This is a genomic window from Xanthomonas sp. DAR 34887, from assembly GCF_041245805.1.
Taxonomy (GTDB): domain Bacteria; phylum Pseudomonadota; class Gammaproteobacteria; order Xanthomonadales; family Xanthomonadaceae; genus Xanthomonas_A; species Xanthomonas_A tesorieronis.
Map to the genome: position 1 here is coordinate 3,916,328 of NZ_CP162490.1, position 222,832 is coordinate 4,139,159.

A 222,832-nucleotide genomic window follows, 5' to 3' on the forward strand; every position below is an offset into this window, starting at 1 on the left:
CGAAGACCAAGCTCCCTTCAAGCTACCAACAATCCCTAGATAGGGATAGTATAGCCCCGCCGCAGCGGTAGCACTTAAGACTCCCTCCTTCAGTTCACCTGGAGGGAGCTTCAAGTCCCCCCCTGACGGTGCCGGTTTTCGCCAAGTTCCACCCTAAGCCTCCGCCTTACGGCGGGGGCGGTTTTCGTTTGCCCACATTATCTCACTTTAGGGATTCATGCCTAATATGCAACATACCGCCCAAGCACTTCACAACCGACAGCTGCAGCTTGAAGCCGAATCCACTTCTCTCGGGATCGCTCGATACGAAAAGGCCGCCAAGAACACCGACGAGGCCGACACCGGCCCCGGAAGGAAGCTGGTCATGCAGGCAGTCGCCAGGACCGGCGAGGCCATCCGCGCGTTCGTAGAGAAGGCGAAGACTGGCGGCGGCGGCAGGCGCCACACCGCCGTGAAGTGGTTGGAGCACCTCGACCCGGAAGGCTGCGCCTATTTGACGGCGACGGTCTGCGTCAATGCGCTGACGGGCGACAAGGCCAAGTTGATCGCAGTCGCTCGCTCCGTCGGCTCCGCCATCGCACAGGACGTGAACTACAAGAAGCTGAGGGACAACCACGCCGGCCTCTACCGGGTGATCCAGCAGCAGCTCAAGAAGTCCACCTCCGCACACCACGCGACCGGCGTGATGAACCACGCGCTGGCGAAGACCGAGACCGAGCTGTTCATCTTCTCCCCGGAGGAAGAGACGCTGGTAGGCATGAAGCTCATCGAGCTGTTCATCGAGGCGACCGACCTGGCCGAAATCGTCGTGACCCGACCACGTAAGAACCAGACCGTGGCGACCCTGCAAGGTACGCCCGCGATCATGGACTGGCTTCAGAAGGCCCACGAGAGCGCCTCCATGTTCCTGCCGGTGTGGATGCCGATGCTGGTCCCACCGCGCGACTGGACCACCCCGCGCGACGGCGGATACCTGACCGACATCGGCGGCCGCGCCGACCTAGTCCGGACCAGGAATCGCGCCTACAAGCGCGAGCTGGAGCAGGCTGACATGCCGAACGTCTACCGGGCGGTCAACCTGATCCAGTCCACCGCCTGGAAGGTCAACAAGCCGATCCTGGAAGTGATGCAAGACGCCTGGGCGATGGGCGGCGGCTTCGCCGACCTCCCCTCCCGCGATCTGCTAGAGCTGCCGGCCCAGCCGGAGCTGCTGGCCACCGACCCCAACTTTTATAAGGAGCACCACGCCGCCGAGTTCAAGGACTGGAAGCGCAGCCGCGCCGAGGTCTACGAGGAGAACGCCCGCGGCATGTCGCGGCGCCTGTCGGCAGCGCAGAAGATCGCGCTGGCGATGAAGTTCAAGGATGAGGAAGCGATCTATTTCCCCCACAACCTCGACTTCCGCGGCCGCGTCTACCCGATTCCCTCGATCCTGACGCCGCAGGGCGACGACCAAGCCAAGGCGCTTCTTACCCTGGCCGAGGGCGTGCCGCTCGGCAAAGACGGCGCGTTCTGGCTAGCGGTCCACCTCGCCAACTGCTTCGGCGTGGACAAGGTGTCCTTTGACGAGCGCGTGGCGTGGGTGAAGGCGAACGAAGAGATGATCCTCGACTCCGCCTTGTCCCCACTCGACGGTCAGAGGGCCTGGTCCAAGGCCGACTCCCCCTTCTGCGCACTGGCGGCCTGCTTTGAATGGCTGGGCTACACCATGAACGGCTACGCGCACGTCTCGCACCTGCCCGTGGCCCTCGACGGCTCCTGCAATGGCCTGCAGAACTTCTCCGCGATGTTGCGGGACGAGGTCGGAGGAGCGGCAACCAACCTGCTACCGGCAGTTACGCCAGCCGACATTTACACAAAGGTTAAGGACGTGTCCGCAGTCCGCATCAAAGCGGAAGCCGAGGCCGGCGACGCCTGCGCGGTCTTTTGGGACGGCCTCTTGACGCGCGGCATCGTCAAGCAGCCTGTCATGACCCTACCCTACGGCGTCACCAAGTCCGGCATGCGCGGCCAGGTGCTCGCCAACGCGAAGAAGGAGGGTCTCTCTCCGTCCAACGAACAGGCCGCCTACTTGGGCGACGTGCTGTGGGACTGCATCGGCGAGGTCGTCGTGGCGGCGCGCCAAGCGATGGACTGGTTGAAAGATGCGTCCAAGGTCGCCTCATCGTCGGACCTGCCCATTGCGTGGACCACGCCAGCCGGCTTCCCCGTCCTCCAGGAGTACCGGGAGGACCTCGGCAAGACGATGGATACCCACGTCGGCGGCAAGCGGGTGCAATTAACCCTGGCTATTGACGGGACCAAACTCGACCGTCGTCGGCAGGGCCTGGGCATCTCGCCCAACTTCGTTCACTCCTGCGACGCGAGCCACCTGATGCTCACCACCTGCATCGCCGCTGACAACGGCATCAAGAGCTTCGCGATGATCCACGACTCTTACGGCACGCACGCCGGCAACACCGCCTGGCTGGCCGCTGCGCTCCGGCACGCATTCGTCCGTCAGTACGAGGGCAACGTGCTTGGGGACTTCCGCAGGGAGCTTGCCGAGCAGCTCCCCTCAGAGGTTGCCGCTGACCTCCCGGACATTCCGCCCGTAGGCGGCCTGGACCTCTCCGCAGTGCTGGAGAGTGCCTACTTTTTTGCCTGATATATCCCTATTTAGGGATATATCCCTACAAAGGATTCTTCTATGAGCATCAATTTCAACGCACGCCTGGGTACGTACGTGGCCCAAGACAACATCGGCCAAGTGGTCGCGGTCTACGACCCGAAGGTCCACGGCACTGTGGAGGAATTTCGCAACAGCATGGGCCGCAGCGAGTGACAGAGCCGCGGCTCCGCTCGCACGTCCTCCACTCCCGAAGCGCGCACGCGGCCAGCCGCGGCGCCTTCGCGGCTCTGAGTGGAGTGCAGATGGTCGAGCACCCCGCAGACCAGCTAATCGGGCTGGCCTGCGCTTTCCGCTTCACCGCCGAAGCCTGCGGCTACTCGCCGACCGGCCTCCTGGCGCTGACCGAACGTATGGAAGCGGACTGCCGCTTCCGCGAACTCAACACCCTCTCGGCCGTCCGCAAGTACGCCGAGGAAGAACTGGCGAAAAAGCTGCCTTGAACGAAATCGAGCGCCTGCTGGAGCGGGCCGAACTTGAGAGCGAGCTGTACGGCGCGGTCTCCACATCCACCGAAGCTCGCCTGATCGAGGCCGGCTACATCATCGACACCAACGAAACCCATGACCCAGAAGAAAGCGAATAAGCGTTACGTCTCCCCTACCGGCGTGGCTATCTGGCCGCGCCTGAATGCACCCGACACCAAGTTCAACGCCGACGGCGAGTTCTCCGCCAAGCTGGCGATGGATGAATCCGACGCCGAAGTCCAAGCGTTCATCAAGAAGATGACCGTCGTGCGCGACGAGGCGTTCGAGCAGTTCAAGTCCGAGAACCCGAAGCACAAGAAGGCCACGCTGGTGGACTTCTGGGGCACCGAGGTGGACGACGAAGGCGACGAGACCGGTCGCATCACCTTCAACTTCAAGATGAAGCACAAGGTCAAAGCCAAGAAGACCGGCAAGGTCTACACCCTGGTCCCGTCGATCATCAACGCCAAGCGCGAAGTTCTGAAGAACCCGCCGAACATCGGCGGTGGCTCGATCCTGAAGGTCAGCTTCGAAGCCATCCCGTACTTCGCGGCGGCGGACAAGAAGTTCGGCATTTCACTGCGGATGGTCGCGGTGCAGATCATCAAGCTGGTCGAGTTCGGCGGCGCCAGCCGCGCGGCCGACGACTTCGACGAGGAGGAGGGGGACGACATCGCGGACGGTGCAGACCGCAGCGACGACGACGACTCGGACGACGACTCCAGCGACGGAGATGATGGCGACGACGGCGACTACTAAGCCCTCGTCAAAGGTCACGAAAGGGGCGGCTCCGGCCGCCTCTTTCCGTTTCCCCATCGACCCCGTCCCGGCTTCTCGGCCCCGCGTTACGCGCTGGGGCACGTACCACACGAAGACTTACAAGACCTGGCTGGAAGCAGCAGCCGAGTACCTGGCAACCACCCGCGCCAAGCTCCCCGAAGGGAAGCTGCATGTGGTCCTGGAGTTCGTTTGCCACCGCCCGAAAACCACCAAGCTGGTCACCCCGAAGGGTGACATCGATAACTACGCCAAGGCGCCCCTCGACGCCATAACGCATGCCGGCATCTGGCCGGACGACAAGTGGATTGTGAGCCTCTACGCCTCCAAGCGCTTCGTCGAGGAAGGCGAGCAACCGCATACGTCGTTGCAGGTCTACCTGTGCGACTGAAGAAGATGACCTCCCCCGACCAACTGTTCGTGACCGCATCCATGACTCGGCCCGACCACAAGGTCACTGGCGCCGAACTGGCGCGAATCCACCGATCCCAGGGCTTCTCCAAGATCGCAGTCCACTTCGTCGTCGAGCGCGACGGCACCGTCCACCACGGCCGCACCCTTGATGAACCCGGATGCCTGGCAGCCGGAGCGAACCACCGCTCTCTGCAGGTGTGCCTGGTGGGCGGCGTCGATGAGTCCCTGACCCCAACCGACAACTTCTCCGAGCAACAGCGATCCGCGCTGCGGCGACTCGTGCGTAAGCACGGTTTGCCCGTGGCGTTCGACCGCGTGTGCCCTCTACAGGAAACCTAGCAATGAAACTGTCCCGTCAAGCCAATCTGATCGTCGATCACCTCTACACCAACCAGCACATCACCTCGTGGCAGGCCGAAGGCGTGTACCGCGTTCGCCGGCTGGCATCGCGCATCACCGAGTTGAAGCGCGCTGGCTACGACATCCGCAAAGAGCGTTGCCAGGACGCGACGGGGCAGTCCTACACCCGCTACTCCTTCACCCGCGCCCAGAAGCGGCGTGGCGCGCCCATCAACACGCCGAGCAAGGAGCAGCCGCGCTTTCTGCTGGACCGCGTGATCGAGCTGTACCGCGCGTACTGCAAGAAGGAACTGCACATGGACGGCGATGACCTCGACATCGAGTCGGCCGACTTCCGCACGTTCGTCGAGGAGGCCAAGTGATGGAACTGATCCCCAACGCGATGCGCTTGGCCTTCGACAAAGCCACCGCCGAAACCCCGAAGACCGAGCGCAGCCGGACGTACGCGATGGTCCGCTCGGCGCACAGTCGCAAGCTGGGCGTGACCCGCCGCAAGACCATGTGGTCGGTCGAGCGTGTCAGCCGACGCTGAATCTCACTGCGTCGCCAAGGAGCCGTGCCCGAAGTGTGGAAGTCGCGACAACCTCGCGCGCTACGACGACGGGCATGGATTTTGTTTCGGCTGCAGTCACTACGAGCCGGCAACTGGTGACGCGACACGCACTCAATCAAGGCCACGCATGTCAGACGAATTCGCACAGGGCGAGGTATCCGCCCTGGCCGCGCGCGGTCTGCTGGAAGAAACGTGCCGCAAGTTCTCCTACTGGGTAGGCAAGAACAAGGACGGCAAAACCTGCCAGATCGCTAACTACCGCCGCGATGGGCGCACCGTCGCGCAGAAGCTCCGCTTCAAGGACAAGAAGTTCGCCTTCATTGGCGACTCCAAGCAGGCCGGGCTATTCGGCCAACACCTCTGGCAACCAACCCGCCGCCTTGTCATCACCGAAGGCGAGATTGACGCACTTAGCGTCGCCCAGGTTCTCGGCCTGAAGTGGCCCGTGGTGTCCGTTCCAAACGGCGCACAGGGCGCAGCCAAGTCCATCAAGCGCGAACTTGAGTGGGTGGAGGCGTTCGACGAAGTTGTCATCATGTTCGACATGGACGAGCCGGGCCAGGCCGCCGCACAGGAGGTCGCCGCCATCCTCTCGCCGGGCAAGGCGCGCATCGCCCAGCTGCCAATGAAAGACCCGAACGAGATGCTCAAGGCCGGAAACGGAGAGGCCATCGTCTCGTGCATCTACGAGGCACAGACGGTTCGCCCCGACGGCATCGTGACGTTCGGCTCGGTGCGTGAGAAGGCACTGGCGCCGGTCGTGGTTGGCATGCCTTGGCCGTGGGATGACTTGACCACATACACCCTGGGCCGCCGTTACGGCGAAATCTATGGGTTGGGTGCCGGAACCGGCATGGGCAAGTCAGACGTGTTCGACGAAATCATCGTGTTCACGGCGACCACCTGCAACGAGAAGTGCGGTGTACTGAAGCTGGAGCAGCCGCCCGCCGAAACCGCGAAGCGTCTGGCGGGCAAGTACGCCTCCAAGAGGTTCCACGTACCGGACGCAGGCTGGTCCCAGCAAGAGCTGGAGGACGCGTTCGACATTTTGGACAGCACCGGCAACGTGGTCCTCTACGACCACTTCGGGACCACCGACTGGGAAGTTATCGCCTCAAAGATGCGCCACATGGTCGTCGCCGACGGCGTGAAGCACATTTTCCTGGACCACCTAACGGCCCTGGCGGCCGACGCCGAGGACGAGAAGAAGGTCCTGGAACAGGTGATGGCCGCGCTGGCGAAACTGGCGATGGAACTCAACGTCTGCATCTACTTCATCTCGCACTTGACGACGCCCGAGAAGGGTTCGCCGCACGAGGAAGGCGGGCGCGTGACCATCCGTCAGTTCAAGGGAAGCCGCGCCATCGGCTTCTGGTCGCACTTCATGTTCGGCTTGGAACGCGATCAGCAGGCCGGCAACGAACGCATTCGCACCACAACCACCCTACGTGTCCTGAAGGACCGCTACACCGGCCAGGCCACGGGCAAGTGCATCTACCTCGCATACGACGAGCAGACGGGCCGCCTGGTCCCGACCACCGATCCGTATGAGGACGATGATGACGGCAGCAACTTCGGCGACGAGTCCGGCTCTCCCTACTGAGCCGCTCCGCAGCCACGACGGCTACATCCCACACGACGCCTCGGCTGCACTCGCAGCGAGCATGGCGTTCCCGCTTGAACTCCCCAAGACGCGCGCCACGGCGGTCTCCCGATACGGGAAGCCGGCACGGCGAGTGCGCGTCCATATCCACGTTGAGGAAATACCCGAATGAGCTTCAAGAACATCTGCCTCGCCCTGCACGCCTTCCTGACGCCGGCTCCGAGCGTGGACGCCATCGTCGCTGACCTGGACCGCACCCTGGGCAAGCTGGACGCCGCCGAACGCAAGTTGCAGGACCGTGCCGCCCTCGCCGAGAAGAAAGCGGCGGCGCTGGTCCAGTCGGCCGTGAAGTGCCGCATCCACGCGGGCCGCGCGCGACGCGTCGCCACGCGCATCTCGGGCATCATCGAATGACCTACGGCGCCTACATCGCGGGCATCTTCCTGGACATCCCGGATGCGGCGCGGGGCGTCGCCATCCTCGGTGGGGGCGCCCTTCGTTCGTACTACGATGGCACCGACGCGAAGGACTACGACCTGTTCTTCCGGTCATACCAGGACTACCTGATCGCCTTCGCTGCGTTCTCGCAGCAGGGTGACCGCTACATGGAGCTGGTGGCTCCTCCGGGGACCTCGCAGTTCCATGACCTGAGCACCGGCCGTCTGTTCAACTTGGTCGGCTTCCACTTCGACACGCCGCAAGGCCACCGAGATTCCTTCGACTTCCGCTGCTGCATGTTCGCGGCCTGGTTGGAAGGTCTCGTCCCCCTCTCCTCTGAGCACCCTGACGCCGCATCCGACGCCAAAGCCAAGCGCCTAGTCGTCATGAACAACAACGGCGACGAACGCACCTACGCCCGGATGCAACGCTACAAGGGATACGGCTACCGCCTGGACCTGGGTCTCGACGAAGACCTGTCTCACCGACCGGTCGACGTTCCGCTGCCGTGTTTTGAGCGCATCAAGCAACTGCTGAAGAGCTACCCCAAAGCAGCGCGAGGTATCGGCTCCGATGGCCTGGCTGGTATTTGACAACGAAACCAACGGGCTACTCGACGAACTCAACACGATCCACTGCATCTCCCTCCAAGAAGTAACTCCGGAGGGTGTGCCGGTGGGCGAGGTGTTGTCAGCCAACCGCGTAAACGGCGAGCTGACTATCGAGCAAGCGTTAAAGCTGCTGGAAGAAGCGGAGGTGGTGATCGGCCACAACATCATCAACTTCGACATCCCGGCCATCCAGAAGCTCTATCCAGGCTTCAAGGTCAAACGAGCGCTGGACACGATGCTGCTGTCCACCCTGCTATGGCCGGATCTTCGCGACCGAGACTTCAATGCAGCCAAGAAGAACCCCGGCAAGCTGCCCGGCCAGTTCATCGGCCGGCACTCGCTGGAAGCCTGGGGCTACCGCCTCGGTGAATGGAAGGGCGACTACTCCGCGTCCATGAAGGCCAAGGGTCTCGACCCGTGGGCGGCCTGGAACCAAGAGATGGACGACTACTGCGACCAAGACGTGCGCGTCACGCAGAAGCTCTTTGCCCTGCAGATGACCAAGGGACTGTCGCAAGAAGCGATTGATCTGGAGCACGCCATCGCGCCGATCCTCCAGCGCCAGACCGCCTATGGGTTCCTGTTCGACCAGAAGAAGGCCGACAAGCTGCAGCGCGAGTTCCTCACCAGCAAGGCGCGGCTCACCGACGAGCTGTCGCGGGTGTTCCAGCCTTGGCGTGAAAGCCTTGGCATGTTCGTCCCGAAAGTCAACAACGCAAAGCTCGGCTACGTCAAAGGTGTGCCACAGGAGAAGTTCAAGTCGTTCGTGTTCAACGCAGGCTCACGCGACCACATCGCGAAGCGCCTAAAAGCGTTGCACGGCTGGAAGCCTATGGTGTTCACGCCAGAGGGCCGGCCGAAGATCGACGAAGAAACGCTCGGGCACCTCAAGTACCCAGAGATTCCCATGTTGCTGCGCTACCTCACAGTAACGAAGCGCGCAGGGCAGCTGGCCGAGCCGCCGCCGAAGCTCAAGAAGGACGGCACCCCAAGCAAGTCTCAAAAGAAGTCCGAAGCATGGATCGCACAGGTCAAGCAGGATGGCCGCATACACGGCCGAGTAAACCAGAACGCTGCGGTCACCGGACGCATGACGCACTCCGGCCCGAACATGGCCCAGGTCCCGAAGGTCCAGAAGAGCAAAGACGGCATCCTGTTCGGCGAGCCAGGCGGCTGGGGCTATGAGTGCCGCGAGCTGTTCCATGTGCCGAAGGGCAAGAAGTTGGTGGGCGCCGACGCATCGGGCCTGGAGTTGCGCTGCCTGGCTCACTTCATGGCCGCATTCGACGACGGCGCCTACGCAAGGGTGCTGCTGGAAGGCGACATCCACGCGGTCAATCAGAACGCGGCTGGACTGCCCACGCGTGACAACGCCAAGACCTTCATCTACGCCTTCCTCTACGGGGCGGGCGACGAAAAGATTGGGTCGATCATCGGCAAAGGCCGCAAGGCCGGCAAGGAGCTGAAGCAGAAGTTCCTGGAAGGACTGCCGGCGCTCGCCAAGCTGGTGAAGGGTGTCAAGAAGCGGGCCAAGACCAAGGGCTACCTGATCGGCCTCGACGGCCGAAAGCTGCACATCCGCAGCGACCACGCAGCACTGAACACGCTGCTGCAGTCAGCCGGTGCCCTGGTCATGAAGAAGGCCCTCCACATCCTCGACACGCGACTGCAGGAAGCCGGCATGGTTCCGGGCGTGCACTACGAGTTCGTCGGCAACATCCACGACGAGTGGCAGATCGAGGTGGACGAGGACAAGGCCGATTTCGTGGGGCAGACCGCCGTAGCCTCCATCCGTGCTGCAGGTGACTACTTCGGTTTCCGCTGCCCACTCGATGGCGAGTACAAGATCGGCAACAACTGGGCAGAAACCCACTGACGAAACGACGCACCTACGATCCAGCGGGTGTTCTCTTGCGCTGCGCTAGGCGGCGGGCGCAGAAGCGCGGCCTCCCCTTCGACCTGATCGTCGAGGACATCAATGTCCCCCGCTTCTGCCCCGCCCTGGGCATTCCGCTGTACCGGGCTTCCGGTCGGCGAGCGCAGGGGCCGAACTCCCCCACCCTGGATCGCATCACGCCTGAGCTTGGATACGTGCGCGGCAATGTCCGCGTCATCTCTAGCCGGGCCAACCAGATCAAGTCCGACGCCACACCAGCAGAGCTATTGCAGGTGGCTTGTTTCTACCAGGAGAACACCTGAGCAACGCCCCCAAGTGAACCCGAAGCTACTACTCCAGGCCCTCGCCGGCCTGCTGTTACTCGTCGCGCTCGGCGCTGGCGGGTACGCCGTGTGGTCCTACCGCTCCATGACGGAGCGCGTCACCTCCCTTGAGGGGACCGCACGCGAATACGAAGACCTCAAGAAGTCGGTGGATGCACTCCAGAAGGAGGCCGTCCTCCGCGCCTCCCTCGACAAATCAATCCGTGACTCACGCGCCGCCGTGAATCGTTCCGTGGAGACCGCATCCAATGAAACGCCTGTTGTCGCTGGCTATCTGCACCAGCGCATTCCTGACGAGCTGCGCAACGCCCACTTCGCTGATCGAGCCGTACCTCCAGCCGTGCGTCATTGACGGCGAACACGCGTCTCTCGACGCGGTGATGGCCGATCCCGCATCCACCACCTACGACCTCTACCACTTCGGCGGCAACGCCGAGGATGCCCTTGCGCGCTGCAACGCCGACAAGGAATCCATCAAGCGCCTCCAGGAGGGCAAGCGATGAGCAGCAAGACAACCCTCGTCCACTTCGTGGGCGGCCCCGCCGACGGCGAGAAGCGCCACATCGCCGAGTACATGGGCACCTTCCGCGTTGCGGAGTCCCCCGAACTGGGCCTCTGCGCGTCGAATTCGACGGCGCCGGAGCGGGTGATCGCCAAGGTCCATACCTACGTCATCCGCCAGGTAGGCCGCCGCTGTGTCGTGGCGGTCCACGAGGACTTGGCGTGAGGGAGCGGCTACTCTTATTCACTGCGGTGTGCAGTTTTCCTGGTAAGAGCGCCTTCCTCTTCCACTCCGATGCATTCTCCATCCAGACATGGTCGGACCTTGAGCGCGCTGGGCAAGACGCGGTCGCCGAGGCATGGGCAAACATCGCCGACTGTCCGCCGCCTGTCGTCGTCGGGTACTTGGAGGGCGGCCTGGCCCTGACACTTGAGGGCCAGCGGTGATCCGTGCCCGGCCGATCCTCCTGATCGACGCCGACGTGCTTCGCTACTACATGGCCTTCAAAAACACGAAGTCCATCGACTGGGATGGCGACGGCGAAACAATGGAGGTCTATCAGCCTGAGAAGGCGAAGGTCGAAGTAGCCGAGTACATCGCCGAGCTGGTCGAGAAGTTCAAGGCCAGCGACTACGTGCTCCCGCTTTCGTGCCCTGAGCACAACTTCCGCAAAGACGTTGACCCAACGTACAAGCAAGCCCGCCACCAAAAGACTAAGCCTGTTCTGTGGCATGCCCTGGACGAGTTCATCCACGAAGAGTTCGCCGACAAAATCGTCAAGCGTTACGCCCTGGAGGGCGACGACATCCTCGGCACCCTGGCGACCCATCCGGCACCGAAGCGGTGCCCCGGCCCCCGCATCGTCGTGTCGATCGACAAGGACCTGCAGACGATTCCCTGTCGGCTCTACAACCCGAACAAGCCCGACCTCGGCGTGCGGACTATTTCGCAGCACGACGCGGATCTGTTCTGGATGAAGCAGACCCTCATGGGCGACACGACCGACAACTACCCCGGCTGTCCGGGCATCGGCGCCAAGCGTGCTGACGAGGCCCTCATGCCGGTCCACGAGGAGTACCGCGAGTGCTCCCCCCAAGAGCACCTGCAGGCGCTCTGGAAGGCCATCGTGACGGTCTACGAGAAGAAGGAACTGACGGCCGACGCCGCTCTAGTTCAAGCACGCCTCGCGCGAATCCTGCGTCACGGCGACATCAACTACAAAACCAACAAGGTGAAATTATGGCAACCCTGATCCTGTTCTTGACCGGCCTGTCGTGGCTGGTCCTCTCGTTCAACACAGTGGCCTGGGGGGCGACCATTTTGGCCGTCCGCCGCCGTCCGTGGATGGCGGACTATCTCCGCCTGAACTGGCTCGACGCAGCCGCGGCGTTGGCCGTGTGCTGGCTGCTTGCGGGGTGGCTCTCGTGAAGCGCCTACTCGCAGCTTATTTCGCCCTTTACGCCATCGGCATCACGCTAACCGCGGGCTTCTGGGTCGGAGTCATCTGCCTCGTCTACCGCCTGCTGCAGAAGCTCACCTGATGTCCGACCGCCAACTCGCGCTGTTTCCCAGAGTGGGCCGTATGAAGATCATCGGGATAGCGGGCAAGGCAGGTTCCGGCAAAGACACTCTCGCCGGATACCTGGTAGCGAACCATGGATTCGTGCGCGTTGCGCTCGCAGATCCGCTGCGCCGCTTCGTCTCGGATATCACCGGCCTAAGCATGGATGAGCTGACCGCAGGTCCTATGAAAGAAGCCCCGCTGCAGTGGCTGGGCGGGACCTCCCCGCGTCGCTTGATGCAGACCGTAGGCACAGAGTGGGGTCGCGACATGATCGACCGGGACCTGTGGCTCAAGGTGGCTCGTCGCCGGATCGAAGCGGCCGATGCCGCTGGCGCAACGGGCGTGGTGATCCCCGATATCCGCTTTGAGAACGAGGCGATGCTGGTCCGGGGTATGGGAGGCGAAGTGGTCGTGGTGGAGCGCCCTGACGTGGCTGCAGTTACTACGCACTCCAGCGAGAGGCCGCTGGCATCTGGTTGCGTGGACAGCGTAATCCCCAACGACGGATCGCTGCGAGACCTCGAAATCTACGCGCTCGGCTTGGCGAATTAACCCTGCCTCTAGAGGGAAAACCCACGGGTTTTCCCAATTTTAGTGTCCATCAAGTTCACCAAGAGAACCCATGAATATCCCGCTAACCGCCGACGAGCTGATAGACGAACTGGCGCGCGTCTACCCCGAGGTCGTGTTCGACCCGGAACTTCCCCGCGAGGAGTTCCTGCTCAAGTCGGGCGAACGGCGCCTGATCCTCCGACTGCTGGCCGCGCGCGAGCAGGAACACGAAGACGCCCGAGGCGGCCGCTGATGTGCAGCTCCCCCAAGGTGAAGGAGACCAAGACGGAGACTCCGGACATCCTGGTCACGGCACGTGACGGCGCTGGAGCCTCGCAGTCGGCTCAAGCCCGGAAGAAGTCCGGCCTGCGCACCGACCTGAACTCCCAGCTCTACCAAGGACTGACCATTCCGCGTGGCTGACGCCGCCAAGATCGCCGTTTCCGCAAAGGAACGCTACGACACGCTCAAGACCAACCGAAACGACGCCGAGACCCGCGCCAAAGCGTGCGCCAAAGTCACCATCCCGTCCCTTTTCGTTGACCCCAAGCAGAAGTCACAGACCTTTACCACGCCCGTGCAGGGCACAGGTGCCCGATGCACCAACGCCGTAGCCAATGCGCTGCTGCTGGCCGTCCTGCCGCCCAACATCACACCGTTCACCCTGAAGCCTGACCTGTCCGAATCGGACAAGCTCATGCAAGAAGCCGGCATCCAGAAGGGGGAACTTGAATCGGCGCTCTCGGAAATCGAGCGCGCCGTGATGGACGAAATCGAAGCCGGCGCACAGCTTCGCTCGGTCTTGGCGGAGGGCTTCAAGCACTCCGCCGTGATCGGCAACTGGCTGCTGTATGTGCCCGACGAAGGCCCCGGCAAGCTCTACCCGTTGACCTCCTACGTCGCGGACCGCGATGGCTTGGGCAACGTCCTGGAAATCGTCACCATCGACATGATCGCCGTGCAGCTACTGCCGGCAGAAGTCCGTGAGTCGATCCTGGGCAAGCTGTCAGAGACCGAGCGGCAGAAGAAGCTGTCGGAGGACACCGAGCTTTACACCCGTGTGTACCGCGACGAGAACAACGAGAACTGGCTGTGCTACCAAGAGGTCGAGGGTGAAATCATCACCGGCTCCGATGGCACGTATCCAATCGACGCTCCGCCGTGGATTCCGCTATCGATCCCCCGACCGACCTCTGAAGACTACGGCCGCGGCCTGATCGAAGACTACCGCGGCGAGTTCGAAACTCTTGAGGCGCTCCGAAAGGCGCTCCGCAAGGGCGCTGCAGCAGCAGCGAAGATACTCTTCTTCCTGAAACCTACCTCTCCGATGAAGCCGGAACAGCTAACCAAGGCTGAGTCTGGCGCATTCGTCCGCGGCGACAAGAACGACGTGTCCCTGCTGGGCCTGGAGAACAAGCTGCAGGACCTCTCATTCGTCCGCAGCGAAGCCGACAGCACCGCCCGCAACCTGGAGCTGGTGTTCGGCGTGGGCACCGCTATCCAGCGGAGCGGCGACCGAGTGACCCGAGAAGAGATTCAGTATCTCGCCCGTGTTCTCGAAGACAACCGAGCGGGCGTCTACTCGATCCTCGGTCCAGAACTGATGCACCCCCTGGTGCGCCGCATCTTGTTCCGCCTGCAGAAGAACGGGGCAATCCCTGAACTGCCAGACGGACTCATCAAACCGCGCATCACCGTAGGCGTTGCCGCACTCGGCCGCGGCCACGACTTCCAGAAGCTAGTCGAATTTGGCGAGACCGCCAAAGGCGTAATGGGCGAATCGGAAGCAGGCCGGCGTATCGACTGGGGCGAATGGCTGTCCCGCCTGGGCGCAGCCGCTGACATTTCCACCAAGGGCCTGGTCCATGACCCCGAGACGGTCCAGCAGAACGACCAGGCATCCGCAATGCAAGAGGCCGCTGTGCGCGCCGCACCGAACATGGTGAACGGAGCGATGGCAGGCGGGCCTCCGAATATGGAGCAGTAATGCCGAAAGCAAAGACCGCGCCCGCAGCCGCAGACGTGGCGACCACTACCGTTGCCTCCGAGGCACCGGCGGTTGAAACCAACACGGCTCCGGCCGTTGCACCTGAAGCGCCGAAAGAGAACCCGAAGCGCAAGTCGTTCCCCGTGGTGACCCGCAAGGGCGCCGTCGTGGTGACCGAATTCGTTGACGGCACCATTCACTACAACGCCGTGGGGGCCGCCAAGTGACCGACGCTGTAACCGAAGGCCAAGACGCCATGTCCGGCGCGGGCGAGCAGACCGGGACCGCAAATCAGTTCGGGGGCTACTCCTCCGTCGAGGAGCTGGTCGCTGCCCACGCCGCACTCAAGGCCACGCAGGTCGAGCCGACCGGCAATTCCGGCCTGACCGCGAAGAAGGAAGAAGAGGCATCCGCAGGTGCCGAAGACAAGGGCGACGAATCGGCCACCACCGACGAAGCCGCTGCCGACGCACTGAAGGCCGCCGGCCTGGATCAGACCGTGTTCACCAAGGAGTTCGCCGAGACCGGCACCATCTCCGCGGAGAGCTTCGCGTCCCTGGAGAAGGCCGGCTTCCAGAAGGACCTCGTCGAGGTCTACCTGGACGGTCTGAAGGCTCGACAGGCCACCTACGAGGCAAGCATCTTCGCCCCCGCTGGGGGCAAGGACGGTTACACCAAGCTTCTGCAGTGGGCCGGTAAGAATCTTGAGGACGCCGACATCGACGCCTTCAATTCAGCAGTGACATCGGGCGACGCCGCCCGTGCCAAGCTGGCAGTCGCCGGCCTGGCCGCGCAAGCGAAGCAGGGCACCCCTACCCTGCTGACCGGCAAGGCTGGCGCAGCCGATGGCGTCAAGCCCTACGCCTCTCGCGCTGAAGTACAGGAAGCGATCCGCAACCCGAAGTACCGCACCGACCCAGCGTACCGCGACGCCCACATGGCTCGCCTGCGCGTCTCCAGCCTCTACTGATCCGCCCCAAACCCATTTCGCGCCGCCCTCGTCAATGACCAGGGCGGCGCACACCTATTCCCAAAGGAAACTAAATGACCGATTCCATCCCGAGCCGCCTGGGTCAGATCAACAAGCAGGGCGACGAATGGGCGTTGTTCGTCAAGAACTACACCGCCGAGGTCGATTCCTCGTTCGTGGAAAACTACAAGCTGGAGGGTCGCGTTATGACGCGCACGATCCAGGCCGGCAAGTCCGCATCGTTCCCGGCAATCGGCAAGGTCGGCTCGCGCTACCACGTGCCGGGCACCGACATCCTCGGCTCGACCGTGGACCACAACGAGCGCATCCTGACGCTCGACCCGATGCTTATCTCCGACGTATTCATCGCCAACATCGACGAGGCCATGAATCACTTCGATGTGCGCGGCGAGTACACCCGTTTGCAGGGCGCCGAGCTTGCACTGCAGCGCATGAAGAACGAGCTGCGTTGCGCCATCCGTGCAGCCCGGATCACCGAGTCGGTGGTTGACGGCCAGCCAGGCGGCCTGCGTATCGTCAACGCCGCGATGCTGACCGACCCGGTCGTGATCGCCAAGGCGTTCCGTGCGGCTCGCCAGAACTTCGACGAGAAGGGCGTGAGCGAGAACAGCGCCGAGTTCACTGGCGCGCTGCGCCCGGCCCAGTACTACTTGTTGACGGAGAACAAGGACCTGATCGACCGGGACATCAACACCGAGTCGAAGGGCAGCTACAACGATGCCGTGATCGCATCGATCGCTCGTATCCCGCTGCTGAAGGTCAACGCTCTGCCGGGGACCGACGAGACCGCCGATGCTTCGCTGCAGGCCAAGTACCGCGGCGACTACAGCGGCACTGCTGGCGTCATCTTCCACCGCTCGGCGGTCGGAACCCTGCAGCTCCTGGGCCTGTCTGTCGAGGACGTGTACCAGGGCAACAAGCAGGGCACCCTGATGCTGTCGAAGTACGCGCTGGGCCACGGTGAACTGCGTGGCGACGGCGCTGTCGAGCTGTCCACCAAGTAATCGACCACCAACCGGGGGCCTCTCAACAGGGGCCTCCGGTTTTTTTTCACTTCCTGAGAACCGCATGGACCTGACCCCTACCACCGAGCTTGACGCCGTTAACGAGATGCTCGGCGTGATCGGTGAGCAGCCCGTAAGCGAGCTGGAGGCCGTGGGCAACACCGACGTTGCCATCGCCATCCGCACCCTTCGCGGCGTATCGCGCGAAGTACAAAGCGCCGCCTGGTGGTTCAATACCGACGACAGCTACACCTTCGTCCTCAACACTGAGGGCAAGGCTCTGCTGGTCAACCAAATTCTGAGCATCCGGCCGACCGGCCGAGGTGCCGCACGCATCACCCACCGCAACGGCTTCCTCTACGACCTTTCCAATGCGACGGACGTGTTCGAGGCCGCTGCTGCACCGACCGCCAAGGTCGTGTGGTTCTATGACTACGAGCTGCTGCCAGAGACGGTACGCCGATACATCGCCATCCGCGCGGCGCGCATCTTCCAGAAGAACGTGCTTGGCAGCGAGTCCCTCAACGGATTCACCGAAGACCACGAGGACGCCGCCCTCGCGCTCCTGAAGGACGAAGCCTTCGACTTCGAGTTCGCAGCCGGCGCCAACTTCCTCAACGACGACACCGACACCTCCGCCATCGCAACCCGCACTTGAGTCTCGAAACCGGAACCTATCCGTCCTTCTTGGGCGGTGTCTCCCAGCAAGACGCATCCGTCCGCAACGCAACACAAGTCGCCGATGCCCACAACGCCTGGCTCCACGCCGCGATGGGCACCGGCAAGCGCCCGGCAGCTCAGTTTCTCAAGGTCCTGGGCAACGACATCGATCACATGGCGCACTTCCACTCTATCGTCCGCGACCAGGCTGAGCAGTACCTGGTGGTCGTCGAAAATGGCAGAGTCCGCGTGTTCGATCACGAGACCGGCTACGAGTACGACGTGCTAATGGCTGAAGGCTCGGCCGCATACCTGACCACAGACAAGCAACCTTGGTCCGTGTTCCGCGCCTGCACCCAGGCCGACACCACCTTCGTGGTGAACACTCAGGTCACCGTCAAGATGAGCGCTGAAAAGGCGCCTGGTCGGATCACCGGCAGCGTCCAGGTCTTCACTGATCTACCCAAGCCTGAAAAGAACGTTGTGGTCCCCAATGGGGTCATCTACGAAGTCATGGGAGCCAACGGCAACAACGCCGACAACTTCGTCGTCCAGCGTGCCGGCAAGGGCGTGTGGCAAGAGATAGCCCGTCCCGGTGCGCTCAACACGTTCGACAAGACCACGATGCCGCACCTGCTTAAGCGCATCCCCGATGTGACCCACGGGGATGGCTTGGTCTTCAGCTTCGGCCCGATGGATTGGGACAAGCGCCTCGCAGGTGACGACACCACCATCGGTCCTCCGAGCTTCGTGGACGAGAAGATCCGCGACGTGTTCTTCCACCGCGGCCGCTTCGGCGTGCTGTCCACGGAGAACTGTTGCATGTCGGAGATTGATCACCCGTTCAACTTCTGGCGTACCACCACCCAGCAGCTCCTCGACAGCGATGTCGTGGACTTCGCGGTCAACTCCCGCGGCGTGGCGCAGCTTCAGTTCGGCGTGCCGTACCAATCGGCGCTCCTGCTGTTTGGCGACAGGTCCAACTTCCAGATGACCGCCGACCCGATGCTGACCCCGAAGACTCCAACAGTGAACGAGCTGGTCAACTACGAGTGCTCGCTCTACGTGCGCCCGCAGCTGCTGGGTGACACCCTGTACTTCGCGTCCGACTCGGGTGCCTACACGGCGATCCGGGAATACTTCGTCAACGACGTGTCGATTACGGGCGACGCAGCTGACGTGACTGCGCACGTACCGCGGCTCGTGTCCGGCAAGCTCCGGTCGATGGCCGCCGTGCCCGGCGCCGACTGCCTCCTGGTCGCGCCTGTCGATTCTCCATCGCAGCTCTACGCGTACTTCGTCCGCTGGTCCGGCGACGAGAAGTCGCAGTCCTCCTGGTCGCGCTGGGACATTTCCGGCGTCGGCCGTGTAGTCCACATCCATGCGGTCGCCGATGACGTGTTCGTCGTGGCCCAGTCGCCCGGCGGCGGCGTCGAACTGCTGAAGCTGTCGCTGTCCTTGATCCAGGAAGACGGCGACTTCGCAAAGGCGTATTCGTTCCTGCTGGACCGCATGGCTGTGCTGCAGCCGAGCTATTACGCCTTCGGCAACTACACCGACATCAACCTCCCGTACACCCTCGCAAGTCTAGCGGGCCTGACCATCGCAAAGACCGATGACTGGGCGCAGCCGGGCGAGCTGCTGGACATGACGGGCGCCGCGCTCATCAACGGCGGCATGGGCATCCGCTTTCAAGGCAACCTGGCGGAGGGGCGCCTGGCTGTGGGCCAGAACTACGACTTCTCCGTGGAGCCATCGCGGGCCTATCTGCGCGACGGCAGGAACAACTCGGTCCTGGTCGGCCGCCTGCAGATCCGCGACATAACTGTGGCATACAAAGACGCCGCGTTCTTCGAGGTTGAGGTCATCACCCGCGGCCGCGAGCGCGACCCGCAGTCCTACCTGGCATCCAACGCTGGCCTGATGACTGGTGTGGTTATAGGCGACGCTTTGTTCCGCACCGGAACCCCGACGTTCCACTCCGGCGAGCGACGGTTTCCTGTCCAAGCACGAGCGGACAACTGCCGCATCGTCATCAAAAACCGTCTGCCGTTCCAGTGCTGGTTCCAATCCGCGCAGTACCGCGCACTGTTCTCTTCAAGGAGCACCGTTTGACCGTTCTCGAATACCGTCCGCCGACCTCGGGGGACATCCTGAGCGTCGCCGCTCGTATGCGGGACGCCGACGTTCTGGAGGTCGCCGCCGCGTGCGGCGACACTCCACATCAAGCTTTGCTGCGCTCATGCGATGACGCAGACGCCGTGTTCTGCATCGTCCTGGATGGGCACCCGGAGGGCATCTTCGGCGTCTCCTATCCGGGCGGACTAGGCGCCACAGTGTGGCTGCTGGGTACCGACGCCCTGAGCACCATCCCGCGACTCATGCTTACCGAGGGGCAGCGGATTGTGGACGGCTGGTGTGACGAGTTCTCCGTGCTGCACAACTTCGTGGACGACTCGAATGAGCCGTCGAAGCGCTGGTTGGCCGCGCTGGGATTCAACTTCTCCGAGCCGCTGCCCTACGGCCCCTCGCAGGTCCCCTTCCGCTACTTCTACAGGGCCGGCCATGTGTGACGGCGGCACCTTCTCGGTCCCCATTGCAATGGCGATCATCGGCGCAGGCACTGCTGTCTACCAGGGCAAGCAGCAGGCCAAGGCCATCCAGAAGCAGATGGACAACGAGCAGAAGCAGATCGACTCGAAGGCCCAGGTCGATACCAACAACCGCATGGCCGAGATGCGCGCATTGCGTGCAACGGCGCGCGCATCGGCAGCAGAGGCGGCAGTGGGCGGCAACTCGCTTATGGCCATCGACTCGGACATCCAAGCCCAGGCCGGGCGCGACGTGGCGATAGTCGAAGACAACCGCAAGCGCGGCGTCGAGACAGCGAGCATTGACGCCCAGGCGCGCGCGCGCGTGAACAAGGCCGAGACCATTGGCGGCGCCGCCACGTCGCTGGCGGGTGGTGCATCCAGCGCCTACGGCAATTACCAAATCAAGAAGCGAGGAGACACCTGATGCCCCGTTCGAATTCGCGTGGCATCCAACGCCGCGCGGTAGCCGAGACCCGCGCGACCGCACCTGAGCAGTACCAGGTCCAGACGAGCGGTGCCGAAGCACAGAGCTACTCGGCAGTCTCGCAGGTCACTGCAAGCGTGCTCGGGCGCCTGTCCGCTGCCGCCAACGGCGTGGTCCAGCAGCGCGCCGTACAGCAGAACCGAGAGGACAGCGTCGCCGGTCAGGCAAAGCGCACGCAGGAGACCGTCGAGGGCACTGCCGCGCAGTCGAAAGACGCGCTGTCTAGCTACACCCCGGCATTCCGCCGCGGCTACTACGTGTCCGAAGCGGCCAACAGACTGTCCGAAACACGCCTGTCGCTGACCAAGCAGCTTGCGCAGATGGAACCTGGCGACGACCCGCAACCGATCATCGAGCAAACGATGGGCGGCCTGCTGAAGCAGAAGGAGTTCCAAGACCCCCAGGTCATGGCGCAGCTCCAGCCCGCCATCCAGCAGATGCGCGAACAGGTCCTTCAGGTCCACGCGAAGTCTGAGGTCGCTGAACTGCTGGAACGCCAATCGGAGAACATGACGAGCCTGGCCCGCACGTGGGTGCAGGATGGTTCGCTCCGCTCGCCGGAAGGCCGCACGAAGTTCCGCGAGATGCTCAACACTGAGCAGTTCGCCTACCTCGACCACGACGACGCCGACGACATCATCTCGGCCGCCTATGTGGACCTGATCCAGTCGGGCGAGGTCGATGTCACCTCGGCCACCGAGGCCCTGAAGCAGACCAGCGACGGCGAGAGCGTCCCGCTATGGGATCGCAAGAACAAAAATGGCTCCTCTTGGGCAGACCAATTCACCACCGCAGCGAAGGCCGGCGCGGCGATCCAGCGCAAGGCTTACGAAGAGAAACAGGCCACAATCCAGGCTAGCTTCGAGTCGGAGTATCAGGCGGCGGCCAGTTACGGGCGACTTTCCGACGCGAAGATCAACGCCACCGCAGGCCGCCTGGGCCTGGTCGGCACCGACCGTCTCTCCTTCGTCCGCCACTGGATCGACCAGAACCAGGCCGGCATTCGCCGCCTGGAGCAGGAAGCCAAGGAAGCCGCGCGCCACCGCGAGGTCATCGCCACGCTCAACGCCGGCAACGGACTGACGCTGGAAACCGCGCGACTGGAGAAGTCCGCGGGCGCTGAGTGGACCGCTGCCGTCAAGAGCGGCGACCCCAAGGCGCAGGCTGGAGTGATCGCGAGATACACCAAGTACGGGGTGGTCATCCCTGCCCTAAAAGACCTGATCGGACGGACCACCGCCGGCAACCTGACGCAAAACTACGCCACATACAAAGCCATCGCCGACGTTGATCCCATCGTTGCGGCCCGCTACGTGTCAGACGACAACGCTGTCCTGTTCCAGGAGTACCACGAGAACAGAGCGACGTTCGGGATGAGCGACCAGGAAGCCTTGGCGGCGATCCAGCGGCCCGAACAGAAAGCGGTTCGCAGCGAGGTATCCACACGCATCGGCCGCGCTGCGACGGCGTTCTTCAAGAAGACCGACGAGATGCCCGACGGAACTCCGCTACCGCCGTGGATGCAGGCCCGCGTGCAGAATGAGGCCACACGTCTCGCTATGCGCAATCCGATGGCACCGCCTGAAGTTGCAATTTCGGCAGCGTTCGCACGTGTCAAAGGCGATATGACAAAGGTCAACGGTCGATGGGTTGCTCGTGGCGGCATGCGCTCCGGCGCAGAGCCTGGCGTTGATCTTTTCGTGAAGCGCGCGGCCCAGGAGGCAGTTCGCCAAGGGATCATTCCGTCCACTGCAGTGGACAAGGTGTACGCAGCCCCGGCCCAGGACGATCCCAATGTGTTCATTTTGCTGCGCGGCGACCAAGGCTCTGACGGCATGCCGATCATGAGCAAGGACAAAGTACCGCGCCCGGTCGTGTTCGATCCCAGGCAGACCGCCGCCCGAGTCCAGCAGTGGCAGCGAGACGAAGCTGAGAAGCAAGCGCGCTTTGACCAAGAGCATAAGCCGAAGAACACCGTCTTCGGCATAGACCCAGCTGCGGCCGTCGCCCAACGCACCGCCAAGGGCGACCCGACCCGCAAGCCGTCTGTGCAGAAACTCGGGGACAAGGCGCCGGAGTTCAACCAAGCCGAACGTCCTGCGAGCACCGACTTGTTGGACTACCTCTCAACCTTCAAGGACTAGGAACTGAATGCCGACCAGCATCTTCGACCTCGCTGTACCCGAAAAGCGCGACATCAATGAAGTCGTCGCCGAAGCGGATATCCGCAACGAGGGCGGCCACGTCGCCCGCTACATGCGCCGTAAAGAAGCCGAGCGTGTTGCTGAAGAGCGCCGCGACGGCGCGGAATTCGGGGAGCTGGTCGGCGCTGCCCAGGTTAAGGGTGGCATCGGCTTCCTCCATCGCGGCTGGCAAGAAGATCATATCGCCAAGTACGACCCGGACTGGAAACTTCCAGACGACTTCCAAGAAGAGATGGCGACATACGGCATCTCGCCTGGTCAGTGGGAACTCTTCGGCCGCGCGACATCACAGGAGCACTACGAGCTGCTGCGAGAATTCGCCCTCCAAAACGAGATGGTGAAGGAAACTCAGTCCCAGTTCGGCGTGGCGGCGAACCTGGCCGCAGGCTTCACTGACCCAGTGGCCTTCGCGGCCGATGCTGCTACCGGCGGCCTCTCTCGCGCCGCACGCGCGGGGCGCATGGCAAACGCCGTTCGCGCAGGCTTGGTCGCAGCCGGTACCAACGCCGTCATGGAGCTGGGAAACTCACAATTCGACGCGGAGGTCACTGGCGCGGATGTGGCCCTCTCGGCTGCCTCGGGCTTCGTACTCGGCGGCGCACTCGGCGCACATCGCGGTGAGAAGTGGGCACACCCTGAGAAGGTGATGGATCTAGCGCGCCGCGACATCACCGGCTCAGCGCAGAGCATGGGCGCAGCCAAGGTGGACGGCATCGCAGACAACCCGGTGCCGGGCATCTCCGAGCGCAATCTCTCTGACGCAATGGAAGAGCACCGCGCGCGGGGCGTGGACGAGGCGGGCATTCGGCCGGCCTTCGCTCCTGCCCGCCTCTCGCTGGCAGCCAAGATGGGCAATCTAAAGGACTCGACCGCACGCGGCGTATCCCGCTGGCTATTCCGAGATGGCGTCGGCTACACCGACCGAAACCTCGCGGTGAAGCAGTCAGCCGGCGAGTACGCGGCGCTGAACCGCTCGGTCCTGGAGACGCAGATGCACCGCGGCTACCAGGCGGCGTGGACTGAGGCCCGCAAGGCGAATGGCCTGTCCCGCTGGGATCGCGGCGGCGAGATGGAGTGGTCCCGCAAGGTGGCCGACGCGCTCCGCGGCGTAAAATCGGACGACCCAACCGTGACCCAGGCAGCGAGCGCGTTGCGTCCTGTGCTGGACGCCACGTTCGACCTCGGCGTCCGCTCGGGTGTACTGGAGCACGGCAGCAAGAACCTCGACTACTTCCCCCAGGTCCAGTCCAAGCAGGCGTACCAGCGCATCTTCGGAGAGCTGGGGCTGAGCGAAGACCAGGGCGTTGAGCTGTATAAGCAGGCCATCATCGCCGACATGCGGAAGAACGGCGACGCGAGCAAGCTGGAGAAGTTCGACGAAATTGCCGGCGACTACGAAGGGACTTCGGACCGTGCGCTTCGTGCGCGCGAGAAGGCAGACGACTTGGGCGCGCTGACCGCGGACCGCCAGGCGGCCGTCCGGTCCGCCGAAGAGGCAATGGACGCCCTGAAGGACATGCCCGGCAAGATGGGCGAGCGTCGCCGCAAGGCTGCCCAGCGCCGCATTGAAGACGCCACACGCAAGCTACAGCGCCACGACGAGCGCCTGGACAATGCCAAAGCCGGCCTGAAGGACGCGCTGGAGCACGAGCAGAAGACGCTGCACGCCAAGAGGCAGGCCAAGGCTTTGGCCGACGACGGCGGCGTAGACGAGGAGCTGGCAGAGCTGTATGCGCGCGCCCTCATCAAACGCGGCTCGCAGCTTGTGACCGGCGAAACCTCCGCGCCCCTGCGGCCGCTCAACACCGAATCAGTGGAAGAGCTGACCGAGGCCCTGCGGGATGCTGGCGCGAGTGCCGAGAAGATCGCTTCGGTCCTGGGCCGTTACACCGCGCAGATGCAGGAAGGCGCTAAGGTCGGCGCCGCGAAGAAGCGCATCCGCTTCGACCCAAACACGCAGATGGCATTCAAGAACCGCTTCGGCGACGACGTGACCCTCAAGGTCACGGACTTCCTCGACAGCGACGCCACGCGTGTCATCTCCTCGCACATCCGCGAGGTGGTCGGCTGGTCGGCATTGGCCGAGAAGGGCGGCGTCCGCAACAAAGCGGAGCTGGATGCGCTGAAGGGCTTACTACGCACGGAGGCAGTCAAGGCCGGGGACAACCCCGAGACCACGCTCCGCATGCTCGACATCGGCGTCAAGTCGGTGATGGGCCGGACTACCGAAGAGAATCCGCACAGCACGTTCTCGCGCTGGTCGCGTGCCCTCCGGGACACGCAGTTCCTACGGGTGATGAACCAAGTCGGCTTCACGCTCTTCACTGAGCTGGGGCCAGTTGTCGCACACGCCGGGCTACTGAACACCGCTAAGTCGATCACATTCATCGGGGACTTCCTACGCCGCGGTGCGGACGGACAACTCAAGTCCGGCGAGGCTCGCTTCATTGAGGACCTCATCGCGACCGGCACCGAGCATCTGCGGAACCCGCCCTTCCTCCGCGTGGAGGATGACGCCTTCATGCCCTCCGTCTACGGCGACAGCCGCTTCGGCCGGGCAATGGAGAACACGACAATGACGGCGCAGCGATTCACCAGCGTCATGTCGGGCATGGCACCGATGAACACGGCCCTGCAGCGCATCGCGGGCCGAGCCACGCTGATGAAGCTGCTTCAGCTATCCAACGACGCACGCCCGCTCTCGAAGGGCATGGTGCGCCGGTTGCGCTCCTACGGCCTCGACCAGGATACGCAAGACACACTGTTCGCGTCCCTCAAGGGCATCAAGAAGGTCGAGGACATCACCGAGGCAACCTTGGGTCTGGCAGACCGCGAGCGAATCGCCGCTTTCATGTACCGCGTTACGCGCCAGCAAGTTCTGGAGGGCGACGCCAGCGATTCCATCATGCTGATGCACTCGGCAGGCGGAAAGCTGGTGACACAGTTCCGGTCCTTCATGGCCTACAGCTACGAACGTCACCTCCTGAACTCTGCCTATCACTGGCAGGACTGGCACACGTACCAGATGGTCATGCTGTCCGGCTCCATCGCGGGGCTGCAGTGGGCCGCACGTACCTACCTCAACACGATGGACGATCCCGAGAAGCGGAAGGAGCTGATGACCTACAAGAACTTCGCCGCAGCTGCAGTATCGCAGTCGTCGTGGGGCGGCATCGTGCAGCCCCTTGTTGACACCGCCCTGCCCCTCATGGGGGAAGACCCGGTATTCGCCAACGCCCGATCTACGGGCCTGTCTACGAACGTCGTGGGCGGTATCCCGGTCGTGGACTTCGCAAACAAGCTGGTGGCTGCGGCTTCGCTGCCAGCGCAGGCGCTCCGCGACGACCGCGAAGTGACGCGAAAAGAGCTGGAGAACGCCGCGAAGCTCCTGTGGTTCTCCAATCTCACGGGCTGGCAGAACATCCAACGCATGGCTCTCAAGGAGGCTGAGGAGCGCGGCTGGCTCGGCGACGGGACGGAAGAGTCTGCCGCACGCCGCGAGGAGCGCGAGGACGACAAGAACGCATGGACCGCAAAATCCCTCTTTGGCTTGGACACTGAATGATTGAAATGAGTCGCGGCCTCTCCTTCGTGGCATACAGCTACGAGGGAGGGCCGCTGCGCTTTGCCTGCACGTTCCCCTACCTCAAGCGGGAGCACGTGCGGGTGCTGGTAGGCGACCCCGCCTCCCCCCGAACGATTCTCGGCACGTGGATCAACTCCACCACCGTCGTGATTCCTGAGCAGTCCGAATACCTGGAGACGCCTTACAGCGTCCTCCTCCGTCGCATCACCCCCATCGACGACCAAGCCGTCCACTTCCAGGACGCCGCACAGCTTCCTGCAACCCAGCTCAACACAGCTGTTCGTCAGCTTCTCTACATCAACCAGGAGATGCGCGAGTTCGGCCTGGACGGCCATGGACTACCAGGCAGCGGCATTCCTGGAGGAGGCGGTGGCAACGTCCCCGACATCCAGACGATCATCGACCAGGTGGTCCAGTCGCCGGCCTATCAAGTACTGCAGGAGCGCATCCCGGAAATCGACGCCAACGCCGAACTCATCATGGAGGAGCTGCTGCGCTCCAACGAGTTCTTCGACACGAAGCGCGACTACGGTGACCGCATCTCCGAAGCCACCACACGCATCGCGCTGATTGAAGACGGCGACAAGGTGACGGCTGAGCAGATCACCACGCTGCTTGCGCGAATCACCCGCAGTGACGCCGACATCGCCGCGCAGTTCTCGCAGGTCAATCGCGCCATCGCAACCGAGACAGAAGCGCGGGTGCAGTCCATCACCGACTTGCATGCCCAGATCACCACTGAGACCGGCACGGCCGTTGCCCAGGCGGTGGACAGCATCGAGGTGATCGTCAATGGCGTCGAGTCGCGAGTGACCACTACGGAAGGCCGCTTAGCCTCACACGACGACGCACTCGCAGCCGCCAGCCAGGCCCTTGAGGTCGTCGCCGACGATGCGCAGGCGAGCACCGAGTGGCGCCAGCTCTTTGCTGCCCAGTACGGGCCGGTCGGCGCGAGCGGTACTTCCGTCGCGGCGGCAGTGAAGAACCAGATAAACACCAAGGCCACCCCGGCTGAGGCGCGCAGCATCGCTGCAGAATCGGTCACGGCTTTCGCCAACGGCACCTTCGCGGCCCTGCAGCAGCAGTACACCGCCTACGTGACCGCCAACGACCAGAAGTGGGGTGCCACGTGGTCCCTGCGGATCAACGGCGGCGACATCAACAACCCCATCGTGGCCGGCTTGGCCCTGAGCGCGACGCCGACCGGCTCGGACTTCGTGGTCCAGTCGGATCGCTTCGCCATCACCACGCCGAGCATCGGCTATGCGGCTCGCAAGTTCCCCTTTGTGGTGGGCACCGTGGGTGGTCTGAGCACCGTGGGCATCACCGGCCAACTCGTCGTCGATGGCTCGATCACCGCTGACAAGCTTCGGGTGAACTCCCTGGCCGCCATTACAGCCAACGCAGGCACGATCAACGGCGGCACCTTCAAAACGCACACGCTGGACGAGAACGGCAACGTCCTCAATGCTGCCGAGTTTCGCGTAGAGCTGTCCAACGTTGGCACATGGCCGGTATGGGTGGGCGCTGGCGACAAGAACGAGAACAACGCTGTGTTTTGGGTGGACCGCGCGGGCAACGCCGGATTCAAGGGCCGGGTCTCCGCACCGAACATCATCGGCAACTTCCAGCGCTACTCGACCTACAGTTGGTCCGGAGTCATCCAGGGTGCCGCAGGTGCTACGCCTGTGTTGGCACTAGAGGCTCCCGTGCTCCTTGGAGAAAGCCACGCCCCCATGCTCATTCTTGAGCTGGTATGCAACAACGGCTACGGCGATCCCTGCAGCGCATACGCGAAGCTGCAACGTCAGGTGGGAAATGCATGGATCGACTTAAAGATTAAGAACCTCTACCTACGAAGTAACCAGGTCGAGACCTTCCACTACCTCGTGATGGACTCTCCGACAAGCGCAGCACAGAGCTACAGAATCGTGCTCTCTGACTCAGGGAGCCGCTTCAGCAACTTCCAACTCGTGGAGGTTACCGGCTACGCAGTCGGCCTCCGCTAATCAACAAGGACCAAATGGCAGATACACCAGGCTACGTTTCCAATTCCGTGCTCGCCCAGCGAATCTCGGAGTTGGTCGATCGCTGGAATCGACGCGAGAACCAGATGATCGCGTTACTGACTCAACCCGCAGGCGAAGTCACAGTCACTGACGGGGTTGGCGTCGATCACACCCTACCGTCCTTCCTGCAGCTGTCCGCCGACGTTGCGGAGCTGGTGAACGACCTGACTGGCTCGGTTTCGCAGGCTTCGGACTTCGCCAACAATGCAAGGCTATATGCCGAAAGCGCCCAGGCGTCCTCTCAAGATGCTGCGGCTAGCGCTGACACTTCGGCGGAAAGCGCTCAAGAGGCGGGCAGCCACAGTGCAGCGGCGGCCTCAAGCGCGACCGCCTCTGCTGACACAGCAAGCGCGTCGGCAAGCTATGCCGACGCATCCGCCACTCACGCAAGCGCATCCGCAGCATCCGCAAACGCATCGGCCGCTAGCGCAAACGACGCGGACCAGTACGCCACCCGTGCAGCAGATAGTCGCAGCAAGGCGCTGGCATCCGAGAACGCGGCTTCCGCCCTGGTGGACCAAGCCGACGCTGCTGTGAGGTCCGCCGAAGGCTGGACCGACAAGTCGCGCTCATGGGCGACCAATGCGCCAGGCATCCCTGTCGAGGACGGCGAATACAGCGCACGCCACTGGGCAGCGCAGGCGCAGGCATCCGTCCTCGGCTCCTTGGTGTACATGGGGAGCTGGGATGCGAGCACTGGGAGCTTCCCGCAAGTGCCGGTCAAGGGTCACTTCTGGAAAGTAGGCGTAGCCGGCCGAGTAGCCGACGAAAACTACAACGTCGGCGACCAGATCGTCTACGACGGATCGGCGTGGGACAAGATCGACAACACCGAGCAGGTCACTTCCGTAGCCGGCAAGCAAGGAGCTGTCGCGCTCACCTCCGGCGACATTGGCGGACTGGGCGCTATGGCGACAAAGGACAAGGCCGCATGGACCAGTGACCTCTCCGGGATTCCCCCGACATTTCCTCCAAGTTCCCATACGCACACCAAGGGTGATGTCGGGCTATCGAACGTGGACAACACGAGCGACACCAGCAAGCCGGTGTCCAGTGCACAGCAAGCGGCACTCAACACTAAGGCTAGCTTGGCGGGCGCCTCGTTCACAGGAACGGTCGGCCTGGGCGGAGATACCGGGCTGAGCTACGCCCACACGAAGAATCGCCTCCTTATCCGCAATGACGATGGAAACGTGACCATCGATGCGGTCACCCCCAGCAACACGGCCTTCGACACCCTCCGCTTCCGCGGCTCGAACTTCCTGTTCAATGCGCAGGCCGTATGGCATGGCGGAAACTTCAACCCAGCAACCAAAGCCGATCTGGCCGGAGCTTCCTTTACCGGCAACGTCACCGCACCGAACCTCATCGCAGGCGGATCAGGTAACGGCGCATTCGTTCAAGTGGGAGATGACGCGCGGCTGGTAGACGTGGGTAAGGGCCACACAGCGGCTATTCAGAGCACCACCAACGGCAACGTCGGCTTCCTCCAGTTTGGCACTGGTGGGGCGCTAGGGTGGGATGGTTCCAGATTCACCTATAACTCAAACGAGGTGAAGCACACAGGCAACACTGGCTACTACGGTACCGGCGCAATCCAGCATTCGGACTGGAACAGTCAGGCAGTCACGGCTGGTGTGTGGATGGCTACCGGTTCGACGAACTCTCCCGACAACTCGTCGTGGTGGCTTGGATACGTATCAGTCCACAACGGAGACTGGATTCAGCAAGAGGTCGTTTCGTTTACCGAGTTTCCTCCGCGCCGCTACAAACGCCACAAAGCAGGCGGCACATGGCAGCCGTGGCGTCAGATGGCGGAGGTAGTTGTCTCCACTTCAGACCCAGGCGGCTCCGATGGTGTCCTCTGGATTCAGCCGTAAATGAGCGGCTGGAACCTCAAGTGGGGCGGAGGCTGGCGACAGCCCTCCGCCGTACGCCTCAAGTGGGGCGGACAGTGGATCACCCCGAGCACAATCCGCCTCAAGTGGGGCGGCGCTTGGGTGACCGTGTTCACCGCCTACGTGGCCGTGTCCGGCTCCGCGAGCGCTTCCAGTACCAGCTACAACCTCGGCCTTGCCTCAACTCCGCGCACGCGCGGCATGTCCACAAGCGCATCCGCAAGCGCGCGCGGTGGAAACGGAAACTACAGCTACTCGTGGTTCGTGGCTGGAAGCTCCGGCGTTACCGGCGCCTCTGTCTCAGGTAGCGGATCGTCTGCCACCGTAAGCGCCACCGCAACGCTGAATGCAGCTGGCTCAGTGACTGTCGGCTGCACCATCTCCGACGGCGTCTCGTCCGTAACGGTCTACGCCATCGCCAACTTCAACTACTACAACGCTGTCTAACTCAAAGGAAAACTTGACCAAAGACGAACTGACGCTCCTCGGCACTCTCGGTGCCGTAGGGGCGCTCATCGGCATCGGAAAGATGCTGGTGTCCGATGCACCCCTCAAGCCGCGCCAGGTCATTGGCCGCGCAATACTGCATGGCGGGCTTGGCCTCGCGGCCGCGGCCGTCGTCGTTGCAATCCCCGGCATCTCGCTGGTCGCACAGGTGGGCATTGCCTGCGTGTTCGCCTCGCTGGGCACCTCCGCTTTGGAGGCCATCTTCAACCGGTACATGAAGAAGTGAGCAAGGCCAGCAAGGATTCGATGGAGCGCCTACACGGCGCCATCGCTGACAAGCTGTCCGAGACCATCGAGGGCATGGAGGCTGGCGACAAGGGCCTGGCCGCGCTGCTGAACGTGGCCCGCCAGTTCCTCAAGGACAACGGGATCGACTCTGTCGCAACTCCCGACTCGTCAACCGCCCGTGTCGCCGATGCGGTCACCAAGCACCCGTTTAACCCAGCTGAGGCCCTGAAGCACCACTGATGGAGCCGACAGGGATCACTTCCCTGCACGCGATCCACCCATGGGAAGACTTCCGCAACTTCGCCTTCGACCTGTGGGCGCACCTGAACCTCCCGTCGCCGACGCCCGTCCAGTACGACATCTGTTCGTATCTGCAGCACGGGCCAAGGCGCCGGATGGTTCAGGCGTTCCGGGGCGTCGGCAAGTCCTTCCTGACGGCTGGATACGTGTGCTGGCTTCTGTGGAAAGATCCGCAGCATAAGGTCATGGTCGTGTCCGCGAGCAAGGAGCGTGCTGACGCATTCTCAGTGTTCGTAAAGCAGATCATCGAGACCTTCGAGCCGCTGTCCCACCTGCGCCCGCGCAGCGACCAGCGCAACTCTAACTTGGCCTTCGATGTCGGCCCGGCGTTGCCCGACCAGTCTCCATCGGTGAAGTCCGTGGGCATCACGGGCCAGCTCACTGGCTCTCGCGCCAACACGATCATTCCCGACGACATCGAGGTCGTGAAGAACTCGCAGACCATCGTGCAGCGAGAGAAGCTCGCCGAACTCATCAAGGAGTTCGATGCAGTGCTGAAGCCGGGCGGCCAGGTCATCTTCCTGGGCACCCCGCAGACTGAGGAGTCGCTCTACAACAAGCTGCCTGCGCGTGGCTACGACATCCGCATCTGGCCCGCGCGATTCCCGAAGGACCTCAAGCAGCGCATCGCCTACGGCGCACTGCTGGCTCCGATGATCGCTGAGTTGTTCGACGAGAACCCAGGCGTGGCCTGGATGCCCACCGACTCTCGCCGCTTCGACGAAGCAGACCTCCTGGAGCGCGAGGCGTCCTACGGCCGCTCGGGCTTCGCACTGCAGTTCATGCTCGACACCACACTGTCCGACGCCGAGAAGTACCCGCTCAAGCTGGGCGACTTCATCGTCATGGACGTGGATCGCGACGTTGCTCCGATCCGCGTTGTGTGGGCTTCGGGCAAACAACAGGTGATCGAGGAGCTGCCTTCAGTGGGCTTCTCGGGCGACCGCTGGCATTCGCCGCTGTACTTGGCGCCGGAAATGGAGGAGTACACCGGAGCGCTCATGACCGTTGACCCCTCCGGTCGCGGTAGTGACGAAACCGGCTACTGCGTGACGAAGATCCTCCGCGGCATGATCTACCTGCGCCGCTCGGGTGGCTTCAAGGGCGGCTACGACACCACGACTCTGGAGGGCCTGGCGCACATCGCGCGCGCCGAGAAGGTCCAGCACATCCTGGTCGAGTCGAACTTCGGCGACGGCATGTTCAACCGGCTGTTCGAACCGGTGCTCAAGCGCATCTACCCGTGCTCCCTGGAGGAGATTCGCCACACCACGGCGAAGGAGCGGCGCATCTGCGACACGGTCGAGCCGGTCCTCAACCAGCATCGCCTGGTCGTGGACAAGGCCCTGATCCGTGCTGACGCAGATGCGGACAACCACCACTACCAATTGTTCCACCAGCTCTCTCGAATGACCCGCGACCGTGGCGCTGTAAAGCACGACGACCGAGTTGAGCCGCTCGCCATGGCGCTCGCCTATTGGGCCGATCAGCTCGCTCGCAATGTCGAGGACGAGGAATCGCGCCGGGCGGAGGAGCTGCAGGACCAGGACTACCTCGACTTCATCCAGGCCGTCACTGGCCGCGCTGTGGACGAAGCCAACTTCTACGACAACTTCTAGGATTCAATGACCCCTGCAACCCAACTGTCGGCCCCGCTCGTGAAGACGAGCGAGGGCTGCAGGCTTGTCGCCTACCTCTGCCCCGCTGGTATCTGGACCATCGGCTACGGCCATACCAGTAAGGATGTCTACGCCGGCTTGAAGATCACTCAGGAACGCGCGGAGGCGCTGCTGGCGACCGACCTGGCCGCTGCCGCGGCCATCGTCCGCAAGTACGTCCGCGTGCCTCTCACAACGCCGCAGGAGGCTGCACTGGTGTCCTTCGCGTTCAATGTGGGCATGGCCCGGTTCTCTGGCTCCACGCTCGTGCGCCGACTCAACCAAGGCGACTACGCATGCGTCCCCGCGCAGCTCGCTCGCTGGAACAAAGGCACCGTCAGGAGCCAGCTCGTCGTGCTTCCCGGCTTAGTTGTTCGCCGCGCGGCAGAGTCAGCTCTTTGGAAGACCTCCGAATGAGGCGCCTACGTACCTTGCTCTTGGAGGCTTTACTGGCGCTGGCGCTAGGACAGCTTCTGTACCAACTTGTTGCTCACTTTCGGTGACATCCTTTGTCTCTTTTCTGATGGCACTGCACGCGGCCATTGGCGCGCGAGTAACGTTCCATGCGATATCGCTGCTTCTACGTGATCGCTTGGTCGTAGCACTTCGCCGACTTTCCTAAAACTCACGCAATGGTTCGCTTGGTAGACAAACTCAATGTGTCAATTAGTAGACAAAATCCGATTTGTCAATTTGCGTCAATTGCAGCCCATGCGGTACGCGAGTAGCGTTTTAATCGCGGCTCGGATGACCCGACCGCCTATTCGACAATAAGGAAATTACTGCCATGCTTTCTCGTGTATTTCTTCAGAAGCTGAGCTTCGCATGTGTCTTCGGTCTGAGCATTGTTGCCGGCGCTGCATCTGCGCAGCAGGAAAACTGGGTCATCACCTCCTCCACCACGACTTTTCAAGCCGGTTCTCCCGAGCTGAGCGCTCTTAAAGTTTGGATGAAGCAGCACTACAGCCGCGATAGCAAGTTGCCGCTCGGCGACGTGGATCGGTTGGGCACCGTTACAGTCACCAAGACGATTCTGCAGCCGGACCGTGCGACCGCCAGTGGTATCGGCTCAAATCCGCCAATTACCTCCCTACCACCTGGGGGGCAAGCCGGTGATTCAATTACGGTAAGTTCCTGCATCAATAAGCAGCAGGAGTCTTGGACCTTCGTGTGGGTCACTGACAAAAACGGCAACGGCACTTGGGCACTTCAGGCGTACCACGGAGTGAATGTGAAGTCTTGCCCTACTCCGGGCACCTAAGCCGAAGCAAAGCTAGCCAGAGTTCCCCAGCCGAGGCACATGGACGTGCCGCTGCTGAAGGTGCTTATCACAACAGGCCGCGGCGGTTAACCTAAAGAGCACTGTAGTTCCCCTTTAGGCTATCCACTCGTGTTTCTCAAGCATTGCCCCGCAGTCCTGACCTTCTCCATTCTGGCCGGGTGCGTTCAATCCCCTCCTCCGCTGCCTCCCGCGGCCCCCAAGGGTCTGATGGTGACTGCTGACCGCAGTCGAACTATCGTCGTTGGCGACACGTTTACCTGCGAAGGCCCCACGAGCGCCCACCCCGGAGACGGCGAGCTGCCTGACGCAGTCACCGCCTGGGTGGTATGTGTTCCGAAGGCGCCCTAAAAACGCCACATCACTACGTGCGGTTGTGGATTAGACAGCCCCGCGGCCTGTCCTGATGGTCTCCACGATGCTGGTTATCGAGTGGGCCTCCCTCTGGTAGCCGTCAGCGTGAGCAAGCCCGTAGGTTTCACCGACAAGCGGGGTAGTCGCCGCAGCTGCCTGCGCTCCGGTTGCTAGGACCTTCTCTACCATCTGCAACGTGACATCGTCTGCGGTGCTCAGAATCGCTTGGAGCGCGCCGGAAAGCGCATTAGCACGTCCTTCGAGTGAAGCCACCATCTTCAACAGCTCGTTATCGCTCATATCGCCCACCAAATGTTTGTCGGGAATTTCCGTAAGGGTATCTGACTCCGAAACGTCGCGCTGATCCCCCTCCGGGGGGCCGGCCACACACCGCCAGCACCGCGGCTGGCCTCTTCCCGAGCACTGCGCGTCACCTGAAGTGGCACCTGCCGCGCTAAACACCTGATTTGCCACGCCTCGCGATGGATTCCCTATCCATTCGCCACCACTTGGCGCACTGCCTGCGCACACTCGGCGCATTCGATGCGCTTTGCATGTTTGCGCGCCTGTCCTTGCCTATCTGTCGTTTTGCTCGCACGGCACCTGCCGACCACTGGCAGCACACCTTCCGGACCACTGCCGGCACTCTGCCCGCGCGCTCCGCCCTGGACGCACGCCGAGTACCGCCCGTGCCTCCTTGTAGTGCGCCGGCCGTGCCGACATTCCCACGCGCGCGCGCGCTGTCTATGGGATCGACTCCCACGCGCCTGGCACTGTGACAAGTCCCACACTCTTCAAAATATCCCTAAATAGGGACTTGACCCACATTAGGGATTGTATTACCTTATTTCCACCGGCAGCGTTACCGCCGGGCTGAACCACGAGCCGCCAAGTGCGGCGCTAGGGGAAGCGATCCGATACAACCGGCCCCGGCCCGTGCATAGCGCTACCGGGGCGGCCACCGAAAGGAACCGCAGGACTAGCCGAAAGGCCCCAGCGGAAACCACGAGGGCCACGGCGGCGAAGAGGCCGCACGGTTCGGGGGCGCTCTTGTCGGTTCATTATCCCTATATGGGGATATATATTGACACCGGGACAATCCCTAAGTAGGATATGTCCCACGGTTCGGCAACAACGGACCAGCATCAACCGGGCCTTGGGAGTGCTGCAAAGCGCCCTAACCGGGAGGAAGCGAAGCGCTGTAGTAGCGCTTCGGGTACCCGATCCAATGATCGGGGCCGCCCTTGCACGGGGCTTTAAACACGGTGCGGCACATGCAGCTAAGGGCCGGTAACCAATCTCCGCCCCAGCGACGCCGGACAGACGCATCCGGGGCAACGTCGAGGGGATGAATATGGCAAGGGAGAATTGGGGCGCACTGCATAGAAAACTGGCACGGCCAGATATTCCCACAACGTGGGGAGTCTGGCCGATCAAGCCTCTGATCGCATCGGGGGTTTGATCGGCTTGATTCAATCAGAGGAGACGCGGGAGTGCTCGACGCAATCGCATACGAAATCCCGAACGAAGACGTTATGAACACCGTGCGCTGGGAACTCGCTTGCTACCGCACGAGCATTGGCCGCACCGAAGCTTTGTCTGAATTATCCCTATTTAGGGATATATCCCCAATCGAGGAATGAAGGATGGCTGTCCTATCGCGCAGGAGGAACGGCAGAAGATCGGGCGCCGGCACTGGGCGGCCGGGATACCAAATGGCCCTTTCGGACACAACGGCCGCCGCAGCTGGCGGCCATACGGAGCATGGAATGAGCATTGATAAATACGCTGCGCCCCTGGAGCGCACGCTGGCGACTGCGCTGGTGGACCGGGCGTTAGCCGAGGGGCTGCTGGTGTCCGTCTTCGACGGTGGAGAGTTGGTGGTCAGCAGGTCGAACGACAGGACAGAGGTGCTAGAGGCCCTGGCGTCCACTGACGAAGACCGCCTGACCCTGCGGAACCCTGACGGGTCAATCTTCGGGCGCGTCTGGCTCATCTGGGGGAACGGCGCGGACCTCTTCAGCGACTGGTCCGATTCCGGCGAGCTAGACGACATGGTGTGGTCTATCATTGAAGCGCACGCACCATGAACGAGGAGGACGCCTTGAAGCTGACCAAACTGCGCGCCGAAGTGCGCAAGCTCAACCGCGAATCCGACAAGCTCATGCTTGAGACTCGCTGGTATCCGATGGTGGTCACCACGGCGCTGTTTGCGGCCGTTGCCGCGGTCATCAAGCTGTTCACCTAACCAGCACGGGCGCTGCCCTAGCGCCCCACCGGGCGGGCTGCCATAGGCCCCGGTGTCTGGTGGTGAAACTCTAGCTAGCACGCCTGGCTCGCCATAGCGGCGAACGCCTTGCGCTGCTGTAAGAAAAATCCTAAATCACCTGAGCCGCCCTTGAGGCGGCTTTTTGTTGTCCGGAGAAAGCAATGGACGCGCAAAAACGCATCATCGACCGCGACATAGATCAGTACACGGCGGATATCGAGCATCATTCTGCGCTGCTACTGCGCTGCGCCAGTGGGCAGGAATGGAAGCACCGTCAACGGATGAACTCCGCCGCCGCAGTGCTGAGTGCCCTGCGGGTGTACCACGAAGCTCTGAGGGATTCTGCATGACCGCCCCCCGCATCTACTTGGCCTGCCTGGCCTCCTACAACAACGGCCGCCTGCATGGCCGCTGGATCGACCTGGACGGCGCCAACCTGGACGACGTGCAGGGTGAGATTGCTGCGATGTTGCGCGAGTCGCCGTATCCAAACGTGACCGTTGAATGTCCCGAGTGCGACGGAGAGGGTTCGCTGGTGAGCGACGGCTCGACGAACCCGATTACTGTTGTCACCTGCGAAACCTGCAAGGGCACCGGCAAGGTTCCCAGCGCCGAGGAGTGGGCTGTACACGACAGCGAGGACCTGCCGGCCGGCTTCCGGGACACCGAATGGCCTGACTTAGCCAAGCTGATCGATCGGCTGGAGGAGCTGGAGGATCTGACCGACGACGAGCGGGAAGCCTTCGATGCCTTCGCGGAGGTCGAGGAGGAGCCGAGTGTCGAGACATTCCGCGAGCGGTACATCGGCGAGTTCAAGAGCTGGGCGGATATGGCTGAGCACTTCGTGGAGGAGTCTGGGCTGCTAAGCGAGGTACCTGAAAACTTTGCGCGCTACTTCGATTATGAATCTTATGGCCGGGATATGAGGGTATCTGGTGGAGCTTTCGAAAGCGATGGGCACTATTTCTGGAACCTTTGAAGTTTCAGGTGGCGCTGGAATGCAGTCTTGACATTACGATTCGCCCGCTTGATGCGCCCCTCACTGTCGCGCAGCGCTTCGAAACTAGACCCTTGAGAGCTTGCGTAAGCATCGGCCTGCGATATTCCGACCAAACTCTTTGCATACATCCGAATGTGGTCGTGATCCATTTTTACCAACTGCATGAAGCGCGTAACGTCTTCATCGAAGAGAAATGGAGCCTCCAACAAGCAGTCTTCAAACGTGGCCACAACCTTTTCAGGAAGCTCTTGGTACTGTCCTTCCGGCTTGTCATTTCTGTCACGGTGTGGCGGCCCCCTTCGCGCACGTATCTCCTCCATTAAACACTCAAGCATCGCGACAGTAGCCTTGTAAACCCGAAGCCTACGGTCATACGAATCAAGTCTAAGTTTTACGTCATTCGTATGCCACTGTGCCACTGCGACGGCTACGCCGAGTGCCGCCACGCCTGGCCCAAGGCTGGCCTTCATAAACTCCAAAAAATCTAGCATCAACCTTTCCCATTACAAACAACTGAATCAACGGCCGCCCAACAAGACAGCGCGCAACGTGTCCAATGCACTAGCGGTCCAGTTACGGTTGAACAAGAACGTCTAGATATCGCATGCGGTTGCCGCGGGCTTTGCCTTGGTATCCTGGCTCAATCTGTGCGATGTGATCCAAGTGGCCCTGCAAGCTCCTAATGTTGGCAGGATCAACTTCGGACGGATCTGCAGAACCTATTGCTTGATATAGCTCTTTAACCATCTTGTGCTGTCCGGCGGGCGCCGAAACGCGTCCATTCAACACAGAAACTCCGGTTATGAACTTCTCCTCTGACGCACGTATCACTCGGGATTTTCGGCAATGCATAGTGAGGCCAAACTGCTTCATCAGGCGCCTCACCCATTCCAAATCAGTTAGAGACGCGTTGGGCATAGTTATGACTATGTCGTCAACATAGACAGTCATTTTTCCACCGCGTTGCGTTACCCGATCGTACAGCAGATCCAACATCGGCTTATGGCAATAAAAGGAAAGCACTTCGCTATGAACGCCACCGGTAGGGACGTGCCGGCCGTGGTAGCAGCACACCTCGGCCAGTATTTTTGCAATATCGTCCGAGCACTGCATAACTTGAGAAAAAAAGCGCCATACATGGGACGCGGTGGTAGACGGGTAGAAAGATTTTATGTCTAGCTTGAGGGTCGGGAAAGGAGCTAGATGCTCCTGAGCATTCGTTAAAAACGAGCGCCGCCTAACGCCAGAATGCCGATAGTTTGGCGGCGTTATACGGCGCAGAAGAGTCGCGATACGTGCGTGAACCCGCCTCAGCGCGGGGCACGCCTCCTGCACGAGCCTTCCGTCATTGTTCCATACTTTGTACGCGCCAGGCTTTCGACAAAGCTCAAGCAGCTCCTCAGCCGATACTTTTAATCGACTAAGCAGCTGCCCTTTGCCTTTAATTGCGTACAGCCCGCACTGATCGAGTGAATACTGCTTCTTTGGCTTCTCCAGCCTGGGCGGGCGCCGCTTCCGATTCTTCGGCATCTGATTCGTCCTCATCAGCGCTAACCCACTCAAAGAATTTTAGTAGTCGCTTGGCGTGGGCGTTTTCCTGTGCTTCCACACCGCCAGCTCGTTCTTTAAACAACAAAAAAGTTGAAGCAGGAACCTTAAAAATCTTGGAGTACTCGTCCAGAAGCGCCAAAGACGGCGCTTTTTTCCCGTGCTCAATCTCATTTAGATACGAGGTGGAAATATTAAGCCTCCGAGCAAGCTCCACCTGCTTCATTCGGTGAAATTCTCGCGTTAGCCGCAAGGCTCTCTCAATCATGGTCTTCTCCAAACTTTTAAAAGAGAAGGCGTGCGTTAAAAGTCATCTCGAAGCAGCTTCACAAGATCCATAATGAACCTAAGAAGAGCCAAAGACCACATGGAACATTGATATACAAGCTTGTTCCGAAGGGCTGCCTTTACTACTTTGAGAGAACGATAACGCCAGGTGTGCTGTCGGGTACTAGTTTTTTTAGCCATGCTGTTAACTCCGAGTTACGGTCCTGGGACATCCCAGAACTCGCCCTCGCTAACCCAGAGTCGGGTCAGACAGCGCACCTCACCTTCCTTCCAACGTGACGACGAGCCCCTCGCTCGTCGTCACGTATCCCGTCACGACGCGCATGGATCATCGGCTACCCGACTCTCCGGTCAACGGGAGGGCGGGAACGGTTAGAAGCTTTTCAGCTTCCACAGATCTTTCGATCCACTTTTTGCGAGGGTAGCGATGCGACCCTTTTCAGTACCGTAGAGACACTATAGCTCAGGCGGAAAAAATTCGCAAATAGCGAAGCTTCTTCGTTAATATATCATTCATCATCTGGTCGCCAGGCATTCCTGGCACTCGCCATAAATAGAGTCTTGCCTATGTCAACCGCAATGAGGATCAGTGTTCCGCGCTCGACCGCAGTCACTGAAGTTGTGTATCAGCTACTTCTGTCCGAAACGGAAGCTGAGTTCTTGATAGACCTCCTGAGGGATGTCGGGGGCGATCCAAAGGAGTCGGCGCGCAAGTACGCCCAGGACATGCTGATCGAACTCGTGGATCTTCTGGGCGAAGGAACACGAAGGTTCGCGCGCGCCGATGGCAGCGCCTGTATCGCATACGCCGCCGAGGCGAACCTACCCTAGCGACGCCCCCGCTGTGACATCAGCGGAGGGCCATTGGCGGAGTCTGCCTGCCACGCGATCTCCGCCCGCAGCCGGCTCTGGTTCGTGATAGCCCACCGCTCGGCGAACTTGCAGGCAATCGTGTACGTCTTTGCCCGACCGTACGGGTTTCTGTACTCCAAACCGCGCTGCCGGTTAACGGAGACCCCCCAGTCGCCTGGAACACGCTTTGTAACCATGGCGACGATCTGCTGGCCTATCCGCAGATGGTGCTGCCCGAACGACTCGTAGAAGTACCAGTCGAAGTCCGACGGCATCTGATATTTCTCTTTGTAATCAGTCATATAGAGAAGTAGGCATCTTAATTTAAGCCCTATTGAGCCGGCCGCCCGTCTCAGCTGGTGCGACCGACGCCCCACAAAATCTCACTGCCGAATGCGACTGATGCCGTGCCGCACTCGCCCGCGAAAGGAAGCCATGTCCGCAACGATCCTGATCTTTGATTCCCTAGGCCGCCCGCTCGTCTTTTTCTGTGAGATGACGGGGCGCTTCAGTGCCCATCAGCGGGCCGTGCCCCGCGACCAGTACGACGAGGAGGAGGAGGAGCTGTGAGGCTCATCGACCGCTTGGCCCAAGAATTGGGGATTTTGGCTGTGAAAGCGATCTTCCTAGGCTTCCTGATCGGTGGTGTAGGGCTGCTTGTGGGCGCCCTGCTTGCAGCAGTGTTGAGGGGTGCTTGACCAACGTACAGCTCCAACGGTGACGCCGCATAGAAATTCGCCCGAATTCGGGACATAGCCCTAAACTGAACGTTGAGAAAGGCACTAGTGAAGTATCTCAAGACGCTGCAAGCACTCCTTGCCGGAAAGACCAGAATCTCAGTAATCCCCGCAACTCCGAACCAGAAAGGGTTTTGGCGGGATCGCCTAGACGCTGACCGCGTCTATTTCGGCGTGGGATCGTTTATTATCGCAATTGAGGGATACAACCCTTAAGCGCCACAACGGGGTGGCGCCCAACTAACTGACACTGGACCGCCACATGACTGCCCTGACAACTGACGAACTTGTCCACATTCTGCACGTCGCCTTGGAGGAACTTCGTCACGACGTGGACACTGATCTTCTTGCGACTAAGTTGCTGTGCCTCACCACTGCCTACGAGCACCCTGGACTACAACAGGCTGACATCGGCAAGCACGTGAAGGACCTCAGCACCTCCTCTGCCTCGCGTCACGTCATGGACTGGAGCGAGTACGACAGGTATGGCAATCCGAGCCTCGGCTACTTGTCGCAACTACCTGACCCGGCCAACCGGCGCCGCAACTTGCTCTTCGTGACTCCGAAGGGCCAGCAGTATCTGACCAGCCTAACCGACCGCGTAAACAAGGCGCTTCAAAAGCGCGCCGCACGCGCGGCATCTGCATAAATGGAGATTCAATGCCGCTTCGCCTCAAAGGCAAGGCTCCTCGCGAAGGGGAGGCCGACCGCCGCTATTACTTGATCGACGTGCAGGTCGGCCTACGGCGACCTCGCATCTCCGCCGGCACGCGCGACCGAGTGCTTGCTGAGCGCAGGGAACAAGCGGTTCTTGACGCCCTCCGGGACGACCCCAACGTCACCAAGCTGGAGCTGAAGCGCATCGTACGTGGCGAGCGGCTCGCAGCCATCCAGGAGCGCCGCAATGAAGCGCGCGCCTGGACACTGAAAGAAGCTTGCGACACCTGCATCCGCGACCGCGGAGAGGGTGGTTGGGGTCGCGCCGATTCGGTGGAGACCTACAAGATCAACTGCAAGAAGGCTCAGGAGTATCTGGGCTTCGACACTCCGGTCGCCTTCATTGACCAGGACAAGATTGACGACTACGCCGACTTCCTCCTCAACGAGGTCGAAAACGCGGAAGCCACGGTGAACCGCAAGCTGTTTGCCCTCATGCACGTCCTGGCCTATGCCAAGGCCCACAAGCAGTATCCCAGCGACCTCCCCAAGTGGAAGCCCTTCAAGGAGGACGGCAACGCCCGCCAGTTCGTGCTGACCGCCGAGGACGAGAGGACGCTCTTCACCGCCGTCGCCCGCCTCGACGAGCGCGAGGACGGTCCCAAGGGCGGCAACCCTGTCGTGCGCGACGCCGCCGGCTACGTGGACTACTTCACCTTCCTCGCCGACATCGGCTGCCGCTCCGGCCAGGCCCTCAAGGTACGTTGGCGGGACATCGACTGGGAGCTGCAGCCCGGCGTTGTGGGCGTCAAGTTTTGGCGCAAGGGCGAGCAGAAGGGAGGCCGCGTGCGCACCATCCCCTGTACCGACCGGGTTGTCCGAATCCTGAAACGCCGAAAGGCCCTCAAGGGAGACGGCCCGTTCTCGGAGCTTCGCCGCGGCCGCGGTACCGAACTGTGGAAGATGGCGAAAGCCAAAACCGACCTGAAGGGCGAGGCGGAGTGTGTGCCCCACTGCCTACGCCACACCTGTGCGACGCGCTTGCTGGCCCGCACAGGCGATCTGAAGCTGGTTCAGGAGTGGCTCGGCCACACAAAGATCGAGACCACTGCGGCCATCTACGCGAAGGTCTTGGTGGAAACGAAAGTGCGAGCACTGAGCGCGCTGCAGGAGGGATGGAATGGAGCGTCACCAATCCCTAATCCGGGAACAATCCAGGACAGCAACATATCCCTAAAAAGGGATATTGAGCAAACAACTCATTGAAAACATTCCGTTTTCAATGAGAAGTAAGAGAAGAAATGGGGTGGCTGAGGGGACTCGAACCCCCGACATCTGGAATCACAATCCAGTACTCTAACCAGCTGAGCTACAGCCACCATTGAACTCTTGCAACACCCTGTCCGGCGCCGGTGTGGCGCGCCCGACAGGAATCGAACCTGTAACCGCCGGCTTAGAAGGCCGGTGCTCTATCCGGTTGAGCTACGGGCGCCCGGGCCGGATTGTCGCATTCCTCTCCGCCGTTGGACATCGGATTGGTCGGGGTAGAGGGATTCGAACCCCCGACATCCTGCTCCCAAAGCAGGCGCGCTACCAGACTGCGCTATACCCCGGCGGAACATCCCTCGCGGCCGAGGCCGGAAAGGTCGGCTATTGTGGGAACCTCGCGGCCCGGTGTCAACGGCACATCGCGTTACCGGCGCCTGCGCTATGCTCGCCGCTTGTGGCCGACACGGGCCAATCGTCTTTTTTACAGGGAGAAACAGCATGATCCGCAGCGGCAACCCCGCTTTGAAGGAATCCACCTTCCTCGACCTCGGTAGCGGCGCAGTGGTCTCGCGCGACGGCGAGGCGATGACGCTGAACGGCACCATCCACAAGACCGGCGCCTTGCTGCTGCTGACCGTACTGACCGCCGTGTTCGCCTGGAGCCAGTCGATCTCGGTCGACGGCGCCGGCAACGAAGTGATCGCACCGGGCATCATCGGCTATGTGCTGGGCGGCGCCATCGGCGGTTTCATCCTGGCGCTGATCACCACCTTCAAGAAGACCTGGGCGCCGATCACCGCGCCGCTGTACGCGCTGGTGGAAGGCTTCTTCCTCGGGTCGATCTCGGCGCTGTACGAACACCGCTTCAACGGCATCGTGCTGCAGGCGGTGCTGCTGACCTTCGGCACCCTGTTCGCGCTGCTGTTCGCCTACCGCAGCGGCATGATCAAGGCTACCGAGAACTTCAAGCTGGGCGTGGTGGCGGCCACCGGCGGCATTGCGCTGGTGTACCTAGCCACCATCGTGCTCGGGTTCTTCAATATCCAGATCCCCTACATCCACGCGTCCGGCACGGTCGGCATCCTGTTCAGCCTGTTTGTGGTGGTGGTGGCGGCGCTGAACCTGGTGCTGGACTTCGACTTCATCGAGAGCGGCGTGGAACAGGGCGCGCCCAAGTACATGGAGTGGTACGGCGCGTTCGGGCTGATGGTCACCCTGGTGTGGCTGTACATCGAGTTCCTGCGCTTGCTGTCGAAGTTGCAGTCGCGCAATTGAGCCGGGAGTCGGGAATCGGGATTGGGGAATCGTAAAAGCCCGACTCTTCGGTTGCCGATCGAAGTCTGAAGAACGAAAAAGGGCGCCGCGAGGCGCCCTTTTTCGTTGCTGCGGTCGTCGCTGCGCTCAGAGGCGGCTGGCGATGGCCTTGGCGAAGCCCATGGTGTTGCCGCTGCCGCCCAGGTCCGGGGTCAGCCCGTCCTTGGCTTCCAGGGTGGCGACGATGGCGTTGCGCAGGCGCTCGGCGTTCTGCGGCTGGCCGACGTGGTCCAGCAACTGCGCCGCGCCCAGCAGCAGCGCGCACGGGTTGGCCTTGCCCTGCCCGGCGATGTCCGGGGCCGAGCCGTGCACGGCTTCGAAGATCGCCGCGTCGACGCCGATGTTGGCGCCCGGCGCCAGACCCAGGCCGCCGACCAAGCCAGCGCACAGGTCCGACAGGATGTCGCCGAACAGGTTGGTGGTGACGATGACGTCGAACTGCTCCGGGCGCATCACCAGCTGCATGCAGGCGTTGTCCACGATCATTTCCTGGAACTCGATCTCCGGGTAGTTCGCGGCCACTTCGCGCGCCACCTTCAGGAACAGGCCCGAGGTGGATTTGATGATGTTGGCCTTGTGCACCGCGGTGACCTTCTTGCGGCCGGTCGCGCGCGCCAGGTCGAACGCGTAGCGGACGATGCGCTCGGAACCCTTGCGGGTCACCTTGGCCATCGACACCGCGGTCTCGCCGTCGGCCGACACTTCCTGGCCTTCGCTCAGGTAGGCGCCTTCGGTGTTCTCGCGCACGGTGATCAGGTCCACGCCGGCGCCAAAGCGCGACTTGGTGTTCGGGAACGACTTGGCCGGACGCACGTTGGCGTACAGGTCGAACTGGCGGCGCATGGCCACGTTGATGGAGCTGAAGCCCTCGCCGACCGGCGTGGTCAGCGGGCTCTTCAGCGCGATCTTGTTCTTGCGGATCGAATCCAGGGTCGCGGCCGGCAACAGGTCGCCGTGCTTCTCCAGGGCGACCAGGCCGGCGTCGGCGTACTCGTAGGTGAGGCCGGCGTTCAGCGCGTCGAGCACGAACAGCGTGGCATCCATGATCTCGGGGCCGATGCCATCGCCACGAATGACCGTGATTGTCTGCGTCATAGGATTGGGGTTTCCGTACAGAGGGGGAGCGCGCCGACCGGAAGCCCGGGCTGCAGGCGCAAGGAGGTTTCACCAGTAATTATGCCCGAAGCCGGTGAAGGCCCCCAAAACCAGGCAGGCGCAAAACGCAGCGCGCCGCCCGCAGGCGGCGCGCACCAGGCCGATCCGCCCGGCCTTGCTTCAGCCGTGCGCGTGCTCGGCCGGCGCAGCGGCGGCGCCCTCCTCGAGCTTGTCGAGGAAGTCCACCGCCCGCCGCAGGTGCGGGATCACGATCGAGCCGCCGACCACCAGTCCCACCGAGAAGGTCTCGAAGAACTCGTCGCGCTGCACCCCGGCCTCCTTGCACTGGGCAACGTGGTAGCTGATGCAGTCGTCGCAGCGCAGCACCAGCGAGGCCACCAGGCCGAGCAGCTCCTTGGTCTTCACGTCCAGCGCGCCGGCCTGGTAGGTCTGGGTGTCCAGGGCGAAGAAGCGCCGCACCACCTGATTCGGCTCGGCCAGGATGCGCTGGTTCATGCGCTGGCGGAACTCGGTGAACTCGCGCACCCGGTCTTGGCCGTCGCCGCCCTCGCCGCCCGCCTGCGCTGCGCTCATGCCTGCGCCTCGGGCGCCTGGCCATCGAGCAGCGGCTGCAGCTTGCCGGCGCGGTGCAGCGCCATCATGTCGTCGTAGCCGCCGACATGGGTGTCGCCGACGAAGATCTGCGGCACGCTGGTGCGGCGCGCCAGCGCCACCATCTTCTCGCGCTCGGCCGGGTCCAGGTCGATGCGCACTTCGGTCCAGCTGCGGCCCTTGCTCTTCAGGAAGTTCTTGGCCGCCACGCAGTACGGGCAGACCGCGGTGGAATACAGGGTGATCGGCGGGCCGCCGGCCTGGCCGTCATCGGTAGGTTGGGTGTCCACGGGAAACTCCGGGCAAGAAATGGGGTCCAAGCCACTATGGTAGCGGCCAGGTGGATTTTCGAGTCCGCTGCCGCAACACTGCAGATCACCCCGGTTCAACCACCCTGGATTCACCCGCCGCCGCCGCGGCGCCCTGCCCTGCCCTGGAGCCTCACTTGCGCCCGCTGCCGCTTGCCTTCGCGATCACCCTGGCTACCGCCGCCGCCATCGCGCCGGCGCAGGAGAACAAGCTGCCGGACATCGGCTCCTCGGCCGGCGAGCTGCTGACCCCGGCGCGCCAGGCCGAATACGGTAAGATGATGCTGGCCGAGCTGCGCAACTACGACTACGTGCTCGAAGATCCGCTGATCGACGACTGGCTGCAGACCATGGGCACCCGGCTCGGCGCCAACAGCGACCAGCCGCAGCAGAAATACACGTTCTTCATGCTGCGCGACCGCCAGATCAACGCCTTCGCCACGCTGGGCGGCTACGTCGCGGTCAACGCCGGGCTGGTGCTGACCGCCGAGCGCGAGGACGAGGTCGCCGCGGTGCTGTCGCACGAGATCGCGCACATCACCCAGCAGCACGTGCTGCGCGGGGTGGAACGGGCGCAGCGCGACCAGGTGCCGATCCTGCTCGGCATGCTCGCCGCGGTGGTCGCCGCGCAGCAGGCCGGCGGTCGCTCCAGCGGCGACGCCACCCAGGCGGCGATCGCCAGCGGCCTGGGGCTGATGCAGCAGCGCCAGATCGACTACACCCGCTCCAACGAATCGGAGGCCGACCGCCTGGGCATCCGCACCCTGGCGCGCAGCGGCTACGACGTGGACGCGATGGCCGGCTTCTTCGAGCGCATGTCGCTGGCGATGCGCGGCAACCAGGGCGGCTACAGCACCCCCGATTACCTGATGACCCACCCGGTCACCACCACCCGCATCAGCGAGGCGCGGCAGCGCGCCGAACAGATGAAGAAGAACACGGTGACCCTGACCACCAGCGTGCCCGGCGGCACCCTGCAGGAACGGGTCGATCCCAACGACGTGTCGCTGAGCCAGCCGCTGGGCGCGCCCAGCAATCCGTTGCTGCCCGGGCGCCTGCAACTGCCGTTCGAGACCTATTCGCGCGGCGCCAGCGGCCAGTTCGACTGGGCCCGCGAGCGCCTGCGCGTGCTCAGCGCCAACACTCCGGCCGATGCGGTCCGCGAGTACGAGGGCCTGCGCCAGGGCAGCAAGCAGGGCCTCAGCGACGCCCAGCGCTACGGCCTGGCGCTGGCCAAGCTGCGCGGCGGCGGCAGCCCGCAGGACGGCATGCAGACCCTGGAAGACCTGCTGAAGGCGCACCCGGACAGCTGGTGGCTGAGCCTGGCGGTGGCCGAGGCCGAATCGCGCAACGGCCGCAGCCAGCAGGCCAACCAGCGCTTCGACGCCCTGCTCAAGCGCCTGCCGAGCAACCGCGCGGTGGCGCTGACCTATGCCACCGCGCTGAACGAGCAAGGCGGCCGGGCCGCCGGACAGCGCGCGCAGGCGGTATTGCGCCCGCTACTGAGCGCGGCCGCCGACGATCCGGTGTTCCAGCGCACCTTCGCCCGCGCCTGCGAGCTGGCCGGCGACGGCAACCGCGCCGGCGAAGCCTATGCCGAGGCCGCCTACCTGAACGGGCGTCCGGAGCAGGCGCTGATCCAGTTGAACAATCTGAAGAAGCGCGACGACCTCGATTACGTGGCGCGCGCACGCATCGATGCGCGCATTGCCGCGATCACCCCGACGGTGCTGGAACTGCGCCGCCAGGGGGTGCAGGATCCGGATGTGAAACAACGCTGAAACGCCATGTGGCGGCAGTCATCGAATAGTAATAAAACCGTAGTCTACTGGCGACCTCTCCTCCCCAGTCCCTACGGTGCCGTCGTGCAGAAACGCATCCTGATCGTCGACGACGAACCCGCCATCCGCGACATGGTGGCGTTCGCCCTGCGCAAGGGCGACTTCGAACCGGTTCACGCCGGCGACGCGCGGGAAGCGCAGACCTCCATCGCCGACCGCGTTCCCGACCTGATCCTGCTCGACTGGATGCTGCCCGGCACCAGCGGCCTGGAACTGGCCCGGCGCTGGCGCAAGGACGCGATGACCCGCGAGGTGCCGATCATCATGCTCACCGCGCGCGGCGAGGAAAACGACCGCGTCGGCGGCCTGGAAGCCGGCGTCGACGACTACGTGGTCAAGCCGTTCTCCGCCCGCGAGCTGCTGGCGCGGATCCGCGCGGTGATGCGCCGTACCCGCGACGACGACGAGGACGGCAGCGTCTCGGTCGGCACCCTGCGCATCGATGGCGCCGCGCACCGGGTGTTCGCCGGCGACGCGCCGGTGCCGATCGGCCCCACCGAATACCGCCTGCTGCACTTCTTCATGACCCACCCCGAGCGCGTCTACAGCCGCGCGCAGCTGCTCGACCACGTCTGGGGCGGCAGCGTCTATGTCGAGGAGCGCACCATCGACGTGCACATCCGCCGGCTGCGCAAGACCCTGGAGCCGTTCGCGGTGGAGAACATGGTGCAGACGGTGCGCGGTTCCGGCTACCGCTTCTCCTCGTCCATCTGACTGTCGCCGTCGCCTGCTATAAACGGCGGACGACGAATACGATCCATCGCGACAGAGCGCCCCCGATGCCCCGCAACATGCGTTACGCCTGGCTCAAGACCCTCGGCACCCTCGCCGTCATGCTGTTGCTGGCGGTGCTGGCCGGCTGGGTCGGCGGCCACGTGTGGATGGCGCTGACCCTGACCTCGCTGGCGGTGATGGGCTGGCACTATTGGCGCCTGCGCCGCGTGCTGCGCCGGCTGACCGCGCGCCAGCGCTGGGAACCGCCGGCCGGCACGGGGGTGTGGAACGAACTGGACCGGCTGCTGTACCGCAGCCAGGCGGAAATGCGCACGCGCAAGCGACGCCTGCTGGACATGCTGCGCGCCTACCGCGCCGCCGCCGCCGCGCTGCCCGACGCGGTGGTGGTGGTGGACCGCAACAGCCAGCGCATCCAGTGGTTCAACGAAGCCGCCGGCACCCTGCTCGGCCTGCGCCATCCCGGCGACCTCAACGTCCCGGTGGTGGAACGCCTGCAGCCGCTGCCGCTGGCGCACTGGCTGGCCGGCGGCCGCAACGCCGAGCCGATGCTGGACACGCCCTCGCCGATCGACGACCGGCTGCGCCTGAACCTGCGTTTGATTCCCTACTCCGACGACTACTGGCTGCTGGTCGCGCGCGACGTCAGCAAGCTGCTGCAGCTGGAGCAGGTGCGCCGCGATTTCGTCGCCAACGTCTCGCACGAACTGCGTACGCCGCTGACCGTGGTGCACGGCTACCTGGACATGCTCGATCCGGAGGATTTCCCCGATTCCGGGCCGATGATCGCCGAGATGCGCAAGCAGTCGCAGCGCATGACCCAACTGGTCGAAGACCTGCTGACCCTGTCGCGGCTGGAATCGCAGGAGCACGCCAACGAAGAGAGCATCGCGATGGCGCCGATGCTGGCCACGCTGCGCCGCGAGGCCGAAGCGCACAGCCAAGGCCGGCACCGCATCGAGGTGCACGACGAGGCCGATCTGGACCTGGTCGGCTCCAACAAGGAACTGCACAGCGCGTTCTCCAACCTGGTCACCAATGCGGTGCGCTACACCCCTGCCGGCGGCTCGGTCAGCATTCGCTTCGCCCGCGAAGGCGACGGCGCGGTGCTGTCGGTGCGCGACAGCGGCTACGGCATCCCGTCGCACCACCTGCCGCGCATCACCGAGCGCTTCTATCGCGTGTCCAGCAGCCGTTCGCGCGAAAGCGGCGGCACCGGGCTGGGGCTGTCGATCGTCAAGCACGTGCTGGGCCTGCACCAGGCTCGGCTGGACATCGAAAGCGAAGTCGGCAAGGGCAGCACGTTTTCCTGCCACTTCGGCGCCGGACGCGTGCATCCGCGGCACGACCATGCCACTCTGACCTCCGCCTAACGAGTAACGCCATGCCACGCGCTGCCGCTTTGCCGCCCACGCCACCACCGGATGTTCCCAGCGACCCGCTGCGCGACCCGTCGCTGTATCTCAACCGCGAACTGTCGCAACTGGATTTCAATTTCCGGGTGCTGGCGCAGGCGCAGGATCCGAGCGTGCCGCTGCTGGAACGGCTGCGCTTCCTGTGCATCTCCTGCACCAACCTCGACGAGTTCTTCGAGATCCGCGCCGCCACCGTGCGCCATGCGCTGGAATTCGGCTTGCCGCCGGCGCCGGACGGGCTGAGCTCGAGCGCGATCCTCAACACCATCCACGACCGCGCCGCGCAACTGGTCGACCACCAGTACCGCTGCTGGAACGAAGTGCTGCGGCCGGCATTGAAGGACGCCGGCATCGGCGTGCTCGGCCGCAACAGCTGGAACGCGCGGCAGAAGCGCTGGCTGCGCGCGTATTTCCGCAACGAGATCATGCCGGTGCTGTCGCCGCTGGGCCTGGACCCGGCGCATCCGTTCCCGAAGATCCTCAACAAGTCGCTGAACATCGTGGTGGTGCTGAAGGGCACCGACGCGTTCGGCCGCATCGGCCACCTGGCGATCGTGCGCGCGCCGCGTTCGCTGCCGCGCATCATCGAGTTGCCGGAAAGCCTGTCCGAGGGCGGACAGAGTTTCGTGTTCCTGTCCTCGGTGCTGTCCACCTTCGTCGACGAACTGTTCCCGGGCATGGAAGTGACGGGGTCCTACCAGTTCCGCGTGACCCGCAATTCCGAACTGGTGGTGGACGAGGAGGAAGTGGAGAACCTGGCGCTGGCGCTGCGCGACGAGCTGGTCAACCGCGGCTACCGGCCGGCGGTGCGGCTGGAGATCGCCGAGGACTGCCCGAATTCGATCGTGCGCACCCTGCTGCAGAACTTCCAGTTGCCGGAAAACGCGGTCTACCGCATCAACGGTCCGGTCAACCTGAGCCGGGTCAACCAGGTCTACGATCTGGTGCAGCGCCCGGAGCTGAAGTATCCGCCGATGAATCCGCGCACGCTGCGCGACAGCGACGGCATCTTCGCCATCGTCGCCGCCGACGACGTGCTGCTGCACCACCCGTTCGACGCGTTCACCGCGGTGCTGGACCTGATCAAGCAGGCCGCGGTGGACCCGCAGGTGCTGGCGATCAAGCAGACCCTGTACCGCACCGGCAAGGACTCGGGCATCGTCGATGCGCTGGTGCTGGCCGCGCGCAATGGCAAGGATGTGACCGTGGTGGTCGAACTGCGCGCGCGCTTCGACGAAGAAGCCAACCTGGGCCTGGCCGATCGCCTGCAGGAAGCCGGCGTGCAGGTGGTGTACGGCGTGGTCGGCTACAAGACCCACGCCAAGATGCTGCTGATCGTGCGCCGCGAGGGCCGCAAGCTGCGCCGTTACGTGCACCTGGGCACCGGCAATTACCACAGCGGCACCGCGCGCGCCTACACCGACCTGAGCCTGATCACCGCCGACGTGGAGATCTGCAACGACGTGCATCTGCTGTTCCAGCAGCTGTCCGGACTGGCGCCGAAGATCCGCCTCAAGCGCCTGCTGCAATCGCCGTTCACCCTGCACCCGGGCGTGCTGCACCGGATCGAGCGCGAGACCAAGCTGGCCCTGGCCGGGCGCCCGGGCCGCATCATCGCCAAGATGAACGCGCTCAACGAGCCGCAGGTGATCCGCGCGCTGTACGCGGCGTCGCAGGCCGGCGTGAAGATCGATCTGATCGTCCGCGGCGCGTGCACGCTGCGCCCCGGCGTGCCGGGCGTGTCGGACAACATCCGGGTGCGTTCGATCGTCGGCCGCTTCCTCGAGCACAGCCGCATCTACTGGTTCGGCAACGACGGCGCGCCGGAACTGTTCTGCGCCAGCGCCGACTGGCTGGAGCGCAACCTGCTGCGGCGCGTGGAGACCTGCTTCCCGATCCTGGATCCGGATCTGATCAAGCGCATCCATCGCGAGGTGTTGCAGAACTATCTGGCCGACAATCTCAATGCGTGGGAACTGGATGCCAGCGGCGCCTATCGCAAGCTGGAACCAGGCCAGGACCAGCCGCCGCATTCGGCACAGCTGACCCTGCTCGACGGACTCTGAGCCACGCCGCCCGCGCGCCGATGGACGGCCCCGGCCGTGCATCGGCTACCATTCCGCCCATGCCTTCCATCTCCCCGTACACGCCGCTGCGCGATGGCGACCTGCTGGCCGCCATCGACCTGGGTTCCAACAGTTTCCACATGGTCGTGGCGCGGTATCAGCTCGGGCAGCTGCGGGTGGTGGACCGCCTGCGCGAGACCGTGCGCATGGCCGACGGCCTGGACAACAAGGGCGGGCTGTCGGCCGAGGCTCGGCAGCGCGCGCTGGAATGCCTGGCGCGCTTCGGCCAGCGCATCCGCGACGTGCCGTCGCTGCGCGTGCGCGCATTGGCCACCAACACCGTGCGCCAGCTGCGCTCGCCGCAGGCATTCCTGATCCCCGGCGAAACCGCGCTCGGCCATCCGATCGAAGTGGTCAGCGGCCGCGAGGAAGCACGCCTGATCTACCTGGGCGTGGCGCATGCGCAGCCGCCCAAGCCGGACCAGCGCCGGCTGGTGATCGACATCGGCGGCGGCTCCACCGAATTCATCATCGGCCGCGGTTTCCAGACCTTGGAACGCGAAAGCCTGCAGGCCGGCTGCATCGCCAGCACGCGGCGCTTCTTTCCCGGCGGCAAGCTGTCGAAGAAGAAATGGAAGGACGCGCTGACCGAGATCGGCGCCGAGTTCCAACAGTTCGCGAGGCAGTACCGTGCGCTGGGCTGGCACGAGGCGTTGGGATCGTCGGGCACGCACAAGGCGATCGGCGAGATCTGCGCGGCGATGAAGCTGACCAAGGGCGCGATCACCGCCGAGGCGCTGCCGCAGTTGCGCGACCGTCTGCTGCTGGCCAAGCGCATCGAGGACATCGACCTGCCCGGCCTGTCCGCCGACCGCCGGCCGATCATCGCCGGCGGCGTGCTGGTGCTGGAGGCCGCGTTCCAGGCCCTGGGCCTGCAGCGCCTGATGGTGAGCAAGGCGGCCATGCGCGAAGGCATCCTGTACGACATGCTCGGCCGCGGCGGCGAAAACGATCCGCGCGAGACCGCGATCGCCGCGCTCACCCAGCGCTACGGCATCGACGAGGCGCAGGCGGCGCGCGTGGAAGCGACCGCGATGGCGTTGTTCGCGCAGGTCGCCACCGACTGGGCGCTGGATGCCGACGACGGGCGCATGCTGAGCTGGGCCGCGCGCCTGCACGAGCTCGGCCAGGCCATCGCGCACAGCCAGTACCACGTGCACGGCGCCTACGTGCTCGAGCACTCCGACATCGCCGGCTTCTCGCGGCAGGAGCAGCAGGTGCTGGCGACGCTGGTGCGCACCCATCGCCGCAACGTGCCCAAGACCGCATTCGACGCCCTGCCCGACCGCCTGCTGCTCAGCGCCAAACGCAAGGCCGCGCTGCTGCGGCTGGCGGTGCTGCTGCACCGCGCGCACGAATCCGAGCCGATCCCGTCGCTGGACCTGAAGGCCAACGGCGACGACCTGCACCTGATCCTGTCGCAGCCCTGGATCGAATCGCGGCCGCTGCAGCGCGCCGACCTGATCGGCGAGGTCGAGGGGATGGCGGGACTGGGGATCAATTTCCGGCCGTTTGTGGCTTGAAAGCCGGGATTCGGGAATAGGGATTCGGGATTCGTAAAAGCCGTGCTGCCAGAGCGCTTCTTGCGAGCCGGATTGTTCTCACCGGAGAGATGGCTGATGGAAGCGCGGCTAAACGCCTTGGGCCGGCGTCATCATTCCTACATGCGCCGGACATGTTCGCTTCACCGCCTCGCGCGAAGCTTTGGCAAACCGGAGCCCGAGCATGCGCTACGCGATCGTCACCGAGACGTACCCCCCTGAGGTCAACGGCGTCGCGCTGACCGTGCAGGGGCTGGAACTGGGATTGCGTGCGCTCGGCCATCAGGTCGACGTGGTGCGGCCGCGCCAGGCCGGCGACGGGCACGACGACGATGCGCTGCTGGTGCGCGGCGCGGCGCTGCCGCGTTACCCCGGCCTGAAGTTCGGCCTGCCCGCGCCGCGGCGCCTAGCGCGGCTGTGGCAGGCCGTGCCACCGGACGCGGTGTACATCGCCACCGAAGGCCCGCTCGGCTGGTCGGCGTTGCGCACCGCGCGGCGCCTGGGCATCCCGATCGCCACCGGCCTGCACACCCGCTTCGACGAATACCTGCCGCAGTACGGCGCCGCCTGGCTGCAGTCGACCGCGCTGCGCTGGATGCGGCGCTTCCACAACCAGGCCGACGCCACCCTGGTGCCGACCCGCGAACTGCTCGGCTTCCTCGCCGAACAAGGCTTCGCGCGCGCGCGCCTGTTGGCGCGCGCAGTGGACAACCGCCAGTTCGAACCGCAGCGCCGCGATCCGCACCTGCGCCGCGAGTGGGGCTTGGGGGACGACGGTTGCGCGGCCCTGTACGTTGGCCGCATCGCCTCGGAGAAGAACCTGCCGCTGGCGGTGCGCGCGTTCCGCCAACTGCAGCAGGTGCGGCCGGAAGCGCGCTTCGTCTGGGTCGGCGACGGCCCGATGCGCGAGCGCCTGGCGCAGGAAAACCCCGACTTCATCTTCTGCGGCGTGCAACGCGGCGACGCGCTGGCGCGGCACTTCGCCAGCGGCGACCTGTTCCTGTTTCCCAGCCGCAGCGAAACCTTCGGCAACGTGACCCTGGAAGCGATGGCCAGCGGCGTGGCCACGGTCGCCTTCGATTACGGCGCGGCGCGCGAATACCTGCGCGACGGCATCAACGGTGCGGCGGTGAGCGACGACGACGGTTTCGTCGCCGCCGCGGTGCGCCTGGCCAGCGACGACGCCCTGCGCCGGCAGCTAGGCGAGGCCGCCTGCGCGGCGATGCAACAGCTGCGCCCGGAACAGGTCGTGGCCGATTTCGAAGCGCTGCTTGGCGAACTGGCGTACAGCAGGAGGTCCCATGTCGACGCGGCTTGAGATTCTGCGCGGGCACGAAACCCGCTGGTGCCGGCAAGCCAACCATTGGTGCCGGCGGCGCTCGGTGCGGCGCTTCTTCGCGCTGATCAGCCGCCTCGGCGACGGCGTGTTCTGGTATGCGCTGATGACCTTGCTGGTGGTCTGCGACGGCATGAGCGGCGTGTTCGCCTCCGCGCACATGGCCGCCACCGGCGTGGTCGCGCTGAGCCTGTACAAGGGCCTCAAGCGCTGGACCCGGCGCCCGCGCCCGTACGCGGCCGACCTGCGCATCCGCGCCTGGGTGGCGCCGCTGGACGAGTTCAGCTTCCCGTCCGGGCACACCCTGCATGCGGTGTCGTTCGGCATCGTCGCCCTGGCCTATTACCCGTGGCTGGCGCCGCTGCTGATTCCGTTCATCGTCTGTGTGGCGCTGTCGCGGGTGGTGCTGGGCCTGCACTACCCCAGCGACGTGCTCGCCGCCACCGGCATCGGCGCGGCGCTGGCCGCGGCGTCGTTGTGGGTGGTTCTGTAGCCGGGATTGGGAATTCGGGATTGGGGATTCGCAAAAACGGGAGCTGACGCCGGCACGCCGGACGTTGCCAGTCCCGAATCCCCAATCTCCAATCCCGGCTCCATTACAATGCGGCAATGACCACGCTGTTCATTTCCGACCTGCACCTGGATCCGGCCCGGCCGGCGATCACCGCGCTGTTTCTCGATTTCCTGCGCGGCGAGGCGCGCAACGCCGAGGCGCTGTACATCCTCGGCGACCTGTTCGAGGCCTGGATCGGCGACGACACGCCCTCGGAGGCGGCCGACGCGGTGGCGCTGGAACTGCGCGCACTGCACGAGGCCGGGGTGCCGGTGTTCTTCATGCACGGCAATCGCGATTTCCTGCTCGGCGCCGACTATGCGCGCCGCGCCGGCATGCGCCTGCTGCCCGATCCGTGCGTGATCGATCTGTACGCCGAGCCGACCCTGCTGCTGCACGGCGACCTGCTGTGCACCGACGACACCGCCTACCAGGCATTCCGCGCGCAGACCCGCGACCCCGCGTTCCAGCAGCAGTTCCTGGCGCAGCCGCTGGCCGCGCGCATCGCCTATGCGCAGCAGGCGCGCGCCGCCAGCCAGGCGCGGCAAGCGGAAATGAAGCAAGGCGACCGTGCCCAGTTCGAGACCGTCACCGACGTGGCGCCGGACGAGGTCGTGGCCAGCTTCGCGCGCTACGGCGTGGCGCGGATGATCCATGGCCATACCCACCGCCCCGCCGTGCACACGCTGGACGTCAACGGGCGCAGTTGCACCCGCATCGTGCTCGGCGACTGGTACGAACAGGGTTCGGTGCTGCGCGTGGACGCGCAGGGCTGCCGGCTGCAGCAGCTGTAGACGGCAGCGGCGAGAAACGCGCGCACGGAACCTGCGGGCGCTACGGCATACCGCCGGCGTTGTCGCGCGCACGCTGCGCATAGCCGACGAAATCGCCTTCGGCCACGTCGTACCACAGGATCTCGCCCGAGCGTTCGACCCGGTAGCGGTCCCTGACCGGTGCGGTCTGCGGATCGCCCGGGCAACCGTCGCCATGCTTCTCGCGTACCGCGAAATCGATCGCGGCCGACTCGCTGGCGGCGGGTTCGGCGGTCGCCGACGGCGCTGCAGCGGCGTCATCGGCCACAGGTTCGGCATCGGTCTCGGCGGCGTATTGCAGGCACTGCGCATCGGCATAGACATGGTCGGCCGCCAGACGCGTCTCCAGCATGTCCAGCGCATGGGTTTCGTCGAACGCTGGCGCTGGCGCGTTACCCGCGGGAGGTGCGGTCGCGGGGGCCGCAGCGGGCGCCGGCGCCTGCTGCGGTGCGGCCGGTGGATCCGCCGGGCCACAGCCCATGCTCAACATCGCCAGCGCCAAGGCCGCCGGCAGGCCAATGCTCTTCAACACCATCGCCGATTCCAGGAGTAATGAGCGGTGCACGCCCGGCGCTGCCGGACCTGTCGTCGCGCAGCATAGCCGAAGCCGGACGCCGCGGCGCCCGGCCCTGGAAGATCGATCGGCAAGTGGGGCGTCCCGGCACAGGCCTGGCGCGGCCTGCACCGGAACGCCCCTGAGACACGCTAGCTCAACGGAACGCGGCGACCGTGGCCTTGGTATTGACCAGCACGCGCTGGTTGTCGGCCGAACTGGCATTGCCCATCGGCACGCCGCCGTAGGAAATGTTCGGGTTGGACCAATAGTTCAGGCGCGGGCAGCTGACGCTGCAGTTGTAGGCCATGATCGTGCGCCAGCTGTTGCCGTAGCGATAGCCGTGGCCGTAGGCGTACGGCGAGGTGCTCGAATCGGTGGCGATGTCGTGGCGCGCGCTCTGCAGATGGCCGATCTCGTGGGCAAAGCTGTAGTAGCCGGTGGCGCAGTCCCAGTACACCGCGGCGAAGGCGGTGGCGGCGGTCGAGCCGATGCCGGAGGCCAGGCCGCAGTAGGCGCTGTTGTCGATGATCAGCACGCCGACGTCGGCGGCCACGCTGTTGCGCGTGGTGTGGATGCTGTCCATGTAGCCGTCGCTGGTGCCGCGGAAGCGGCTCAGGTCGGTGCTGAAGTCGCCCGACTCGGTATAGCTGGTGGTCTCGTAGCCGGCCAGCTGCATGGTGATGCCGACGTTGCTGTTGGTGTAGCCCTGGTTGGACTCGGCGACCGCCAATTGCACCAGCGACTGCATGTTGCCGCCGTAGCTGGTCACCGCCTGGTTGGTGGCCACCACCAGCACGCGGATGGTCGCCGGCGAACCGGACGAGGCGGCCGCGGTGGTGGCGCGGTCGTCGACCACGGCCTGCGGCATCTGGATGGTCGGCAGCAACGCGTACTCGGCCGGATGCTCGGCCGGCATGCGGCTTTCGTCGACCTCGACCAGCACATGACCGCCGCCGGTGATCGGGCGCAGATGGAACAGCGTGCCGTTGCTGCGGATGCTGCCGGTGATGGTGTCGCCGCTGCGCACCAGGATCGCCGAGTTCAGCGGATCCAGGCCGGAGCGCGCGCGCGCCTTGGCTGCGGCGGCGTTGCCGAGATTGCCGTACCAGATGCTGTTGCCGCCTTCCAGCTGCTCGGTCCTCAATTGCGTCGCGGTGATGCGCTTGCCCAGCAGGTCCAGCTCGAGTTGCGCCTGGCTGGCATCCACCGCAGCGGCGTCCACGCGCACGCTCTGCACCGCGCCGGTGGACGGATTGGCCAGCACCCGGCTCAACGCGGGCTCGCCGGGGATGGACTTGGAAATGTACTGGCTGCTCTGGAACAGGGGTTTTCCGGCCGCGGAAGCGGAACCGGCAACACACAGGGCAAGCATCGCGGTAAGGCAGCACATCGACTTCATGTCGTACTCCCAGGGGTGGTGAGAAGAGACGGAGCGTCGTCCCTCGCGCAGCAGGCGTCAGGGCACAATGCACGGGGGAATCCGATTAGCCGCTCAGCCAGCGTTCAGCGCAAGCAACAAATCGATCGCGTCTCCACTCAGAGATGGCCATTCCAGTTGGCGCCGTGATCGGCATCCAAGCGTCGCCGTCACAGCCCGATCGGCACGGCGACGCATGCAGCTGGCGATCGTTCGGAACCGTCGCGCCGGCGGCCGGACGCCTTGCAGCCGCGTACCGCCTCAGCCGGCCTGGCGCTGCAAGGCGAGCAGCTCGTCCTCGTCGAAGCCGGCCAGCAGCCGCGCCGGCAGGTTGAACGGGCCGTGCAGGTAGCCGCCGGCGTATTCGCGCAGCAGCTCGGCGAACCGCGCGCGCGGCTCGATGCCGGCACGCGCGCAATACCAGCGGTACCAGCGCGAACCGGCGGCGACGTGCGCCACTTCCTCGCGCAGGATCAGTTCCAGGATCTCGACCGTCGCGGCGTCGCCCAGCGCGCGCAGCTTCACGATCATGCCCGGGGTCACGTCCAGACCGCGCGCCTCCAGCACGCGCGGCACCAAGGCCATGCGCGCCAGGCCGTCGTGCGCGGTCTTCTCGCACATCTCCCACAGCCCGTTGTGCGCGGCGAAATCGCCATAGTCGTGGCCCAGCGCGCGCAGCCGGTCGCGCAGCAGGGTGAAGTGGCGCGATTCGTCGGCGGCCACCGCCACCCAGTCGGCGTAGAACGCGTCGGGCAAGCCGCGAAAGCGGTAAACGGCGTCCCAGGCCAGGTCGATCGCGTTGAGCTCGATGTGCGCGATCGCATGGATGAAGGCGGCGCGGCCTTCGGCGCTGCCCAATCCGCGCCGCGGCAGTTCGCGCGGATGCACCAGCAGCGGCCGCGGCGGACGCCCCGGCATGCGGATCGGTTCGGGCTCGGCGGCCTCGGCCGGCACGCGCAGCGCACCGGCGGCGAATGCCGCAGCGTAGCGCTGGGTCAGGGCGACCTTGTCCTCGGGGGCGCTGGCGGCCAGGCACAGCCGCGCCGCCTGCAGCAAATCCCCAGCGGCATGCGCGTCGTGCATCCGTGCGCCACGCCAGGCCGCGTCAGGCGCGGCGCTTCTTCTTCGCTTCGTCCGAACGCAGCTGCATGATGCGCTCGAAATAGCCCGGCTCGATGCCGGTGGTGTATTCGCCGTTGAAGCACGACGAATCGAAGGTCTTCAGTTCCGGGTTGCCCTCGCGCACCGCGGTCTCCAGATCTTCCAGATCCTGGTAGATCAGCCAGTCGCAGCCGAGGAATTCCTGGATCTCCTGCTCGCTGCGGCCGTGCGCGATCAGCTCGTCGGCCGCCGGCATGTCGATGCCGTAGATGTTCGGGTAGCGCACCGGCGGCGCGGCGCTGGCCAGGTACACCTTGCGCGCGCCGGCCTCGCGCGCCATCTGCACGATCTGCCGGCTGGTGGTGCCGCGCACGATCGAGTCGTCGACCAGCAGCACCACGCGGTTGCGGAACTCCAGGTGGATCGGATTGAGCTTGCGGCGCACCGATTTCACCCGCTCGACCTGCCCCGGCATGATGAAGGTGCGGCCGACGTAGCGGTTCTTGACGAAGCCCTCGCGGTACTTCACCCCGAGCACGTTGGACATCTCCAGCGCGGCGTCGCGCGAGGTATCCGGGATCGGGATGATGGTGTCGATGTCGTGGTCCGGGCGCAGGCGCAGGATCTTCTCGCCCAGCTTCATGCCCATGCGCATGCGCGCCTTGTGCACCGAGACGTTGTCGATCATCGAGTCCGGGCGCGCGAAGTACACGTACTCGAAGATGCACGGGGTGTGGTCGGTGGGCGAGGCGCAGACTTCGGAGAACAGTTCGCCGCGGCCGGTGATCACCAGCGCTTCGCCGGGACGCACGTCGCGCAGGCGGGTGAAGCCGAGGATGTCCAGCGCCGAGGACTCGGAGGCGACGATGTATTCGTCGCCCTCCACGCCCTCGCGCTTGCCCAGCACCAGCGGACGGATGCCGTGCGGGTCGCGGAACGCCACCAGGCCCAGGCCCAGCACCACGCTGACCACCGCGTAGCCGCCCTTGCAGCGGCGGTGCACGCCGGCCACCGCACGGATCGCCGCTTCCGGGGTCAGCATGCGCTGCGCGTCCAGCTCGTAGGCGAACACGTTCAGCAGCACCTCGCTGTCCGACTCGGTGTTGATGTTGCGCCGGTCGGCCTCGAACACCTGCTGGCGCAAGGCCTCGGTGTTGATCAGGTTGCCGTTGTGCGCCAGCGCGATGCCGTAGGGCGAATTGACGTAGAACGGCTGCGCCTCGTCCATGCCTTCCGAACCGGCGGTGGGATAGCGGCAATGGGCGATGCCGACCCGGCCTTCCAGCACCGCCATGCGCTTCTCGTCGAAGACGTCGCGGACCAAGCCGTTGGCCTTCTGCACGCGCAGGCGGGTGCCGTCGGCAGTAGCGATGCCCGCGGCATCCTGCCCGCGGTGCTGCAGCACGGCCAGGCCGTCATACAGTTGCGCTGCGACATTCTGATTGCCGACGATTCCGACGATGCCACACATGTGAACGCTCTCCGCGGCGATCGCGCCGCTATTGGGAAGGTGGCCGTGCCTGGCCGTTGGATTCGACCCGTGCCGGGTCGTTTGCTGCCGGACGCGCCTGCGCCGGATCGATGTTCGCAGGCAACGCCTGCGTCGGATCGCCGCCGGGCTGCGCGGACTGGGCTCCCGGACGCCCCAGGGCCTTGGACACCACGTCCTGCAGGCCACTGGCCGACAGGGCGTTGCCCAGGGCGGCATTATCGCCTGCCAGGGGCAACTTGCCCAAATCCATCTGCTGCACGTTCTGTTGCAGGTTCATCTGCGACATGTTCAGTGTCGGCATCTGCGGCATGCGCCAGTCCGGCAGCTGCGCGCGCATCCAGTGCACGCCGGGGCTGAGCACCGGCAGCACCACCGATTGGCGCCAGGCCGGCTCGCGGGTCAGCGGGGTGAAGCTCATCAGCAGCACCAGCACCGCGGCGAAGAACCCGCCGCGCAGCGTGCCCAGGCCGAAGCCGAGCGCGCGGTCGGTGCCGGACAGTGCGGTGGCGCGGACCGCGCTGCGGATCACCATGCCGATGATGCCGACCACCGCCATCGTCACCACGAAGGTCAGCGCGTAGCCGCCCAGATAGTAGGTCAGGCTCGGATGCGCGCCATCGGCCAGCCAGCGCCCGGCGTCGCCGCCGAACTGGAACGTGGCCCAGCCGGCCAGCAGCCACGACAGCGTGCCGACCACGATGCCGACGAAGCCGCGCAGCGCGCCGAGCAGCGCCGACACCAGGATCACCGCCAGCAGCACCATATCGATCATGCGCGCCTCTCGCGGTCGGACCGCGCCATGACGGCGGCAGTGCGCCGCGGCTCCCTTCCCTGGTACATGCTTGCGACTCCGTGGGCCGAAGCCCGGTCAAGGGTGTGGACGTACCATACCGCTGATGCCGACCTTCGATGCGACCTGCGCGCGCAGCTGCTCGGCATCGGCGCGATTGGCGACCGGGCCGACCCGCACCCGGTTCAAGGCACCCTTGTCGGTGCGCACCTGCTCGACGAAGGCGCTGAATCCGGCGGCGCGCACCTTGTCGCGCAAGGCGTTGGCGTCCTCGGCCTTGGCGAAGGCGCCCAGCTGCACGGCGAAGCCGGTGCCGGAGGCGGCCGGCACGCTCGGGGCCGGCTTGGCCGCCGCGACCGGGGCCGGCGTCGTGGCCGGTTTGGCCGGCTCGGGCTTGGGCGGTTCAGGTTTGGGCTGTTCAGGTTTGGGCGCCGCTGCGACCGACGGCTTGGCCGCGGCCACCGGCTTGGCCGGCTCCGGCGGCAGGGCTTCGGTCTTGGCCGGCGCCGCAGTCGCTGCCGGCGTCGCGGCGGTCGCCACCGAGGACGCGCTCGGCGCATCCAGGGTCACCACCTGCGCGTTGACGTCGTTGCGCACCTTCACCGCCTGCAATCGCACCGACTCGGCCTGGGCGCGGTCGGCATACGGGCCGATGCGCACGCGCCAGGCCTGGCGCCCGCCGATCGTGGCCGCTTCGCGGAAGCCCGGCAACTGCGCCTGCTTGAGCCGCGCGATCACCGCGTCGGCGTCGGCCGGGGTGGAATAGGCGCCGAAATTGACCGCGTAGTTGCCGGCGGCGACGGTCGGCGGCAACGGCTGCGCGGCGGCGGCGGCGGGCGCGGCCGGCGTGGCCAGGTCGGCGGCGTCGGGGTTGTCCTGTACCGGCGCCGGCGTCGCGGCCGGCGCGCTGGCCATGCCCACGGCACCGCCGCTGGGCGCGTCGCCCGGCGTCACCAGCGGCAATTCGCGGGTCTGGAACTGGCCGTCGGCCGGAGCGTCCGGGGCCTTCAGCGGAACATTGGCGGTGCCGCTGTCGGGCGCGGGGCCCTTGACCAGCATCGGCAGGAAGATCACGGCGAGCGCCACCAGAACAAGGGCGCCAATCAGTCGCTGTTTCAGGACGGTATCCACGGAAAGCTTGAGGGGGCGGCATGGCGGAGTGCCGCAGCGATTATAAGGTCGGGCCGGCTGCCGGCGGGGTCAGCCGGCTGAATGCAGCCAGTGCAGGGCCTCGGCGGCGGTGTGGAACGAGCCGAACACCAGCACCCGGTCGCCCGGCCGCGCCTGCGCCAGGGCCAGCTGCAGCGCTTGCGGCACGCCGTCGGCGAGGCTGGCGGCGGCGGCCTCGGTCCCGGCCAGGCGCGCCTGCAACTGCGCGCCGCTCTGCCCGCGCGCGCCCGCCAGCCCGGCCAGATGCCAGGCGGAGACCTGCCCGGCCAGCGCCTGTACCACGCCGGCCGCGTCCTTGTCGGCCAAGGCCGCGAACACGGCATGGGTGGCGCCGGCGCAGGGCTGCGCCTGCAGCGCCGCGGCCAGTTCGCGCGCGGCCTGCGGATTGTGGCCGACATCGACCAGCACCTCGACGCCGTCGCGCAGCAACGGCTGCAGGCGCCCGCGCAACTGCGCCGCGGCGACACCCTCGGCGTAGGCGGTGCGCGGCAAGGCCCTGCGCAGCGCGCGCAACGCGGCGATGGCGGTGGCGGCGTTGGCGCGCTGCACCGGCGCGCGCAGCTGCGGCCACGGCAACTCCAGCTCGGTGCCGACGTCGCGCCAGCGCCATAGCTCGGCATCGATCGGCTCATGGAAGAAATCACTGCCGGCGCGGATCGCGTTGGCGCCGATCGCATAGGCGCGGCGCAGCACGCTCGACGGCGGATCGATCTCGCCCAGCACCAGCGGTTTCCACGGCCGGGCGATGCCGACCTTCTCCGCGCCGATCGCCTCGCGATCGGTCCCCAGCCAGTCGGTATGGTCGATGTCGACGGTGGTGATCACCGCCACGTCGGCGTCGACCAGATTGACCGCATCCAGGCGCCCGCCCAGGCCCACTTCCAGCACCGCCAGGTCCAGCCTGGCCTGCTGGAACAGCCACAGCGCGGCCAGCGTGCCGTATTCGAAATAGGTCAGCGGGGTATCGCCGCGCACGGCCTCCACCGCCTCGAAGCCGGCCACCAGCTGCGCGTCGCTGGCCTCTTCGCCGCCGATGCGCACGCGCTCGTTGTAGCGCAGCAGGTGCGGCGAGGTGTAGCTGCCCACGGTCCAGCCGCCGGCGCGCGCGATCGCCTCGACGAAGGCCACGGTCGAGCCCTTGCCGTTGGTACCGCCGACGGTGATGACCTTCTTCGCCGGCCGCGCCAGGCCCATGCGCTCGGCCACCGTGCGCACGCGCTCCAGGCCCATCGCGATGTTCTGCGGGTGCTGCTGCTCGATATAGGCGAGCCATTCGGGAAGGGACTTTTTCATCTGCGTATTTTCAGCCTTTCGATGAGGCATCGCTGGAACGCTCCCTCGCCTCGTACAAGCAACGGCTTTCGCGCTGGCGCGCGAGTCACTTTTCTTTGCTTGTGCAAAGAAAAGTAACCAAAAGAAAGCACACCCGGGCGCCGCGCCCTCCGCGCTTCGCGCTCCGGGTGCGCACGTGGCCTGGGCATTTTTCGAAGGCACATCCATGTGCCTACGAAAAACGGCGCGCATCGTGCGCGCCGCCCCTTCGGGGTTTTCGCCCAGACCACGTGCCGCGGCTCACGGGACCCGAGAAGCGAAGCAAAAGCAAAAACGTGCACTGTGCTGGGACTCTGAGCCGCCAACCAAATTTGCGGATTTCGCCGCCTACAGCGCCCGATGCTTGGCTTCGCCGAAGAACGGCGTGTGGTGCGCGCAATCGTTCAGACGCACCACTTCCAGATGCTCCACGTCCGGCCCTTCCAGCAGGTTCAGCGTGGTCGGCGCCTGGCGGAAGCTCCACAGCTTGGCGATCGGCAGGCCCAGCACCCGGCACAGGATCACCCGGTTGACCGCATCGTGCGCCACCACCAGCAAGGTGTCGTCCTCGCCCAGGCCCTCGGCGGCGCGGGTCAGGCCGCGCCAGGAACGGTCCAGCACCTGGCGCAGCGATTCGCCGCCCGGCATCAGCACCGTGTCCGGCTCCTCGCGCCAGGCGCGCAGGCGCGCCGGGTCCTTGTCGTTGATCTCGCTGGCGAGCAGGCCTTCCCATTCGCCGTGGGCGATCTCCTGCAGGTCGGAATCGGTCAGCAGCATCGCTTCGCGCTGCGCGCCCAACGCGTAGCGGGCGGTGCTCTGCGCGCGCGACAGCGGCGAAGCCACCGCGCGGGTCAGCGGCACGTCGCGCAGGCGCGCGCCGAGCGCCTGTGCCTGCGCCTCGCCGACCGGCGACAGCGCGATGTCGATCTGGCCCTGGTAGCGGCCTTCGGCGTTCCACGGGGTTTCGCCATGACGAGCGAGCAGGATGCGCATGCGGTGGAATTCCGTTGGGGGGAGAGGGGGCCGTCTCGCGAACGAAAACGGAGCGGCATGATACCTGCTCCGTCGCCGGAAACCCCCGAACCGCATCCCGCTCCGCAGCCGTCGCCCTGCGCAGTTTGGCCACGGGCCGGCTGCGCGGCGGCGGACAGGCCGTCGCCGCGCCCGGTGCCGTCACTGCGTCAGGTTCAGTTCCTTCAGCAGCCGCGGCGCCGGCGCCACTTCCTGCATGATCCAGTGCAGATAGCGCGAATCGACCGCGATCATCCGGGTCATGGCCGGGTCGAACACCCAGTTGGAACTCACCGATTCCCAGTTGCCGTCGAACGCCAGGCCGACCAGCTTGCCCTGCGCGTCGAGCACCGGCGAGCCGGAGTTGCCGCCGGTGATGTCCAGGTCGGACAGGAAATCGACCGGCACCGAACCCAGCCGCTTGTCCTCCAGCCCGCCGTAGCGCTTGGCCTTGGCCGCGTCGAGCAGGGCCTTGGGCGAGTCGAACGGATCGGCGCCGGTGTCCTTGGCCAGCACGCCTTCCAGCGTGGTGAACGGGGTGTAGGCCACGCCGTCCTTGGGCGTGTAGCCCTTGACGTTGCCGAAGGTGATGCGCAACGAGGAGTTGGCGTCCGGGTACACCGACTCGCCCTGGCTCTTCTTGTAGTCGGCCAAGGCCTGCAGGTAGCGCGGACGCGCCAGCAGCTCCTCGCCTTCGCGGCGCTTTTCCTCGTGCTCGATCTGCAGCAGCGCCGGCATCAGCGCGACCGCGTAGCGCAGCGCCGGGTCGTCGCTGGATTCGAACGCGGCCCGGTCGGCGCGCAGCCACTTCAGGCGCTCCTCGGTGCTGCCCAGCTTGGTGCCGGCCAGCCGCGCGGCGGCGGCCTGCGCATCGGCGCCGGCCAGCCACTGGTCCAGCGCCGGCAACCGCTGCGCCTTCGGCAACTTCAGGTACTGGTCGAACCAGTAGCGCTGCAGTTGCCCGTCCATCGATGCGACGTAGCGGCGTTCCATCTGCTTCTGCGCGCCCTCGATCTCCGGCAGGTCGCGCTCCTGATAGCCGGGCTCGCGCTCGGCGTCGGGTTTGGCCCGCTCGATCGACAGGCGGTACAGCGACAGTGCGCTGCCGAGCACGCCGGTGCGGCGCATCTGGCGCAGGATCAGGTCGCGGTCGCGGGTGGCCTTGGCCTGCTCGTCCAGCGCGAGCAGCTGCGCATGCGCCTGCAGCGCGGCGCGGCCGTCGCGGCCCTGGCGCTTCAGCCAGGCCAGCACCGCGCGTTCCTCGGCCTGCTTCTGCGCGGCCGCGTCGATGCGCTTGAAGCCTTCCAGCTGCCCTTCGTAGTTCTTGGCGACGTTGTTCCAGCTGGCCATCGTCGCCGCGTACTTCACCTGGATGTCCGGATCCTGCTTGCCGGCCTGCTCCACCAGCGCGATCAGGTCGCGGTACTGGCGCGCAGCGGTGGGATAGGCCCAACTGGCGGTGGCGTCGAATTCCGAGGCCAGCGCATAGCGGTTGGTGCGGCCCGGATAACCGGCCACCATCACGAAGTCGCCGGCGCCCAGCGGCTGGTCGGCGAACTTCAGGAAGTGCCTGGGCTGGTACGGCACGTTGTCCTTGGCGTAGGCCGCCGGCTTGCCGTCCTTGCCGACATAGGCGCGGTAGAACGAGAAATCGCCGGTGTGGCGCGGCCACATCCAGTTGTCGACGTCGCCGCCGAACTTGCCGATGCCCGACGGCGGCGCGTAGGCCAGGCGCACGTCGCGGATTTCCAGGGTGCGGAACAGCCGGTAGGTGTTGCCGCCGGCGAAGCTGTACAGCTCGCAGCGGTAGCCGGCCTCGGCTTCGCAGGCCGCGACCTGTGCCTTGTCGAACGCCTCCAGCGCCTGGGTGCGCTTGAGCGCGTCGCTGCCGGCAGCGGCCATCGCCGCCTTGGCCTGCTCGGTGACATCGCTGATGCGGTCGAGCACATAGATGCGTGCGTTCGGCCCGGCGCTGAGCTCGGCGCCATTGCTGGCCGCGCTGAAACCGTCGCGTATCAGGTTCTTCTGCGGCGTGGAATTGAGCTGGATCGCGCCGTAGGCGCAATGATGGTTGGTCACCACCAGTCCCTGCGGGGACACGAAGCTGGCGGTGCAGCCGCCCAGCGACACCACCGCGCCCATCGGATCGCCGGTCAGGTCGGCCAGTTGCTGCGGCGACAGCTTCAACCCGGCCTGCTGCAGCTGGCCGGCGATATCCGGCAATTGCTGCGGCACCCACATGCCCTCGCCGGCATGGGCGGCCTGGGCACAGGCCAGGGTGGCGATGACGGCGACAGCCAGCAGATTCGAACGCATCGAATGGATTCCTTCGCGACAGGCATGAAATAGACGTTAGATTGTAACGAATGCAACCGATGCCGCGACCATGACCAACGGCACCCCGCACGCGCCGCAACATGGCCGCGGCGGCGGGCGGCTTATACTTCGCGCCCTCTCAACCCCGAGTCTTGCACCGCCATGGCGCAAACAATGAAGGCGCTGGTCAAGCGCGACGCAGCCAAGGGCATCTGGCTGGAACAGGTACCGGTGCCGGTACCCGGCCCCAACGAGGTGCTGATCAAGCTGGAGAAGACCGCGATCTGCGGCACCGACCTGCACATCTATCTATGGGACGAATGGAGCCAGCGCACCATCAAGCCCGGCCTGACCATCGGCCACGAATTCGTCGGCCGCATCGCCGAACTCGGCTCGGCGGTCAGCGGCTACCAGGTCGGCCAACGCGTCTCGGCCGAAGGCCACATCGTCTGCGGGCATTGCCGCAACTGCCGCGGCGGCCGCCCGCACCTGTGCCCGAACACGGTCGGCATCGGCGTCAACGTCAACGGCGCCTTCGCCGAATACATGGTGATGCCGGCCTCCAACCTGTGGCCGATTCCGGACCAGATCCCGTCCGAACTGGCCGCGTTCTTCGATCCCTACGGCAACGCCGCGCACTGCGCGCTGGAGTTCGACGTGATCGGCGAAGACGTGCTGATCACCGGCGCCGGCCCGATCGGCATCATCGCCGCCGGCATCTGCAAGCACATCGGCGCGCGCAACGTGGTGGTCACCGACGTCAACGATTTCCGCCTGAAGCTGGCCGCCGACATGGGCGCCACCCGGGTGGTCAACGTCGCCAATACCTCGCTCAAGGAGGTGATGGCCGACCTGCACATGGAAGGCTTCGACGTCGGCCTGGAGATGAGCGGCAACCCGCGCGCGTTCAACGACATGCTCGACTGCATGTACCACGGCGGCAAGATCGCCATGCTCGGCATCATGCCGCGCGGCGCCGGCTGCGACTGGGACAAGATCATCTTCAAGGGCCTGACCGTGCAGGGCATCTACGGCCGCAAGATGTACGAGACCTGGTACAAGATGACCCAGTTGGTGCTGTCCGGCTTCCCGCTCGGCAAGGTGCTGACCCACCAGCTGACCATCGACGAATTCCAGAAGGGCTTCGACCTGATGGAAGAAGGCAAGGCCGGCAAGGTGGTGTTGAGCTGGTGACGTCCGGCGCGGCGGCGATGATGCCGCGCGCTGCGTGCCGAGACCTGCGTGATCGGCCGGCGACGTACAAAGAAGAAGGGCGCCGCAAGGCGCCCTTCTTCGTTCGCGATGGTGTGGCGCGGATCAGAACGCGATCGTCGCCGAGACCGCGAAGCGGTGGTCGGCCAGCTTCTTGGTGAAGTTCTGGTTGCCCTTGTCGTCGGTGTCGTAGTAGCCCACGTTCAGCGCCAGCGGACCGACCATCTTGCCGACGCTGACGCTGTAGTCGGTGTAGTCCTGGTACTGCGCCAGCGCGCTGGCATAGGTGGTGCGACCGACGTGCGCGCCGATGCTGAAGTCGTTCGGCAGGGTCCAGTTCCCGTCCAGCGCGTAGTAGAAGCTGTCCTCGTCCAGGCCGTAGACGTCGTCGGTGTAGGCGACGGTCAGCGCGTAGGTCTTGAGGAACTTGGTCTTGGTGATCAGTTCGTTGTAGTTCGAACCGCCCGCGCCGGGATAGCCGTAGCGGTTGACCATCACGTCGAAGTTCCAGTTCTCGGAGAAGTCGACGTTGTAGCCGATGAAGCCGTCCACTTCCCAATCCGGGTCGCCGGCGCCGAAATCGACGTTGGAGCCCCAGGTGCCGACGTACAGGCCGAACGGCGAGGTGTAGGTGAGGCCGGCCTGGAACGCGGGGCCTTCGTTGGTCTGCGAGACGCCGCGGAACACGTAGTCGCTGACCACGCCATAGGAGCCGGTAATCGGCGAGGCAGCGGCCTCGTCCTGGGCCAACGCACTCAGCGGGGAGGCGGCCAGCGCCACGGCCAGGGCGACACCAAGCTTGATCTTGTTCACCGGTAATTCTCCTACAGGTTGACGAGGGGGTGGTTCCAGCGCGCGCTGCAATGCTGGCTTCACACTTCTTTAACCCGTTTTTTCTTGCAGTGCAACACTTTCAAGACAAACCAAGTCATCGCAGGCCTTGCGGCGGTACGCGTCGGGTCAGAACTTGTCTACGCGATGCGTCCACGGCCAGCCCAGCGTCCAGGGCCTGGCGTGCTTTGCATCTGCTACCGGTAAACCTGTGGGAGCGACTTCAGTCGCGACAGGCGTTACCGAGAAGGGCGGGTCACGACTGAAGGTCACCTCTAATAACTCCCCTTCCGGAAGGCTGCACGCTGCGTGGCGATGGCGTGTTCCTTTTTCTGTCGCGGCTGAAGCCGCTCCCACAAGAGCACGGCGCGCATGTGTAGGAGCGGCTTCAGCCGCGACAGGAAGACAAAGTGGCCGTGATGCCAAGACGTCCATGAAAAACGCGGCCGCAACGCCACCGTCTACCGCCAATGCGCCTTTGCCACTCCATGGCATCTCGAACATCTCGATGCTGGAACCTGCGGGCTGGACATGTCGCCGTCTCGCAAGTGCATCGACATGCTTTTGGAGGAGTTATTAGAGGTGCCCTTCAGTCGCGACGGCTTTACCCATTAGGCCGGTCGCGACCTGAAATCGCTCCTATCCAGACTGAAGTCGCTCCCTATCCCAGGCCGCAGCGGCTCGGATCCGTATCCGGATCCGAACCGCTACCCGGGCTTCTGCGCGAACACGCCGAAGCGGCGTGCGCTCAGCTGCAGCGCCTGGCCTGGCGCATAGCCCATCGTGCCCTCGCCCGCCGGCACCTCGACTTCCACTTCGTCCTGGCCATGCGCCAGCTGCGCGCGCAGGCGCAGGCGCGAACCGCTGCGTTGCGCCGACAGCACCGTCGCCGCCCAACCGCTATCGCTGGGCGCCAGGTCCTCCGGGCGCACGTACAGATCGACCGGGCCGCTGGACAGCGGCGTGTCCGGCGCCGGCAGCGCCAGGCCGGCGACCTGCAGCTGGCCATCGCGCAACTGCGCCGGCAACCGGTTCACCGCGCCGACGAAGCCGTACACGAACGGCGACACCGGCCGGTCATAGACGTCGGCCGGGCTGCCCAATTGCTCGATACGCCCGCGATTGAGGATCGCCACGCGGTCGGCCAGCTCCAGCGCTTCTTCCTGGTCGTGGGTGACGAACACCGTGGTCAGCCCGGTGCGGTCGTGCAGCTCGCGCAGCCAGCGCCGCAGGTCGCGCCGCACCTGCGCGTCGAGCGCGCCGAACGGTTCGTCCAGCAGCAGCACGCGCGGCTCGATCGCCAGCGCGCGCGCCAGCGCCACGCGCTGGCGCTGGCCGCCGGACAGCTGCGTCGGGTAGCGCGACTCCAGTCCGTCGAGCTGCACCAGCGCCAGCAACTCGGTCACCCGCGCGCGGATCGCCGGCTCGGCCAGGCGCTCGGCGCCGCGGCGCACGCGCAGGCCGAAGGCGATGTTGTCGCGCACGGTCATGTGCCGGAACAACGCATAGTGCTGGAACACGAAGCCGACCCGGCGCGACTGCACCGGCAGCCCGGTCGCGTCGGCGCCGTCGATCAGCACACGTCCCGCATCCGCATGTTCCAGCCCGGCGATCACCCGCAGCAGCGTGGTCTTGCCCGAGCCGGACGGCCCCAGCAGCGCCAGCAGTTCGCCCTGGCGGATGTCCAGGCTGACGTCGTCGAGCGCGACGAAATCGTCGAAACGCTTGCCCAGGTGCTGTACGCGGATGGTCATCGCAACCTCAGTGTCGGTGATTGGCAGCCAGCGATTCGCCGTGGCGCCATTCCAGATAGGACTTCAGCGCCAGGGTCAGCAGCGCGGTCAGCGCCAGCAGGCTGGCGCAGGCGAACGCGGCGCTGTAGGCGTATTCGTTGTAGAGAATCTCCACGTGCAGCGGCAGCGTATTGGTGCGCCCTCGGATATGTCCGGACACCACCGACACCGCGCCGAACTCGCCCATCGCCCGCGCACTGCACAGCAGCACGCCGTACAGCAGGCCCCAGCGGATGTTGGGCAGGGTCACCCGCCAGAACATCTGCCACCCGTTGGCGCCCAGGCTCAACGCCGCCAGTTCCTCGTCGCTGCCCTGCTGCTCCATCAGCGGCATCAGCTCGCGGGCGATGAATGGGAAGGTGACGAAGGTCGTCGCCAGCACGATGCCGGGCAGCGCGAACACGATCCGCGGCAGTTGCAGCAGCACCTCGCCGAACACCGGCAAGTGCAGATGCCAGCCCTCGTCGATCAGCGGCCAGGCCCAGCCGTTGCGTCCGAAGATCAGGATGAAGACCAGGCCGGCGACCACCGGCGACACCGAGAACGGCAGGTCGATCAGGCTCACCAGCAGGCGCTTGCCCGGGAAGCGATGCTTGCTCACCGCCCACGCCGCGGCCACGCCGAACACCAGGTTCAGCGGCACCACGATCGCGGTCACCAGCAGGGTCAGGCGGATCGCCGCGAGCGCGTCGGGATCGGAGATCGCCCGCCAGAACACGCCGACACCGCCGCGCAATGCCTCGGCGAACACCAGCAGCAGCGGCAGGAACAGGAACGACAGCAGGAAGCCCAGCGCACCGAGGATCAGCAACACCTGCACCCACCACGGCTCGGTGGTGACCGACGCGGCGCGGCGGCGGACGGCGGGCGGCGATGCGCTCAACGCATTCTCCGAAAACGGGATGCTCAAGGTGGACACGGTATCGTTCATCTCAATGCGCCGCCAGACCGCGCCGCGCCAAGCGCGCCTGCACGCCATTGACCACCAGCAGCATCAGCAACGACAGCAGCAGCATCGCCGCGGCGATCGCGGTGGCGCCGGCGTAGTCGAATTCCTCCAGTCGGATGGTGATCAGCAGCGGCGCGATCTCGGTCGCATTGGGCAGGTTGCCGGCGATGAAGATCACCGAACCGTACTCGCCGATGCCGCGCGCGAACGCCAGCGCGAAGCCGGTCAGCACTGCCGGCCACAACGCCGGCAGCACCACGCGGCGGATGGTCTGCCAACGGCCGGCGCCGAGCGTGGCCGCCGCCTCTTCCACTTCGCGCTCGGCCTCGGCCAGCACCGGCTGCACGATCCGCACCACGAACGGCAACCCGACGAACACCAGCGCCACCACGATGCCGAGCTGGGTATAGGCGATCTTCAGCCCCAACGGTTCCAGCCAGCGGCCGACCCAGCCGTTGCCGCCGTACAGCGCGGTCAGCGCGATGCCGGCCACCGCGGTCGGCAGCGCGAACGGCAGGTCGATCATCGCGTCGAACAGGCGCTTGCCGGGAAAGCGGTAACGCACGAACACCCAGGCCACCCAGGTCCCCATCACCGCATTGAACGCGGCAGCAACGAAGGCGGTGCCGAAGCTGACCCGCAGCGCCGACAGCACCCGCGGTTCGCTCCACACCTGCCACACGCCGTGCCAGCCCAGGCCGCTGGTCTTGAGCACCACGCCCAGCAGCGGGATCAGCACCACCAGCCCCAGCCAGGTCAGGGTGATGCCCAGGCTCAGGCCGAGCCCGGGAATCACCCTGCGCCGCGACGGAGCGCGCGTGGCGGCGACGGCGTTCACTCCCATCGCGTCACTTGCTCGCCTGGATCTGGTCGAACAGGCCGCCATCGTTGAAGTGCTCGGCCTGGGCCTTGGCCCAGGAGCCGAACGCCTGGTCGATGGTCACCAGCTGCACCTTCGGCAGGCGCGCGATGTCGGCGCGATCGGCGTACTCGGGATGGCGCGGGCGGTAGTAGTGCTTGGCCGCGATCTTCTGCCCTTCCGGCGAATACAGATACTTCAGGTAGTCCTCGGCGACGTCGCGGGTGCCGTGCTTGTCCACGTTCTTGTCGACCACCGCCACCGACGGCTCGGCCAGGATCGACAGCTTCGGCACCACGATCTCGAACTTGTCCTTGCCCAGTTCCTCCTGCGCCAGGAACGCCTCGTTCTCCCAGGCCAGCAGCACGTCGCCGATGCCGCGCTGGACGAAGGTGGTGGTGGCGCCGCGCGCGCCGGTGTCCAGCACCGGCACGTTGCGGAACAGCGCGCGCATGTAGCCGAGGATGCGCTCGCGGTCGCCCTTGAAGATGTGGTCGGCGTAGGCCCAGGCGGCCAGGTAGTTCCAGCGCGCGCCGCCGGAGGTCTTCGGGTTCGGCGTGATCACCGACACGCCGGTGCGCAGCAGGTCCGGCCAGTCCTTGATCTTCTTCGGGTTGCCCTTGCGCACCAGGAACACGATGGTGGAGGTGTACGGCGCGCTGTTGTCGGGCAGGCGCTTGGACCAGCCCGGATCGATCAGCTTGCCCTTGTCGGCGATCGCGTCCACGTCGTAGGCCAGCGCCAGCGTCACCACGTCGGCCTCGACCCCGTCGATGACCGAGCGCGCCTGCTTGCCGGAACCGCCATGCGAGGTCTCCACGGTGACCTTGTCGCCGCTGTGGGTCTGCTCCCAGTGCTTGGCGAAGGCGGCGTTGTAGTCGCGGTACAGCTCGCGCGTGGGATCGTAGGACACATTGAGCAGCTGCACGTCGCGCGCGACGGCGCTGCCGGCGAACGCGCACAGCGCGAGCGCGAGCAGCGGGCTGAATCGGCGCGGCAGGAGGCTGGGCATGGGCGGATCTCCGGAAAGGGGTCGGGGGGGCACGGGCGGTCCGGCCATGCAACCACGGCCAGTGCGCCATGCTGCGCAGCCGCATCCGTGCGGTGAAATGACTTCGCCGCCGATGCTTATGCCATTTTTGCATGACGCCCACCGACCTTCGCACACGCCGCGTTAAAATCTCCGCTTCTCCTGCCTGCGCGTGCCCGTCATGACCGATTCCAGCCTCACCCAGCACTACGCCGACGAACTGGACGCGATCCGTGCGCAGGGCCTGTTCAAGTCCGAACGCATCATCGTCGGCCCGCAGTCGGCGGAGATCGTGCTGGCCGACGGCCGCCGCGTGCTGAATTTCTGCGCCAACAACTACCTGGGTCTGGCCGACCACCCGGCGCTGATCGCCGCGGCCAAGGACGCGCTGGACACCCACGGCTTCGGCATGGCCTCGGTGCGCTTCATCTGCGGCACCCAGGACCTGCACAAGCAACTGGAAGCGCGCATCGCCGCGTTCTTCGGCACCGAGGACACCATCCTCTACGCCGCCTGCTTCGACGCCAACGGCGGGCTGTTCGAGCCGCTGCTCGGCGAAGCCGATGCGATCATTTCCGATGCGCTCAACCACGCCTCGATCATCGACGGCGTGCGCCTGTGCAAGGCCAAGCGCTTCCGCTACGCCAACTGCGACATGGCCGATCTGGAAGCGCAGTTGCAGGCGGCCAATGCGGCCGGCTGCAGGACCAAGCTGATCACCAGCGACGGCGTGTTCTCGATGGACGGCTTCATCGCCCCGCTGGACGAGATCACCGCGCTGGCGAAGAAGTACGGCGCGCTGGTGCATATCGACGAGTGCCACGCCACCGGCTTCCTCGGCGCGACCGGCCGCGGCTCGGCCGAGGTCAAGGGCGTGATGGACCGGATCGACATCTTCACCGGCACCCTGGGCAAGGCCATGGGCGGCGCGCTGGGCGGCTTCACCACCGGCCGGCGCGAGGTGATCGAACTGCTGCGCCAGCGCTCGCGTCCCTATCTGTTCTCCAACTCGCTGCCGCCGCACGTGGTCGCCGCCGGGATCAAGGCCTTCGCGATGCTGGACGCGGCCGCCGACCTGCGCGCGCAACTGGTCGAGAACACCCGCCACTTCCGCGAGCGCATGGCCGCGGCCGGCTTCGACATCAAGCCCGGCACCCACCCGATCTGCCCGGTGATGCTGTACGACGCTCCGCTGGCGCAGCGCTTCGCCGAACGGCTGCTGGAGGAAGGCATCTACGCGATCGGCTTCTTCTTCCCGGTGGTGCCCAAGGGGCAAGCGCGGATCCGCACCCAGATCAGCGCCGCGCATACCCGCGAGCAGCTGGATCGGGCGATCGACGCCTTCGTGCGCATCGGCCGCGAGTTGAACGTCATCCCCGCCTGAGCATGCGCACGGCGCTGCGCCAACGGCTGTTGCTGGCGGCGCAGACCGATGCACAGGCGCAACCGCTGCAGGACGGCTGGGAGACGCGCTGCCTGCATTGCCGCCGGCGCCTGCGGCTGCGTGCCGACGGCGAACCGCTCGGGCACTGCACGCTGGAACACGTGGTGCCGCAGGCCTGGTTCGGCCGCCGCGCGGCAGCGCCGCTATGCAACCTGGTCGGCGACGATCCGAATGCTGCACGCAATCTCGCGCTGGCCTGCGCCGGCTGCAACCACGGCAAGGGCCGCGATCACGATGCGCGCGGCCCGCAGGATGCGCGCGCCTACGCCGTGGTCGCCGCCCTGCTCAGCGCGCGGCTGGCGCGCTGGCGGCCGCCGCCGGCGCCAACGCACTGACTTCGGCGGCACTGAGTTCGCGCCAAGCGCCCTTGCCCAGTTCGCCCAGCGCCAGCCCGCCGATCGCCACCCGCACCAGGCGCAGCACGCCCAGATCGAGTTCGGCCAGCAGGCGCCGGATCTGCCGATTGCGGCCCTCGTCCAGCATCACTTCCAGCCAGGCGTGCTTGTCGCCCTGGCGCAACAGCCGTACCTGCTTGGCGCGCAGCGACTCGCCATCGGCGACGACGCCGGCGCACATGCGCGCCAGCAGGGCCGCATCGGGCAGCGCATCGACCTGCACGTGATAGGTCTTGTCCGGGCCGCTGGCCGGATCGGCGACCCGCGCCGCCCACTGCGGGTCGTTGCAGAACAGCAGCAAGCCCTCGCTGGCCTTGTCCAGGCGCCCGACCGGCGCCAGCCAGGGCAAACCGGCGCCGTCGAAACAGCGGTAGACGGTGTCGCGGCCGCGCTCGTCCTGCGCGGTGGTGACCAGGCCGCGCGGCTTGTTGAGCATCAGGTACAGGCGCTGCGTGGCCGCCAGCGGCACGCCATCGAGCGCCAGGCGGTGGCGGCCGCGCAGGATCGGGAATTCGGGATCGGTGACGGTGCGGCCATCGACCGCGACGCGGCCGGCGGCGACCCAGCGCGCGGCTTCGGTACGCGAGCACAGGCCGAGCTTGGACAGCGTGCGCGCCAGGCCGTGGCGGGCCTCGCCGGCTGCAGCCGCGCGCGGCGAGCGCGGGCCGCCGGCCGCCGGCACCGAAGTGCGCGAGGCGGGGCGGCGGGAACGCGAAGGAGGCTTCACCACGCGCCTCGTACGCAGGCGCGGTCGGCGACCGCGCGCAGCGCTTACTGCTTGTCGACCGGCGCTGCGGCGTCGGGCGCCGGTGCGGCGGCGGCCGGCACGGCGGCTGGCGCCGGGCGCGCCTTGACCACGCGCACGCCGCGCGCCTTCATCCAGGCGTCGAACTCTTCGGCGGTCATGCGCTTGCCGTTCTGGCTCATGTCGAAGCGCCACGGCGTGTTGTCGAACGCGGTGGTCGGCTTGTACGCGGCCGGATCGTTCGGCTTCACCGCGCCGCCGGCCGGCATCGCATTGGCCAGGCTCTGGCAACCCTCGGCGCGCAGCCGCAACAGCACCCGGTCCAGCGACTGATCGCTGCTGTAGGACTGCGCCAGCACGCCGCTGGGCATGCCCAACTGCAGATTGCGCGTGTACAGCTCCGAGGCGATCGGCGCACCGACCGTGGCCGGCAACGGCAGCGGCTTGGGCAGCACATCGCCGGAGCAATCCGGTGCGGCATGGGCGGCAGGGATCATGGCGAGACCAAGCAGGCCGGCCGTAACGATACGCAGCATCGGTTTTTTTCCATTCAGGCGAGACGACGCCGCGAGTGTAGGCAGGGCCAGGCGCAGTTTCAACCGATACCGGCACTGCATGCGCTAAATAATTGGGAAGGCTGAAAAAGTTCAGCTTGAAGGAGGGCGTTTCCGGTTCCAGCGCCCTCCTGTAGGAGCGGCTTCAGCCGCGACGTGTCCTCTCCGATAAGGTTGATGTCGCGGCTGAAGCCGCTCCTACAGAAACCGCGCTGTTTCCCTGGCGCACAAAAACAAAGCCCGGCGCGAGGCCGGGCTTTGCTTGAAGCATGAAGCGTCCGATTAGTTCTGGACGTTCAGCTCGGTACGACGGTTCTTCGCACGGCCTTCCGGGTTGTCCGAACCATCCGGGTTGGTGTTCGGCGCAATCGGGCGGCTCTCGCCGTAGCCGATCGGACCGACCAGACGCGAAGCGTCCACGCCATTCTTGGTCAGGTAGTCGTACACGGTGGTCGCACGACGCTCGGACAGCTTCTGGTTGTAGGCGTCGGTACCCTTCGAGTCGGTGTGACCGGCGACCTCGACCTTCAGGTCGGGGTAACGCTTCAGGATCTCGGTGGCCTCGCTCAGGATCGCGATCGCGTCCGGACGCAGGGTCGACTTGTTGAAGTCGAAGTTCACGCCCTTCAGGTCGATCGAGACCGGCACCGGGCAACCGTCCGGACCGATGGTCTGGCCAGGCTGCGAAGCCGGGCACTTGTCGTCGCAGTTGTTGACGCCGTCACCGTCGTCGTCCAGGTCCGCGCAGCTCGGGGCAGCGGTCGGAGCCGGGGCGGCAACCGGGGCAGCCGGCGGCGGGCCGAGCGGGATCACGACGCCGACCGAAGCCAGCACGTCGCCGAACCAGTTCTCGGACGGAGCGGCAACGCTCTGGTCGTCGAAGTCAGCGCGGTAGGCCACTTCGGCACGCACGGCAACGCGCTTGTCGAAGGTGGTCTGCAGACCGACGCCGGCCTTGGCGGCAAAGTTGCCGTCCTTGCGCTGGCCCGGGGACACGGCGCCGCCGGTGTCGAACTCTTCTTCCGAACGCTGGTAGCCCAGACCGAACAGCAGGTACGGGTTCCAGCCACGGCCTTCCTGGATGAAGTGGCGACGCAGGTCGAACGAGATGCCGTACTGGCTCCAGTTCAGGTCCTGGTTGGCGTCGAAGTTCGGGTTCTGATAGTTCAGTTCACCGTCGATCGACCAGTTCGGGCTGACGAACTTGCCCAGACCCAGGGTGACGAACGGAGCGTCGTTGGTCAGACGGTCGTTGTCCTGGAAGTTGAAACCGGCCGAACCGGTCAGGTACCAGCGGTCGTCGAATTCCTGTGCGGACGCTGCCTGGGCGACGGCCAGACCGCCCAGCAATGCGGCGGTGAGAATTTTCTTGTTCATTAATACAGCTCCTTGTTTCGGGGATATAGAAACCGATAGGGCATGGTTCAGTACAGATGTCTCGTCACATCCAGACGGCCGTTCCGCACGCCATCGCCGCGCACATTATGCTCGGCATGGTGAAGACCGCGTTAACAGGCACGTAACATGTGAAACCCACGACCAGACCCTGAGCGGTCGTGGATACACCGTATACAGCTTCATGAAATGATGCAATGCGGTGCTTGCGACGCTGCCCGCGCTTGTAGACAGCGTGCCGGTTTTGCACGGCCGTCTCACTCCAGGCGCTCCCAGGGTGGCGGGTCCGCCAGCTGAATCTGCATGAACTCGACGAAGGCGCGCACCCGCGGCGGCACCAGCCGGCGCTGCGGCATCACCGCGTAGATGCCGGTCTCGGCGATCGTGTACTGCGGCAGCACCTGGCGCAGGCGCCCGCTGCGCAGGTCCTGCGCCACATGCCATACCGAATGCAGGGAGATGCCCTGTCCGTTCAGCGCCGCGTCGCGCAGCACTTCGCCGAAGTTGGATTCCAGCGGCCCGCCGACCTTGACCGCGACCTCGCCCTCGGCGCCATGGAGGTGCCAGGTGTCCTGGCGGCCTTCGGCGCCGGTCAGCAGCAGGCAGGCGTGCGCGGCCAGGTCCGCCGGCGTGGCCGGTTCGCCGTGACGGCGCAGATAGTCGGGAGCGGCGCACAGCACCCGGCGGTTGCCGGCCAGGCGGCGCGCCACCAGGCTGGAATCGCGCAGCGCGCCGATGCGGATCGCCAGGTCGAAGCCCTCGCTGACCAAGTCCACCACGTTGTCGCTCAGGTGCACGCTCAGCCGCAGCTGCGGATACAGGGCCATGAACTGCGGCAGCAGCGGCGACACGTACTGGCGCCCGAACGAGGCCGACATGGTCACCCGCAAGGTGCCGGCGGCGCTGCGGCCGGCTTCGCGCAGGCCGCCGGCCAGCGATTCCAGGTCCTCGACCAGCGCGCGGCCCTGCTCGGCCAGTTGCAGGCCTTCGGGCGTGGGATGCAGGCGCCGCGTGGTCCGGTGCAGCAGGCGGACGCCGAGATCGCGTTCGAGCCGCTTCAGCCGCTGGCTGGCGACCGCCACCGACAGGTCCAGGCTGCGCGCGGCGGCGCTGATCGATCCCAGGTCAAGCACCCGCAGGAACAGGGCGATGTCGCCGATCCGGTCCATTTTATCGATCTTGTTGAAAGTCACTCAATATATTGCCTGTTTCTGCTTAGAAAGTACGAATCTAGGCTGTGCTCCGTCCTGTCTTCCGGAGCCGTCATGGCCTCGTTCCCCACACATCCGCCGGGCGCCACGCCGCCGCGGCTCCCGCTCGCCTTGTTCGCGCTGACCGCCGGCGCGTTCGGCATCGGCACCACCGAGTTCGTGATCATGGGCTTGCTGCTGCAGGTCGCGGCCGACCTGCAGGTCAGCGTCCCGGCCGCCGGGCTGCTGATTTCCGGCTATGCGCTGGGCGTGTTCATCGGCGCGCCGCTGCTGACCGTGGCCAGCCGGCGCTGGCCGCGCAAGCGCGTGCTGGTGGCGCTGATGCTGGTGTTCACCGCCGGCAACCTGGCCTGCGCGCTGGCGCCGGACTACGCCACGCTGATGGCGGCGCGGGTGGTCACCTCGCTGGCGCACGGCACCTTCTTCGGCGTCGGCGCGGTGGTCGCCACCGGCCTGGTGGCGCCGCAACGCAAGGCCTCGGCGATTGCCACCATGTTCACCGGGCTCACCGTCGCCACGCTGCTCGGGGTGCCGGCCGGCGCCTGGCTGGGCCTGCAGTTCGGCTGGCGCGCGACGTTCTGGGCGGTGGCCGCGATCGGCCTGCTGGCCACCGTGGTGATCGCCGCGCTGGTCCCGGCCAGCGACGACGCCACACCCGCGCCGCCGCTGCGCGCCGAACTGCGGGCGGTCGGCCGCGCGCCGGTGCTGCTGGGCCTGGCGACGACCGTGCTCGGCTATGCCGGCGTGTTCACCGTCTATACCTACATCCAGCCGATCCTGACCCGGGTCACCGCCCTGGCCGACAGTGCGGTGTCGCCGCTGCTGCTGGTGTTCGGGGTGGGCATGATCGTCGGCAACGTGCTCGGCGGGCGCCTGGCCGATCGCCATCCGCGCCAGGCCTTGCCGCTGACCTTGGGCCTGTTGGCGCTGGTGCTGGCGGCGCTGGCCTTCGCGTTGCGCTCGGCGCCGGCGATGACGCTGGGGGTCGGCCTGCTCGGGGTCGCCGCATTCGCGACGGTGGCGCCGCTGCAGCTGTGGGTGCTGGGCAAGGCCGGCGACGCCGGGCGGCACCTGGCATCAAGCCTGAACATCGGTGCGTTCAACCTGGGCAATGCGCTGGGCGCCTGGCTCGGCGGACTGGTGATCGGCCACGGCGGCAGCCTGGCACAACTGCCCTGGGCGGCGGCGCTGGTCACCGCGGCCGGGCTGGCGGTGGCGCTGCTGGCGCTGCGCCTGTCGCCCGTATCCAAACCTGCGCCAGCGGCGGCCTGCGCCGCGGGCGGTGCGGCATGAGCCGGCCGCTGCGCCAGGCCGCGCTGGCCACGGGCTTGCTGGGCGCGCTCGCGTTGCCGGCCGGCGCCGCCGAGCGCGACTGGGTCGCGACCTGGCAGGCGAGTCCGCAGCCGCTGTGGGCCGCCGACTTCCCGTTCCCGACCCAGACCCCGTTCAACCTGTGGCGGCAGACCGTGCGCCAGGTGGCGCGGGTCAGCCTGGGCGGGGAGACGCTGCGGGTGGAACTGTCCAACGCCTACGGCCGCGAGCCGCTGCAGATCGGTGCCGCGCACCTGGCGCTGGCCGGTGACGGCGCGGCGATCGTGCCCGGTTCGGATCGCGAGCTGCGCTTCGGCGGACAGCGCGCGGTCACCATCCCGCCCGGCGCACCGGTGCTCAGCGATCCGGTCGCCCTGAGCGTGCCGGATCTGGCCCGGCTCAGCGTCAGCCTGTACCTGCCGCAGCCGACCGCGCCCTCCACCTTCCATTGGGAAGGGTTGCAGAGCGCCTGGCTGGCCGCAGGCGAGCGCACCGCGGACGCGGCGCTGGACGATGCCGCGGCGCTGCCGGTGCGGCTGTTCGTCAGCGGCATCCAGGTGCGCCGCGCCGACGCCGCCGGCGCGGTGGTGGCGCTGGGCGATTCGATCACCGACGGCGCCGCGTCCACCCCGGGCAGCGACCGGCGCTGGCCGGACCAGTTGGCCACGCGATTGGCAGCGCAGCGCGTGGCCGTGCTCAATGCCGGCATCTCCGGCGGCCGCGTGCTGCGCGACCGCATGGGCAGCAATGCGCTGGCGCGGCTGGATCGCGACGTGCTGGCGCAACCCGGGGTGCGCACCGTGGTGCTGCTGATCGGCATCAACGACATCAGCTGGTACGCCACGCCGTTCGCGCCGAACGATGCGCCGGTCTCCGCGCAGGAGCTGATCGCCGGTTACCGGCAATTGCTGCAGCGTGCGCAGGCGCGCGGTCTGCGCGTGATCGGCGCCACGCTGACGCCGTTCGAAGGCGCGTTGCCCGACACGCCGATCACTGGCTACTACAGCGCGGACAAGGAACGCGTGCGCCAGCAGGTCAATGCGTGGATACGCGATGGCAACGGTTTCGATGCGATCATCGATTTCGACGCCCTGCTCCGCGACCCCGCGCACCCCACCCGCATGCTGCCCGCGTTCGATTCCGGCGATCACCTGCACCCCGGCGATGCCGGCTACGCCGCCATGGCCGACGCCGCCGCGCGCGTGCTCGGCGACAACGCCGACCCGCATCGCGCCGCGGCTGCGCCCCGCTGATCGCATCTCCCTTCCCTTCCCCACAGAGGAATCCTCACCATGGAATACCGTCATCTCGGCGCCTCCGGCTTCAAGGTCCCCGTACTCAGTTTCGGCACCGGCACCTTCGCCGGCGCGGACTCCTTCTTCGCCTCCTGGGGCAATTCGGACGTGGACCAGGCGCGGCGCCTGATCGACATCTGCCTGGAGGCCGGGGTCAACCTGTTCGACAGCGCCGACATCTATTCCGGCGGCGCCGCCGAATCGGTGCTGGGCGCGGCGATCAAGGGCCGCCGCGACCAGGTGCTGATCTCGACCAAGGCCACCTTCCGCTTCGACCGCGACGATCCGAACAGCGTCGGCTCCTCGCGCTTCCACCTGCTGCGCGCGGTCGATGCCGCGCTCAAGCGCCTGGGCACCGACTACATCGACCTGTTCCAGCTGCACGGCTTCGATGCGAAAACGCCGGTGGAAGAAACCCTGTCCACGCTCGACGACCTGGTCCGCGCCGGCAAGATCCGCTACCTGGGCGTATCCAATTTCTCCGGCTGGCACCTGATGAAGTCGCTGGCGGTGGCCGACCGCCATGGCTGGTCGCGCTATGTCGCCAATCAGACCTACTACTCGCTGATCGGCCGCGACTACGAGGAAGAGCTGATGCCGCTGGGGCTGGACCAGGGCGTCGGCGCGGTGGTGTGGAGTCCGCTGGGCTGGGGCCGGCTGACCGGCAAGCTGCGCCGCGGCCAGCCGCTGCCGGACAGCAGCCGCCTGCACGACAAGAAGGTCACCGAGGCCGGCCCGCCGGTCGAGGACGAGCGCCTGTACCGGGTGATCGACGCGCTCGAGGCGATCGCCGCCGAGACCGGCAAGAGCGTGCCGCAGATCGCGCTGAATTGGCTGCTGCAGCGGCCCACGGTGAGCAGCGTCATCATCGGCGCGCGCAACGAGGAACAGTTGCGGCAGAACCTGGGCGCGGTCGGCTGGAATCTCGATGCCGCGCAGGTGCAGCGGCTGGACGACGCCAGCGCGGTGGTGCCGCCGTACCCGTACTGGCATCAGCGCGGCTTCGCCGAACGCAATCCGCGGCCGGTCTGAGCGACCACCCCGCGCGCAATAACCGCTTCCCCCCTCTTGGAGACACCGATGAAAGCCGTCGCCCTGACCCGCTACCTGCCGATCGACGATCCGCAGTCGCTGTTGGATACAGAATTGCCTACCCCGCCCACCGCCACCGGCTTCGACCTGCTGGTGCGGGTGGAAGCCGTTTCGGTCAATCCGGTCGACACCAAGGTGCGCGCGCCCAAGCCGCAGGTGGAAGCGCAGCCCAAGGTGCTGGGCTACGACGCCGCCGGCGTGGTCGAGGCGGTCGGCGACGAGGTCGAGGGCTTCGAGCCCGGCGACGAGGTCTATTACGCCGGCGACATCACCCGTTCCGGCAGCAATGCGCAATACCAGTTGGTGGACGCGCGCATCGTCGCGCGCAAGCCGGCGACGCTGGATTTCGCGCAGGCCGCAGCGCTGCCGCTGACCACGCTGACCGCCTGGGAACTGCTGTTCCAGCGCATGCCGTTCGACTTCGACGACGAGCGCAACCGCGGCCGCCGGCTGCTGGTGATCGGCGGTGCCGGCGGGGTCGGCTCGATCGCGATCCAGCTGGCGCGGCACGCCGGCTTCGAGGTCATCGCCACCGCGTCGCGCCAGCAGACCCGCGACTGGTGCCTGCAACTGGGCGCGCACCACGTGATCGACCATCGCCAGCCGTTGGCGCCACAGCTGCAGGCGCTGGGCATCGAACAGGTGGATGCGGCGCTGAACCTCGCCGACACCGATCGCTACTGGGACGCGCTCGGCGAACTGATCGCGCCGCAGGGTCACGTCGGCCTGATCGTGGAACCGGCCGGGGCCTTGCGCATCGGCGATCCGTACAAGGCCAAGTGCATCGGCATCCACTGGGAAATGATGTTCGCGCGGGCGCGCTTCAAGACCGCCGACATGATCGAGCAGCACCGCATCCTGGCGCGCGCCGCCAGCCTGATCGACGCCGGCGCGCTGCGCACCACCCTGACCGAGACGCTGGCGCCGATCGACGCGGCCAATCTGCGCGAGGCGCACCGGCGCCTGGAATCGGGCAGCACCATCGGCAAGCTGGCGCTGGTTGGCTGGGGCTGAAACGCGTTTCGGAATGCCTGCGCCGGTCGTGATGCAACGGCCGCGCAGACGGATCGATCGGCGACGTCCGCAGGCAGACGGCACGGCACGCGGCCGCGCGCCGAACGCACCCCGAGCGCGGCCATAGACCATGGCCGCGCCGGGGCCGGCGCTTATTCGACCGACACGGTGCCCGAGCGCGGATAGACGCGATAGATGCGGTTGTTGCTGTTGGAGCGGATGCGGATCTCGTCGCCTGCCACGCCGTCGAGATTGGCGTAGCCGAGCAGCGTCCACGACGTGCCGAAGCTGCCGGCACCGTTGATGGTCTGCAGGGTACCGCTGGCCGGACGCAGGATCAGCAGGTTGCCGCTGCCGCCGCCCTGCGCCATCGCGACCTCGTTGCCGGCCGCGCCATCGAGGTCGCGCACGCCGTTTTCCAGGGTCGCGTACTGGCTGCCGATCCAGTAGCTGTTCAATGCGCCCGATTTCAGCGAATAGATCTTCACCTCGCTGGGCAGCGCGAGCAGCAGCTCGGCGCCGGCGACGCCATTCATGTCGCTGGCGCAGTTGGCGATGTCGGCGCAGATCTTCCAGTTGGTGCCGTTGGTGACCCAGGTCGTGCGCAGTCCCGCGTTGCGGCCATAGACCACCAGGTTGCTGCCGGCTTCCAGCGGAATCTCGCTGCCGGGCAAGCCGTCCATGTCGGCGACGGCGCCGGCGACGACCCGCGAGGCGGTGCCGATGTAGTGATCGGTGATGCTGCCGTTCCTGGGATAGACGATGCGCAGCAGGGTCGGCGTGGTGATCGCGATCTCGTTGCCGGCGATGGCGTCCACGTCGGCGAAGGCGCCGATGTCCCAGGTGCCGGCGCCGATGTAGATGGCCGCGGTGGTGCGCGCGTAATGCTTGACGATGGTGAGCTGGGTGCCCTGCTTGAGCACCACCTCCGCGCCAGGCGATCCGTCCACATCGGTGACGGCGGCCAGCGTCCAGTAGGTATTGCTCAGCGGATAGCGGGTGGCCGTATTGCCGCTGACCACATTGATTTCGCTGTAGCCGTTGCATACCGCTTCCAGGGTGCCGTTGCCGTCCAGGTCGGCGGTCTGCATCAATTCGCCGTAATAGGCGGTCGAGGTGCTGCACGACTGCGCGACGGCCAGGACAGGCGCGGCCGCGACAGCGGCCATGAACAGCGCGAAGCCCACGTTTCGGATCGGATGGCGCATGGGAACCTCCAGTCAGGGGACAGGCCGGCGACGGCCGCGGAGCCGATGCGGGAATGCCGCATCCAGGCCACCGACGATGACGAAGGACGACGCGCCTCCCCCGCCGCCGGCGCTGGACAAAACCCGTTTCTGGGATTGCCATCGTGTGCCTGGCGTTCGCGGTGCAGGACCGCGCCGTCAGCCGCAGGACCGCGCGCCCTCTTGCCGTAGCCCGGATTTCGCGTCACCCTGCGCGCTTCCGTACGCCAGCGTATCCAAGCCATGTCGCCCGCCTCCGGCCAGCCCCACCCATCCCCCGCCTACCCGCACCTGTTCGCTCCGCTCGACCTGGGCTTCACCCAATTGCGCAACCGGGTGCTGATGGGCTCGATGCACACCGGCCTGGAGGATCGCGCGCGCGACTTCCCCAAGCTGGCCGCGTACTTCGCCGAGCGCGCCGCCGGCGGCGCCGGACTGATCGTCACCGGCGGCTTCGCGCCGAACGTGGTCGGCTGGCTGAAGCCGTTCGGCGGCAAGCTGTCGTGGCCGTGGGAAGTGCGCCCGCACCGCCAGGTCACCCGGGCGGTGCACGCGCATGGCGCCAAGATCTGCCTGCAGCTGCTGCATGCCGGGCGCTACGCCTACCACCCGCTGTCGGTGGCGCCATCGAAGCTGAAGGCGCCGATCAACCCGTTCACCCCGCGCGCCCTGTCCGCACGCGGGGTCGAGCGCCAGATCGGCGCCTACGCGCGCGCCGCGCGGCTGGCGCGCGAGGCCGGCTACGACGGCGTGGAAGTGATGGGCTCGGAAGGCTATCTGATCAACGAGTTCGTGGCCCCGCGCAGCAATCGCCGCGACGATGCCTGGGGCGGCGACGCGAGCAGGCGCATGCGCTTTGCTGTGGAGATCGTGCGCCAGATCCGCGAAGCCTGCGGACCCGACTTCATCATCATCTACCGGCTGTCGCTGGTGGACCTGGTCGAGGACGGCAGCGACTGGCAGGAGATCGTGGCGCAGGCGCAGGCGATCGAAGCGGCCGGCGCGACGCTGATCAACTCCGGCATCGGCTGGCATGAAGCGCGCGTGCCGACCATCGCCACCTCGGTGCCGCGCGCCGTGTTCGCCGGCGTTACCGCCAAGCTCAAGCCGCATGTGCGGGTGCCGCTGATCGCCACCAACCGCATCAACATGCCCGACGTTGCTGAGCGCATCCTCGCCGGCGGCGGTGCCGACATGGTGTCGCTGGCGCGCCCGCTGCTGGCCGATCCGCAATGGCCGAACAAGGCGCGGCGCGGCCAGGCGCAGGCGATCAACACCTGCATCGCCTGCAACCAGGCGTGCCTGGACCACGTGTTCGAGAACAAGACCGCCAGTTGCCTGGTCAATCCGCGCGCCGCGGCCGAGACCGAACTGAACTACCTGCCCACGACGGCGCCCAAGCGCGTCGCCGTGGTCGGCGCCGGCCCGGCCGGACTGGCCTGCGCCACGGTGGCCGCCGAACGCGGTCATCGCGTCACCCTGTTCGACAGCGCCGCGGAGATCGGCGGCCAGTTCAACGTGGCCAAGCGCATTCCCGGCAAGGAAGAATTCCACGAGACGCTGCGTTACTTCCGCCACCAGCTCGAGGCCACCGGCGTGGACCTGCGCCTGCACACCACTGCAGACGCGGCGCTGCTGGCCGATTTCGACGAGGTGGTGCTGGCCACCGGCATCGTGCCGCGTGCGGTGGAGTTCCCCGGCGCCGATCACCCCAACGTGGTCAGTTATCTCGATGTACTGCAGGGCCGGGTGCAAGCGGCGGACAAGGTCGCGATCATCGGCGCCGGCGGCATCGGTTTCGATGTCGGCGAATTCCTGGTCCATGCCGGCGAGTCCACCGCGCTGGACCCGGCACGGTGGATGGCCGAGTGGGGCGTGGATCCGCAGTTCGAGACACGCGGCGCGTTGCGCAAGCCGCAGCCGGAAGCGCCGGCGCGCAAGGTGTGGCTGCTGCAGCGCAGTGCCGGCCGTCCCGGCGCGCGCCTGGGCAAGACCACCGGCTGGATCCACCGCGCCACGCTGAAGGCCAAGGGCGTGACCATGCTCGGCGGGGTCGAGTACCTGGGCATGGACGACGCCGGCCTGCGCATCCGCGTGGACGGCACCGAACAGTTGCTGCCGGTCGGCACCGTGGTGGTCTGCGCCGGCCAGGAGCCGCGGCGCGACTTGCACGATGCGCTGCAGGCGGCCGGTCGCAAGGTGCATCTGATCGGCGGCGCGGACGTCGCCGCGGAACTGGATGCCAAGCGCGCCATCGCCCAGGGCAGCCGCCTGGCGGCGCAGTTGTAGGCGCGCCTACCTGGAACAGGGAAACGGCGCGCGCAACGCCTGGATCACCGCGAGCGAGGCGCGCTGTCGCAACTGCGCCGGCGGCAACGCGCTGAGCGCGGTGTACACGCGATCGGCCAGTTCGTGCTGCAGTACCCCGGCACCGGCGCACCACTGCACGCGTTCGGTGCCATCGGCGACGCCGGCGATGTAGAACTTCGCCGCTGCGCTGTCCTGGCGGCGACGGCATTCGGCCCGTTGCGGCTCCAGCCCGGCAACGGCATCCGGATCGCCCTTGAGCAGATGCAGCAAGCGCATCCCGGAGAGTTAATGGACATCGGCATCCGCCGTCTGCGCAGGCGCCGCCAGTGCAGGCGGCGCGCCCCAAGCCGCCAGGCAAAGCGCGAACAGAAACAAAATGCGCAGTGACATGAACACCTCCTCCGAGGGCCCGAACCGCTGCGCCCGATCCTAGCAGCACCGATCCGCACGCCGGACTCGGTGCTGTCGCATCGCACCGCTATAAGGCGTCAGATGCACCGGACTTCGCCCGCCTCGCCCGCATTGCCTGCGCTGCCGCGCACGGCCCTGGCCGCGTATGCCTGCGCGCATTTCGGCAAGAGCCTGCTGTGGTACGCCGGCGAACTGCTGCTGATCTATTCGCTGACCGAACACGCAGGATTGCATGCGGTCGCCGCCGGGCTGGTGCTGGCGCTGGGCCTGCTGGTCAGCGCAGCGATCGGTCTCGGCGCCGGCTGCAGTCTGCGCCGGCGATTGCGCGAGATGGTCAGTGCCGGGCACCTGCAATGGCTCGGCCTGAGCGCGGCCGCGCTGGCGCTGCTGCTGGTGTTCGCCGCGCCGCTGCTGCCGGCGCCGCTGCGGTTGGGCTACGTCTTGGTGCTCAGCCTGCTGTTCCGCATCGCCTACGCCGTCTGCGACGTGGCGCAGAACACCTTGCTGAGCCTGGTGCGTTGGCCATGGCGCGGCCACGACGGCGCCAGCGCGTTGCGCCTGGCCGGCAGCGGTATCGCGGCGCTGCTTGTCAGCATGATGATTGGCGCGATGCTGGCGCGCGGCGCCGACGGCGCGGCCTTCGCGCTGCAGTCCTGCGCCTTGTTGGCCGCGGTGGCGATGGTGTGCGCATGGCAGCTGCGACGCGCGCTGCGACGCGATGGCGTACCGCCTCCACGCGCCGACGCCGACGCGCCGACAAGCACCGGGCCGACGCCGCGCTGGCGCGCGATTCCCTGGCAACCATTGCTGCTGATCGCCGCGCTCTCGTTGACCCTGCCCACCTTCACCAAACTGGCGCCGTACGTGGCCGCCTATGGCCTGCTGTCGCCAGGCTGGGGCAGCGCGGTACTGATCGCCTATGCGCTGGGATCGGTGCTGGTGCAGCCGCTGGCGGCGCGGCTGGGTCGGCGGCATTCGCCGCACCAGCGGCTGGCGAGGCTCGGCGCGGCGCTGCTGTTGAGCGCATCGCTGTTCGCGCTGGCGCTGCCGGCGATGCCGCAGTGGAGCCTGCTGGCGGCCGCGGCCATCGGCGCGATCGGCGGCAGCGGCGGCCAGCTGGTGTGGGCCTGGCACGCGCAATTGACCGCCAAGCGCGCGGTCGCCGAGCATGCGCTGTGCTTCGCCGCCCTGGTGGCCAGCGCGCAGGTGGCGCTGGCCGTCGGCATCGCCGCGATCGGACTGTTGCTGGGAGCGATGGACTATCGCGCCAGCCATTGCGAATTGCTGCGCTGGGCGATGGCCGCCGGCCCGCTGGCCTGCAGCGCATTGTGTCTGCTGTTGGCATTGCTGGCCGGACAGCGACCGCTCTGGCGGAGAACACGCGCTGCGACAGCGTGAGCGATCACCGGATGCCCTCGCCCACATCGCGCCGCAAAGCATGCACACGCCGTTGTCGCTCACCGCACCCGGGCAAGATGCATTGCATGCATTGAATGGTGCGCTGACGACGCCCCACGTTTCCGCAGCGCACACGATCCAGCGATCGGCCGGCCGCGCTGCGATGCTGCCCGCACTGCAGAAGTCGATGGCTACACCACGTGCAACGCGGTGCACGCAGATGTTCGCCGCGCCAAGGCTCAAACCCACGCCACGCATTTCAGCGTCGGATGCATCGGTATCCGAATCGTTACGCGCAGCAAACGGCGGCCGTCGATGCGACTTCCACCTGCGGCGAATGCCCGCGAGCAAGCATCGCTAGGCAATCATTTCTAAACGCACAATGTCGCCTCTCGGTGCGATGGAACCCATCGCGCATGCCACCGGGCAGCAGAACGCGATGCACGCATCGCGCGCCGTCTCTTCGTTTTCACACGTCATGTGGGGCGCAACGACGCTGCACCGCAACAGAGAGAGCGTGAACCCTGTCAACCACCCAGGTTCAGTTGCGATTGTGGAAGCGGCGCCTATTGTGCGCGCCACTTCGATCCGCCCATCTTGGCGGATCCGCCGGCCTCCAGATTGCGCCGGCACCCGGGCGGCCCGTGACAGGCCGCCTCCCCATGACGCCAAGCCGCATCGCTTTGCCGCGCCACCCGGTGCAGCCCCGATGACGGCCCATACGGAGCAAGGAGTTATATGAAACTGGCCTGGATACTCTGGCTTTCGCAACTGTTGCCGCAACCCGCCGCCGATTCGCTGTGTTTGAGCACCACCGTTTACCTGGAAGCGCGCGATCAGACGCTGCGCGGCCAGCAGGCGGTCGCCGAAGTGGCGCTGCGGCGCCTGGACAGCGGCCTGTGGGGCAATTCGATGTGCCAGGTGGTCACCGCGCGCAAGCAGTTCGCGCCAGGGCTTGTGAAACCCGGCACCGAACTGAAGAACGACGACGCCTGGGCCGATGCGGTCAATGTCGCCTTCGCCGCCGAGCGCAACTGGGCGCTGCCGCAGGGCCAGCGCAAGGAGATCGTGCCTGGCGCCAGCCACTTCGCCGCGCATGCGATCGCCAGCCCGAGCTGGCGCAATGCCTACCAGGTGGCGACGATCGGCGACCACACGTTCTACCGCGTGCAGAAACTGCGGCCGCGCAACGCTTCCTGAGCGGCTGACGCGGCGCTATCGCCAACCGCACGAAGGGCCGGGTACGCTTCCCGGCCCTTTGTTCGTGCGGAGTCCGCAATGAAGCTGTATACCAAGCCCGGCGCCTGCTCGCTGGCCGACCACATCGTGCTGCGCTGGTCGCAACTGCCGTTCGAACTGGAAGTGCTCGACGCCGCAACGATGAAGGCGCCGGACTATCTGGCGATCAATCCCGCCGGCGCGGTGCCCGCGCTACAGGTGGACGACTGGGTGCTGACCCAGAACTCGGCGATCCTCAACTACGTTGCCGATATCGCGCCAGCGGCGCAGCTGGCCGGCGATGGCGGCGCGCGCAGCCGTGCCGAAGTGCAGCGTTGGCTCGCCTTCCTCAACGCCGACGTGCATCCCGCCTTCCATCCGTTGTTCGGCAGCACGCGCTACCTTGAGGACGCGGCAGTGATTGCACGCACCCAGGAACACGCGCGCGAACGCCTGCGCACGCTGTACGCGCGCGTAGACGCTCAGCTGGCGACGCAGCCGTGGCTCGCCGGCGCGCAGCGTTCGATCGCCGACGCGTATCTGTTCGTCACCTTGCGCTGGGCGAAGGCGATGAAGATCGAACTGGGCGCCCACCTGCAGGACTTGTTCGCGCGCATGGCGGCCGATCCGCAGGTGCAGGCGGCGCTGCAGGCCGAAGGGCTGAATTGAATCGGCGCAATTAGCGCGGTTGTACCGATCGATTTGCAGGCAACGAACGTGTAGGAGCGGCTTCAGCCGCGACATGCTCCATCGGGCGAATCCTGTCGCGGCTGAAGCCGCTCCTACAACGGCGAGCATCGCTTGCGCACCATTGCACGCCGACATCTGCGTGCGCGACACTGGCGCTCGGTCTTCGACTACTGCGGGTCCGGGCCGAGCGTGTCCTGAAGCCAACGCGCGGCCAGCGCCGGCGACTTGGCCTTGCCGAGCGCGGCGGTGAACTCCGGCAGCAATGCTTCGAGCGCGGCGGCATCGCTGCAGCGTTCGATCCGCAACTGCATGAAATAGCCTTTCAGCCCCAGATGCTTGCGCACCGCTTCGCTCATCGCGTCGTAAAGACGCGAATAGCGTTGCGCCGCTTCCTGCGATACCGGCGTATCGCCAGGACTGGCCGACGGAGGGATGGCGTCGGCCAGCGTCGTCGTCGATGCCACGGGCGACGCGCTCGATGCCGGTATCGAAGGCGGTGCTGCAGGCGCAGCCGCCACACCGCCGCCGCGGGCGATCAGACCCATCTGCTGCAGCTGCGCCAAGGCGTCTTCCGGCGCATGCAGGCCGGCGACGATCTGCTGCAGCGCGTTGTCGTCCTTGTGCCCGTCCACCACCAGCAGGATCGAGCGCAGTTGCGCCGGCAAGCGGCGCGCGCGGTCCGCGATCTCCTGCCGTCCGGCGTCGGTCTTGGCATAACGCTCGCTCATTCACCGCCCTCCCCTGTGATCGCGCGTCGGCAGCAGCCGGCGCGCTTGTTGCGCGATGCAGTGATGCCTCAGCGCGCCAGCACCCGACGGATCTCGTCCAGCGCGCCCGGATCGTCCAGCGTCGACAGGTCGCCCGGATCGCGCTGCTCGGCCAGCGCCTGCAGCGAACGCCGCAGCAGTTTGCCCGAGCGCGTCTTCGGCAATGCCTGCACCAGATACACCTGCGCCGGCCGCGCGACCGCGCCGAGCCGCTCCACCACGCACTGCCGCACCTGTTCGGCGATGGATGCGGCGGTATCGGGCGACGCCTGTTGTTTCAGCGTCGCGAAGACCACCGGCACCTGCCCCTTCAGTTCGTCGTGCATGCCGATCACCGCCACCTCGGCTACCTGCGCGTGGCCGGCGATGGCTTCTTCGATCTCGCGCGTGCCCAGGCGATGGCCGGCGACGTTGATCACGTCGTCGGTGCGGCCGAGGATGAAGGTGTAGCCGTCGTCGTCGCGGATCGCCCAATCCAGCGAGCTGTACAGCAGCTCATCGAAATGGCTGAAATAGCTGCGCAGGAAGCGCGCATCGTCGTTCCACACCGTGGTCATGCAGCCCGGCGGCAGCGGCGGTTCGATCACCAGCACGCCCTTGCGCCCGGCCGGCACTTCGACGCCCTGCGGGTCGACGACCTTCATCTTGTAGCCGAGATTGGGGAAGCCCGGCGAACCCGGTTTGACCGGCCGCATTTCCAGTCCCGGCAGCAAGGTCAGCGCCGGCCAGCCGGTTTCGGTCTGCCAGTAGTTGTCGATGATCGGCTTGCCCAGCGCTCCGCCGATCCACAGCGCGGTCGGCTCGTCCAGCGGCTCGCCGGCCAGGAACAGGTACTGCAACGCGCTCAGGTCGTGGTCGCGGATGTGGCGCACCGGATGTTTCTTCAGCACGCGGATCGCGGTCGGCGAGGAAAACATGGTGCGCACCCGGTATTTCTCGCACAGCGCCCACCACACGCCGGGATCGGGATTGACCGGCAACCCCTCGTACAGCAGCGAGGTGCAGCCGGCGATCAGCGGGCCGTACACGTTGTACGAATGGCCGACCGCCCAACCGACATCGGAGGTGGAGAACATCGCCTGCCCGGGCGCGCAATCGAACACCGTGCGCATCGACAGCGCCAGCGCCACCGCATAGCCGCCGACGTCGCGCTGCACGCCCTTGGGCTTGCCGGTGGTGCCGGAGGTGTACAGCAGATAGCTGGGTTCGTTGGACTCCAGCCACGCCACCGGCACCTGCACGTCGCCGACTTCGGCGCGCAACTCGGCGTAGTCGACGTCGCGCCCGGCAACGCGCGGCTGCGCCGGATCCAGTCCACGCGAGACGATCAGCACCTTCTGCGGCGGCGCGCTGGCTTCCGCGCAGGCGGCATCGACCAGCGGCTTGTACGGGATGACCTTGCCGCCGCGGCTGCCGGCATCGGCGGCGATCAGCAGCTTCGGCGCCGCATCGTCGATGCGCAGCGCCAGGTTGTGCGCGGCGAAGCCGCCGAACACCACCGAGTGCACCGCGCCGATGCGTGCGCAGGCCAGCATCGCGAACACCGCCTCGGCCATGTTCGGCATGTAGATGACCACGCGGTCGCCACGCTGCACGTCCAGGCGCAGCAATACTGCAGCGAAGGCGTTGACCTCCGCGTGCAGCTGCGCATAAGTGAACTCGCGGGTCTGCCCGGTCTCGCTGGACACCGCCACCAGCGCCAGTTGCGCCGCGCGCGCTGGCAGGTGCCGATCGACCGCGTTGTGGCACAGGTTGGTCAGGCCGCCGCCGAACCAGCGCCGGAACGGCGGGTTGTCGTACTCCAGGATGTTCTGCGGCGGCCGCTGCCAGTCGATAGCCTTGGCCTGCTCGGCCCAGAACTCCTCCGGCTGCTCGATCGAGCGCCGGTACAGCGTCGCGTAGTCCATGCCGCCCCTCCCAAGGCAGGTGCACCGGCTCCGAGCATAATCCTTTGGCGGCCTGGGCGTCGTTCAGACCTTGGTCGAAGGGGCTCGCGGAGGAGCCCGAGTCGGTCGTGTCGCGAAGCGCTATCGATTTGGCCGGATGACGGGAGTCTACGACGCGCCTGGACCGCCCCTTGCGTTATCGACCGTCAGCCGGCCGGATCGCCGATCAGGCTTGAAGCGCAATGCCTTCTTTTCCACCAGATGCCACGAGGCGGCCGCCAGCGCAAAGGTCGCAGGAATGGCGATGACCAAGAGTTCGAAACAAGGCGTCCGCCTTCCCATGAGCGCGACTGCAATTTGCTGCACGGGCCACGCATAGATGTAGATACCATACGAGAGATCGCCGAATCGCGAGATGTCGCGCATGCCCGCCCACGAGCGCAAGCCAATCGCAATCGCCAGCGGCGGGACGATGAAGACAAGACCCAGCGTCGTTTGATCGATGCGTAGCAATGCACAGCCTATCGTCAAGGACAAAAGGCCTGGCAACGTTTTGCGAAGGATTGGATACGCTCGCAGCAGGCTTCCTGCCGCGAAGAAGAGCCCAAAGTCCGCCAGGAAACTCGCGCCATCCTGTGCGCCCGACAGCACGAAATAGCAAAAGATCCCTGTCGCCAACACGAGCGATGGGCGCCGGGTGGCGACGCCTGCCAAGAGAAGTAGCGCGTAGCAGCAGACCTCGTACTTGATCGTCCAGAGGGATCCATTCGTACGGTGCCTAGGATTATCTGGAAATCCCATCAGCCCAAGCGCAGCGATCACTGCCAACGTTAGCGGGATCGACACACACAGGGCAGGCAGCACGCGCAGCGTTCGGCGAGCACAGAACCGGAAAACGTCAGGGTCTTTCAGCCAACTGGAGGTGACCAGGCAGCCACTGATCGAGAAGAAGATGAGCACACCCAGATTGCCGAACGAGTGGTCGCCAACGAACATCGGCTCCGTACGTCCGGATAGCGCGAACTGATGGCTGACCAGGACGAGCAACGCGCCGATCAAACGCAGCGCATCGAAATTATTGCGCGCAGACGCACTCATCCTCGCTCCTTCGCGGATTGCAGTCATAGGTCACGTGCCGCCATGCGCTTGCCAGGCGTAACAGCGCCCGGTTGCACGAAGCAGGCCGAGCTCCGTCGAAACGACAGTTGCTCGGCGCGGCATCGCGCCGAGGTGGAGCGGGCCCACCTGTCGGCACAACCCCAAGCAAGGCCACTGCCGCTACAGGATCCCGATGTCCTTCAACCAGCGCTCCACCAGCCCGGGCCACAGTTCCACAACGGGATGCGGAGAAGGACGCAGGCCGAACGCATGGCCGCCATTGGCGAACAAATGCACTTCGGCCGGCACGTCCGCCTCATGCAGTGCCTGCGCGTACAACGTGCTGTTGCAGACGTCATCGATGGGGTCGTCCCAGTTCTGCAGAATGAACGTCGGTGTCGTGCGGCTGGTGACCGTGAAGCCGGGATCGAACTTTCCATCGCGACACAGGTGTCCGGGATACGCCGCGATCGCGAAGTCGGGCCGACTGCTCAGCGTGTCGGCCGCATCGACCGGCGCGTAGCTCGATTCGAAGATATTGCTGGTCTGCGCCACCAGGAACCCGCCGGCGGAAAAGCCGATCACGCCGATGCGCTTGAGATCGATGTGCCATTCGGCCGCGTGCGCACGTACGAGCCGAATCGTGCGCTGCGCGTCCTGGAAGGCGAATGGCACCTTGGGCGTGACCGCGCAATTGCACGCCTTGTCGTAATGATGGTTGCCGCCTGGCACGCGATACTTGGACAGGATGCAGGTCATGCCGCGCGACGTGATCCAGTCGCAGATTTCCGTACCCTCCAACGTCATGGCCAGCATCACGAAACCGCCGCCCGGGTACACCACCACGGCCGCTCCCGTATTGGTTCCCTTCGGCGGGTACACCGTCATGGTGGGCACACTGACATCGAAGATGCCTTGCGAACTGCGGCCGACAAGGGCGCCAGGGTCTTCCTTGGTCAACACGCTTTCGGGTTTGCGCGTGGTTTCCCGCGCGTCCGGCACCGCATGCGGCCAGATCGGCATCTGCTTCACCCCCGCCGGCGCCTGCCAAACTTCGATCCTTGGCGCTGCCTCGGGAGTCTCGACAGCCGGCGCCGCCGATGCGGTGCACGCCGCGATAAAAGCACCAACCACACACGTCACGCGCCACTGGATTCGCTTCATTTCCATGCCTTCCGAAAAGTGCTCGGCGCTATAGTGCGATCGGTCAGGCGTGCGTGCAAAGGATGTTATCTCTTGGCAGCTTCAAGTAAATCTAATGGCAAGGCCATGGGGGTTGCGGTGTCGTTGAATGCCTTGAAGGCCTTTGAAAGCGCCGCGCGGCATCTGTCTTTCACCTTGGCTGCCGAGGAACTGTCGGTGACGCCGGCCGCCATCAGCCATCAGGTGAAATCGCTCGAGGAGCGCCTGGGCGTTCGCCTTTTCCGCAGAACCTCCAAGGGCTTGCTGATCACCGACGAAGGCCTCGCCCTGGTGCCGACACTGAGCGAAACCTTCACCCGGCTCGGGCGGCTGCTGGAACAATTCGAGCGCGGCCACCGCCGCGAGGTACTGACCGTCAGCGTCGTTGGAACGTTTGCAGTGGGATGGCTGCTGCCGAAGCTGGAAGACTTCGAGCAACTCTATCCGTTCGTCGACCTGCGCCTGCTGACCAATAACAACCGGGTCGATGTCGCCGGAGAGCGCCTGGATTTCGCCATCCGTTTCGGCGACGGCGCCTGGCATGGCATGCAGGCGGAACATCTCATGGATGCGCCGCTGTCGCCCATGTGTTCGCCGGCAATTGCCGAGCGCCTGCAAACGCCAGAGGACCTGCGGTACGTCCGGCTGTTGCGCTCCTACCGACCGCAGGACTGGGCGGCGTGGTTCGATGCCGCAGGCATGGCGCCGATTCCGCCGCGCGGCCCGATGTTCGATGCCTCCGCCTTGATGGCACAGGCGGCCATCGATGGATACGGCGTGGCATTGGTGCCGGCGTGCATGTTCGAACGCGATAGCGACAGCGGACGGTTGGTCCGGCCATTCCCCGTCTCGGTGAATACTGGGGCCTACTGGCTGACGGCATTGAAGAGCCGTCCTGTCACGCCGGCAATGGATGCATTCAAGCAATGGCTGCTATCGCATTCGACCCAAGGCACTACTTGATGGGCCTCGGGCTGCATTCTCGCGTGCCGGGATCGGCGTCGCCCATGCCGTGCGCGATCAGCAGCGTCCTTCGGCGGCGATCAAGTGGCGCCAGGACGCAAGCGTCCGAGCTTCGGACCGCTTACGGGTCGACCGTGAAAAGGACGTGCCGTCCCTCGGACGCTGCGGTTTGATACAGGGCGCGAACGCCCTGGAACCATTCCCATGTGTACTGGAAGTCCGCGTCCGTCAGCTCCATTCCGTAATCTTCCGAATCAATCCCGTCGTACAACGCCCTGAACTGATCCGGTGTGATCTTCATTGCAGCCAACGCCACATCCTTGACTTGCTCCGGCGTTTTCAGACGGATGATGTAGTCGTCTCGACCATAAAGGGACTGTCCGCCGAGAACGACATGATTCAGTGGATACCGCCCCCCGTCATCGCAGAGCAGTCCGCCGGAAAGCGCACGATGCATCGCATCCCACGCTTTGTCGCTCTCGGCGACATAAGCTTGGAACTGCTCGAAATATCGCGGCTCGATGTCTTCCTGGATCAGCGCGAGGCGTTCGTCATCCGTTTGCTTGGACACCAAGGACGCGACGTCGTCGGCAGACAGCGCAAAATGTACGCCGAGATAAGCCATAGCTTCTCCTTGGAAGTCTGATACTCACGGCAAACGGCGCCGCAAAGCCGCGCCCGCGTGCCCGAATCGCCGGATGCCGCCGCTACTGCCCCGGCACGGTAAATGTCACCACCACATTCTTCGGCGCTTGCTGGAAGCGCGTGGCCACAGAACTCTTGCTGAGTTGCACGATCTGCTCCAGCGGCTTGGGCGGCACGCCCTGGAAGTTGACCGTGACCTGGACGAGGGAGCCGTTCGCCCAGTTGAAGCCGACCATCGGCTTGCTACCGACCGACTTCTCCAGGTCGGCGGCCACTTCCTGCGAATGCGCGTACGCATTCCTCATCGTGTCGACCGCACCGCAGGACGTGAGCGCCAGCAGCAGCGGCGCCAGCAGCAAGGTCGATCGCATCCTGCTCTCCTGAATTGGCCAACTACTGTTTCTGCACAGCCGCTTTCGCCGCCGCCGCGCGCGGCGGCGCATTCTTCACATAGCGATCGAACCACTCCAGCATTTCGGCCACCACGTCTTCGTTGGACTCGCGCGCGCTGTACCAGTGCGGTTCGAACGGCAGCAGCACCAGCCGCGCGGTGCCGCCGAGGCCGCGGATGGCCTGGAACATGCGCGGGGCCTGGGTGGTCTCGGTGCCGGGATTGGCGTCGTCCATGCCGTGCACCAGCAGTAGCGGCTCGTTGATCTTGTCGGCATTGAAGAACGCCGAGGCCTGCGCGTACACGTCCGGCGCGGCCCAGAACGAGCGCCGCTCGTTCTGGAAGCCGAACGGGGTCAGAGTCTTGTTGTAGCTGCCGCTCGTCGCCACGCCGGCGCGGAACAGCTCGGTATGCGCCAGCAGGTTGGCCGCCATCAGCGCGCCGTGGCTGTGGCCGGTGACGCCGATCCGGTCGCGGTCCACCACACCCAGCGCCACCGCCTTGTCCACCGCCGCGGTGGCGTTGTCCACCAGTTGCTGCAGATAGGTGTCGTAGGCGGTCTTGGGATCGCCGACGATCGGGAACGCGGTGTCGTCGATGATCGCGTAACCGGCCAGCAACAGCAGCTGGTAGGAGCTCAAGCGGGTGAAATCGCGTTCGTTGGCGCCGCTGACCTGGCCGGCCTTGGACGGGTCGGCGTAGTCCAGCGGATAGGCGTACAGGATCGCCGGCACCCGCGTGCCTTCCTTGTAGCCCGGCGGCGTGTACAGGGTGAACGACAGTTCCACCCCGTCCTTGCGGGTGTAGGTCACCAGCCGCTTCTTGATCTGCCGCACCAGCGGCGTCGGATCGGGAAAGCGGGTGACCGGCGCGATGCTCGATGCGTAGACCGCTTCGCCCGCCGCCGCAGCGGGCTGGGCCTGGCCCAGCGCACGCAGGTACACGTTCGGCGGATCGGTCGGCGACTGGCGCCAGGTCAGCAGGCGGGTGGTATCGTCGCCGGCGAATCCGGCGAACACTTCGTCCACGCTGGCGTCGCTGCGGAACAGGCGCTCGGTCTTGCCGCTGGCCAGGTCGTAGCGGTCCAGGAACGCACGGTCGCCAGCCGGCGTCGCGCCCTGACCGCTCAGGAACAGCGCGCCGCGGTCTTCGTGCAGCACCGCTTCGCCGTTGGCCAGCACGCGCAGTTCCGGCGTGCCGGGATCGGCGTACAGATCGTCGGTGGACAGGTCGAACAGCACCCGGCTTGGCGCGCCGGCGCGGTCGGCGTCGAGCAGCGTGGTGCGCCGCCAGTGGCGGTTCTCGTCGTATTCGTCCAGCAGCGCCTGGCTGCCCTGGGCGAACCAGGACAGGCCGGCGTAGCGTTGGGTCACCCGCGCCAGTTCGCGCGGCTTGGCGGTGAACGGCGCCGCCAGGGTCAGCAGCTTGTCGCGCGCAGGCACGGTCGCCTTCCAGTCGCCGCCATCCAGCGCCTCGGCCCAGACCAGCGTGGCCGGCTGGTTGGCGCGCCAGGCGTACGCACGCGGGCCGGTCGGCACGCCGTGCACCGGCACCCGTTCGGCGACCGGCAGATCGGCCAGCACGCGCTCGCTGCCATTGGACAGATCCAGCACCGCCACGTCGTGGGCGAAACGCGCATAGGTGGTGACATAGGAATACGGCCGCTTGAGCCGCTCCACGCGCACGTGGCGGCCATCGGGCGCGCCGTCGACCGCGGTATAGACGGCCGGTGCGCCGACCTTGCTCTGCTTGCCGCTGGCCGCATCGACGGTGAGCAACTGCGAGGTGGCGTAGTACGCGAACAACGCCTCGTCCTCGGGGCTGGACAGCGTGTCGCGCGCCTCGTAGGTACTGCTCTCGCCCTTGCCCTGGATGGCTTCCTTGACCTCCGGACCCAGCGGCACCGCCGCCTTGCGCGGCGCGGCGCCCAGGTCCTGCGGCACGGTCTTCAGCAGCAGCGTGTCGCTGCCGCCCAGCCACTGGATCTCGCCGCCCAGCACCGGGTTGAGCTGCACGCCATCGATACGGCGCACGTTGCCGGTGGCGACGTCGCCCAGCCATAGCTCGACGCGATCGGCAGCGGTGTTGTTGAAGGCGAAACGGCGCCCGTCCGGCGACCACACCGGCAGCGCCGGACAGGCACCGGCCGGCAGGGTCACCGCGGTCTGCCTGCCGCTGGCCACGTCGACCAGGCTGAAGCCTTCCAGGCAGGCGCGGATGCCGTAGCCGTTGGACATGTCGTGGCGGCTGTGGCTGCGCAGCTCCACGCGCACGCCGGCCAGCTTCAGGTACGGCTCGGCGACGCGCGCGATCGGCGGATACTGGGTGCGCTGCACCAGCAACAGGGTCTTGCCGGTGGGGTCAAGCCGCGGCGACGGATTGAGCGGCGCACGCATTACCCCCAACAGCGGCTCGGGCGGCTGACGGTAACCGCTGTCGGCGGCCGAAGCGGCGAGCGGCAACAGGCTGGCGAGCGCCAGCGACAAGACCCACCGGTACGGCACGACCATGACATTTATCCCCTGGCGAATGGCTGTGAAAACGTAGCACACCGCTGGTGTCCCAGTGACTCCCGACCTCGGCATCTTTTGGAGGAGTGGCTCGGGCTGGATGAGATGAAGGGCCAATTGTTCCCTTCTCCCATCGGGACCATGGCCCCCTTTTCGGGGGAAGGTGCCCCGAAGGGGCGGATGAGGGTACGGGCGAAGCCTCGTGCACCCAAACTCCGCGAGACGCTTCGCGCCGGACCCTCACCCCAACCCCTCTCCCGGGGGGAGAGGGGCTATGCACGCTCGGCTATTCCCACCGGGACCATGCCCCCCATTTCGAAGAAAGCGACCCGCTAGTTTTTAGAGCCCCACAACGCAGAACGCCGGGCAGAGCCCGGCGTTCGGTAACGCGATCGCGGAGGCGATCAGCCCAGCAGGTGCGCCACGCCGCTGCGCTCTTCTTCCAGCTCGGCCAGGGTCTTGTCGATGTACTTCTGGCTGAAGTCGTCGATCGGCAGGTCCTTGACCAGGGTGTACTCGCCGTTCTCGGTGGTCACCGCGAAGCCGAACATCACGCCTTCCGGAATGCCGTAGGAGCCGTCGGACGGCACGCCCATGGTCACCCACTTGCCGTTGCTGCCCAGCACCCAGTCGCGCACGTGGTCGATGGCGGCGTTGGCGGCCGAAGCGGCCGAGGACGAGCCGCGCGCTTCGATGATCGCCGCGCCGCGCTTGCCCACGGTCGGGATGAAGGTGTTGGCGTTCCATTCCTGGTCGTTGATCGCCTCGGCGATGGAGGTGCCATCGACGGTGGCGAAGCGGTAGTCCGGGTACATGGTCGGGCTGTGGTTGCCCCACACCACCAGCTTCTCGATGCCGCCGACCGGCTTGCCGAGCTTGCCGGCCAGTTGGCTCAGCGCGCGGTTGTGGTCCAGACGCAACATGGCGGTGAAGTTCTTCGGGTTCAGGTCCGGTGCCGACTTCATCGCGATGTAGGCGTTGGTGTTGGCCGGGTTGCCAACCACCAGCACCTTGACGTTGCGGCTGGCGACCTTGTTCAGCGCCGCGCCCTGCGCGGTGAAGATCTTGGCGTTCTCCAGCAGCAGGTCCTTGCGCTCCATGCCCGGGCCGCGCGGACGCGCGCCGACCAGCAGGGCGATGTCGGCGTCCTTGAACGCCACTTCGGCGTCGTCGGTGCCGACCATGCCGGCCAGCAGCGGGAACGCGCAGTCTTCCAGCTCCATCATCACGCCCTTCAGCGCGGCCTGGGCCTTCTCCATCGGCAGCTCGAGCAGCTGCAGGATCACCGGCTGGTCCTTGCCCAGCATTTCGCCGGAGGCGATACGGAACAGCAGGGCATAGCCGATCTGGCCGGCAGCGCCGGTCACAGCAACACGTACGGGTGTCTTCATGGGGGGTTCCTCTGCTAAAAAAGGGATAAGGGGGTCAGTAGACGCGGTAGCCGAGCGGCTGCAGGTGCGCGTCCAGGGCGGCGCCGCGGTCATCAGCGATGCGGTAGCCGTCGATCACGTGCTGGCCGACCACCGTGATCGGCACGCCTTCGCGACCCAGGGCGGCGGCGGCCAGGCGGCCTTCCTCCTGCTCCACGTCGAGCACGCGGTAGCGGACCTGGGCACGTTCGAAATCGGCCTGTTGCCGGCGGCAGTAACCGCACCAGTCGGCGGCCAGCATGACGATGCCGTCCTCGCCGGTGAGCAGCCGCGGATCGCCGGCCGCCAGCGTTGCCGGCGCCGATGTCGTCCCCGCGCTGCGCCACCACGCATGCACGCCGCCACCGATTCCGAGCAGCAGCAGACACAGCAGGAGGGGACGCATCGTCATCGAGGGTCGGGCGCGGCAATCAACCGGGAAATGTTAGCACGCAGGCCATCTGCGACCGGCCGCCAGGGCCGGTCGCTGGGGCACTCAGGCGCCGAGCACGCGGTTCCACTCGGCGACGCGGTCGGCCTTGGCCGCCAGCACCGCATCGGCGTCGCCTTCGATGGTGATCTTGTTGATGACATCGCCCTGGGCGACGCTGTCGACCACGTCCAGGCCCTGGGTCACCTTGCCGAACACGGTGTGCTTGCCGTCCAGCCACGGGGTGGCGGTGTGGGTGATGAAGAACTGACTGCCGTTGGTGCTGGGACCGGCATTGGCCATCGACAGCACGCCGCGCTCGTGGCGCACGCCGTTGTTGGTCTCGTCCTCGAAGCGGTAGCCCGGGCCGCCGCGGCCGGAGCCTTCCGGGCAGCCGCCCTGGATCATGAAGTCGGCGATCACGCGGTGGAAGTTCAGCCCGTCGTAGAAGCCGCGCTTGGCCAGGTTCACGAAGTTGGCCACGGTCAGCGGCGCCTTGTCGGGATACAGCTCGATCGTGATCGGGCCGCGGGCGGTGTCGAAATGGGCGATCAGGGACATGGGATTCCTTGGAAACGGGGGCGTCATTTGGGGCGCATAGGATACACGGCGGCCTGTTTGGCCCGCTTCCGGCACCGCAAGGTGGTGCCTGCACCTGCAGCCTGAATCCTGAACCGGCAGGCGCGCCGGGATACAGGTATAATAGGCGGCTTCCTCTCCTTCCTTCTGGCGCCGGCTGGCCCCCTTTCGCATGTCCATCGAAAATCTTCGCAATATCGCCATCGTCGCCCACGTCGACCATGGCAAGACCACCCTCGTCGACTGCCTGCTGAAGCAGTCCGGCACCCTGTCCGAGCGTACGGTGCTGGCCGAGCGCGTGATGGACAGCAACGACCAGGAAAAGGAACGCGGCATCACCATCCTGGCCAAGAACACCGCCATCACCTGGCAAGGCAACCGCATCAACATCGTCGACACTCCCGGACACGCCGACTTCGGCGGCGAGGTGGAGCGCGTGCTGTCGATGGTGGACACCGTGCTGATCCTGGTCGACGCGATGGACGGCCCGATGCCGCAGACCCGCTTCGTGACCCAGAAGGCGTTCGCGATGGGCTTCAAGCCGATCGTGGTGGTCAACAAGATCGACCGCCCCGGCGCGCGCCCGGACTGGGTGATCGACCAGGTGTTCGACCTGTTCGACAAGCTCGGCGCGACCAACGAGCAGCTCGACTTCCCGATCGTCTACACCTCGGCGCTGAACGGCTACGCTTCGCTGGACGATAGCGTGCGCGACGGCGACATGACCCCGCTGTACGAAGCGATCATGCAGCACGCGCCGAAGCCGGACGTGGATCCGGACGGCCCGTTCCAGATGCGCATCAGCCAGCTGGACTACAACAACTTCGTCGGCGTGATCGGCATCGGCCGCATCCAGCGCGGCGTGCTGAAGAAAAACATGCCGGTATCGGTGATCGACCGCGAAGGCAAGAAGCGTCAGGGCAAGGTGCTGCAGGTGCTGGGCTTCCTGGGTCTGGAGCGGATCGAGCAGGACAGCGCGCAGGCCGGCGACATCGTGGCCATCTCCGGCATCCAGGAGCTGACCATCTCCGACACCGTGTGCGCGCTGGACGCCCCCGAGGCGCTGCCGCCGCTGACCGTGGACGAGCCGACCATCTCGATGACCTTCCAGGTCAACAACTCGCCGTTCGCCGGCAACAAGGACCTGTCGGGCGGCAAGTTCCTGACCAGCCGCCAGCTCAAGGACCGGCTGGAGCGCGAGACCGTGCACAACGTGGCGCTGAAGGTGCAGCAGCTGGAAGACGCCGACAAGTTCCTGGTCTCCGGTCGCGGCGAGCTGCACCTGTCGGTGCTGATCGAAAACATGCGCCGCGAAGGCTTCGAGCTGGCGGTGTCGCGTCCGGAAGTCATCATCAAGGAGATCGACGGCAAGATGATGGAGCCGGTCGAGCAGCTGGTGGTGGACATCGAGGAGCAGCACCAGGGCGGCGTGATGGAGAAGCTGGGCACCCGCAAGGGCCAGCTCAAGAACATGGAACCGGACGGCAAGGGCCGCGTGCGCCTGGACTACATGATTCCGGCGCGCGGCCTGATCGGCTTCCAGAACGAGTTCCGCACCCTGACCCAGGGCTCGGGCCTGCTGTTCCACGTGTTCGACCACTACGGCCCGAAGGAACAGGGCGCCATTGCCAAGCGCCAGAACGGCGTGATGATCGCCAATGCGCCGGGCGCCACTCCCGCCTACGCGCTGGGGCCGCTGGAAGAGCGCGGCCGCCTGTTCGCCGCCGAAGGCGACAACGTGTACGAAGGCCAGCTGGTCGGCATCCACTCCAAGGACAACGACCTGACCGTCAACGCGATCAAGACCAAGCCGCTGACAAACATGCGCGCTTCGGGCAAGGACGACGCGATCAAGCTGACCCCGGCGATCAAGTACACGCTGGAACAGGCGCTGGACTTCATCGAGGACGACGAGCTGGTCGAAGTCACCCCGAAGGAAATTCGCCTGCGCAAGAAGTTCCTGACCGAAAGCGATCGCAAGCGCGCCGGTCGCGCGGGCTGATCGCCAAGCTCCCGTGGCCAGCAAGAAGGCGTACAACCCGGATCCGCACGCGCATCCGGGCCTGCACCTGATCGCACTGCTGGAGGCCGGCAAAGGCCTGCTGGCGGTGCTCGCGGCCACGGGCCTGGAACTGATGGGCCCGCTGCCGCTGCGCGCGGCGGTGGGCCGGCTGATCGTGCGTTTCAGCCTGGATCCCGAGCACGGCGCGCTGCCGTCGCTGCTCACCATGATCAATCCCGGCGCGGTGCACCTGGCCGCCGCCGGCATGCTCGCCTACGGCGTGCTGCACATCGTCGAAGCCTGGGGCCTGTGGCGCGCCAAGGCCTGGGCGTCGATGCTGGGCTGCATCTCCGCCGCCATCTATCTGCCGTTCGACATCTACGCCATCGTGCGCCATCCCGGCTGGGCCGCGTGGGCGGTGCTGGCGATCAACCTGGCCGTGGTCGGCATCCTGGCCCGCGACCTGATCCGGCGCCGACGGCGTCCCGCGCGCTGACGCAGGCGGGCGATCGCCCGCAGCGGTTTGCCAATCCCCATAGCGCTGCGTAGCCTCCAGGAGAACGACTCCCGGGGAATGCGCCGATGCGTCTGCTGCCCGTCCTTTTGCTGTGCGGCACCCTCGCCGGCTGCCGGCACGCCGCCCTGCCCGAGACCACCGCGACAGCCCCACCCGCGTTCGCCTACGCCGAAGCCGACATCGCAACGCTGCAGGCGCAGATGGCGCGCGGCACGCTCGACAGCGCCAGCCTGACCGCGGCCTATCTACAGCGGATCGAAGCACTCGACCGGCAGGGACCGGCGCTGCGCGCACTCATCGAACTCAACCCGCGGGCCCTGGACGAAGCGCGGCAGCTGGACGCCGAACGCCGCGCCGGACATCTGCGCGGCCCGCTGCACGGCATCCCGCTGGTGGTGAAGGACAACATCGATGCGCGGCCGATGGCCAACTCGGCCGGATCGCTGGCCCTGGCCGACTTCCATCCGCCGCACGACGCGTTCCTGGTGCAGCGCCTGCGCCAGGCCGGCGCGGTGATCCTGGGCAAGAGCAATCTCAGCGAATGGGCCAACTTCCGCTCCAGCACATCCAGTTCCGGCTGGAGCGCGCGCGGCGGGCAGACCCGCAATCCCTACGTGCTCGATCGCAATCCCTGCGGTTCCAGCGCCGGCACCGGCGTGGCCGTGTCGGCCAATCTGGCCGCGGCCGGCATCGGCACCGAGACCGACGGCAGCATCGTCTGCCCGGCCGCGGTGAACGGCCTGGTCGGACTGAAACCGACTGTCGGCCTGGTCAGCCGCGACGGCATCATCCCGATTTCCGCCAGCCAGGACACGGCCGGACCGATGGCCCGCAGCGTCGCCGATGCGGCGGCGCTGCTGAGCGTGCTCGCCGCACCCGACCCTGCCGACCCGGCCACTGCCTCGGCACCGCGCCCATCCGGTTACGACTACAGCGCACACCTGCGCCGCGACGCGCTGCGCGGCGCGCGCATCGGCCTGCTGCCCTCGCCACTGACCCAGACCGCGGACATCGCCGCGGCGCAGGCGCGCGCGGTCGCCGCGCTGCGCGCCGCCGGCGCCACCGTGGTCGATGCGCGGATTGCGACCGCCGGGCAATGGGACGACGCCGAACTGAGCGTATTGCTGACCGAGTTCAAGGCGGGCCTGGAACGCTACCTCGACACGCGCCAGGCGCCGTTGCGCAGCTTGGAGCAGTTGATTGCGTTCAACCGCGCGCATGCCGGACGCGAGCTGGCGCACTTCGACCAGGCCCTGTTCGAACAGGCGCAGGCCACCCGTGGCGTGGACGACCCCGCCTACCTGGAAGCGCGGGCGAAAGCCCGGCGCCTGGCCGGCGTGGACGGCATCGACGCGACGCTGCGCGCGCAGCGCCTCGATGCGCTGATCGCACCGACCACCGGCCGCGCCTGGAAGACCGACCCGCTGCATGGCGACGACTTTCCCGGCGCCAGCTACGGCGCGGCGGCGGTGGCCGGCTATCCCAGCCTGACCGTGCCGATGGGCGCCAGCGACGGCCTGCCGCTGGGCCTGCTGTTCATCGGTACCGCCTGGAGCGAACCGCGGTTGATCGAACTGGGTTACGCCTACGAACAGCGCAGCCGCGCACGCACGCCGCCGACCTTCTTGCCGACGCTGCGATCTGCGCAGGCAGCGCACGACCCCTAAAGCGGATAGCGCCGCAAAGACACCAAGCCGAACGCACGGTTGGCAAGCGCGTTTTTGTAGGAGCGGCTTCAGCCGCGACAGAAGCCTACCGAAAGCACATGTCGCGGCTGAAGCCGCTCCTACAGGGTCAAGCGCCTGCGAGCAAACAGGAGGAACCTGCAAGGCCAAGCGCTACCGCACCAATGCAGACGGCACGAAGAAGCCAGGTCACACCACAACGCTGCGCTACGCCGTATCCGGCTTCGGCGCGCCCGCGTCGAGCGCCCCCGTCGCCGCCGGAGCGCCATCCTCGGCGCCGGGCGAGCGCATCGCTGCCGAGTCGCTGGCCGTCGAGGGCGGCCGTGACGCCGTGCGTGCCGCGTCCGAGGAAATCTCCGCGCGCAGCTTCGGCAAGGCATACGGATGCTCGCGGGTCAGGAAATCGATCATGCGCTCGCGCACGATGCAGCGCAGGTCGAACGCATCGCCGGAGTTGCGCGCGCTGACCAGCAGGCGCACCTGGATCGTGCTCTCGCTGGTCTCGGTCACCTGCGCCACGCAGACCTGGCCATCCCACAACGGCTCGCTGTTGCAGATCCGCTCCAGTTCGGCGCGCACTTGCGCCATCGGCGTGCGGTAGTCCAGCCACAGGAATGCGGTGCCGAGCAGATCGGCGCTGCTGCGCGTCCAGTTCTGGAACGGGTTCTCGATGAACCAGGTCAACGGCACCACCATGCGCCGCTTGTCCCAGACGCGCACCACCACGTAGGAACTGCCGATCTCCTCGATGCGGCCCCATTCGCCTTCGACGATGACCACGTCGTCGAGTCGGATCGGCTGGGTCAAGGCGATTTGCAGGCCGGCGATCAGGTTGCCGAACACCGGCTTGGCGGCGATACCGGCGACCAGGCCGATGATGCCGGCCGAGGCCAGCAACGTGGTGCCGATCTGGCGGACCGCCGGAAAGGTCAGCAACACCACCGAGGTACCGAGCAGGATGATCGTGCCCATCGCCACGCGTGCCAGCACCCGGGTCTGGGTCTGGACGCGGCGCGCGGTCAGATTGTCGGCCACCTCGATCGGATAGCTGCGCAGGATCGCCTTTTCCAGCGCGGCGATGCCGCGTACCAGCAGCCAGGTCACGCAGCCGATCATGCCGATGTGCAGCAGGTGCTGCAGGTCGGTCAACGCGCGCTCGTCCAGCGGCGTGGATTCCAGCGCGAAGCTGAGCATCAGCATCGGCAGCAGGAACGCCATCGGCACGCTGACCACGTTGATGATGCGGGCACGCCGGTAGTCGCGTCCGCGCATGCGCTGCGCGATGCGCAGCAACAGCCACCAGGCGAGAAAGCCGAGCACGACCGCGGCGCCGATCGGCAATGTGTAATCGCGCCACGGGATCCAGTCGAGATCCAGTTTCAAGATGCGCTCCTTGAAGGGGGGAGGAGTCGCGACAGTGTGGCAAAGCAAGCATAAGCATCGTGTCGAGCGCTGCGTCGCGCCGCGATCGCAACGCGCGCGCACGATGCAGATACGAGGCAGGCCCGCTCATCGCTGGCAAGCAGCGCACCGTGCGTGCCGCAGTGCATGACCGACGTGCGCGATCGTGCGCAGTCCTGGCGGCGGCAAACAACTCGCCAACGAGCCGCTGCAGACCATGCGTCTTCGGCAACGTCCGACGCTGGAAGCAGCAAGCATGGCGCCTTCCAGGACCGGACGCGCCGACATCGGCGGCTGGCGCGCAGCGCGCCGGCAAGCGCGCTGCGATGAGCGTGTGCGGCCCTCAGCCCGTCGTCAGCGGCACATTGCGTCCGTTCTGCTTGCGCACGATCGCCAGCGCGATCTCCAGCGATTGCTCGTAATTCAGGCGCGGATCGACGCTGGAGCGGTAGGCCCGCTCCAGGTCGCGCTCGGTCAGCTCGCGCGCGCCGCCGGTGCATTCGGTGACGTCTTCGCCGGTCAGTTCCAGATGCACGCCGCCCAGCCGCGTGCCGGCCGCGGCGTGGATGTCGAACGACTGCTCCACCTCGCCCAGCACGTTGGCGTAGCGCCGTGTCTTGTAGCCGTTGCTGGTGCTCTCGGTATTGCCGTGCATCGCATCGCATACCCACAGCACGCGGCGGCCGTCGCGCTTCACCGCGTCGAGCAGCGGCGGCAGCTTCTCCGCGATCTGCGCCGCGCCCATGCGGTGGATGAAGGTCAGCCGGCCCGGTTCGTCCTCGGGATTGAGCACGTCGATCAGGCGCAGCAACTGGTCCGGCTGCGCCGACGGCCCGACCTTGATCGCGATCGGGTTGCGGATGCCGCGGAAATATTCCACGTGCGCGCCGTCCAGCGCGGCGGTGCGCATGCCGATCCACGGATAGTGCGTGCTGAGGTTGAACCAGCCCCACTGCCGCGGCACTTCGCGGGTCAGCGCTTCCTCGTACGGCAGCAGCAGCGCTTCGTGCGAGGTGTAGAAATCGACCCGGTTGAGGTTGTACAGCTGCGCGCCGGACAACGTCTCCATGAAGCGCACCGCGTCGCCGATCGAGGCCACCATCTTCTGGTAGTCCTCGGCCAGCGGCGAATAGCCGACCCAGCTCAGGTTCCAGTATTCGGGATGGTGCAGGTCGGCGAAGCCGCCGTCGATCAGCGCGCGCACGAAGTTCATCGTCATCGCCGACCGCGAGTGCGCGGTGATCATCCGCCGCGGATCGGGCACGCGCGCCTGCGCGGTGAACTCCGGGCCATTGACCACATCGCCGCGGTAGCTGGGCAGGGTCACGCCGTCGCGGGTCTCGGTATCGGCAGAGCGCGGCTTGGCGTACTGGCCGGCGTAGCGCCCCACCCGCACCACCGGCAGGCGCAAGCCGTGTACCAGCACCAGGCTCATCTGCAGCAGCACCTTGAGCCGGTTGGAGATCGTGCCGGACTCGCAATCGCTGAAGTTCTCCGCGCAATCGCCGCCCTGCAGCAGGAAACGCTTGCCTTCCTGCGCCTCGGCCAGCTGCTTCTTCAGCGCGAAGATCTCCCAGGAGGTGACCAGCGGCGGCAGGTGGCGCAATTCGCCCAGCGTCGCCTCCAACGCCTGCGCGTCCGGATAGACCGGCATCTGCAACGCGGGTTTGCCGCGCCAGCTTGCGGGCGCCCAGGACGGCGAAGCGGATTCGGGCGCGGCGGCGGGGACGGACAGGTTCATGAAAGGACTCCTTGGCAACCTGCGATGTTCGCAGAGCCTGGCCGCGACGCAAAGCGCTGCGTGACGCGCTCGCACAGCCATGGCCGGCAATCGGCGCTGGACATGAACGCCAGGCAAAGCATGCAGCCCAGCCATGACTTCCGACCTAGGCCAGGGGTGCTGCGAAAGTAGAATGTTATTACATAACAAATACGTCCTCCTCCATTCCAGGTCTCGCCTACGCCATGACGCCCCGCCCCCTCCCCGCCGCCATCGCCCTCGTTCTGCTGGCCGCACCCGGCCTCGCGCTCGCCGCCGATGCGGTTGCCGCTGATACCGGCACCCAGCACACCACCGACCTGGATGCAGTCACCGTCACCGCCAAGCTGGAAGCCGCGCGCAACGCGCTGTCGCCGGACATCGGCAGCAGCCAGTACACGATCAGCGCCGAGGACATCGAGCGCCTGCCGCTGGGCGCCTCCACCCCGCTCAACCAGGTGCTGCTGCAGGCGCCGGGCGTGGTCCAGGATTCCTATGGCGGCATCCACGTGCGCGGCGACCACGCCAACCTGCAGTACCGCATCAATGGCGTGCTGATTCCCGAGTCCATCTCCGGCTTCGGCCAGAGCCTGGACCCGCGCACGATCAAGAGCATCAAGCTGCTCGACGGCGCGCTGCCTGCGCAGTTCGGCGACCGCACCGCGGCAGTGGTCGACATCACCACCAAGAGCGGCGTGGAACTGGGCAACGGCGGCAGCGTCGGCATCACCGGCGGCTCCTACGGCACGCTCAATCCGAACGCCTCCTGGTGGGGCAGCAGCGGCCGCTGGAGCTGGTTCGTCAGCGGCGACTACGAGCAGAACAAGCTGGGCATGGAGAATCCGGTCAACAGCCGCGAGCCCGACCACGACAAGACCCATCAAGGCAAAGGCTTCGCCGACCTCAGCTACCTGATCGACGAGAACACCCGGCTCAGCCTGCTGGTTGGCTATGCCAACAACCGTTTCCAGATCCCGAACAACCCGGGCCAGACTCCCTCCTACGACTACCTGGGCACCACCGACTTCGATTCGTCCAAGCTCGACGAGAACCAGCGCGAGAACACCCGCTTCGGCACCCTGGTGCTGCAGGGCTCGCTCGGCGCCACCAGCTACCAGCTGTCGGCCGGTCAGCGCTACAGCAGCGTCGCGTTCTCGCCCGACGTCGCCGGCGACCTGATCTTCAACGGCATCGCCTCGCAGGTGAACCGCAGTAACCGCGCCAACACCGTGCAGGCCGACTTCTCCACCCCGCTCGGCGATGCGCACACGCTGCGCTACGGGGTATACGGCAACTTCGAGCACGCCGTCGCCAGCAACAATTCCTATGTGTTCCCGGCCGATGCCGACGGCAACCAGACCAGCAACGTGCCGATCTTCATTCCCGACGCCAGCCGCTTCCACGCCAGCACCTACGCGCTGTACCTGCAGGACGAATGGAAGATCGGCGACGACTGGACCGTGAACTACGGCGTGCGCGGCGACCGCTACAAGGCCTTCGGCACCACCGAAGGCCAGCTCAGCCCGCGCCTGGGCGTAGTATGGCAGGCCAGCGCCGATACCACGGTGCACGCCGGCTACGCGCGCTACTTCACTCCGCCGGCCAGCGAACTGATCTCCACCAGCGACATCGCCCTGTACGACGGCACCACCAACCAGCAGTCCACCGCCGGCGGCGCGACCACGCCGCTGAGCGAGCGCAGCGACTATTACGACCTGGGCATCTCGCAGGTGGTCAACGAGCACCTGACCCTGGGCCTGGACACCTATTACCGCAAGGCCGACCGCCTGCAGGACGAAGGCCAGTTCGGCGCCGCCTACGTGTATTCCACGTTCAACTACCGCTATGGCCGCATCCGCGGCGCGGAGTTCAGCGCCGACTACAGCAATGGCCCGGTCACCGCCTACTTCAACGTCGCCTACAGCAAGGCGATGGGCAAGCGGGTCATGACCAGCCTGTACAACTTCGATCCGGACGCGCTGGCCTACGTCTACGACAACTGGATCCACCTGGACCACGACCAGAAGTTCACCTCATCCGGCGGCATCAGCTATGCGATCGACGACGCCAGCCGGATCGGCGCCAACTACCTGTTCGGCAGCGGCCTGCGCACCGATACCGACACCGTGCCCAACGGCGGCGAGCTGCCGGCGTACTTCCAGCTGAACCTCAGCGCCGGCCACGACTTCGCGCTCAGCGCGCATCCGCTGCACGCGCAAGTGGCGGTGCTCAATGCGCTCGATCGCGCCTACCAGCTGCGCGACGGCGGCGGTATCGGCGTGTTCGCTCCGCAATGGGCGCCACGCCGCGGCGTCTACCTGAGCCTGCAGCAGGACTTCTGAGACGCGCGCGCCGTCAGGCCGTGCCCGAGACGGGCCGGCCTGGGGGGTGCATAGATGCATGGATGCCTGCGGCGCAACGATCTTTCGCAGCGGCCGCGCCACCGCTGCTCGCTGATGCACGTCATACGTTTGCCGCTTGGATCACCTGTAGGAGCGGCTTCAGCCGCGACAGAAGCTACGGATGGAACCTGTCGCGGCTGAAGCCGCTCCTACAGGTGCGCTGCCTCAGTTGAAGGCGAGGCGCGCAGCACGCGGCAATCTCAGTGCAGCGAACGCCGCCTGGCCTTGAACCCGGCATACAGCGCGAACAGCGCCAGCACCACGAAACAGATCAGGCACCACATCGGCATCGACAGGCCGAGGAAGCGCCAGTCGATACTGCCGCAGTCGCCGGTTCCGGTCAGCACCCGGCGCAGCACTTCGAACGGCCCCATCGTCTCGCGCAGGAAGCTCAGCGGCGGCCCGCATCCGGCCATCGGATCGGGAAACAATTGCACCGACACGTGCTTGGTGGAAATGCCGGCGCCGATGGCCGCGGCCAGGAACGTCAGCACGCCATAGACCTTGCGCCCGCCGCTGCGGGCCGGGCCGTGCAAGGCGCCGACCAAGAACAGCAGACCCAGCGCGGCGAACGCGATGCGCTGGAAGATGCACAGCGGACAGGGCTCGATGCCGAGCTGCACCTGCACGTAGATCGCATAGCCCAACAGCGCGGCACAGATCAGAAAACCGAGAAAGAACTGCGCGCGGAAACTCCAGCGTAACGGATTCATCGGACTCGAACTCGCATCGACGATTCGCGCATTATCCGCGATCGTGCGCTCCATCACCATGTGTCATGGCGCTGTTGGGCGCCCCCACCCAAACGGCGACCGCGCTGACCAGTCCCCGATCTCGACTCCCCAATCCCGGCCCCAAAACAAAAAAGCCCGGACATGCCGGGCTTCTTGCTGACGCGGTGCGGACCGGATTTACTCGGCCACTTCCTCGGCGATCGCGGTCGGGCGATCGACCAGCTCGACGTACGCCATCGGCGCGTTGTCGCCGGCGCGGAAGCCGCACTTCAGGATGCGCAGGTAGCCGCCCGGACGCGACTGGTAACGCGGGCCCAGCTCGACGAACAGCTTGCCCACCGCTTCCTTGTCGCGCAGGCGCGAGAAGGCCAGACGGCGATTGGCGACGCCATCGACCTTGGCGATGGTGATCAGCGGCTCGGCGACGCGACGCAGTTCCTTGGCCTTCGGCAGGGTGGTCTTGATCAGCTCGTGCTTGAACAGCGAGGCGGCCATGTTGGAGAACATCGCCTGGCGATGGGCGCTGGTGCGGTTGAACTTGCGGCCGGATTTCTGGTGACGCATGGTGTCGGTTCCTATGGAAAGTTGAAACTGCTGGAGATCGCTGTCGCCGTCCTGGCGTTGAACAATGGACTGCGGATGGTCCGAGCCGGCCGTCCCTGACCGGACAACGCCGCGGGCTTGAGGACCCGTCGGCGTAGGTGTGCAACTGATTCAGTACGAGGCGCCGCGCGGGCGCCCGTGCCTCCCTCCCTGGCGGTCTTACCTGGACTCCATGGAGTCCTGCCCGGCCATCCATGACCGGACCTGCAGCGCGTCCGTGGCCGATGCCGGTGCGGCATCGGCCAGGGTGCGACTGCTTAGCCGAGCATGCCGTGCTGGGCGACGCCGGCCGGCGGCCAGTTCTCCAGCTTCATGCCGAGCGACAGGCCACGCTGGGCCAGCACTTCCTTGATCTCGGTCAGCGACTTCTTGCCGAGGTTCGGGGTCTTGAGCAGTTCCACTTCGGTCTTCTGGATCAGATCGCCGATGTAGTAGATGCTCTCGGCCTTGAGGCAGTTGGCCGAACGCACGGTCAGCTCCAGATCGTCGATCGGACGCAGCAGCACCGGATCCACGCCGTTGCTGGCCGGCTTGGCCGCGCCACGGTCGCGATGGGTGAAGTCGCCGAACACCGACAGCTGATCGCTGAGGATATCGGCGGCGGTGCGCACGGCTTCCTCGGCATCGATCGTGCCGTTGGTCTCGATGTCCAGGACCAGCTTGTCCAGGTCGGTACGCTGCTCGACGCGCGCGGATTCGACCGCGTAGGCGACGCGGCGGACCGGCGAGAACGACGCATCCAGGATCAGGCGACCGATGGTGCGGGTCTCCTCGTCCGGACGGCGACGCGCGGCGGCCGGCTGGTAGCCGAAGCCACGCTCGATCTTCAGACGCATGTTGATCGCCATGTCCTTGGTCAGGTGGCAGATCACGTGGTCGTTGTTGAGGATCTCGACGTTGTGGTCGGTCTTGATGTCGGCGGCAGTGACCGTGCCCGGACCCTGCTTGGACAGCGACAGCGTGGCGCTGTCACCGGTGTGTATGCGGATGGCCACGTCCTTGAGGTTGAGCAGGACATCCAGCACGTCCTCCTGCAGCCCTTCGACCGTGGTGTACTCGTGCAGCACGCCGTCGATCTCGACTTCGGTGATCGCGAAGCCGGGGATCGAGGACAGCAGCACGCGACGCAGGGCATTGCCCAGCGTGTGCCCATACCCGCGCTCCAAGGGCTCGATTACGACCTTGGCGCGGTTGTCGGTAAGGCGTTCGATCTGCGGCCCACGGGGGCGCAGAACCTGGTTGGCGGTAACCGTCATGTTGCGGGTTCTCCTGACGAGCCTCCGTTGCCGGAGGCTCTCCAATGTGATTACTTCGAATACAACTCGACGATCAGCGCTTCGTTGATGTCAGCAGGCAGGTCCGCACGATCCGGCACGGCCTTGAAGATGCCGCTGAACTTCTTCGAATCGACCTCGACCCAGGACGGGTTCAGGTCGTGCGTTTCGGCAACGGTCAGCGCTTCCTGCACGCGAAGCTGCTTCTGCGCCTTTTCCGACAGGGCGATCGCGTCGCCGGCCTTGACCTGGTACGAGGCCAGGTTCACCGACTTGCCGTTGACCAGCACGCCACGGTGCGACACCAGCTGGCGCGCGGCCGGGCGGGTGACGGCGAAGCCCATGCGGTAGACGACGTTGTCCAGGCGGGTTTCCAGCAGCTGCAACAGGTTCTCGCCGGTGTTGCCCTTCTTGGTCGAGGCCTTCTTGTAGTAGTTGCGGAACTGACGCTCCAGCAGACCGTAGATACGCTTGACCTTCTGCTTTTCGCGCAGCTGGGTGGCGTAGTCGGACAGCTTGCCCTTGCGGGCAGTCGCGCCGTGCTGGCCGGGCTTCTGCTCCAGCTTGCACTTGGAGTCCAGCGCACGCGCCGGGCTCTTGAGGGAAAGATCGGCGCCTTCACGGCGCGCGAGCTTACAGGTAGGACCGATATAACGAGCCATTTCTTATCGCTCCTTTAGACGCGACGCTTCTTCGGCGGACGGCACCCGTTGTGCGGGATAGGCGTCACGTCGATGATGTTGGTGATCTTGTATCCGACGTTGTTCAACGAACGGACGGCGGACTCGCGACCCGGACCCGGGCCCTTGATGCGCACTTCCAGCGACTTCACGCCGTAGTCGAGCGCAGCGCGCCCGGCCTTCTCGGCGGCAACCTGCGCCGCGAACGGCGTGGATTTGCGCGAACCGCGGAAACCGGCGCCACCGGAGGTCGCCCAGGACAGTGCATTGCCCTGACGGTCGGTGATGGTCACGATGGTGTTGTTGAACGAAGCGTGGACGTGGGCGACGCCGTCGGTGACGACGCGCTTGATCTTCTTCTTGGTTTTTGCTGCTGCGGGCTTAGCCATGTCTGTCCCTTACTTCCTGATCGCCTTGCGCGGGCCCTTGCGGGTGCGGGCGTTGGTGCGGGTGCGCTGACCACGCAGCGGCAGGCCACGACGATGACGCAGGCCGCGGTAGCAGCCCAGGTCCATCAGACGCTTAATAGCGATGCCCACTTCGCGACGCAGGTCGCCTTCGACGATGTACTTGCCGACTTCGAGGCGCAGGCGCTCGATTTCCGGCTCGGACAGGTCACGGATCTTGGTGGTCGAGGTCACGCCTGCGGCTTCGCAGACCTTCTTCGAACGGGTACGGCCGATGCCGAAAATGCTTTGCAACCCGACCCAGACATGCTTCTGGGCTGGCAGGTTGACGCCTGCAATACGCGCCATGACGCGGTTCTCCAACTGAGTGGTGGCCCGACGGCGCACTACGGCGCCATCCGGCAGGATGGATCAAAAAGTGAACTTGTAAGTCTAGCAAGGTCTCGGGTTACATGGAAGCCCGTGAAACCTTTCGGTTCCGCAAGCCCGGCATGGGGAGTGTGCCCATGCTCCGGCGCCGGACGTCGTTGGCCAGGGTGAGGATCCACCTCGGCCGCCCGCGCTACTCCAGCGCAGGACCACCACGTCGCACCCACGCACGAGACCGCTGCATGGGCCGCCCTTCAAGTGGGAAGACTGCGCCCGGGAACCGGGGCGTCTTCACCGAAGGAAGTCAAATTATAGCAATCAACCGCGGGCGAAACCGCCGCCGCGCGAGCCACCCTTGAGGTTGGCCTTTTTCAACAGGCTTTCGTACTGGTGCGACATCAGGTGCGCCTGGATCTGCGCAATGAAGTCCATCACCACAACGACCGCGATCAGCAGCGAGGTGCCGCCGAAATGGAACGAGGTTCCGAGCTGCGCGCGCATGATTTCCGGCAGCAGGCAGACGATCACCAGGTACAGCGAGCCGGCGGCGGTCAGCCGGGTCAGCACGCCGTCGACGTAGTCGGCGGTGGCCTTGCCCGGACGGATACCCGGGATCAGCGCGCCGGACTTCTTCAGGTTGTCCGCGGTTTCCTGCGAGTTGAACACCAGCGCGGTATAGAAGAACGCGAACCCGATGATCAGCGCGGCGAACACGATCATGTGCACCGGCTCGCCCGGGCCCAGCGCATTGGCGATGCGCTGCAGCCAGCTGCCGAAGGTGCTGTTGGAGGCAGCCTGACCCGACCACATCGACAGCGTCGCCGGGAAGGCGAGGATGCTCGAGGCGAAGATCGGCGGAATCACGCCGGCCATGTTCAGCTTCAGCGGCAGGAACGAGGTCTGGTTCATGTACGCATTGCGGCCGCCCTGGCGCCGCGCGTAATTCACCGTGATCCGCCGCTGCCCGCGCTCGACGAACACCACGAACAGGGTGAAGGCGAGGATGGTCAGCACGATCAGCAACAGCGAGATGAAGCTCATGTTGCCGTCGCGGTAGGCTTCCACGGTCTGGATCGACGCCGCCGGCAGGCCGGCGACGATGCCGGCGAAGATGATCAGCGACACGCCGTTGCCGATGCCGCGCTCGGTGACCTGCTCGCCGACCCACATCAGGAAGATGGTGCCGGCGGTCAGCGCGATCACCGCGGTGAGCACGAAGCCCATCCCCGGTGCGTACACCACCGGTGCGCCGCCCGGTGCGGTCTGGTTCTGCAGCGCCAGCGCGATACTGCCGCCCTGCACCACCGCCAGAAGCACCGCGCCGATGCGCGAATACTGGGTGATCTTGCGTCGGCCGGATTCGCCTTCCTTCTGCATCGCCTTCAGCGACGGGAAGATGTGCGTGGCCAACTGGATCACGATCGATGCCGAAATGTACGGCATCACGTTCAGCGCGAAAATGCTGAAACGGTGCAGGGCGCCGCCCGAGAACATGTTGAACATGTCCACGATGCCGCCGCCCTGCGCCTGCATCAGCGCAAGCATGGCTTCGGGATTGACGCCCGGCACCGGCACATAGCAGCCGATGCGGTAGACGATCAATGCGCCGACAACGAACAACAGACGCTGGCGAAGTTCAGTGAACTTGCCGAGCCCGCCGCCGAGATTCCCCATGCCAGCCTGCGCCATCTGCGTGTTACTCCTGCACGCTGCCGCCGGCAGCTTCGATTGCCGCCTTGGCACCGGCGGTCGCGGCGACACCCTTCAGCACGAACTTCTTGGTCAGTTCGCCCTTGAGGACGACCTTGGCCTTCTTCGCGGTGCTCGGGACCAGCTTCGCGGCGCGCAGCGCAGCGAAATCGATCTCGCCTTCCGGCAGGTTGTCGAGCTGGTAGGACAGCACTTCGGCGGTGTCCTTGGCCATCTTGGAACGGAAGCCGATCTTCGGCAGACGGCGCTGCATGGGGGTCTGGCCGCCTTCGAAGCCAGCCTTGATCTTGCCGCCGCCCTTGCGCGCGAACGAGCCCTTGTGGCCGCGGCCGCAGGTCTTGCCCAGGCCCGAACCGATACCGCGACCGACGCGGGTGCGCTCGGTACGCGCGCCGTCGGCGGGCTTCAGATCATTCAGATGCAAAGTCATGGTCGCTTACTCCTCAACCTGGACGAGGTACTGAACCTTGTTGATCAGGCCGCGTACCTGCGGGCTGTCCTTCAGTTCACGCACATCGTTGAGCTTGTTCAGGCCCAGCGCACGCACCGACAGGCGGTGACGCGACTGGGTACCACGAAGGCCGCGCACCAGGCGCACCTTCACCGTCTTGTTGGACTCATTAGCCATGGTTGAGTTCCTCCACCTTCTTGCCGCGCTTGGCCGCAATGCGCGCCGGCGACTGCATGTCTTCCAGGCCGCGCAGCGTAGCGCGCACCAGGTTGATCGGGTTGCGCGAACCGACGGCCTTGGCCAGCACGTTCTTGACGCCGACCGCTTCCAGCACGGCGCGCATCGCGCCGCCGGCGATGACGCCGGTACCTTCCGAGGCGGGCATCATGAACACGCGCGCCGCGCCGTGGCCGGACTTCACCGCGTGCCACAGCGTGCCGTTGTTCAGATCGATGTTGAGCATGCCCTTGCGCGCATATTCCATCGACTTCTGGATCGCGACCGGCACTTCGCGCGCCTTGCCGTAACCGAAACCGATCTTGCCGTTGCCGTCGCCGACCACGGTCAGCGCGGTGAAGGTGAACTGGCGACCGCCCTTGACCGTCTTGCTGACGCGATTGACCGCGACCAGCTTTTCGATCATGCCATCGTCGACTTTCTCTTCGCGGTTGCGGTCGCGATCACGACCCCGCGGTGCACGCTGCTCTTCAGCCATTGTGTATTCCTTGGTAGTTGAAAGATTTACGGCTTGCATGCCGCTTGTAGTTGTTGACTGGAACCGTGTTCCCCGGGCGCGCGCACAAGGCGCGCCAAGGTCCGATGCAGCCCGCATCGGCAGGTCGGGCGCGGCATGAACGCCGCACCCGCAAGGATCAGAACTGCAGGCCGCCTTCGCGCGCGGCGTCGGCCAGCGCCTTGATGCGGCCGTGGTAGCGGTAGCCCGAGCGGTCGAAGGCGACCTTCTCGATGCCCGCGGCCTTGGCGCGCTCGGCGATCAGCTTGCCGACCTTGGCGGCCGCCTCGCTGTTCTTGCCGCTCTTCAGGCCGTCCTTGACGTCGGCCTGCAGGGTGTTCGCCGCAGCGATCACCTTGGAGCCGTCGGCAGTGAAGACCTGCGCGTACAGGTGCTGGCCGGTGCGCAGCACCGACAGGCGCGCGACGCCGAGTTCGCGGATGTGCGCACGGGTCGACTTGGCGCGACGCAGGCGGGCGATGTTCTTGTTGATGGTCATGTCTGTGTCCTACGGAAGCTGAAGGAAGCGGGGCTTTTCGTTTGCGAGCCCGGCGATGGACGACCGGACTCCCAGCGGATGGACCTGCATTAGGCCTTCTTGGCTTCCTTGCGAATGATGGCTTCACCGGCGTACTTCACACCCTTGCCCTTGTAGGGCTCCGGCGGACGGAAACCGCGGATCTTGGCGGCGACTTCGCCGACGCGCTGCTTGTCGGCGCCCTGCACCAGGATCTCGGTCTGAGTCGGGGCGGCCAGGGTGATGCCTTCCGGCGCCTTGAACACGACCGGGTGCGAGAAACCGAGCGCCAGGCTCAGGTCCTTGCCCTGCATCGTGGCGCGGTAGCCGACGCCGACCAGCTCGAGCTTGCGCTCGAAGCCTTCGGACACGCCGTGCACCATGTTCGCCAGGATCGCGCGAACGGTACCGGTGATGGCGATCTGCGACGGCTCGTTCGCCGACAGCGTGGCGACACCGTTTTCCTGCTTGATTTCGACGCCAGCCGGCTTCGGCAGCGACAGGGTGCCCTTCGGGCCCTTGACGCTCACCAGCTCGGGCTGGACATTCAGTTCGACGCCCTTCGGGAGGGAGATCGGCTTCTTGGCTACGCGGGACATTTACTTACTCCTTCCCTTAGGCCACGAAGCACAGGACTTCGCCACCGACGCCGGCCTGACGGGCCTGCGCATCGGTCATGATGCCCTTGGACGTGGAAATGATGGCAACGCCCAGACCGCCGAGAACCTTCGGCAGTTCGGCCTTACCGCGATACTGGCGCAGGCCCGAACGGGACACGCGCTTGAGCGTATCGATGACCGGACGGCCCTCGAAATACTTCAGCACGATTTCCAGCTCGGACTTGTTGTTTTCGATCTGGTTGACGCGCAGGTCGCCGATATAGCCTTCGGCCTTCAGCACTTCTGCGATCGCTACCTTGATCTTGGAGGACGGCATTTTCACCGTCGGCTTGCCAACCGCGGCCGCATTCTTGATGCGGACCAGCAGGTCGGCGATGGGATCAGTCATGCTCATGGTGTCTACCTTTGAGTGCACCGATATCCGCTTTCGCGAAAATCTTGTGATGTGAAGCTGTGGAATGAAGCGGTGATATGCAGCGTAGAACGTCCTGGAGAAGGCCAGGGCCTACTGCGACTCGCCCTGCTAGGCGCAGGCAAGGAGCGGGATTATACGACAAAAAGTCCGACTTGCGTCGGACTCGTTGACGGAACAGCAAGCGGGCGGTCGATCGCCCCGCCCCGAACTCCGCGAACGGAGCCGGGACCGCCGGTTGTTACCAGCTGGCCTTGCGCAGGCCCGGCACGTCGCCGTTCATCGTCGCCTTGCGCAGCATGTTGCGGCCGAGGCCGAACTTGCGGTACACGGCGCGCGGACGACCGGACAGCTCGCAACGGGTGCGCTGGCGGCTCGGCGACGAATCGCGCGGCAGCTTCTGCAGCTTGACCACGGCCTCGGCCTTCTCGTCGTAGGACGAGCTGTCGGCGGCGATGATCTTCTTCAGCGCGTCGCGCTTGTCGGCGAACTTCTTCGCCAGCTTCTTGCGCTTGATGTCGCGGTTGACCATGGAGGTCTTTGCCATCTGTAAATCCTCGGGATTCGAGATTGGGGATTTGAGATCTGCGGAAGCCGGGTGGCGGGCCTGACGCCCTTCCTCCCGAATCCCGAATCCCGAATCCCGGCGTCAATCAGTTACGGAACGGGAACTTGAACGCTTCGAGCAGCGCCTTCGCTTCGGCGTCGGTCTTGGCGGTGGTGGTGATGGCGATATCCATGCCGCGGATCGCATCGACGGCGTCGAAGTCGATTTCCGGGAAGATGATCTGTTCCTTCACGCCCATGTTGAAGTTGCCGCGACCGTCGAAGGAGCGACCGGACACACCACGGAAGTCGCGCACGCGCGGCAGCGAGATGTTGATCAGGCGATCCAGGAACTCGTACATCTTGGCGCGACGCAGCGTGGTCTTGCAGCCGATCGGCCAGCCGTCGCGGATCTTGAACGACGCCACCGAGATACGCGACTTGGTGACGACCGGCTTCTGGCCGGAGACCTTGGCCATGTCGGCCACGGCGTTTTCCAGGATCTTCTTGTTCGTCGCCGCCTCGCCCACGCCCATGTTCAGCGTGACCTTGACCAGCTTCGGCACTTCCATCGGATTGGTGTAACCGAACTTCTTCATCAGAGCCGGTACCACTTCTTCCTTGTAAATCTTTTCGAGACGGGAAGTCATTGTGTCATTCCTCAGGCGTCGAGCGCCTCACCGCTGGAGCGGAACACACGCAGTTTGCGTCCATCCTCCAGCACCTTGAAGCCAACGCGCTCGCCCTTGCCCGTCGCCGGGTTGACGATCGCCACGTTGGAGATATGGATCGACGCTTCACGCTCGACCACGCCGCCGGCAACGCCTGCCTGCGGGTTCGGCTTGGTGTGGCGCTTGACGATGTTCGCGTTGGAGACGATCACCCGATCGCCGTCGACGCGGACGATTTCGCCCTGCTTGCCCTTGTCCTTGCCGGCAGTGACGACAACCTGGTCGCCCTTCTTGATACGGTTAGCCATGTGTATGTCCTCCGCTCACAGCACTTCAGGAGCGAGCGAGACGATCTTCATGAACTTCTCGGAACGCAGCTCGCGGGTAACAGGCCCGAAGATGCGCGTGCCGATCGGCTCCTGCTTGTTGTTGAGCAACACCGCAGCGTTGCCGTCGAAGCGGATCAGCGAACCGTCGGGACGACGCACACCCTTGCGGGTACGCACCACGACGGCGTCGTAGACTTCGCCCTTCTTGACCTTGCCGCGCGGGATCGCGTCCTTGACGGTGACCTTGATGATGTCGCCAATGTGCGCGTAGCGGCGCTTGGAGCCGCCGAGCACCTTGATGCACATCACTTCCTTGGCACCGGAGTTGTCGGCGACGTCGAGGTAGCTCTGCATCTGGATCATGATTCAGATCTCCCTTATTCGGCCGAACGGGTGACGATTTCCACCACCCGCCAGTTCTTGGTCTTGGACATCGGCGCAATCTCGGTCACGCGCACCACATCGCCTTCGTTGCAGGCGTTGTCGGCGTCGTGCGCATGGAGCTTGGTCGAGCGCTTGATGTACTTGCCGTACAACGCATGCTTGACCTGACGCTCCACCAGCACGGTGACGGTCTTGTCCATCTTGTTGCTGACGACGCGGCCTTCGACCGTGCGCAGCGTCTTGCTTTCGTTAGTGTCGCTCATGGCGGCCATCCTTACTTCGTGCTGCCGATCAGGTACTTCACGCGAGCAATCTCGCGGCGCACCCGGCGGGTTTCGTGGGTCTTCGGCAGCTGCCCGGTGACCTGCTGCATGCGCAGGGCGAACTGCTCCTTGCGCAGATCGGTCAGGTGGGCCTTCAGATCGTCAGCCGACTTCTCGCGGAGTTGTTTGATGTCCATCAGCGTACCGTCCGGGTGACGAAGGTGGTGGTCACCGAAAGCTTGGCAGCGGCCAGGCGGAACGCCTCGCGCGCGACATCTTCGCCGACGCCTTCGATTTCATAGATCATGCGACCGGGCTGGATCTGGGCGACCCAGTACTCGACGTTACCCTTACCGGAGCCCATTCGCACTTCGATCGGCTTCTTGGTGATCGGCTTGTCCGGGAACACGCGGATCCACATCTTGCCGCCGCGCTTGACGTAGCGGCTGATCGAGCGGCGCGCCGCTTCGATCTGGCGCGCGGTCAGCTGACCGTGCGCGGTGGCCTTCAGCCCGTACTCGCCGAAGCTGACGGCGTTGCCGCTCCATGCCAGGCCGTCGTTACGGCCCTTGTGCATCTTGCGGTATTTGGTTCGCTTGGGTTGCAACATTGCCGTTACCTCGCTTCACGAGCCGGACGCGACGGACGGTCACCACGGTCGCCGCGATCGTTACGATCGTTGCGCGGGGAATCGTCCTGCTTTTCCTGGCCAACCTGGGAGAAATCGAAGATCTCGCCCTTGTAGATCCAAACCTTGATGCCGATGATGCCGTAGGTCGTCTTGGCTTCGGCGAAGCCATAGTCGATGTCGGCACGCAGCGTATGCAGCGGCACGCGGCCTTCGCGGTACCACTCGGAACGGGCGATTTCCGCACCGTTCAAGCGGCCGGCGACGTTGACCTTGATGCCCAGGGCACCCAGGCGCATCGCGTTGCCGACCGAGCGCTTCATCGCGCGGCGGAACATGATGCGACGCTCCAGCTGCTGCGCGATCGACTCGGCGACCAGCTGCGCATCCAGCTCCGGCTTGCGCACTTCGGTGACGTTGATGTGGGCGGGGACGCCCATCATCTCGCTCACTTCCTTGCGCAGCTTCTCGATGTCCTCACCGCGCTTGCCGATCACCACGCCCGGACGGGCGGTGTGGATCGTCACGCGCGCGGTCTTGGCCGGACGCTCGATCAGGATCTTGCTGATGCCCGCCTGCGCCAACTTCTTGCGCAGCATTTCGCGAACCTTGAGGTCGGCCGCCAGGTAACCGGCGAACTCGCCCTTGTTGGCGTACCACTTGGAATTCCAGTCCTTGGAGACACCCAAGCGGATTCCAATCGGATGAACTTTATGACCCATCGTCTTTATCCTTTCCGCTTACTTGGCGGCGCCCACAACCACAGTGATGTGGCTGGTGCGCTTGAGGATGCGGGTACCGCGGCCTTTCGCCCGCGCCATGAAACGCTTCAGGGTCGGACCTTCATCAACCATGATGGTCTTGACCTTCAGCTCGTCGACATCCGCGCCCTGGTTGTTCTCGGCATTGGCGATCGCCGACTCCACCACCTTCTTGATCAGGTGGGCAGCCTTCTTATCCGAGAACTTCAGCAGGTTGACCGCCCGCTCGGCGGAAAGACCGCGCACCTGGTCGGCGACCAGGCGGGCCTTCTGCGGGGAGATGCGCGCAGTGCGCAGGATTGCTTTCGCTTCCATCGTCATCTCTCCTTACCGGCTCGACTTCTTGTCGCCACCGTGACCCTTGAAGGTCCGGGTGACGGCAAATTCGCCGAGCTTGTGGCCGACCATGTTCTCGTTGACCAGCACCGGAACGTGGTTCTTGCCGTTGTGCACGGCGATGGTGAAACCCACCATCTCCGGCAGGATCATCGAGCGACGCGACCAGGTCTTGATCGGACGCTTGCTGCCGGCCGCGGCCTCCACCTTCTTGACGAGGTGGTGATCGACGAACGGGCCTTTCTTGAGTGAACGTGCCATGGTCGATTAGCCCCTACGATCGCGGACGATGAATTGTTCGGTGCGCTTGTTATGGCGCGTCTTGTAACCCTTGGTCGGCACACCCCACGGGGTGACCGGATGCGGATTACCCTGACCGGCCTTCGCCTCACCACCACCGTGCGGGTGATCGACGGGGTTCATGGCCGCACCGCGAACGGTCGGACGCACGCCGCGCCAGCGCTTGGCGCCTGCCTTGCCCAGCTTCTCGAGGTTGTGCTCGTCGTTGCCGACTTCGCCGATGGTGGCGCGGCACTCGACCGGCACCTTGCGCATTTCGCCGGAGCGAAGACGCAGGGTGGCGTAGATGCCTTCACGCGCGACCAGCTGCACCGCGGCGCCGGCGGCACGCGCGATCTGCGCGCCCTTGCCCGGCTTCAGCTCGATGCCGTGCACCGTCGTACCGACCGGAATGTTGCGCAGCGGCAGGGTGTTGCCGGTCTTGATCGGCGCATCCGAACCCGCGATCACCTGGTCGCCGGCCTTCAGGCCCTTCGGCGCGATGATGTAGCGGCGCTCGCCGTCGGCATAGCACAGCAGGGCGATATGGGCGGTGCGGTTCGGATCGTATTCGATCCGCTCCACGCGCGCCGGAATGCCTTCCTTGTTGCGCTTGAAGTCGATCAGGCGGTAATGCTGCTTGTGGCCACCGCCGACGTGACGGGTGGTGATGCGGCCATGGTGGTTACGACCACCGGACTTGCTCTGCGGCTCGAGCAGCGCGGCATGCGGCGCGCCCTTGTGCAGATCGGGCGTGACCACGCGCACGGCCGAACGACGGCCTGCGGAAGTGGGTTTGAATTTCATCAATGGCATGGGATGGACCTCAGGCCTTGGCCGTTACGTCGATGGACTGGCCTTCGGCCAGACGCACGTACGCCTTGCGCCAATCGCCGCGACGACCGCTGCGCGAACGGAAGGACTTGTTCTTGCCCTTGACGTTCAACACGTTGACCGACTCGACCTTGACGTCGAACAGCTGCTCGACCGCGGCCTTGACATCGGCCTTGGTGGCTTCGCTCGAGATCTCGAAGACGTATTGATTGGAGAGTTCCTGCAGGCGCGCGGTCTTTTCGGAGACACGCGGAGCACGCAGCACGCTGAAGATTTTTTCGTTGCTGCTCATGCCAGCCACTCCTCGACCTTCTTGACCGCATCGGCGGTGATCACGACCGTATCGGCCCCGACCAGCGACACCGGATCCAGGCCCTGCACGTCACGCACTTCCACATAGGGAAGGTTGCGCGCCGACAGGTACAGATGCTCGGACGCTTCTTCGGTCACGATCAGCGGGCGCTTGCCCACTTCCAGACCCTTCAGCTTCTCGATCAGGCCCTTGGTCTTGCTGGCCTCGACGTCGAACGCATCGACGACCATCAGGCGACCCTGGCGGTTGAGCTCCGAAAGGATCGCGCAGATCGCGGCGCGATACATCTTGCGGTTCACCTTCTGCTCGAAGCTGCGCGGCTTGGCCGCGAAGGTCACGCCGCCGCCGACGAAGATCGGAGCCGTCAGCGCGCCGTGGCGAGCGCCGCCGCCCTTCTGCTTCTTCGACTTCTTGGTGGTGCCGTTGACTTCCGAACGCGTCTTCTGCGCCTTGGTGCCGGCGCGGCCGGCGTTGCGATAGGCGACGACGACCTGGTGAACCAGGTCCTCGCTGAAATCGCGACCGAACACGGCGTCGGAGACCGAGACCTTGTTGTTGCTACCCGTGATAACGAGTTCCATCGTCATCTCTCCTTATGCCTTGCTAGCCGGACGCACGATCACGTCGCCACCGGCAGCGCCAGGCACAGCGCCGCGAATGGCGATGAGGCCACGCTCGACGTCGACCTTGACCACTTCCAGATTCTGCGTGCTCTGCTGCACCGCGCCCATGTGGCCGGACATCTTCTTGCCCGGGAAAACGCGACCCGGGGTCTGGCGCTGACCCAGCGAACCCGGGGCGCGATGCGACAGCGAGTTACCGTGGGTGGCATCGCCCATGCGGAAGTTGTACCGCTTGATGGTGCCCTGGAAACCCTTGCCCTTGGTGACGCCCTGGACGTCGACCTTCTGGCCGACCTCGAAGATGTCCGCCTTGATCTCGCCGCCGATGGCGTAATCGCCCAGCTGCGCGTCTTCAACGCGGAACTCCCACAGGCCGCGCCCGGCTTCGACCTTCGCCTTGGCGAAGTGGCCGGAAGCAGGCTTGTTGACCAGCGCGGCGCGACGGGCGCCCACGGTGATCTGCACGGCACTGTAGCCGTCGCTCTCGACGGTCTTGAGCTGGGTGATGCGGTTCGGGGTCGCTTCGATCAGGGTCACCGGGATGGAGCGGCCGTCTTCGGTGAAGACGCGGCTCATGCCGGCCTTGCGGCCCACGAAGCCCAACGAATATTTCTTCGTCATGGTCGTAGTCCTCAGGTCAACTTGATCTGGACATCGACGCCCGCCGCGAGCTCGAGCTTCATCAGCGCGTCCACGGTCTTGTCGTTAGGGCCGATGATGTCGAGCACGCGCTTGTGCGTGCGAGTCTCGTACTGGTCGCGCGCGTCCTTGTCGACGTGCGGCGAAACGAGAATGGTGTAGCGTTCGATCTTGGTCGGCAACGGGATCGGGCCGCGCACCTGCGCGCCGGTCCGCTTAGCCGTCTCAACGATCTCGCTGGCCGAACGGTCGATCAGACGATGATCGAACGCCTTCAGCCGAATCCGGATCTTCTGATCCGCTTTCTGACCGGTCTTTTGCTCCGCCATGGCGGTGGGTTCCTTCGTTAAAAGAGCGACGGGCAAGGCCTCTGGGATACCTGCCCCGATTATTTCCTGATGTCGTATGCCGCCGAGCATCCAGCTGGCGAGGGCCATTCCTCCGCCCAAAAACTGAGGCAGACCAGTTACCCGGCCTGCCCAGACGGAAAAGTATAATGCGCAGATAAAACAACGTCAACAGCGCAAGGCCGTTGATTGCTTCATGCAGCGCGACCTTCCCGGTCTGGCGAACACGAGGGGCGTCCTGCCTCTCTTTTCGCGGTGTATCCGGCACCCTACCCAGGAATGCCGAGCCGCGTATTATAGCGGCTGTTTCACCTGCCCGCAACATGTCGCGGCAAGAATCTTGTACCGCCCCGCCCTTGCGCGAAAACGACGAAGGGCCGGCTTGCGCCGACCCTTCGCTGAACCCGACGACCGAAGCCGCCTGCACATCGTCAAACTGCGGCGACCGAGGTCGCCGCAGCGGGCATTACTTGATGATCTTGGCCACCACGCCGGCGCCGACGGTACGGCCGCCTTCGCGGATCGCGAAACGCAGGCCTTCGTCCATCGCCACCGGGTTGATCAGCGTGACCACCATCTTCACGTTGTCGCCCGGCATCACCATCTCCACACCTTCCGGCAGCTGGCACGCGCCAGTGATGTCGGTGGTGCGGAAGTAGAACTGCGGACGGTAGCCCTTGAAGAACGGGGTGTGACGGCCGCCCTCGTCCTTCGACAGCACGTACACCTCGGCTTCGAACTCGGTGTGCGGCTTGATCGAACCCGGCTTGCACAGCACCTGGCCGCGCTCCACGTCGTCACGCTTGGTGCCGCGCAGCAGCAGACCGGCGTTGTCGCCCGCCTGGCCCTGGTCCAGCAGCTTGCGGAACATTTCCACGCCCGTGACCGTGGTCTTCTGCGTGGCGCGGATGCCGACGATTTCGATTTCGTCGCCCACCTTGATCACGCCGCGCTCGATACGACCGGTCACCACGGTGCCGCGGCCCGAGATCGAGAACACGTCTTCCACCGGCATCAGGAACGGCTTGTCCACGTCGCGCTGCGGCTCCGGGATGAACGTATCCAGCGCATCCACCAGCTTCAGGATCGCCGGCACGCCGATCTCGCTCTGATCACCGTCCAGCGCCAGACGCGCCGAACCGTGGATGATCGGGGTGTCGTCGCCCGGGAAGTCGTACTTGCTCAGCAGCTCGCGCACTTCCATCTCGACCAGCTCAAGCAGCTCGGCGTCGTCGACCATGTCGGCCTTGTTCAGGAACACCACGATGTGCGGCACGCCGACCTGGCGCGACAGCAGGATGTGCTCGCGGGTCTGCGGCATCGGGCCGTCAGCGGCCGAGCACACCAGGATCGCGCCGTCCATCTGCGCCGCACCGGTGATCATGTTCTTCACGTAGTCCGCGTGGCCCGGGCAATCGACGTGCGCGTAGTGGCGCGTCGGCGATTCGTATTCCACGTGGGCGGTCGAGATCGTGATGCCGCGCGCCTTCTCTTCCGGCGCCGCGTCGATCGCGTCGTACGCCTTGAACTCGCCGCCGAAGCGCTCTGCGCCGATCTTGGTCAGCGCCGCGGTCAGCGTGGTCTTGCCGTGGTCGACGTGACCGATGGTGCCGACGTTGACGTGCGGCTTGGTGCGCTCGAACTTACCCTTTGCCATGATGTATTTACCTTGTAATTCGTAATTGGGGACAAGGGAGCGGGATGCGGGACTGGCGATGCCCGCGTCCCGAATCCCGTCTCGCTAATGTCAGCTTTTCTTGATGACCGACTCGGCGATGTTCGCCGGCGCTTCGGCGTAATGGTCGAATTCCATCGAGAACGTAGCGCGACCCTGCGACATCGAGCGCAGCGTGGTGGCGTAACCGAACATTTCGCCCAGCGGCACCATCGCGTTGATCACCTTGCCGGACGGACTGTCGTCCTGGCCCTGCAGGATGCCGCGACGACGGCTGACGTCGCCCATCACGTCGCCCAGATAGTCTTCCGGGGTCACCACTTCGACCTTCATGATCGGCTCCAGCAGAACCGGGTTGGCCTTGTTGAAGCCTTCCTTGAAGCCCATCGAGCCGGCGATCTTGAACGCCATTTCCGAGGAGTCGACGTCATGGTACGAGCCGTCGATCAGGCGCACCTTGATGTCCACGATCGGGTAGCCGGCCATCACGCCGTTGGCCACCGCTTCCTGGATGCCCTTGTCCACCGCCGGGATGTATTCCTTCGGCACCACGCCGCCGACGATCGCGTTCTCGAAGGTGTAGCCCAGGCCACGCTCCTGCGGCTCGATCTCGAGCACGACATGACCGTACTGGCCCTTACCGCCGGACTGGCGCACGAACTTGCCTTCCTGCTTGACCGCCTTGCGGATGGTCTCGCGGTAGGCCACCTGCGGCTTGCCGACGTTGGCTTCGACGTTGAACTCGCGCTTCATGCGGTCGACCATGATTTCCAGGTGCAACTCGCCCATGCCGCGGATGATGGTCTGGCCGGACTCTTCGTCGGTGTTGACGCGGAACGAGGGATCTTCCTGGGCCAGACGGCTCAGCGCGATACCCATCTTTTCCTGGTCCGACTTGGTCTTCGGCTCCACCGCCATCGAGATCACCGGCTCCGGGAACACCATGCGCTCCAGGATGATGATGTGGTCCTGCGCGCACAGCGTGTCGCCGGTGGTGACGTCCTTCAGGCCCACCGCCGCGGCGATGTCGCCCGCGCGCACTTCCTTGATCTCTTCGCGATTGTTGGAGTGCATCTGCAGGATGCGACCCACGCGCTCCTTCTTCGACTTGACCGGGTTGTACACCTGGTCGCCGGAGTTCAGCGTGCCGGAGTAGACGCGGAAGAAGGTCAGCGAACCCACGAACGGGTCGGTCATGATCTTGAACGCCAGCGCCGAGAACGGCGCGGTGTCGGTGGCCGGACGGCTGTCTTCCTTGTCGTCCTCGTCGATGCCCTTGACCGGCGGACGGTCGCTGGGCGACGGCAGCAGCTGGATCACGCCGTCGAGCATCGCCTGCACGCCCTTGTTCTTGAACGCGGTGCCGCAGTACACCGGCACCACTTCCACCTTCAGGGTGCGCTCGCGCAGACCATTGATGATCTCCTCTTCGGACAGCTCGCCCTCATTGAGGTACTTGTCCATCAGATCTTCATTGGCTTCGGCCGCGGCCTCGACCATGAACGCGCGCGCCTCGACGGCCTTGTCGGCCAGGTTGGCGGGGATGTCACGGTACTCGAACACGGTGCCCTGCGAGGCGGTGTCCCAATGGACGGCCTTCATCTTGAGCAGGTCGACCACGCCCTCGAAGCCGTCCTCGGCGCCGATCGGCACCTGCATCGGCACCGGGTAGGCACCCAGGCGCGACTTCAGCTGCTCGACGACCTTGTCGAAGTTGGCGCCGGTACGGTCCATCTTGTTGACGAAGGCAAGACGCGGCACCGCGTACTTGTTGGCCTGGCGCCACACGGTCTCGGACTGCGGCTGCACGCCGCCGACCGCGCACAGCACGAACACCGCGCCGTCGAGCACGCGCAGCGAACGCTCGACTTCGATGGTGAAGTCGACGTGCCCGGGGGTGTCGATGATGTTGAAGCGGTGCTGCGGCAGCGACTTGTCCATGCCGCTCCAGAACGCGGTGGTCGCGGCGGAGGTGATGGTGATGCCACGCTCCTGCTCCTGCTCCATCCAGTCCATCGTCGCGGCACCGTCATGCACCTCGCCGATCTTGTGGCTGACGCCGGTGTAGAACAGGATGCGTTCGGAGGTGGTGGTCTTGCCGGCATCGATGTGAGCCATGATGCCGAAGTTGCGGTAACGCTCGATGGGAGTGTTGCGGGCCACAGGGAGCCTCTCAGAATTCTTGGATTGCGGATGGCCGAACGCCGCCTTGCGGCGGCCTTCGGATTTGTGCGGCGCTCAGCGGCGCCACTAGCAGCACATGTAGATTGTGCTGACGGGCCCTGTTTCCAAGGCCCGGAAGGTCACCAGCGGTAATGCGCGAACGCCTTGTTCGCTTCCGCCATGCGGTGGGTTTCTTCACGCTTCTTGATGGCGCCACCACGGTTTTCCGAGGCGTCGACCAGCTCGGCCGCGAGCTTGCGCGGCATCGAGTTCTCGCCGCGCTTGCGCGCCGAGTCGATCAGCCAGCGCATGGCCAGCGCCATGCGACGGGAGGAACGCACCTCGACCGGCACCTGGTACGTGGCACCGCCGACGCGACGCGACTTGACTTCGACCGCCGGAGCGACGTTGTCCAGCGCCTTCTGCACCAGCTCGACCGCGTTCGGGTTTTTCTCGCCGATGACGTCCATTGCGCCATAGACGATCTTCTCGGCGACCGACTTCTTGCCGCTCAGCATCACCATGTTGATGAAACGGGCGATGGTTTCGCTGCCGTGCTTGGGATCCGGCAGGACGGTGCGCTGCGGAGTAGAACCTTTACGAGACATTTGTGCTTTCCCTTAGCTCTTCGGACGCTTGGCGCCGTACTTGGAACGACCCTGGCGACGCTTGGCGACGCCGGCGGCATCGAGCGAACCGCGCACGGTGTGGTAACGCACGCCCGGCAGATCCTTGACGCGACCGCCGCGGATCAGGACCACGGAGTGCTCCTGCAGGTTGTGGCCTTCGCCGCCGATGTAGCTGATGACCTCTTCCTGGTTCGTCAGGCGCACCTTGGCGACCTTACGCAGGGCCGAGTTCGGCTTCTTCGGGGTGGTGGTGTACACGCGCGTGCAGACGCCACGGCGCTGCGGGCACTTGTCAAGCGCCGGGGAGGCGCTCTTGTAGGTGGTCGCCTGCCGCGGCTTGCGGACCAGCTGGTTGATCGTCGCCATCAGTGGATTCTTCTGATTGAGGCCGTGGGGCCTGGATGCGTGAAAACGAAGGCAGGCCGAAGGACGGCCTGCCGAGACAGGAAAGTATAGCGGGCAAGTAAAAGCTCCGTCAACTCAACGGAAACTTAACTTGCTGGTCCATCCCGGACCGGAACACGGGGCGCGTCCGCTGCGCCCCCTTTCGCTTGGTACGACCGGCCCCGCGCACGGGGCCGACCGGCTCACTCTTCGCTGCTGGCAGCCGCCGGTGCGGGCGTTTCGACCGCCGGCTCGGCGTTGCCGCCGGACAGGGTCTGCATCTCCGATTCGGTCAGGCCGCTGGAGTTGCGACGGCGCAGGCTGTGGTAGGCCAGGCCGGTGCCGGCCGGGATCAGACGGCCGACGATCACGTTTTCCTTCAGGCCGCGCAGCGTGTCGCTGGTGCCGCGGACCGCCGCCTCGGTGAGGACGCGGGTGGTTTCCTGGAACGACGCCGCCGAGATGAACGACTCGGTGGCCAGCGAGGCCTTGGTGATGCCCAGCAGCACCGGGTCGTACTTGGCCGGCAGCTCGTTGCGGGGCACCAGGCGGGCATTTTCCTCGATGACGCGCTGGCGCTCGGCCTGCTCGCCGTTGAGGAACTTGCTGTTGCCCTGGTCGGTGATCTCGACCTTGCGCAGCATCTGCCGGGTGATGACCTCGATGTGCTTATCGTTGATCTTCACGCCCTGCAGGCGATACACGTCCTGGATTTCCTTGACCAGGTAGGCGGCCAGCGGCTCCACGCCGAGCAGGCGCAGGATGTCCTGCGGGCTCGGCTCGCCGTCGACCACGGTTTCGCCCTTGGCCACGTGCTCGCCTTCGAACACGATGATCTGGCGGTACTTCGGGATCAGCTCTTCGTGTTCCGAACCATCGGTGTCCTTGATGATCAGGCGCTGCTTGCCCTTGGTGTCCTTGCCGAAGCTGATGATGCCCGAGCGCTCGGCCAGGATCGCCGGATCCTTCGGCTTGCGCGCTTCGAACAGGTCGGCCACGCGCGGCAGACCACCGGTGATGTCGCGGGTCTTCGACGCTTCCTGCGGGATCTTGGCGACCACGTCGCCCACGCCGACCGGCGCGCCGTCCTGCAGGTTGACGATCGAGCGCGGCGGCAGCAGGTACTGCGCCGGCAGATCGGTGCCCGGGATGGTCAGGTCGTTGCCCTTGCCGTCGACGATGCGCACGATCGGGCGCAGGTCCTTGGCCTGGGTGCCGCGACGCTTCGGATCGGTGATCTCGCGCGAGGCCAGGCCGGTCAGGTCGTCGGTCTTCTCGATGACGGTGACGCCATCGATGAAGTCGATGAAGCGAATGAAACCGGCCACTTCCGACACGATCGGGTGGTTATGCGGATCCCAGTTGGCGACCGACTGGCCGGCCTTGACCGCGTCACCGTCCTTCGCGGTGATCGTGGCGCCGTAGGCCAGCTTGTAGCGCTCGCGCTCGCGGCCGTGGCCGTCGAGCACGGACAGTTCGCCCGAACGCGACACCGCCACCAGCGAACCGTTGGCGTGCTCGACCGACTTGAGGTTGTTGAACTTGATCGAACCGGTGGTCTTGACCGTGATGTTGTCCACCGCCGCCGCACGCGAAGCCGCGCCGCCGATGTGGAAGGTACGCATGGTCAGCTGGGTACCCGGCTCGCCGATCGACTGCGCGGCGATGACGCCGACCGCTTCGCCGATGTTGACCAGGTGACCGCGCGCCAGGTCGCGGCCGTAGCAGCGGGCGCACACGCCGAACGAGGATTCGCAGGTGATCGTGGAGCGCACCTTCAGCGTCTGCACGCCGGCCTCTTCCAGCTTGGCCACCCACTGCTCGTCGAGCAGCGTGTTGCGGGTGACGATCGGATCCTCGTCGTTGCCCGGCAGGAACACGTCCTCGGCCACCACGCGGCCGAGCACGCGATCCTTCAACGGCTCGACCACGTCGCCGCCTTCCACGATCGGAGTCATGGTCAGGCCGTCGCTGGTGCCGCAATCGGGCTCGGTGATGACCACGTCCTGCGCCACGTCGACCAGACGCCGGGTCAGGTAACCCGAGTTGGCGGTCTTCAGCGCGGTATCGGCCAGACCCTTACGCGCGCCGTGGGTGGAGTTGAAGTACTCCTGCACGTTCAGGCCTTCGCGGAAGTTGGCCTTGATCGGGGTCTCGATGATCGAGCCGTCCGGACGCGCCATCAGGCCGCGCATACCGGCCAGCTGACGGATCTGCGCCTGGCTACCACGCGCGCCGGAGTCGGCCATGATGTACAGCGAGTTCATCGACTTCTGGTCGATGGTCTCGCCCTTGGCATTGACGACCTTCTCGGTACCGATGGTGTCCATCATCGCCTTGGCGATGCGTTCGTTGGTACGCGACCAGATGTCCACGACCTTGTTGTAGCGCTCGCCGGCGGTGACCAGACCGGACTGGTACTGCTCCTGGATTTCCAGCACTTCCTGCTCGGCTTCGCCGAGGATGCCCTTCTTTTCCGACGGGATCAGCATGTCGTCGATGCCAATCGACACGCCGGCGCGGGTCGCGTAGGCGAAGCCGGTGTACATCAGCTTGTCGGCGAACACGACGCTGTCCTTCAGACCCAGCTGGCGGTAGCTGGAGTTGATCAGGCGGCTGATGTTCTTCTTGGTCAGCTCGGTGTTGGCCAGCGCGAACGGCAGGCCTTCCGGCAGGATTTCGGCCAGCAGCGCGCGCCCGATCGTGGTGTCCACGATCGAGGTCTTCTTGCTGCGGTTGCCGTCCTCGTCGATCACCGTCTCGGTGATGCGGACCTTGACCTTGGCGTGCAGTTCGACCACGCGGTTGTCGTAGGCGCGCTTCACTTCGGCGATGTTGGCGAACACCATGCCCTCGCCCTTCTTGTTCTCCAGGGCGCGGCTCATGTAGTACAGGCCCAGCACCACGTCCTGCGACGGCACGATGATCGGCTCGCCGTTGGCCGGCGACAGGATGTTGTTGGTGGACATCATCAGCGCGCGCGCTTCCAGCTGCGCTTCCAGCGACAGCGGCACGTGCACGGCCATCTGGTCACCGTCGAAGTCGGCGTTGAACGCGGTACACACCAGCGGATGCAGCTGGATCGCCTTGCCTTCGATCAGCACTGGCTCGAACGCCTGGATGCCCAGACGGTGCAGGGTCGGCGCACGGTTCAGCAGCACCGGGTGCTCGCGGATGACCTCTTCCAGGATGTCCCAGACTTCGGCTTCTTCGCGCTCGACCAGCTTCTTGGCGGCCTTGATGGTGGTGGCCAGGCCGCGACGCTGCAGCTTGGCGAACACGAACGGCTTGAACAGCTCCAGCGCCATCTTCTTCGGCAGGCCGCACTCGTGCAGGCGCAGGGTCGGGCCGACCACGATGACCGAACGGCCGGAGTAGTCCACGCGCTTGCCGAGCAGGTTCTGACGGAACCGGCCCTGCTTGCCCTTGATCATGTCGGCCAGCGACTTCAGCGGACGCTTGTTGGTGCCGGTGATGGCACGGCCGCGGCGGCCGTTGTCCAGCAGCGCATCCACCGATTCCTGCAGCATGCGCTTTTCGTTGCGCACGATGATGTCCGGCGCGTTGAGCTCGAGCAGGCGGCGCAGGCGGTTGTTGCGGTTGATGACGCGGCGGTACAGGTCGTTCAGGTCGGAGGTCGCGAAGCGGCCGCCGTCCAGCGGCACCAGCGGGCGCAGATCCGGCGGCAGCACCGGCAGCACGGTCATCACCATCCACTCCGGACGGTTGCCCGACTCGAGGAAGGCTTCGACCAGCTTGATGCGCTTGGTCAGACGCTTGAGCTTGGTTTCCGAACCGGTGCCGGCGATCTCTTCGCGCAGACGGGTCATTTCCGACTGCAGGTCGATCGTGCGCAGCAGCTCGTACACGGCCTCGGCGCCCATCGCGGCGTCGAAGTCGTCGCCGTGCTCCTGACGCGCGGTCAGGAACTGCTCTTCGGTCAGCAGCTGGCGGCGCTCCAGGGCGGTCAGGCCCGGCTCGGTCACCACGTAGGCTTCGAAGTACAGCACGCGCTCAATGTCGCGCAGGGTCATGTCCAGCATCAGGCCGATGCGCGACGGCAGCGACTTCAGGAACCAGATGTGCGCTACCGGCGAGGCCAGGTCGATGTGGCCCATGCGCTCGCGGCGCACCTTGGCCAGGGTCACTTCGGTGCCGCACTTCTCGCAGACCACGCCACGGTGCTTCATGCGCTTGTACTTGCCGCACAGGCACTCGTAATCCTTGATCGGGCCGAAGATCGCGGCGCAGAACAGGCCGTCGCGCTCGGGCTTGAAGGTACGGTAGTTGATCGTTTCCGGCTTCTTCACTTCGCCGAAGGACCACGAACGGATCAGGTCCGGCGAGGCCAACGCGATCTTGATCGCGTCGAAGTCCAGCGTCTGGCGCTGCTGGTTGAAGAGGTTGAGCAGGTCTTTCATGGTGTTTCTCCGAAAGGAGGAATACGTGTCGATGGGCTGTCAGAGCGCTGCGGCGGCGCGGATGCCCTGCGGCATCCGCGCCTGCGCGATCAGTCTTCCAGTTCCATGTTGATGGCCAGCGAGCGGATTTCCTTCACCAGGACGTTGAAGGATTCCGGCATGCCCGCGACCATCTCGTGCTCGCCGTCGACGATGTTCTTGTACATCTGGTTGCGGCCCTGCACGTCGTCGGACTTCACCGTCAGCATTTCCTGCAGGGTGTAGGCCGCGCCGTAGGCTTCCAGCGCCCAGACTTCCATTTCGCCGAAACGCTGGCCGCCGAACTGCGCCTTGCCGCCCAGCGGCTGCTGGGTGACGAGCGAGTACGGACCGGTGGAGCGCGCGTGCATCTTGTCGTCGACCAGGTGGTTCAGCTTCAGCATGTGCATGTAGCCGACCGTGGTGTGGCGATCGAACGCCTCGCCGGTGCGGCCGTCGTACAGCTGGGTCTGGCCGCTGATCGGCAGGTCGGCGAGCTCGAGCATGTGCTTGATCTCCGCTTCCGTCGCGCCGTCGAACACCGGGGTGGCCATCGGCACGCCGTCGGCCAGGTTCTTCGACAGGGCCAGCAGCTCGGCATCGCTGAACTGATCCAGGTCCACACGATCCTCGCCCAGCTTCTGGTCGTGGTTGTAGATCTGGGTCAGGAACTTGCGCAGGTCGGCGACCTTGGCCTGGGCCTCGAGCATGTTCTGGATCTTGCGACCCAGGCCCTTGGCGGCCCAGCCCAAGTGCACTTCCAGCACCTGGCCGATGTTCATACGCGACGGCACGCCGAGCGGGTTCAGCACGATGTCCACGGTCTCGCCGTTGGCCATGTACGGCATGTCCTCGATCGGCTGGATCATCGACACGACACCCTTGTTGCCGTGGCGACCGGCCATCTTGTCGCCAGGCTGGATGCGGCGCTTCACCGCCAGGAACACCTTGACCATCTTCAGCACGCCCGGGGCGAGGTCGTCGCCGGCGGTGATCTTGCCGCGCTTGTCGGCGAAGCGACGCTCGAATTCCTTCTCGTGCGCCTGGATCTGCTTCTGCGCGCGCTCGATCGCGTCGGACGGCTCCTCGTCCTTCATCCGCAGCGCGAACCAGTCGGACTTCTTCAGCCCGTCCAGGTACGCGTCGGTGACGGTGTCGCCCTTCTTCAGGTTCGGACCGCCGTTGGCGACCTTGCCGATCAGCTGGGTGCGCAGACGCGCATAGATCGCGCTTTCCAGGATGCGGAACTGGTCGTCGAAGTCCTTCTTGACCCGCTTGATCTCGTTTTCCTCGATCTGGCGGGCGCGCTTGTCCTTCTCGATGCCGTCGCGGGTGAACACCTGCACGTCGATGACGGTGCCGTCCATGCCGGGCGGAACGCGCAGCGAACTGTCCTTCACGTCGGACGCCTTCTCGCCGAAGATCGCGCGCAGCAGCTTCTCTTCCGGGGTCAGCTGGCTTTCGCCCTTCGGCGTGACCTTGCCGACCATGATGTCGCCGGCGCGCACTTCGGCGCCGATGTACACCACGCCCGACTCGTCCAGGCGGTTCAGCGCCTGCTCAGACACGTTGGGGATGTCGGCGGAGATTTCCTCCGGCCCCAGCTTGGTGTCGCGCGCCACGCAGGTCAGCTCTTCGATGTGGATCGTGGTGTAGCGATCCTCTTCCACCACGCGCTCGGAGAGCAGAATGGAGTCTTCGAAGTTGTAGCCGTTCCACGGCATGAACGCGATCAGCATGTTCTGGCCCAGGGCCAGCTCGCCGATGTCGGTCGAGGGACCGTCGGCCAGCACGTCGCCGCGCGCGATCACGTCGCCCACATTGACCAGCGGACGCTGGTTGATGCAGGTGTTCTGGTTGGACCGCGTGTACTTGATCAGGTTGTAGATGTCGACGCCGGCATCGGTGCCGCCGCCGATCTCTTCCTCGTTGACCTTGACCACGATGCGGCCGGCGTCGATCTGCTCGATCACGCCGCCACGGCGCGCGTTCACGGTCACGCCCGAGTCGCGCGCCACCGCCCGCTCGATACCGGTACCGACCAGCGGCTTCTGCGCACGCAGCGTCGGCACGGCCTGGCGCTGCATGTTCGCGCCCATTAGCGCGCGGTTGGCGTCATCGTGCTCCAGGAACGGCACCAGCGCCGCCGCGATGGACACGGTCTGCATCGGCGACACGTCCATGAAGTGCACTTCCGCCGGCGGCTTCAGCAGCGACTCGCCCTGGTAGCGGCACGGCACGAACTGCTCGGTCAGGCGGCTCTTGGCATCGTGCAGCGCGTTGGCCTGCGCGATCACGTACTCGTTCTCTTCGATCGCCGACAGGTATTCGACGTCGTCGGTGATCTGGCCGTCCACGACCTTCCGGTACGGCGTCTCGAGGAAGCCGTACTGGTTGGTGCGGGCATACACCGCCAGCGAGTTGATCAGGCCGATGTTCGGGCCTTCCGGCGTCTCGATGGTGCAGACGCGGCCGTAGTGGGTCGGATGCACGTCGCGCACTTCGAAGCCGGCACGCTCGCGGGTCAGACCGCCCGGGCCCAGTGCGGAGACGCGGCGCTTGTGCGTCACTTCCGACAGCGGGTTGTTCTGGTCCATGAACTGCGACAGCTGCGAGGAGCCGAAGAACTCCTTGATCGCGGCGGCCACCGGCTTGGCGTTGATCAGCTCCTGCGGGGTCAGGCCTTCGGACTCGGCCATCGACAGGCGCTCCTTGACCGCGCGCTCGACGCGGACCAGGCCCACGCGGAACACGTTCTCGGCCATTTCGCCGACCGAACGCACGCGACGGTTGCCGAGGTGGTCGATATCGTCGACCACGCCGCGGCCGTTGCGGATCTCGGTCAGGACCTTGATCACTTCCAGGATGTCGGAGCTGTCGCCGTGCTCGGCGACCAGGCGCTTGGACTCTTCGTCGTTGCGCTCGCCGAAGTACTTCTTGTCATACAACACCGACTCGCCGGTGACTTCCTTGCGGCCGACACGGCGGTTGAATTTCATGCGGCCGACCGTGGACAGGTCGTAGCGCTCGAAGGTGAAGAACAGGTTGTGGAACAGGTTCTGCGCGGCGTCCTTGGTCGGCGGCTCGCCGGGACGCATCATGCGGTAGATCTCGACCAGCGCTTCCAGCTGGGTCTTGGTCGGATCGATGCGCAGGGTGTTGGACAGATACGGACCACGATCCAGATCGTTGACCCACAGCGTGCCCACGGCGTCGACGCCGGCCTTGCGGAACGCGGTCAGCTGATCTTCGCTGATCTCGTCGTTGGCGCTGGCCAGCAGCTCGCCGGTAGAGGCGTCGACCACGTCGTGCGACAGGATGCGGCCGACCAGGTACTCGTCGGGCACGGCCAGCGCGGCGACGCCGGCGGCTTCGAGCTGCTTGACGTGGCGCGCGGTGATGCGCTTGCCGGCCTCGACGATGACCTTGTCGCCATCGGCCAGGTCGAAGTTCAGCGTCTCGCCGCGCAGGCGCTCGGGCACCAGCTCCAGCTGCACGCCTTCCTTGGGGTCGATGTGGAAGGTGTTGATCTCGAAGAACTCGGCCAGCATCTCCTCGTTCGAGTAGCCGAGCGCGCGCAGCAGGATCGACACCGGCAGCTTGCGGCGGCGGTCGATACGGGTGAACAGCGCGTCCTTCGGGTCGAACTCGAAGTCCAGCCAGGAGCCGCGGTACGGGATGATGCGGGCGCTGTACAGCAGCTTGCCCGAGCTGTGGGTCTTGCCGCGGTCGTGATCGAAGAACACACCCGGCGAACGGTGCAGCTGCGAGACGATGACGCGCTCGGTGCCGTTGACGATGAAGGTGCCGTTGTCGGTCATCAGCGGGATCTCGCCGAGGTAGACCTCCTGCTCCTTCACGTACTTGATGGCCTTGGTCGAGGACTCGCGGTCGTAGATCACCAGGCGCACAGTCACGCGCAGCGGGGCGCCGTAGCTCATGCCGCGCTGGCGGCATTCACGCTCGTCGAACACCGGATCGCCCAGCTTGTAACCGACGTACTCCAGCGCCGCGTTGCCGCTATAGCTGGAGATCGGGAACACCGATTTCAGGGCCGCGTGCAGGCCGTGGTCCGAACGCTTGTTCGGGTCGGTGTTTTCCTGCAGGAATTCGCGGTAGGAATCCACCTGGATCGCCAGCAGGAACGGCACTTCGAGGATCGAGCGCTGCTTGCCGAAATCCTTGCGGATACGCTTCTTTTCGGTGAACGAATAAGACGTCATGAGGTATCACCTTGGCTGTGCGGGCCGCGCGTCCGCGGCCCTGAGTGAACATAAATTGTCAGTTGGAAGTCGCTGGTATTGCCGGCACCAGCACGCCTTCTCTTGCTACTTCCAACTACCAACTCGGTGAGGCCGAGATTGGGGATGACGGGATTCGGGATGGGCTAAACCAGCGCCATCGAATCCCTAATGCCGAATCTCAAATCCCGGCTTTGCAACAACGGCCAAAGGCCGGGGACTTGCGTCCCCAGCCTTCGATGCATCACCTGACACGCTGGCGATGCAAGATGCCGATTACTTGATTTCGACGGACGCGCCGGCGGCCTCGAGATCCTTCTTGAACTTCTCGGAATCTTCCTTCGACACGGCTTCCTTGACGGTCTGCGGAGCACCTTCGACGAGGTCCTTCGCTTCCTTCAGGCCCAGGCCGGTGATGGCGCGGACGGCCTTGATGACTTCGACCTTCTTGTCGCCGACAGCCTTCAGGATGACGTTGAACTCGGTCTGCTCTTCGACCGGGGCAGCAGCAGCGGCCGGGCCGGCAGCGGCGACCGGGGCGGCGGCGGAGACGCCAAACTTCTCTTCGATGGCCTTGACCAGCTCCATCACTTCCATGAGGGTCTTTTCGGCGATTGCGTCGACGATCTGTTCGTTAGACAGGGACATTGTGATTACCTTTCGAATTTTTTCTGGATGAGGTTCTAGTGAACCGTTTCAGGTGTCGCGAACTTAAGCCGTTTCGGCCGGGGCTGCTTCCGCTGCGGCGGGGGCTTCTTCGCCACCACCGAGCTTGTCGCCCACGGCCTTGACCGCGCGTGCAAACATGCTCGCCGGCTCGGCGAGGACGCGTGCCAGCATGGCCAGCGCCTGCTCGCGGGTCGGCAGCGATGCCAACACCTCGAGGTGAGCGGCCGGATACAGCTGGCCACCCATCGACACGACCTTGGTCTGCAGCTTGTCGTTACCCTTGGCGAATTCCTTGATCAGACGACCGGCAGCGCCGGGTTCTTCCGTCGAGAACGCATACAGCAGCGGACCGACCAGCGCGTCCTGGACACACTCGTATTCGGTACCGGCAACGGCACGCGAGGCCAGGGTGTTCTTGACAACACGCAAGTACACACCGGTTTCGCGCGCCTTCTTGCGCATCGCGGTCATCTGGGAGACCGTGATGCCGGCGTACTCGGCAGCAACCAAGGAGTGGGCCTTCGCGGCGACGTCGGCCAGTTCGGCGACGACTTCTTGCTTCTGGGACAGATTGAGAGCCATTGCACTCCTCCGTTAAAGCTGGGAGTCGGGATTGGTGATTCGGGATGCGTCAGGAGCAGCGACGCCGCTCTTGCCAATCCCTAATCGCAAATCTCGAATCTCTGCTTCAAACTTACTCCGCTTGCGGCTCCTGCCGCTTGCGGTCCTGGGCGGCCTCCATCCTGGATGCCGGGGACGCCGAATGGCATCCCAGTTGGTGGCCGTTCCAGACCTGGAGTGAGCGCGCCCGGGAAACCCCGAACTGGCCTGCACCAGAAAAACTCCAGAAAGGCGGCACCATCTACGCCGGCGCGTCCCCGAGGGGACTGGATTAAGCGATCCCGCTGGACCGACGGCGACTCCTTGCCATGTCGAGCTTCCGTGCCCGTCGTCGGTATGCGCAGACCGCGCCTGCGGTCTTTGACGGCTTCGCTCCGGGTTGCCCCTCGGCGACGCCTTCAAAAGGGTGGAACCGGCGGTGCGCCTCGCGGAGCGCCGCCGTATCGCGAATTACTTCAGGGACAGCGAAGCCTGATCGACGGTGACGCCCGGACCCATGGTCGAGCTCACCGAGATCTTCTGCAGGTAGGTGCCCTTCGAGGTCGCCGGCTTGGCCTTGACCAGATCCATCAGCAGCGCCTGCAGGTTGTTCTTCAGCGCGTCGTCTTCGAAGCTGGCCTTGCCGATGGTGCAGTGGATGATGCCGGCCTTGTCGGTGCGGTAGCGCACCTGACCCGACTTGGCATTCTTAACCGCTTCAGCCGGATTGGCCGACACGGTGCCGACCTTCGGGTTCGGCATCAGGCCGCGCGGGCCCAGCAGCGTACCCAGCTTGCCGACGACGCGCATCGCGTCCGGGGTGGCGATGACCACGTCGTAGTTCAGGTCGCCGGCCTGCATCTTCTCGGCCAGGTCGTCCATGCCGACGGCTTCGGCGCCAGCGGCCAGGGCTTCGTCAGCCTTGGCGCCGGCCGGGGCGAATACCGCCACGCGCACGCTCTTGCCGGTACCGGCCGGCAGCACGGTGGAACCGCGCACCTGCTGGTCGGACTTCTTGGCATCCACACCCAGGCGCACGGCCACGTCGACGGCTTCGACGAACTTGGCCTTGCTGGTGGACTTGATGATCTTCAGCGCTTCGTCGATCGAATACGCCTTGCCCGGCTGCACGGCAGCACGGATTGCTTTCTGTCGCTTGGTCTGTGCCATCGCTTAACCCTCCACCGTCAGGCCCATGCTGCGGGCGGAACCCGCAATCGTACGCACCGCCGCTTCCAGCTCGGCTGCAGTCAGGTCGGCTTCCTTCGCCTTGGCGATCTCTTCGAGCTGCTTGCGGGTGACCTTGCCCACCTTTTCGGTGTTCGGGCGCTTGGAACCGGAGGTGACGCCTGCGGCCTTCTTCAACAGCACGCTCGCGGGGGTGCTCTTGGTGATGAAGGTGAAGGTACGGTCCGAATAGGCCGTGATGATGACCGGAGTGGGCAGGCCCGGCTCCAGCTTCTGCGTGGCGGCATTGAACGCCTTGCAGAATTCCATGATGTTCAGGCCGCGCTGACCCAGCGCAGGACCGACCGGCGGCGAGGGATTGGCCTGACCGGCCTTCACCTGCAGCTTGATGTAACCGACTACTTTCTTTGCCATTTCAGTGGTCTCCGGGTGCTAGCGCCCAATTGCAGGCTCCCCATCGCGACGGGAAAATCACGTGTCCCGCCATCACGTTTGAAGTGCGCAGAAAGCCGCCTCGCGGCGGCTTCCGGTCCTGCCAGGCGGCGAGCCTGGACAGCGAGCCGCGCAGTATAGCAGAGATTTTGGCGTCCGGCGCAGCTGCGCCGGCGCGGGCTCAGGCCTTCTCGACCTGGCCGAATTCCAGCTCCACCGGGGTGGACCGGCCGAAGATCAGCACCGCAACGCGCAGGCGACTCTTCTCGTAGTTGACTTCCTCGACCACGCCGTTGAAGTCGTTGAACGGACCATCGGTGACGCGGACCATCTGACCCGGCTCGAACAGCACCTTCGGACGCGGCTTCTCCACGCCATCCTGAACGCGCTGCAGGATCGCATCGGCCTCTTCGTCGCGGATCGGCAGCGGACGATCGGCGGTGCCGCCGATGAACCCCATGACCTTCGGGGTTTCCTTGACCAGATGCCAGCTTTCGTTGTCGATGCGCGGGATGCCGCCTTCCTCGTGGGTCTCGATCTGCACCAGCACGTAGCCCGGGAAGAACTTGCGCTCGGAACGGCGCTTCTGGCCGGAGCGCATTTCGATCACTTCCTCGGTCGGCACCAGCACGTCGCCGAAGCGCTCCTGCATCTCGTCACGCGCAATGCGGTCGCGCAGCGCTTGGGCCACGGACTTCTCGAAGCCTGAATAGGCGTGAACGACATACCAACGCTTCACTGCTGCACTCTCCTCAACGACTCACGAACCACTGCATCAGCTTCTGGATCAGGAAATCGAACCCGCCCAGCAGCAGACTCAGAATGATCACCACCACGATCACGACCCAGGTGGTGCGGATCGCTTCCTGACGGGTCGGCCAGACCACCTTGCGCAGTTCGAACCGGGACTCGGACACGAACTCGCGGGCTTCGCGCCCCTTGACGGTCAGCAGGAACACCGCAGCGCCGGCGACCAGGCCGACGATGACCGCCAGGCCACGCAACGGACCGGACCAGCTTCCCAACTGCGTCGCACGACTCGGCTCGCCGAACCAGAACCAGACAAACAGGCCCGCGACCACCAGCAGCGCAGCGATGACGTACTTGACGATATCGCCACCGGAGGAAGCGGTGGTGCCTTTGGAATGCTCGATCTTGCTGTTCATCCGACTCTTGCGGCTATGCGACCAAGGTCACTGGATAGGGTGCGGCAGATTGGCACGCCAGGAGGGACTCGAACCCCCAACCTGCGGTTTTGGAGACCGCTGCTCTGCCAATTGAGCTACTGGCGTATGAAGAACGACTGCACTTCCCTTAGACGGCGAAGGCGGACCGAAGGTTCCGGCCCGCCCTTCGCTGAACCCGACGACCGAAGCCGCCTGCACATCGTCAAACTGCGGCGACCGAGGTCGCCGCAGCGGGCATTACTTGATGATCTTAGCCACCACGCCGGCGCCGACGGTGCGGCCGCCTTCGCGGATCGCGAAACGCAGGCCTTCGTCCATCGCCACCGGGTTGATCAGCGTGACCACCATCTTCACGTTGTCGCCCGGCATCACCATCTCCACGCCTTCCGGCAGCTGGCACGCGCCAGTGATGTCGGTGGTGCGGAAGTAGAACTGCGGACGGTAGCCCTTGAAGAACGGGGTGTGACGGCCGCCCTCGTCCTTCGACAGCACGTACACCTCGGCTTCGAACTCGGTGTGCGGCTTGATCGAACCCGGCTTGCACAGCACCTGGCCGCGCTCCACGTCGTCACGCTTGGTGCCGCGCAGCAGCAGACCGGCGTTGTCGCCCGCCTGGCCCTGGTCCAGCAGCTTGCGGAACATTTCCACGCCCGTGACCGTGGTCTTCTGCGTGGCGCGGATGCCGACGATTTCGATTTCGTCGCCCACCTTGATCACGCCGCGCTCGATACGACCGGTCACCACGGTGCCGCGGCCCGAAATCGAGAACACGTCTTCCACCGGCATCAGGAACGGCTTGTCCACGTCGCGCTGCGGCTCCGGGATGAACGTATCCAGCGCGTCCACCAGCTTCAGGATCGCCGGCACGCCGATCTCGCTCTGGTCGCCGTCCAGCGCCAGACGCGCCGAACCATGGATGATCGGGGTGTCGTCGCCCGGGAAGTCGTACTTGCTCAGCAGCTCGCGCACTTCCATCTCGACCAGCTCGAGCAGCTCGGCGTCGTCGACCATGTCGGCCTTGTTCAGGAACACCACAATGTGCGGCACGCCGACCTGGCGCGACAGCAGGATGTGCTCGCGGGTCTGCGGCATCGGGCCGTCAGCGGCCGAGCACACCAGGATCGCGCCGTCCATCTGCGCCGCACCGGTGATCATGTTCTTCACGTAGTCCGCGTGGCCCGGGCAATCGACGTGCGCGTAGTGGCGCGTCGGCGATTCGTATTCCACGTGGGCGGTCGAGATCGTGATGCCACGCGCCTTCTCTTCCGGCGCCGCGTCGATCGCGTCGTACGCCTTGAACTCGCCGCCGAAGCGCTCTGCGCCGATCTTGGTCAGCGCCGCGGTCAGCGTGGTCTTGCCGTGGTCGACGTGACCGATGGTGCCGACGTTGACGTGCGGCTTGGTGCGCTCGAACTTACCCTTGGCCATGGCTGCTTCTTCTCGGTGATCGTAGAAAGATTTGGAGACTGAATATGGTGCTCACGAAAGGAATCGAACCTTCGACCTCCTCCTTACCAAGGAGGTGCTCTACCGACTGAGCTACGTGAGCGTAGTTCTATTGTGACACAAGCGCGTTCAATGGAGCGGGAGACGGGAATCGAACCCGCACCATCAGCTTGGAAGGCTGAGGTTCTACCGTTGAACTACTCCCGCTACGGGATGACGCACTGCCACAACAAAAAAACTGGTGGAGGGAGGTGGATTCGAACCACCGAAGGCGTAAGCCAGCAGATTTACAGTCTGCCCCCGTTGGCCGCTTGGGTATCCCTCCAGCTACCCGTCCCGACTAGGCCGCGAGGCCGAAATCAGTCCGGGGTGAAACAGCCCGCTATTCTTCCCTGACATCCCTGCCTTGTCAACAGTATTTTGACGCGATGTCGCAGGAAACGCGCACTGCGCGCGCCGCGCCCGCGGCACGCCGCGAACGCATGCATGCGGATCAGACATTGAAGCGGAAATGCAGCACGTCGCCTTCCTGCACGCGGTATTCCTTGCCCTCCAGGCGCAGCCGCCCGGCCTCGCGCGCGCCGGCCTCGCCCTTGTACTTGATGAAGTCGTCGTAGGCGATGGTTTCGGCGCGGATGAAGCCCTTCTCGAAATCGGTGTGGATCACCGCAGCGGCCTGCGGCGCGGTCGATCCGGCCTTCACCGTCCACGCGCGCACTTCCTTGACCCCGGCGGTGAAATAGGTCTGCAGCCCGAGCAGCGAATACGCCGCGCGGATCACCCGGTTCAAGCCCGGCTCGGCCAGGCCCAGGTCGGCCAGGAAGGTGTCGCGATCGGCGTCGTCCAGCTGCGACAGCTCTTCCTCAATCGCCGCCGACACCGGCACCACTTCGGCACCCTCGGCGGCGGCGCGCGCGCGCACCGCATCCAGGTGCGGGTTGTTCTCGAACCCGTCCTCGAGCACGTTGGCGATGTACATCACCGGCTTGAGCGTGAGCAGGAACAGATCGCGCACCAGCGCCTTCTCTTCCTCGTCCAGGCCCACGCTGCGCCCGGCCTTGCCGTCGGCCAGCGCGGCCTGCAACTTGGCCAGCACCGGCTTGCGCGCGGCCGCGTCCTTGTCGCCGCCCTTGGCGCTGCGCTCGGCGCGGTTCAAGGCCTTCTCGACGCTGTCCAGATCGGCCAGGGCCAGCTCGGTATCGATGGTCTCGATGTCCGAGATCGGATCGACCTTGTTGTTGACGTGGATGACGTCGGCGTTCTCGAAGCAACGCACCACGTGGGTGATCGCATCGACCTCGCGGATGTGCGCCAGGAACTTGTTGCCCAGGCCCTCGCCGCTGGCCGCGCCGGCGACCAGGCCGGCGATGTCGACGAACTCGACCGCGGTCGGCACGACCTTCTGCGGATTGATGATCTTGGACAGCTCGCCCAGCCGCGGATCCGGCACCGGCACCACGCCGACGTTGGGCTCGATGGTGCAGAACGGGAAGTTGGCCGCAGCGATGCCCGCCTTGGTCAGCGCATTGAACAGAGTCGACTTGCCGACGTTGGGCAGGCCGACGATGCCGCATTTGATGCCCATGGTTCACTTCCGGGATTTGGGATTCGGGATTGGAGATTCGCTAAGCCGCACGCCTGCGAATCCCCAATCCCCAATCACGAATCCCTGCTCGTATGCAGCCGCTTCATCGCCTCGTTGAAATCGCCCTGCACCGCCAGCGGCAGCACCGCGATGGCGTCGTCGATGGCGCGGTCGATCAGGATCTGGTCGTCCTTGCCGGCACGTCCCAGCACCCAGGGGACGACCTTGTCCTTGTGGCCGGGATGGCCGATGCCGATGCGCAGCCGATGGAAACCGGCATGCCCGAGCAGGCGGATGGTGTCGCGCAAACCGTTCTGTCCGCCATGGCCGCCGTCGAACTTGAGCCGCGCCGTGCCCGGCGCCAGATCCAGCTCATCGTGCGCCAGCAGCGCCTGCGCCGGTTCGATCTTCCAGTAGCGCAACGCGGCGGTCACCGACTTGCCGCTGAGATTCATGAAGGTGGCCGGCTTCAGCAGCCACAGCGACTGCCCGGCCACATCGACCTTGGCGGTTTCGCCGTACAGCTTGGCGTCCACGCTCCAGCGCGCGCCGGCCCGCTCGGCCAATTGTTCGACAAAACGAAACCCGGCGTTGTGCCGGGTGTTCGCGTGTTCGGCTCCGGGATTACCCAGACCGACGATCAGACGCAGACCAGTCATGCCGCAGCATCGCCGCAGCGCCCGGACCGCACGGGCCGGGCGCTGCGCAGGCGATTACTTGCCGTCCTTCTTCGCCGGCTCGGCCGCGGCCGGAGCATCGGTCGCTTCCGGTTCGGCTTCGACACGGCCGTGCTTGGCGATGACCACCGCCACGTCGTGCTCCTTGCCCAGCTTCAGCTCCGGCAGCTCGACGCCGGCCGGCAGCTTCAGGTCGGACAGGTGGATCACGTCGCCGACGGACAGCGCGGACAGGTCGACTTCGACGAACTCCGGCAGGTCCTTCGGCAGGCACACGACCTGAATCTCGTTCAGCTCGTGGGTGACGACCACTTCGGCCGACTTGCCGGCCGGCGACACGTCCTCGTTGAGGAAGTGCAGCGGCACCGACGCGTGCAGCGCCTCGTTGTCGTTCACGCGCTGGAAGTCGATGTGCATGATCAGCTGCTTGAACGGGTGGCGCTGCATATCGCGCAGCAGCACCTTCTGCACGTCGCCGTTCAGGCTCAGGCTGAGGATCGACGAGTAGAACCAGTCGTTCTGGCTGGCGAGCCAGACTTCGTTGTGGTTGAGCTCGATGTTGACCGGCTTCAGGTCGCCACCGTAGACGATGGCGGGGATCAGGCCGTCGCGACGGAGGCGGCGGCTCGCACCCTTACCCTCGACCTCGCGGCGCTGAACCTTGATTTCATGCGTGGTTGCCATTTGCGTTTACTACCTTGGTTGAATGAACCGCCTCGCGGCGGTTTTGAGGACTCTTCCGCGACCAGAAGAGTCTGTGTGGAGCAGGGATTGGGGATTCGGGATTGGGGATTCGCAGAGCAAGCGCCGTTGCAAATCCCCAATCCCGAATCTCCAATCCCCGCCCTTGAATCAATCGACGTACAACGAACTCACCGACTCGCCGAAGGCGATGCGGCGAATGGTTTCGGCCAGCAGCTCGGCGACGCTGAGCTGGCGGATCTTGCTGCAGCCGCGCGCGGCGTCGGACAACGGAATCGTGTCGGTGACGACCAGCTCGTCGAGCTGCGAATTGGTGATGTTGCTGACCGCCGGGCCGGACAGCACCGGGTGGGTGCAATACGCGGCCACCTTCAGCGCGCCCTGCGCCTTCAGCGCGGCCGCCGCGGCGCACAGGGTGCCGGCGGTGTCGACGATGTCGTCGACCAGCACGCAGGTCTTGCCCTCGACGTCGCCGATGATGTTCATCACCGTGGACACGTTGGCGCGCGGGCGGCGCTTGTCGATGATCGCCAGGTCGGCGTCGTCCAGGCGCTTGGCCACGGCGCGGGCGCGGACCACGCCGCCCACGTCCGGCGACACCACGATCAGGTTGTCGGTGCCGTAGGCGCGCCAGATATCGGCCAGCAGCAGCGGCGAGGCGTAGACGTTGTCGACCGGGATGTCGAAGAAGCCCTGGATCTGGTCGGCGTGCAGGTCCACGGTCAGCACGCGGTCGGCATTGACCGCGGTGAACATCTTCGCCGCGACCTTGGCGGTGATCGGCACGCGCGAGGAGCGCATGCGCCGGTCCTGCCGCGAGTAGCCGAAGTACGGCACCACCGCGGTGACGCTGGCGGCGCTGGCGCGCTTGAGCGCGTCGATGATCACCAACAGCTCCATCAGGTTTTCCGCGCTGGGCGCGCCGGTCGGCTGGATCACGAACACTTCCTGCCGGCGCACGTTCTCCTCGATCTCCACCTGCACTTCGCCATCGGAGAAGCGCGACACCATCGCCTTGCCCGGACGCACCCCCAGCTCCTTGCAGATGCTCTTGGCAAGCGGCTTGTTGGCGTTGCCGGAGAACACCAGCAGGTTACGTTGATCTTGCATGAGAGTGTCTCGGGCGGCGGCGGCGGCAAAGAACTGCGGAACGAAAGAAACAGCATGAATCGGAAAGCCAGGCGGAGCGACGCTTCTGCCTGTTGAACCCCCGCACATGGATGTGCGGGCTCTTGCGAGGGACTCGCCCCGTTGACCCCCCGCACATGAATGTGCGGGCTTTTGCGAGGGACTCGCATAATTGGCAGGGGCGGTAGGATTCGAACCTACGAATGCCAGGATCAAAACCTGGTGCCTTGGGCCTCTTGGCGACGCCCCTGCATGAAACTGTTGCTATGCCTCCAGCGCATCGAGCAGCGGCGAACGGGCCACGCCGCCAGCCACCCAGGCGCGCACCCCCTTCGGCAAGGCCGCCAGCGCGCGCATGGCGGCGGCGCGATCGGCGAACTCGACGAAACACCCGCTCCCCGACCCGGTAAGGCGCGGCGTGCCGATCTGCGCAAGCGCCTGGAACACGGCCTGGATGGCTGGTTCGCGGCGGAGCAGCACCGGCTCGAACGCATTGCCGAGCAGGAAACCTGAAACGAAGTCGGCCATTTTCGCGGGCGCAGCATCCCGCGTCAAATCCGGGGCCTGGAACAGCGCCGCGGTGGGTACGTGAACCCCCGGATCGGCCAGCACATACCAGGCCGGCGGCAGGGGCAATGGCGTCAGCCGCTCGCCCACTCCCTCGGCCCAGGCATCGCGGCCGCGCACGAACACCGGCACGTCCGCACCCAGCGCCAGGCCCAGGCCGGCCAGCGCGTCCTCGTCCAATCCTGCATCCCATAACGCGTTCAGCGCGACCAGCGCGGTCGCCGCGTCGGACGAGCCACCACCGAAACCACCGCCGGCGGGAATACGCTTTTCCACGCGGATGTCGACACCTTGGGCGATCTTGGCATGCTTTTGCAGCAGTCGCGCCGCCCGCACCAGCAGGTCGTCGGCTTCGACAACGCCCGGCACGGAGTCGCCGAGCCGCGCCACCACGCCATCGGCGCGCACGCGCAGATGAACGGTGTCCCCCCAATCCAGCAGGCGAAATACGGTTTGCAGCGTGTGGTAGCCGTCGGCGCGGCGGCCGGTGATCTGCAGAAACAGGTTCAGCTTCGCCGGGGCCGGCCAGGCCGACCAGCCACCCTCTCCCACCGTGCTCATGGCGCGGCGAAGTCCCAATGGTCCAGCAGCAGGCGCACCTTGGCGTCGCCGTTGCGCGCCTCGATGCGCCGCGGCAGGGCCGGACGGCCGTCGCTGGGCGGATACCATTCCTGGAACTGGATCTCCCACCCCATCTGCCGCAGCGCCTGCGGGCGCCCCTCGGCGTCGTAACTCACCTGCTCCGGTGCGCCTGCGTCCAGCGCAACCTGTCCGCGCACCCAATCCGGCAGCAAATTGACCGGAATCTCCCAACCTGTGGCTTCCAGCAGCAGTTGCTGCGCGTCCTCGCCGGCGCGCGGACCGCCGTCCAGCCCTTCCAGGCGGCCGCCCCCGCGCTGGCTGTCGCCGGTCAGGCGCCAGCTCTGCCGGGTCACCGGTGCACTGAGCTCGATCCGGTACTCGCGCTGCTGCTGCGCCCAGTCGATGCGGCCGCTACCGCCGTTGCGGCCCTTGGTGATCGCCACCCGGCCCTGGAACGACCACTGCGGATGCGCCTGCAGCCATGCGCCGCGGGCTGCCTCGGCCTGGCGCGCGGCCTCGCCCAGCGGCGCGCTCGCCGCCGGCGGTGCCTGCCGCGGCGCCAGCGACGTACAGCCGGCCAGCGCCAGCAGCGCCGCCAGCGCCCATGCCGCGCGCAATACCAGCCTCACGGCGCGACCTTTTCCATCGCTCGCTGCAGCGCGCGATTCTTCGGATCGAGCTTGCGCGCTTCGTCGAAGTATTTATTTGCCTCGTCGTGCTTGCCCTGCTCCCACAGCACCTGACCGATGTGCGCGGCGATTTCCGGATCCTTGAACAGAGTCCAGGCGCGGCGCAGCTGCACCAGCGCTTCCTGGGTCTTGCCCAGCCGATACAGCACCCAGCCGTAGCTGTCGATGATCGCGGCGTTGTCCGGATCGGCGGTGCGGGCGCGATCGATCAGCTGCAGCGCCTCGCGGTAGCGATGGGTGCGGTCGGCCAGGGTGTAGCCGAGCGCATTGAGCGCGGCCACGTTCTCCGGCTCGGTGACCAGGATCTTGCGCAGGTCGGCTTCGGCGCGGTCGATGCGGTCGCGCCGCTCCCAGGCCAGGCCGCGCGCGTACAGCAACGCGTTGTCGTCCGGATAGGCGGCCAGGCCGCGCTCGAACACCTGCAGCTCGCCGGCGTCGTCGCCACTGCGCTGGCGCAATTCCGCCTCCAGCACGTAGGCGTCGCGGCGCGCGGCATCGTCGGCCTCGGCATCGTCCTGCAGCGCACGCGCCTCGGCGAAGGCGGCGTCCTTCTGCCCGAGTTCGTACAGCGCCCCGGCGGTGCGCAGCCGCGCTTCGTTGCGCAGCGGGCCGCCCGGCACGCCGCGGTACCAGGTCACCGCCTCCTGATAGCGCTTCAGGAACTCGGCGATCTTGCCGAGCAGCAGGCGCCGCTCCGGGTCCGGCTGCGCCGCCCCCTTGCGCACTTCCTCGTACAGCGCGCTCAGCGCCGCGTTGTCCTGCAGCTTGGCCAGCATCGAGGCGCGCAGGCCGTAGTTCTGGGTGTCCTGCGGACCGAGCGCCAGCACCCGCGCCGCGGCGGTGGTATCGCCGATCGCGTCGTAGGCGTAGGCCAGCGCGCCGCGCAGGTCCGGGTCGCGCTGTGCCTTGGGCTCCACGCCCTGCAGCAGCGCCCGCGCCTGCTCGGTCTTGCCGGCCTGTTGCAACTGGGTGGCGTGCAGCAGGGCCACGCGCGGCTCTTCCGGGAAGCGCTTGACCAGCTGATCGACGATGCGCTCGGCCAGCTTCGGCTGCTCCAGGCGCAGCGCCAGGCGCCCGAACTCCTGCCAGGCCTCGAGCTGGTCGGGGATGGCGTTGGCGTCGAGCAGTTGGTCCAGCACCTTCGCCGCCACCTCCGGATCGCGGTTGCCGCTGACCAGCGCCACCAGCGCATAGCGCCAGCCGCGCGCGTCCTTGTCGCGCAGCAGCGCCACCAGCAGGCCGCGCGCCTGGCGCAGATTGCCGTTGCGCAGCGCGAGCGAGGCCTCGGCGCCGCGCATCGCCAGCGACTCCGGCGCACGCTGGCGCCACAGCGCCAGGGCCTGCGCCGCGGCCGCGTTGTCGTTGGCCAGCATCGCGATACGGGTTGCGCGCTCGGCCAGGCCGGCATCGCCGGACGCCTCGTTCGCCGCCTCCAGGTACCAGTGCGAGGCATCGGTCAGCTGTCCGGCCTGCAGCGCGAACTCGCCGGCCAGCACCGGCGTCAGCGAGGACGCAGCGGCGCTCGGCGGCTGCTTGGCGGCGGCCGCTGGGGCAGCGGCGGTGGCGCCGAGGGCCGGCAGCGCGGCGAGCGCCGACAGCAATAGAACGATACGGATGCGAATCAATGCGGGCATCGGGGGCAACCGGGCCGTAAAATGGGGCCCTGAATGGCCAGCAGCTTATCGCAAGCAACTGAACAGATGACGTTGTGGGTGCTCGGATTGAACCACCAGACCGCGCCGGTCGACCTGCGCGAACGGGTGGCGTTCGCCGGCGATGCGCTGCCGCGCGCGCTGCAATCGCTGCGCGCCTTGCCCAACGTCGCCGAGGCCGCCTTGCTGTCCACCTGCAACCGCACCGAGCTGTACGCGATCGCCGACGACGCGCAAAGCCTGGCCGACTGGCTGGATTCGCACGCCGCCGGCCTGCATGGCTACCTGTACCAGCACCAGGACGCCGATGCGGTCCGCCACCTGTTCCGCGTCGCCACCGGGCTGGACTCGATGGTGCTGGGCGAGCCGCAGATCCTCGGCCAGGTGAAGGACGCCTGGGTGCTGGCGCGCGAGCACGGGGCGATGGGCAACCGCCTGGACCGGCTGTTCCAGCAGACCTTCTCGGTGGCCAAGCGCGCGCGCACCGACACCCGGGTCGGCGCCAATCCGGTCTCGGTGGCCTCCACCGCGGTGCGCCTGGCACAGAACTCCTTCGCCCGGCTCAGCGAATCGACGGTGCTGCTGGTCGGCGCCGGCGAGACCATCGAGCTGGCCGCCAAGCATCTCAGCGAAGGCCGCGTGCGGCGCCTGCTGATCGCCAACCGCACCCTCGCCCACGCCCAGGAGCTGGCCAGCCGGCATGGTGGCGTGGCGCTGCCGCTGAACGAGCTGGAACGGCATCTGCAGGAAGCCGACGTGGTGTTCTCGGCCACCGCCGCGCGCGAGCCGGTGGTGACCCGGGCGCAGGTCGAGCAGGCGCTGCGCGCGCGCAAGCACAAGCCGATGCTGCTGTTCGACCTGGCGGTGCCGCGCGACATCGAGGCCGGCGTGGCCGACCTGGCCGATGCCTATCTGTACACCGTGGACGACCTGGAACGCGCGGTCGAGGACAATCGCCGCGGCCGCCGCGAAGCGGCCGAGGCCGCCGAGGCGATCATCGACCTGCAGGTGCTGCGCTACATCGAGACGCTGCAGGCCAGCACCCGCCAGGCGCCGCTCAAGCGCCTGCGCGCGCACGGCGACAGCACCCGCGACGACGTGCTGGCTAAGGCGCGGCAGCAACTGGCCAACGGCAAGCCGGCCGACGAAGTGCTGGAATTCCTCGCCAACACCCTGACCAACCGCCTGCTGCATCCGCCCACCGCGGCGCTGCGCGAGGCGGCGCTGCGCGGCGATGCCGAGCTGGCCCGCGCCGCCGAGCGCCTGTTCCCGGAAAAGCCGGGCTATTTCCACCCCATTCTGAAGACCGATGACGCCGACCCTGCGCCGTAAGCTGGAGGCGCTGGCCGAGCGTCGCGAAGAACTCGAACGCCTGCTGTCCGATCCCGAGGTGGTAAGCGACAACGCGCGCTTCCGCGACTACTCGCGCGAATTCGCGCAGCTTGAGCCGGTCGCCACCGCGCTGGCCGACGAGGCAGCGGCCAAGGCCGACCTGGCCGCGGCCGAGGCGATGCGCGCCGATCCGGAACTGCGCGAGCTGGCCGAGGAGGAAATCGCCGCCGCCCACGCGCGCCTGGCAGCCCTCGACGAACAGCTGGCGCTGCTGCTGGTGCCGCGCGATCCGCGCGACGACGGCAACCTGTTCCTGGAAGTGCGCGCCGGCACCGGCGGCGACGAGGCAGCACTGTTCGCCGGCGACCTGTTCCGCATGTATGCGCGCTACGCCGAACGCCAGGGCTGGAAGGTGGAAGTCGAATCGGACAGCCCTGGCGAGCACGGCGGCTACAAGGAGATCGTGGCGCGCATCGTCGGCCGCGGCGCCTACTCCAAGCTCAAGTTCGAGTCCGGCACGCACCGCGTGCAGCGGGTGCCGGCGACCGAGTCGCAGGGCCGCATCCACACCTCGGCGGCAACGGTGGCGATCATCCCCGAGGCCGACGACGTGGAAGAGATCGCGATCAACCCGGCCGACCTGAAAGTGGATACGTTCCGGTCGTCCGGTGCCGGCGGCCAGCACGTCAACAAGACCGAATCGGCGATCCGCATCACCCACGTGCCGAGCGGGGTGGTGGTCGAATGCCAGACCGAGCGCAGCCAGCATGCCAACCGCGACAAGGCGATGAAGCGGCTGAAGGCGCAGTTGCTCGACGCCGAGCGCAGCAAGCAGGCCGCGGCCGAGGCGCAGGACCGCAAGCTACAGGTCGGCAGCGGCGACCGCAGCCAGCGCATCCGCACCTACAGCTTCCCGCAGGGCCGCATCACCGATCACCGGGTCGATGGGCTGACCCTGTACGACCTGCCGAACGTGATCGAAGGCGACCTCGATGCGCTGATCGAGCGCCTGAGCCACGAGCACCAGGTCGACGAACTAGCGCGACTGAGCGACAGCCCGTGAGCCGGCGCATGCGCCGCGCCACTGCGCACGCGCCGCTCGCCGCACGCGCGTGAGCGGCAGCGCGCCGGACGAACTGCGCCGGCTGCAGGACGCGGTCCGCCGCGACCCACAGGACTTCATCGCCTGGGTGATGCTGGCCGACGCCGAACTCGGTGCCGGCGCGATCGCCGCCGGCGAACAGGCCGCGTTGCGCGCGTTGCAGCTGCGCCCGGCGCATCCGGAGGCCCTGGCGCGGCTGGGCCGCGTGCGCTGGATCCAGGGCCGCCATGCCGAGGCCGCCGCCGCATTGCGCCAGGCGCTGCAGCACGCGCCGCAGCATCCGGGCATCGCCCTGTGGCTGGGCCATGCGCTGGAGGACAACGGCGAGGCCGAAGCCGCCGCGCAGGCCTATGCGCACGCGCATGCGCTGTTGCCGCAGGAACCGTCGATCGCCGCGCACCTGCTGAACTGGCGACGCAAACTGTGCGATTGGCGCGAGCTGGACGCGCTGTCGCAGCAGGTGCGCGGCGCGGTACGCCAGGGCCATCCGGCGATCGAACCATTCGCCTTCCTCAACGAAGACGCCACCGCCGCCGAACAGCTGCACTGCGCGCGCAACCGCGCGCTTGGATTGGCGCGGACGCTGGCGCCACTGCCGGCGGCGACGCTGCGCCGCGCCGGGCCCTTGCGGCTCGGCTTCCTGTCCAACGGCTTCGGCGCGCATCCCACCGGCTTGCTGACCGTGGCCCTGTTCGAACGGCTGCGTGCGCACGCCGACCTGCGCGTGCAGCTGTTCGCCTTGAACCGCGACGACAGCAGCGCGATCGGCACGCGCCTGCGCGCCGCGGCGCACGCCTGGCACGAGGTCGCCGGACAGCCGCACCGGGCGATCGCGCAAGGCATTCGCGAGGCCGGCATCGACATCCTGTTCGACCTGCGCGGCTGGGGCGGCGGCGGTGCGCCGGAAGTGCTGGCACTGCGTCCGGCACCGCTGCAGGTCAACTGGCTGGCCTACCCGGGCACGTCCGGCGCGCCGTGGATCGACTACGTCATCGGCGATGCGTTCGCGTTGCCGGATGCGCTGGCCGCGCACTACAGCGAGCGCGTGCTGCGCCTGCCGCGCGCGTTCCAGCCATCGGACGACAGTCGCCGGATCGGCACGCCGCCATCGCGCCGCGACTGCGGGCTGCCCGAGCACGGCACGGTGTTCTGCTGCTTCAACAACAGCTACAAACTGACCCCGCGCAGCATGGCGCGCATGCTGGCTATACTGGGCCAGGTGCCGGACAGCGTGCTGTGGCTGCTGTCCGGACCCGGCCAGGCCGATGCGCGGCTGCGCGACGCCGCGCGCCGCGCCGACGTGGATCCGGCGCGGCTGCGCTTCATGCCCAAGCTGGCGCATGCCGATTACCTGGCCCGCTACCGGCATGCCGACTTGTTCCTGGACACCCATCCGTACAACGCGCACACCACCGCCTCCGACGCGCTGTGGGCCGGCTGCCCGCTGTTGACCTGCCCCGGCACGACCTTCGCCGCGCGCGTGGCCGGCAGCCTCAACCATCACCTGGGCATGGACGGGATGAACGTCGCCGACGACGCCGCCTTCGTCGCCAAGGCCGTGCAGCTGGGCCGCGATCCGGCGGCGCTGCACGCACTGCGCGACACGTTGCAGCAGCGCCGCGCCGGTGCCGGCCTGTTCGACATGCGAGGCTTCGCTGCGGACTTTGCCGACCTGTTGCGCGAGACCGCGCGCCGGCACGGCTGGAACGGCCCGCAGTAGCGCGCGCGTCGCCAGGCATTGGCGGTGCCGGCACCCGGCACGCCGGAAGGATGCGTTCGCCTCCGGACCACATGGCGACGGGCTGCTTGCGCCAGCAGTGCAATTCTTCGCGCAGCACGAGCGGCAGCCGACCACGGCTTGGCGCCAGCGATCGCCGTGCGCTGTCGAAGCGTCCTGCATGCAGAACCGCTTGACCTGAAGCATGGTTGAGGTTCGACACTGCGCGCGCCTTCCGTTCGCGCACGCTCCGATGCCATCACGCCTGTCGCCCGATCTCACCTCCCCGCATGCACGCAGCGTGCTGGTCGCCCACGCCTCGGCACCGGTCTGCGCGACGCTGCTCGCACGCCTGCACGCCAATCCCGGCGCCGGCCTGCATGCCGTGGCCTGGCTGCAAGCGTTGGGCGCCGCGCCAGACCTGCTGTACGCGCAATGCTGCGACGACGAGGCCACGCCGTTCGGTCGCAGCCCGCGCCCGCGCGCGCCGGCGCCGCGACTGACGCTGCGCCGCTACCGGCGCATCCGCAGCGGAGTGTCAGATCCGCAACGCCTGCCCGGCTGCGTCGTGGTGACCCGGCTGGCGACCCGCGACGCCGCGCAGGCACAACGCCACGCCGATGCGGCCTTCGCCGCGCTGCAGGACGGCGCGCACGCGCTGCGCGGCCTGATCGCCTCGCACCTGCACCTGTCCGACGACGGCCTCAGCCTGCTCGACTATGCCGAATGGAGCAGCGCCGACGCGCAGCGGCGCGCTGTGCAGCGCGAACCCGAGCGCCTGCCGCTGGCGTCCCACCCAGCGGCGAGCGTCGCCCGTTACCGGCCACGTGCGCTGACCCTGACCGGCGCCCGGACGCAGTCCGCGCCCGCACGCGCCTGAACCGGCTTCGCCCTCGTTCCGCGACGGCGCCTGTACGGATGCCGCCGATGCGTGCCGGCAGGCTATACGCCGACCGGACGAGCCGCTAGGCTTCGAACATGAGCGCCAAAGCCGATTTCATCGCGTTGAACCTGTGCGTGCTGACCGTCTCGGACACACGCAGCCTGGCCGAAGACAGTTCCGGCGATTACCTGGTGTCGGTGCTCGGCGAGGCCGGCCACCGGCTGTACGCGCGCGAATTGCTGCCCGACGACCACTACCGGATGCGCGCCGTGGTCTCGGCGTGGATCGCCGATCCGCAGGTCGACGGCATCCTGGTCACCGGCGGCACCGGCTTCACCGGCCGCGATTCCACCCCCGAGGCGCTGCTGCCGCTGCTGGACAAGCAGATGCCCGGCTTCGGCGAGCTGTTCCGCGCGATCAGCTTCGAGGAGATCGGCACGTCCTCGCTGCAGTCGCGCGCCTTCGCCGGCCTGGCCAACGCCACCTTCGTGTTCTGCCTGCCCGGCTCGACCTCGGCCTGCCGCACCGCCTGGGAAAGGATCGTCGCCGCGCAGCTCGACGCGCGCACCCGGCCGTGCAACCTGGCCACGCTGCGCCCCCGCCTCAAGGAATGACCTGGAACCGCGCATGTCCCTGGACACCACCCTGCGCCTGCTGGCCAAAGCCAGCGGCATGACCGCCGCGGACATCGCCGCCGCCATCCCGCGCGCCGGCGCGGCCACGGTCAAAGCCTGGATGGCCGGCGAAAAGATGCCCGGCCGCGACCAGCTCAACGCGCTGGCGCGCGCCTTCGGTGTTCCCGCAGGCGCGCTGCTCGGCGAACTGGCCAGCCAGCTCGACCCGGCCCGCACCCGCGGCGAACACGATCTGTTGCAGGCCTATCGTGCGCTCGACAGCCGCCAGCAGGGCGCGCTGCTGGAAGTGGCGCGCAGCATGGCCGGCACCCGCACGAGACGCAGCAAATGAGCAAACTCAAGCGCAAGCGGTACCAGGCACTGATGCAGCCGCTGCAACTGGAACTGGCGGCGCTGGCGCAGGGGCTGCAGCACAGCGGCGAACGCGTGCTGGTGCTGTTCGAAGGACGCGACACCGCCGGCAAGGGCGGCGCGATCCAGGCCATTGCCGAACACCTGAATCCGCGCCAGTGCCGGGTGGTGGCGCTGCCCAAGCCGACCGATCGCGAAAGCACGCAGTGGTATTTCCAGCGCTACGCCACCCACCTGCCGGCCGCCGGCGAAATGGTGCTGATGGACCGCAGCTGGTACAACCGCGCCGGGGTCGAGCGGGTCATGGGTTATTGCAGCGACGCGCAATACCAGGCCTTCCTGCGCCAGGCCCCGCTGTTCGAGCAATTGCTGGTCGACGACGGCATCCGCCTGTTCAAATACTGGCTGTGCGTGGACCAGGACCAGCAGGAGAAGCGCTTCGCCGAACGCCTGCACGATCCGCTGAAGGGCTGGAAGCTGTCGCCGGTGGACCTGCAGTCGCGCGCCCAGTACGCCGAATACACCCGCGCCCGCGAAGCGATGCTGGAGGCCACCCATCGCGACCAGGCGCCATGGACCCTGGTCGATTTCAACGACCAGAAGCGCGGCCGCCTGACCCTGATCCGGCATCTGCTCGACCAATTGCCCGACACTCCGCTGCAGGAACCCGATCTGGAACTGGCGCCACTGAAGCACAAGCCGCGCAAGGAAAAGTTCGGCGTGTTGGAGCCGATCGCGTCGTATCCGGTTTGAGCCGGGATTGGGGATTGGGGATTGGGGATTGGGGATTGGGGATTAGGGATTCGGCCCGCCCCCGACGTGCAATGGCTTTCTGTAGGAGCGGCTTCAGCCGCGACCGGATGTCTCCGCAAAGCCTCGGCCAGACTGAAACTCTTCTGTGGCGGCACGCGGTCATGTGGGAGGGACTTCAGGACACCTCTACTACTCCATTCCGAAGCTGCACGCTGCACGTGGCGATGGCGCCTTCCTTTTTTCTGTCGCGGCTGAAGCCGCTCCTACACATGCGCGCCGTGCTCTTGTAGGAGCGGCTTCAGCCGCGACAGGAGGACGAAGTGCCGTTATGCCGAGGTGTCCATGAAAAACGCGGCCGCAACGCCGCCGTCTACCGCCAATGCGCCTTTGCCACTCCATGGCATCTCGAACGTCTCGATGCCGGACCTGCAGGCTGGGCGTGTCGCGTCTCGCAAGTGCATCGACATGCTTTTGGGGGTTAGAGGTGCCCTTCAGTCCCGACGCGCTACCGGCAAGGCCTCGTCGGGACTGAAGTCCCTCCCACAACGGGCCACCGGGATCTCCGCGCAGTCACCCGATCGCGAAGCCCGCCGTCACCGGCTCCGGCCACGGCTCGCGCAGCACCTGCTCGACCAGGGCTGCCGGTGGGCCGTGCTGCAGCCAGTCGGCCAGCGCCTCCAGCGCCGCTTCCTCGCCGGCGGCGACGACGTCGACGCGGCCGTCGGCCAGGTTGCGCGCGTATCCATCCAGCCCCAACGCCAGCGCGCGCTCGCGGGTGGAGGCGCGGAAATACACGCCCTGCACCCGGCCGGCGACCAGGAAACGGGCCGCCGCCATCAACCTGCAGCCTTCGCCTGGCCGGCGACCTTGCCGCCGGCCGCGGCGATCGCCGCCTCGATGTCGTGCGCATTGACCGGTCCCAGGAACTGCTTGGCGACCTTGCCGTCCGGGGCGATCAGATAGGTCATCGGCAGACCGCGCGGGGTGGCGAAATCGGCCGGCGGCGCGTAGGTGTCGAGGATCGCCACCGGGTAAGCCACCGGGTGCTCCTTCAGGAACGCCTGCATCTCCGCCGGCTCGATGTCCTCGTAGGCCAGGCCCACCACTTCGATGTTGTCGCGCATCACGTGCAGCGCCGACAGCTCCGGCATTTCCTTCAGGCACGGCGCGCACCAGGTGGCCCAGAAATTCACCACCACCCACTGCCCGCGATGCGCGGCCAGGTCGTAATCGCTGCCGTCCACCGCCTTCACCTTCAGCGTCGGCTGCGGCCGGGTTTCCTGCACCACGTTCGGCCCTTCGCCGGCGGCGGGCGCGGTCGGCGCAGCGGGCGCGGCAGGCGCCGCCGGGGCGGCGGGAGCCGTGGGCGCAGGCGCGCCCGGCGCGGCGCCATCGGCGGGCGCGGGATGCCGATCGCAGCCGGCCAGCAGCACGGCGGCGGCGGCGAACAACGGGAACAGGATGCGCGGGGTCATGCGAGGTCTCCGATATCGGTGTAAAGATCGCCGACGCGACGTTTCAGCACGTCGCGCAGCGGCATGCGCAATTCGTCCAGCGCGCGCCACGCCGCCTGCCCCAGCGCGTCGTCGCGGCACGGCAGATAGGCTTCGGCGATCGGGATGCGCAACTGGCAGTTTTCGTAGAGCTCGGTCAGCGGCACGTCGGCCAGATCGCGCGCCAGCAGCCATTCGCCATGCTCGGCGCGGCTGAGCAGGCGGATGCGCTCCAGTTCGCACAGCAGTTCCTGCACCAGCGAATCGGTCAGCATCGGCTCCAGCTCCAGGATCCGGTCCTCGTGCAGGCCGTGGCCGTCCTTGCGCGCCTGCGCGAAGCGCCCGAGCAGGCGCAGCAGGCCGTAGATCTCGTAGCCGGCCGGCAAGCGCATCGATGCCGGCTGGTAGCGGAAAGCGGCGATCGAGGACGCCAGCGAGGCGCCGAGCAGGATCCCGATCCAGCTCAGATAGATCCACAGCAGGAAGATCGGCACGAACGCGACCGTGCCGTAAATGCGCTGGTAGGACTGGAAACTGCCCAGGTACAGGCTCAACCCCCACTTCACCAGTTCCAGCAGGGCCACCGCCAACAGCGCGCCCGGCACCGCGTGGCGCAGCTTGACCGTGTGGTGCGGCACCACCCGGTATACCAGGGTGATGCACACGAACTCGATCAGCACCGGCGCCAACGACAGCGCCAGCCGCGCCAGCAGGCGGCCTTCGCTGGTCTTGAACAGCGGCAGCGCGAAGAACTGCGCCGACGCCGCCAGCGACGCCGCGGCCAGCAGCGCGCCCAGGGTCAGCACCGTCCAGTACACCAGGAAGCGGGTCAGCCGCGGCCGCGCCGAGACCACCCGCCAGATCCGGTTGAAGGTCTGTTCGACGCTGTTCAAGGTGATCAGCAGCGACACCATCAGCGCGATCGTGCCGGCGCTGGTCAGCTGCCCGGCACTGGCCGAGAACTGGCGCAGATAGGCTTCCACCGAGCGCGCCGCGGCCGGCACGAAGTTGGAGAAGATGTAGTCGCTGAGCCGGTCGCTCCACTCGTTGAACACCGGGAACGCCGACAGCACGCCGAACACCACCATCGCCAGCGGCACCAACGCGAAAATGGTGGTGTAGGCCAGCGAGGCGGCGGCCTGGAACAGGCGGTCGTCGAGGAAACGGTGCCACAGGAATCCGGCGAAGCTGCGCATCCGCGCGCGGTCGCGCACCCGCTCCGTCCAGAGATTGACCGTATCCAAAGGCTGCATCGGGCAAGGGTACCCGATGCGCACGGATGCCGGCATCGCCGATACTGGCGGCCGTTCTGGTGCAAGCAAGCGAGGGCCGCATGGCCGAGATCCTGGTCCTGTACTACAGCCGTGGCGGTTCGGTGGCGCGCCTGGCGCGGCAGATCGCGCGCGGCGTCGGCGAAGTGCCCGGCATGGCAGCGCGCCTGCGCACGGTGCCGCCGGTGGCCGCGGTCACCCAGGCCAGCGCACCGCCCGTGCCCGACAGCGGCGCGCCGTACGTGGACGCCAGCGACCTGCGCGACTGCGTCGGCCTGGCGCTGGGCAGCCCTACCCGCTTCGGCAACATGGCTGCGCCGGTCAAGCACTTCATCGACGGACTCGGTGCCGAATGGGCCAGCGCCACCCTGGCCGGCAAGCCGGCGGCGGTGTTCACCTCCACCGCCTCGCTGCACGGCGGCCAGGAAGCCACGCTGCTGTCGATGCACCTGCCGCTGCTGCACCACGGCTGCGTGATCGTCGGCATTCCCTATACCGAGCCGCTGCTCAGCAGCACGCGCAGCGGCGGCACCCCGTACGGCGCCAGCCACGTCGCCGGCGCCGACGACGACCCGCAACCCAGCGAGGAAGAAGCGCAGCTGGCGCGCGCGCTGGGCCGGCGCCTGGCCGGCATCGCGCAACGCCTGGCGGCGCCGTGAGCGCCGCCCGCCTGCGTGACGCGCTGACAGCCACGCTGCTGGTGCTGGCGCTGTTGTACGCGGCCTGGTTCCACGACGATCGCCACCGCCTCGCCGCACTGCTGGTGTTCGCGCTGCCGCCGCTGCTGCTGGCCATCGGCGTGCTGCGCGGCTCGGCGGTGGCGCGGTTCTGGGCCGGCGTGTTCGGGCTGTTCTGGTTCAGCCACGGGGTGATGGCCGCCTGGAGCCACCCGCCGCAGCGCGCCTACGCCTGGGCCGAACTGCTGCTGGCGTTGCTGGCGATCGGCCTGTCCAGCGCACCGGGCCTGCGCGCGCGTTTCGCCCGCAAGCGCGGCGCCAAACCGTCCGCCGGCGACACGCCCTGAGCGGCGGCCGCCGGCCTGCCGGTATCATGACGGCCCTGCGCGACCGCGGCCGCGCCCCGTCATGCTCTAGGAACCGGCAATGGAAGAACTCCTGATCGTCACCACCGGCGGCACGATCGACAAGATCTATTTCGACGACAAGTCCGACTACCAGATCGGCGATCCGCAGATCGGCCAGATCCTCAAGGAACTGGGCGTGACCTTCCGCTTCACCGTGATCCCGATCATCCGCAAGGACTCGCTGCATATCACCGACGAAGACCGCGAGTTGATCCGCGCCACCGTCGCCGCGCAATCCGCGCGCCACGTGCTGATCACCCACGGCACCGATTCGATGGTGCAGACCGGCAAGGTGCTGCAGAGCATCGCCGACAAGACCATCGTGATGACCGGCGCGCTGAACCCGGCGCGGTTCCGCGGCTCCGATGCCGAATTCAACATCGGCTGCGCGGTCGGCGCGGTGCAGTCGCTGCCGGCCGGGGTCTACATCGCCATGAACGGGCAGATCTGGGACCCGCAGAAGGTGCGCAAGAACGTCGCCGCGAACCGCTTCGAGCCCATCTGAAGCGCGATGTCCAAGGCCACCCGCGCAACCCGGGCATTGGACGCGGCCGGCGTCGCCTATCGCCTGCATCCCTACGACTACGAAGCCGAAGCCGGCGCCAAGGGCCTGCAGGCGGCGCAGGCGCTCGGCCTGGCGCCGGAGCGGGTGCTGAAGAGCCTGATGGCATGGGTCGACAGCAACGCGGTGTGCGTGGTGGTGCCGTCCGATCGCCGCGTGCAGCTGAAGAAACTGGCCGCGGCCGCGGCCGGCAAATCGGCGCGGATGATGGACGTGGCCGAGGCCGAGCGCCGCAGCGGCTACAAGGTCGGCGGCATCAGTCCGCTGGGCCAGCAACGGCCGGCGCCGGTGCTGGTCGAGCGATCGGCGCTCACGCCGGGCAGCGTGTGGTTCAACGCGGGGCAGCGCGGCCTGCTGCTGGAAATCGATGCCGAGCGCTTGCTGGACGTGCTGCAGGCGCGCGCCTGCGACCTGTGCGAATGATGCCGCTCAGTAGCTGGCGGTCACGCCGACCCCGGCCACTGCGGTGATCGCCTTCACCCGCACGTAGTAGGTGCCGGCAGGCAGGCTGAGCGTGCAGCTCTCGGCATTGGCCGCGGCGATCGACCTGCAACCGTAGAGCGCATCGGTCGGCAGGCTGCCCGCGCGCAGGTACAGGTCGGCGTTGCCGCTCCCACCGGCCAGGGCCAGCTTCAACGACGGTGTGCCGGCCGGCACGGTGACCTGGTAATACAGCGAGGTGCCGGCCTTGAGCGCCAGGCCGCCCAGCGGCACGCCGCGAACCAGGGTCTGCGCCTTCAGCGTGGCCGCCACCGCCGCACCGGCATTGACCAGGCCCGCGCCACAGCCCAGCGTGCAGGGCACCGGCAGAACACTGGCGGTCGCCTTCAGGCGCGCCTCCAGGTCCGCCGGGGTCAACGGGTTCAGCGCGGCCGACAGCACCAGCGCGGCCACCCCGGCCACGTGCGGCGCCGCCATCGAGGTGCCGCTGTAGGACGCGTAGCCGGCCGCGGCCGGCGCCAGGGTGCCGGTGTTGAGCGTGGACAGGATGCCCTGCCCGGGTGCGGCGATATCCACGCCGGCGCCGTAGTTGGAGAAACTGGCGCGGGCGCCGGTCGAGGTGGTCGCGGCCACCGCGATCACGTTCGGGCAGTTGGCCGGCACGCTGCCGGCGACGTCGCTGTTGCTGTTGCCGGCGGCAACCACGACGTTGGTGCCGCGCGCCACGGCGGCCGCGATCGCGCTGGCCATCGTCGCCGAACAGGCGCCGCCGGCGCCAAGCGACAGGTTGATCACCTGGGCCGGCGTCGGATTGGCGGGAACGCCGGCGACGCTGCCGCCCGACGCCCAGACGATGGCGTCGGCGACATCGGACAGGTAGCCGCCGCACTTGCCCAGCGCGCGCACCGGCAGCAGCCTGGCATTGAACGCGGTGCCGGCCACGCCAGCGGCGTTGTTGGTGGCCGCGGCGATGGTGCCGGCAACGTGGGTGCCGTGCCAGCTGGACGCCGCGCCGGGCGTGCCCGCACCGCAGGTGCCGGCCGCATAGCCGTCGCCCGGATCGGCCGCATTGGCGTCGCGGCCGCCGCCATCGCCGGCGACCAGTGGATCGCTGATGAAGTCGTAGCCGGGCAGCACGTTCGCGGCCAGGTCCGGATGCGCGGTGATACCGGTATCGATCACCGCCACCACCACGCCCTTGCCGCTGGCCACGTCCCAGGCCGGACGTACGTTGATCGCCGCGGACGTGGTGCCGAAGGCCCATTGCTGGGACAGCCCCGGGTCGTTGGGAACCAGCGTCGGCCGCAGCAGCAGGTCCACTTCCACGCTCTTCACCGCCGGATCGGCGGCCAGGCGGCGCATCAGCGTCTCGGCCTCGACCCGGTCCAGGGCGCGGTCGGCGCCGACCACATCGGCGCCGGTCGCCAGCCGTCGCAGCGAGGCCAGGCCGAGCGCGCGGCCGCGGCGCGCCGGCAGGATGCGTGCGGCGTCCGCCAGCGGCGCCGCGCGCGCCGACAGCGCCGGACGCGCACCGTCGCGGTAGGTGACGATGAAGCGCTGCGGATTCGGCGTCGATGCCAAGTCCTGCAGGGCGATCTCGCCGGCGGCGGCGGTGCCGGCACAGGCCGCCAGCAGCAAGACGGAGACGATTGCGGCGCGGCGGCCGCGGCAAGTGAACGCACGCTTGGACATCGGACTTCCCCCCTGAAACGCATGGCGCAGTCGGCCGTGCCTGGCGCCGGGCGGAAACACCGCGAAGCGCGCATCGGCCGCGACGGCGGCGCCGCCGCAGCCAGTAAAGACGGTCCTGCGTCCTGGATATCGGCATGGCACGCAGCCAGCGCAGGGCGGCGCCTTGCCGATGTGACGATCTGGGACGGCCAGCGAACGCAGACTGCGGACTGCGGAGGCAGATCTCCTGACCGGCAGCGACGGCCGCCCTCCAGGCAACGAAAAGCCCCGCGCCAAAGCGCGGGGCTGTGGTCTGCGCGTCGTCCAGAGCGTCCTGCCCTGCCGCTGCGCGCGTCGGCCGATGCCTGCGCGGCGCCGCCGTCCAGGCGGACGCCGCGCCGCGGGCGGATCAGTAGTTCGCGGTCAGGGTCACGCCCGAGAACGTGCTGTACGCCTTGAGCCGCACGTAGTAGGTGCCGGCGCTGGGCGAGTTGAAGGTGCAGGTCTCGTTGTTGCCGTTGAGATACGGACGGCATCCGTAGGTGCTGTCGGTCGGCGCGCTGCCGAGCCGCACGTACAGGTCCGCATCGCCGCTGCCGCCGGAGATGGTGACGGTCAGCGAACTGACCCCGGACGGCACCGTCACCGTGTAATTCAGCTCCGACCCGGTGCTGGCGCCGAGCCCGGTGACCGGCACGCCGTCCTGCAGCGTGTTGCCGGTGGGAGGCGTGGTGGTGCCGCCGCCCAGCGCGGCGGTCACCGCGGCATTGGCGTCGAGCAGGCCGGCGCCGCAGCCCTGCGAGCAGGAGAAGCTGGCCGCGGTGCTCTTGATGGTGCTTTCCACCTGCGCCGGGGTGAGCGGGGTCGGCGCCACCGACTGCATCAGCGCGACCACGCCGGCCACGTGCGGCGTCGCCATCGAGGTACCGTTGTAGGACGCGTAGCTCGCATTGCCCGGGGTGGTGGTGCCGTCGTTGAGCGTGGACAGGATGCTCGACCCCGGCGCGGAGATGTCGATGCCGGTGCCGTAGTTCGAGTAGCTGGCCTTGGCGCGCGAGGACGTGGTCGCGGCCACCGCGATGACGTTGGCGCAGTTGGCCGGCACCGAGGTGGAGACATTGGCCGAGCTGTTGCCGGCCGCCACCACCACGGTGGTGCCGCGGCCGACCGCGCCGTTGATCGCGTTCTGGTAGGTGGTCGAGCAGGTGCCGCTGCCGCCCAGCGACATGTTGATCACTTCGGCCGGGGTGGTGTTGGCCGGCACGCCGCTGACGGTGCCGCCGGATGCCCAGGTGATCGCGTCGGCGATGTCGGAGGTGTAACCGCCGCACTTGCCGAGCACGCGCACCGGCAGGATCTTGGCGTTGTACGCGGTACCGGCGACGCCGGTGCTGTTGTTGGTTACCGCGGCGATGGTGCCGGCCACGTGGGTGCCGTGCCAGCTGGAATTGGACGCCGGCGAGCCGGAATAGCACTCGTTGGCCGCGGCCCAGTCGCCTTCGTCGGCCGGATTGCTGTCGCGGCCGTTGCCGTCGCGCGCGTCGGCGGCGACGCTGATGAAATCGTAGCCGGGCAGCACGTTGGCGTTGAGGTCCGGATGGCTGGTGATGCCGGTGTCGATCACCGCCACGACCACGCCGGTGCCGGTGGCCTGGTCCCAGGCCGGGCGCACGTTGATGCCCGCGGTGGTGGTGCCGAACGCCCACTGGTTGGACAGGCTGGGATCGTTCGGGGTCAGCGCGATGGTCATGCGCTGGTCGACCTCGACGTATTCGACATTCGGGTCGGCGGCCAACTGGCGCATCAGCGTTTCGGCTTCGGCATGGTCGAGCGGCCGGTTGGACTGGATCACTTCCGGGCCCACCGCCAGGCGGCGCAGGCTGGTCAGCCCCAGCGCGCGGCCGTTCTTGGCCGGCATCGCCGCGGCGACCGATTGCAGCGTCGCGCGCAGCGACGCCGAGGGGGCGGCGGCGGACGCGCTGGCGATGCCGACGGGGGCGGCGTCGCGGGTCTTGACGATGAAACGTTGCACGGTCGGCTCGGCGTTGAGCCCGGAGAGGTTGACGTCGCCGGCGAACGCCGGGGTCGCCAGCAACAGCGAAGTCAATGCGGACGCTCCCAGCACGATCAGCCAAGGACGCTGGCGCGAACCACGTTGCGAAATTTCGGACATGCGGAACTTCCTTTTCGTTGATTGCACCTGACGGTGATGTTTCGCGCTGCGGATGCCTAAACAGGCACTGAATCCGGTTGCAGCGCGAGTCCCAGGCCGGCCCCCTGTTGCCAGCCGTTCATCCGACGCTATCCCAATACAGACCCGTATGGACGAACCATTTATCGTCCAAATTTCGTAAGCGTGACGATCGTCAACATAAGGACCGGTATCGCTCGCGCTGTTGCGACACCGCGGCAACCACGATGGCGCGAGGAGACAGTCCCGGGACATTTTTGCGCAGCGCGGTGTGACCACGCGCCAAGGCGGACAGCCGCTCTCCCGCAAGAGCAGGGCGTCTGGACAGCGACAGGGCCGGCGAACGCCATGCCAAGCGCCAGCGCCGGGTTGCGACGCGCATTTGGGAAGCCCGCGGAGGCGCGGGACCGCATCAGCCAGGCGATCTGCCGGGTCGGCCTGGCAGGATGTGCATGGCGTTTTCGGGAACGGACGACGCCTACGGGAAACCGAATCGATGTCGGGCGCAGTCTGCGCTACGCCCGGGTCGGCGCCCGCCAGTAATCTCGGCGGGCGCGAGAAACGCCAGGGCTCAGCCCAGCCGCACCAGCCAGCCGTGGCGGTCGGCCACGCGGCCGTACTGGATGTCGGTCAGTTCCTGGCGCAGCGACAGGGTCACCGGGCCGGCCGGCGCAGCCAGGTCGCCGACCTCGAAATCCTTGCCCTTGAGCTGGCCGATCGGCGTCACCACCGCCGCGGTGCCGCAGGCGAAGACCTCCGCGATCGCGCCGGAAGCCACGCCGTCGCGCCACTCGTCGATGGTCACCTGGCGCTCGACCACCTGCATGCCGCGATCGCGCGCCAACTGCAGGATGCTGTCGCGGGTGATGCCCTCCAGGATGCTGCCCGACAGCGCCGGCGTGACCAGGCTGCCGTCGCGCATCACCAGGAACACGTTCATGCCGCCCAGCTCTTCCAGGTATTTGCCCTCGACCGGATCCAGGAACAACACCTGCGAGCAGCCCTGGGCCTGCGCCTGCTGCTGCGGCAGCAGCGAGGCGGCGTAGTTGCCGCCGCACTTGGCCGCGCCGGTGCCGCCCTTGGCCGCGCGCGCATAGTCGGTGGACAGCCAGATCGCCACCGGCGCCACACCCTTGGCGAAGTAGGCTCCGGCCGGGCTGGCGATGACGTAGTAGCCGGCCTTCTGTGCCGCGCGCACGCCCAGGAACGCCTCGTTGGCGATCATGAAGGGGCGGAAATACAGGCTCGTCTCCGGCGCCGACGGCACCCACGCGGCATCGACCGCGATCAGCTGGCGCAGCGATTCGACGAACAGCTCCACCGGCAGCTCCGGCAGCGCCAGGCGCTGCGCCGAGCGCTGCAGGCGCTTGCCGTTGGCCTCCGGGCGGAAGGTCCAGATCGAACCGTCGGCATGGCGGTAGGCCTTGATGCCCTCGAAGATCTCCTGCCCGTAGTGCAGCACCGAGGCGGCCGGATCCAGCGCCAGCGGGCCGTAGGCGCGGACCTGGGCGTCGTGCCAGCCCTGCTCGCGGTCCCACTCGATGGCGACCATGTGGTCGGTGAAATAGTTGCCGAAGCCCGGCGCGCCGAGGATCTGCGCGCGCGCCTCGGCGCTGCGTGCGGTCGTGGACGGGATCAGGCGGAACTGCGAAGACGGCTCGGTAGCGGACACCGGGGTTTCCTGTGGTAGTCGAGGGACGGTCGTGCCGCTGCGTCATCGAGTGCAGCGGCGGCGCCTGGTCCGGACCCGGGTCGCGCAGTCGTGCGCGGGTCAGAGCATGCCGGTTTCCAGACGCGCGGCCTCGGACATCATATGCCGGCCCCACGGCGGATCGAACACCAGTTCGACATCGGCCTCGGCGATGGTCGGGATCAACTCCAGCTTGCTGCGCACGTCGTCGACCAGGATCTCGCCCATGCCGCAGCCCGGCGCGGTCAGGGTCATCTTCACCTCGACCGTGCGCTGGCCATCGTCGCGATGCTGCACGCCGACCTCGTAGACCAGGCCCAGGTCGACGATGTTGAACGGGATCTCCGGATCGAAGCAGGTACGCAGCTGTTGCCAGATCAGCGCCTCAACCTGTTCGTCGCTGGCGTCTTCGGGCAGGTCCAGGCCCGGCGGCGGCTCCTTGCCGATGGCGTCGCCGTCCTTGCCGGCGATGCGGAACAGGTTGCCTTCCACGAACACCGTATAGCTGCCGCCCAGCGCCTGGGTGATGTAGCCGTAGCTGCCGGCCGGCAGGGTCACCGCGTCGCCTTGCGGCACCATCACCGCCGCGCAATCGCGTTCGAATTGGACAGGTTCGCTGCTGCGTGAGTACATGGGGGCGATATGGGGGCTGGCCCCGCCGGTGCAAGTCGTCCAGTTTATCCGAGTGCGCGGGGTACGCGGCGAAGGGTATCCTGTGCGGATTCTCCGGGAACCTCGCATGTCGCCCTCTTCCACGCCGGCCAGGACGTCGCACTGGCTATGGCCCTTGCTGCTCTGCCTGGGCTGTATCACCGCCCTGATCGCCTGGATGCTGGTCGCGCTGAGCCTGGGCCACCAATCCGGCTGGATGGCGGTGCTGGTGGCGCTGGAGGTCGCCTGGATGCTGCGCCTGGGCACGCTGCCGCGCGGCAAGCTGCGCATCGTCGTGGCGGTGCTCGCCACCGCGCTGGTGATCGTCGCCGCCAACTGGGGCATCGCCGCCGCGCACGTGGGCGCCTGGCTGGGCCTGGATACCTGGGATTCGTCGCTGAAGCTGGGCGCGCGCTACGCCTGGACGCTGAGCGTGCTGGCCAATCGCCCCGGCGACGTGCTGTGGCTGGGCATCGGCCTGATCGTGGCCTATTTCAGCGCGCGTTGAGGCAGTGGTCGCGGCCGAAGCCGCTCCCTGCCCCGGCTGCAGGAGCGGCTTCAGCCGCGACAGAATCCACGGGCGCCGATCACCGGCGCCGCTTCAATGCCCGCCGTCCAGCGCCTTCAATTCGCTGACCAGCGCACCGGCCGCCTCGGCGCCGTCGCCGTACAGCATGCGCGTGTTGTCGGCGTAGAACAGCGCGTTCTCGATCCCGGCAAAGCCGGTGCCCTTGCCGCGCTTGATCACCACCACATTCTTGGAATCGACCACGTCCAGGATCGGCATGCCGTAGATCGGGCTGGCCGGATCGGTCTTGGCCACCGGATTGACCACGTCGTTGGCGCCGATCACCAGCGACACGTCGGTGCTGGGAAACTCGGGATTGATGTCGTCCATGTCGGCGATCAGGTCGTAGGGCACGCCGGCTTCGGCCAGCAGCACGTTCATGTGCCCGGGCATGCGCCCGGCCACCGGGTGGATCGCGAACTTGACCTTGACCCCGCGCTCGATCAGCCGCTGCGCCAGCTCCCAGATCTTGTGCTGGGCCTGCGCCACCGCCATGCCGTAGCCGGGCACGATCACCACGCGTTCGGCATAGGCCATCATCGCCGCCACGTCGCCGGCCTCGATCGGCTTCTGCGCGCCGCTGATCTCCTGCGCCTGCCCGCCGCCGCCGAAATTGGAGAACAGCACGCCGCTGATCGGCCGGTTCATCGCCTTGGCCATCAGCCGGGTCAGCAGGATGCCGGCCGCGCCGACCATCATGCCGGCGATGATCAGCGCCTCGTTGCCGAGCACGTAGCCCTCGAAGGCCACCGCCAGACCGGTGAAGGCGTTGTACAGCGAGATCACCACCGGCATGTCGGCGCCGCCGATCGGCAGCGTCATCAGCACGCCCAGCGCCAGCGCGACCGCGAAGAACGCGACGATCGCCACCGGGCTGAGCCCGATCGCGGCCCAGGCGCCCAGGCCCAGCATCGCCACGAACACCAGCAGGTTGAACGCCTGCTGGCCGGGGAAGGTGACGCGCTTGTCCAGCCGCCCGTCGAGCTTGGCCCAGGCGATGATCGAGCCGGACAGCGAGATCGCGCCGATCGCCGAGCCGACGATCGCCAGCGCCAGCGTGGTCGCGTCGGGCTGGCGCGCGGCCAGCGCGGCGATCGCGCTCTCGCTCCAGTGCGAGGTGTCGCGGTGCGCCAGGAACGAAAAGCGCAGCAGTTCCACCGCGCCGATCGCCGCGGCCGAGCCGCCGCCCATGCCGTTGTACAGCGCGACCATCTGCGGCATGTCGGTGATGGCGACCTTCTTGGCCGAGATCCAGGCCGCGCCAGTGCCGATCACGATCGCCAGCAGGATCAGGGTCAGGTTGTGCAGGCCGGGCAGCAGGAACGTCGCCGCGGTCGCCAGCAGCATGCCGAAGCCGGCCCAATGGATGCCGCTGCGCGCGGTCTTGGGCGAGGCCATGCGCTGCAGGCCGAGCAGGAACAGGGTGGCGGCCACCAGGTAGCTGGCCTTGACCAGCCAGGACAACGCCTCGGCGGTGGTCAGGGTCACGGCTTGGACTCCGGCTTCTTGCTGGACTTGAACATTTCCAGCATGCGCTCGGTGACCACGTAGCCGCCGGCGGCGTTGCCGGCGCCGAGCAGCACCGCGAGGAAGCCGACCGCCTTCTCCAGCGTGGTGTCGGCGTGGCCGAGCACCACCATCGCGCCGATCAGCACGATGCCGTGGATGAAGTTGGAACCGGACATCAGCGGGGTGTGCAGGATCACCGGCACCCGCGAGATGATCACATGCCCGGCGATGGCCGCCAGCATGAAGATGTACAAGGCCACGAAACCGTCGCTCATTCCGCTTCTCCCGGGCGCCGCGCCCGACCGTCGCAATCATAACCGCGTGCTGAATCCGTGGGCGACCGGTGCGCCTGGCCAGTGCAGGCGTCCGCACGGCGTTCGGCGCGGCACGCCGGCGCTGCAACCGGTGCCGCCGCGCCGATAGCGCGGCGTCGGGCACGCTTCCGTGCTGCGGCCCGGTCAACCCCGGCGGCGGCGATGCGTTATCCACGGCATCCCCGCGTCAGGAAGCTAAGCTGTGCTGGTGAGCACGCCCGCCCTAGAACCCCCGACGACCGACCTCGACAGCGATGGCGCCGCGCGTCCGCTGCCGGCGTCGCTGGACGCGTTCTTGGCCGAGATCGGCCCGCGCGCGTTCCGCTTCGCCGAGGCCGGGCTGCGCCAGCGCGAGGATGCGCTGGACGCGGTGCAGGACGCGATGATCAAGCTGCTCGCCTACCGCGAGCGGCCGGCGCAGGAATGGACGCCGCTGTTCTGGAGCATCCTGCGCAGGCGCATCATCGACCTGCAGCGTCGCCGCGGCTTCCGCCTGCGCTTCTGGGCGCCGGCCAGCGAGTACGGCGAGGACAGCCAGCCGGACTGGGCCGACGAAGGCCCGACGCCGCCGCAGCGCCACGAGCAGCGGCAGACGCACGCGCGGCTGGTCACCGCGTTGCGCACGCTGCCGGCGCGGCAGCGCGAGGCCTTCACCCTGCGCGTGCTCGAGGAGCTGGACGTGGCCACCACCGCACGCGCGATGGGCTGCTCCGAAGGCTCGGTCAAGACCCATCTGTCGCGCGCCCGCGAGGCGTTGCAGAAACTTCTGGAGGACGTCCGGTGAAACCCGACACCACACAATCGGCCGCGTTCGACGCGCAGATGCGCCGCGCGCACCAGGCCTCGCTGCAGGCGTTGCCGGCAGCGACCCTGGCGCGGCTGCGCGCCGCGCGCCACGGCGCCAGCCGCGCCCACGCTGCGCCGGCGCGGCGCTGGGGCTGGCTGCTGGCGGCGGCGCCGGCCCTGCTCGGCGCCACCTTCGGCGTGCATCTGCTGCTGCGCCCGGCGCTGCCGGTCGCGGTCCAGGCGGCGAGCGTCGCCGGCGTTCCCGCCGCGGCCGCGGCGTCGGCGAGCGTCGCCGCGCAAGGCGACAACGACGACGCCGTGGCCGGCCTGCTCGACGAAAACCCCGACCTGTACCTGTGGCTGGGTTCCGATACTTCGCTGGCGATGGAATGAACACGATGAAGCGCCTGATCCGCCTCTCCCTGGCACTGGCCCTGCTGGCCGGCACCGCTCCGTTGGTGGCGTTCGCCGCGCCGCCACCGCCGCCGGCGGATGCCGACGCCGATGCGGGTCCGCCGCTGCCGGACTGGGAGCACCTGAGCCCGCAGCAGCGCGAGCTGCTGATCGCGCCGATGCGCCAGCGCTGGAACGACGCGCCGCAGCAGCGGCGCAGGATGTTCGAACACGCACAGCGCTGGCAGAGCATGACCCCCGAGCAGCGCGAACGCGCGCGCAAGGGCGCACGCCGCTACGAGGACATGAGCCCACAGCAGCGCGAAGAAGCGCGGGTGCTGTTCGAACATCTGCGCGCACTGCCGCCGGAGCAACGCAAGGCGCTGCGCGATCGTTGGGAAGCGATGACCCCGCAGCAGCGCGACGCCTGGATCAAGGCCAACGCCGGCCCGGACACCAAGCCTGGGCCGGGTTCGAGGTGACCCTGTCGCAAACGCGCCAAGGCGGCTGCAGGATTTTTCGACGCCGTCCAGACGCGATCGCCGCGGCCGCAGACTGATCGCGGGATCGATCGCGTGACAAGAACGACGAGCGAACAAGGCTGCGGTCGATCGAATCGGCCGCCATAAACCGGACGGCAGCGCGCATCGCCCAAGTCGAAAAATGCTGAAGCAGGTCGACCCGGAAGCTTCACTCGGGGATCGGCAGCTGGCGGCCTGTTGTGGGAGCGACTTCAGTCGCGACGTGCTTTACCGGTACGCCCGTTGCGACTGAGGCGTACCTCCAACAACTTCAGTCCGGATGCCGCACGTGCGCGTGTCGATGGCTTGGCGTTTTTCCTGTCGCGGCTGAAGCCGCTCCTACAAGAGCGCGACACGCATGCTGTAGGAGCGGCTTCAGCCGCGACAGGAGGACGAAGTGGCCGTGATGCCAAGGCCGCCATGGGAAACCCGCACGCAACGCCACCGCACCCCATCCTGGTGCGGCTCTGGTACTTCACGGCATCTCGAGCGGGGATCTGCAAGGGACGCATCGGCGACTCGCAAATGCATCGACATGTTTCGGGGGATTACTAGAGCGCTCCGAAGTCGCTCCCGCAGGTCGCCTGCTGCCTGCGGCACCGCCAACTCCGACAGCGCCCCCAATAGCCCGCGTGCGGCTGACACTGCCGCGATCAAAATGCCGCGATCAACCCGTCCAGCGCGTCTTGCTCAGCAACTCGTCGTCCCAGTCGTAGGCGATCGCGCCGTCCTTCAGGAACAGCGCGACGAAGTTGTAGACGTTGCGCGCATACATCTCGCTGGCGTGCACCGCGCCCATGCTGGCCAGGTCGAGCGGGCCGGCGACGATCACGCCGGCGTGTTCGATGGTGTCGCCGGGGCGGGTCAGTTCGCAGTTGCCGCCGGTCTCGGCGGCCAGGTCCACCACCACGCTGCCAGGCTTCATGCCCTCGACCATCGCCGCGCTGAGGATCTTCGGCGCCGGCCGCCCGGGCACCGCGGCGGTGCAGACCACCACGTCGATGCCTTTCAGGTGCTCGGCCAGGCGCCGCTGCTGCTCGGCGCGCTCCTCTTCGGTCAGCTGCCGCGCATAGCCGCCCTCGCCCGCCGCGCTGACCCCCAGGTCGAGGAACTTGCCGCCCAGCGATTCGATCTGCTCGCGCGTCTCCGGGCGCACGTCGAAGCCTTCGACCTGCGCGCCCAGGCGCTTGGCGGTGGCGATGGCCTGCAGGCCGGCGACGCCGGCGCCGACGATCAGCACCTTGGACGGGCGGATGGTGCCGGCGGCGGTGGTCAGCATCGGGAAGAAGCGCGGCGCCAGCTGCGCGGCGATCAGGGTGGCCTTGTAGCCGGCCATGCCGGCCTGCGAGCTGAGCACGTCCATCGCCTGGGCGCGGGTGGTGCGCGGCAACCGCTCCAGCGGGAACGCGACCAGCTCGCGCGCCTGCATCGCCTCGGCGCGCGCCGGGTCGGCCTGCGGCTGCAGGATGCCGACCACGCCGGCGGCGGGCTTGAGCTGGCTCAGCGCGGCGACCGGCAGCGGCTGTACGCACAGCACCAGATCGGCCTGCGCCGGGGTCGCCGCATCGGCGAGCTGCGCGCCGGCCGCAAGATAGGCCGCATCGACGAAACCGGCGGACACGCCGGCACCAGGTTCGACATGCACCTGCGCGCCGAGCGCAACCAGCTTCTTCACCGTCTCCGGCGTCGCCGCCACGCGGCGTTCGCCGTGCGCCGACTCCTTCACCACCAGCACCTGCACTGCCATGCGATTCCCCGTGCGTTGCCCGCCTAGTCGGCGCCGATGCTACAGGGTCCGCGCGGCGATGGCAGCGCCGGGCGCGCGGTCCGGCGGCGGCTTTTGCAGGAGCGGCTTCAGCCGCGACGGCATTCCCGAGAAAGCGCGGCCGCGGCTGAGGCCGCTCCTACCAGGGCATGCATAGCGCACGCGGCGGCCGGCACGGCGGCGAGGCAGCCTCGCCGCCTGCCCACGGCGCTCAATGCAGCGTCGCGTTCTGCGGATCGAGCCGGTCGATAACGCCTTGCATCGCGCTGTCGAAGGCGCCGTCGTTGATGTGGCTGCGCAGCCGGCCCAGCCGCACCATCACCGCCAGTTCTTCCGGCGAGGCCACGCAGAAGCGCACGCCACGGCGGTTGACGAACAGCAGCCGCGCCGAGATCGGGCTCACCCACGACAGCTTGCCGGTCTGCACCTTGCCGTCGCGATCGATGAAATCCAGCCAAGTGCCGATCGCCATCTTGCGGAAGCGGTCGGCGTCGGCGTTGTCGAAGTCGTCCACGGTTTCCGGCGGGGTCAGTTCCACCGGCTGCGCCTCCTGCACCGGCGGCTGCGGCAGCGCGACCTGCGGCAGTTCCGGCAGCGGGCGCTCCAGTTCCGGGCGCAGTTCGGCGACCGCCTGCAGCGTGTCGTGGAGCACGTTGATCGCCGCGGCGGCGGCCTCGGCATGCAGGCCCACGCTGGCGAAGACCTTGGTCAGCGCGCCCTGCCAGGCCTGCAGCCAGGGCTTGCCGACGATGTGCCGCTGTGCCTCGGCCGCTTCCTCGAGCAGGCCGTCGGCCAACGCCAGCGCATCGCGCACACCGGCGCCGTCCTCGCCCTCGCGCAGCACCGCCATGGTCAGGTGGTGCTGCCACGGCTGGCGCAGGAAGTCGTCCAGCGTCTGCGGCAGTTGCCGGCCCTGCAAGCGCACCTGCAGTTCGGCCTCGGCGCGCTGCCGCGCCAGCTCCAGCTTTTCCTGGCCGCGCTGGGTCTCGGCGGCGCGGCGCTCGGCGATCTCGATCCGGCGCCGGTGCTGGGCCAGGAAATCGCGGAACTCCTCTTCCAGGGTCAGGAAGATCGCCAGGTTCTCGTTGAACTCGGCGACCAGCCGCTCGATGATCTCCTCGACCTTGCCCATCAGCACGCGCTCGGCCGGGCTCTCGCCGGTATTGCCTTCGCAGGCCTCGGCCAGCGAGTTGAGCAGGCGCCGCGCCGGGTGGGTCTTCTGCACGAACATGCGCCGGTCCAGCAGCGCGACCTTGACGAACGGCACCACCAGGCGCCCGATCAGCTCGCGCGAGCGCCCTTCTAGGTCGCGCTCGTCCAACATCACGTCGAACAGCATGCCGACCAGGTCGATCGCGTCCTCGTCCACCGGGTCCAGCCGCGCATGCGCCGGGTCCACGCCGAACTGGGTGGCGTTGGACAGCACCTCGCTCTTGAGCCGCTGCGCCAGCGATTCGCCGTCGTCGCCGATCGCCGCGCGCAGCGTGGCGCTGGGCGTGGCCTGCAGCAGCGACAGCACCGAGATCATCTCGCGCTGGCTCAACGAGCGCTGTTGCCCGACCGCGGCAGTGGCCGCGGCGGTGGCGTTCTCGCGCACGCTGCGGGTCTGCTGCAGCAGTTCGTGCAGCGCCTCCAGCAGCACGCCCTGGCTGCCGCCAGGCAGGTTGGCGCCAGCGTCGGCATAGCCGTCGGCGGCCTGCAGGCGGCCGCGGCTTTCGGCCCAGCGGTCGACGAAGCGGCTGGCCCAGGCCGGCGCGTACTGCTCGTCGTACTCGCCCGACTCGCCGGCAACGCCGCCGTCCTCGCCGAATCCTGGATTGTCGCCGCGTGCCTGGCGCTCTTCCTGCGGCGCCGCGCGCCGCGGCGGCGGCGGACGCGGCCGCGAGATTTCCGGCATCACGCCGGCCCGCGCCAGGCTGTCGTCCAGCTCCTGGTAGAGCTTGCCGATGCCGCCGGTGAGGTCGCGCTCGCACAGCTTGATCAGCACCAGCCGCACTTCGGGCGCGAAATCGCTGGTGGAGAACGCGGCATGCACCGCCACGCCGATGTGTTCGGGGCCGACCGGATTGGTGTCGGCGTCCAGTTCCAGGCCGCCGGCGATCCAGCCCAGGCGGCGGTCGATGCGGCTGAGCACCGGTTTCCATTCGCGCAGCAGCACGCTGGCCAGGTTGCGCACCGCCAGCCGCGATTCCAGTTCATGTTCGGACACCAGGCTCAGGCCCTGGCCGTAACCGGCCAGCGCCACTTCGGCCGACAGCGGCGCGCCGGCGTCCAGCGCCTGCCAGGCCTGGTCCAGTTGCGCACGGAAGCGCACGGCGATTTCGTCGCGGCGGCGGCGCAGCTCGCGCATGCCGTCCAGGAACAGCAGCTGCGAGGCGCCGGCGCCCTCCGCGCGATCGAACAGGACATCGTCGAAATGCGCCAGCGCGGCGGCGAACGCCTGCCCCAGCACCGGCAGCATGCCGTCGCGCGCCTGCATCAACAGATGCGGGTCGCGCGCGGGATGTGCATGCGGCGAGCTGGGGCTGAAACTCATGCGCGAAGGCTCCGCGCCGGGAGCGGCGCAAGGAAAAGAGTAAAAGGAAGTCGAACGGACGCGGCCCCTGTTTCCGCCTCTGCATGGTAGGCAAGGTACCTGAACAGCAACCGTGACGCGCTACACATTTTACGCTCCGAACGTGACCTCGTCCGTCATCCTAGGCGGTCTTTGCGTAACGCCACCTGCAAGACCGTGCGAAACGCCGCCTATCGCAGTGCGTTCAGGCCGCGACCGCGACTCGGTCCAACCGGTCCACCGCACCCTGCATCGCGCTGTAGAACGCATCGTCGTCGCGATGCAGGCGCAAGCGATCCAGCTGCACCATCATCGCCAGCGCTTCCGGCGAGGCGACGCACAGGCGGCCGCCGCGCCGGTTGACGAACATCAGCCGCGACGAGATCGGGCTGACCCAGGACAATTTGCCCGGCTGCACGCGCCCTTCGCGATCGACGAAGTCCAGCCAGGTTCCCATCGCCAGGGTGCGGAAATACTCGGCGGTGGCGTGGTCGAAATCGGTCGCCTGCGCCGGCTCGGGCAACGCCGGCACGGCCTCGGCGGCCGGCGTTTCGGGAGCCACCATCGCCGGCGCTGGTGCCGGCGCCTGCAGCGGACGCGCATGCGCCACATCGTCCAGCGCCGCCTGCAGGCCGAGCCAGGCGGCCTCGGCGGCGGCCGCGTCCAGGCCGACGCTGGTCCACAGCCGCAGCAGTTCGGCGCGCTGCGGCTGCAGCCAGCCGCCCGCCGGCACGCCGCTGCCGGCCTGCGCCTGGCGACATTGCGCCAGCACCGCATCGCCGAGCGCCAGCGCCGCGCTCACCGCTGCGCCATGGCCGTCGTCGCGCAGCGCCGACTGCTGCACGTATTGGCACCACGGCTGGCGCAGGAAGGTGTCGATCGGCGCCGGCAAGGCCATTCCGTCCGCAGCGCCCTGCACGCGTTCCTCCACGGCCTGTGCGGCCAGGCGCCGCGCCTTGTCGCGGCGCTCCTCGGCGCGCTGCAGCTCGGCCGCACGGCGCTCGGCGATCTCCACCCGGCGCCGGTACTGCTCGTAGGCGCTGGCGAATTCCGCCTCCAGGGTCAGGAACACCGCCAGGTGCTCGTCGAACTCGCTCACCACCCGCTCCACCACCGCCTGCGCCTGCGCCTGCAGCACCTGCTCGATCGCGCTCTCGCCGGCATTGCCGTCGCAGGCGTCGGCCAGCAGATTGAGCAGGCGCCGCGCCGGATGCCCGTCGCGCACGAACAGGCGGCCGTCGATCAGCGCCACCTTGGCCAGCGGCACCAGCATCTGTCCGAGCAGTTCGCGTTGCGCCGGTTGCAGCACGCACTCGTCGAGCATGACCTCGAACAGCAGGCCGACCAGGTCCAGCGTGTCCGCGTCGGCCGGCTCCAGGCGCGTGCTGGCCGGGTCCAGTCCCAGCGACGCGCCGGTCGCTACCACCTGCCGCCGCAGCCCCTGCGCCAGCGGTCCGCCGTGTTCGACGATCGCGGCGAAGCCGGCCAGCGGCGTGGTCTGCAGCAGCGACAGCACCGACAGCAGTTCGCGCGGCGACAGGCTGCGGCGCGCATCGTCGTCAGGGTCTGAGGCGACCGGCTGCGCTTCGTGCAGCAAGGCGCGCAGCGCCGGCGGCAGCACCTCCTGCTCGTCGCGGGCGTGCGCGTCCAGCACCCGCGCGGCGCGGCGCTGCGCGGCCGACAGCGGCGCGGCGGCATGCCAGCTCTCGAAGAACCGGGTGATCCAGTCGGGCGCCGCGTCGTCGCCGCTGGCGCCGTTGCGCGGGATCGCGCGGCGGCGGGCGCGCCCCTGCGGCAGCGAGCGCGCCCGCGCGACCTGGTCCAGGCGCTGCTCCAGCCGCGCGTACAGCTCGCCGACGCGCTCCTGCAGCTCCTGTTCGCAGATCTTGACGATCGCCAGTTGCACCTGCGGCGCCAGTACCAGTCCGTGCAGCGCCGCATACACCGCCGCACCGACGTGCTCGGGACCGAACGGGTTGTTGTCGGCATCGATACGCTGGCCGCCGGCGATGAAACCGAGGAACCGGTTGAGCCGCATCAGTTCCGGGCGCCAGCGGTGCTGGATCGCGCCGGCCAGGTTGCGCACGGCCAGGCGGACGTCCAGTTCCTGTTCGGAGACCAGGCTCAGATCGCCGCGCTCGCGTGCCAGGGTGCGCTCCACCGACAGCGGGCGACCGGCTTCCAGGGCCTGCCAGGCCTGCGCCAGGTGGCCGCGGAAGCGCGCCGCGATCGGCTCGCGCTGCTGCCGCAGCAGCTGGATCGCCTCGAAATAGTCGTTCTGCGTCGGCCCCGCGCGCTCGGCTATGCGGAACAGCGCATCGGCGAGCACGTCCAGCACCTCGCCGAACGCCCCGGCGAGCGGCACCGACACCACGTCCCGGACCTGATCGAGCAGGTCCGAGTTGCGGCTGGGCAGCAGCTCCTCGGCAAATTCGGCGATTGTCATGGCAGAGTGATACGCAAGCGCAAGTGAGACCGATGTCAATTCGGAAGTTAGCGGCAGATCGAGGATGAAGCTTGACTCTCCGTGTAACCGCGGCATCCGCTGCCGCTTTTGGGCACGCGACTATAATCCGGCGCCCGCCCCACGGAATCGAGACTATGCGCACACTTCATTCGCTGCAAGCGCTGGATGAGCGCCGCTCGGTGCCATCCAAGCAATTGGGCGAGCCGGGACCCGACGCGGCGACCCTGCTGGCCATGCTGCGCTCGGCGGTGCGCGTGCCCGATCACGGCAAGCTGGTGCCGTTCCGGTTCCTGCGCATCGCCGGCCAGGCGCGCCTGGCGTTGGGCGACTTCCTGGCCGAGCGCACGCTGCAGCGCGACCCGGGGGCGCCGCCCGCCGCGGTGGAGAAGGATCGCGAACGCTTCGCGCACGCGCCGCTGGCGATCGCGGTGATCGCGCGGCTGCAGCGCGAGGCGAAAGTGCCGGAGATCGAGCAATGGCTGACCGCCGGCTCGGTCTGCTTCGCGCTGCTGCAGGCGGCGCAGGCCTACGGCTTCGGCGCGCAGTGGCTGACCGCCTGGATGGCTTACGACGACGCGGTGGCGGCGCGGCTGGGCCTGGCCGAGAACGAACGCATCGCCGGGTTCATCCATATCGGCACGCCGCGCATGCAGGTGCCGGAGCGCGAGCGTCCGGATCCGCAGCAGCTGCTGAGCGATTGGACGCCGTGAACGCAGCGGCACCGACGCGGCCGCTGTATCTGGTCGATGCCAGCCTGTACGTGTTCCGCGCCTGGCACTCGATCCCCGACGAGTTCCAGGACGCGCAGGGCTGGCCGACCAACGCGGTGCACGGCTTCGCCCGCTTCCTGCTCGACCTGCTCGAACGCGAGCGCCCGCAGCACATCGCGATCGCCTTCGACGAAGCGCTGGACAGCTGCTTCCGCAATCGCCTGTACCCGGCCTACAAGGCCAACCGCGCGCCGGCGCCGGACGCGCTGCGGCGCCAGTTCGCGCACTGCAAGGCGCTGTGCGCGGCGCTCGGCCTGGGCGTGTTGGCGCATCACGACTACGAGGCCGACGACCTGATCGGCAGCGCCCTGCACAGCATGCGCGGCGGCGGCTTCCACGGCGTGATCGTGTCCGCCGACAAGGACCTGTCGCAACTGCTGCTGCTCGATCTCGACCAACAGTGGGACTACGCGCGCGGCCAGCGCTGGGGCCTGGCCGGGGTCAAGGCGCGGCACGGCGTGCACGCGCACCAGATCGCCGACTACCTGGCGCTGACCGGCGACGCGATCGACAACATTCCCGGCGTCACCGGCATCGGCGCCAAGTCCGCGGCGATCCTGCTGGCGCATTTCGGCGACCTGGACACGCTGCTGGCGCGCATCGACGAAGTGGCGTTCCTGCGCCTGCGCGGCGCGGCACAGATGGCGGTGCGCCTGCGCGAGCAGCGCGAGCACGCACTGCTGTGGCGGCAACTGGCCACCATCGCCCTGGACGCGCCGCTGCACTCGGCCGCACCCGGCTTCGCCCGCGGCCAAGCCGACGCCGACATGCTGCACGGCCTGTGCGAAGCGCTGCGCTTCGGCCCGCTGACCCGACGCCGCCTGGTGCAGGCGGCGGGGTTGGCGGCGGTCGGCGAGTAGACCCCGAAGCCCAAAGCAGGCCCTGTCTAATAACAGGGCCTGCCGACCTCACTGCCTGGGCTGAACGCTCAGGCTCTGCGCGACGCTGTTTACGGTGGATGCTCTCATTTCCGGGTTGTTCTGCGAGAACGTGTTGAGCATCGCCGTGGCACGAGTGTCACCGCGCTGCTGTGCGGCCACCAGCGCGCCTGCCATGTACTCCGGGGCCCGATCCACGCCCAGCTCGTAGCGCGCACGTCCATCGAGATAGGCACCGAAGGGACTGGGATCGGACTGCGCCACCTTGGCCGCAAGCAAAATGGCGTCGAGCGCAGGACCGGTGCCGGAGCTGGAATCCTTGACCGCCGACGGCGCTGCACTCGCCGAGGTGATCGCCCGATCTGCATAGAGCATCTGTGCCTTGATGTTGCCCGAGCTCGCCATGGCTTTGAGCTCGCTATCCGTAAGCATCCTGCTCTCCAGAATCTCCGAGGGCAAAGGAATACCCAACGCGGCCATCCGCTTCAGCTCATCGGGCGAGGCGAACTCCAGCACGCCAGCATATTTCGCATTGAAAGATGCGACGTACTGGCGATCCTCTGCCGATAAGCTACCCAGATAAGTTTCCCAGCTCTGAGCCACTGGCACCTGCTCGTTCGGTTGAAGCGCGTAGCGACTAGGCACCTCGACGTTTTCCGCGCCAGGTACGATGGCACCCTTAGCCGGTGCCGTTGGGGACGCCGCCGGCTCTGACGCTTGCTGTTGCGTTGTCGGCTGCGGATTACACGCAGCAAGCACCAGTGCGATTGCTGTAGATGTAGAGGTTGCGCTGAATAGTGCTTTCACGATGTTCTCCTTAGAAGCAGCCGTTCGCGCGCATGTCCGCTGCAAATTGTGCACAGTTTCGTGACGCTGGACAGTTCCACGCTGCTGATCGGCGCCGCGCTGGCGGGCGTCGGCCTGATCTCGACCCACGAGGCCTGGATCGCCCACCATCTGGCGCAGGGCGACCTGGTCGCCGCGCTGGAGGACTGGTGTCCTCGATTCCCCGGGCTATGCCTCTACTACCCTGGCCACCGCCACGTCCCCGCCGCGCTGCGCGCCTTCATCGACGTACTGCGCGAGCACGACGCCGCGCATGCCTTCCCGGCGAAGCGGTAGCGTGCCGCTCATGGCGCCTGGCGCTCTGCCCTCAGCGAACACGGCACGCGGCGCGCGGCGCCATGGCATCGTCGCGACGTCGAAGGCCCTACACTTCGGTCATCGGGTGATCGCGAACCGCGGCGCCCTCTTCCTTCCTCAGCAGAGCGAACGCCAGCCATGACCCGCCAAGATTCCCCGCCCCGCGTCGTCTACGAAGGCAAATACCAGCGCATGGTGGTGCGCGGCACCTGGGAATATTCCGAACGCGTGCACGCCGGCGGCCTGGCCGCGATCATCGTCGCGGTGACGCCGGACGACGAGGTGCTGTTCGTCGAACAGTTCCGCGTGCCGCTGCAGGCGCGCACCATCGAGATGCCGGCCGGGCTGGTCGGCGACATCGACGCGGGCGAATCGATCGAGGTGTCGGCGGTGCGCGAACTGGAAGAAGAAACCGGCTGGACCGCCGACCACGCCGAGGTCCTGATGATCGGCCCGACCTCTTCCGGCGCCAGCAACGAAAAGGTCGCCTTCGTTCGCGCCAGCGGCCTGCGCAAGGTCGGCGACGGCGGCGGCGACGCCAGCGAGGACATCACCGTGCACACGGTGCCGCGCGCCCGCGCGGCGGCCTGGCTGGTGCAGAAGATGGGCGAAGGCTACGAACTGGACGCCAAGCTGTGGGCCGGGTTGTGGATGATCGAGCACCAGTTGGACGGCACCCCGCGTGGCTGACCGAACCGCGAACGCCGCCGCGCCGTCCCTGCTCGGCGCCGGCGATCCGCCGCCCTATCGGGTACTCCAGGCGCAGGGCCGTTCGCCCTACCTGCTGATCGCCGACCACGCCGGGCAACAGGTCCCGCAGGCGCTGGCCGGTCTGGGCCTGCCGCAGCGCGAACTGGACCGGCACATCGGCTGGGACATCGGCATCGCCGGCGTCACTGCCGAGCTGGCGCAGGCGCTGGATGCGTTCGTGATATTGCAGACCTATTCGCGACTGGTGATCGACTGCAACCGGCCGCTGTCGGCGCCGGGTTCGATCGCCGAGGTCAGCGATGGCACCGTGGTGCCCGGCAACCAGGGGCTGGACGCCGCCGCGCGCGCGGCGCGCGCCCGCGAGATCTTCGCGCCCTACCACGCGCGCATCGCCGCGGAACTGGACCGGCGCCGCGACGCCGGCCTGGCCACCATCCTGATCGCGATGCACAGCTTCACTCCGACGATGGCGGGCCAGTCGCGGCCCTGGCATGCCGGCGTGCTGTACCAGCGCGACACCCGCTTCGCGCACGCGCTGCTGGCCGAACTGCGCGCCGAGCCGGGCCTGGTGGTCGGCGACAACCAGCCGTATTCGGTCAGCGACGCCACCGACTACGCGATCCCGGTGCATGCCGAGGCGCGCGGCCTGGCGCACGTGGAACTGGAGATCCGCCAGGACCTGATCGCCGACCCGGCAGGCCAACGGCAATGGGCGCAGCGCTTGCTCAGCATGCTGAATCGGTTGCAAGCTGCCTTCACACCGGGCTGAGCGCAGGCTGCGCACTCTCGGTGCATTGCCGTCCAATCGGGCGCCCCCTCGCTGCATGCACCGGACCCCTGCCCCCATGCTCATCCGCCTCGGCTACGAGATCCGCTACCGTTTCCTGCAGCCGACCCCGGTGCTGGCGATGCTCGACATCCACGACAGCCGCCGCACCGACATCGTCGTGGCCACCGCGTTGCAGACCGAACCGGCGATCCCGCTGCGCGGCTATCGCGACCAGTTCGGCAACAGCTGCACGCGCATGCTGGCCCCGGCCGGCCTGCTGACCCTGCGCGCCGACGCGGTGGTGCGCGACAGCGGCCTGCCCGACCAGTACCGCTATGACGCACAGCAGACCCCGGTGGAGCAGTTGCCGGACGACACCCTAATGTACCTGCTCGGCAGCCGCTACTGCGAGACCGACCTGCTCAGCGGCATGGCCTGGGACCTGTTCGGCACCGCGCCGACCGGCTGGGCGCGGGTGCAGGCGATCTGCGACTACGTGCATGCGCAGATCGAATTCGGCTACGAGCACGCGCGGCCGACCAAGAGCGCGGCGCAGGCGCTGCAGGAAGGCCGCGGCGTGTGCCGCGACTTCGCCCACGCGGCGATCGCGCTATGCCGCTGCATGAACATCCCGGCGCGCTACTGCACCGGCTATCTGGGCGACATCGGCGTGCCCGCCTCGACGGCGCCGATGGATTTCTCCGGCTGGTTCGAGGCGTTCCTGGACGGGCAGTGGTACACCTTCGACGCGCGCCACAACCTGCCGCGCATCGGCCGGGTGCTGATCGCGCGCGGCCGCGACGCCGCAGACGTGGCGATCAGCAACACCTTCGGCTACAACACGCTGGAATCGTTCGTGGTGTGGACCGACGAGACCGACCAGGCCCGGCTGGATCCGCGTCCTGCCAGCGCCGCGGGGGGCGCCAGCAACGGCGCGGCGGCGCTGCAAACCGAGGGTCTTTACCTGTAGGGCGCTTTCGCCCCAGGCGTAGCCGCCTCATCCCGCAGTGACGTGCGGGATCGGAGCATTGGTCGCGGCTGGCCGAGCATCGGTCGCGACGGACAGGCCGGCATTTGTGGGAGGGACTTCAGTCCCGACTGCAGCGCACTGTCGGCACTTCGCCAGCGCCTTCGTCACCCCGCCGACCAGCTCTTCCCGAAAAGCGCCATGGTCCCGTCGCGAAAGAAGCGGCGCGCGCTGCATGGCCGGCGCCGACACACCACGGCAAGAGCGCGCAAACGCCGCCCCTTAGCATCGCCGGACTCGTCGCCAGTCGGAGTTTTGCCGTGCCCGTTCGCCGTCGCTGTCCACCTCTTCTGCTGCTGGTGCTGATGCTGCAGGTCCCGGCGTTCGCGCAACAGGTGGCCACCGACCCGCCGACGCAATGGCAGGCCGATGCCAAGGCCAACAAAAAAGCCGCCAAGCAGGCCGAAAAGGCCGCCGAACGCGCGCTGCCGCGGCAAAAGGGCTCTGGCGGCCCCGCGCCCGACGGCGAAGGCCCCGGCGGCGGTCGCGGCGGCCCACCGGGCGGTCCAGGCGGCGAAGGCGGCCCGCCGGGCGGCCCTCCCGGCGGTGGATCCGGCGCACGCCGTTCCAACGGTCCGCTGCAGATGCTGCGTCCGGAGATGGACTTCGCCGCGCCGCTGAGCGACACGCTGCTGCTGTACCGCACCCGCGAATCGGTGGTGTTCGGCCGCCCTGACAGCAGCGAGGTGGTGATCCTGCCGCTGTCCGGCGCGCGCGTGCAGATCGCGCCCGGGGTGCAGGCGCTGCTGCACGACAATCCCGACGGCATGGTGGTGGAAATCAGCACCAGCAACGGCATCCGCGTGTCCTACCGCTACACCGCCGATGCGCAGGATGCGGACAGCCTGCGCGTGCATATCCGCGCCGAAGGCCATGCCGAATCGCAGCGCGGCGGCGTGTTCGAAGTCGATCGCATGTATCACCGGGCAAACGCGGCAAAAAGGAAGGGCTGAGGGGGGCGCCACAACCGGCAGCGACGGCCACGCGCAGGCGCAAGCCGATGGCGGATGCCGCGCGGCCGGCCGGAACCGGGCAGACGGTGCGGGCGTTGCCGCATGCCGTGCGCCGCCGATGCGGCACACGGCGTGCCGGCCTCAGGCGAAGGCGTCGGTGGCGCGCACCAGGGCGTCGACGTTCTCCACCTCGAACGCGGAATGGCCGGCGCTCGGCGTGATCTGCAGCGTCGCCTTCGGCCACGCCTTGTGCAGCTCCCACGCGCTCTGCAGCGGGCACACCACGTCGTAGCGGCCCTGCACGATCACCCCGGGGATGTCGGCGATCCTGCCCGCGTCGCGCAGCAACTGGTCTTCCACCTCGAAGAAGCCGCCATTGACGAAGTAGTGGTTCTCGATGCGCGCGAACGCCAGCGCGAACTGCGCGTCCTCGTGGCCGCTGACGAAATCCGCATCCACGTGCAGGAAGCTGGTGGCGCCTTCCCACACGCTCCACGCGCGCGCCGCGGCCAGGCGCGTGGCCTGGTCGTCGCTGGTCAGGCGGCGGTGGAAGGCGGAGATCAGGTCGGCGCGCTCCACCGGCGGGATCGCCGCGACGTAGTGTTCCCAGGCATCGGGGAACAGACGGCTGGCGCCTTCCTGGTAGAACCACTCCAGTTCCCAGCGGCGCAGCATGAAGATGCCGCGCAGCACCAGCTCGGTGACGCGCTGCGGATGGGTCTGCGCATAGGCCAGCGCCAAGGTCGAGCCCCAGCTGCCGCCGAACACCTGCCAGCGTTCGATGCCGAGCGTTTCGCGCAGCTTCTCGATGTCGGCGACCAGATCCCAGGTGGTGTTGTCGACCAGGTCCGCATGCGGCGTGGAGCGGCCGGCGCCGCGCTGGTCGAACAGTACGATGCGGTACTTGGCCGGATCGTGGAAGCGGCGCATCTTGGTATTGCAACCGCCGCCCGGCCCGCCGTGCAGCAGCACCACCGGCTTGCCCTGCGGGTTGCCGCACTGTTCGTAGTACAGCGTGTGGCGCGCGTCCACCGGCAGCATGCCGCTGTCGAACGGTTCGATCTCGGGATATAGCGTACGCATGGCGGTTCCTGCGGAAAAACCCGATTTTAGCGAGGAAGCGGCGGCACCGCCCGCGCCTGCATCCAGACGCAGCCGTCAGCGATCGCCTCAATCAGCCAGCCAACGCCCCAACGTGACCCGGTCGCGCGCTTCCAGGTCCTGGTGGGTCGCCACGGCATCGAAGCCCGCATCGGCCAGCAGCGCGCGCACGGCCTCGCCCTGCTCCCAGCCATGCTCCAGCAGCAGCCAGCCGCCCGGCAGCAGGTGCGCCGATGCGCCGGCGGCGATGATGCGGATGTCGTCCAGCCCGTCGGCACCGGATGCCAGTGCGCTGGCCGGTTCGTAGCGCAGGTCGCCCTGCGCCAGATGCGGGTCGCCGGCGGCAATGTACGGCGGATTGCTGGCGATCAGGTCGAAACGCTGGCCGGCCAGCGGCGCCAGCCAGGGGCCGTGGGCGAAGCGGACGTTGTGCAGGCCGTGCGCACGCGCATTGGCGTGCGCCACCGCCAGCGCCGCTTCGCTCAGGTCGGTGGCCAGCACCTGCGCCTGCGGCCGCTCGCTGGCCAGCGCCAGCGCGATGGCGCCGCTGCCGGTGCCCAGGTCGGCGGCGCGGCGGCCCGGCACCGTGTCCAGGCGCTCCAGCGCCAGTTCCACCAGGCGCTCGGTGTCGGCGCGCGGGATCAGCGTGGCCGGGCCGACCGCCAGGTCCAGCGTCCAGAAACCGCGGCGGCCGGTCAGGTAGGCCACCGGCTCGCCCTGCGCGCGCCGCGCCAGCAGGGCGCCGAAGCGCTCGGCGGCATCGGCGGGCAGCGGGTCGCGGGCGTGCGCGAACAGCCAGGCGCGGTCGCGCTGCAGGGCGTGGACCAGCAAGGCTTCGGCGTCGGCGCGGTCGATTTGCGCGCTAGCCGCGCGCAACAGGGACTCGGAGGTGGGGGCGTTCATCGACGTCACGATGCCGCAGCGGTCCGGAAAAGCCAACGTGGTAGAACGTCGGACCTGCGCGTTCCCCCGCAGCGCAGCAAAGAGCCAGGCTTGAATAGCGATAGGCACGACCTATCTATTCAATTCCATCAATCGATTTGAGGTATCTATCGCCCCCTCCTATCATGAGCCTCGTTCTATCCCCCGTCCCCCTTCGCAACCACGAGGAAACTCCATGTCTCTGATCAACACCCAGGTCCAGCCGTTCAAGGCCAACGCTTACAAGAACGGCGAATTCATCGAAGTCACCGACGCGGACCTGAAGGGCAAGTGGTCGGTGCTGATCTTCATGCCGGCCGCCTTCACCTTCAACTGCCCGACCGAAGTGGAAGACGCCGCCGACAACTACGCCGAGTTCCAGAAGATCGGCGCCGAGGTCTACATCGTCACCACCGACACCCACTTCTCGCACAAGGTGTGGCACGAGACTTCGCCGGCCGTCGGCAAGGCGCAGTTCCCGCTGGTCGGCGACCCGACCCACCAGCTGACCCGCGCGTTCGGCGTGCACATCGACGAGGAAGGCCTGGCCCTGCGCGGCACCTTCGTGATCAACCCGGAAGGCGTGATCAAGACCCTCGAAATCCACGACAACGCGATCGCCCGCGACGTCACCGAGACCCTGCGCAAGCTCAAGGCCGCGCAGTTCGTCGCCTCGCACCCGGGCGAAGTGTGCCCGGCCAAGTGGAAGGAAGGCGAAAAGACCCTGAAGCCGTCGCTGGACCTGGTCGGCAAGATCTAAGCCGCGCCCCACTCCCATCTCCGCCGCTTCGGCGGGGGTGGGGGTGAACCGCAGCCCGCGTCGCGGCCGCTACGCCCGCCTCACGCCAGCCACCGGCAGCGCGCGCCGGCTGCGGTTCACCCCTCCTCCCAATTCTTTACGGCGGTCTGCCCCTGCGGCAGCAACGCCTTCCCTTCGCTTTGCCCATCGCCAGGAGTCCGCCATGTTGGATGCCGATCTGAAAACCCAGTTGAAGGCTTACCTGGAGCGGGTCGTTCGGCCCATCCACATCACCGCGTCGGTCGACGACGGCGCCAAGTCGCGCGAGATGCTCGACCTGCTCGAAGACCTGGTGCTGCTGTCCGACAAGATCAGCCTGGACGTGCACCGCGACAGCGGCGAGCGCACCCCGTCGTTCGCGCTGACCAGCCCCGGCCACGACATCCACCTGCGCTTCGCCGGGCTGCCGCTGGGCCACGAGTTCACCTCGCTGGTGCTGGCGCTGCTGCAGGTCGGCGGGCATCCGTCCAAGGCCACCGCCGAGGTCATCGAGCAGGTGCGCAACCTGCCCGGCGAATACGTGTTCGAAACCTATTTCTCGCTGTCCTGCCAGAACTGCCCGGACGTGGTGCAGGCGCTGAACCTGGCCGCGGTGCTGAATCCGAACATCAAGCATGTGGCGATCGACGGCGCACTGTTCCAGGACGAGGTGGAGGCGCGGCAGATCATGTCGGTGCCCACCGTATATCTCAACGGCGAGGTGTTCGACCAGGGCCGCATGAGCCTGGAGCAGATCGTGGCCAAGCTCGATACCGGCGCGGCCAAGCGCGATGCGGCCAACATCGCGGCCAAGGCGCCGTTCGACGTGCTGGTGATCGGCGGCGGCCCGGCCGGCGCGTCGGCGGCGATCTATGCCGCGCGCAAGGGCATCCGCACCGGCGTGGCGGCCGAGCGCTTCGGCGGCCAGGTGCTGGACACCATGGCGATCGAGAACTTCATTTCGGTGCAGGAGACCGAAGGCCCGAAGATGGCCGCGGCGCTGGAGCAGCACGTGCGCCAGTACGACGTGGACATCATGAACCTGCAGCGCGCCGAGCAGCTGATTCCGGCCGGCGCCGACGGCCTGGTCGAGATCAAGCTGGCCAACGGCGCGTCGCTGAAGAGCCGCAGCGTGATCCTGTCCACCGGCGCGCGCTGGCGGCAGATGAACGTGCCCGGCGAGGACCAGTACCGCAACAAGGGCGTGGCCTACTGCCCGCATTGCGACGGCCCGCTGTTCAAGGGCAAGCGCGTGGCGGTGATCGGCGGCGGCAATTCCGGCGTGGAAGCGGCGATCGATCTGGCCGGCATCGTCAGCCACGTGACCCTGGTCGAGTTCGACGGCAAGCTGCGCGCCGACGAAGTCCTGCAGCGCAAGCTGCGCAGCCTGGGCAACGTGGACATCCTGGTCAACGCGCAGAGCACCGAAGTGCTCGGCGACGGCAGCAAGGTCACCGGCCTGGTCTACAGGGACCGCGTTGGCGGCGACGTCCACCGTGTGGCGCTGGAAGGCATTTTCGTGCAGATCGGCCTGCTGCCCAACACCGAATGGCTGCAGGGCACGGTGGCGCTGTCGCCGCGCGGCGAGATCGTAGTCGACGACCGCGGCCAGACCTCGCTGCCCGGCGTGTTCGCCGCCGGCGATGCCACCACGGTGCCGTACAAGCAGATCATCATCGCCATGGGCGAAGGCTCCAAGGCGGCGCTGAGCGCGTTCGACCACCTGATCCGCAGCAGTGCGCCGGTCAGCAGCGCGGTCGCCGAAGCGGCCTGATCCGCGACCGCCCCGCGCCGCGACCCGGCGCGGGGCCTATGCTGTCCAGGGGGCGACTGGCCCCACGCCGAGCGCACCGCCAAGGAACCTGCCGATGAACCTGCGTGATCTGAAATACCTGGTGGCGCTGGCCGATCACAAGCATTTCGGGCGCGCCGCGGCGGCCTGTTTCGTCAGCCAGCCGACGCTGTCCACGCAGATCAAGAAGCTCGAGGACGAACTGGGCGTGCCGCTGGTCGAGCGCGCGCCGCGCAAGGTCATGCTGACCCCGGCCGGGCGCGAGGCGGCCAGCCGCGCGCGCGGCATCGTCGCCGAGATCGAGCAGATGAAGGAAGCGGCGCGGCGCAGTCAGGACCCGGAAGCGGGCACGGTGCGCCTGGGCATCTTCCCGACGCTGGGCCCGTACCTGCTGCCGCACGTGATCCCGGGCATCCGCGAGCGCTTCCCGCAACTGGAGCTGCTGCTGATCGAGGAAAAGAGCGACGTGCTGCTGACCCGGTTGCGCGAAGGCCGGCTGGATGCGGCGCTGCTCGCGCTGCCGCTGCACGACGACCAGTTGCACACCGAATTCCTGTTCGAGGAACCGTTCGTGCTGGCGGTGCCCGATACCCATCCGCTGGCCAAGCGCGATTCCCTGAGCCTGAGCGAACTGCATCAGCAACGGCTGCTGCTGCTTGAAGATGGCCATTGCCTGCGCGAGCAGGCCCTGGACGTGTGCCACCTGTCCGGCGCGCTGGAAAAAGCCGAATTCCAGGCCACCAGCCTGGAAACGCTGCGGCAGATGGTGGCCGCCAATGTCGGCGTGACCTTGCTGCCGCTGCTGGCGGTGCAGCCGCCGGTGACCAACTCGTCCAACATCCATCTGCTGCGCTTCGACGATGCCTCCGGCCCGAGCCGGCGCATCGCGATGCTGTGGCGCCGCAGCTCGGCGATGAGCGATTTCCTGGAGCAGTTGGCGACGCTGTTCAAGACGCTGCCCGAAGCGCTGCTGTCGGCCAAGGCCGCGCCTAGCGCAGCCACCGCCCCCGTCGCCGACGCGCCGCCACGCGTCGCCGCACTCTGAGCCCAGCGCGGCAGCGTCGCGGCAATCGGCGCCGGCGGCGCTAACGTCCGGTACGGCCGGACGATGCGACAATCCCCCATGCCTGCTGTCTGAGCATTGCGATCGGCCCAATGGCCGACCGCGTGCGACAGCCAGCGCCATCCCGGCGGCGCCTCGCAGCGCCGCCTTTTTCATGACCCAAGGAGTTTGCCATGTCCTCTCAACCGCAAAGCGGCCTGCCCCCTTCGCTGATCGTGTCCAGCCACGACCTGGCCCGTCTGGAGGCCTTGCTCGAATCGCCCGCACTGAAGCAGCACCCGGCCGCGCTCGCGCTGGGCGAAGAACTCGGCCGCGCCACCGTGGTGCCGCCCGAACAGATTCCCACCGGCATCGTCACCATGCACTCGCGCGTGGAATGCGAAGACGAACTGCACGGCGAACGCCACCAGTTGACCCTGGTCTATCCACACGAAGCCGATGCCGCGCAAGGCCGCATCTCGGTGCTGGCGCCGGTCGGCAGCGCCCTGCTCGGCCTGGCCGTGGGCCAGTCGATCGACTGGCAGGCCCCCGGCGGCCGCGCGCTGCGGCTGCGCGTGCTCGCGGTGCAGCCGGCAAGCGACTTCGCGCACGCGGCGGGTTAACGTGCGCGGGCTTATCCTTCACTCCACCCGTTCCGAGAACTATCGATGACGTCTTCCGCTCCTTCCAAGCTGGCTCAGCTGCGCGAGTTGTCCGTGGTCGTGGCCGATACCGGCGACTACGATGCGATCAAGCGGCTCAAGCCGGTCGATTGCACCACCAATCCGACCCTGGTGAAGAAAGCCCTGGACCTGCCGGTCTACGCCGAGCTGATCGACGAGGCGCTGGCCTGGGCGCGCAGCCAGGACGGCGACCACGCCGCCCTGGTCGACGAGATCGCCGACCGCCTGACCATCGGCGTGGGCAGCAAGCTCAGCGCGCTGGTGCCCGGGCGCGTGTCCACCGAAGTGGACGCCGACCTGGCCCACGACACCGCCGCCACCATCGCCAAGGCGCACAAGTTCATCGCCATGTACGCCGAACGTGGCGTCTCCAAGGACAAGGTCCTGATCAAGGTCGCCGCGACCTGGGAAGGCATCGAAGCCGCGCGCCAGCTGCAGAAGGACGGCATCGACTGCAACCTGACGCTGATCTTCAACCGCACCCAGGCGCTGGCCTGCGCCGAGGCCGGCGTGTTCCTGATCTCGCCGTTCGTCGGCCGCATCCTGGACTGGTACGTGGCCAACGGGCAGACCCCGGCCAACATCGACGAAGACCCGGGCGTGCGGTTCGTGCGCGGGGTCTACGACGAATTCAAGCGTCGCGGTTCGCAGACGGTGGTGATGGGCGCCTCGTTCCGTTCCACCGCGCAGATCGAGGCGCTGGCCGGCTGCGACCGCCTGACGATCTCGCCGGACCTGCTGGAAAAGCTCGACGCCGACCATGGCGAGCTGGCGCGCAAGCTCTCGCCCGGCCAGGCCGACGGCGCGCAGATCGTGCCGATCGACGCCAAGCAGTTCGCCGCCGACCTGGCCGCCGACCCGATGGCGACCGAGAAGCTGGCCAGCGGCATCGACACCTTCGCCAAGGACCTGCAGGCGCTGCGCGACACGATCCGGCACAAGCTGGCTGCCTGACCGCGGCTTGCAAGGCACGACCTCCGAGCGGCGGCAACGCCGCTCTTTTTTTGCCGGGAATGGGGAAACGGGAATAGGGAATGGGCGATGCGGGTGTCCGCGTGGCTGCCGATTGCCGGCTCGATCCCGTCGGGAGAGTCGACTGCGCTGCGCAACGCTGCAAAACAAGTGCAGGCGCAGCGCAAATTAGCGACGACACGGTCGGCACGCCTTGGCGCCGCCGCAACTTTTCGCCGGCTATGCTCCGTGCTCCACAGCAGAGGAACGGCAATGGCAACGATCGCGGTAGTGATGGTCGACGGCGTGGCGGATTGGGAGATCGGCACCATCCTGCCGGCGGCGCGGGCCTGGTTCGGCGACGAGATCCAGATCGCGAGCATCGACGGCAAGCCGCTGACCTCGATCGGCGGGCTGAACCTGTACCCGGAGTACGCGTTGTCGGACCTGTCGCCGCTGGATGCGGACCTGTGGCTGTTGCCGGGCAGCGAGCGCTGGCAGGCCGGCGAGATTCCCGGGCTCAGCGCGTTGCTGCAGCAACGCATCGACGCCGGCCGCGCGGTGGCGGCGATCTGTGGCGCCACCATCGCGCTGGGCTACGCCGGGCTGCTGGATACGCGGGCGCACACCAGCAATTCCGAGGCGTTCCTGCGTGAGCACGTGGGGGTCTATGCCGGCACCGCGCATTACCTGGAGCGCAAAGCGGTCAATGCCGGCGGACTGATCACCGCACCCGGCACGAGCCCAGTCAGTTTCGCGCTGGAATGCCTGCGCCAGCTGCATCCGGACCGCGAGGAACAGATCGCGCAGGTGCAGCAGATGTTCGCTGCCGAATTCGTGTGACGCAGCGCGCGCCGGCTGAGACCGGCGCGCGCAATATCAGCCGACGCATGCGCGCCGCGCTGACTCAGGCCTCCAGGCCGAGCGGACAGGTCACCCCGGTGCCGCCCAATCCGCAGTAGCCGCCCGGATTCTTGGCCAGGTATTGCTGGTGCTCGTCCTCGGCGTAGTAGAACGGCGGCGCCGGGAACAGGATCTCGGTGGTGATCTCGCCGTAGCCGGCCGCACGCAGGCGCTGCTGATAGGCATCGCGGCTGGCGATGGCCGCGTCGTACTGCGCCTGCGTGCTGCAGTAGATCGCCGAGCGGTACTGGGTGCCGGTGTCGTTGCCCTGGCGCATGCCCTGGGTCGGATCGTGGCTTTCCCAGAAGGTCTGCAGCAATTGCTCGAAGCTCACCGCCTGCGGATCGTAGACCACCAGCACCGCCTCGGTGTGCCCGGTCTGCCCGGAGCACACTTCTCGGTAGGTGGCGTTGGGCGTTTCGCCACCGGCGTAGCCGACCGCGGTGCTGAACACCCCGGGTAGCGACCAGAACTTGCGCTCTGCGCCCCAGAAACAGCCCAGGCCGAACTGCACCTGCTCCATGCCGGCGAAGGCGTCGCGCAGCGGGTGGCCGTTGACGAAATGGCGGTTGTGCAGCGGCAGCGGCTCGGCGCGGCCGGGCAGGCTTTCGCCCGGGCGCGGCAGGCGCTGCTTGAAGGCACCGATTCCCAACATGGCGCGGACTCCTGGCATCGAAAGGGATGCCTCTTTGATGGCGCTGCCGGCCCCGGCTTTCAAGGTGCACGCAACCGCCGTGCGCTCAAGCTGGCGGGCCGATTGAAGGCCGGGATTGGGGATTCGGGATTGGGGATTCGTAAGAGCCGCATGCCCGCTTTTGCGAATCCCCAATCCCGAATCCCCAATCCCAGCCCTCAACTACATCGCCCGCGTCACCTGCCCGCCCAGGCCCATTGCCATCAGCACTTCCTGCGCCTTTTCCAGCAGTTCGTCGGCCACGCAGACCTGCACCACGCCGAACGGCAGTTCGCCGGCGCCGCCGAGCAGCGCCTCGCCGAACACGAATGCGGTGATGCCGGCGTCCTCCAGCGCGTGCTTGGCCAGGTGCGCATCGATCAGGTGCTGGGCGCGATAGGCGATCTGCATGACGCGCCCTCAGCCGCACGCGGCGACTTCGGCGGCTGCGCCGGCGCGCCATTCGCGCATGGCCGGCAAGGCCTCCAGGGCCGCCATGTACTGCGCGGCCGGTGCCGGCACTTGCACGCCGTAGCCGGCGAAGCGCACCGCGACCGGTGCGAACATCGCGTCGACGATGCCGAAGTCGCCGCACAGGAACGCCCCGCCGGCACCATGGGCGTCGCGCAGCGTGGCCCACAGCTGCACGATCCGCGCGATATCGGCCTGCGCCTCGGTGTCCCAGCGGTGGTCGTCGGGCACGCGGCAGGCCTGCATCGGCAGTTGCCGGCGCAATGCCAGGAATCCGGAATGCATCTCGCAGGCCGCCGCCCGTGCCTGCGCGCGCACCACCAGGTCGGCCGGCCAGCCGCGGCCGCCTAGCCAGCGCTCGTTGGCATACTCGCAGATCGCCAGCGAATCCCACACTTGCAGCGCGCCGTCCCAGAGCGCCGGAACCCGCCCGGTCGGCGAGTAATCGCCGATGCGGACGGCGAATTCGGGCGTGTTCAGCGGCAGCGGCACTTCCTCGAACGGCACCGCGAAGTGCCGCAGCAGCAGCCACGGCCGCAGCGACCACGAAGACAGGTTCTTGTCGCCGATGACCAGACGGGGAAGCGGCATGACGCGATCTCTGGAAAGGACGGACCCGCAGCGTACGCGGCGGGGCGCAAGGCGGCTAGCCGGAAGCGCGCGGTTTGATGTGTCGACGCTCTCTCCACCGCCAGCCCGCACGTGGGCGACGCCCCCCGGAACATGGACCCGCCGCCAACATGGGGTAAATATTTGTTTACTTGTAGACTGTTGCGTACCCAATTTGTTGACCCGCGCATGTCCGAGACCCCCGCCACCGATGCCACCGCCCCGGCAGAGAAGAAAGACTTCATCCGCCAGATCGTCCGCGAGGACCTGGCCAACGGCAAGCACGCGGCCATCCGCACCCGCTTCCCGCCCGAGCCCAACGGCTATCTGCACATCGGCCACGCCAAGGCGATCTGCCTGGATTTCGGCATCGCCGCCGAGTTCGCCGGGCGCTGCAACCTGCGCTTCGACGACACCAATCCGGCCAAGGAAGACCCCGAGTTCGTCGCCGCGATCCAGGACGACGTGCGCTGGCTGGGCTTCGACTGGGCCGAACTGCGCCACGCCTCGGACTACTTCGAGGTGTACTACCTGGCGGCCGAGAAGCTGATCCGCGACGGCCACGCCTTCGTCTGCGACCTCTCCGCCGAGCAGGTGCGCGAGTACCGCGGCACCCTCACCGAGCCGGGCCGCAATTCGCCGTACCGCGAGCGCAGCGTCGAAGAGAACCTGGACCTGTTCCGGCGCATGCGCGCCGGCGAGTTCCCGGATGGCGCGCGCACCCTGCGCGCCAAGATCGACATGGCCAGCGGCAACATCAACCTGCGCGACCCGGCGCTGTACCGGATCAAGCACGTCGAGCACCAGAACACCGGCAACGCCTGGCCGATCTATCCGATGTACGACTTCGCGCACTCGCTGGGCGACGCGGTGGAAGGCATCACCCACTCGCTGTGCACGCTGGAATTCGAAGACCACCGCCCGCTGTACGACTGGTGCGTGGACAAGGTCGATCTGGCCGGCGATCCCGAGCTGCTGCAGCCGCTGCTGGACAAGGGCCTGCCGCGCGAAGCGGCCAAGCCGCGGCAGATCGAATTCTCGCGCCTGAACATCAACTACACGGTGATGAGCAAGCGCAAGCTGACCCAGCTGGTGGCCGAGCAGTTGGTCGACGGCTGGGATGATCCGCGCATGTACACCCTGCAGGGCCTGCGCCGGCGCGGCTACACGCCGGCGGCGCTGCGCCTGCTGGTGGACCGGGTGGGCATCAGCAAGCAGAACTCGGTGATCGATTTCTCGGTGCTGGAAGGCTGCCTGCGCGAGGACCTGGATGCGGCCGCGCCGCGGCGCATGGCGGTGATCGACCCGCTCAAGCTGGTGCTGGCCAATCTGCCGGAAGGCCACAGCGAGACGCTGACCTTCTCCAACCATCCCAAGGACGAAAGCTTCGGCCAGCGCGAAGTGCCGTTCTCGCGCGAGCTGTGGATCGAACGCGAGGATTTCGCCGAAGTCCCGCCCAAGGGCTGGAAGCGGCTGGTGCCGGGCGGCGAAGTGCGCCTGCGTGGCGCCGGCATCGCCCGCGTCGACGAGGTGATCAAGAACGCGGCCGGCGAGATCGTCGAGCTGCGCGGCTGGCTGGATCCGGAATCGCGTCCGGGCATGGAAGGCGCCAACCGCAAGGTCAAGGGCACCATCCACTGGGTCAGCGCGGCGCATGCGGTGGAGGCGGAAATCCGCCTGTACGACCGCCTGTTCTCGGTGGAAAAGCCCGACGACGAATCCGACGGCAAGACCTACCGCGATTACCTCAACCCGGACTCCAAGCGCAGCGTGCGCGGCTACGTCGAGCCGGCCGCGGCGCAGGCCGCGCCGGAGCAGGCGTTCCAGTTCGAGCGCACGGGTTACTTCGTCGCCGACCGCTACGACCACCGCGCGGACGCGCCGGTGTTCAACCGCAGCGTGACCCTGCGCGACACCTGGACCGGCGGCCAGGGCGCGGCCTGACGCAGCGCGCGTGCGGCCGCATCACGGCCGCGCGCGCTAGCGCTCAACCTCGCATCCATTCGACGATCGCGGACGCGCGATGAGTCCACTGTAGGAGCGGCTTCAGCCGCGACAGGCGCCATCTGGAGGACCCGCTGGTCGCGGCTGAAGCCGCTCCTACAACGGCAGCACGCCGATAGGCATCGGCTGCCGCTCCACCCTTCCCTCACCGCCACCAGCGCGCTAGCGTAGCGTCCATGTCGCCCGCCCCCACCCTGAGCCTGCGCAGCTACGGCCGCGACGGCTACGCCCACCAGCACGCGCATGTGCAGATCGTGCTGCCGCTGCGTGGCGAACTGGAGATCGAGGTGGGCGGACGCGGCGGCCGCCTGGATGCGTTCCGCGCAGCGGTCGTCGCACCGCACACGGCGCACGCGCAGTCGGCCGATGGCGACAACCACTTCCTGGTGCTGGACTGCGATGCGGCCGTGTTCGACGACGCTGCACTCGAACGCCTGCAGCGCGCGCCCTTCCTCGACCTGCCGCCGGACCTGCAACGCCTGCTGGCCGCGCTCGATCGCGAGCAACCCGGCACTGGCACGGGCTTCGGCGCCGAAGCCTGCGCAGCGCTGGCGCTACGCCAGTTGTGCACGCAGCGCCGCGCGTGGACACGGCTGCAGGCACTGTGCCGGTGCATCGAGGATGCTCCAGGCCAGCCTTGGCCGGTGGAGCGCATGGCCGAGACCGCGCACCTGAGCGTGAGCCGCCTGCATGCGCTGTTTCGCGAGGCGCTGGGGCGCACGCCGCAGGACTGGCTGTCGGCGCGGCGGCTGGACTGGGTGCGCCGGCAGCTGGCGTACGGCGAGCGACCGATTGCGCAACTGGCGCTGGACAGCGGCTATGCCGACCAGAGCGCGCTGACCCGCGCGTTGCGGCGCAAGACCGGGCACACGCCCGCCGCCTATCGGCGCCGCCATCGGGCAGCCTGCGTGGCGGACCAGTAGTCTGGGACAAGCCGGGGCGGCACGCGCACGCCATGCTGCGCACTAGGCAACGCAGGAACAGGCACGGCATGCGCAAGCGTTTATGGGCGGGAGTGGGCAGCGGCGTGGCGGCCGGCGCGCTGTGGGGACTGGTGTTCCTGGCGCCGCAATTGCTCGCCGGGTTCTCGCCGCTGCAGCTGTCGGTGTCGCGCTACCTGGCCTACGGCATGGTCGCCGCGCTGCTGCTCGCGCCGCGCTGGCGCGCCGCCACCGGTGCGCTCGGGGCGCCGGAATGGTGGGCGCTGCTGCGGCTGAGCCTGCTCGGCAACATCGTCTACTACGTGCTGCTGGGCAGCGCGGTGCAGTGGGCCGGCGGCGCGGCCACGGCCCTGATCATCGGCCTGCTGCCGGCGGTGGTCACGGTGCTGGGTTCGCGCGCGGCCGGAGCGATGCAGTTGCGCCGGCTGGCCGCGCCCTGCGCGCTGTGCGTGCTCGGCGTGGCGCTGGTCGCGGCGCAGACGCTCGACGCCGCGCACCCGGCGCAGGCCAGCGTGGGCACGCGCGCGGCCGGGTTGGCGTGCGCGGTCGGCGCGCTGGCGTGCTGGGCGGCGTATTCGGTCAAGAACGCCGGCTGGCTCGCGCGCCGGCCCGACATCTCCGGGCGCGACTGGTCGATGCTGACCGGCGTGGTCACCGGCGTCTTGGCGCTGACCCTGGCGATTCCCGCATTCGCGTTCGACCACGCACACACGGCGGCCGAGTGGGCGCGGTTCTGGGGCGTGGCGATCGTGCTGGGCGTGTTCGCCTCGGTGATCGGCAATGCCTGCTGGAACCATGCCAGCCGGCTGTTGCCGCTGACCCTGGTCGGGCAGATGATCGTGTTCGAAACCGTGTTCGCGCTGCTCTACGGTTTCCTGTGGGAAGCGCGCTGGCCCACCCCGCTGGAGGCCGTGGCGATCGCCTGCCTGCTGGTTGGCGTGCTGTGGTGCGCCTGGCTGCACGCGCCTGCGCAGGCGCGCAAACCGGATGCAGCATTGGGTTAAGGCACGCGGCCTAGACTTCGAGCGTCATTCCCGGCACCAGGAGATTCCACCATGTCCGCTGCGTTGCGCACCTCCTGCATCAGTCTTGCGCTGCTCGCCCTGCTCGGCGGTTGCGACATGGCGCCGTCTTCCGCCCACTCGCACGCCGACGCGGCGCCCGCACCGGCTTCGACACCTGCATCTCCAGTGGCGCAAGGCAAGTGCGACACCGTGCCCGACCACGCCTACGCCATGCCCGCCGCCCGCTTCGACGAAACCGCGCAACAGTTGGCGCACGCCACCGGCTGCGTCATCGTCTACGACGATCCGTCGCTGGCGCCGCTGCAGGTCAACGCGGTGAAAGGGCGGATCAGCATCCGCCAGGCGATCCACCAGGCCCTCGACGGCACCGCGATCCAGGTCAGGCAGGAAACCGCCGATACGATCGCCGTCGGCCGCCGCTGAGTTGCCGGCGCCGCGGCCAGGCGCGTTACGATGGCAGCGGTCTCTCGCACGGAAGGTCGCCATGTCCAGTCGTTTCGCGCTGTTGCTGTGCTGCCTGTGCCTGTTCGCCGGCACCCTCGTCTTCAGCGGCTGCGCGCGCAGCGAAAGCGCCAGGCCCGCCGCGCCCGGTTTGCCGGTGAAGGTGGACACCACCTGCCGCACCGACGCCGACTGCGCGGTCAAGGACGTCGGCAACTGCTGCGGCGCGATGCCGGCCTGCGTCAACCGCGACAGCCCCACCGATCCGCAAGGCGTGATGGCGCAATGCCAGGCCAGCGGCCGCATGAGCGTGTGCGGCTCGCGCGCGGTCAGCGGTTGCCAGTGCGTGGCCGGGCAATGCAGCGCCAAGGGCATCCAAGCCGATACACTGCGCGACCCGCAACCTGCCGAACCCGTCCGCTGATGCTCTACGCGCAAGTCCACCTCACCCTGCCCGCCTGGATCCACGACGCGGTCGATCCGCAGGCGGTCTATCCCGGCGACGCCGACAAGGTGGCACTGGCGGTGGAACTGTCGCGGTTGAACGTGGACGCCGGCAGCGGCGGCCCGTTCGGCGCGGCGGTGTTCGGCCCGGACCATCGCATCATCTCGGTCGGGGTGAACCGGGTGGTGCCGCAGACCACCTCGCTGGCGCATGCCGAAAACATGGCCTACATGCTCGCCCAGCAACGGCTGCAGACGCCGCGGCTGAACGCGGCGCTGTCGCCGGTGACCCTGGCGACCTCGGCGCAACCGTGCTGCCAATGCTACGGCGCCACCATCTGGGCCGGCATCGACCGCCTGCTGATCGGCGCCAGCGCCGAGGACGTGATGGCACTGACGCCGTTCGACGAAGGCCCGCTGCCGGCGGACTGGATCGGCGAGCTCGAGCGCCGCGGCATCGACGTGGTGCGCGGCCTGCACCGCGACGCCGCCTGCGCGGTATTGCGCCGCTACGGCGAACTCGACAGCCCCCGCTACTGACCGCCGCCCGGCCAAGGCTTCCTCCATGTCCTCCCTGAACGGCCTGCTGTGCTACTGCCGGCAAGGCTTCGAGCCCGAGCTGGCGGCCGAACTGAACGACCGCGCCGCGCGCGCCGAGCTGCCCGCCTACGCGCGTACCGAACGCAACAGCGGCTACGCGCTGCTGCTCTGCGAGACCGCCTTGCCGCCGCGCGCACTGCCATGGCGCGGGCTGATCTTCGCGCGGCAGAAACTGCGCCTGCTGGCCGAACTGCGCGAGCTGGATCCCAGCGACCGGATCACGCCGATGCTGCAGGCGCTGGCCGGACATAGCCGCTTCGGCGACCTGTGGGTGGAGCATCCGGATTCGGACGAAGGCAAGCAGTTGTCCGGCCTGGCGCGCAGTTTCGGCAACGCGCTGCGTCCGGCGCTGCGCAAGGCCGGCCTGCTGAGCGACAAACCGCAGCCGAAGCTGCCGCGCCTGCACGTGTGCTTCCTCGCCGGCACCCACGCCCTGCTGGCCGTGGCCGACAGCGACGACAGCGCGCCGTGGCCGCTGGGCATTCCGCGCCTGAAACTGCTGACCGAGGCGCCCTCGCGCTCGGCGCTGAAACTGGAAGAGGCGTTGCTGGCGCTGCTGACGCCGGAGGAGCGCGAGACGCTGCTCAAGCCCGGCATGCGCGCCGCCGACCTGGGCGCCGCGCCCGGCGGCTGGACCTGGGTGCTGACCCGCCAGCACCTGCATGTGACCAGCGTCGACAACGGCCCGCTGCGCCAGCACGTGCTCGACAGCGGCCTGGTCGATCACCTGCGCGCCGACGGCTTCCACTGGAAGCCGCCGCAGGCGCTGGACTGGATGGTCTGCGACATGGTCGAACAACCGCGCCGCGTCGCCGAGCGCATGGGCACCTGGTTCCGCGAAGGCTGGTGCCGGCATGCGATCTTCAACCTCAAGCTGCCGATGAAGAAGCGCTGGGACGAGACCCAGCTGTGCCTGGACCTGTTCGCCGAGCGCGCCGAGCGCCCGCTGCAGATCCGCGCCAAGCAGCTGTACCACGACCGCGAAGAGATCACCGTGCTGGCGATGTCGGTCTGACGTTGCGGGCGCCCACTGCGCCCGCCAACAGCGCCTCCTGTAGGAGCGGCTTCAGCCGCGACAGGACGTTACCGGCGAGATCCTGTCGCGGCTGAAGCCGCTCCTACAGGAAATCGAAGCAAGCGTACCCAACGTCGCGCGGCCGTGGCCCCGCAACCACCGCGCCGCTACAGCACGATCCGCTTGCCGCCCTCGCGTGCGGAGCGCTGGATCGCATCGATCACGCGCATGTCGCGCAGGCCTTCCTCGCCCGGTGCGCGCAGCGGCGTGCCGTCGAGGATCGCCAGCGCGTCCTCGTCCATCTGCAGCGCCTGCTGGTGGCGCACCTTGGCATCGAACACGCGGCCGTCGCTGGCGCTGCCGCGGATGCCGTCGTAGCTCTGGAACGGCGCCAGTTCGTACCAGCCGCGCTCGCACTCGGCGCGCAGCCGGTTCATGTTGCGGCCGAAGCTGGTGGCGCAGTCGGCGAGCACCTCGTGCGGGAATTCCAGCTTGAACTGCATGTGCTCGTCGACCTCGTCGAACAGCGCCGGCCGGTCGGTGGAACGGTGCGCGCTGACCGCCAGCGGCTCGGCGCCGACCGTGTAGCGCGCCGCATTGAGCGAATACACGCCCATGTCGTACATCGCGCCGCCGCCGAACTGCGCGCGCAAGCGCCACGGCCGCTGCGCCGGATCGGTGTCGCCGTAGCCGTTGAAGCCGGCCTCGGCGCGCACCGTGCGCAGCGCGCCGAACGGGCGCTCGCCGGCCAGCGCGATGATCCGCCGCGTGTTCGGTTCGTGCTGCATGCGGTAGCCGATGCTCAGCCGCACCTTGTTGCGCGCGCAGGCGGCGATCATCGATTGCGCCTCGTCGGCATGCATCGCCATCGGCTTCTCGCACCACACGTGCTTGCCGGCCGCAGCCGCGCGCACGCTCAGCGGCGCATGCAGATGGGTCGGTGTGACCACGTAGACCACGTCGATGTCCGGGTTGTCGGCGATGCGCTCCAGGTCGTCGTAGTTGTAGACGTTGCGATCGGGAATGCGGTAGCGCGATTGCCACTGCGGAATCTTGTGCGGCGAGCCGGTGACGATGCCGGCCAGCCGGCAGTGCCTGGTCAGCGCCAGGCCCGGCGCCAGGCGCTCGGTGGCATAGCTGCCCAGCCCGACCAACGCCACCCCCAGCGGCTTCTTCGGCTTGCCGCGCGGGGCCGCCAACAGCGGCGATCCCAACAGCCCTGCGCCCGCCGCAGACAACCCGGCGAGCAGCACACGGCGACGATTCGGCGAGGACAGCGACATGCGGATCTCCCTGGCGCCCGGATGCGGACCGCCCGAACCTTAACGCATCCAGCGCCCTGCGTTGTGAGCGCCATCCCGGCCGCGCCGGCACGTCTGGCACACTGCGCGGCCCTGCATCGCTTCGGGTCGGTCCATGTCCATTCGCCTGCCGTTTCTCGCCGTTGCCGGCGCTGTGCTGCTGCTCGCCTGCGGCGCGGCGCCCGCCGCGGACGCCGACCTGTTCCGCGCCCGCGACCTGATCGGCGACGGCGTGTTCACCCACGGCATCGAAGGCCCGGCGAGCGGCCCGGACGGCGCGCTGTACGTGGTCAACTTCGGCCACGAAGGCAGCATCGGCCGGGTCGGCTTCGCCGCCGATGGCCGCGCGCAGGCCGCGCTGTTCGTGGACCTGCCCGCCGGCAGCATCGGCAACGGCATCCGTTTCGACCGCGCAGGGCGCATGTACGTGGCCGACTACGCCCAGCACCGCATCCTGCGCATCGCGCCGCACAGCACGCGCATCGAGGTCTATGCCACGCTGCCCGGCGCGTTCCAGCCGAACGACATCGCCATGGCGCCGGACGGCACCCTGTACGCCAGCGACCCGGACTGGAAAGGCAACGGCGGCCAGCTGTGGCGCATCGACCGCGACCGCAGCGCGCACCTGATCGAGACCGGCATGGGCACCACCAACGGCATCGAGGTCAGCCCCGACGGCAAGCGCCTGTACGTCAACGAGAGCGTGCAGCGCAGGATCTGGGTCTACGACCGCGCCGGCGACGGCAGCCTGTCCAACAAGCGCCTGCTGCTGGCGTTCCCCGATTTCGGCCTGGACGGCATGCGCTGCGACGCCGACGGCAATCTGTACCTGGCCCGCTACGATGCCGGCAAGGTGCTGGTGCTCGACCCCGCCGGCAAGGTCCTGCACGAGATCGCCACCAAGGGCCGCAAGCCCACCAACGTGGCCTTCGGCGGCAAGGACGGGCGCGACGTCTACGTGACCCTGCAGGACCGCGGCGCGATCGAGACCTTCCGCAGCGATCGCCGCGGGCGCGAATACGGCCGTTAATCCCTACAATGCCGTTGGGATGCGCATCGCATCGTCGTCTCAGTCCGCGCAATCGCGGTAGGGCATCCTGCCTGCACTGACTGGAGGGCCGCGCACATGCAGCCGATCGAACTGAAAGACCCGGCCGGCTTCGCCGACGAATTCCTGCGCCTGACCCTGTTGCAAGGGTTCCAGTCGCTGACCAAGCGCGACCTGGAGTTGCTGATCTTCGTGCTGCTGGAGCGCGACGGCGCGATCTCGCGCAGCGATTCCAACAACGCGGTGGCGCTGCGCCTGCGGGTGACCCCGGCCAAGGTGAAGGGCCTGCGCCGCGACGGCTATGCGCGCTGGCGCGCGCTGGTGCCCGAAGACGGCGACGCGGCCCTGGAGCGCATCGTGGCGACGGTGCTCACCGAAGACAACCTGCGCGCCGGGGCCAAGCACGTCAGCGAACGCAGCAAGAAGGAAGGCTTCCTGGCGATCCGCATCGAGCATCCGGACGACCAGCAGCGCTTCGAGCAGGCGATCGTCGATGTCGGCGCGATGCCGGTGTACGAGCGCAACCGCGACGTGGTCGCGGTGCGCTTCGACACCTTGCTGAAGATCGCCGAGCGCTGGGGTTACCTGCAGCCGGAACCGGAAAAGGTGGTGCGCGAGCTGGAGAAGCTCACCCCGACCGCCGAGGAAGTGGCGGACCTGTTGAAGAAGGACGTCGGCAAGCTACGCTGGGAGGATGTGCGCCGCGCGCTCAACAGCCTCGGCGCCAAGGCCATCGCCAGCACCGCCGAGGGCGGGCTGAAGGGACTGCTGAAGCTGGCGTTCCCGTTCATCCCCGGCTGAGCCCGCGGCGCTTTTCCACCATTCGCACCATCGGAGTCCGTTGTGTCCATGCCCCGCCGTTCGTCCCTGTTCCTCGCCCTCCTGCTCGCGGCCGCCACCGTGCCGGCCGCCGCGCAGAACCTGCGGTCCACCTCCAGCGCCGTCACCGAGCCGTTGCGCGACGTGCCGGTCGGTGTGGTGTCGCAGCCGCTGAGCAGCGGCGAGGTGACCCACCAGGTGCGGCTGGACATGCCACAGGGCCAGGCGCCGGTCACCGTGCGCACCATCCAGCCCGACCGCGTCGCCGGCAACTACCGCATCGATTTCGACGCGCTGGACAGCGACCACGATGGCTACATCAGCCGCAGCGAAGCGCAGGCCAACCCGGCGCTGGCCGACGAATTCGATGCGCTGGACCCGCAACGCCGCGGGCGCCTGAGCCGCGAGCAGCTGGCCGGTTGGCTGGCGCGGTAGCTGAAAGGGTTGGGATCGCGGGCCGGGGATTCCTAAGGGCCGGACTCCATGGCACCGGCAATGCACACGCATGGCCTTCGGCCCCGGTTACGGCGTCTTCGCAGCAGCCTTGCGCCATGCGGGTCCATATCTCCTTTCCGAGGACGCTTCGAGCGCGGATCGCGGCTGAAGTCCTCTCCATGCTTGAGATACACCTACGCGCCGAACGCGTCGTCGGGCAACGATCGAACACGACGTATCGTGGTGGAAGATCGCGCCCTGCAGATTGAACAAATCCCCGCGGCACGCGGCGGCGGCGAATGCGCATGCGCGGGACTGGATCCGGCTGTGGGAGAGCAATAGATCACCGATTGCACGCGACGCTGCATCGGCGACCTCATGTCCGTTCTGGCCTTCGCAGTGTCCGGCGAGCGCCTTCGGCCGACAGCGCGCAGCCGCACCATCACAGCCGGGCCACCGCGCTTCGGCGGCCAGCTGCCGATCTCGCATGCGGCTAGCGTCCGTGCAGGAGGGTGTCCAACCGGCGCCGGCCTTCTTCGATCGCCGCAACGCCGTGGCCTGCAGGAACGCTTTCGAACAGCGCTTTCCCGATCGCCATTCGGCGTTCGCTCAGCGCATCCTGCAACCTGACGAACAAGGTCGCGTCATCGACATGCCGCTGGAGTTCCACGATCTCCTCCGGCCGGTCCTGCAGCACGTGGAAGCAGTAGTTCATGAGAGTCATGTCCGACACAAACACGGCCTCGGCCGACTGCGAAGGACGCAGCGCGTCGACCAGCGCGGCGAAGATCCGCCCCCGGTCGTGGGCGTACGCACGCAGGAACACGTCCGGATACATGAGCTCGCCCGAACCCTCGCCCACCCCGAAGCGATGGACTGCGGCATCGGGCTCCGCCAGCAACCTGATCAGGCCCGCCTGATAGTCCTTGAGTATGTAGAACAGCGCCCGCTCCTTCCGGCTATCGGCCTTGATCGCCGCATAGGCCAGGTCGACCACCTCCAGGAACGGCACGAGACCCAGCGCATCGGTGGCCATCACCATCCGGTCGCCCTCGATGCCGAACCGGCGCCAGGTCTCGTCGTCGATGCTCAGTTCGAAAAGCAGGGCCCTGAGCAAAGCGCTCCTCAGCCGTGCCTGCGTATCGAGCGTGCCGTTCTTCATGTCGATCAACTGGATCAGGCAGAAGAACACGGCACGCTCGCCGTTGGTGCGCCGGCGGTTGTCGATCTCGAGCAGGTAGCCGAAGCGGGACAGCACCAGCAGCAGCGCATGGCAGTCCGCCTCGGTGAACCCCGTTTTCGCCATCGCCTTCTCGAATGCAGCGACTGAGAACAGGTCGTGCCAGCGGCTCGCCAGAACGGCCGACCCATCGCGCTTGCGCGCGGCCACGCAAAACAGCGACGGCTCGTCCTCCTTGTAGAACAGGGGGCCGAACTCCCTCGGGCACGGCCGGATGCCGAGCACGTTCTCGAGCTTATGGGCGAGCAGACCGAAGACGTCCATCTCAATCGTTGCGCATGCCTGCGTCCTCGTGCCGTCCGACCGCGACCGGTTACGCCCCCGACGCGCGCTTCCAGAACCCATGCAGCAGCATCGGCAGCTTGCCGGCCAGGCCGAGCAGCGGGCCGCGCAGCAGGGTCAGGTGCATCTCGTCGTTGGAAAACAGCCGGTTGATCGCATCGAAGCCGTAGGCGGCCACGGTGTTGTCGCTGCGACGGCTGCGCGCCCAGCGCGCCAGCCGGTGCGGCGCCGACCAGTCGACCCGCCGCGCCTGCGCCTGGCGCACCTGCGCGGCCAGCGCGGCGACGTCGCGCAGCCCGAGGTTGACGCCCTGCCCGGCCAGCGGATGCACCACGTGCGCGGCATCGCCCAGCACCAGCAGGCGGCCGCGGTGGTAGTCCTCCACCAGTTGCCGGCGCAGCGGGAAACCGACCCGCGGCGACAGTGCGCGCACCGCGCCCAGCCGCGCGCCGAAGGCCTGGGTCAGCTCGGCGCCGAACGCGGCGTCGTCCAGCGCCAGCACCCGCGCCGCCTCGGCCTCGGGCAGCGTCCACACGATCGAACTGCGGCCGTCGGCGAACGGCAGGAACGCCAGCGGGCCGCCGGGCAGGAAGCGCTGCCAGGCGGTGTCCTGGTGCGGCAGCTCGGTGTGCACGAAGGCGACCACGCCGCGCTGGCCGTAGTCGTGCGCCGGCGCGTCCAGCCCGGCCAGGCCGCGCAGCGTGGAATCGGCGCCGTCGGCGGCGATCGCCAGGCGCGCGTCGAGCCGGCTGCCGTCGTCCAGGCGCAGGCGCACGCGCTCTTCCGCCATCTCCACCGCCTCGACCCGCGCCGGGCAGTGCAGTTGCACCCCGGCCGCCGGCAGAGCCGCCCACAGTTGTTCGACCAGCAACGCGTGCTCGACGATCCAGCCCAACTGATCGCGGCCCAGCGCATCGGCATCGAAGTCCAGCTCGCCACCGCCACCGGCATCCCACACGCGCATGCGCCGGTAGGCCTGCGCGCGCCGCGCCAGCACCTGCGGCCACACGCCCAGCGCCTGCAGCAGCGCGGCGTTGTCCGGGGCGAACGCGTACACGCGCAGGTCCGGCTCGGCCGGCGACCAGCGCGGCGGCTCGCGGCCCTCGACCAGCGCCACCGCCAGGCCTTCGCCGGCCAGCGCCAACGCGCAGGCGGCGCCGACCACGCCACCGCCGACCACCACCACATCCAGCACGCCGCGCCGGCTCATGGCGTCGCCTCCCGACACAGTTGCGGCACTTCGCCGCGGAAGCCCATCGCGCCGCCGACCAGGAACGACTGCAGCGGCGCGGCCTGCGCGGCCGCCAGCAAGCCCAGGCTGCGCAGCGGGCGCAGCAGCGGCGCCGGGTTGGCGGTCAGCCGCGCCAGGCCGCCGGAGAAGGTGACGGTGCGCTGCCGGTCCTGCTCGCGACGCTGCGCGTACTGCTGCAGCAGCGCCGGCGCGCCGGGATCGGTGCGATCGCGCTCGATCAGCTCGGCCAGGGTCAGCGCGTCGCGCAGGCCCAGGTTGAAACCCTGCGCGCCCAGTGGATGCAGCGTCTGCGCGGCATTGCCGAGCAGCACCGCGCGCGCGTCGGTCAGGCGCCCGGCCAGCACCTGCACGATCGGGTAGGCGCTGCGCTCGCCGCTGCCCAGCAGGCGGCCGACGCGCCAGCCCAGCGCCTCCTGCAGGCGCTGCAGCCAGCCGGCCTCGTCGAGCGCGGCCACCGCGTCGGCGTGCTCGGCGGCGACCGCGTGGATCGCGCCGTAGTGGCGATCGCCGCGCGGCAGCAACGCGGTCGGGCCGTCGTCGCGGAACCGCTCGTAGGCGGTGCCGTCGGGTTGGCGGCTGCCGCGCACCCGCGCCACGAACAGGGTCTGGCCGAAATCGTGGCGGGCGGCATCGATGCCCAGCGCGCCGCGCACCGCGCTGGCGCTGCCGTCGGCACCGACCAGCAGCCGCGTCTGCAGCACGTGGGTCGCGCCATCCTGGGCGATGCGCACCGAGCGCAGCCCTGCCTCCTGGTCCGCCTCCAGCGCCAGGAACTGCGCCGGCCGGTAACGGCTGACGTGGGAGGCTTCGGCCAGCCGCGCTTCCAGCGCCTCGCCGAAATCGCGCGCCACCACCACCTGCCCGAACGCCTCGCGCCCATAGTCGGCCGCCTCCAGCCGCACCCGGCCGAAATCGCCTTCGCGGCTGACGTGGATGCGCCGGATCGGTCCGGTCGGCGCGCGCAACCGCTGCATCACCCCCAGCGCGCCCAGCGCGTTGACCGTGGCCGCGGCGAAGCTGAGATTGCGCTGGTCGAACACCGGCGGCAGCGCGCCCGGCGGCGCGGCCTCGATCAGGCCCACGTCCACGCCCAGGCGGTCCAGCGCGATGGCCAGGCTGGCGCCGACCAGCCCGCCGCCAACGATCACTACGTCATGTCGTTTGCTCATCCGGCCATGATACGGCCGGGGACCGAATCGTCGGTGATCGCAACGCCGTGCCGGCTGCGCGCGCCCGGCCCGCGCGGCGCCGCGGCCGGGCCGCCGCCAGGCGCGCGCCCAGGCGCGCCGCTTCCAGTAGAATCGGCGGTCTCCGTAAACCGGTGCCCGCCCGCCATGACTCCTACCAGCCACCGCCTTCCCGCCCTGCTCCTGCTGGCAGCGCTGCTGGCCGCGACCCGCATCAACCACTTCGGCGCGATCCCGGACGCCTCCTGGGCGGTGTTCTTCGTCGGCGGCTTCTATCTGCGCGGCTGGACCCGCTGGGCGTTCCCGGCACTGATGGCGCTGGCGGTGCTGATCGACTACCTGGTGATCCGTGGCCAGGGCCTGGACTTTTGGCAGCACTACTGCGTGTCGCCGGCCTACTGGTGCCTGATCCCGGCCTACTTCGCGCTGTGGGCCGGCGGCAGCTGGCTGGCGCAGCGCTACCGCGGCGCCGGCTGGCGCGTGCTGGGCCTGACCGCGGCCAGCCTGGTGGTGGCGGTGGCGGTGTGCCACCTGATCGCGCAGGGCAGCTTCTACTGGGTCAGCCGCAGCGTGCCGAACCCGACCATCGCCGGCTGGTGGCAGAACTACAGCGACTGGCTGCTGCCCTATCTGGGCAGCGCAGCGCTGTACACCGCGCTGGTGGCGGCGGTCCAGGTCGGGATCGAGCAGCTGGCGCGGCTGGGCCAGCGTGGCCAGCCCGCCGGCCACTGAGCCCGGGCCCGGCCTCGACGATGGGCAATCGCCTCTCCAAGATCTACACCCGCACCGGCGACGACGGCAGCACCGGCCTGGGCGACGGCAACCGGGTCGGCAAGGATTCGGCGCGGGTGGCCGCCTACGGCACCGTCGACGAGGCCAATTCGGCGATCGGCGTGGTCCTGGCCTGTCCGCTGGCCGACGACGTGCGCAACCTGCTGACCGCGATCCAGCACCAGTTGTTCGACCTGGGCGGCGAGCTGTGCATCCCCGGCCATGCCGCGATCCACGACGCCGACATCGATGCGCTCGAGCAGCACCTGGACCGCTACAACGACACCCTGCCCGCGCTGAAGGACTTCATCCTGCCGGCCGGCGGCGAGGCCGCGGCGCGCTGCCACCTGGCGCGCACCATCGTGCGCCGCGCCGAGCGCGAGACGGTGGCGCTGTCGCGGCAGGACGCGGTGCGGCCGGAGGCGGTGCGCTACCTCAACCGCCTGTCCGACCTGCTGTTCGTGCTGGCGCGGGTGCTGGCCCGGGCCGATGGCCAGGGCGAAGTGCTGTGGCACCACGACCGCCGCCAGGCCTGAGCGGCAGCGGCGGCGCGCGGACCGGGCGGTAGGCATGCTGATCTACACCCATCCCGCCTGCCTGGGCCATGAGCCCGGTCCGGAACACCCGGAGCGGCCGGAACGCCTGCAGGCCGTCACCGCGGCGCTGCGCGAGGCCTTTCCCGACCTGGCGTGGCGCGAAGCGCCGCTGGCCAAGCTCGGCGACCTGGCCCGGGTCCACGAGCGCGAGCTGATCGACAGCGTCCTGGCCGACCTCGACGGCAAGCGCATGCTCGACGTGGACACGGTGATCTCGCCCGGCTCGCGCGCCGCCGCCCTGCGCGCCGCCGGCGCGGGCCTGGCCGCGGTGGACGCGGTGATGCGCGGCGAGACCGACACCGCCTTTTGCGCGGTGCGCCCGCCCGGCCACCACGCCACCGCCACCACCGCGATGGGCTTCTGCCTGTTCAACAACGTCGCCGTCGCCGCCGCCCACGCCCGCGACACGCACGGCCTGGAACGGATCGCCATCGTCGACTTCGATGTGCATCACGGCAACGGCACCCAGGCGATCTTCGAACGCGATCCGCACGTGCAGTACCTGAGCACCCACCAGTCCGGGCTGTTTCCGAATTCCGGCGGAGTCCACGACCGCGGCGTCGGCAACCTGCACAACGCGCTGTTGCCGCCGGGCAGCGGCGGCTTCCGCTTCCGCAACACCTGGGCCGACCAGATGCTGCCGCTGCTGGACGCGTTCAAGCCGCAGCTGCTGCTGATCTCGGCCGGGTTCGATGCGCATATGCGCGACCCGCTGGCCGACCTGATGCTGGAAACCGAAGACTTCGGCTGGCTCACCGCAGAGCTGCGCGCGCTGGCCGAACGGCATGCGCGCGGCCGCGTGGTGTCGCTGCTGGAGGGCGGTTACGACCTGCAGGCGCTGCGCGAATGCAGCGTCGCCCACGTCGACGCGCTGCGCTGAGCCCGGCCCGGGCGGATGAACCCCGTCCCCCGACCGGGGGACGTCTTCATTGCCCCCATGCATGGGATGGGGCAAGCTAGCGGTCGTTTTAGCCCGATACCTGACGCGCGTGCGCCGAGCCCTCCGCCTGCTACCCCTTCCGTTCAGTATCGCTCTCTGCCTGCCGGCGATGGCGGCCGAGAAGCCGCCCAATTGGGGCCTGTGCCCGACCCCGGACGTGCTGCCCAAGTTCGACGACGCACCCAAGGTCGACCCCAAGCTGGCGGCGATCCGCGATCAGCAGCCGACCGATATCGTCGGCGACAAGCTGTCCGGCACCACCACCATCCCGAACTACACCGGCAATGTCGCGCTCAAGCGCGGCGACCAGTTCATGGGCACCGACAGCCTGCGCGTGGATACCGAGACCGGCAATTACATTGCCGAGGGCCACGTGCGCTACCAGGATTCGTCGATCCGCATGGTCGCCGACCGCGCCGAAGGCAACCAGGACACAGACACCCACAAGATCACCAACATCCGCTACCAGCTGATCGAGCGCCGCGGCAACGGCAAGGCCGATTCGGTCGACCTGCAGGGCGCGCTGGGACAGATGCACCGCTCCACCTACACCACCTGCGATCCCTCGCAGCAGGTGTGGCAACTGCATGCGCCGGAGATCGACGTCGACAACGACGAGGGCTTCGGCACCGCGCGCAACGCGATCCTGAAGATCTACAACGTACCGATCCTGTACGCGCCGTGGTTCAAGTTCCCGATCGACGACCGACGCACCAGCGGCTTCCTGTTCCCGGCCATCGGCTTCTCCAGCCGCAACGGCTTCGACTACATGCAGCCGTACTATCTGAACCTGGCGCCGAACTACGACGCCACCCTGTATCCGCGTTACATGAGCTCGCGCGGCTTCATGTTCGGCAGCGAATTCCGCTATCTGTACGAAGGCGGCAAGGGCGAGATCCAGGCGACCTACATGCCGGACGACCAGTTGCGCGACAAGGACCGCGGCAAGTTCGAATACCAGGGCTACCACAACCTGGATGCGCACTGGCAGGCGCGCGCCTCGGTGGCCTGGGTCAGCGACGAGCGCTATACGGAAGACTTCTCCAACCGCCTGCTCGGCAACGCGGTGTCCAACCTGCAGAGCACGGTCGGCATCTACGGCACCGGCGAGACCTGGACCGCCGGGTTGATGGCCGACCGCTGGCAGCTGACCGACTACACCCTGACCGAGTCCGCGCTGCCGTACAACCGCCAGCCGCGCGCGTTCTTCAACTGGGACCAGTCCTTCGGCAACTATTTCGAGGCTGGCCTCTACAGCGAAGCGGTGCGCTTCGTGCACGACGATGTCCATGAGAAAACCACGGACGGTACTTATGAACGTACCGGCAATGTCACCGAAATGCCCGGCGGCACCCGCCTGGATCTCAAGCCCTACATCTCGATGCCGCTGGCCGGCGCGGCGTGGTTCCTGAAGCCGACCGTGGCCTGGCGCTACACCACCTACCAGCTGGACAAGGATCTGGCCGCGACGCTGGGCGGCGACACCTCGCCCTCGCGCAGCCTGCCGATCGCCACGGTCGATGCCGGCCTGTACTTCGACCGCGACACCAAGTTCGGCGGCACCAACTACCTGCAGACCCTCGAGCCGCGGCTGTTCTACCTGTACACGCCGTACCGCAACCAGGACGATCTGCCGATCTTCGATACGCGCGAGTTCACCTTCAGCTGGGGCCAGCTGTTCCGCGATTCGCGCTATACCGGCGCCGATCGCCAGAACGACGCCAACCAGATGACCTTGGCGCTGAGCTCGCGCCTGCTGCGCCAGGACGACGGCCAGGAAAAGTTGTCGGTCAGCCTCGGCCAGATCCTGTACTTCAACGATTCCAGGGTCAGCCTGCCCGGCAGCGACACCACCATCGAGCAGGGCAAGTCGGCATGGGTCGCCGACGCCAACTACATGATCAACGACCGCTGGACGATGGGCGCCACCTACCAGTGGGATCCCAAGTACCGGCGCAAGGACCTGGCCAGCTTCCGCACCCGCTATCTGCTGCCGGGCGACGGCATCATCAACGTCGGCTACCGCTTCCGCCGCGACCTGCTGGAGCAGACCGACGTGTCGGTGCTGTACCCGATCAACCCGACCTGGAGCCTGGTCGGGCGCCACTACTATTCACTGGAAGACAAGAAGCCGCTGGAGATCATCGCCGGCGTACAGTGGGACAGTTGCTGCCTGGCCGTGCGCGCACTGGCACGGCGCTACGTGCGCAACCGCGAAGGCGATCTGGACACCGCGCTGCAGGTAGAGTTCGTCCTGAAGGGCCTTTCCTCGCTGGGCCAGGACACGGACCGCGTTCTGCGCCGTGCTATTCTCGGCTACAACCGCGACGACCTGTACTTGGTCCCGCCCAGCAACACCACGACCGATCCGGACGCTTACGATCCGAACCTGATTCCATGACCAAGACCCTCTCTGCTTTCCTCGTCACCTTGCTGGCGATCGCCGGCGTGTCCGCTCCGGCTGCCGCGCAACAAACCCAACCACTGGACCGCATCGCCGCGGTCGTCGACGAGGATGTCGTACTGCAGAGCGAACTGGATCGTGCCGTTCGCAACGTGAAGGCGCAGTATTCCGGCCGCGAGGCGCAGCTGCCGCCGGACAACGTGCTGCAACGCCAGGTGCTCGAGCGCCTGGTGCTGGTCAAGCTGCAGGTGGCGCGCGCCAACAGCACCGGCATCCGCGTCGGCGACGACGAACTGAACCGCGCCATCGGCAGCATCGCCCAGCAGAACGGCACCGACGTGGACGGCCTGCGCAAGAAGCTCGCCGCCGACGGCATGGCGTTCGACGATTTCCGCAACTCGGTGCGCGACGAGATCACCGTGCAGCGCCTGCGTCAGAGCTTCGCGCAGAGCCGCATCAACGTCAGCGAGAGCGAAGTGGACGCGGCGCTGGCGCAGCAGGCCACCACCGGCGCCCAGTACCACCTGGCGCACATCCTGGTCGGCCTGCCGGAAGGCGCCACCGCCGACCAGATCAAGACCGGGCAGAGCAAGATCGACGGGGTCAAGAACCTGATCGACAAGGGCGAGATCGATTTCAGCGCGGCTGCCGTGCGTTATTCCGACAGCCCCAACGCGCTGGAAGGCGGCGACCTCGGCTGGCGCAGCCTGGACGAAATCCCCAACGCCTTCGCGCAGCTGATCCGCGACATGAAGCCGGGCCAGGTCGCCGGCCCGCTGCGCGGCCCCAGCGGCTTCCAGCTGCTGAAGCTGGTCGAGATCCGCGATGCCTCGGCCAACCCGGAAAAGAAGACGGTCACCGAGTACCACGCCCGCCACATCCTGATCCGCGTCAACGAGGCGCAGCCGGATGCCGCCGCCAAGGCCAAGATCGAGACCTTGCGCGCGCGCATCGCCGGCGGCGCCGACTTCCAGGCGGTGGCCAAGGAGTCCTCCGACGACGCCAACAGCCGCGGCCAGGGCGGCGATCTGGGCTGGTTCCCGGCCGACGCGTTCGGCCCGGACTTCGGTCACCAGATCGAAGGCCTGAGCGACAACCAGATCTCGCAGCCGTTCCGCACCGAGGCCGGCTGGCACATCGTGCAGCGCGTCGCCACGCGCCAGACCGACGTGACCAGCGACACCCAGCGCGCCCAGGTCCGCGAAACCATCGGCCGCCGCAAGCTGGAGGAAGAGTACAACCGCTTCCTGCAGGAAATGCGCGGCGAAGCCTATGTGAACCTGCGCGTCGGCGGTGCCGAGAGCTCGGCCGCGCCTGCGGCCGACGCCACCGCGCCGGCGGCAACTCCGGCACCGGCCGCCACCAAGCCGTAAGCCGTGCTGCCCTCGCTCGCGCTGGTGCCGGGCGAGCCGGCCGGGATCGGCCCGGAGCTGTGCGTGCGGCTGGCGCAACAGCCGCGCCGCGACTGCCACCTGCTGGCCTTCGCCGATCCCGACACCTTGCGCGCCGCTGCTGCGGCGCTGTCGCTGCCGCTGCAGCTGCTTCCCGAATCCGCCCCCGCGCTGGCCCCCGGCGACCTGCGCCTGCGCGCGGTCGGCAATGCCGTGCCCAGCCGTTTCGGCCACACCGAACCGGCCAATGCCGCGGCGGTGATCGGCGCGCTGACCCAGGCCGCCGACGCCTGCCTGCGCGGCGAACTGGCCGGCCTGGTCACCGGCCCGGTGCACAAGGCCGCGATCAACGACGGCGGCATCGCCTACACCGGCACCACCGAACTGCTCGCCCGCCACGCCGGGCGGGAGGTGGTGATGATGCTGGCCAACGACATCGTGCGCGTGGCCCTGGCCACCACCCACCTGCCGTTGCGCGCGGTCGCCGACGCCCTGACGCCGGCCTTGCTGGAGCGCTGCCTGCGCATCGTCCACGCCGCGCTGCGCAGCGAATTCGGCATCGCCACGCCGGTCATCGCCGTGCTCGGGCTCAACCCGCATGCCGGCGAAGACGGGCATCTGGGCCGCGAAGAAATCGAGGTGATGGCGCCGGTCCTCGCCGCCTTGCGTGCCGAAGGCATGCAACTGGTCGGCCCGCTGCCGGCCGACACCGCGTTCCTGCCGCAGAAACTGGCCGGCTTCGACACGGTGCTGGCGATGTACCACGACCAGGGCCTGCCGGTGCTCAAGTACAGCGGCTTCGAGCAGGCGGTGAACCTGACCCTGGGCCTGCCCTACCCGCGCGTGGCGGTCGATCACGGCACCGCGCTGGAGCTGGCCGGCCGCGGCATCGCCGACCCGTCGAGCCTGTTCGCCGCGGTCGCGCAATGCGCGCAGCTGGCCGCGCGCCGCGCGCTTGTGTAGGAGCGGCTTCAGCCGCGACCGAGCGTCACCGGTAGCCCGGTCGCGGCTGATGGCCCGAGGCCACCCGGAGCGGCTCCTACAGGGCGCTGCGCGCCATCCCGGCCGCATCCCGATAAGATGCCCGCATGACTTCCTATTCCGGCTTCAGCGCCCCGGCCAAGAAATCGCTTGGCCAGCACTTCCTCAGCGACCGCCACTACATCGACAGCATCGTGCGCGCGGTGAATCCAAAGCCCGACGACCTGCTGGTGGAGATCGGCCCCGGCCAGGGCGCGATCACCTTCCCGCTGCTGCGCCGCCACGGCCGCCTCACCGTGATCGAATTCGACCGCGACCTGATCGCGCCGCTGACCGCTGCGGCGGAAGGGGTCGGCGCGCTGACCATCCTCAACCGCGACGTGCTGTCGGTGGATTTCGCCGACCTGGCCGGCGACGGCCGCATCCGCCTGGTCGGCAACCTGCCCTACAACATCTCCTCGCCGATCCTGTTCCATGCGCTGGACCATGCCGCGGCGATCGCCGACATGCACTTCATGCTGCAGAAGGAAGTGGTCGACCGCATGGCCGCGGGGCCGGGCAGCAAGGTCTACGGCCGCCTCAGCGTGATGCTGCAGGCGTACTGCGAGGTGACCTCGCTGTTCATGGTGCCGCCCGGCGCGTTCCGGCCGCCGCCGAAAGTGGATTCGGCGGTGGTGCGGCTGGTGCCGCGTGCGCCGCAGGACATCGGCATCGCCGACCGGCAGCGC

General features: G+C 66.9%; 225 protein-coding genes and 8 tRNA genes (1 of these 233 only partly in view). 114 read left to right on the top strand and 119 right to left on the bottom strand.

The genetic code is table 11. From position 1 onward, the window contains the following. The first annotated feature begins 226 nt into the window (after positions 1-226). The 37 genes from AB3X08_RS16505 to AB3X08_RS16685 all read left to right on the top strand — a co-directional run bounded on the left by AB3X08_RS16505 (position 227) and on the right by AB3X08_RS16685 (position 34,160). Complete coding sequence (locus tag AB3X08_RS16505; protein ID WP_369933895.1) at positions 227-2,647, top strand: DNA-directed RNA polymerase; 2,421 nt, start codon at positions 227-229, stop codon at positions 2,645-2,647. 42 nt (positions 2,648-2,689) lie between these two features. Beyond that, on the top strand, positions 2,690-2,824 hold the full coding sequence (locus tag AB3X08_RS16510; RefSeq protein ID WP_369933896.1) for a hypothetical protein: 135 nt from the start codon (positions 2,690-2,692) through the stop codon (positions 2,822-2,824). Positions 2,825-2,913: 89 nt separating this feature from the next. Continuing rightward, positions 2,914-3,111, top strand: a complete 198-nt coding sequence (locus AB3X08_RS16515) for a hypothetical protein (RefSeq protein WP_369933897.1) — start codon at positions 2,914-2,916, stop codon at positions 3,109-3,111. Continuing rightward, positions 3,108-3,254, top strand: a complete 147-nt coding sequence (locus AB3X08_RS16520) for a hypothetical protein (RefSeq protein ID WP_369933898.1) — start codon at positions 3,108-3,110, stop codon at positions 3,252-3,254. The genes AB3X08_RS16515 and AB3X08_RS16520 overlap by 4 nt, the downstream gene beginning before the upstream one ends. Beyond that, positions 3,232-3,894, top strand: a complete 663-nt coding sequence (locus tag AB3X08_RS16525; protein WP_369933899.1) for an ssDNA-binding protein — start codon at positions 3,232-3,234, stop codon at positions 3,892-3,894. Before AB3X08_RS16520 ends, AB3X08_RS16525 begins: the two co-directional genes overlap by 23 nt. Further along, on the top strand, positions 3,869-4,303 hold the full coding sequence (locus tag AB3X08_RS16530) for a RusA family crossover junction endodeoxyribonuclease (RefSeq protein WP_369933901.1): 435 nt from the start codon (positions 3,869-3,871) through the stop codon (positions 4,301-4,303). Before AB3X08_RS16525 ends, AB3X08_RS16530 begins: the two co-directional genes overlap by 26 nt. Positions 4,304-4,308: 5 nt before the next feature. Then, positions 4,309-4,665 carry an N-acetylmuramoyl-L-alanine amidase gene (locus AB3X08_RS16535; RefSeq protein WP_369933902.1) on the top strand — a complete coding sequence of 119 codons (357 nt, stop codon included), beginning with the start codon at positions 4,309-4,311 and terminating at the stop codon, positions 4,663-4,665. Positions 4,666-4,667: 2 nt separating this feature from the next. Further along, entirely contained in the window at positions 4,668-5,048 is a 381-nt protein-coding gene (locus tag AB3X08_RS16540) for a helix-turn-helix domain-containing protein (RefSeq protein WP_369933903.1), read from the top strand. Beyond that, the gene (locus AB3X08_RS16545; protein WP_369933904.1) at positions 5,048-5,218 is read left to right on the top strand and encodes a hypothetical protein; all 171 of its coding nucleotides are present in this window, start codon (positions 5,048-5,050) and stop codon (positions 5,216-5,218) included. Before AB3X08_RS16540 ends, AB3X08_RS16545 begins: the two co-directional genes overlap by 1 nt. Before the next feature lie 148 nt (positions 5,219-5,366). Further along, a complete protein-coding gene (locus AB3X08_RS16550; RefSeq protein ID WP_369933905.1) occupies positions 5,367-6,842 on the top strand; it encodes a toprim domain-containing protein in 1,476 nt (491 codons plus the stop codon). A 168-nt stretch (positions 6,843-7,010) separates the two neighbouring features. Beyond that, on the top strand, positions 7,011-7,256 hold the full coding sequence (locus AB3X08_RS16555; RefSeq protein ID WP_369933906.1) for a hypothetical protein: 246 nt from the start codon (positions 7,011-7,013) through the stop codon (positions 7,254-7,256). After that, complete coding sequence (locus AB3X08_RS16560) at positions 7,253-7,873, top strand: hypothetical protein (RefSeq protein WP_369933907.1); 621 nt, start codon at positions 7,253-7,255, stop codon at positions 7,871-7,873. Before AB3X08_RS16555 ends, AB3X08_RS16560 begins: the two co-directional genes overlap by 4 nt. Continuing rightward, complete coding sequence (locus AB3X08_RS16565) at positions 7,854-9,767, top strand: DNA polymerase (RefSeq protein WP_369933908.1); 1,914 nt, start codon at positions 7,854-7,856, stop codon at positions 9,765-9,767. Before AB3X08_RS16560 ends, AB3X08_RS16565 begins: the two co-directional genes overlap by 20 nt. 592 nt (positions 9,768-10,359) lie before the next feature. Next, positions 10,360-10,614, top strand: a complete 255-nt coding sequence (locus tag AB3X08_RS16570; RefSeq protein WP_369933909.1) for a hypothetical protein — start codon at positions 10,360-10,362, stop codon at positions 10,612-10,614. Beyond that, the gene (locus tag AB3X08_RS16575; RefSeq protein ID WP_369933910.1) at positions 10,611-10,838 is read left to right on the top strand and encodes a hypothetical protein; all 228 of its coding nucleotides are present in this window, start codon (positions 10,611-10,613) and stop codon (positions 10,836-10,838) included. The genes AB3X08_RS16570 and AB3X08_RS16575 overlap by 4 nt, the downstream gene beginning before the upstream one ends. Before the next feature lie 217 nt (positions 10,839-11,055). Next, positions 11,056-11,865, top strand: a complete 810-nt coding sequence (locus AB3X08_RS16580; RefSeq protein WP_369933911.1) for a phage exonuclease — start codon at positions 11,056-11,058, stop codon at positions 11,863-11,865. After that, on the top strand, positions 11,853-12,041 hold the full coding sequence (locus AB3X08_RS16585) for a hypothetical protein (RefSeq protein ID WP_369933912.1): 189 nt from the start codon (positions 11,853-11,855) through the stop codon (positions 12,039-12,041). The genes AB3X08_RS16580 and AB3X08_RS16585 overlap by 13 nt, the downstream gene beginning before the upstream one ends. A gap of 112 nt (positions 12,042-12,153) precedes the next feature. After that, the gene (locus AB3X08_RS16590) at positions 12,154-12,729 is read left to right on the top strand and encodes an adenylate kinase (RefSeq protein WP_369933913.1); all 576 of its coding nucleotides are present in this window, start codon (positions 12,154-12,156) and stop codon (positions 12,727-12,729) included. A gap of 70 nt (positions 12,730-12,799) precedes the next feature. Further along, positions 12,800-12,982, top strand: a complete 183-nt coding sequence (locus AB3X08_RS16595; RefSeq protein ID WP_369933914.1) for a hypothetical protein — start codon at positions 12,800-12,802, stop codon at positions 12,980-12,982. Positions 12,983-13,144: 162 nt separating this feature from the next. Beyond that, on the top strand, positions 13,145-14,716 hold the full coding sequence (locus tag AB3X08_RS16600) for a portal protein (protein WP_369933915.1): 1,572 nt from the start codon (positions 13,145-13,147) through the stop codon (positions 14,714-14,716). After that, positions 14,716-14,943, top strand: coding sequence for a hypothetical protein (locus tag AB3X08_RS16605; RefSeq protein ID WP_369933916.1), 228 nt, complete (start codon positions 14,716-14,718; stop codon positions 14,941-14,943). Before AB3X08_RS16600 ends, AB3X08_RS16605 begins: the two co-directional genes overlap by 1 nt. Beyond that, complete coding sequence (locus tag AB3X08_RS16610; RefSeq protein WP_369933917.1) at positions 14,940-15,686, top strand: capsid assembly protein; 747 nt, start codon at positions 14,940-14,942, stop codon at positions 15,684-15,686. The genes AB3X08_RS16605 and AB3X08_RS16610 overlap by 4 nt, the downstream gene beginning before the upstream one ends. A 74-nt stretch (positions 15,687-15,760) precedes the next feature. After that, positions 15,761-16,711 carry a hypothetical protein gene (locus AB3X08_RS16615; RefSeq protein WP_369933918.1) on the top strand — a complete coding sequence of 317 codons (951 nt, stop codon included), beginning with the start codon at positions 15,761-15,763 and terminating at the stop codon, positions 16,709-16,711. A gap of 64 nt (positions 16,712-16,775) precedes the next feature. Next, positions 16,776-17,369 (top strand): hypothetical protein, encoded by a 594-nt coding sequence (locus AB3X08_RS16620; RefSeq protein WP_369933919.1) that lies wholly within the window; start codon positions 16,776-16,778, stop codon positions 17,367-17,369. Beyond that, positions 17,366-19,486 carry a hypothetical protein gene (locus tag AB3X08_RS16625; protein ID WP_369933920.1) on the top strand — a complete coding sequence of 707 codons (2,121 nt, stop codon included), beginning with the start codon at positions 17,366-17,368 and terminating at the stop codon, positions 19,484-19,486. Before AB3X08_RS16620 ends, AB3X08_RS16625 begins: the two co-directional genes overlap by 4 nt. Next, positions 19,483-19,944, top strand: coding sequence for a hypothetical protein (locus tag AB3X08_RS16630; protein ID WP_369933921.1), 462 nt, complete (start codon positions 19,483-19,485; stop codon positions 19,942-19,944). The genes AB3X08_RS16625 and AB3X08_RS16630 overlap by 4 nt, the downstream gene beginning before the upstream one ends. A 28-nt stretch (positions 19,945-19,972) precedes the next feature. Then, positions 19,973-20,389, top strand: coding sequence for a hypothetical protein (locus AB3X08_RS16635; protein ID WP_369933922.1), 417 nt, complete (start codon positions 19,973-19,975; stop codon positions 20,387-20,389). After that, on the top strand, positions 20,389-22,593 hold the full coding sequence (locus AB3X08_RS16640) for a hypothetical protein (RefSeq protein WP_369933923.1): 2,205 nt from the start codon (positions 20,389-20,391) through the stop codon (positions 22,591-22,593). Before AB3X08_RS16635 ends, AB3X08_RS16640 begins: the two co-directional genes overlap by 1 nt. 7 nt (positions 22,594-22,600) lie before the next feature. Continuing rightward, positions 22,601-26,218 carry a hypothetical protein gene (locus tag AB3X08_RS16645; protein WP_369933924.1) on the top strand — a complete coding sequence of 1,206 codons (3,618 nt, stop codon included), beginning with the start codon at positions 22,601-22,603 and terminating at the stop codon, positions 26,216-26,218. A gap of 5 nt (positions 26,219-26,223) precedes the next feature. Continuing rightward, complete coding sequence (locus tag AB3X08_RS16650) at positions 26,224-28,248, top strand: phage tail fiber protein (protein ID WP_369933925.1); 2,025 nt, start codon at positions 26,224-26,226, stop codon at positions 28,246-28,248. 14 nt (positions 28,249-28,262) lie between these two features. Then, a complete protein-coding gene (locus AB3X08_RS16655) occupies positions 28,263-30,188 on the top strand; it encodes a pyocin knob domain-containing protein (protein ID WP_369933926.1) in 1,926 nt (641 codons plus the stop codon). Continuing rightward, on the top strand, positions 30,189-30,653 hold the full coding sequence (locus AB3X08_RS16660; RefSeq protein WP_369933927.1) for a hypothetical protein: 465 nt from the start codon (positions 30,189-30,191) through the stop codon (positions 30,651-30,653). A 13-nt stretch (positions 30,654-30,666) separates the two neighbouring features. Beyond that, positions 30,667-30,939, top strand: a complete 273-nt coding sequence (locus AB3X08_RS16665) for a hypothetical protein (protein ID WP_369933928.1) — start codon at positions 30,667-30,669, stop codon at positions 30,937-30,939. Beyond that, positions 30,936-31,181, top strand: coding sequence for a hypothetical protein (locus AB3X08_RS16670; RefSeq protein WP_369933929.1), 246 nt, complete (start codon positions 30,936-30,938; stop codon positions 31,179-31,181). The genes AB3X08_RS16665 and AB3X08_RS16670 overlap by 4 nt, the downstream gene beginning before the upstream one ends. Beyond that, positions 31,181-32,860: a phage terminase large subunit gene (gene terL, locus AB3X08_RS16675; protein WP_369933930.1), complete on the top strand. Its 1,680-nt coding sequence runs from the start codon at positions 31,181-31,183 to the stop codon at positions 32,858-32,860. The genes AB3X08_RS16670 and terL overlap by 1 nt, the downstream gene beginning before the upstream one ends. Positions 32,861-32,866: 6 nt before the next feature. Next, positions 32,867-33,316, top strand: a complete 450-nt coding sequence (locus AB3X08_RS16680) for a lysozyme (protein ID WP_369933931.1) — start codon at positions 32,867-32,869, stop codon at positions 33,314-33,316. A gap of 370 nt (positions 33,317-33,686) precedes the next feature. Next, positions 33,687-34,160: a hypothetical protein gene (locus tag AB3X08_RS16685; protein WP_369933932.1), complete on the top strand. Its 474-nt coding sequence runs from the start codon at positions 33,687-33,689 to the stop codon at positions 34,158-34,160. 399 nt (positions 34,161-34,559) lie between these two features. On the opposite strand, the gene AB3X08_RS16690 is transcribed toward AB3X08_RS16685, so the two are convergent. Further along, complete coding sequence (locus AB3X08_RS16690; protein ID WP_369933933.1) at positions 34,560-34,832, bottom strand: hypothetical protein; 273 nt, start codon at positions 34,830-34,832, stop codon at positions 34,560-34,562. A 1,469-nt stretch (positions 34,833-36,301) separates the two neighbouring features. Between AB3X08_RS16690 and AB3X08_RS16695 the strand changes: the two genes are divergently transcribed. Both AB3X08_RS16695 and AB3X08_RS16700 read left to right on the top strand, forming a co-directional pair. After that, positions 36,302-36,622 carry a hypothetical protein gene (locus AB3X08_RS16695; RefSeq protein ID WP_369933934.1) on the top strand — a complete coding sequence of 107 codons (321 nt, stop codon included), beginning with the start codon at positions 36,302-36,304 and terminating at the stop codon, positions 36,620-36,622. A gap of 14 nt (positions 36,623-36,636) precedes the next feature. Next, complete coding sequence (locus AB3X08_RS16700) at positions 36,637-36,780, top strand: hypothetical protein (protein WP_369933935.1); 144 nt, start codon at positions 36,637-36,639, stop codon at positions 36,778-36,780. A 74-nt stretch (positions 36,781-36,854) separates the two neighbouring features. Here AB3X08_RS16700 and AB3X08_RS16705 read toward each other — a convergent pair whose 3' ends face one another. After that, the gene (locus AB3X08_RS16705) at positions 36,855-37,028 is read right to left on the bottom strand and encodes a hypothetical protein (protein ID WP_369933936.1); all 174 of its coding nucleotides are present in this window, start codon (positions 37,026-37,028) and stop codon (positions 36,855-36,857) included. Positions 37,029-37,147: 119 nt separating this feature from the next. Between AB3X08_RS16705 and AB3X08_RS16710 the strand changes: the two genes are divergently transcribed. Then, positions 37,148-37,780 carry an antirestriction protein ArdA gene (locus AB3X08_RS16710; protein ID WP_369933937.1) on the top strand — a complete coding sequence of 211 codons (633 nt, stop codon included), beginning with the start codon at positions 37,148-37,150 and terminating at the stop codon, positions 37,778-37,780. Here the strand turns inward: AB3X08_RS16710 and AB3X08_RS16715 are convergent. From AB3X08_RS16715 to AB3X08_RS16725, 3 genes are all read right to left on the bottom strand, one after another. Then, complete coding sequence (locus AB3X08_RS16715) at positions 37,762-38,292, bottom strand: hypothetical protein (RefSeq protein ID WP_369933938.1); 531 nt, start codon at positions 38,290-38,292, stop codon at positions 37,762-37,764. The two genes, AB3X08_RS16710 and AB3X08_RS16715, sit on opposite strands and share 19 nt — an antisense overlap. 82 nt (positions 38,293-38,374) lie before the next feature. Beyond that, a complete protein-coding gene (locus tag AB3X08_RS16720; RefSeq protein WP_369933939.1) occupies positions 38,375-39,346 on the bottom strand; it encodes a reverse transcriptase family protein in 972 nt (323 codons plus the stop codon). Then, complete coding sequence (locus tag AB3X08_RS16725) at positions 39,243-39,575, bottom strand: helix-turn-helix domain-containing protein (protein ID WP_369933940.1); 333 nt, start codon at positions 39,573-39,575, stop codon at positions 39,243-39,245. The genes AB3X08_RS16720 and AB3X08_RS16725 overlap by 104 nt, the downstream gene beginning before the upstream one ends. A 629-nt stretch (positions 39,576-40,204) precedes the next feature. On the opposite strand from AB3X08_RS16725, the gene AB3X08_RS16730 reads away from it, so the two are divergent. After that, positions 40,205-40,468, top strand: coding sequence for a hypothetical protein (locus AB3X08_RS16730; RefSeq protein ID WP_369933941.1), 264 nt, complete (start codon positions 40,205-40,207; stop codon positions 40,466-40,468). Here the strand turns inward: AB3X08_RS16730 and AB3X08_RS16735 are convergent. Continuing rightward, on the bottom strand, positions 40,465-40,791 hold the full coding sequence (locus AB3X08_RS16735) for a hypothetical protein (protein ID WP_369933942.1): 327 nt from the start codon (positions 40,789-40,791) through the stop codon (positions 40,465-40,467). The two genes, AB3X08_RS16730 and AB3X08_RS16735, sit on opposite strands and share 4 nt — an antisense overlap. 133 nt (positions 40,792-40,924) lie before the next feature. Between AB3X08_RS16735 and AB3X08_RS16740 the strand changes: the two genes are divergently transcribed. The 3 genes from AB3X08_RS16740 to AB3X08_RS16750 all read left to right on the top strand — a co-directional run bounded on the left by AB3X08_RS16740 (position 40,925) and on the right by AB3X08_RS16750 (position 43,149). Beyond that, on the top strand, positions 40,925-41,059 hold the full coding sequence (locus tag AB3X08_RS16740) for a hypothetical protein (RefSeq protein ID WP_369933943.1): 135 nt from the start codon (positions 40,925-40,927) through the stop codon (positions 41,057-41,059). A gap of 429 nt (positions 41,060-41,488) precedes the next feature. Continuing rightward, positions 41,489-41,875, top strand: coding sequence for a hypothetical protein (locus AB3X08_RS16745; protein WP_369933944.1), 387 nt, complete (start codon positions 41,489-41,491; stop codon positions 41,873-41,875). An 11-nt stretch (positions 41,876-41,886) separates the two neighbouring features. Further along, positions 41,887-43,149 carry a tyrosine-type recombinase/integrase gene (locus AB3X08_RS16750; protein ID WP_369933945.1) on the top strand — a complete coding sequence of 421 codons (1,263 nt, stop codon included), beginning with the start codon at positions 41,887-41,889 and terminating at the stop codon, positions 43,147-43,149. A 36-nt stretch (positions 43,150-43,185) separates the two neighbouring features. On the opposite strand, the gene AB3X08_RS16755 is transcribed toward AB3X08_RS16750, so the two are convergent. The 3 genes from AB3X08_RS16755 to AB3X08_RS16765 form a co-directional block, all read right to left on the bottom strand. Further along, positions 43,186-43,262, bottom strand: a tRNA-His gene (locus AB3X08_RS16755). Between the two features lie 36 nt (positions 43,263-43,298). Next, positions 43,299-43,375: transfer RNA gene (locus tag AB3X08_RS16760), tRNA-Arg, on the bottom strand. 44 nt (positions 43,376-43,419) lie between these two features. Beyond that, positions 43,420-43,496, bottom strand: a tRNA-Pro gene (locus AB3X08_RS16765). 154 nt (positions 43,497-43,650) lie between these two features. On the opposite strand from AB3X08_RS16765, the gene AB3X08_RS16770 reads away from it, so the two are divergent. Next, entirely contained in the window at positions 43,651-44,427 is a 777-nt protein-coding gene (locus AB3X08_RS16770; RefSeq protein ID WP_369933946.1) for a Bax inhibitor-1/YccA family membrane protein, read from the top strand. A gap of 126 nt (positions 44,428-44,553) precedes the next feature. On the opposite strand, the gene AB3X08_RS16775 is transcribed toward AB3X08_RS16770, so the two are convergent. From AB3X08_RS16775 to grxC, 3 genes are all read right to left on the bottom strand, one after another. Continuing rightward, positions 44,554-45,561: an isocitrate dehydrogenase gene (locus tag AB3X08_RS16775; RefSeq protein ID WP_184411663.1), complete on the bottom strand. Its 1,008-nt coding sequence runs from the start codon at positions 45,559-45,561 to the stop codon at positions 44,554-44,556. Between the two features lie 180 nt (positions 45,562-45,741). Continuing rightward, entirely contained in the window at positions 45,742-46,155 is a 414-nt protein-coding gene (locus AB3X08_RS16780) for a carboxymuconolactone decarboxylase family protein (RefSeq protein WP_369933947.1), read from the bottom strand. Next, entirely contained in the window at positions 46,152-46,463 is a 312-nt protein-coding gene (gene grxC / locus AB3X08_RS16785; RefSeq protein WP_369933948.1) for a glutaredoxin 3, read from the bottom strand. Before grxC ends, AB3X08_RS16780 begins: the two co-directional genes overlap by 4 nt. Positions 46,464-46,618: 155 nt before the next feature. On the opposite strand from grxC, the gene AB3X08_RS16790 reads away from it, so the two are divergent. The 8 genes from AB3X08_RS16790 to lpxH all read left to right on the top strand — a co-directional run bounded on the left by AB3X08_RS16790 (position 46,619) and on the right by lpxH (position 56,819). Then, on the top strand, positions 46,619-48,262 hold the full coding sequence (locus AB3X08_RS16790; RefSeq protein ID WP_369933949.1) for a M48 family metalloprotease: 1,644 nt from the start codon (positions 46,619-46,621) through the stop codon (positions 48,260-48,262). A gap of 84 nt (positions 48,263-48,346) precedes the next feature. After that, positions 48,347-49,036 carry a phosphate regulon transcriptional regulator PhoB gene (gene phoB / locus AB3X08_RS16795; protein WP_184411667.1) on the top strand — a complete coding sequence of 230 codons (690 nt, stop codon included), beginning with the start codon at positions 48,347-48,349 and terminating at the stop codon, positions 49,034-49,036. 65 nt (positions 49,037-49,101) lie between these two features. Next, the gene (gene phoR / locus AB3X08_RS16800) at positions 49,102-50,427 is read left to right on the top strand and encodes a phosphate regulon sensor histidine kinase PhoR (protein WP_369933950.1); all 1,326 of its coding nucleotides are present in this window, start codon (positions 49,102-49,104) and stop codon (positions 50,425-50,427) included. A gap of 11 nt (positions 50,428-50,438) precedes the next feature. Then, on the top strand, positions 50,439-52,535 hold the full coding sequence (gene ppk1 / locus AB3X08_RS16805) for a polyphosphate kinase 1 (protein WP_369933951.1): 2,097 nt from the start codon (positions 50,439-50,441) through the stop codon (positions 52,533-52,535). A gap of 59 nt (positions 52,536-52,594) precedes the next feature. Then, positions 52,595-54,118: an exopolyphosphatase gene (gene ppx / locus AB3X08_RS16810; protein ID WP_369933952.1), complete on the top strand. Its 1,524-nt coding sequence runs from the start codon at positions 52,595-52,597 to the stop codon at positions 54,116-54,118. A 202-nt stretch (positions 54,119-54,320) separates the two neighbouring features. Further along, positions 54,321-55,454 carry a glycosyltransferase family 4 protein gene (locus AB3X08_RS16815; protein ID WP_369933954.1) on the top strand — a complete coding sequence of 378 codons (1,134 nt, stop codon included), beginning with the start codon at positions 54,321-54,323 and terminating at the stop codon, positions 55,452-55,454. After that, positions 55,438-55,965: a phosphatase PAP2 family protein gene (locus tag AB3X08_RS16820; RefSeq protein ID WP_369933955.1), complete on the top strand. Its 528-nt coding sequence runs from the start codon at positions 55,438-55,440 to the stop codon at positions 55,963-55,965. The genes AB3X08_RS16815 and AB3X08_RS16820 overlap by 17 nt, the downstream gene beginning before the upstream one ends. Before the next feature lie 116 nt (positions 55,966-56,081). Continuing rightward, complete coding sequence (gene lpxH, locus AB3X08_RS16825; RefSeq protein WP_369933956.1) at positions 56,082-56,819, top strand: UDP-2,3-diacylglucosamine diphosphatase; 738 nt, start codon at positions 56,082-56,084, stop codon at positions 56,817-56,819. Positions 56,820-56,859: 40 nt separating this feature from the next. Here the strand turns inward: lpxH and AB3X08_RS16830 are convergent, their stop codons facing one another. From AB3X08_RS16830 to AB3X08_RS16870, 9 genes are all read right to left on the bottom strand, one after another. Further along, a complete protein-coding gene (locus AB3X08_RS16830) occupies positions 56,860-57,372 on the bottom strand; it encodes a hypothetical protein (protein WP_369933957.1) in 513 nt (170 codons plus the stop codon). Positions 57,373-57,547: 175 nt separating this feature from the next. Continuing rightward, positions 57,548-58,792: a zinc-dependent metalloprotease gene (locus AB3X08_RS16835; protein ID WP_369933958.1), complete on the bottom strand. Its 1,245-nt coding sequence runs from the start codon at positions 58,790-58,792 to the stop codon at positions 57,548-57,550. Between the two features lie 279 nt (positions 58,793-59,071). After that, the gene (locus AB3X08_RS16840; protein ID WP_369933959.1) at positions 59,072-59,893 is read right to left on the bottom strand and encodes a ferritin-like domain-containing protein; all 822 of its coding nucleotides are present in this window, start codon (positions 59,891-59,893) and stop codon (positions 59,072-59,074) included. A gap of 22 nt (positions 59,894-59,915) precedes the next feature. Beyond that, positions 59,916-61,382: an amidophosphoribosyltransferase gene (gene purF, locus AB3X08_RS16845; protein WP_369933960.1), complete on the bottom strand. Its 1,467-nt coding sequence runs from the start codon at positions 61,380-61,382 to the stop codon at positions 59,916-59,918. Between the two features lie 28 nt (positions 61,383-61,410). Next, positions 61,411-62,175 carry a CvpA family protein gene (locus AB3X08_RS16850; RefSeq protein WP_369933961.1) on the bottom strand — a complete coding sequence of 255 codons (765 nt, stop codon included), beginning with the start codon at positions 62,173-62,175 and terminating at the stop codon, positions 61,411-61,413. Positions 62,176-62,271: 96 nt separating this feature from the next. Next, on the bottom strand, positions 62,272-63,324 hold the full coding sequence (locus AB3X08_RS16855; protein ID WP_369933962.1) for an SPOR domain-containing protein: 1,053 nt from the start codon (positions 63,322-63,324) through the stop codon (positions 62,272-62,274). 69 nt (positions 63,325-63,393) lie between these two features. Next, positions 63,394-64,656 (bottom strand): bifunctional tetrahydrofolate synthase/dihydrofolate synthase, encoded by a 1,263-nt coding sequence (gene folC, locus AB3X08_RS16860; protein ID WP_369933963.1) that lies wholly within the window; start codon positions 64,654-64,656, stop codon positions 63,394-63,396. 366 nt (positions 64,657-65,022) lie between these two features. Then, entirely contained in the window at positions 65,023-65,667 is a 645-nt protein-coding gene (locus AB3X08_RS16865; protein ID WP_369933964.1) for a histidine phosphatase family protein, read from the bottom strand. 180 nt (positions 65,668-65,847) lie between these two features. Then, positions 65,848-68,001 (bottom strand): S46 family peptidase, encoded by a 2,154-nt coding sequence (locus tag AB3X08_RS16870; protein ID WP_369933966.1) that lies wholly within the window; start codon positions 67,999-68,001, stop codon positions 65,848-65,850. Positions 68,002-68,163: 162 nt separating this feature from the next. Here AB3X08_RS16870 and tdh point away from each other — a divergent pair, with 162 nt between their 5' ends. Further along, positions 68,164-69,195: an L-threonine 3-dehydrogenase gene (gene tdh, locus AB3X08_RS16875; protein ID WP_179570610.1), complete on the top strand. Its 1,032-nt coding sequence runs from the start codon at positions 68,164-68,166 to the stop codon at positions 69,193-69,195. Positions 69,196-69,318: 123 nt separating this feature from the next. Here the strand turns inward: tdh and AB3X08_RS16880 are convergent, their stop codons facing one another. The 5 genes from AB3X08_RS16880 to AB3X08_RS16900 form a co-directional block, all read right to left on the bottom strand. After that, positions 69,319-70,026, bottom strand: a complete 708-nt coding sequence (locus AB3X08_RS16880; protein WP_369933967.1) for a TorF family putative porin — start codon at positions 70,024-70,026, stop codon at positions 69,319-69,321. 725 nt (positions 70,027-70,751) lie between these two features. Beyond that, the gene (locus tag AB3X08_RS16885) at positions 70,752-71,798 is read right to left on the bottom strand and encodes a sulfate/molybdate ABC transporter ATP-binding protein (protein ID WP_369933968.1); all 1,047 of its coding nucleotides are present in this window, start codon (positions 71,796-71,798) and stop codon (positions 70,752-70,754) included. A gap of 7 nt (positions 71,799-71,805) precedes the next feature. Then, entirely contained in the window at positions 71,806-72,768 is a 963-nt protein-coding gene (cysW, locus tag AB3X08_RS16890; protein ID WP_369933969.1) for a sulfate ABC transporter permease subunit CysW, read from the bottom strand. A 1-nt stretch (position 72,769) separates the two neighbouring features. After that, the gene (gene cysT / locus AB3X08_RS16895) at positions 72,770-73,630 is read right to left on the bottom strand and encodes a sulfate ABC transporter permease subunit CysT (protein ID WP_184411687.1); all 861 of its coding nucleotides are present in this window, start codon (positions 73,628-73,630) and stop codon (positions 72,770-72,772) included. 4 nt (positions 73,631-73,634) lie between these two features. Then, entirely contained in the window at positions 73,635-74,657 is a 1,023-nt protein-coding gene (locus tag AB3X08_RS16900; protein ID WP_369933970.1) for a sulfate ABC transporter substrate-binding protein, read from the bottom strand. Positions 74,658-74,856: 199 nt separating this feature from the next. Between AB3X08_RS16900 and kbl the strand changes: the two genes are divergently transcribed. Together kbl and AB3X08_RS16910 are read left to right on the top strand one after the other, a co-directional pair. Next, positions 74,857-76,059, top strand: coding sequence for a glycine C-acetyltransferase (gene kbl, locus AB3X08_RS16905; RefSeq protein WP_369933972.1), 1,203 nt, complete (start codon positions 74,857-74,859; stop codon positions 76,057-76,059). A 2-nt stretch (positions 76,060-76,061) separates the two neighbouring features. Then, the gene (locus AB3X08_RS16910) at positions 76,062-76,454 is read left to right on the top strand and encodes an HNH endonuclease (RefSeq protein WP_369933973.1); all 393 of its coding nucleotides are present in this window, start codon (positions 76,062-76,064) and stop codon (positions 76,452-76,454) included. Here the strand turns inward: AB3X08_RS16910 and AB3X08_RS16915 are convergent. From AB3X08_RS16915 to AB3X08_RS16930, 4 genes are all read right to left on the bottom strand, one after another. Then, on the bottom strand, positions 76,405-77,259 hold the full coding sequence (locus tag AB3X08_RS16915; protein WP_369938557.1) for a pseudouridine synthase: 855 nt from the start codon (positions 77,257-77,259) through the stop codon (positions 76,405-76,407). The genes AB3X08_RS16910 and AB3X08_RS16915 overlap by 50 nt on opposite strands. Positions 77,260-77,285: 26 nt before the next feature. Continuing rightward, complete coding sequence (locus AB3X08_RS16920) at positions 77,286-77,795, bottom strand: hypothetical protein (protein ID WP_184411690.1); 510 nt, start codon at positions 77,793-77,795, stop codon at positions 77,286-77,288. A gap of 300 nt (positions 77,796-78,095) precedes the next feature. After that, positions 78,096-79,190 carry an OmpA family protein gene (locus AB3X08_RS16925; protein ID WP_369933974.1) on the bottom strand — a complete coding sequence of 365 codons (1,095 nt, stop codon included), beginning with the start codon at positions 79,188-79,190 and terminating at the stop codon, positions 78,096-78,098. 275 nt (positions 79,191-79,465) lie between these two features. Then, positions 79,466-80,377: a LysR family transcriptional regulator gene (locus tag AB3X08_RS16930; protein WP_369938558.1), complete on the bottom strand. Its 912-nt coding sequence runs from the start codon at positions 80,375-80,377 to the stop codon at positions 79,466-79,468. A gap of 96 nt (positions 80,378-80,473) precedes the next feature. Here AB3X08_RS16930 and AB3X08_RS16935 point away from each other — a divergent pair, with 96 nt between their 5' ends. From AB3X08_RS16935 to AB3X08_RS16950, 4 genes are read left to right on the top strand one after another with little or no spacing between them, the layout of a single operon-like run. After that, on the top strand, positions 80,474-81,712 hold the full coding sequence (locus tag AB3X08_RS16935; protein ID WP_369933975.1) for an MFS transporter: 1,239 nt from the start codon (positions 80,474-80,476) through the stop codon (positions 81,710-81,712). After that, positions 81,709-82,983: an SGNH/GDSL hydrolase family protein gene (locus AB3X08_RS16940; RefSeq protein WP_369933976.1), complete on the top strand. Its 1,275-nt coding sequence runs from the start codon at positions 81,709-81,711 to the stop codon at positions 82,981-82,983. The genes AB3X08_RS16935 and AB3X08_RS16940 overlap by 4 nt, the downstream gene beginning before the upstream one ends. 39 nt (positions 82,984-83,022) lie before the next feature. Then, positions 83,023-84,057: an aldo/keto reductase gene (locus tag AB3X08_RS16945; RefSeq protein ID WP_369933977.1), complete on the top strand. Its 1,035-nt coding sequence runs from the start codon at positions 83,023-83,025 to the stop codon at positions 84,055-84,057. 48 nt (positions 84,058-84,105) lie between these two features. Beyond that, a complete protein-coding gene (locus AB3X08_RS16950; protein ID WP_369933978.1) occupies positions 84,106-85,131 on the top strand; it encodes a zinc-binding alcohol dehydrogenase family protein in 1,026 nt (341 codons plus the stop codon). 152 nt (positions 85,132-85,283) lie between these two features. On the opposite strand, the gene AB3X08_RS16955 is transcribed toward AB3X08_RS16950, so the two are convergent. Next, positions 85,284-86,339 (bottom strand): hypothetical protein, encoded by a 1,056-nt coding sequence (locus AB3X08_RS16955; protein ID WP_369933980.1) that lies wholly within the window; start codon positions 86,337-86,339, stop codon positions 85,284-85,286. Positions 86,340-86,600: 261 nt separating this feature from the next. Between AB3X08_RS16955 and AB3X08_RS16960 the strand changes: the two genes are divergently transcribed. Continuing rightward, positions 86,601-88,646, top strand: a complete 2,046-nt coding sequence (locus tag AB3X08_RS16960; RefSeq protein WP_369933981.1) for an FAD-dependent oxidoreductase — start codon at positions 86,601-86,603, stop codon at positions 88,644-88,646. Positions 88,647-88,652: 6 nt separating this feature from the next. Here the strand turns inward: AB3X08_RS16960 and AB3X08_RS16965 are convergent, their stop codons facing one another. Beyond that, on the bottom strand, positions 88,653-88,937 hold the full coding sequence (locus AB3X08_RS16965; protein WP_369933983.1) for a Rap1a/Tai family immunity protein: 285 nt from the start codon (positions 88,935-88,937) through the stop codon (positions 88,653-88,655). A gap of 222 nt (positions 88,938-89,159) precedes the next feature. Here AB3X08_RS16965 and AB3X08_RS16970 point away from each other — a divergent pair, with 222 nt between their 5' ends. The 3 genes from AB3X08_RS16970 to AB3X08_RS16980 all read left to right on the top strand — a co-directional run bounded on the left by AB3X08_RS16970 (position 89,160) and on the right by AB3X08_RS16980 (position 92,363). After that, positions 89,160-90,476, top strand: a complete 1,317-nt coding sequence (locus AB3X08_RS16970; RefSeq protein WP_369933984.1) for an MFS transporter — start codon at positions 89,160-89,162, stop codon at positions 90,474-90,476. A gap of 738 nt (positions 90,477-91,214) precedes the next feature. Continuing rightward, positions 91,215-91,676, top strand: a complete 462-nt coding sequence (locus tag AB3X08_RS16975; protein ID WP_145701667.1) for a cell wall hydrolase — start codon at positions 91,215-91,217, stop codon at positions 91,674-91,676. Positions 91,677-91,754: 78 nt separating this feature from the next. Continuing rightward, positions 91,755-92,363: a glutathione binding-like protein gene (locus AB3X08_RS16980; RefSeq protein WP_369933985.1), complete on the top strand. Its 609-nt coding sequence runs from the start codon at positions 91,755-91,757 to the stop codon at positions 92,361-92,363. A 188-nt stretch (positions 92,364-92,551) separates the two neighbouring features. Here the strand turns inward: AB3X08_RS16980 and AB3X08_RS16985 are convergent, their stop codons facing one another. From AB3X08_RS16985 to AB3X08_RS17000, 4 genes are all read right to left on the bottom strand, one after another. Continuing rightward, the gene (locus AB3X08_RS16985; protein ID WP_369933986.1) at positions 92,552-93,112 is read right to left on the bottom strand and encodes a hypothetical protein; all 561 of its coding nucleotides are present in this window, start codon (positions 93,110-93,112) and stop codon (positions 92,552-92,554) included. A 68-nt stretch (positions 93,113-93,180) separates the two neighbouring features. Further along, complete coding sequence (gene prpE, locus AB3X08_RS16990; RefSeq protein ID WP_369933987.1) at positions 93,181-95,058, bottom strand: propionate--CoA ligase; 1,878 nt, start codon at positions 95,056-95,058, stop codon at positions 93,181-93,183. A 147-nt stretch (positions 95,059-95,205) separates the two neighbouring features. Beyond that, positions 95,206-96,135, bottom strand: a complete 930-nt coding sequence (locus AB3X08_RS16995; RefSeq protein WP_369933988.1) for an acyltransferase family protein — start codon at positions 96,133-96,135, stop codon at positions 95,206-95,208. Positions 96,136-96,315: 180 nt separating this feature from the next. After that, positions 96,316-97,299 (bottom strand): alpha/beta hydrolase, encoded by a 984-nt coding sequence (locus AB3X08_RS17000; RefSeq protein ID WP_369933989.1) that lies wholly within the window; start codon positions 97,297-97,299, stop codon positions 96,316-96,318. A gap of 105 nt (positions 97,300-97,404) precedes the next feature. Between AB3X08_RS17000 and AB3X08_RS17005 the strand changes: the two genes are divergently transcribed. Next, the gene (locus tag AB3X08_RS17005) at positions 97,405-98,280 is read left to right on the top strand and encodes a LysR family transcriptional regulator (RefSeq protein ID WP_369938559.1); all 876 of its coding nucleotides are present in this window, start codon (positions 97,405-97,407) and stop codon (positions 98,278-98,280) included. 121 nt (positions 98,281-98,401) lie between these two features. Here AB3X08_RS17005 and AB3X08_RS17010 read toward each other — a convergent pair whose 3' ends face one another. The 6 genes from AB3X08_RS17010 to AB3X08_RS17035 form a co-directional block, all read right to left on the bottom strand. Next, positions 98,402-98,905, bottom strand: coding sequence for a YfbM family protein (locus AB3X08_RS17010; RefSeq protein WP_369933990.1), 504 nt, complete (start codon positions 98,903-98,905; stop codon positions 98,402-98,404). 82 nt (positions 98,906-98,987) lie between these two features. After that, on the bottom strand, positions 98,988-99,296 hold the full coding sequence (locus tag AB3X08_RS17015; protein WP_369933991.1) for a hypothetical protein: 309 nt from the start codon (positions 99,294-99,296) through the stop codon (positions 98,988-98,990). 22 nt (positions 99,297-99,318) lie between these two features. Next, on the bottom strand, positions 99,319-101,826 hold the full coding sequence (locus AB3X08_RS17020; protein ID WP_369933992.1) for a prolyl oligopeptidase family serine peptidase: 2,508 nt from the start codon (positions 101,824-101,826) through the stop codon (positions 99,319-99,321). A gap of 404 nt (positions 101,827-102,230) precedes the next feature. Next, positions 102,231-103,217, bottom strand: coding sequence for a malate dehydrogenase (locus tag AB3X08_RS17025; RefSeq protein ID WP_369933993.1), 987 nt, complete (start codon positions 103,215-103,217; stop codon positions 102,231-102,233). 34 nt (positions 103,218-103,251) lie between these two features. After that, entirely contained in the window at positions 103,252-103,641 is a 390-nt protein-coding gene (locus AB3X08_RS17030; protein WP_369933994.1) for a glutaredoxin family protein, read from the bottom strand. Between the two features lie 90 nt (positions 103,642-103,731). Then, positions 103,732-104,226: a peptidylprolyl isomerase gene (locus AB3X08_RS17035; protein WP_184411708.1), complete on the bottom strand. Its 495-nt coding sequence runs from the start codon at positions 104,224-104,226 to the stop codon at positions 103,732-103,734. Positions 104,227-104,416: 190 nt separating this feature from the next. Between AB3X08_RS17035 and typA the strand changes: the two genes are divergently transcribed. From typA to AB3X08_RS17050, 3 genes are all read left to right on the top strand, one after another. Continuing rightward, positions 104,417-106,246 (top strand): translational GTPase TypA, encoded by a 1,830-nt coding sequence (typA, locus tag AB3X08_RS17040; RefSeq protein WP_369933995.1) that lies wholly within the window; start codon positions 104,417-104,419, stop codon positions 106,244-106,246. Between the two features lie 13 nt (positions 106,247-106,259). After that, positions 106,260-106,742 carry a DUF2127 domain-containing protein gene (locus AB3X08_RS17045; RefSeq protein WP_184411710.1) on the top strand — a complete coding sequence of 161 codons (483 nt, stop codon included), beginning with the start codon at positions 106,260-106,262 and terminating at the stop codon, positions 106,740-106,742. Positions 106,743-106,828: 86 nt separating this feature from the next. Further along, positions 106,829-108,430, top strand: coding sequence for an amidase (locus tag AB3X08_RS17050; protein ID WP_369933996.1), 1,602 nt, complete (start codon positions 106,829-106,831; stop codon positions 108,428-108,430). A 225-nt stretch (positions 108,431-108,655) separates the two neighbouring features. Here AB3X08_RS17050 and AB3X08_RS17055 read toward each other — a convergent pair whose 3' ends face one another. Further along, the gene (locus AB3X08_RS17055; RefSeq protein WP_369938560.1) at positions 108,656-109,825 is read right to left on the bottom strand and encodes a mechanosensitive ion channel family protein; all 1,170 of its coding nucleotides are present in this window, start codon (positions 109,823-109,825) and stop codon (positions 108,656-108,658) included. A gap of 367 nt (positions 109,826-110,192) precedes the next feature. Continuing rightward, positions 110,193-111,590: a class II 3-deoxy-7-phosphoheptulonate synthase gene (locus AB3X08_RS17060; protein WP_369933997.1), complete on the bottom strand. Its 1,398-nt coding sequence runs from the start codon at positions 111,588-111,590 to the stop codon at positions 110,193-110,195. A 224-nt stretch (positions 111,591-111,814) separates the two neighbouring features. On the opposite strand from AB3X08_RS17060, the gene AB3X08_RS17065 reads away from it, so the two are divergent. Beyond that, a complete protein-coding gene (locus AB3X08_RS17065) occupies positions 111,815-113,950 on the top strand; it encodes a TonB-dependent receptor (RefSeq protein WP_369933998.1) in 2,136 nt (711 codons plus the stop codon). Positions 113,951-114,210: 260 nt separating this feature from the next. On the opposite strand, the gene AB3X08_RS17070 is transcribed toward AB3X08_RS17065, so the two are convergent. From AB3X08_RS17070 to AB3X08_RS17330, 53 genes are all read right to left on the bottom strand, one after another. After that, positions 114,211-114,723, bottom strand: a complete 513-nt coding sequence (locus AB3X08_RS17070) for a disulfide bond formation protein B (protein WP_369933999.1) — start codon at positions 114,721-114,723, stop codon at positions 114,211-114,213. Between the two features lie 198 nt (positions 114,724-114,921). After that, complete coding sequence (rplQ, locus tag AB3X08_RS17075) at positions 114,922-115,308, bottom strand: 50S ribosomal protein L17 (RefSeq protein ID WP_003470628.1); 387 nt, start codon at positions 115,306-115,308, stop codon at positions 114,922-114,924. A 296-nt stretch (positions 115,309-115,604) separates the two neighbouring features. Beyond that, positions 115,605-116,603, bottom strand: coding sequence for a DNA-directed RNA polymerase subunit alpha (locus AB3X08_RS17080; protein ID WP_003470629.1), 999 nt, complete (start codon positions 116,601-116,603; stop codon positions 115,605-115,607). Between the two features lie 50 nt (positions 116,604-116,653). After that, positions 116,654-117,283 carry a 30S ribosomal protein S4 gene (gene rpsD / locus AB3X08_RS17085; protein WP_010340454.1) on the bottom strand — a complete coding sequence of 210 codons (630 nt, stop codon included), beginning with the start codon at positions 117,281-117,283 and terminating at the stop codon, positions 116,654-116,656. Positions 117,284-117,297: 14 nt separating this feature from the next. Beyond that, positions 117,298-117,690 carry a 30S ribosomal protein S11 gene (gene rpsK, locus AB3X08_RS17090; RefSeq protein ID WP_003470632.1) on the bottom strand — a complete coding sequence of 131 codons (393 nt, stop codon included), beginning with the start codon at positions 117,688-117,690 and terminating at the stop codon, positions 117,298-117,300. Positions 117,691-117,699: 9 nt separating this feature from the next. Next, entirely contained in the window at positions 117,700-118,056 is a 357-nt protein-coding gene (gene rpsM, locus AB3X08_RS17095) for a 30S ribosomal protein S13 (RefSeq protein ID WP_145701687.1), read from the bottom strand. Between the two features lie 339 nt (positions 118,057-118,395). Beyond that, positions 118,396-119,766: a preprotein translocase subunit SecY gene (gene secY / locus AB3X08_RS17100; protein ID WP_184411715.1), complete on the bottom strand. Its 1,371-nt coding sequence runs from the start codon at positions 119,764-119,766 to the stop codon at positions 118,396-118,398. Positions 119,767-119,773: 7 nt separating this feature from the next. After that, a complete protein-coding gene (gene rplO / locus AB3X08_RS17105; RefSeq protein WP_184411716.1) occupies positions 119,774-120,217 on the bottom strand; it encodes a 50S ribosomal protein L15 in 444 nt (147 codons plus the stop codon). A 6-nt stretch (positions 120,218-120,223) separates the two neighbouring features. After that, positions 120,224-120,415: a 50S ribosomal protein L30 gene (rpmD, locus tag AB3X08_RS17110; protein ID WP_005408214.1), complete on the bottom strand. Its 192-nt coding sequence runs from the start codon at positions 120,413-120,415 to the stop codon at positions 120,224-120,226. After that, positions 120,408-120,953, bottom strand: coding sequence for a 30S ribosomal protein S5 (gene rpsE, locus AB3X08_RS17115; protein WP_184411717.1), 546 nt, complete (start codon positions 120,951-120,953; stop codon positions 120,408-120,410). Before rpsE ends, rpmD begins: the two co-directional genes overlap by 8 nt. Before the next feature lie 157 nt (positions 120,954-121,110). Then, the gene (gene rplR / locus AB3X08_RS17120; RefSeq protein ID WP_369934000.1) at positions 121,111-121,470 is read right to left on the bottom strand and encodes a 50S ribosomal protein L18; all 360 of its coding nucleotides are present in this window, start codon (positions 121,468-121,470) and stop codon (positions 121,111-121,113) included. 89 nt (positions 121,471-121,559) lie between these two features. Continuing rightward, the gene (gene rplF / locus AB3X08_RS17125) at positions 121,560-122,087 is read right to left on the bottom strand and encodes a 50S ribosomal protein L6 (protein ID WP_369934001.1); all 528 of its coding nucleotides are present in this window, start codon (positions 122,085-122,087) and stop codon (positions 121,560-121,562) included. A 16-nt stretch (positions 122,088-122,103) separates the two neighbouring features. After that, positions 122,104-122,502 carry a 30S ribosomal protein S8 gene (gene rpsH / locus AB3X08_RS17130; protein ID WP_184411720.1) on the bottom strand — a complete coding sequence of 133 codons (399 nt, stop codon included), beginning with the start codon at positions 122,500-122,502 and terminating at the stop codon, positions 122,104-122,106. 259 nt (positions 122,503-122,761) lie between these two features. Beyond that, positions 122,762-123,067, bottom strand: a complete 306-nt coding sequence (gene rpsN, locus AB3X08_RS17135) for a 30S ribosomal protein S14 (protein WP_184411721.1) — start codon at positions 123,065-123,067, stop codon at positions 122,762-122,764. A gap of 106 nt (positions 123,068-123,173) precedes the next feature. Further along, the gene (gene rplE, locus AB3X08_RS17140; RefSeq protein WP_010341606.1) at positions 123,174-123,716 is read right to left on the bottom strand and encodes a 50S ribosomal protein L5; all 543 of its coding nucleotides are present in this window, start codon (positions 123,714-123,716) and stop codon (positions 123,174-123,176) included. An 11-nt stretch (positions 123,717-123,727) separates the two neighbouring features. Next, positions 123,728-124,045 (bottom strand): 50S ribosomal protein L24, encoded by a 318-nt coding sequence (gene rplX / locus AB3X08_RS17145; RefSeq protein ID WP_184411722.1) that lies wholly within the window; start codon positions 124,043-124,045, stop codon positions 123,728-123,730. 15 nt (positions 124,046-124,060) lie between these two features. Beyond that, positions 124,061-124,429 carry a 50S ribosomal protein L14 gene (gene rplN, locus AB3X08_RS17150; RefSeq protein WP_003486699.1) on the bottom strand — a complete coding sequence of 123 codons (369 nt, stop codon included), beginning with the start codon at positions 124,427-124,429 and terminating at the stop codon, positions 124,061-124,063. 14 nt (positions 124,430-124,443) lie between these two features. After that, positions 124,444-124,713: a 30S ribosomal protein S17 gene (rpsQ, locus tag AB3X08_RS17155; protein ID WP_179570572.1), complete on the bottom strand. Its 270-nt coding sequence runs from the start codon at positions 124,711-124,713 to the stop codon at positions 124,444-124,446. An 11-nt stretch (positions 124,714-124,724) separates the two neighbouring features. Further along, complete coding sequence (gene rpmC / locus AB3X08_RS17160; RefSeq protein WP_039007513.1) at positions 124,725-124,910, bottom strand: 50S ribosomal protein L29; 186 nt, start codon at positions 124,908-124,910, stop codon at positions 124,725-124,727. Next, positions 124,910-125,323 (bottom strand): 50S ribosomal protein L16, encoded by a 414-nt coding sequence (rplP, locus tag AB3X08_RS17165; RefSeq protein ID WP_003470657.1) that lies wholly within the window; start codon positions 125,321-125,323, stop codon positions 124,910-124,912. Before rplP ends, rpmC begins: the two co-directional genes overlap by 1 nt. Positions 125,324-125,328: 5 nt before the next feature. Next, entirely contained in the window at positions 125,329-126,063 is a 735-nt protein-coding gene (gene rpsC, locus AB3X08_RS17170) for a 30S ribosomal protein S3 (RefSeq protein ID WP_003470660.1), read from the bottom strand. Between the two features lie 18 nt (positions 126,064-126,081). Beyond that, positions 126,082-126,417 (bottom strand): 50S ribosomal protein L22, encoded by a 336-nt coding sequence (rplV, locus tag AB3X08_RS17175; protein WP_003470663.1) that lies wholly within the window; start codon positions 126,415-126,417, stop codon positions 126,082-126,084. A 12-nt stretch (positions 126,418-126,429) separates the two neighbouring features. Beyond that, the gene (rpsS, locus tag AB3X08_RS17180) at positions 126,430-126,699 is read right to left on the bottom strand and encodes a 30S ribosomal protein S19 (protein WP_003470666.1); all 270 of its coding nucleotides are present in this window, start codon (positions 126,697-126,699) and stop codon (positions 126,430-126,432) included. 6 nt (positions 126,700-126,705) lie between these two features. Beyond that, the gene (rplB, locus tag AB3X08_RS17185) at positions 126,706-127,533 is read right to left on the bottom strand and encodes a 50S ribosomal protein L2 (RefSeq protein ID WP_184411723.1); all 828 of its coding nucleotides are present in this window, start codon (positions 127,531-127,533) and stop codon (positions 126,706-126,708) included. A 10-nt stretch (positions 127,534-127,543) separates the two neighbouring features. Continuing rightward, positions 127,544-127,843, bottom strand: coding sequence for a 50S ribosomal protein L23 (gene rplW, locus AB3X08_RS17190; protein WP_003470672.1), 300 nt, complete (start codon positions 127,841-127,843; stop codon positions 127,544-127,546). Beyond that, the gene (gene rplD, locus AB3X08_RS17195) at positions 127,840-128,445 is read right to left on the bottom strand and encodes a 50S ribosomal protein L4 (RefSeq protein ID WP_048490092.1); all 606 of its coding nucleotides are present in this window, start codon (positions 128,443-128,445) and stop codon (positions 127,840-127,842) included. The genes rplW and rplD overlap by 4 nt, the downstream gene beginning before the upstream one ends. Before the next feature lie 12 nt (positions 128,446-128,457). After that, on the bottom strand, positions 128,458-129,108 hold the full coding sequence (gene rplC, locus AB3X08_RS17200; RefSeq protein ID WP_184411724.1) for a 50S ribosomal protein L3: 651 nt from the start codon (positions 129,106-129,108) through the stop codon (positions 128,458-128,460). A gap of 11 nt (positions 129,109-129,119) precedes the next feature. After that, entirely contained in the window at positions 129,120-129,455 is a 336-nt protein-coding gene (gene rpsJ, locus AB3X08_RS17205; protein WP_003470680.1) for a 30S ribosomal protein S10, read from the bottom strand. 484 nt (positions 129,456-129,939) lie between these two features. After that, positions 129,940-131,130 carry an elongation factor Tu gene (gene tuf / locus AB3X08_RS17210; RefSeq protein WP_184411725.1) on the bottom strand — a complete coding sequence of 397 codons (1,191 nt, stop codon included), beginning with the start codon at positions 131,128-131,130 and terminating at the stop codon, positions 129,940-129,942. Between the two features lie 90 nt (positions 131,131-131,220). Then, positions 131,221-133,311, bottom strand: a complete 2,091-nt coding sequence (gene fusA, locus AB3X08_RS17215) for an elongation factor G (protein WP_184411726.1) — start codon at positions 133,309-133,311, stop codon at positions 131,221-131,223. Positions 133,312-133,451: 140 nt separating this feature from the next. Then, a complete protein-coding gene (gene rpsG, locus AB3X08_RS17220; protein WP_003469159.1) occupies positions 133,452-133,919 on the bottom strand; it encodes a 30S ribosomal protein S7 in 468 nt (155 codons plus the stop codon). 12 nt (positions 133,920-133,931) lie between these two features. After that, positions 133,932-134,306 (bottom strand): 30S ribosomal protein S12, encoded by a 375-nt coding sequence (gene rpsL / locus AB3X08_RS17225; RefSeq protein ID WP_003469157.1) that lies wholly within the window; start codon positions 134,304-134,306, stop codon positions 133,932-133,934. A gap of 221 nt (positions 134,307-134,527) precedes the next feature. Further along, a complete protein-coding gene (rpoC, locus tag AB3X08_RS17230; protein ID WP_369934002.1) occupies positions 134,528-138,745 on the bottom strand; it encodes a DNA-directed RNA polymerase subunit beta' in 4,218 nt (1,405 codons plus the stop codon). Between the two features lie 89 nt (positions 138,746-138,834). After that, entirely contained in the window at positions 138,835-142,986 is a 4,152-nt protein-coding gene (rpoB, locus tag AB3X08_RS17235) for a DNA-directed RNA polymerase subunit beta (RefSeq protein WP_369934003.1), read from the bottom strand. Positions 142,987-143,280: 294 nt separating this feature from the next. Then, positions 143,281-143,652, bottom strand: coding sequence for a 50S ribosomal protein L7/L12 (gene rplL, locus AB3X08_RS17240; RefSeq protein WP_184411729.1), 372 nt, complete (start codon positions 143,650-143,652; stop codon positions 143,281-143,283). A gap of 63 nt (positions 143,653-143,715) precedes the next feature. Next, positions 143,716-144,255, bottom strand: a complete 540-nt coding sequence (rplJ, locus tag AB3X08_RS17245) for a 50S ribosomal protein L10 (RefSeq protein WP_184411730.1) — start codon at positions 144,253-144,255, stop codon at positions 143,716-143,718. 489 nt (positions 144,256-144,744) lie between these two features. After that, on the bottom strand, positions 144,745-145,443 hold the full coding sequence (gene rplA / locus AB3X08_RS17250) for a 50S ribosomal protein L1 (RefSeq protein WP_179571231.1): 699 nt from the start codon (positions 145,441-145,443) through the stop codon (positions 144,745-144,747). Positions 145,444-145,446: 3 nt separating this feature from the next. Beyond that, positions 145,447-145,875 carry a 50S ribosomal protein L11 gene (gene rplK, locus AB3X08_RS17255; RefSeq protein WP_145699993.1) on the bottom strand — a complete coding sequence of 143 codons (429 nt, stop codon included), beginning with the start codon at positions 145,873-145,875 and terminating at the stop codon, positions 145,447-145,449. A 199-nt stretch (positions 145,876-146,074) separates the two neighbouring features. Then, entirely contained in the window at positions 146,075-146,632 is a 558-nt protein-coding gene (gene nusG / locus AB3X08_RS17260) for a transcription termination/antitermination protein NusG (protein ID WP_267095795.1), read from the bottom strand. Between the two features lie 13 nt (positions 146,633-146,645). Beyond that, positions 146,646-147,059: a preprotein translocase subunit SecE gene (gene secE / locus AB3X08_RS17265; RefSeq protein WP_369934004.1), complete on the bottom strand. Its 414-nt coding sequence runs from the start codon at positions 147,057-147,059 to the stop codon at positions 146,646-146,648. 50 nt (positions 147,060-147,109) lie between these two features. Then, positions 147,110-147,185, bottom strand: a tRNA-Trp gene (locus tag AB3X08_RS17270). A 132-nt stretch (positions 147,186-147,317) separates the two neighbouring features. Then, positions 147,318-148,508, bottom strand: coding sequence for an elongation factor Tu (gene tuf, locus AB3X08_RS17275; protein WP_184411725.1), 1,191 nt, complete (start codon positions 148,506-148,508; stop codon positions 147,318-147,320). A gap of 45 nt (positions 148,509-148,553) precedes the next feature. Then, positions 148,554-148,629: transfer RNA gene (locus AB3X08_RS17280), tRNA-Thr, on the bottom strand. Positions 148,630-148,659: 30 nt separating this feature from the next. Beyond that, a tRNA-Gly gene (locus AB3X08_RS17285) sits at positions 148,660-148,733 on the bottom strand. 32 nt (positions 148,734-148,765) lie between these two features. Continuing rightward, positions 148,766-148,851 (bottom strand) — tRNA-Tyr (locus AB3X08_RS17290). 168 nt (positions 148,852-149,019) lie between these two features. Then, the gene (ychF, locus tag AB3X08_RS17295; protein ID WP_369934005.1) at positions 149,020-150,111 is read right to left on the bottom strand and encodes a redox-regulated ATPase YchF; all 1,092 of its coding nucleotides are present in this window, start codon (positions 150,109-150,111) and stop codon (positions 149,020-149,022) included. A 74-nt stretch (positions 150,112-150,185) separates the two neighbouring features. Further along, positions 150,186-150,770 (bottom strand): aminoacyl-tRNA hydrolase, encoded by a 585-nt coding sequence (gene pth, locus AB3X08_RS17300; RefSeq protein ID WP_369934006.1) that lies wholly within the window; start codon positions 150,768-150,770, stop codon positions 150,186-150,188. 54 nt (positions 150,771-150,824) lie between these two features. Then, complete coding sequence (locus tag AB3X08_RS17305; RefSeq protein WP_184411735.1) at positions 150,825-151,472, bottom strand: 50S ribosomal protein L25/general stress protein Ctc; 648 nt, start codon at positions 151,470-151,472, stop codon at positions 150,825-150,827. A gap of 168 nt (positions 151,473-151,640) precedes the next feature. Continuing rightward, positions 151,641-152,600: a ribose-phosphate diphosphokinase gene (locus tag AB3X08_RS17310; protein ID WP_184411736.1), complete on the bottom strand. Its 960-nt coding sequence runs from the start codon at positions 152,598-152,600 to the stop codon at positions 151,641-151,643. 191 nt (positions 152,601-152,791) lie between these two features. After that, positions 152,792-152,868 (bottom strand) — tRNA-Gln (locus tag AB3X08_RS17315). 14 nt (positions 152,869-152,882) lie between these two features. Next, complete coding sequence (gene ispE, locus AB3X08_RS17320) at positions 152,883-153,746, bottom strand: 4-(cytidine 5'-diphospho)-2-C-methyl-D-erythritol kinase (protein ID WP_369934007.1); 864 nt, start codon at positions 153,744-153,746, stop codon at positions 152,883-152,885. Then, entirely contained in the window at positions 153,743-154,396 is a 654-nt protein-coding gene (lolB, locus tag AB3X08_RS17325) for a lipoprotein insertase outer membrane protein LolB (protein ID WP_369934008.1), read from the bottom strand. The genes ispE and lolB overlap by 4 nt, the downstream gene beginning before the upstream one ends. Next, complete coding sequence (locus tag AB3X08_RS17330) at positions 154,393-156,090, bottom strand: tetratricopeptide repeat protein (protein ID WP_369934009.1); 1,698 nt, start codon at positions 156,088-156,090, stop codon at positions 154,393-154,395. The genes lolB and AB3X08_RS17330 overlap by 4 nt, the downstream gene beginning before the upstream one ends. Positions 156,091-156,156: 66 nt before the next feature. On the opposite strand from AB3X08_RS17330, the gene hemA reads away from it, so the two are divergent. From hemA to ppk2, 7 genes are all read left to right on the top strand, one after another. Further along, positions 156,157-157,440 (top strand): glutamyl-tRNA reductase, encoded by a 1,284-nt coding sequence (gene hemA / locus AB3X08_RS17335; RefSeq protein WP_369934010.1) that lies wholly within the window; start codon positions 156,157-156,159, stop codon positions 157,438-157,440. Further along, entirely contained in the window at positions 157,418-158,503 is a 1,086-nt protein-coding gene (prfA, locus tag AB3X08_RS17340) for a peptide chain release factor 1 (protein WP_369934011.1), read from the top strand. The genes hemA and prfA overlap by 23 nt, the downstream gene beginning before the upstream one ends. A gap of 49 nt (positions 158,504-158,552) precedes the next feature. Next, a complete protein-coding gene (locus AB3X08_RS17345; protein WP_369934012.1) occupies positions 158,553-160,262 on the top strand; it encodes a tetratricopeptide repeat protein in 1,710 nt (569 codons plus the stop codon). Positions 160,263-160,512: 250 nt separating this feature from the next. Continuing rightward, positions 160,513-161,139, top strand: a complete 627-nt coding sequence (locus AB3X08_RS17350) for a hypothetical protein (protein WP_369934013.1) — start codon at positions 160,513-160,515, stop codon at positions 161,137-161,139. A gap of 98 nt (positions 161,140-161,237) precedes the next feature. Then, positions 161,238-161,756, top strand: coding sequence for a molybdenum cofactor biosynthesis protein B (moaB, locus tag AB3X08_RS17355; RefSeq protein WP_369934014.1), 519 nt, complete (start codon positions 161,238-161,240; stop codon positions 161,754-161,756). A 13-nt stretch (positions 161,757-161,769) separates the two neighbouring features. Next, positions 161,770-162,108 carry a helix-turn-helix domain-containing protein gene (locus tag AB3X08_RS17360; RefSeq protein WP_369934015.1) on the top strand — a complete coding sequence of 113 codons (339 nt, stop codon included), beginning with the start codon at positions 161,770-161,772 and terminating at the stop codon, positions 162,106-162,108. Next, positions 162,105-162,881 (top strand): polyphosphate kinase 2, encoded by a 777-nt coding sequence (ppk2, locus tag AB3X08_RS17365; protein WP_369934016.1) that lies wholly within the window; start codon positions 162,105-162,107, stop codon positions 162,879-162,881. The genes AB3X08_RS17360 and ppk2 overlap by 4 nt, the downstream gene beginning before the upstream one ends. A 570-nt stretch (positions 162,882-163,451) precedes the next feature. Here ppk2 and AB3X08_RS17370 read toward each other — a convergent pair. The 3 genes from AB3X08_RS17370 to AB3X08_RS17380 are packed head-to-tail and all read right to left on the bottom strand — an operon-like array spanning position 163,452 to position 165,627. Beyond that, positions 163,452-163,718 (bottom strand): acylphosphatase, encoded by a 267-nt coding sequence (locus tag AB3X08_RS17370; protein ID WP_369934017.1) that lies wholly within the window; start codon positions 163,716-163,718, stop codon positions 163,452-163,454. Beyond that, the gene (locus tag AB3X08_RS17375; RefSeq protein ID WP_369934018.1) at positions 163,718-164,356 is read right to left on the bottom strand and encodes a TlpA family protein disulfide reductase; all 639 of its coding nucleotides are present in this window, start codon (positions 164,354-164,356) and stop codon (positions 163,718-163,720) included. The genes AB3X08_RS17370 and AB3X08_RS17375 overlap by 1 nt, the downstream gene beginning before the upstream one ends. After that, on the bottom strand, positions 164,353-165,627 hold the full coding sequence (locus AB3X08_RS17380) for a YihY family inner membrane protein (RefSeq protein WP_369934019.1): 1,275 nt from the start codon (positions 165,625-165,627) through the stop codon (positions 164,353-164,355). The genes AB3X08_RS17375 and AB3X08_RS17380 overlap by 4 nt, the downstream gene beginning before the upstream one ends. 80 nt (positions 165,628-165,707) lie before the next feature. Between AB3X08_RS17380 and wrbA the strand changes: the two genes are divergently transcribed. From wrbA to ybaK, 4 genes are all read left to right on the top strand, one after another. Further along, complete coding sequence (wrbA, locus tag AB3X08_RS17385; protein WP_003472251.1) at positions 165,708-166,304, top strand: NAD(P)H:quinone oxidoreductase; 597 nt, start codon at positions 165,708-165,710, stop codon at positions 166,302-166,304. Then, a complete protein-coding gene (locus tag AB3X08_RS17390; RefSeq protein WP_369934020.1) occupies positions 166,301-166,669 on the top strand; it encodes a DUF2069 domain-containing protein in 369 nt (122 codons plus the stop codon). The genes wrbA and AB3X08_RS17390 overlap by 4 nt, the downstream gene beginning before the upstream one ends. Positions 166,670-166,748: 79 nt before the next feature. Next, positions 166,749-167,234: an asparaginase domain-containing protein gene (locus tag AB3X08_RS17395; RefSeq protein ID WP_184411751.1), complete on the top strand. Its 486-nt coding sequence runs from the start codon at positions 166,749-166,751 to the stop codon at positions 167,232-167,234. A 6-nt stretch (positions 167,235-167,240) separates the two neighbouring features. Then, positions 167,241-167,714, top strand: a complete 474-nt coding sequence (ybaK, locus tag AB3X08_RS17400) for a Cys-tRNA(Pro) deacylase (RefSeq protein WP_369934021.1) — start codon at positions 167,241-167,243, stop codon at positions 167,712-167,714. A gap of 6 nt (positions 167,715-167,720) precedes the next feature. Here ybaK and AB3X08_RS17405 read toward each other — a convergent pair whose 3' ends face one another. The 4 genes from AB3X08_RS17405 to sufT all read right to left on the bottom strand — a co-directional run bounded on the left by AB3X08_RS17405 (position 167,721) and on the right by sufT (position 173,917). Further along, positions 167,721-169,424, bottom strand: coding sequence for a S8 family peptidase (locus AB3X08_RS17405; RefSeq protein WP_369934022.1), 1,704 nt, complete (start codon positions 169,422-169,424; stop codon positions 167,721-167,723). 388 nt (positions 169,425-169,812) lie between these two features. After that, positions 169,813-171,576, bottom strand: a complete 1,764-nt coding sequence (locus tag AB3X08_RS17410; RefSeq protein WP_369934023.1) for a S8 family peptidase — start codon at positions 171,574-171,576, stop codon at positions 169,813-169,815. 589 nt (positions 171,577-172,165) lie between these two features. Beyond that, the gene (locus AB3X08_RS17415; protein WP_369938561.1) at positions 172,166-173,233 is read right to left on the bottom strand and encodes a branched-chain amino acid aminotransferase; all 1,068 of its coding nucleotides are present in this window, start codon (positions 173,231-173,233) and stop codon (positions 172,166-172,168) included. Positions 173,234-173,365: 132 nt separating this feature from the next. Continuing rightward, complete coding sequence (gene sufT, locus AB3X08_RS17420; RefSeq protein ID WP_184411756.1) at positions 173,366-173,917, bottom strand: putative Fe-S cluster assembly protein SufT; 552 nt, start codon at positions 173,915-173,917, stop codon at positions 173,366-173,368. 106 nt (positions 173,918-174,023) lie between these two features. Between sufT and AB3X08_RS17425 the strand changes: the two genes are divergently transcribed. Then, positions 174,024-174,443 carry a hypothetical protein gene (locus tag AB3X08_RS17425; RefSeq protein WP_369934024.1) on the top strand — a complete coding sequence of 140 codons (420 nt, stop codon included), beginning with the start codon at positions 174,024-174,026 and terminating at the stop codon, positions 174,441-174,443. Positions 174,444-174,536: 93 nt separating this feature from the next. Here the strand turns inward: AB3X08_RS17425 and AB3X08_RS17430 are convergent, their stop codons facing one another. Together AB3X08_RS17430 and AB3X08_RS17435 are read right to left on the bottom strand one after the other, a co-directional pair. Continuing rightward, positions 174,537-175,991 (bottom strand): NAD(P)(+) transhydrogenase (Re/Si-specific) subunit beta, encoded by a 1,455-nt coding sequence (locus AB3X08_RS17430; protein ID WP_369934025.1) that lies wholly within the window; start codon positions 175,989-175,991, stop codon positions 174,537-174,539. Beyond that, positions 175,988-176,287: an NAD(P) transhydrogenase subunit alpha gene (locus AB3X08_RS17435; protein ID WP_185813769.1), complete on the bottom strand. Its 300-nt coding sequence runs from the start codon at positions 176,285-176,287 to the stop codon at positions 175,988-175,990. Before AB3X08_RS17435 ends, AB3X08_RS17430 begins: the two co-directional genes overlap by 4 nt. Positions 176,288-176,528: 241 nt before the next feature. Here AB3X08_RS17435 and AB3X08_RS17440 point away from each other — a divergent pair, with 241 nt between their 5' ends. From AB3X08_RS17440 to AB3X08_RS17450, 3 genes are read left to right on the top strand one after another with little or no spacing between them, the layout of a single operon-like run. Beyond that, positions 176,529-177,110: an RNA polymerase sigma factor gene (locus tag AB3X08_RS17440; RefSeq protein WP_369934026.1), complete on the top strand. Its 582-nt coding sequence runs from the start codon at positions 176,529-176,531 to the stop codon at positions 177,108-177,110. Between the two features lie 38 nt (positions 177,111-177,148). Beyond that, a complete protein-coding gene (locus tag AB3X08_RS17445) occupies positions 177,149-177,505 on the top strand; it encodes a hypothetical protein (protein ID WP_369938562.1) in 357 nt (118 codons plus the stop codon). A 5-nt stretch (positions 177,506-177,510) separates the two neighbouring features. After that, positions 177,511-177,987, top strand: a complete 477-nt coding sequence (locus tag AB3X08_RS17450) for a DUF3106 domain-containing protein (protein WP_369934027.1) — start codon at positions 177,511-177,513, stop codon at positions 177,985-177,987. Positions 177,988-178,693: 706 nt separating this feature from the next. Here the strand turns inward: AB3X08_RS17450 and AB3X08_RS17455 are convergent. The 3 genes from AB3X08_RS17455 to AB3X08_RS17465 all read right to left on the bottom strand — a co-directional run bounded on the left by AB3X08_RS17455 (position 178,694) and on the right by AB3X08_RS17465 (position 184,791). Next, positions 178,694-179,773, bottom strand: coding sequence for an NAD(P) transhydrogenase subunit alpha (locus AB3X08_RS17455; protein WP_369934028.1), 1,080 nt, complete (start codon positions 179,771-179,773; stop codon positions 178,694-178,696). A 229-nt stretch (positions 179,774-180,002) separates the two neighbouring features. Next, on the bottom strand, positions 180,003-182,327 hold the full coding sequence (locus AB3X08_RS17460; RefSeq protein WP_369934029.1) for a DUF1631 domain-containing protein: 2,325 nt from the start codon (positions 182,325-182,327) through the stop codon (positions 180,003-180,005). A gap of 223 nt (positions 182,328-182,550) precedes the next feature. After that, positions 182,551-184,791: a DUF1631 family protein gene (locus tag AB3X08_RS17465; RefSeq protein WP_369934030.1), complete on the bottom strand. Its 2,241-nt coding sequence runs from the start codon at positions 184,789-184,791 to the stop codon at positions 182,551-182,553. A 155-nt stretch (positions 184,792-184,946) separates the two neighbouring features. On the opposite strand from AB3X08_RS17465, the gene AB3X08_RS17470 reads away from it, so the two are divergent. Further along, entirely contained in the window at positions 184,947-185,522 is a 576-nt protein-coding gene (locus tag AB3X08_RS17470; protein ID WP_184411765.1) for a nitroreductase family protein, read from the top strand. Then, positions 185,519-186,442: a 5'-3' exonuclease gene (locus AB3X08_RS17475; protein WP_369934031.1), complete on the top strand. Its 924-nt coding sequence runs from the start codon at positions 185,519-185,521 to the stop codon at positions 186,440-186,442. Before AB3X08_RS17470 ends, AB3X08_RS17475 begins: the two co-directional genes overlap by 4 nt. 48 nt (positions 186,443-186,490) lie before the next feature. On the opposite strand, the gene AB3X08_RS17480 is transcribed toward AB3X08_RS17475, so the two are convergent. Continuing rightward, positions 186,491-187,267, bottom strand: a complete 777-nt coding sequence (locus AB3X08_RS17480) for a hypothetical protein (protein ID WP_369934032.1) — start codon at positions 187,265-187,267, stop codon at positions 186,491-186,493. 48 nt (positions 187,268-187,315) lie between these two features. On the opposite strand from AB3X08_RS17480, the gene AB3X08_RS17485 reads away from it, so the two are divergent. From AB3X08_RS17485 to AB3X08_RS17505, 5 genes are all read left to right on the top strand, one after another. Continuing rightward, on the top strand, positions 187,316-187,582 hold the full coding sequence (locus tag AB3X08_RS17485) for a LysR substrate-binding domain-containing protein (RefSeq protein ID WP_369934033.1): 267 nt from the start codon (positions 187,316-187,318) through the stop codon (positions 187,580-187,582). A gap of 159 nt (positions 187,583-187,741) precedes the next feature. Continuing rightward, positions 187,742-188,293, top strand: a complete 552-nt coding sequence (locus tag AB3X08_RS17490; protein WP_369934034.1) for an NUDIX hydrolase — start codon at positions 187,742-187,744, stop codon at positions 188,291-188,293. Further along, positions 188,286-189,083, top strand: coding sequence for an N-formylglutamate amidohydrolase (locus AB3X08_RS17495; protein ID WP_369934035.1), 798 nt, complete (start codon positions 188,286-188,288; stop codon positions 189,081-189,083). Before AB3X08_RS17490 ends, AB3X08_RS17495 begins: the two co-directional genes overlap by 8 nt. 76 nt (positions 189,084-189,159) lie before the next feature. Continuing rightward, a complete protein-coding gene (locus tag AB3X08_RS17500; RefSeq protein WP_369934036.1) occupies positions 189,160-190,053 on the top strand; it encodes a transglutaminase-like domain-containing protein in 894 nt (297 codons plus the stop codon). Positions 190,054-190,370: 317 nt separating this feature from the next. After that, entirely contained in the window at positions 190,371-191,063 is a 693-nt protein-coding gene (locus tag AB3X08_RS17505; RefSeq protein ID WP_369934037.1) for a hypothetical protein, read from the top strand. 141 nt (positions 191,064-191,204) lie between these two features. On the opposite strand, the gene pip is transcribed toward AB3X08_RS17505, so the two are convergent. Further along, positions 191,205-192,146 (bottom strand): prolyl aminopeptidase, encoded by a 942-nt coding sequence (pip, locus tag AB3X08_RS17510; RefSeq protein ID WP_369934038.1) that lies wholly within the window; start codon positions 192,144-192,146, stop codon positions 191,205-191,207. Between the two features lie 87 nt (positions 192,147-192,233). After that, positions 192,234-193,067, bottom strand: coding sequence for a peptide chain release factor N(5)-glutamine methyltransferase (gene prmC / locus AB3X08_RS17515; RefSeq protein WP_369934039.1), 834 nt, complete (start codon positions 193,065-193,067; stop codon positions 192,234-192,236). A 214-nt stretch (positions 193,068-193,281) separates the two neighbouring features. Here prmC and ahpC point away from each other — a divergent pair, with 214 nt between their 5' ends. The 6 genes from ahpC to AB3X08_RS17545 all read left to right on the top strand — a co-directional run bounded on the left by ahpC (position 193,282) and on the right by AB3X08_RS17545 (position 199,174). Continuing rightward, positions 193,282-193,845 carry an alkyl hydroperoxide reductase subunit C gene (ahpC, locus tag AB3X08_RS17520; protein WP_039007575.1) on the top strand — a complete coding sequence of 188 codons (564 nt, stop codon included), beginning with the start codon at positions 193,282-193,284 and terminating at the stop codon, positions 193,843-193,845. A 202-nt stretch (positions 193,846-194,047) separates the two neighbouring features. Next, positions 194,048-195,637, top strand: coding sequence for an alkyl hydroperoxide reductase subunit F (ahpF, locus tag AB3X08_RS17525; RefSeq protein ID WP_369934040.1), 1,590 nt, complete (start codon positions 194,048-194,050; stop codon positions 195,635-195,637). A gap of 94 nt (positions 195,638-195,731) precedes the next feature. Beyond that, the gene (locus AB3X08_RS17530) at positions 195,732-196,700 is read left to right on the top strand and encodes a LysR substrate-binding domain-containing protein (RefSeq protein WP_369934041.1); all 969 of its coding nucleotides are present in this window, start codon (positions 195,732-195,734) and stop codon (positions 196,698-196,700) included. Positions 196,701-196,891: 191 nt separating this feature from the next. Then, positions 196,892-197,320 (top strand): nucleoside diphosphate kinase regulator, encoded by a 429-nt coding sequence (gene rnk, locus AB3X08_RS17535; RefSeq protein ID WP_369934042.1) that lies wholly within the window; start codon positions 196,892-196,894, stop codon positions 197,318-197,320. Between the two features lie 45 nt (positions 197,321-197,365). Continuing rightward, positions 197,366-198,334, top strand: coding sequence for a transaldolase (gene tal / locus AB3X08_RS17540; RefSeq protein ID WP_369934043.1), 969 nt, complete (start codon positions 197,366-197,368; stop codon positions 198,332-198,334). A gap of 270 nt (positions 198,335-198,604) precedes the next feature. Continuing rightward, a complete protein-coding gene (locus AB3X08_RS17545; protein WP_369934044.1) occupies positions 198,605-199,174 on the top strand; it encodes a type 1 glutamine amidotransferase family protein in 570 nt (189 codons plus the stop codon). A 64-nt stretch (positions 199,175-199,238) separates the two neighbouring features. Here AB3X08_RS17545 and msrA read toward each other — a convergent pair whose 3' ends face one another. The 3 genes from msrA to AB3X08_RS17560 all read right to left on the bottom strand — a co-directional run bounded on the left by msrA (position 199,239) and on the right by AB3X08_RS17560 (position 200,969). Continuing rightward, positions 199,239-199,889 carry a peptide-methionine (S)-S-oxide reductase MsrA gene (msrA, locus tag AB3X08_RS17550; protein ID WP_369934045.1) on the bottom strand — a complete coding sequence of 217 codons (651 nt, stop codon included), beginning with the start codon at positions 199,887-199,889 and terminating at the stop codon, positions 199,239-199,241. A gap of 201 nt (positions 199,890-200,090) precedes the next feature. Next, entirely contained in the window at positions 200,091-200,318 is a 228-nt protein-coding gene (locus AB3X08_RS17555; protein WP_184411781.1) for a DUF2007 domain-containing protein, read from the bottom strand. 9 nt (positions 200,319-200,327) lie between these two features. Continuing rightward, the gene (locus AB3X08_RS17560; RefSeq protein WP_369934046.1) at positions 200,328-200,969 is read right to left on the bottom strand and encodes a glutathione S-transferase family protein; all 642 of its coding nucleotides are present in this window, start codon (positions 200,967-200,969) and stop codon (positions 200,328-200,330) included. A gap of 207 nt (positions 200,970-201,176) precedes the next feature. On the opposite strand from AB3X08_RS17560, the gene AB3X08_RS17565 reads away from it, so the two are divergent. The 7 genes from AB3X08_RS17565 to rlmM all read left to right on the top strand — a co-directional run bounded on the left by AB3X08_RS17565 (position 201,177) and on the right by rlmM (position 207,457). Next, on the top strand, positions 201,177-202,931 hold the full coding sequence (locus tag AB3X08_RS17565) for a glutamine--tRNA ligase/YqeY domain fusion protein (RefSeq protein ID WP_369934047.1): 1,755 nt from the start codon (positions 201,177-201,179) through the stop codon (positions 202,929-202,931). 236 nt (positions 202,932-203,167) lie between these two features. Beyond that, a complete protein-coding gene (locus AB3X08_RS17570; protein WP_369934048.1) occupies positions 203,168-203,914 on the top strand; it encodes a helix-turn-helix transcriptional regulator in 747 nt (248 codons plus the stop codon). A gap of 68 nt (positions 203,915-203,982) precedes the next feature. Then, entirely contained in the window at positions 203,983-204,936 is a 954-nt protein-coding gene (locus AB3X08_RS17575; protein ID WP_369934049.1) for a DMT family transporter, read from the top strand. Between the two features lie 51 nt (positions 204,937-204,987). Beyond that, on the top strand, positions 204,988-205,380 hold the full coding sequence (locus tag AB3X08_RS17580) for an STN domain-containing protein (RefSeq protein WP_369934050.1): 393 nt from the start codon (positions 204,988-204,990) through the stop codon (positions 205,378-205,380). Positions 205,381-205,441: 61 nt separating this feature from the next. Further along, complete coding sequence (locus AB3X08_RS17585) at positions 205,442-205,822, top strand: hypothetical protein (protein WP_369934051.1); 381 nt, start codon at positions 205,442-205,444, stop codon at positions 205,820-205,822. Beyond that, positions 205,822-206,382 (top strand): nucleoside deaminase, encoded by a 561-nt coding sequence (locus AB3X08_RS17590; protein WP_369934052.1) that lies wholly within the window; start codon positions 205,822-205,824, stop codon positions 206,380-206,382. The genes AB3X08_RS17585 and AB3X08_RS17590 overlap by 1 nt, the downstream gene beginning before the upstream one ends. A gap of 34 nt (positions 206,383-206,416) precedes the next feature. After that, a complete protein-coding gene (gene rlmM / locus AB3X08_RS17595) occupies positions 206,417-207,457 on the top strand; it encodes a 23S rRNA (cytidine(2498)-2'-O)-methyltransferase RlmM (RefSeq protein ID WP_369938563.1) in 1,041 nt (346 codons plus the stop codon). A 167-nt stretch (positions 207,458-207,624) separates the two neighbouring features. Here the strand turns inward: rlmM and AB3X08_RS17600 are convergent, their stop codons facing one another. Next, positions 207,625-208,740 (bottom strand): Gfo/Idh/MocA family protein, encoded by a 1,116-nt coding sequence (locus AB3X08_RS17600; protein WP_369934053.1) that lies wholly within the window; start codon positions 208,738-208,740, stop codon positions 207,625-207,627. A 133-nt stretch (positions 208,741-208,873) separates the two neighbouring features. Between AB3X08_RS17600 and AB3X08_RS17605 the strand changes: the two genes are divergently transcribed. The 3 genes from AB3X08_RS17605 to AB3X08_RS17615 all read left to right on the top strand — a co-directional run bounded on the left by AB3X08_RS17605 (position 208,874) and on the right by AB3X08_RS17615 (position 211,060). Then, complete coding sequence (locus AB3X08_RS17605) at positions 208,874-209,788, top strand: SMP-30/gluconolactonase/LRE family protein (protein ID WP_369934054.1); 915 nt, start codon at positions 208,874-208,876, stop codon at positions 209,786-209,788. A 96-nt stretch (positions 209,789-209,884) separates the two neighbouring features. Further along, entirely contained in the window at positions 209,885-210,607 is a 723-nt protein-coding gene (locus AB3X08_RS17610; RefSeq protein ID WP_179568235.1) for a hypothetical protein, read from the top strand. Between the two features lie 48 nt (positions 210,608-210,655). Beyond that, complete coding sequence (locus AB3X08_RS17615) at positions 210,656-211,060, top strand: EF-hand domain-containing protein (protein WP_369934055.1); 405 nt, start codon at positions 210,656-210,658, stop codon at positions 211,058-211,060. A gap of 493 nt (positions 211,061-211,553) precedes the next feature. Here the strand turns inward: AB3X08_RS17615 and AB3X08_RS17620 are convergent, their stop codons facing one another. From AB3X08_RS17620 to ubiH, 3 genes are read right to left on the bottom strand one after another with little or no spacing between them, the layout of a single operon-like run. Continuing rightward, the gene (locus AB3X08_RS17620) at positions 211,554-212,564 is read right to left on the bottom strand and encodes a hypothetical protein (protein ID WP_369934056.1); all 1,011 of its coding nucleotides are present in this window, start codon (positions 212,562-212,564) and stop codon (positions 211,554-211,556) included. 49 nt (positions 212,565-212,613) lie between these two features. Then, the gene (locus AB3X08_RS17625) at positions 212,614-213,792 is read right to left on the bottom strand and encodes a UbiH/UbiF family hydroxylase (protein WP_369934057.1); all 1,179 of its coding nucleotides are present in this window, start codon (positions 213,790-213,792) and stop codon (positions 212,614-212,616) included. Next, the gene (gene ubiH, locus AB3X08_RS17630) at positions 213,789-215,003 is read right to left on the bottom strand and encodes a 2-octaprenyl-6-methoxyphenyl hydroxylase (RefSeq protein WP_369934058.1); all 1,215 of its coding nucleotides are present in this window, start codon (positions 215,001-215,003) and stop codon (positions 213,789-213,791) included. Before ubiH ends, AB3X08_RS17625 begins: the two co-directional genes overlap by 4 nt. A gap of 165 nt (positions 215,004-215,168) precedes the next feature. On the opposite strand from ubiH, the gene AB3X08_RS17635 reads away from it, so the two are divergent. The 7 genes from AB3X08_RS17635 to rsmA all read left to right on the top strand — a co-directional run. Beyond that, the gene (locus AB3X08_RS17635; RefSeq protein ID WP_369934059.1) at positions 215,169-215,753 is read left to right on the top strand and encodes a hypothetical protein; all 585 of its coding nucleotides are present in this window, start codon (positions 215,169-215,171) and stop codon (positions 215,751-215,753) included. Between the two features lie 20 nt (positions 215,754-215,773). Continuing rightward, complete coding sequence (locus AB3X08_RS17640) at positions 215,774-216,328, top strand: cob(I)yrinic acid a,c-diamide adenosyltransferase (RefSeq protein WP_369934060.1); 555 nt, start codon at positions 215,774-215,776, stop codon at positions 216,326-216,328. Positions 216,329-216,362: 34 nt separating this feature from the next. Further along, complete coding sequence (locus AB3X08_RS17645) at positions 216,363-217,268, top strand: histone deacetylase family protein (protein ID WP_369934061.1); 906 nt, start codon at positions 216,363-216,365, stop codon at positions 217,266-217,268. Between the two features lie 109 nt (positions 217,269-217,377). Continuing rightward, positions 217,378-219,729, top strand: coding sequence for an LPS-assembly protein LptD (gene lptD / locus AB3X08_RS17650; protein WP_369934062.1), 2,352 nt, complete (start codon positions 217,378-217,380; stop codon positions 219,727-219,729). Beyond that, positions 219,726-221,105, top strand: a complete 1,380-nt coding sequence (locus AB3X08_RS17655) for a peptidylprolyl isomerase (protein ID WP_369934063.1) — start codon at positions 219,726-219,728, stop codon at positions 221,103-221,105. The genes lptD and AB3X08_RS17655 overlap by 4 nt, the downstream gene beginning before the upstream one ends. Before the next feature lie 3 nt (positions 221,106-221,108). Next, the gene (pdxA, locus tag AB3X08_RS17660; RefSeq protein WP_369934064.1) at positions 221,109-222,086 is read left to right on the top strand and encodes a 4-hydroxythreonine-4-phosphate dehydrogenase PdxA; all 978 of its coding nucleotides are present in this window, start codon (positions 221,109-221,111) and stop codon (positions 222,084-222,086) included. A 125-nt stretch (positions 222,087-222,211) separates the two neighbouring features. Then, positions 222,212-222,832 carry the 5' portion of a 16S rRNA (adenine(1518)-N(6)/adenine(1519)-N(6))-dimethyltransferase RsmA gene (gene rsmA / locus AB3X08_RS17665; protein WP_369934065.1) on the top strand. Its footprint extends 174 nt past the window's final position, so the window shows 621 of its 795 coding nt (coding positions 1-621); the start codon lies at positions 222,212-222,214; its stop codon lies off the right edge, out of view.

What these genes read in the sequence shown, in the direction of transcription:
- AB3X08_RS16655 (WP_369933926.1), top strand. Translation starts at nt 28,263, where the DNA reads ATGGCAGATACACCAGGCTACGTTTCCAATTCCGTGCTCGCCCAGCGA.
- rpsE (WP_184411717.1), bottom strand. Translation starts at nt 120,953, where the DNA reads ATGGCTGAAGAGCAGCGTGCACCGCGGGGTCGTGATCGCGACCGCAAC.
- AB3X08_RS16730 (WP_369933941.1), top strand. Translation starts at nt 40,205, where the DNA reads ATGTCAACCGCAATGAGGATCAGTGTTCCGCGCTCGACCGCAGTCACT.
- AB3X08_RS16635 (WP_369933922.1), top strand. Translation starts at nt 19,973, where the DNA reads ATGGCGATCATCGGCGCAGGCACTGCTGTCTACCAGGGCAAGCAGCAG.
- AB3X08_RS16570 (WP_369933909.1), top strand. Translation starts at nt 10,360, where the DNA reads ATGAAACGCCTGTTGTCGCTGGCTATCTGCACCAGCGCATTCCTGACG.
- AB3X08_RS17025 (WP_369933993.1), bottom strand. Translation starts at nt 103,217, where the DNA reads ATGAAGACACCCGTACGTGTTGCTGTGACCGGCGCTGCCGGCCAGATC.
- AB3X08_RS17375 (WP_369934018.1), bottom strand. Translation starts at nt 164,356, where the DNA reads ATGACCCCGCGCATCCTGTTCCCGTTGTTCGCCGCCGCCGCCGTGCTG.
- rplJ (WP_184411730.1), bottom strand. Translation starts at nt 144,255, where the DNA reads ATGGCTCTCAATCTGTCCCAGAAGCAAGAAGTCGTCGCCGAACTGGCC.
- AB3X08_RS17330 (WP_369934009.1), bottom strand. Translation starts at nt 156,090, where the DNA reads ATGCCCGCATTGATTCGCATCCGTATCGTTCTATTGCTGTCGGCGCTC.
- AB3X08_RS17585 (WP_369934051.1), top strand. Translation starts at nt 205,442, where the DNA reads ATGTCCAGTCGTTTCGCGCTGTTGCTGTGCTGCCTGTGCCTGTTCGCC.
- AB3X08_RS17010 (WP_369933990.1), bottom strand. Translation starts at nt 98,905, where the DNA reads ATGGCTTATCTCGGCGTACATTTTGCGCTGTCTGCCGACGACGTCGCG.
- AB3X08_RS16955 (WP_369933980.1), bottom strand. Translation starts at nt 86,339, where the DNA reads ATGCGCCATCCGATCCGAAACGTGGGCTTCGCGCTGTTCATGGCCGCT.
- AB3X08_RS17395 (WP_184411751.1), top strand. Translation starts at nt 166,749, where the DNA reads ATGGAAGAACTCCTGATCGTCACCACCGGCGGCACGATCGACAAGATC.
- AB3X08_RS16870 (WP_369933966.1), bottom strand. Translation starts at nt 68,001, where the DNA reads ATGCGTTCGAATCTGCTGGCTGTCGCCGTCATCGCCACCCTGGCCTGT.
- AB3X08_RS16550 (WP_369933905.1), top strand. Translation starts at nt 5,367, where the DNA reads ATGTCAGACGAATTCGCACAGGGCGAGGTATCCGCCCTGGCCGCGCGC.
- AB3X08_RS16770 (WP_369933946.1), top strand. Translation starts at nt 43,651, where the DNA reads ATGATCCGCAGCGGCAACCCCGCTTTGAAGGAATCCACCTTCCTCGAC.
- AB3X08_RS17615 (WP_369934055.1), top strand. Translation starts at nt 210,656, where the DNA reads ATGCCCCGCCGTTCGTCCCTGTTCCTCGCCCTCCTGCTCGCGGCCGCC.
- AB3X08_RS16565 (WP_369933908.1), top strand. Translation starts at nt 7,854, where the DNA reads ATGGCCTGGCTGGTATTTGACAACGAAACCAACGGGCTACTCGACGAA.
- pip (WP_369934038.1), bottom strand. Translation starts at nt 192,146, where the DNA reads ATGCGTACGCTATATCCCGAGATCGAACCGTTCGACAGCGGCATGCTG.
- AB3X08_RS17625 (WP_369934057.1), bottom strand. Translation starts at nt 213,792, where the DNA reads ATGAGCCGGCGCGGCGTGCTGGATGTGGTGGTGGTCGGCGGTGGCGTG.
- rnk (WP_369934042.1), top strand. Translation starts at nt 196,892, where the DNA reads ATGTCCTCTCAACCGCAAAGCGGCCTGCCCCCTTCGCTGATCGTGTCC.
- AB3X08_RS17050 (WP_369933996.1), top strand. Translation starts at nt 106,829, where the DNA reads ATGCGTCTGCTGCCCGTCCTTTTGCTGTGCGGCACCCTCGCCGGCTGC.
- AB3X08_RS16995 (WP_369933988.1), bottom strand. Translation starts at nt 96,135, where the DNA reads ATGAGTGCGTCTGCGCGCAATAATTTCGATGCGCTGCGTTTGATCGGC.
- rplW (WP_003470672.1), bottom strand. Translation starts at nt 127,843, where the DNA reads ATGAGCAGCAACGAAAAAATCTTCAGCGTGCTGCGTGCTCCGCGTGTC.
- rpsS (WP_003470666.1), bottom strand. Translation starts at nt 126,699, where the DNA reads ATGGCACGTTCACTCAAGAAAGGCCCGTTCGTCGATCACCACCTCGTC.
- AB3X08_RS17425 (WP_369934024.1), top strand. Translation starts at nt 174,024, where the DNA reads ATGTCGCCCTCTTCCACGCCGGCCAGGACGTCGCACTGGCTATGGCCC.
- ahpF (WP_369934040.1), top strand. Translation starts at nt 194,048, where the DNA reads ATGTTGGATGCCGATCTGAAAACCCAGTTGAAGGCTTACCTGGAGCGG.
- rplF (WP_369934001.1), bottom strand. Translation starts at nt 122,087, where the DNA reads ATGTCCCGCGTAGCCAAGAAGCCGATCTCCCTCCCGAAGGGCGTCGAA.
- AB3X08_RS17655 (WP_369934063.1), top strand. Translation starts at nt 219,726, where the DNA reads ATGACCAAGACCCTCTCTGCTTTCCTCGTCACCTTGCTGGCGATCGCC.
- AB3X08_RS16535 (WP_369933902.1), top strand. Translation starts at nt 4,309, where the DNA reads ATGACCTCCCCCGACCAACTGTTCGTGACCGCATCCATGACTCGGCCC.
- AB3X08_RS16815 (WP_369933954.1), top strand. Translation starts at nt 54,321, where the DNA reads ATGCGCTACGCGATCGTCACCGAGACGTACCCCCCTGAGGTCAACGGC.
- folC (WP_369933963.1), bottom strand. Translation starts at nt 64,656, where the DNA reads ATGAAAAAGTCCCTTCCCGAATGGCTCGCCTATATCGAGCAGCAGCAC.
- ahpC (WP_039007575.1), top strand. Translation starts at nt 193,282, where the DNA reads ATGTCTCTGATCAACACCCAGGTCCAGCCGTTCAAGGCCAACGCTTAC.
- AB3X08_RS17360 (WP_369934015.1), top strand. Translation starts at nt 161,770, where the DNA reads ATGTCCCTGGACACCACCCTGCGCCTGCTGGCCAAAGCCAGCGGCATG.
- AB3X08_RS16945 (WP_369933977.1), top strand. Translation starts at nt 83,023, where the DNA reads ATGGAATACCGTCATCTCGGCGCCTCCGGCTTCAAGGTCCCCGTACTC.
- AB3X08_RS17645 (WP_369934061.1), top strand. Translation starts at nt 216,363, where the DNA reads ATGCTGATCTACACCCATCCCGCCTGCCTGGGCCATGAGCCCGGTCCG.
- AB3X08_RS17080 (WP_003470629.1), bottom strand. Translation starts at nt 116,603, where the DNA reads ATGACGGTTACCGCCAACCAGGTTCTGCGCCCCCGTGGGCCGCAGATC.
- AB3X08_RS16505 (WP_369933895.1), top strand. Translation starts at nt 227, where the DNA reads ATGCAACATACCGCCCAAGCACTTCACAACCGACAGCTGCAGCTTGAA.
- AB3X08_RS17305 (WP_184411735.1), bottom strand. Translation starts at nt 151,472, where the DNA reads ATGGCAACCACGCATGAAATCAAGGTTCAGCGCCGCGAGGTCGAGGGT.
- rpsD (WP_010340454.1), bottom strand. Translation starts at nt 117,283, where the DNA reads ATGGCTCGTTATATCGGTCCTACCTGTAAGCTCGCGCGCCGTGAAGGC.
- AB3X08_RS16920 (WP_184411690.1), bottom strand. Translation starts at nt 77,795, where the DNA reads ATGCTGCGTATCGTTACGGCCGGCCTGCTTGGTCTCGCCATGATCCCT.
- AB3X08_RS16985 (WP_369933986.1), bottom strand. Translation starts at nt 93,112, where the DNA reads ATGAGCGAGCGTTATGCCAAGACCGACGCCGGACGGCAGGAGATCGCG.
- AB3X08_RS17460 (WP_369934029.1), bottom strand. Translation starts at nt 182,327, where the DNA reads ATGAGTTTCAGCCCCAGCTCGCCGCATGCACATCCCGCGCGCGACCCG.
- AB3X08_RS17455 (WP_369934028.1), bottom strand. Translation starts at nt 179,773, where the DNA reads ATGGCAGTGCAGGTGCTGGTGGTGAAGGAGTCGGCGCACGGCGAACGC.
- AB3X08_RS16980 (WP_369933985.1), top strand. Translation starts at nt 91,755, where the DNA reads ATGAAGCTGTATACCAAGCCCGGCGCCTGCTCGCTGGCCGACCACATC.
- rpsC (WP_003470660.1), bottom strand. Translation starts at nt 126,063, where the DNA reads ATGGGTCATAAAGTTCATCCGATTGGAATCCGCTTGGGTGTCTCCAAG.
- msrA (WP_369934045.1), bottom strand. Translation starts at nt 199,889, where the DNA reads ATGTTGGGAATCGGTGCCTTCAAGCAGCGCCTGCCGCGCCCGGGCGAA.
- AB3X08_RS17005 (WP_369938559.1), top strand. Translation starts at nt 97,405, where the DNA reads ATGGGGGTTGCGGTGTCGTTGAATGCCTTGAAGGCCTTTGAAAGCGCC.
- AB3X08_RS16710 (WP_369933937.1), top strand. Translation starts at nt 37,148, where the DNA reads ATGACCGCCCCCCGCATCTACTTGGCCTGCCTGGCCTCCTACAACAAC.
- AB3X08_RS17610 (WP_179568235.1), top strand. Translation starts at nt 209,885, where the DNA reads ATGCAGCCGATCGAACTGAAAGACCCGGCCGGCTTCGCCGACGAATTC.
- AB3X08_RS17405 (WP_369934022.1), bottom strand. Translation starts at nt 169,424, where the DNA reads ATGTCCAAGCGTGCGTTCACTTGCCGCGGCCGCCGCGCCGCAATCGTC.
- rpsM (WP_145701687.1), bottom strand. Translation starts at nt 118,056, where the DNA reads ATGGCGCGTATTGCAGGCGTCAACCTGCCAGCCCAGAAGCATGTCTGG.
- AB3X08_RS16555 (WP_369933906.1), top strand. Translation starts at nt 7,011, where the DNA reads ATGAGCTTCAAGAACATCTGCCTCGCCCTGCACGCCTTCCTGACGCCG.
- ybaK (WP_369934021.1), top strand. Translation starts at nt 167,241, where the DNA reads ATGTCCAAGGCCACCCGCGCAACCCGGGCATTGGACGCGGCCGGCGTC.
- tdh (WP_179570610.1), top strand. Translation starts at nt 68,164, where the DNA reads ATGGCGCAAACAATGAAGGCGCTGGTCAAGCGCGACGCAGCCAAGGGC.
- AB3X08_RS17555 (WP_184411781.1), bottom strand. Translation starts at nt 200,318, where the DNA reads ATGCAGATCGCCTATCGCGCCCAGCACCTGATCGATGCGCACCTGGCC.
- pth (WP_369934006.1), bottom strand. Translation starts at nt 150,770, where the DNA reads ATGACTGGTCTGCGTCTGATCGTCGGTCTGGGTAATCCCGGAGCCGAA.
- prmC (WP_369934039.1), bottom strand. Translation starts at nt 193,067, where the DNA reads ATGAACGCCCCCACCTCCGAGTCCCTGTTGCGCGCGGCTAGCGCGCAA.
- AB3X08_RS17465 (WP_369934030.1), bottom strand. Translation starts at nt 184,791, where the DNA reads ATGACAATCGCCGAATTTGCCGAGGAGCTGCTGCCCAGCCGCAACTCG.
- AB3X08_RS17560 (WP_369934046.1), bottom strand. Translation starts at nt 200,969, where the DNA reads ATGCCGCTTCCCCGTCTGGTCATCGGCGACAAGAACCTGTCTTCGTGG.
- AB3X08_RS17070 (WP_369933999.1), bottom strand. Translation starts at nt 114,723, where the DNA reads ATGAATCCGTTACGCTGGAGTTTCCGCGCGCAGTTCTTTCTCGGTTTT.
- ispE (WP_369934007.1), bottom strand. Translation starts at nt 153,746, where the DNA reads ATGAGCACGGTGGGAGAGGGTGGCTGGTCGGCCTGGCCGGCCCCGGCG.
- AB3X08_RS17500 (WP_369934036.1), top strand. Translation starts at nt 189,160, where the DNA reads ATGCTCATCCGCCTCGGCTACGAGATCCGCTACCGTTTCCTGCAGCCG.
- AB3X08_RS16840 (WP_369933959.1), bottom strand. Translation starts at nt 59,893, where the DNA reads ATGCACGACGCGCATGCCGCTGGGGATTTGCTGCAGGCGGCGCGGCTG.
- AB3X08_RS17380 (WP_369934019.1), bottom strand. Translation starts at nt 165,627, where the DNA reads ATGCAGCCTTTGGATACGGTCAATCTCTGGACGGAGCGGGTGCGCGAC.
- AB3X08_RS16650 (WP_369933925.1), top strand. Translation starts at nt 26,224, where the DNA reads ATGAGTCGCGGCCTCTCCTTCGTGGCATACAGCTACGAGGGAGGGCCG.
- AB3X08_RS17020 (WP_369933992.1), bottom strand. Translation starts at nt 101,826, where the DNA reads ATGGTCGTGCCGTACCGGTGGGTCTTGTCGCTGGCGCTCGCCAGCCTG.
- AB3X08_RS16575 (WP_369933910.1), top strand. Translation starts at nt 10,611, where the DNA reads ATGAGCAGCAAGACAACCCTCGTCCACTTCGTGGGCGGCCCCGCCGAC.
- cysW (WP_369933969.1), bottom strand. Translation starts at nt 72,768, where the DNA reads ATGAACGATACCGTGTCCACCTTGAGCATCCCGTTTTCGGAGAATGCG.
- AB3X08_RS16735 (WP_369933942.1), bottom strand. Translation starts at nt 40,791, where the DNA reads ATGACTGATTACAAAGAGAAATATCAGATGCCGTCGGACTTCGACTGG.
- AB3X08_RS17620 (WP_369934056.1), bottom strand. Translation starts at nt 212,564, where the DNA reads ATGGACGTCTTCGGTCTGCTCGCCCATAAGCTCGAGAACGTGCTCGGC.
- typA (WP_369933995.1), top strand. Translation starts at nt 104,417, where the DNA reads ATGTCCATCGAAAATCTTCGCAATATCGCCATCGTCGCCCACGTCGAC.
- AB3X08_RS16685 (WP_369933932.1), top strand. Translation starts at nt 33,687, where the DNA reads ATGCTTTCTCGTGTATTTCTTCAGAAGCTGAGCTTCGCATGTGTCTTC.
- rpsL (WP_003469157.1), bottom strand. Translation starts at nt 134,306, where the DNA reads ATGGCGACGATCAACCAGCTGGTCCGCAAGCCGCGGCAGGCGACCACC.
- rplB (WP_184411723.1), bottom strand. Translation starts at nt 127,533, where the DNA reads ATGCCATTGATGAAATTCAAACCCACTTCCGCAGGCCGTCGTTCGGCC.
- rplL (WP_184411729.1), bottom strand. Translation starts at nt 143,652, where the DNA reads ATGTCCCTGTCTAACGAACAGATCGTCGACGCAATCGCCGAAAAGACC.
- AB3X08_RS16900 (WP_369933970.1), bottom strand. Translation starts at nt 74,657, where the DNA reads ATGCCCAGCCTCCTGCCGCGCCGATTCAGCCCGCTGCTCGCGCTCGCG.
- AB3X08_RS17575 (WP_369934049.1), top strand. Translation starts at nt 203,983, where the DNA reads ATGCGCAAGCGTTTATGGGCGGGAGTGGGCAGCGGCGTGGCGGCCGGC.
- AB3X08_RS16960 (WP_369933981.1), top strand. Translation starts at nt 86,601, where the DNA reads ATGTCGCCCGCCTCCGGCCAGCCCCACCCATCCCCCGCCTACCCGCAC.
- AB3X08_RS16545 (WP_369933904.1), top strand. Translation starts at nt 5,048, where the DNA reads ATGGAACTGATCCCCAACGCGATGCGCTTGGCCTTCGACAAAGCCACC.
- rplQ (WP_003470628.1), bottom strand. Translation starts at nt 115,308, where the DNA reads ATGCGTCACCAGAAATCCGGCCGCAAGTTCAACCGCACCAGCGCCCAT.
- prpE (WP_369933987.1), bottom strand. Translation starts at nt 95,058, where the DNA reads ATGGACTACGCGACGCTGTACCGGCGCTCGATCGAGCAGCCGGAGGAG.
- AB3X08_RS16750 (WP_369933945.1), top strand. Translation starts at nt 41,887, where the DNA reads ATGCCGCTTCGCCTCAAAGGCAAGGCTCCTCGCGAAGGGGAGGCCGAC.
- rpoC (WP_369934002.1), bottom strand. Translation starts at nt 138,745, where the DNA reads ATGAAAGACCTGCTCAACCTCTTCAACCAGCAGCGCCAGACGCTGGAC.
- tuf (WP_184411725.1), bottom strand. Translation starts at nt 131,130, where the DNA reads ATGGCAAAGGGTAAGTTCGAGCGCACCAAGCCGCACGTCAACGTCGGC.
- AB3X08_RS16925 (WP_369933974.1), bottom strand. Translation starts at nt 79,190, where the DNA reads ATGAACAAGAAAATTCTCACCGCCGCATTGCTGGGCGGTCTGGCCGTC.
- secY (WP_184411715.1), bottom strand. Translation starts at nt 119,766, where the DNA reads ATGGCGCAGGCTGGCATGGGGAATCTCGGCGGCGGGCTCGGCAAGTTC.
- rplO (WP_184411716.1), bottom strand. Translation starts at nt 120,217, where the DNA reads ATGACTTTGCATCTGAATGATCTGAAGCCCGCCGACGGCGCGCGTACC.
- AB3X08_RS17060 (WP_369933997.1), bottom strand. Translation starts at nt 111,590, where the DNA reads ATGAACCTGTCCGTCCCCGCCGCCGCGCCCGAATCCGCTTCGCCGTCC.
- AB3X08_RS17530 (WP_369934041.1), top strand. Translation starts at nt 195,732, where the DNA reads ATGAACCTGCGTGATCTGAAATACCTGGTGGCGCTGGCCGATCACAAG.
- AB3X08_RS16615 (WP_369933918.1), top strand. Translation starts at nt 15,761, where the DNA reads ATGACCGATTCCATCCCGAGCCGCCTGGGTCAGATCAACAAGCAGGGC.
- AB3X08_RS16830 (WP_369933957.1), bottom strand. Translation starts at nt 57,372, where the DNA reads ATGGTGTTGAAGAGCATTGGCCTGCCGGCGGCCTTGGCGCTGGCGATG.
- rpsQ (WP_179570572.1), bottom strand. Translation starts at nt 124,713, where the DNA reads ATGAGCGACACTAACGAAAGCAAGACGCTGCGCACGGTCGAAGGCCGC.
- ubiH (WP_369934058.1), bottom strand. Translation starts at nt 215,003, where the DNA reads ATGAGCAAACGACATGACGTAGTGATCGTTGGCGGCGGGCTGGTCGGC.
- AB3X08_RS17470 (WP_184411765.1), top strand. Translation starts at nt 184,947, where the DNA reads ATGCGCACACTTCATTCGCTGCAAGCGCTGGATGAGCGCCGCTCGGTG.
- rpsK (WP_003470632.1), bottom strand. Translation starts at nt 117,690, where the DNA reads ATGGCTAAGCCCGCAGCAGCAAAAACCAAGAAGAAGATCAAGCGCGTC.
- AB3X08_RS16605 (WP_369933916.1), top strand. Translation starts at nt 14,716, where the DNA reads ATGCCGAAAGCAAAGACCGCGCCCGCAGCCGCAGACGTGGCGACCACT.
- AB3X08_RS16780 (WP_369933947.1), bottom strand. Translation starts at nt 46,155, where the DNA reads ATGAGCGCAGCGCAGGCGGGCGGCGAGGGCGGCGACGGCCAAGACCGG.
- AB3X08_RS17435 (WP_185813769.1), bottom strand. Translation starts at nt 176,287, where the DNA reads ATGAGCGACGGTTTCGTGGCCTTGTACATCTTCATGCTGGCGGCCATC.
- moaB (WP_369934014.1), top strand. Translation starts at nt 161,238, where the DNA reads ATGAGCGCCAAAGCCGATTTCATCGCGTTGAACCTGTGCGTGCTGACC.
- AB3X08_RS16740 (WP_369933943.1), top strand. Translation starts at nt 40,925, where the DNA reads ATGTCCGCAACGATCCTGATCTTTGATTCCCTAGGCCGCCCGCTCGTC.
- AB3X08_RS16975 (WP_145701667.1), top strand. Translation starts at nt 91,215, where the DNA reads ATGAAACTGGCCTGGATACTCTGGCTTTCGCAACTGTTGCCGCAACCC.
- rpsN (WP_184411721.1), bottom strand. Translation starts at nt 123,067, where the DNA reads ATGGCAAAGACCTCCATGGTCAACCGCGACATCAAGCGCAAGAAGCTG.
- sufT (WP_184411756.1), bottom strand. Translation starts at nt 173,917, where the DNA reads ATGTACTCACGCAGCAGCGAACCTGTCCAATTCGAACGCGATTGCGCG.
- AB3X08_RS16935 (WP_369933975.1), top strand. Translation starts at nt 80,474, where the DNA reads ATGGCCTCGTTCCCCACACATCCGCCGGGCGCCACGCCGCCGCGGCTC.
- AB3X08_RS17445 (WP_369938562.1), top strand. Translation starts at nt 177,149, where the DNA reads ATGCGCCGCGCGCACCAGGCCTCGCTGCAGGCGTTGCCGGCAGCGACC.
- rplP (WP_003470657.1), bottom strand. Translation starts at nt 125,323, where the DNA reads ATGTTGCAACCCAAGCGAACCAAATACCGCAAGATGCACAAGGGCCGT.
- AB3X08_RS16680 (WP_369933931.1), top strand. Translation starts at nt 32,867, where the DNA reads ATGACCCCTGCAACCCAACTGTCGGCCCCGCTCGTGAAGACGAGCGAG.
- rplX (WP_184411722.1), bottom strand. Translation starts at nt 124,045, where the DNA reads ATGGCTAACCGTATCAAGAAGGGCGACCAGGTTGTCGTCACTGCCGGC.
- AB3X08_RS16820 (WP_369933955.1), top strand. Translation starts at nt 55,438, where the DNA reads ATGTCGACGCGGCTTGAGATTCTGCGCGGGCACGAAACCCGCTGGTGC.
- AB3X08_RS17565 (WP_369934047.1), top strand. Translation starts at nt 201,177, where the DNA reads ATGTCCGAGACCCCCGCCACCGATGCCACCGCCCCGGCAGAGAAGAAA.
- AB3X08_RS16850 (WP_369933961.1), bottom strand. Translation starts at nt 62,175, where the DNA reads ATGATCGATATGGTGCTGCTGGCGGTGATCCTGGTGTCGGCGCTGCTC.
- AB3X08_RS16720 (WP_369933939.1), bottom strand. Translation starts at nt 39,346, where the DNA reads ATGAGGACGAATCAGATGCCGAAGAATCGGAAGCGGCGCCCGCCCAGG.
- AB3X08_RS16560 (WP_369933907.1), top strand. Translation starts at nt 7,253, where the DNA reads ATGACCTACGGCGCCTACATCGCGGGCATCTTCCTGGACATCCCGGAT.
- AB3X08_RS17000 (WP_369933989.1), bottom strand. Translation starts at nt 97,299, where the DNA reads ATGAAGCGAATCCAGTGGCGCGTGACGTGTGTGGTTGGTGCTTTTATC.
- AB3X08_RS17410 (WP_369934023.1), bottom strand. Translation starts at nt 171,576, where the DNA reads ATGTCCGAAATTTCGCAACGTGGTTCGCGCCAGCGTCCTTGGCTGATC.
- cysT (WP_184411687.1), bottom strand. Translation starts at nt 73,630, where the DNA reads ATGGGAGTGAACGCCGTCGCCGCCACGCGCGCTCCGTCGCGGCGCAGG.
- ppx (WP_369933952.1), top strand. Translation starts at nt 52,595, where the DNA reads ATGCCTTCCATCTCCCCGTACACGCCGCTGCGCGATGGCGACCTGCTG.
- AB3X08_RS16930 (WP_369938558.1), bottom strand. Translation starts at nt 80,377, where the DNA reads ATGGACCGGATCGGCGACATCGCCCTGTTCCTGCGGGTGCTTGACCTG.
- AB3X08_RS16910 (WP_369933973.1), top strand. Translation starts at nt 76,062, where the DNA reads ATGCGCACGGCGCTGCGCCAACGGCTGTTGCTGGCGGCGCAGACCGAT.
- rpsJ (WP_003470680.1), bottom strand. Translation starts at nt 129,455, where the DNA reads ATGGCGGAGCAAAAGACCGGTCAGAAAGCGGATCAGAAGATCCGGATT.
- rplK (WP_145699993.1), bottom strand. Translation starts at nt 145,875, where the DNA reads ATGGCAAAGAAAGTAGTCGGTTACATCAAGCTGCAGGTGAAGGCCGGT.
- AB3X08_RS16775 (WP_184411663.1), bottom strand. Translation starts at nt 45,561, where the DNA reads ATGACGCAGACAATCACGGTCATTCGTGGCGATGGCATCGGCCCCGAG.
- prfA (WP_369934011.1), top strand. Translation starts at nt 157,418, where the DNA reads ATGACGCCGACCCTGCGCCGTAAGCTGGAGGCGCTGGCCGAGCGTCGC.
- AB3X08_RS17370 (WP_369934017.1), bottom strand. Translation starts at nt 163,718, where the DNA reads ATGGCGGCGGCCCGTTTCCTGGTCGCCGGCCGGGTGCAGGGCGTGTAT.
- AB3X08_RS16660 (WP_369933927.1), top strand. Translation starts at nt 30,189, where the DNA reads ATGAGCGGCTGGAACCTCAAGTGGGGCGGAGGCTGGCGACAGCCCTCC.
- AB3X08_RS17035 (WP_184411708.1), bottom strand. Translation starts at nt 104,226, where the DNA reads ATGTCCCTGATCGCCCATTTCGACACCGCCCGCGGCCCGATCACGATC.
- terL (WP_369933930.1), top strand. Translation starts at nt 31,181, where the DNA reads ATGGAGCCGACAGGGATCACTTCCCTGCACGCGATCCACCCATGGGAA.
- rpsH (WP_184411720.1), bottom strand. Translation starts at nt 122,502, where the DNA reads ATGAGCATGACTGATCCCATCGCCGACCTGCTGGTCCGCATCAAGAAT.
- rpoB (WP_369934003.1), bottom strand. Translation starts at nt 142,986, where the DNA reads ATGACGTCTTATTCGTTCACCGAAAAGAAGCGTATCCGCAAGGATTTC.
- rplV (WP_003470663.1), bottom strand. Translation starts at nt 126,417, where the DNA reads ATGGAAGCGAAAGCAATCCTGCGCACTGCGCGCATCTCCCCGCAGAAG.
- rplA (WP_179571231.1), bottom strand. Translation starts at nt 145,443, where the DNA reads ATGGCACAGACCAAGCGACAGAAAGCAATCCGTGCTGCCGTGCAGCCG.
- rpmD (WP_005408214.1), bottom strand. Translation starts at nt 120,415, where the DNA reads ATGGCTAATGAGTCCAACAAGACGGTGAAGGTGCGCCTGGTGCGCGGC.
- tuf (WP_184411725.1), bottom strand. Translation starts at nt 148,508, where the DNA reads ATGGCCAAGGGTAAGTTCGAGCGCACCAAGCCGCACGTCAACGTCGGC.
- AB3X08_RS16585 (WP_369933912.1), top strand. Translation starts at nt 11,853, where the DNA reads ATGGCAACCCTGATCCTGTTCTTGACCGGCCTGTCGTGGCTGGTCCTC.
- rplE (WP_010341606.1), bottom strand. Translation starts at nt 123,716, where the DNA reads ATGACTTCCCGTCTCGAAAAGATTTACAAGGAAGAAGTGGTACCGGCT.
- AB3X08_RS17030 (WP_369933994.1), bottom strand. Translation starts at nt 103,641, where the DNA reads ATGCGTCCCCTCCTGCTGTGTCTGCTGCTGCTCGGAATCGGTGGCGGC.
- AB3X08_RS16940 (WP_369933976.1), top strand. Translation starts at nt 81,709, where the DNA reads ATGAGCCGGCCGCTGCGCCAGGCCGCGCTGGCCACGGGCTTGCTGGGC.
- AB3X08_RS16885 (WP_369933968.1), bottom strand. Translation starts at nt 71,798, where the DNA reads ATGACCATCCGCGTACAGCACCTGGGCAAGCGTTTCGACGATTTCGTC.
- rpmC (WP_039007513.1), bottom strand. Translation starts at nt 124,910, where the DNA reads ATGGACATCAAACAACTCCGCGAGAAGTCGGCTGACGATCTGAAGGCC.
- lpxH (WP_369933956.1), top strand. Translation starts at nt 56,082, where the DNA reads ATGACCACGCTGTTCATTTCCGACCTGCACCTGGATCCGGCCCGGCCG.
- AB3X08_RS16595 (WP_369933914.1), top strand. Translation starts at nt 12,800, where the DNA reads ATGAATATCCCGCTAACCGCCGACGAGCTGATAGACGAACTGGCGCGC.
- AB3X08_RS16690 (WP_369933933.1), bottom strand. Translation starts at nt 34,832, where the DNA reads ATGAGCGATAACGAGCTGTTGAAGATGGTGGCTTCACTCGAAGGACGT.
- AB3X08_RS16950 (WP_369933978.1), top strand. Translation starts at nt 84,106, where the DNA reads ATGAAAGCCGTCGCCCTGACCCGCTACCTGCCGATCGACGATCCGCAG.
- AB3X08_RS17580 (WP_369934050.1), top strand. Translation starts at nt 204,988, where the DNA reads ATGTCCGCTGCGTTGCGCACCTCCTGCATCAGTCTTGCGCTGCTCGCC.
- wrbA (WP_003472251.1), top strand. Translation starts at nt 165,708, where the DNA reads ATGGCCGAGATCCTGGTCCTGTACTACAGCCGTGGCGGTTCGGTGGCG.
- AB3X08_RS17065 (WP_369933998.1), top strand. Translation starts at nt 111,815, where the DNA reads ATGACGCCCCGCCCCCTCCCCGCCGCCATCGCCCTCGTTCTGCTGGCC.
- AB3X08_RS16540 (WP_369933903.1), top strand. Translation starts at nt 4,668, where the DNA reads ATGAAACTGTCCCGTCAAGCCAATCTGATCGTCGATCACCTCTACACC.
- AB3X08_RS17640 (WP_369934060.1), top strand. Translation starts at nt 215,774, where the DNA reads ATGGGCAATCGCCTCTCCAAGATCTACACCCGCACCGGCGACGACGGC.
- AB3X08_RS16525 (WP_369933899.1), top strand. Translation starts at nt 3,232, where the DNA reads ATGACCCAGAAGAAAGCGAATAAGCGTTACGTCTCCCCTACCGGCGTG.
- AB3X08_RS17310 (WP_184411736.1), bottom strand. Translation starts at nt 152,600, where the DNA reads ATGCAAGATCAACGTAACCTGCTGGTGTTCTCCGGCAACGCCAACAAG.
- AB3X08_RS17015 (WP_369933991.1), bottom strand. Translation starts at nt 99,296, where the DNA reads ATGCGATCGACCTTGCTGCTGGCGCCGCTGCTGCTGGCGCTCACGTCC.
- AB3X08_RS16865 (WP_369933964.1), bottom strand. Translation starts at nt 65,667, where the DNA reads ATGCGCATCCTGCTCGCTCGTCATGGCGAAACCCCGTGGAACGCCGAA.
- AB3X08_RS17600 (WP_369934053.1), bottom strand. Translation starts at nt 208,740, where the DNA reads ATGTCGCTGTCCTCGCCGAATCGTCGCCGTGTGCTGCTCGCCGGGTTG.
- AB3X08_RS16640 (WP_369933923.1), top strand. Translation starts at nt 20,389, where the DNA reads ATGCCCCGTTCGAATTCGCGTGGCATCCAACGCCGCGCGGTAGCCGAG.
- AB3X08_RS17450 (WP_369934027.1), top strand. Translation starts at nt 177,511, where the DNA reads ATGAAGCGCCTGATCCGCCTCTCCCTGGCACTGGCCCTGCTGGCCGGC.
- AB3X08_RS16510 (WP_369933896.1), top strand. Translation starts at nt 2,690, where the DNA reads ATGAGCATCAATTTCAACGCACGCCTGGGTACGTACGTGGCCCAAGAC.
- rplC (WP_184411724.1), bottom strand. Translation starts at nt 129,108, where the DNA reads ATGACGAAGAAATATTCGTTGGGCTTCGTGGGCCGCAAGGCCGGCATG.
- tal (WP_369934043.1), top strand. Translation starts at nt 197,366, where the DNA reads ATGACGTCTTCCGCTCCTTCCAAGCTGGCTCAGCTGCGCGAGTTGTCC.
- ppk1 (WP_369933951.1), top strand. Translation starts at nt 50,439, where the DNA reads ATGCCACGCGCTGCCGCTTTGCCGCCCACGCCACCACCGGATGTTCCC.
- ychF (WP_369934005.1), bottom strand. Translation starts at nt 150,111, where the DNA reads ATGGGCATCAAATGCGGCATCGTCGGCCTGCCCAACGTCGGCAAGTCG.
- AB3X08_RS17590 (WP_369934052.1), top strand. Translation starts at nt 205,822, where the DNA reads ATGCTCTACGCGCAAGTCCACCTCACCCTGCCCGCCTGGATCCACGAC.
- phoR (WP_369933950.1), top strand. Translation starts at nt 49,102, where the DNA reads ATGCCCCGCAACATGCGTTACGCCTGGCTCAAGACCCTCGGCACCCTC.
- rplN (WP_003486699.1), bottom strand. Translation starts at nt 124,429, where the DNA reads ATGATCCAGATGCAGAGCTACCTCGACGTCGCCGACAACTCCGGTGCC.
- AB3X08_RS16590 (WP_369933913.1), top strand. Translation starts at nt 12,154, where the DNA reads ATGTCCGACCGCCAACTCGCGCTGTTTCCCAGAGTGGGCCGTATGAAG.
- AB3X08_RS17570 (WP_369934048.1), top strand. Translation starts at nt 203,168, where the DNA reads ATGTCGCCCGCCCCCACCCTGAGCCTGCGCAGCTACGGCCGCGACGGC.
- AB3X08_RS16715 (WP_369933938.1), bottom strand. Translation starts at nt 38,292, where the DNA reads ATGCTAGATTTTTTGGAGTTTATGAAGGCCAGCCTTGGGCCAGGCGTG.
- AB3X08_RS16970 (WP_369933984.1), top strand. Translation starts at nt 89,160, where the DNA reads ATGCACCGGACTTCGCCCGCCTCGCCCGCATTGCCTGCGCTGCCGCGC.
- AB3X08_RS17490 (WP_369934034.1), top strand. Translation starts at nt 187,742, where the DNA reads ATGACCCGCCAAGATTCCCCGCCCCGCGTCGTCTACGAAGGCAAATAC.
- AB3X08_RS16515 (WP_369933897.1), top strand. Translation starts at nt 2,914, where the DNA reads ATGGTCGAGCACCCCGCAGACCAGCTAATCGGGCTGGCCTGCGCTTTC.
- AB3X08_RS17545 (WP_369934044.1), top strand. Translation starts at nt 198,605, where the DNA reads ATGGCAACGATCGCGGTAGTGATGGTCGACGGCGTGGCGGATTGGGAG.
- AB3X08_RS17350 (WP_369934013.1), top strand. Translation starts at nt 160,513, where the DNA reads ATGCCATCACGCCTGTCGCCCGATCTCACCTCCCCGCATGCACGCAGC.
- rplD (WP_048490092.1), bottom strand. Translation starts at nt 128,445, where the DNA reads ATGGAACTCGTTATCACGGGTAGCAACAACAAGGTCTCGGTCTCCGAC.
- AB3X08_RS17605 (WP_369934054.1), top strand. Translation starts at nt 208,874, where the DNA reads ATGTCCATTCGCCTGCCGTTTCTCGCCGTTGCCGGCGCTGTGCTGCTG.
- AB3X08_RS16725 (WP_369933940.1), bottom strand. Translation starts at nt 39,575, where the DNA reads ATGAAGCAGGTGGAGCTTGCTCGGAGGCTTAATATTTCCACCTCGTAT.
- kbl (WP_369933972.1), top strand. Translation starts at nt 74,857, where the DNA reads ATGACCGATTCCAGCCTCACCCAGCACTACGCCGACGAACTGGACGCG.
- rpsG (WP_003469159.1), bottom strand. Translation starts at nt 133,919, where the DNA reads ATGTCTCGTAAAGGTTCTACTCCGCAGCGCACCGTCCTGCCGGATCCC.
- ppk2 (WP_369934016.1), top strand. Translation starts at nt 162,105, where the DNA reads ATGAGCAAACTCAAGCGCAAGCGGTACCAGGCACTGATGCAGCCGCTG.
- AB3X08_RS16835 (WP_369933958.1), bottom strand. Translation starts at nt 58,792, where the DNA reads ATGAAGTCGATGTGCTGCCTTACCGCGATGCTTGCCCTGTGTGTTGCC.
- AB3X08_RS17635 (WP_369934059.1), top strand. Translation starts at nt 215,169, where the DNA reads ATGACTCCTACCAGCCACCGCCTTCCCGCCCTGCTCCTGCTGGCAGCG.
- secE (WP_369934004.1), bottom strand. Translation starts at nt 147,059, where the DNA reads ATGAACAGCAAGATCGAGCATTCCAAAGGCACCACCGCTTCCTCCGGT.
- AB3X08_RS16695 (WP_369933934.1), top strand. Translation starts at nt 36,302, where the DNA reads ATGAGCATTGATAAATACGCTGCGCCCCTGGAGCGCACGCTGGCGACT.
- AB3X08_RS16705 (WP_369933936.1), bottom strand. Translation starts at nt 37,028, where the DNA reads ATGATGCTCGATATCCGCCGTGTACTGATCTATGTCGCGGTCGATGAT.
- purF (WP_369933960.1), bottom strand. Translation starts at nt 61,382, where the DNA reads ATGTGTGGCATCGTCGGAATCGTCGGCAATCAGAATGTCGCAGCGCAA.
- AB3X08_RS16530 (WP_369933901.1), top strand. Translation starts at nt 3,869, where the DNA reads ATGATGGCGACGACGGCGACTACTAAGCCCTCGTCAAAGGTCACGAAA.
- AB3X08_RS16645 (WP_369933924.1), top strand. Translation starts at nt 22,601, where the DNA reads ATGCCGACCAGCATCTTCGACCTCGCTGTACCCGAAAAGCGCGACATC.
- AB3X08_RS16745 (WP_369933944.1), top strand. Translation starts at nt 41,489, where the DNA reads ATGACTGCCCTGACAACTGACGAACTTGTCCACATTCTGCACGTCGCC.
- rplR (WP_369934000.1), bottom strand. Translation starts at nt 121,470, where the DNA reads ATGACCATCAACAAGAACATCGCCCGCCTGCGTCGCGCCAAGTCGACC.
- hemA (WP_369934010.1), top strand. Translation starts at nt 156,157, where the DNA reads ATGACGTTGTGGGTGCTCGGATTGAACCACCAGACCGCGCCGGTCGAC.
- AB3X08_RS16620 (WP_369933919.1), top strand. Translation starts at nt 16,776, where the DNA reads ATGGACCTGACCCCTACCACCGAGCTTGACGCCGTTAACGAGATGCTC.